Origin of the sequence: Klebsiella sp. G-Nf4 (assembly GCF_002810615.1) — a bacterium.
In the GTDB taxonomy this organism is placed as follows: Bacteria; Pseudomonadota; Gammaproteobacteria; order Enterobacterales; family Enterobacteriaceae; genus Klebsiella; species Klebsiella variicola.
The window spans coordinates 1-229,740 of sequence record NZ_PION01000004.1; the positions used below are offsets into that span (position 1 = coordinate 1).

The following is a 229,740-nucleotide window of genomic DNA, read 5'->3' on the forward strand; positions in this document are numbered from 1 at the left end:
TACGCCTTACCCGGCCTACCGGGGCCTCTCACAGGAGCACACCGCGTAGGCCCGGTAAGCGCAGCGCCACCGGGCGATGGCATCAGGCACGGAGCCGCTTTAGTGCCGGGTGGCGGCTACGCCTTACCCGGCCTACCGGGGCCTCTCACAGGAGCACACCGCGTAGGCCCGGTAAGCGCAGCGCCACCGGGCGATGGCATCAGGCACGGAGCCGCTTTATTGCCCTTCTCCCTCTCCCCGCCGGGGAGAGGGGTTGACTCAGGCGCTGGCGCTGTCCAGTCGCGCCACTTGCTCCGCGCTCAGGCTCAGCGCCGCCGCGCGGGCAAAACTCTCCACCTGAGCCACGCTGGTGGCGCTGGCGATCGGCGCGGTCACGCCTTCGCGGCCGATCAACCACGCCAGCGCCACCTCTGCCGGTTTCACGCCCTGCTCGTCCGCGACCGCCACCAGGGTATCGATAATCCGCATCCCGCGTGGATTCAGATACTTACCAATCCCGCTTCCGCGCTGGCTCTGCGCCAGATCCGACGGCTGGCGGTACTTACCGGTTAAGAACCCAGAGGCCAGGCTGTAGTAGGTCACCACCCCGATATCGCGGCTGACGCAGAGATCGCACAGCGCGCCTTCAAACGCGGAGCGGTGGTAGAGGTTATATTCTGGCTGCAGCACCTGCCAGGCAGGCAAGCCGCCTTTACGCGCTACCTCCAGCGCCCCCGCCAGCTGCATCGCATCCAGGTTAGAGGCCCCCATCGCGCGGATTTTCCCGGCCTGCTGCAGGCTGTGGAAAGCCTCCAGCGTTTCCGCCACCGGGGTTAGCGGATCCGGCCAGTGGGAGAAATAGAGGTCGATATAGTCGGTATTCAGGCGGCGCAGGGAGTCGTCTACCGCCTGTTGGATCCAGGCTTTGCTGAGCCCTTTATGGCCGGGGAGGCCTAAATCGGAGCCGACTTTGGTGAAGATTTTGACCTTATCACGCATGCCGGGGCGCGCCTGCAGCCAGCGGCCGATGATGGTTTCGGATTCGCCGCCCTGGTTGCCTTCCGCCCAGCGGGAATAAACATCCGCCGTATCGATAGCGTCAAATCCGTGGTCAACAAAAGCATCAAGAAGAGCAAAACTGGTTTTTTCATCGATGGTCCAGCCAAAGACGTTGCCGCCAAAGACTAATGGGGCGATGGAAAATCCGGTTTTGCCCAAGGGACGTGTCATCATGCCGAGTACTCCTTAGCTTATATTCTGCTTCCCTCAGGTAACCGCAGGGGTCAGGAGAGGAGGTGATTGGATAATCAGAAAAGGAATCTTACGGCGGGCGCTCCACGCCCGCAGGTACACTCAGACATTATGTCCCGGAATAAACATCAAAGCTAAAATATTTGCCGGCTAATTTTTTATAGGTGCCGTCGGCAAGAATCTTCGCAATCGCGCCGTTAATTTCCTGACGCAGTGCCTCATCGTCTTTACGCAAGCCGATCGCCGCCCCGGCGCCAAACAGCGTATCGTCCTGCAGATGGCCGCCGACAAAGGCAAATTCCTTACCCTGCGGCTGCTGCAGGAAGCTGTAGTCGGCCATCATCCCGGAGAGCACCGCGCCGTCGATGCGCCCGGACTCCAGGTCACGCACCACGCTATCGGCCCCCTGGTAGGCCACAATGTTAATCCCCTGCGGCCGCCAGTGCTGGTTAACATAAGTTTCCTGCGCCGATCCCTGCTCCACGCCGATGGTTTTGCCCTTCAGCTGTTCCGGCGTATTGCCCTGCAGGGTATTTTTACGCGCCACGAGGAACACCGGCCCGTTATATAGCTTGTCGCTAAAGGCAATCTGCTCTTTGCGCTTCTCGGTCATGTACATCCCGGAAAGGATCGCGTCGAATTTACGCGCCTTCAGCGCCGGGATTATGCCGTCGAAATTGCTTTCCACCCACACGCATTTCGCCTGCAACTGCTGGCAAATGGCGTTGCCTAAATCGATATCAAACCCCGCCAGCTTGCCCTGCGGATCTTTCCATTCAAACGGCGCGAAAGTCGGGTCGACGCCGAAGCGGATCTCCTTTCCCCCTTCGGCCAGCGCCGACGTCGACGCCATTAATGCCAGCCATAGCAACAGTGATTTTTTCATTCGCGTTCTTCTCCTGAGATTAGCGACAGTGCTTTTCCACCAGGCGGGCGAACAGCGTCGCGCCGGTGGTGATAATGTCATCGTTAAAGTCGTAGCCGGGGTTGTGCACCATGCAACCGCCCTTCTCCCCTTTCTCACCGTTGCCGAGCAGGAAGTAGCTGCCCGGGCGTTCGCGCAGCATAAAGGCGAAATCCTCGCTGGCGTTCATCGGCGAGACCGACTCCAGAACCCCCTCGCGGCCAAACACCTCCAGCGCCAGCGCCCGGGCGAAATCGGTCTCTTCGGGACTGTTGGTCAATACCGGGTAGGAGTCGTAAACCTCCACGGCGCTGCTGGCGCCATAGCTTTTGGCGGTAAATTCAGCGAGCTCGTGAATACGCTTGATCAGCAGGTCGCGAATGTCCGGCTTCATCGCCCGCACGCTCAGCTCCATCACCACGCTCTCCGGAATGACGTTGGAGGCGATACCAGCCTGGAAAGTACCGACGCTGACCACTGCCGTTTCCCCCGGCGGCACGTTGCGCGCCACGATGCTCTGCAGGGCCATCACCAGCGCCGCACCGGCGACGATCGGGTCGACGGTTCGCTCCGGATGGGCGCCGTGGCCGCCGTAGCCGGTAATCGTAATTTTGACGGTGTCCGCCGAGGCCATAAAGTTGCCGGCATAGAAGCCCAGCTTGCCCACCGGCAGCCCTGGCATGTTGTGCAGACCAAAGATGCGTTCGCAGGGGAACTGCTCGAACAGGCCGTCTTTAATCATTAAATCGGCGCCGCCGATAGCCTCTTCCGCCGGCTGGAAGATCAGATGCACCGTGCCGTTAAACTGGCAGGCCGGCGAGGCGATGTATTTTGCCGCCGCCAGCAGAATGGTGGTGTGGCCGTCATGGCCGCAGGCGTGCATTTTTCCGGGTACCGTACTGGCCCAGGGCAAATCAGTAGTTTCATGGATCGGCAGCGCGTCCATATCGGCGCGCAGGCCAATAGTACGCGGCGAATCGCCTTTGCTCAGGCTACCGACGACGCCGGTTTTACCGAGGCCGCGGGTGACCTGATAGCCCCACTCCGCCAGCTTGCTGGCGACCAGTTCACTGGTATTAAACTCTTCAAGACTTAATTCCGGATTGGCATGTAAATAATGACGGATAGAAATCATTTCCGCTTCCGTCGCTTTAATTTCTGGAATTACATAATCACTCATGCCGTTCTCCGGGAAATAAATTAAGAACTTAACACGGTATCGTGGTGGAAACTTTATGCAAGCAGCATTTCTAATAGCTGGAATGAACTCATCTTATTTAATAATCCGCACATCACAGAGTAATAAATAATCAAAATAGTGAAATTTAAAAATAAACGTTTATTTTATGGAGGATTTACCGTTATTTAACCTACCATTCCCGACCATATTCAGATTTAAATAAAATAAACGTGTATGAAATTACAGACGCTTTCCCTCGCCGCCATCGTCATGCTAGCGGGCTGCAGCGCGCAGGGCGATACCGCCAGCCAGCAGCGGGCCAGCATCCAGAAGATGCGCAGCGAAACCCTCAACAAGCTTTACGCCCTGCAGCCTGAGGCCCGCAGTGATATTCAGCATGCGAAGGGGTATGCGGTGTTTGCCAATAACAGCAGCAAGATCCTGCTGTTCGGGTTTGGCAGCGGTTACGGCGTGGTGCGGAATAAGGCCACCGGGAAGGACACCTATATGAAAATGGCCCAGGGCGGCGCCGGCCTGGGGATGGGGATTAAGCAGCAGCGCACAGTGCTGGTTTTCCATGATAAAGCGGCCCTGGAGACCTTTATCCGCCAGGGATACATGGTTGGCGCCGATGCGAACGCCGCTGCAAAATATGATGACAAAGGCATCGCGCCGATCGCAGCCTCCACCAGCGGCGTGGCGTCAGATACCGCCTCCCTACCCTCGAAGGTCAACGTCTACGACCTGACCGAAAAAGGGCTGGCCGCCCAGGCAATGATCAATGGTTATAAATACTGGCCGGATGATGCGCTGAACCCGTAGCTTTCATGTCCGCACGGTCATCGTGCGGACCGTATTTGCTCGCGGCCCAACGGCGCAAACTGCTAGCCTGGTCACACTCCCTCTCTTTTCTTTTTTACTTTGTTTCCTCAGTTAACTATGTTGTTGTCACTTTCTATGGCAAACGTAACCACGAGGTCACATCATGAATCCACGTCCCAGCCGGATCGCCAGGGGGATTAGCCTGGCAATGACAGGCATTCTCGCACTCTGCGCGCCACTGGCGGTCAACGCCGCCGACAATGCCATCTCTGAGATAGCCGCCAAAGTGGTGCCCTATCAGACCACGCCCCGTGTCTTTGTCCTGACGGATATTGGTAACGAGCCCGACGATCAGATGTCGCTGACCCGCTTTTTACTCTACGCCAATGAAATGAACATTGAGGGGCTGGTGGCAACCACCTCAACCTGGCAGCGGGAGAAAGTCCATACCGATATGATTGACCTGGTGCTCGGCCATTACGGTGAGGTACAGCCTAATTTACTGAAACATGCGGCGGGCTTCCCGACGCAGAGTCAACTGGAAAAGGTTGTCGCCCCCGGACTTGCGGGTTACGGTCTGGCCGCCACGGGCAAGGGGAAGAATACCGCTGGCTCCGACCTGTTGGTTCGCGCCATCGAAAAGAGCACTGATACCCATCACCCGCTCTATATCAATCTGTGGGGCGGTGCCAATACGCTGGCACAGGCATTACAAGATCTGAGCGCAAAACATCCAGCCAGCACGGTAGCCGCTCTCACCGGCAATCTGGTGGTTTATTCGATTTCCGATCAGGATGACGCAGGTTTCTGGATCCGTGCGCACTATCCGGCAATCACCTATATCGTCGATCCCTCCAGTCAGAATGGTGAAGACTACGCTCGCGCCACCTGGACCGGCATCAGCGGCGATAAATATTATCGCAACGCGCCAGGAGCGGATTTCACCACCGTCTCCCAGCACTGGCTGGATCAAAATATCCGCAGTAAGGGGCCGATGGGTAAAGGCTATCTGCAGTATTTGTTTATTATGGAAGGCGATACGCCCGCCTTCCTTGGGCTCATCCGCAACGGTCTTAATAGCGAGCGAAATCCCGGCTGGGGAGGCTGGGGCGGGCGTTACATTGTCCGCCAGCCCCAGCATGAAACACGTCCAGTCTGGAGCAGCGGCGGCGATTTTTATCCAGGCAACCCGAATGCTGCCGATACCGTGACCGGCGTCGACGGAAAGCAGTACACGTCCAATCAGGCAACAATCTGGCGCTGGCGCGAAGCTTTTCAGCATGATTTTGCTGCCCGTATGGACTGGACTATCAAAGATTATGCTTCAGCCAACCACAATCCGCAGGTGGTGGTTAACGGCGACAGCGGGCAGGCAGCACTACTGCTGACGACCACCGTGGGGGAAACCCTGAAGCTGAGCGCCGAGGGCAGCAAAGATCCGGATGGTAACATGCTCCATTATCAATGGTTCCTCTATCCGGAAGCCGGCTCCGCCAGTTCGCAACCGGTGGCGGTAAGCGATGTTCAGGGCCGTCGCGGTGAGGATAATCTGCAGGCGCCGGCAGTGCTGGCCCTGAGTGAACAAAGGCAATCGCGCACCGAGGTCAAAGCGTTACGCCAGGGCACCGAACACCTCATCCTCGCGGTGACGGATAACGGCACGCCCGCACTGACCTCCTATCGCCGGGTGATCGTCACCGTCAACTAGTCCTGCTGGCGTCCACCACTTTTCCAGCCCGCACTCACACGGGCTGGATGATATGATGAGGCCTCGACTCATGGTCATTAAGGGCGGAATCGCGTGGACTACCGACAGCAGATCCTCAATATCTTGCACAGTGAAAACGAATCGCGGGCGGAGATGACCCGGCGTCTGGGCGTCACCAAAGCGTACATCACTAAACTGACCGCCCGACTGCTGGAAGAGGGCTTAATCGAAGAGCGGGATGTGAAGGATACGTCGTTTGGTCGCCCACAGCAGTGCCTGGCCGTCAAAGAGGGCTGTGCCTGGAGCATCAATATTATGTTGCGCCGGGGGAGCTTTCAGGCAACGCTGAACGACTATCGGACGCTGAACGCCCCGCTGGCCAGCGAGCAGTTCAGCCTGCCGGACATCATGACGCCCGACGAACTGACCCAGTTAATTGCCAAAGGTGTCCAGGCGCTATGTCTGCAGGCCTCTCTGGCAGTTGAGCGTATTAACGTGGTGAGCATTGCGCTGCAGGGCGGGATTGAGCATACCACTGGCGTAGTGCGCTACTGCCCCCTCTTCCCCGATGAAAATATTACGCTGATGGCACACATTGAGCAGCGTCTCGGCCTTCCCACCCGCATTTATAATATCGCCCACTGCACGACCTATCTGCTGGCTAAACGCTGGCCGGGCCGCTCCTGGATCGCGTTTATGCCGGGTTTTGGTAGTCTCGGTTTTGGCTATTGCACTCACGGCGTACCGGGACTGGGCGAGAACGGGTTTTACCCGGAAATTGTCCACTTGCCTTATGAGGGTGGTCTGGAGCAGGCGTTTAACGTTAACCCGGCGAATAAGGCGGCCGGCATTCAGAAAACCGCTAACGCCCTGTACTTCGCCATCTGCTGCACTGCGCCGATCCACAACATACGGCTGGTTATCGCCACTGGCGAACTCTTTGAAGATTATGGCGACGAGATTTTGCCATTGACGCAGAAGATGCTGGCCGCCAGTCCAAACCGTCATATTCGCGAGATTACCTTACACCACGACAAAACCGGGCATAACTATGGCTGGCAAGGGCTGGTCCAGCTCAGCTCAGATGCCATCACCGCGCAGCTGGCGTAAAAAAACCGGATCAGGTGTTCCCTGACCCGGCGTCGCAGAAAAGCGCATCGAGCAGCGCGTTTAGTGGCCGAGGGCGCCGCTCACCAGAATCGAGGTGATGATCCCGGTCGCCGCGGCGATCAGCACATAGTTACCGTCGATATAGGACCAGTGATGGCCTTCCGGCGGGCGCGGCAGGCCGCGGTCGCTCCAGTCGCGGACGCGATATTCATCGCCACGGAACGACGCCGGAGCCGGGTGGCCTTTACGGAAATCGTTACCGCGCCAGGCGAAATGATCCTGCTCATGACGCCCCTGATCGCGATTGTCATGACCGTCGCGATCCGGGCCACGCTGGTCATGGTCGCCCTGATGATGCGCGTCAGGTCCGCCCTGCGGCGCATGCCCATCATGGTCCTGGCCGTTCTGCCAGACCGTTGGCTGCCCCGGGCGATGGCCGTCGTTCGGGCCATCGGCAAAGGCCGGGACGCTCAGCACACACGATAAAATTACTGCCAGAGAAATCATCTTTTTCATAGTACACCTCCTGATTGAGGTCTTTTGTACCGGGAAAATGTGAAGAAAGAGTGAGTATCTGGTTAACCAGGATGATTCCTGGTATCGTCGGCTATCGGGAAAAGGTGGTGCTGATGGCGGGGCAATAAAAAAGGCCGCTCTCGCGACCTCTATTCAGACGGGTAAAAGGACTTATTCAGTCACTTTATTTTTTAACTCTTCGGCGCCGGTTTTGGTTTTATCCCAGCCCTTTTCTGCACCGGATTTGGTGGCGTTCCAGCCTTTTTCACTGGCCTCTTTGGTCTTATCCCACCCCTTCTCGGTGCCTTCTTTGGTCTTGTTCCAGGTTTTCTGCGCGCCTTCGCTCACCTGGCTGCCGACGCTGTCCTGCTTGCCTTCGGCGGCGTGTTTCGCCTTCAACTGCTGCTCTTCGCCCTCATGCTGGGCCTGGTGCAGCTTCTCTTTGGCGGTGTTGGCGTTGGCATTCGCCGCCGCGACGGTATCATCTGTTGCATGTGTTGTCGCAGCAAAAACCGGAGCTGCAACCAGAATAGCCGATAACGCAATCATTGCTTTTTTCATAATATCCTCTCTCACGTGTCGTGTTATGAGTCGCATTCAGGATGGCACAACGAACCGGGGATGACATTAGGAATTAGCCTGAAAAACGTCTTCGACCTCCAGCCATGGCAGAAAATGCTGCCGCCGCGCGCGCCCTGTCGGCGTTGGCATAATTTCCAACATGTTTGTTACATTTTATGAAATTTGCCCTTGATATACTTGCCGTTGATGTTCATTCGAGAATACTTCTCAGAATCATTATATTTATAAATTGGCAAACGGAACTCCTTTTATGGCAAGAAAATCAGTAAGATCGCTGTTGCTTACTGCGCTGATCGCGACTCCCCTTTTCAGCTATGCGACCCAATATCCCCTGACGGTCACCGACCTTGACGGCCGCCAGGTCACCCTGTCCAAAGAGCCGCAGCGTATTATTTTGCAGGATGGCCGCGACATTATGACCCTCGCCCTGCTGGACCGGGACGATCCGTTTAAACGGCTGGTGGCATGGAATAATCTGGCGAAAAAGCAGGACGTTGCCACCTGGCAGATGCTGAAAACGAGGTGGCCGCAGTCGGCCACGATCCTTGACATGGGCTTCAGCGACAAAGGGAATGTCGATCTTGAAAGCGTCATCGCCCGTCAGCCGGATCTGATGATCGCTCAGCTACGCGCCAGGCCAGCGCTGATGGAGAGTGGCGTCATCGACAAGCTCAGCGCCCTGCACGTTCCGGTGCTGTTTGTCGACTATGAGATCGACCCGGCGAAAGATACCGCCCCCAGCATCGACCTGCTGGGCAAAGTCCTTAACCGCGAGAGCCAGGCCAAAGCCTTTACCGATTACTATCGTCAGCAGCTGCAGACGATTCGCCAGAAAACCGCGGCCATCACGCCGAAGGCCAACGTCTTCGTGGAAGCGCTGGCCGGCAACAGCGACGCCTGCTGCTTTACCCACGGCCACAGCGGCTGGGGCGGGCTGGTGGAGGCGGTCGGGGCGAACAATATCGGTTCGCAGCTGCTGCCGGGCGCCTCCGGGTTCGTCTCGCTGGAGAAAATCATCAGCATGAAGCCCGACGCCTGGATCATGACTGGCTCGAAGCGCGGCAATAGCCAGGTGCTGCCCCTGGGTTATGAGGTTAAGCCGGAGGCAGTGAAGGCCCAGGCGCAGATCCTGCTGGCGCGACCTGGGGTCAGCCAGATCCCGGCGGTACAGGAAAAGCGGGCCTATGGCGTCTATCACCACTTCTATAACCACCCGTGGAATATTGTCGGCATGGAATACCTGGCGAAAGACATCTACCCGCAGGCCTTCGGCGATCTCAACCCGGATGAGACTTACCATTATATCGTGCGCCATTTCACCGACCTGCCGGACCAGCCGTTCGTCTTCTCCTGGCAGCAGAGCGAGTAATCCGGCATGCGTTTAACCTCCGACTCCGTGCTCGACGGGCTGCCCGCCGGGACCTCTGGCGTGATAGATGATTATCGCCGTATCCTGCGTCGCCGCCTGCTGCTGATGCTCCTGCTGGCGCTGTTGATTGTCGCGTCGCTGCTGCTCGATTTTATGCTCGGCCCCTCCGGTCTGCCGCTGCAGAGCCTGTGGCAGACGTTAACCGATCCGGCCAGCGCCGATCCGGGCACGCGCGCCATCGTCTGGGATATCCGTCTGCCCTATGCGGTGATGGCGATTATCGTCGGTCTGGCGCTGGGACTGGCCGGCGCCGAAATGCAGACCATCCTCAATAACCCGCTGGCCAGCCCGTTTACCCTGGGCGTCTCCTCGGCTGCGGCGTTTGGCGCCGCGCTGGCGATTGTGCTGGGTATTGGCCTGCCCGGTATTCCCGGCCAGTGGTTTATCTCGGCCAACGCCTTTATCTTCGCCCTGCTGGCGGCCCTGCTGCTGGACGGCATCACCCGCTGGACCCAGGTGGCCACCTCCGGCGTCATCCTGTTCGGCATCGCGCTGGTCTTTACCTTTAACGCCCTGGTCTCGATGCTGCAGTTCATCGCCAACGAAGACACGCTGCAGGGGCTGGTGTTCTGGACCATGGGCAGCATCGACCGCGCCTCCTGGAGCAAAGTCGCCATCCTGCTGGTCGCCCTGGCGCTGGTGATGCCCCTGTCGCTGCGCAGCGCGTGGAAGCTGACCGCCCTGCGGCTGGGCGAGGATCGGGCCATCAGCTTTGGCATTAACGTTCGCCGTCTGCGCCTGACCACGCTGCTGCGGATCAGCATTCTGTCGGCGCTTTCGGTGGCTTTTGTCGGGCCAATCGGCTTTATCGGCCTGGTGGCGCCGCATATTGCGCGGATGCTCTTCGGCGAAGACCATCGCTTTTATCTGCCCGCCAGCGCACTGATCGGCGCCCTGGTGCTCTCCCTGGCCTCCATCGCCTCGAAGAACCTGATCCCGGGGGCCATTATTCCGGTGGGGATCGTCACTTCCCTGGTCGGGGTCCCGTTCTTTTTGAGCATTATTTTACGTCATCGGGGGCAGGTATGAGCGACCAGACGTTATCCGGGCTGTCGCTGTCTCACTTCAGCGCCGGCTACCCCAGACGCAAGGTGATCGAGAACCTGACGGTTCCCCATCTGCCGCGCGGGAAAATCACCGCGCTGCTGGGGCCAAACGGCAGCGGTAAATCAACGTTAATGCGGGCGATGGCGGGTCTGGGCCCCTGCCGCGGCGAGCTGCTGCTGGAGGGGGAAAATCTGCTGACGCAGCCGTTCTCACGTCGCGCAGAGCAGGTGGTCTATCTTCCGCAGACGCTGCCCGCCGGCGTGCATCTGCATGTGCTGGAGTCGATTATCGTTGCCCAGCGCGCCGCCGGAGGACGCCACAGTCCGCAGCACCAGGAGGAGGTGATGGCGCTGCTGCGACAGCTGGGGATTGCCCACCTGGCGATGAGCTACCTCGATCAGCTTTCCGGCGGGCAAAAGCAGTTGGTGGGTCTCGCCCAGTCGCTGATCCGCCAGCCGCGCCTGCTGCTGCTCGACGAACCGCTCAGCGCCCTTGACCTCAACTACCAGTTTCACGTGATGGATCTGGTGCGCCGGGAGACCCGGCGGCGCAACATCGTAACCCTGGTGGTGGTGCACGATATCAATATTGCCCTGCGTCACGCCGACCACGTGCTGATGCTCAAGGCGGGCCATCTGCTCGGCGACGGCACCCCGGCCGCGGTCATCACCCCCGAGACTCTGGCGGCGGTCTATGGGGTCCGCGGGCGTATTGAACCCTGTTCGCAGGGGGTGCGGCAGGTGATTATTGACGGCCTGGTGGACAGCGAGGCCTGACTGCGGCGCGGGGCGGCACGTCCGCCCCGCGCCCACCGGCTTAGTGATCGAGATAGATATAGTTTTCCCAGCTCTTCATGCGGATCAGGATCTTCCGGATCAGCGACAGCTCTTTCAGGTGTTCCGAGTAGACCGCCGCCTCAAGGGTGGCCCCCTGCGGCAGAGCGTATTCGGCAAATCGCGGATCGGTCACCTTCAGCACCACCAGCGCCCGGCCGTGGGTATTGAGCGCATCCGTGGTCAGCAGTTTGCCCTGCCCCTGGAACTGGCTCTCGCCAATCGCCGGCAGCACGTCAGCCACTTCTCCGCGAAAGACGGTGCCCGGGATAGCCGGAAACATCAGCTCCGCGGGCTCGCCTTTGTGCAGACGCTGCAGGGCGTTCTGGCGAAATGCCGCGACGTACTCCCGCGAGGCGGCGCCCTCCACCGGCACAAAGGTCATCAGCGGGATCATCCCCAGCGCAGTGGACATGGTGCCCGGCCGTAAGCCGACGGTACTGACATAACCATCCTCCGGGGCGCGGACGACGGTGTTCTCCAGCTGAAACTGCGCCTTTTGCAGCTGCGCCAGCAGGGAGGCCACGGTGGTATTTTTGCCCTTCACCACCGAGTCCAGCGCATTACGCGCCTGAACCACCTTCGCCTGAGCCGAGCTAACGCTGGCTTCATCGGCTTTCCACGTCTGCAGACGGGTATCAACCATTTGATCGGAGAAGGCGCCCTGGGCATGGCCCTCCCGATAGCGGGCATACTCTCGCCGCGACTGGTCGCGCTGGGCCACCGCTCTGCTCAGCTCGGCCTGCGCCTGGCTTAACGCCGCGTTTAAGGAGAGCGCATCCTGACTGGCCGCTTTTATCTGCGCCTGCAGATCGTCCACTTTCGCCTGGAACGGCGTCGGGTCGAGGGTAAACAGCACATCGCCCTTATGCAGCATCTGGTTAGGCTTCACCGGTACGCTCTGCACCCGACCGCGCACCTGCGACACAATCGGCACGGTGCGGAACACCTGATTACCGACGTCGGTATAGGGGAAGTTGTAGTTCATCCCGAAGATCACCGCGCCAATCAGGGCAATACCGCCGAGCACCGCCGTCGGCACGGTCCACTTATTGAGCGGGATGCGAAAAACGTTAAACACCACGATGCACAGCGCGGCGTAGGTCAGCAACATTAACGTTTCCATTAGTTTGCCTCCTTCGTTTTGAGCGCATCCACCTCGCGCTGGACCTGTTCCAGCTGCTGGACTACCGTTTCCAGACGCTGATGCAGCGCCAGCTGGTCATCGGCGATGCGGCGCATCCCCCACCCGCGGTCTTCGCGCCACAGCGTCGCCCAGATCCATAACAAAGGCCACAGCGCGTGCAGGGTAAATAAGCTGACCCAACCGGCATAATGGATCGCATCCTGATGAGGATGGCGCCGCTCTTTAGCGATTTCATAAGGAATATCGTGAATAACAATGACGCCATAAAAAAGTATTAAGGCCACGGCGATCAGAATGGCCAGCGCAACATAATCCAGGGTCATAAAATAACTCCAGAGTGAAAGGTTAACTAAATAAAATAGCCAGATTCAGACGTAACGGGGCCGGGGAAAAAGCGCGCTTAGCGCTTTCCCAGGTGGTAATAGCAACGTGATGGCGTCAATCTGCCGAATCGGGTTCAGAATTTCTCAGGAATATGACGGTCGATAGAGATCAGCTTGCCTTTTTTCACCGTGATATATCCCCCCTCGCGCAGCGCGGCCAGCACCTGGTACACATAGCTGCGCGAGAGATTGGTTCGTTTAATAATAAATGCCGACAGGCTCTCATGCTGGCCACCATCAATTTCGCCGCGATATAAATAGCGCGACAGCATCGATTTAATGGTCTGAAAACTCGTCTGGCTACCGCGTTCATAGTGCGCATCAAGGGCAAATATGCCCATATAGGCCAGGATCGTGGTCAGCTCTTGCATATAGCCCGGCGACGAATGAAAGAATATTCGCTCAAAATCGCTGGCGGTTATTTTCGCCAACTGGCACTCGCCCAGGCACTGATAATAGAGCGCGACCGACGGACAATAATGTTCCAGTAATCCTAACGGCATATGCGCGATAACAATCCCGACCAGGTTCTGCTCATCGCCAAAGGCCAGCGTCATTTGCCCCTGCAGCAGAAAGTAGAGATAGCCCGGCTGCGGAATAAAGCCCTGGTCTTTGCCCAAACTCAGCGTTTCACTGCAGGCGATCACCGCCGGCAGATGCGTGGTCAGCGTCAGCTTCTGGTACCGATCGTAAATATCGCCAAAACTGGGGTTCATCGCGCTGCGCACTCCTTTACCTTTGGTCACCGCGGTGGGGCTAACCGCGACCTGTTGAACTATACCTAAGCGGGTGGGGAAGAAAAAGTCCAGATCTGGAGTGGCGAAATATTCCGCCTGGGTCACATTTTTTACCCTCGCCTCCCTGTTTCGTGACCCGATCGTTCCGCTTACCGGTGGGCTATGCTTTAATTAGCTAAACCGGTTTAATAGAGTTTAGCTAAGAGGAGTTTGTCGAATGAATGGAAAAATCTGGGTACTCGGCGATGCGGTCGTCGATCTCCTGCCCGATGGAGAGGGCCGCCTGCTGCAATGCCCTGGCGGTGCGCCAGCCAACGTCGCGGTCGGCGTGGCGCGGCTCGGCGGCGACAGCGGCTTTATTGGCCGCGTCGGCGACGATCCCTTCGGCCGCTTTATGCGTCACACCCTGGCGCAGGAGAAGGTCGATGTGAATTATATGCGCCTCGACGCCGCGCAGCGCACCTCCACGGTGGTGGTCGATCTCGATCAGCACGGGGAGCGCACCTTTACCTTTATGGTCCGTCCGAGCGCCGATCTGTTTCTTCAGCCCGAGGATCTCCCGCCGTTTGCCGCCGGCCAGTGGCTGCACGTCTGCTCCATCGCCCTCAGCGCGGAGCCAAGCCGCAGCACGGCATTCGCGGCAATGGAGGCGATAAAACGCGCCGGGGGCTATGTCAGCTTCGACCCCAATATCCGCAGCGACCTGTGGCAGGATCCGCAGGACCTGCGTGACTGTCTCGACCGGGCGCTGGCCCTCGCCGACGCCATAAAACTCTCGGAAGAGGAGCTGGCCTTTGTCAGCGGCAGTGACGACATCGTCAGCGGCATCGCCCGCCTCAATGCCCGCTTCCAGCCGACGCTGCTGCTGGTGACCCAGGGCAAAGCGGGGGTCCAGGCCGCCCTGCGCGGGCAGGTTAGCCACTTCCCCGCTCGCCCGGTGGTGGCCGTTGATACCACCGGCGCCGGCGATGCCTTTGTCGCCGGGCTGCTCGCCGGCCTCGCCGCCCACGGTATCCCTGACAACCTCGCCGCGCTGGCTCCCGACCTTACGCTGGCGCAAACCTGCGGCGCGCTGGCCACCACCGCCAAAGGCGCCATGACCGCCCTGCCGTTCAGGGACGATCTTCAGCAGCCGTTTTGATCCCGTTGGGCCGGCGTAACGGCCCACTTTGCTGGCGACATCACAATTCTTAAACCGGTTTAGCAATTTTTATTTTCACCGCGTTACCGACATGTTTACCATATTAACTAAACCGGTTTAGCAAAAGTTAGTACACTCACTGATTTTCACCTTTGGATGTCAACAGCATGTATAAAAAACGGAAGTTAGCCATTCTTATTGCTTTGCTAACCGGCACCGCCGCCGCCCATGGGCAGACAGACCTGAACAGCATTGAAGCGCGTCTTGCCGCTCTGGAAAAACGCCTGCAGGACGCCGAAACCCGCGCCAGCACTGCCGAAAGCCGTGCCGCCTCGGCGGAGCAGAAAGTTCAACAGTTAACCCAGCAGCAGCAGCAAACCCAGGTCACCACTCAGCAGGTGGCCAAGCGCACCACTCAGTTAGAAGAAAAAGCCGAACGGCCCGGCGGCTTTGAGTTCCACGGCTATGCTCGTTCCGGCGTGATCATGAACGACTCGGCCGCCAGCACCAAATCCGGCGCTTATATGACGCCCGCCGGGGAGACCGGCGGCGCCATTGGTCGTCTGGGTAACCAGGCCGACACCTATGTGGAAATGAACCTCGAACATAAGCAGACCCTGGACAACGGGGCAACCACCCGTTTCAAAGTGATGGTGGCCGACGGGCAGACCACCTATAACGACTGGACGGCAAGCAGCAGCGACCTGAACGTGCGCCAGGCGTTTGTCGAGCTGGGCAATCTGCCGACCTTCGAAGGACCGTTCAAAGGCTCGACCCTGTGGGCCGGGAAACGCTTTGACCGCGACAACTTCGACATCCACTGGATTGACTCGGATGTGGTGTTCCTCGCCGGGACCGGCGGCGGGATCTACGACGTGAAATGGAACGACAGCCTGCGCAGCAACTTCTCGTTATACGGCCGCAACTTTGGCGATATCGCTGACAGCAGCAACAGCGTGCAGAACTATATCGTCAGCATGAATAACTTTGTCGGCCCGGTGCAGATGATGGTCAGCGGGATGCGGGCGAAAGATAATGACGAACGCCAGGACACGAACGGCAATCTGGTGAAAGGCGATGCCGCTAACACCGGGGTCCATGCTCTGCTGGGCCTGCACAATGAGAGCTTCTATGGCCTGCGCGACGGGACCAGCAAAACGGCCCTGCTGTATGGCCACGGGCTGGGCGCCGAGGTTAAAGGTATCGGCTCCGACGGTGCGCTGCGCCCGGGGGCCAATACCTGGCGCTTCGCCAGCTACGGCACGACGCCGCTGAGCGATCGCTGGTTTATTGCCCCGGCCGTGCTGGCGCAGAGCAGTAAAGATCGTTATGTCGATGGCGACAGCTATCAGTGGGCCACTCTCAACCTGCGTCTGATTCAGGAAGTGACGCAGAACTTCGCCCTCGCCTGGGAGGGCAGCTATCAGTACATGGATCTGCAGCCTGAAGGCTACAACGATCGCCACGCGGTGAACGGCAGCTTCTACAAGCTGACCTTCGCCCCAACCTTCAAGGTGGGCAGCATCGGCGACTTCTTCTCGCGTCCGGAGATCCGCTTCTATACATCGTGGATGGACTGGAGCAAAAAACTGGATAACTACGCCAACGATGATGCATTAGGCAGCAACGGGTTCAAATCGGGCGGCGAATGGTCGTTCGGTATGCAAATGGAGACCTGGTTCTGACGGTAACCCGGACGACAGGGTAAGTAACACATAAATATAAGGTTCGCGGTGCCTGCCACGGCCGGCACCGCCCACGCCATATCATCATGCATTCAGAGGGTACTATGGATTTTGATCAGATTTCCCGCTCACTGCTTCCCCTGTTGGGCGGCAAGGAAAATATCGCCAGCGCCGCGCACTGCGCCACCCGCCTGCGGCTGGTGCTGGTCGACGACGCGCTCGCCGACCAACAGGCCATTGGCAAAATCGACGGGGTGAAAGGCTGCTTTCGCAATGCCGGACAGATGCAGATCATCTTCGGTACCGGGGTGGTCAATAAAGTCTATGCCGCCTTTATCCAGGCCGCAGGCATCAGCGAATCAAGCAAATCCGAAGCCGCCGACCTGGCCGCGAAAAAGCTGAACCCGTTCCAGCGCATCGCCCGCCTGCTGTCCAACATTTTCGTACCGATCATTCCCGCCATCGTCGCCTCCGGCCTGCTGATGGGCCTGCTGGGGATGGTGAAAACCTACGGCTGGGTCGACCCGAGCAACGCTATCTATATCATGCTGGATATGTGCAGCTCGGCGGCGTTTATCATTCTGCCGATCCTGATCGGCTTTACCGCCGCCCGCGAATTTGGCGGTAACCCTTATCTGGGCGCGACCCTCGGCGGGATCCTGACCCACCCGGCGCTGACCAACGCCTGGGGCGTCGCCGCCGGCTTCCACACCATGAATTTCTTCGGTATCGAAGTGGCGATGATCGGCTACCAGGGCACCGTCTTCCCGGTGCTGCTGGCGGTGTGGTTTATGAGCATTGTCGAAAAACAGCTGCGCCGCGTTATCCCTGACGCGCTGGACCTGATCCTCACCCCGTTCCTGACGGTAATTATCTCCGGCTTTATCGCCCTGCTGCTGATCGGCCCGGCCGGTCGTGCGCTCGGCGACGGCATTTCGTTTATCCTCAGCACGCTTATCAGCCACGCCGGCTGGCTGGCGGGACTGCTGTTCGGCGGCCTCTACTCGGTGATCGTCATCACCGGTATCCATCACAGCTTCCACGCCATTGAGGCCGGACTGCTGGGCAACCCGTCGATTGGCGTCAACTTCCTGCTGCCGATCTGGGCGATGGCCAACGTCGCTCAGGGCGGTGCCTGCTTTGCGGTGTGGTTTAAAACCAAAGATGCCAAAATCAAAGCCATCTCCCTGCCGTCGGCGTTTTCGGCGATGCTGGGGATCACGGAAGCGGCAATCTTCGGGATTAACCTGCGCTTCGTGAAGCCGTTCATCGCTGCGCTGGTGGGCGGTGCTGCCGGCGGCGCCTGGGTGGTGTCGATGCACGTCTACATGACCGCGGTGGGCCTGACGGCGATCCCGGGGATGGCCATCGTGCAGGCCAGTTCGCTGCTGAACTACATTATCGGTATGGCGATCGCCTTCGCCGTGGCCTTCATGCTTTCTCTGACGCTGAAATACAAAACGGACGCTGAATAATGTCATTACCGTCACGCCTGCCTGCGATCCTGCAGGCCGTTATGCAGGGCCAGCCGCAGGCGCTGGCCGACAGCCATTATCCGCAATGGCATCTGGCGCCGGTTAGCGGACTGCTGAACGATCCCAACGGCTTTTGCCAAGTCGCCGGGCGTTACCACCTGTTTTATCAGTGGAACCCGCTCGCCTGCGACCATACCTATAAGTGCTGGGGACACTGGAGCTCTGCCGATCTGCTGCACTGGCGGCATGAACCTATCGCTCTGATGCCGGACGAAGAGTATGACCGCAACGGCTGCTACTCCGGCAGCGCGGTCGAGTTCGAGGGCACCCTGACTCTGTGCTACACCGGCAACGTGAAATTCCCCGACGGCGGGCGCACCGCCTGGCAGTGCCTGGCGACAGAGAATGCCGATGGCACCTTCCGCAAGCTGGGGCCGGTGCTGCCGCTCCCTGACGGTTACACCGGCCATGTGCGCGACCCCAAGGTGTGGCAGCAGGACGGGCGCTGGTACATGGTCCTCGGGGCGCAGGATTTGCAACAGCACGGTAAAGTGCTGCTGTTTACCGCCAGCGATCTGCGGGAGTGGCGCCTGGTGGGCGAGATCGCCGGACATGGCGTTAACGGTCTGGCGAACGGCGGCTATATGTGGGAGTGCCCGGATCTCTTTCCGCTGGCGGATACCCACCTGCTGATCTGCTGCCCGCAGGGGCTGGCCCGCGAAGCGCAGCGCTTTCTCAATACCTATCCGGCGGTGTGGATGGCAGGCCGCTTCGACGCCGAACGCGGCACCTTCGACCACGGCCCGCTGCACGAGCTGGACAGCGGGTTTGAGTTCTACGCGCCGCAGACCATGCTGGCCGAGGATGGCCGCCGTCTGCTGGTCGGCTGGATGGGCGTCCCGGACGGGGAAGAGATGCATCAACCCACCCGCGCACAGGGATGGATCCACCAGATGACCTGCGTGCGCGAGCTGGAGTGGCAGGCGGGCACCCTGTATCAGCGCCCGCTGCGCGAGCTGGCCGCTCTGCGCGAGGAAGCCCAGGGCTGGCGCGGGCAGACCCTGCCCCTCGCCCCGATGGAGCTGGCCTTTGACATCGCCCCCAACAGTACGCTGGGGCTGGACTTTGCCGGCGCCCTGCAGCTCACCGTCAACCGCGACGGCCTGCGTCTGTCGCGCCGCGGGCTGCAGACCGCCGAGATGCATCACCGCTACTGGCGCGGCGAAGCGCGGCGCCTGCGGATCTTTATCGACCGCTCCAGCGTGGAAATTTTCATCAACGATGGCGAAGGGGTGATGAGCAGCCGCTTCTTCCCGGGCTATCCGGGGCAGTTAATCTTCAGCGGTGCGACGCCGGTGGCATTCTGCCGCTGGCTGCTGCGGCCATGCATGGTAGTATAAGCGTTTTGCTTTCAGGCTCCTGAGTGGTGATGAAAACCAAACGCGTAACTATCAAAGATATCGCCGAACTGGCGGGCGTCTCAAAAGCGACCGCCAGTCTGGTGCTCAACGGCCGTGGCAAAGAGCTGCGCGTGGCGCAGGAGACGCGCGAGCGCGTGCTGGCGATCGCCCGCGAGCAGCACTATCAGCCCAGCATTCATGCGCGCTCGCTGCGCGATAACCGCAGCCATACCATTGGCCTGGTGGTACCGGAGATCACCAACTACGGGTTTGCCGTTTTCTCCCATGAGCTTGAGACGCTCTGCCGGGAAGCTGGCGTGCAGCTGCTTATCTCCTGCACCGACGAAAACCCCGGCCAGGAGAGCGTGGTGGTCAATAATATGATTGCCCGCCAGGTCGACGGGCTGATCGTCGCCTCGTGCATGCACAGCGATGCCGACTACCTGAAGCTCAGCGAACAGCTGCCGGTGGTGCTGTTTGACCGCTCCCCCAGCGACAGCGCCCTGCCGCTGGTGATGACCGACTCGGTGACCCCAACCGCCGAGCTGATCTCCCGCATTGCGCCTCAGCATGCGGACGAGTTCTGGTTTCTCGGCGGCCAGCCGCGGCTGTCGCCGTCGCGCGACCGGCTGGCGGGATTCACGCAAGGCCTGGCTCAGGCGGGGGTCACGCTGCGCCCTGAGTGGGTGATCAACGGTAACTACCACCCCAGCTCCGGGTATGAGATGTTCGCGGCGCTCTGCGCGCGGCTGGGACGTCCGCCGAAGGCCTTATTTACCGCGGCCTGCGGACTGCTCGAAGGGGTCCTGCGCTACATGAGCCAGCATCATCTGCTGGACTCCAATATTCATCTCGCCAGCTTCGACGATCACTACCTGTATGATTCGCTTTCCCTGCGCATTGATACCGTGCAGCAGGATAATCGCCAGCTGGCCTGGCACTGCTACGATCTGCTCAGCCAGCTGATCGACGGCCAGGCGCCGGAGCCGCTCCAGCGCTACCTCCCCGCCACCCTGCAGTTTCGCCATCCCTGACGGCGCCGTCGGCAATTAGCGTTTTCGCCGGGCGCGCGCTGCCTGCCTCACCGCCAGCAGCGCACCGGCAAACAGCATGCCCAGGCCGATCGTCACCGGCCAGCGGTAAGCCATCAGTAACGAGGGCAATCCGCCGTCCGGCGCCAGCACCACCAGATTCCAGCCCGTTAGCCCCGCCTCGCCGTTCAGCGCGCGGGTTAACATCCGCTGGTGCGGGGCGAAAGGCTGGATAGTCTGGTAGTGGCTGCCGAACAGCGGCGGCTGCATCTCCCCGGGGAACTGCGCCTGCACCTGGGCCAGTACGCTGGCCGGCAGCGCATGCGACGCCGCCAGCAGATGCCCGTCGCCATTCACCAGCAGCAGTTGATAATGCCGCTGCCGGGCGAGGGTATGGAGTTCGGCGCGCATCGCCGCCAACGGCCAGGCGGCTTCCCGCTGCGGCGCCGGCGTGTTCATTCGCCGCTCAAGGCGTTGCGCCACCCACTGCGCATCCTCCTCCAGCTGGCGGGTCTGCATCTCACGGTAAACCTCTCTGGCCGGCAAATTCACGCCCCGACCGAGCGCCAGGATCGCCAGTCCGGCGATCAGCGTGACGATAATGCCTCTGCTTGCCGGTCGCCAGAGCGGCGAGGATTTGACAACGGATGGTGTATTCATACAACTCCAGAAACCGGAGGCCACGCGTGGGCCCCCTGACGAATAGACAACGGAAGTGGCAAAACTGTACAGGATGAGCCGCGTGGGCAAAACAGACAGGCCGCGCCTGGCGGGGCGTATTTTGTTTATTTCTGGACAGGACGGGCGGCAACGACATCCTTCGCCGCTGCCGCCCGTTGATAAGATTAGTGTTTTTTCCGGTTGCGACGCATGTCGATGGTCACCGCGGCGACGATAATGATGCCCTTAATAATATCCTGCACATAGGCATCGACGCCGACAAAGGTAAAACCGCTTTTGATCAGGCCAAGGATCATCGCGCCAATCAGGGTGCCGGTAATGCGCCCCACCCCGCCCATCAGGCTGCTGCCGCCGATCACCGCGGCGGCAATCGCGTCCAGCTCGTAGGACATCCCCATGCTCGACTGGCCGCTGCTGACGCGCGCCGCCAGCACCACCCCCGCCAGCCCGGAGAGCGCCCCGGCGATGGTGTAGACAATCACCAGGTACTTATTCACGTTGATGCCGGACACTTTGGCCGAGGTCATGTTGCCGCCGATGGCATACACATATTTGCCATAACGGGTATGCTTCAGCGCAATGTGAAACACGGCGGCGATCACGAAGAAGATAATCACCGGCATCGCCCCCTGGCCTATCGCCGTAAAGCTGTCGGAGAGGAAGCTGATCGGGTTGCCCTGGGTGTAATACTGCGCCAGACCGCGCGCCGAAACCATCATCCCGAGGGTGGCAATAAACGGCGGAATACCGGTCCGCGTCACCAGAAAACCGTTGGTCAGCCCGCACAGCAGGCCGACGCCGATCCCCGCGCAAATGGGGATCACCGCCGGCAGGTTGACCAGCGCCGGGAACATCGGCGACAGGCTGTCGGAAGTTTGCGCCAGGCTCGCCGCCACCACCGCCGCAAGGGCGATAACCGAGCCGGAGGAGAGGTCAATCCCGGTGGTAATGATCACCTGGGTGACGCCGACGGCGATGATGCCGATGATCGCCACCTGCAGCACAATCAGCACCAGGCGGTTGGTATTGAGCAGGAACGACTGGTCGCGAACATACCAGCCGGCAATTTCAAAAGTCAGGGCAATCACCAGCATCACCACAAAGATGCCGGTATCTTTCGGCATTTTATGCCGCAAATTAGCGAAGAAGGAGGAACCCTCGCTGGCCGGAGCCGCCGTTAATTTCATATTACTCATTCTCTGTGCCTCAATGGGATGCCAACGACAAAATGGTTTCCTGGTCGGCTTCGTCTTTTTCCAGGATGCCGGTGATACGGCCTTCATGCATCACCATAACCCGATCACTCATGCCAAGGATTTCCGGCAGCTCAGAGGAGACCATAATGACCGCCACCCCCCGATTCGCCAGTTCACTGATCAGATGATAAATCTCCGCCTTCGCCCCGACGTCGATACCGCGGGTCGGCTCATCGAGAATTAAGATTTTCGGTTGCGCTAACAGCCAGCGCGCAATCAGGACTTTTTGCTGATTCCCCCCGCTGAGGTTATTAATAATTTGATCCATCGTCGGCGTTTTAATATTGAGCCGGCGAATTTGCTCCATGCAGTCTTCGGCCATTTTCACGTGCTGGACAAAACCGCTCTTGCCGATATATTCCGGCATTTTGACGATACTCATATTTTCCAGCACCGACAGCACCAGAAACAGGCCCGACTTTTTGCGGTCTTCGGTTAATAGCGCCATCCCCTTTTCAATCGCCACGGAGGGGGAATCAATGGTCACCGGCGCCCCGTCGATCAGCACTTCGCCGCTGTCGAAGCGCTCCATACCGAACAGGCTTTCCATCACCTCGCTGCGCCCGGCGCCCACCAGCCCGGCTACACCAAGGATTTCACCGCGGCGTACAGTAAAACTGACGTCATGGAACACGCCCTGGCGCGTCAGGTTGCGCACCGTCAGCACCTCTTCGCCGATGGTGTTATTAAATTTCGGAAACAGCTGAGTTAATTCGCGGCCCACCATCTGGGTGATCAGCGACTGGCGGGTAAATTCGGTGGTGTTTTTGCTCCCCACCCAGGTGCCGTCGCGAAACACGCTGATCTCATCGGTAATGGCAAAGATCTCATCCATTTTGTGGCTGATATAGATGATCGCTTTACCCTGGGCGCGCAGGTCGCGGATGATGGTGAACAGGTGAGCCACCTCGCCTTCGGTCAGCGCCGAGGTGGGCTCATCCATGATCACGATATCCGCATTCCACGAGACCGCTTTGGCAATCTCCACCATCTGCTGGGCGGCGATGCTCAGGTCACCCACCAGCCGGTCGGCGGTTAAGCGGATATTAAGCTTGTCCAGCAGCGCCTGGGTCTGGCGGGTCAGCTGGCCGTGGTCGACAAAGCCGTACTTCATCGGCTCGCGCCCCAGCCAGATATTCTCCGCCACCGTCATATGCGGCACCAGATTGAGCTCCTGGTGGATCATCGAGATCCCCGAGCGCAGCGCATCCATGGTGTCGGTAAACTCCACCGGCTCCCCTTTCACGCGAATCGATCCTTTATCGGGGCGATAGATACCGATCAGGCACTTCATCAGCGTGGATTTGCCGGCGCCGTTCTCGCCCATCAGGGCATGCACCGTTCCCGGACGCACGCGCAATGAGACATTATCGAGCGCCTTCACGCCGGGGAAGAACTTACTGATACCTTCGGCTTCAAGTGCAAAAGCGTTCATACATCCACCTCCGTACCACGGGTTGGCCAGGACTATTTCTGATTACGGTTAGTAAATTCAGCCATGTTCTCTTTGGTGATCAGCTGATACGGCACGTCGATGATTTTTTCTACTTTCTCGCCATTCGCCAGCTTGATGGCCGCGTCTACTGCGCCTTCACCCTGGCCTTTCGCATCCTGGAAGATGGTGGCGATCATTTTGCCGCTCTTCAGCATCTGCAGCGCATCCGGAGTGCCATCCACGCCAGCGATGAGAATATGGTTCGGGTTTTTGCCCAGTGCCTGCAGGGCGCCGATCGCCATTTCATCGTTGTTGGAGGCGATGGCCTGGATATCCTCACCGCTGGTCATCCAGTTGCTGACCACGTCCACCGCGTCATTGCGGGTAAATTTCGCGGTCTGCTTCTGGACGATTTTGATGTTCGGGTATTTCGCCACCACCTCTTCCACCCCTTTGGTGCGGTCGCGGGTAGATTCATTCGCCAGGTCGCCGAGCAGGATCGCCACATTACCCTTACCGTTCATCGCTTTCGCCAGCGCTTCCATCTGCAGACGGCCAGCAAGGATAGAGTCCGACCCCACATAGGCCATCTTGTCGGTCAGCTCCGCCTGCGGGCGACGGTTCACAAACACCAGCGGGATCCCGGCTTTGGTGGCCTGATCCATGATCGGTTTCACCGCGTTGGTATCCACCGGGTTGACGATAATGGCGTCCACCCCCTGGCCGATAAAGTTTTGCACCTGCTGCAGCTGCTGGGAGACATCTCCTTTCGCGTCCTCGATCTGCGATTTAACGCCATCTTTTTTCATCTCTTTTTGCATCGAGGTCCGCAGGATCGTCAGGAAGTTATCGTCAAACAGCGCCATGGAGACGCCAATAGAGACGTCTTTTGCCATAACCACCGCAGGCAGCATGCAGGCTAACAAAGAGGCAACAATCGTTTTCTTAATATTCATAGTTGATCCTTGATTTTGTAGGTACGCCGGTGAATGAAACAAAATGAAAAATTAATTTCAGTTACGTTGCGGCAAATGTCTGCTGCGATGTCGACGGCACTGCGGTTCCTCTCGCACTCCCTCGTGATCTAAATCACAAATAACGGCTGTTTTATCATCACTTTTTTGAAACGTCAGTCCATTTACACCGCGCTCTGGATTTCAGACCATTTATTTCATTAACAAGACATTTGAAACTTTTATAAGTAAATAACTGAAATGAAAATTTTAAAACTATGCAGTAACAGAATTTTGACAGACATCTAACATTGCCGCATAAATGAGCGAAAAATGAGAGGCAGACAACGCTTTGAAGCGATCGCTTCCGGCGGGGTTGGCTTTTACCCGCCGGGGAAATCCGTGTTGTCAGAAAGGGAGGCCCCGCACGCCTTAGTCCACGTTTTCGGCGCTGTAGAGGATAAAGTCGACTTTACCGTCGGCATAGGTTTGCGGCTGGTAGCCGGACTCCAGATGGCGCAGCATCAGGTCGATCGCCAGCTGGGCATGCTGGCGGGTGTTCTGATCGAGCGTTAACGCCAGACTCCCCTTCGCCAGCTGCTGCCGGGTGGTGTTGTAACGCTCATGGGTGATCCAGCAGACGTCGCCTTCGCGGCGGTGGCGGGCCAGCGCCTCGGCAATCTGGGTATTGCCAAGCCCGGTGTTATAGATCCCAACAATATTCCGGCCGCGACACAGGGCTTGTTCCAGCAGTCGGGTGATCTGCTCCCGCCGCTCCTCACCCGCCAGCACGTCGCTGAGCTGCAGGTGGGGAAAGCGCTGGCTCAGCACCTCGCGAAACCCCTGAATGCGCAGGCGATGCGCGCTGTAATCTTGCCGGCCGCTGACCATCAGCACCTCGCCGGGCCGCGGCGTCATTCTCCCCAGCATTAACCCCGCCGTGCGGCCAGCCTGCAGCTGATTGATCCCCACGTGGCAGAGTCGGTCGGCGCCGGGCAGGTCCGTCGCCAGGGTGATCGCCGGGACGCCCGCCTCCCGGCAGCCGCGCAGCGCATCGTGCACCGCAGGATGGTCATTGCCGAAGACGATGATCCCCTGACGCTGCTGGCAGCTGCGCACAATGCGCCGGGCCAGCGTCGTCGGCTGCGACTCCGGGACAAAGGTGCGGTGCAGGGTCAAACGGCGATAGCCGAGGCTATCCGCCACGGCGGCAAAATCCTGCGCCAGCTGGGGAAAGAAGAACGAGTCATTGCTGCTGAGAAAGACCTCAACCTGCCAGGGAAAGCGGTGCTCCTCCGGCAGGATCCGCTTCAGCCCCGCCTCGCGCGCCGCCTGCAGCACTTTGCGGGTGGTCTGCGGCGATACGCCGCCGCGTTCGTTCAGCACCCGGTCAACGGTGGCCACGCCGACGCCAATCTGTCTGGCCAGCATCGCCAGTGAAATGTTTTTCATCGCCCCTCTCTTCATGATGGAAATCCATCAAAACGGCAGTGTCAGTGAGTTTAGCAAACCGATTATGGTGGCAACGTCCCCTCGCCATTCTGGAGAAAAAAATGATCTGCAAACGTTTTGCCCTGGTAGGCAGTGGTTTTATCGGTCAGGTTCATGCCGCCAGTCTTGCCCGTCATGAAGGAAGTGCGCTGACGATGGTGGCCGACGCCGCCCCGGAGCGCGCCCAGGCGCTGGCCGCCCGCTATGGCGCCCGGGCGGTGACAGTGAGCGAGGCGATCCATAGCGACGCCATCGACGCGGTGCTGATCGCCAGTTCAACCCCGTCACATGCCGAACTGCTGGAAGCCGCCGCCCGGGCGGGCAAGGCGGTCTATTGCGAAAAACCGATCGACCTCTCCCTGGCGCGCGCCCGCGAGGTGGTGGAGCGGGTGCTCCCCCTGAATGTGCCGGTGACTGTCGGCTTTAACCGGCGCTTCGACAGCAGCCATCAGCAGCTCCGCCGCCAGCTGGAGCAAGGGCTGATCGGCCGGGTCGAGCTGGTGCAGATGGTCTGCCGCGCCTCCAGCATGCCGCCGCTCGATTATCTGCGCAGCTCCGGCGGCCAGATGCGCGATCAGGCGATCCACTTCTTCGATCTCCTGCGCTTTCTCACTGGCGATGAAGTGCGCACCGTGGCGGCGATGGGCGCGGCGTTGGCCCTGCCGGACATCGCCGAATTTGGCGATGTCGACACCTCTATCCTGATGATGCAGATGCGCGGCGGCGCGCTGGCGCAGCTGGACAATACCCGCCGTACCGGCCACGGGTATGATGAACGGATCACGCTGCTGGGCGCCGAAGGCGCGCTGGAGTCCGGTAGCCAGTCGCCGGCGGGCCCTACCCTGTGGCGCGGCAATCAGCGCATTGAGCCGGGCCTGTGGCCGGACTGGTTCAGCCGGGTACAAGGATCTTATTATCAGCATCTTGACGCCTTTATTCGCACCCTGAATGGTGAAACCGTGGCCGACCTGCCCGGCTTGCTGGACGGCCTGCAGGCGCAGGCCATTGCCGAAGCGGCGGTTCAGTCCCTGCAGCGCGGCCAGTTTGTCGCCGTCGACGACTGTTGCTGAGCGGGTGTAAGGCAACCGCAATCAGGCGCTGTACCAGCCTTTATGCCGGGCGGCGGCGACGCCTTGCCCGGCCTACAGAACACAGGCATTAATACACTGTAATATCAATCGGTTGCATAGATATCGTAGGCCCGTGCAAGCGCAGCGCCGCCGGGCAAGGACAGCGGGCGCGGAGCCGCTTTTATGCCGGGCGGCGGCGACGCCTTGCCCGGCCTACAGAACACAGGCATTAATACACTGTAATATCAATCGGTTGCATAGATATCGTAGGCCCGTGCAAGCGCAGCGCCGCCGGGCAACAGACATCCGGCATCGTACGCGTCCTGGCGCCGGACAATGGCAGATACGCTCGCGCTGTCTGCAAACCAAAGCCCGGCCAACCCTTAGCGTTCTTCGTTAAACACCGCGCCCACCTGGCGCCGCACCTCATCCATCACCTGCAGATTCTGCAGCACCCGACTGAGCGGCCGCAGCGGCGAGTCCTGCAACCCCTGCCCAATGCACCAGGCAAAATGCTCCGCCTGCCAGAACAGCTGGTCGTAGCGATTGCGCGGCTCTTCCCAGCGCAGCGCCTGTCCACCCTGGCTGGCGGCGAGCGTGAAGCCGCCGGGGGCATAGAACTGGCCGTCGAGCGTCAGGGTCGCCTGGCGTCCGGCCACCACCGCCCCGCCCGGCGTGTTGCTGAATAACGTGGTGTTTAACAAGCCCTGCATCCCGTTCTGCCAGCCGAACAGCATCGACGTCTGACCGTTAAGCCCCTCCGCCGTGGCGCTGCCGCGGGCGACAATCTCCTGCGGCATGCCGCCCACCATCAGCGCAAACGAGGTTAAATAGCTGCCGAGGTCCATCATCGGCCCGCCGGCAAGGTCGGCATTGAAGATACGGTGGTCGGGGGTGAAATACTCGCCGTGATCGGCCAGCAGGGTATGCAGGTCGCCGAGCGCCCCATCCTCCAGCAACTGGCGGATCACATCATATTTCGGCGCGTAATCGCACCACATCGCCTCCAGCGCGACTCTCCCCTGCCGGGTGGCTTCCGCCTGCAGCTCACGCCCTTCGCCGAGGTTGAGCGCGAAGGGCTTCTCAATCAGCACGTGTTTACCCGCCTTCAGCGCCAGCATGCCGTCGGGAAAGTGATGGTTGTGCGGCGTTGCAATATACACCGCATCAATATCCGGGCGTGCCAGCATCTCCTCCACCTGGCCGTAAGCCTGGGGGATCCCCCATTCCGCGGCCACCCGGTCGGCCTTCGCCTGGCTGCGGGAGGCCACCGCCACCACCTGCTGCCGGCTGTAGGTTTTCAATGCATGAACAAAGCGCTCGGCGATCCAGCCAGGACCGATAATGCCCCAGCGCAGGATGGGAATGCTCTGCGCCGCCGGCCGGCGCGGGATCGGTAAGTGTGAGGGAAACATAGCGGCTCCTTAGTCTTTAACCACGTTCACCCAGCGACGGCTGGCCATCGAGGCTTCAATCGCCGACAGCACGCGCTGATTCTGCAAACCAAATTCGAAGTTGGGATAGCAGTCGTCCTCCCCGCAAATCCCCTGCACCAGGTCATGCACTTCGATCACCTTGACGTCAAAATAGCCCAGCCCGCCGCCGCCAAAATCGAAGCCGAAGAAGCCGGCATAGGCCGGGATCTGGCTCCCGGCATACAGCGTCTTAAAGCCGCGGTCGTGTTTGTCATCGTTGAAGCGATACACCTGCAGCTCGTTAAAGCGCTCCCCGTCCATATACAGCGTGCCTTCGGTGCCGGAGACCTCCCAGAACACGCCGAAGATCCGCCCGGCGGCAATGCGCGAGGCCTCAATCACTCCCGCCGCGCCGCTGTCGAAACTGACCAGGCACTGAACCTGATCGTCATTTTCCACTTCCCGCCACTCGGCATCGGCCGCGACCCGGCTGGCATACCCGGCATCGCTCTGCGGCACCGGACGCTGGCGCAGGCAGGTTTGCGCGCTGGCGGTCACTTCGCGGATCCCGCCCAGCAAAAACTGGGCGACCGACAGGGTATGGGCGCCGAGGTCGCCAAGCGCCCCGCTGCCGCCGAGGGTTTTCGAGCAGCGCCAGGACCAGGGCAGGTTCGGGTCGTTATAAAACCCCTGATCAAAGGTGCCGCGAAAGCGCACCGGTTCGCCAATATCGCCCCGGGCGATAATCTGCTTTGCCAGCAGCGCCGCCGGCGTTTTGATGTTGTTAAAGGCCACCATGGTCTTCACCCCCGCGCGCCGTGCCGCCTGCGCCATCTCCTGCGCCTGCTGCTCGTTGACCGCCAGCGGCTTCTCGCAATAGACATGTTTACCCGCCGCGATCGCCGCCATCGCCATTGTGTAGTGAAGATGGTTCGGCGAGGTGATATCCACCACATCAACCTGCGGATCGTTTACCAGCTCGCGCCAGTCGCCGTAGGCCTTTTCCGCCCCCAGTTTCGCCGCATGGCGTTTGGCCATCGCCTGATCCTGATCCGCCAGCGCGTAGAGATGCGGGCGCTTCGGCAGATCGGGATAAAACATCGCCGCGCGACGGTAAGCGTCGGCGTGTGCCTGACCCATAAAACCCGAGCCGATAAGACCGATATTTAACCGCGCGCTCATGATGCATGCTCCTCTGACGGTGAAAGGGAAGATAAATGGTGTGCCAGCCAGGCAAAGGCGCGGCTGGCGGTGGCCAACGGCGGCGCCATCGCCGGGTCCTGCTCGGCTTCGATAATCAGCCAGCCGCGGTAGTCACTGCGCCGGACGAAGTCGAGGATCGGCGCATAGTCGATGCAGCCGTCGCCTGGGATGGTAAACAGCCCGGCGCGCACCGCCTCGTTAAAGCTCAGGTTTTCACGATACAGACGCTCCAGCACCTGCGGACGCACGTCTTTCAGATGCAGATGGCGGATACGGTGGCCATATTTTTGCAGCACGCGCGGGATCTCGACCCCGGCGACAAAGGCGTGCCCGGTATCAAACGCCAGCCCGACGTTGTCATGGGTGTGAGACAGAAACCGCTCCAGCTCGTCATCATGCTCCACCAGCATCATCAGATGATGGTGATAGGCCAGCTGGAGGCCATAGTCACGCAGCAGCAGGTCGGCAAAGGTATTTAGCTTGTGGCAATACGCCGTCAGGCTGACGCGGCTTAACGGCGGCGAGAGCGAAATAGGCTCATCAAGCGGGGTTTCACCCGGCAGTTGCCCGCACTCGCCGTAAACCATCACCCTCGCGCCGAGCTGCCGGAGGAGCTGCGCGTGCTCCCGCACCGCCTCCAGCTCCGCTTCCACGCTGCGGTCGGCCAGCAAGCCGCTGTACCAGCCGGACGCCAGGCGCAGGTCAGCCGCCGCCAGCAGCGGGCCCAGCGTCTCTGCCTGGCGGGGAAATTTCCGTCCTAATTCAATGCCCTGATAGCCCGCCTCCCGCGCCTCGCGCAGGCAGGTATCCAGGGGGATATCGCCGCCTAAATCCTCCAGCACATCGTTGGTCCAGCACAGGGGGCTCACGCCCCACTGCAGATGCTCTGTCGCCATCTTGTTCTCCTTTTCACCCTGTGGTCTTGTCTGGCGTCACTATAAGCAGGCGACGACCGACGATGAAAACGGAGAAATGATGGAAATCCATCATTGCGCTGGCGATATATCCGCTATTTCAGGTAACCCTGAAAAATAAATGGAAATAATGCTTGCCGCCAGCTTATTTTGCGGATAAAAATTACTGGCTTAATAACCCGACTCAGAGGTTATCCCTTTCATTCGAAATATGATGATAGCAATATGAAAAAAACTCAACACCGCACCGGTGCGGGCTTTAGCCGCGCGCCCAGGCCTGGCCTGCTGTTATTTGCGTAAGTGAAAAATAGCCACTTTTAAAACATCAATTACTTAACATTCTCTCTGCAATAATATGACAAGCAGCGGGAAGGCTCTGTGATAAATAAGCTCAGGGTAATGATGCTTTACCAATAAATACCCCATCTCCTTCCTGCTAGTTATTTATCAGGAATGACTGCGGTTATATTTATTCTGACGCCACCGGGAGAATGCACCAATGTGTATCAACCTTTATGACAATGCGCGCCGCTATCGCGATGAGAAACAATAAGATGAATAAGACCTGGCTTTTCACCACCCTCACCCTGGCGCTGGTCGCCGCCGCGCCGGCCCACGCCATTAGCGCGAAATACCGGGAACAGCTTGAACGTTCCGGTTGCACGCAGATGACCGACGGGACCACCTGCGATATTCATAAAACCAAAGCCGAGAATGCCGCCGCCGCACAGCACGCCAGCAGCGGCTTCGGCCCCTGGGCGGGCACCTGGTATGTTTATACGGAGTATGGCGATAAAATTGATGAGATTACCGTCACCGCTAAAACGGTGAAAACCCATGGTCATCTGGTCGAGGAGGCGAAAGCCAGCCAGGGTAAACTGACCTTCCGGGTGAAAAGCTCAGCCTTTACGCTGAACGACGCCTTTAACGGCGTCTGGGCAAACGGCAGCCAGCGCGGCTCCCTGCAAAAAGTCCTGTAATAACATCGCCCTGCCGACAGGATGGGGATAATGCTGGAAGGACCTCCCGGCGCAGGCCGGGAGGGAGTGCAACGGATTACTTCTGCGGACGCATGGCCGGGAAGAGGATCACGTCGCGGATGGTATGGCTGTTGGTAAACAGCATCACCATGCGGTCGATACCGATACCCAGACCCGCGGTCGGCGGCAGGCCGTACTCGAGGGCAGTCACGTAATCTTCGTCGTAGAACATCGCTTCGTCATCGCCCGCCGCTTTGGCGTTCACCTGATCCTGGAAGCGCTGCGCCTGATCTTCGGCATCGTTCAGCTCGCTGAAACCGTTACCGATTTCGCGGCCACCGATGAAGAATTCGAAGCGGTCAGTGATTTCCGGGTTCACGTCGTTGCGGCGCGCCAGCGGGGAAACTTCCGCCGGGTATTCGGTGATGAAGGTTGGCTGAATCAGATGCGCCTCCGCCACTTCGTCAAAGATTTCGGTGACGATACGTCCCAGCCCCCAGCTTTTCTCTACCTGAATGCCGAGAGATTCCGCCAGCGCTTTCGCCGCGTCAAAGTTATCCAGATCCGCCATGTTGGTTTCCGGACGGTGTTTCTTGATCGCTTCGCGCATGGTCAGTTTTTCAAACGGCTTACCGAAATCAAACACCTGGTCGCCATACGGCACTTCGGTTTTGCCCAGCACCGTCTGCGCCAGGGTGCGGAACAACGACTCGGTCAGTTCGATCAGGTCTTTGTAGTCCGCATACGCCATATACAGTTCCATCATGGTGAACTCTGGGTTATGGCGTACCGAGATCCCTTCGTTACGGAAGTTACGGTTGATTTCAAACACGCGTTCAAAACCGCCAACCACCAGACGTTTCAGATACAGTTCCGGCGCGATGCGCAGGTACATATCCAGATCCAGCGCGTTGTGATGGGTGATGAACGGACGGGCGGACGCACCGCCAGGGATCACCTGCATCATCGGCGTTTCGACTTCCATAAAACCGCGAGCCACCATGAACTGGCGCATGGTCGCGAGGATCTGCGAGCGGATACGGAACGTATGACGCGACTCTTCGTTGGCGATCAGATCCAGATAGCGCTGGCGATAGCGAACTTCCTGATCCTGCAGGCCGTGGAATTTATCCGGCAGCGGGCGCAGGGCTTTGGTCAGCAGACGCAGCTCGGTGCAGTGGATGGAAAGTTCACCGGTTTGCGTTTTGAACAGCTTGCCGCGGGCGGCGATGATGTCGCCGAGGTCCCATTTTTTAAACTGTTCGTTGTAGACGCCTTCCGGCAGGTCATCGCGCGCCACGTACAGCTGAATGCGGCCGCCGACGTCCTGGAGGGTGACGAAGGAGGCTTTGCCCATCACGCGGCGGGTCATCATCCGGCCAGCCACTGCAACTTCAACGTTCAGGGAAGCGAGTTCATCGTTATCCTTCGCATCGAATTCAGCGTGCAATTGGTCAGAGGTATGATCGCGACGGAAGTCGTTGGGGAAGGCTACGCCCTGCTCACGCAGTGCAGCCAGTTTTTCGCGACGAGTTTTCAGTTCATTATTAAGGTCAATGGCCTCATCGGCACCTTGTGCTTGTTGTTCAGACATATGGATTCCTCATAACCTTGCTTTCAAACTAGCTTCGATATATTGAACCAGGTCACCCTTCCGCGCGGCCTGTCTCTGGAAAGACACCAGAGCACAATCTTAACGATCCTGGATTCACTCCAAGCTGATCTCACTCAGCTATGGCTTCAGTAACGGTATTTTTTATCGTTGGCCTCCGCGCATGCCAGAATATCCTCCTCCTGTTAACTAAGCTGTGCAAGGAGCGACTTCGCGCTCCGCTGTTGATGTAATACCCCCGGTCGCGCCGCGCTTACCGGGGCTACGAATCGCGGCCCGGATAAGGCGTTTACGCCACCAGCCGGGACGAGCGTCAGGCGCCGCCGCCGGTAACTTCACCGGCAGCCGCACGGCGTTTGCCCACACTACAGGCCGCGGCAAAGGCGATAACGACCATCACCGCCACGCAGCCGAGGGTCCATTCACCCATCTGCGAGAAGAAATGCTGATAGGCAGCAATCGCCGTATCGCTGATTTGCGATTCGGTGGTTTGCTGCGCCACCACCCCGGCCAGCCAGTTGGCCACCGCGCCGGTGGCCAGCATATAAATGCCGGTCAACACCCCGGTGACGCCGGGCATGTTCAGACGAGTGATTTGCGCCATCGCCACCGGGTCGATAAACAGTTCGGCAAAGCCCATCATCGCCAGCCCGGCGACCATCATGCCCATCGAGGCCTGGCCGTCAGCCGCGCCGTGGCGGGCATTGAGCGCCAGCAGCATAAAGCCGCCGCCCATCAGCAGCAGGCCGAAAGCGAATTTCAGCCAGACGCGCAGCACCGAACGCACGCTGCCTTCCGGGCGCATCAGCCACGCCAGCACCACGCCGGCCGCCATCACCGCCACCGCGTTGACCGACTGGAACAGCGCGGTCGGCACGTCCCAGTTCAGCAGGCGACGATTGACGAAGTGGTCGATAAACAGGCTAATCGAGCTCCCGCCCTGCTGCGCCAGCACCCAGAACAGCGTCCCGGCGAGCATCAGCAGGACGATCTGCCACAGCGCGCGACGATGCTCCGGGGCTTTGATCATGATCCGCGCCACCATCTGGGCGGCGAACAGGCAGACGATCGCCAGCAGATAGCCGGACCAGTTGTTTTGCAGCAGCAGCGTGAAGAACACCGGCGCCAGGCACAGCATCACCAGCAACCAGCCCCAGGTCGGCAGCACGAATTTCACCGCCCGTAGCGCCGGTTTATCCACGCCGCGGGTATGCCGGAAATGGCGGCTGCCGCTTAGGAAAATCATCAGGCCGATGAACATACCGATCCCCGCCAGGGCGAAGCCGATATGCCAGCCGTACCACTGCGCCGCCAGTCCACAGGCGATGGGCGCGGCAATCGAGCCGACGTTGCCGGCGGCGTACAGCAGCGAGAAGCCGCCGTCGCGACGCGGGTCGTCGTGAGCGTACAGTTCGCCGAGCAGGCAGCTGATATTGGATTTGAACAGGCCGTAGCCGCAGATAATGATCGCCAGCGCGACGTACAGGCTCCATACCGAGGTCGACTCGACGCCCAGCACCACGTGGCCGAGGGTCATCAACAGCGCCCCGGCAATCACCGCCGTGCGGTTGCCGAGCAGGCGGTCGGCAAGCCAGCCGCCGAGAATAGGGGTTACGTAAACTAAAGATGCGTAGGCGCTGAACAGACTGATGGCGTGGCTATCGTCAAAGCCAAGCTGGTGGGTGAGGTAAAGGATGAGTAAGGCGCGCATGCCGTAAAAGCTGAAGTACTCCCAGATCTGGATCGCTACGATGTAGTAAATCGCGCGCGGCTGTGAGGGTGTTTTCATAGGTTCTCCTTGCAGCGTGAAAAAAGGGAAGTGGCAAGCCACTTCCCTTGTAGTGCGTCTATTACTTGTTGTTCTCTTCTTTCAGCACTTTAACGGTGTAACGACCATCCGCCTGACGGTATGCCCCGTGGATATCGGTTTCGAAGCCCGGGTAGTGAGCGCCGATTTCGCACAGCATCTGCAGGAATTCCAGCACCGGGCGGCTTTCTTCGGTGATCATTTCACCCGGCATCACCAGCGGTACTCCCGGAGGATACGGCAGGATCATGTTGGCGTTGACGCGGCCGACCATCTCTTCGAGGTACACTTCTTCCGTCTGACCGTGCAGCTCTTTCTGGAACGCGGCATACGGGGTCATCACCATGGATGGCAGCACTTCGAATGCGCGGAACATCAGGTCCGGCAGGTTGTGATGCTCAACCAGTTTATGAATGTTCTGCGCCAGGTCCTGAATACGCATGTTTTCATAGAATTCAGGATCTTCGCGGTACAGCGACGGCAGCATGTTTTTCACCCGCAGGTTCAGGTCGAACGCGCGTTTGAAGTCGGTCAGCGCACGCAGCAGGCTCAGCGCTTTGGTTTTGTCGATACCGATGCTGAACAGGAACAGCAGGTTGTACGGACCGGTTTTCTCCACCACGATGCCGTGTTCGTCGAGATATTTCGCCACGATGCTTGCCGGAATACCGAAATCATCCATGGTGCCGTCTTTCTTCATCCCCGGCGTCAGCAGTGTGACTTTGATCGGGTCGAGGTACATGTGCTCGTTATCGATGTTTTTGAAACCGTGCCATGCGCTGTCAGAGCGCAGTGGCCAGCATTCAGCGCCATCGATATGCTCCGGCTGCCAGACGTCGAAGAACCAGCCGTCAGATTCGCCTTTCAGACGTTTGATCTCTTTACGGAACTTGATGGAACGTTCGATAGAGCCGTCGATCAGACGCTTACCGGCGTTACCCTTCATCATCGCCGCCGCGGTTTCGGTGGACGCCACGATCCCATAATGCGGAGAGGTGGTAGTGTGCATCATGTAGGCTTCGTTGAAGGTCTCTTCGTTAACGTCACCTTTCACGTGGATCATCGACGCCTGGGAGAATGCCGCCAGCAGTTTGTGCGTGGACTGGGTTTCGTAAATCACTTTCCCTTCGACGCGGCCGCCGCTCATCCCGCATTTGCCTTCATAGATCGGCGAGAAGTTGGTGTAAGGCACCCATGCGGAGTCAAAGTGGATGGATTTCACATCCAGGGTTTTCTTGATGAAGTCGGTGTTATACAGCAGGCCATCATAGGTCGAGTTGGTGATAACGGCGTGTACCGGCCAGGTCGCGTTCGGCGTCTCTTTCACACGCTTGGCGATAGTCGCGTGCTGGAATTCGCTCTGCGGAATACCGCCGAGGATACCGTAGGCGTTACGGGTCGGGCGGAAGTAGATCGGCGTAATGTCGCTCATCATCATCAGGTGAGTCAGCGATTTGTGGCAGTTACGGTCAATCAGCACGGTGCTGCCGGCCGGCGCGGAGTACATGCCGACGATTTTGTTAGCAGTAGAAGTACCGTTGGTCACCATGTAGCTGCGTTCAGCGTTAAAGACGCGAGCGATATATTCTTCCGCTTCTTTGTGCGGGCCGCTGTGGTCCAGCAGAGAACCCAGTTCAGAAACCGAAATGGAGATATCGGATTTCATGGTATTCGGGCCAAAGAAATCATAGAAAATGCTGCCTACCGGGCTTTTCTGGAACGCGGTACCGCCCATGTGGCCAGGGGTACAGAAGGTGTATTTACCTTCACGGACATATTTGAACAGCGCTTTGGTCAGCGGCGGCAGAATGGTGTCGATGTATTCGTCAGTGTTCTGTTTGATTTTGTTCGCGATATCTTCCGCGGCGCCCAGCGCATATTCGAAGAAGCGAACCTGCATGCGCAGATCGTTCAGGCTAACGTCCAGGGTGGAGTAGGTGTTAGCGAACGCGTACAGCGGCATGTACTCATTCATTTTGCTGATTTCTTCGCACAGTTCGAGATTGTATTTATCCCAGTCGAAGATCACGCCGCACAGACGAGAGTTGTTTTCGATAAGTTTTAATAAGTCGTCACGGTCGTTCGGGTAGACAATACGGAAGTCCAGGCGTTCGAGAGCACGATGCAGTTCACGGATGGGTTCTTCTTTGAAGTAAACACCCATGTGATTCATGATTGCAATAACGTTCATAGTCAAATCTCCAGATGTAGAAAGCCCCTCCCGTCGCGTTGTGACAGGTGATGGAAGGAGCCTCAGGAAAACGGGTTACTGATTAGTGCGCGTTAGCGGGGCTGTTGTTATCCGTTGCGTTGTTCTGCTGGCGCTGGTGCATTTTGCGACCGTAGAACATCAGGATAATCAGGCTAACGATAAAGGTGCCGGCCAGTTCGAAGGAGCTTGCGCCCATCAGCGCGATGAAGCAGAACACGCAACCCAGTACCGAACAAATCAGGCTAACGAAGTTACGGATGTTGATGCCTTCGAAACGAATCAGGTCAACACAGGAGTAGAAGTAAGGCAGCATGGTCAGCAGTACTGCGATACCGGTCAGTTCGCCGAACAGGTCGGAGGCTTTACCACCGGCGGAGTTCATCAGGGTAATCAGCACCATCAGCGCGGTCATTTTCACCGCCGCCAGCAGCAGGCCTTTTTTCGGAATACCGTTGCTATCAAGCTCACCGTACACTTTCGGGAAGTTACCGTCGTTGGCGGCACGTACACCGGCCTGGCCAACCAGCATCATCCACGAGCCCAGAGACGTCAGGCAAGCGAAGGCAGTGAAAGCGGAAACCATCGGAGCAGCCCAGCCGCCGAGAATGGTAGAGGCGCTAATCGCGAACGGCGCACCGGATGCGGCCATCTGAGAAGCAGGATACATACCGGCGATAACCTGAGTCGCGGCGATATAGACGATACCGGCCATCGCAGTACCCAGCATGGTAGCCAGCGGGACGGTACGTTTCGGGTTTTTTACCATCCCGGTACTGACGGCGGCGGATTCGACGCCAACGAAGGCCCACAGGCAGAGCAGGATACTTTTAATGACCGCGTGGCTATCGGTGGTGCTGGAGGTGTTCCAGTTCGCCTGATAGGTCGCTGCGTCAAACCAGTGCCAGCCGACAACCGCGGTCATCACCACTGGAATAAGCACCAGTACCAGACCAATAGTGGTCAGACGGCTGACCCAGGTCCCGCCGAGCATATTAACGAAAGTAAAGATCCACACGATGGCAATACAGGCAATACCTGCTGGCACCGGGTTATTTAAAATTGGGAAGAACGTAGAGAGATAAGAAACTGCGGTAATCCCGATGGCCAGGTTACCAATCCAGTTTGCATGATAATAAAGCACACCAGTCTGGAAACCGAATGCGGGAGATATTTCCCCGGCGTAGGCAATTGGACCACCCTGTTGCGGGTTCTTAGTGGCCAGTCGGGCATAAACATAAGCCAGAGACATCGCACCAATAATTGAAATTACCCAGCCCCAAATGGCAATACCACCGATGCTGGCCAGGTTCGCAGGTAATAATGCAATACCGCTCCCCATCATATTACCGGCGACGACGCCGGTACAGGCAAATAGCCCGATCTTCTTGGCAGAACTCATGGTTGTTTTTCTCCTAAGTTTATTTGGGAGGTACAGATCATGATACAGAACCATTAATTGACCCGACCAACTGCCAACAAGATTACTGATTTGTACGAGATAAGTCCTAAAGATAAAGTGAAATAACAACAAACATCAGACAAATGATATTTTGAGCTTTTTCGCTTAACATATAAACATGACAACAGGGTGTCAGAAAAAGATAAACATTGTTGTATTACATGCAGTTAGAGGTAGGATGGCGTGTTACTTAACTGTTATTTAAAGCCTCCAGAATGCTAAATATAAATAACAACCAGAGGCTTCATGAGAAACATAAATTTAACCTCACCACGCCAAAAACCTTGCGCGTGATGAGGGTTTACTTATTCTGAAGAGAGGAAATTATCGAGATACGGAACCACCCGGTTAACCGACGTCTGGAAAACGCCGTTTTCTATCCAGTACAGCGTATCTCCGCCGGGGCGTAAATTAAACGCGGTGATGTAAGAATCGGCAGCCAGCCGGTTCTCACCTTTCATCTCATAGACTTTGCCTAACAGCACATAATTCAGCCACGACATTTCTAAATCGATTGCACTGTTAATCGCGGTATTCGCTTCGTCGACTTTGCCTTTACCGAGCATATCCACCGCTTTTATTTGGTAATAAATCGCCATGTCTTTAATACCCGGCATCTCCCCTACCCGCTCAACTTCACTGTAGAGGGCGGCCAGCTGTTTATCATCCAGCGGCTGCTGCGAGTGGCGTAATACATCCACCAGCGTTTTTTCGGCATAGGCGTAAATAAAATCCGGCGCCCGCTTAATCACATCGTCCAGCAGACTGCTGGCCTTGCTTAATGAATCGACATCGCCCTTCATTAACAACTGATGCGACTGGTAGAAGTAGGTTAACGCCACGCTTTGCGACGGCTGATACTGCCTGAGCATTGCCTGCATCCGCGCTGGCCACGGCTGCGTCAGCGCATCCGACAGGCTGTTCATCAGATCGTTCTGAATGGTCAGCTGGTTGTCATTGGTCACAAAGTAGCGTTTATCCAGCATCGTCGAGCTGTCAGCGTTATCCACCAGCTGGACCGACATAAAGCATTGCTGCGCCCGGTAGTGGCGCTGATTGACGAACTCAATGGTCAGCGTTTTCCCGGAACTGCTCGGCTCATTGATGTTGTAGTCCGTTTTGTCATGCACCATAAAGGTCGAGAAGGTGTTTAGCGAGGTGGTGATCAGACTGGCCAGGCCGACCGCGTAGGAGTGCTGCGACGACCAGTTGGTGCAGGAGTTACCATTGACCAGGTGGATATCGATATCACGCGGATTGAGCAACAGGCGCGCCTTGTTAACCGGCGGCCGCGACTCTATGCTCGACAGCGCCACCAGCGCCACGCAGGTGCCCAGCGCCAGCAGAAACAGCCCCCACACCAGAGCGGTAGTGAGACGTTTGCGGGTTGACGGCGCGCTGGCGACGGCAGGCGCCGGTGCGGCGAGATCCGCAGGGGGTTCCGGCGTGTCGGGCGGCGCAGCTGCCGCCGGTGGCATGGGCATGTCAGCCGACGGTGAAGACGTCAGCGCCTCCATCTGCGGGGCGAGTTCCTCCCCCTCCTCGGTGCACCAGATCACCGGCACCGTGAGCTTATACCCCCGTTTGGGTACCGTCGCGATGTACTCAAGGCTAACGTCATCGCCGTCTTTGAGCGACTTGCGCAGTTCGGAAATACTCTGCGTGACGACGTGGCTGGTCACAACGTTACGGGTCCAGACGTTTTCGATAAGCTCGTCCCGGCTAAGCACTTCCCCCGGATGGCGAGCAAAAAAGACCAGAAGGTCGATTAAACGCGGTTCAAGGGTAAGCTGGCGCCCCTTCCTGCTGATTTGGTTTACAGAGGGGGTTACCAGCCATTCACCGACGCGAACAACAGGTTGTAGCATACAAGAAAGCCCCAGACAAAAAGGGAAAGGCGCGATGATAACACATTTGTCCTACCTATTTTTGCCAGGGGTCACTCCCTCAGGCATTAGGTCGGAATTCGCTTTTTGCGACAATGAAAAGCAATATTTCATTAACATCGTGATCATGAAATTTATATATAGCGATAAAAACGCGTTTTCGCTGGCGAGATTGCCGGTGGAAATTCCCGTCGCAGATAAAAAAATAAGCCTGGAGGCTTAACGCGCTCCAGGCTCAGTCTGTCGCGCGCCGCGATGGCACGCTTTAAAAAGGTTATTTATACACTTCCGCTGTGGCTTCGAAGTTAGGACCATGCTCGCGCGCAGCGGTAATCACGTAATATTTTCCGCCTTTCTCATCGGCCAGCTTAGAAAGCTGATCGTGCAGATCGGAAGGCGAAGAGAACTCGCCACCAGACGGCCCTACCGAGATCGGTCCGACCTTGGTCAGTTTGAAGTGTTTCACTTCTTCTTTGGTGATCAACTGCGCGGCGGACGCGCCAAATGCAACGGCGGAAAGGGCTAACGCGACTATCACTTTTTTCATCCTGCAATCTCCTTGGAATTAGCCTTCAGTCAGGCTCTTTCAGTATAGACGGCGATTTACTGAGCGTGCTACCGATGCGCTTATTTTTTGGCCGAAGCGTTCAGTAACGCGGCGGTACCCCTTCCGGACGGGTCTTAAAACGCCGGTGTAGCCACATATATTGCTCGGGCGCCATCAGGATGCACTGTTCGATGATCTGATTCATCCATGCCGCCGTGACCTCTGCACTCGCCAGCGGCGGCGTGCGCTCCGGCGTCAGGGAGATCAGCTCATACCCCATGCCGTTGGGCTTGCGCCGCGGAACAAACGGCACAATTGTCGCCCCGGACATTTTCGCCAGCATCCAGGTGCCGGTGGTGGTCGCCGCCTGCTCGACGGCAAACAGCGGCGCAAAAACGCTGCTGGCCGGACCGTAATCGTGATCTGGCGCATACCAGAGGATCTCCCCCTCCTTTAGCGCCCTGACCATCCCTTTCAGATTTTTTCGATCCAGCATGGTCTTGTTAGAGCGCAAGCGTCCCCAGGTCTGCAGCCAGTCAATCAGCGGATTGTCATTGGGCCGATAGACGCCAATGCCTGGGGTAAACATGCCATACATCCGCGCTCCCATTTCGAGGGTCAGAAAATGGATACCGATCAGTAAGATGCCCTGTTTTTGTTCGAGGAGTTCGATCACCTCGTTAACGCCGCTGGTCTCGGTCCAGCGCGCCACCCGGTGCGTCGGCCAGAACCAGGCCATGCCGGTCTCCATCAGCCCCATGCCCAGCGATTCAAAGTTTTTCACCAGCAGCGCCTCGCGGTCGGCGGCGCTCATCTCGGGAAAGCAGAGTTCGAGATTACGTCTGGCAATCCGCGCGCGGCTTTTCATCACCCGCATCGCCAGCCGCCCAAGCGCCGTCCCCAGACGGTAGATCACCGGATACGGTAATTGCACCAGCAGCCATAAAAAGCCAATTCCCAGCCATAACAGCCAGTAACGCGGGTGCAACAGCGCGCGGGAAAATTTGGGTAAATTTGACATAGTAATCCTGTTAATTCACTCAATAATAGCTGAGCAAAAACCGCGAAATAAAGTAGCGGATCCTGCATGTTATATTTTTCCAATTCGTGCGGTAATACTCAGACACAAAGCGCGTTATTATAAGCCGATTTTAGGATAATTTCAGCCCTTGCGCTTGGGGCTACTCTAGTATTAGACACATTGCGTAAAATTTCCTGATTTATGCATAAATAAATAAACCTAACCTCTACGGCGCGGCCGATTGTCGATAAAATCGCCAGTACATTTGCCTCAGCCTCTCGACCAGTACCTCGTTTACTCACGCTTTATTAGGGCGATAGCAAACGCAAACAGGCCGTTCAGCCCGGTCTGATATGGCCAGCATGCGGTTATTTGTGACTGGGGCAATGGTTAAGCATCGACATTGCGGATCCTTTTCCCAGATATGCTACGTTTACAGCGCTCATTCGACGCAAGTGCCTTTGCCGACGTCGCCGCTTTCAGAAGCCATAGTGAGAAGGAACTATGACAATGAATTATCAATTAGTGAAGCAAGTCAGAGAAAATAACCCATTAAGAAAAAGCTTCATTGACCTTGCCGTTAAGACTTTTGACCTGTCTTTTGAAGAGTGGTATCAGCAAGGTTACTGGACCGACGCCTATATCCCCTACGCCTTTGTCGAACGCAATAAAGTTATCGCTAACGCCTCGGCCAATATCATCGACCTGCGCTGGCAGGGCGAGCCCCGGCGTTATATTCAGATTGGCACCGTGATGACCGAACCGGACCACCGTAATAAGGGATTAGCCGGCCAGCTTATCCATCATATCCTGCAGGACTGGCAGCAGGAGGCGGATGCCTTCTTTTTATTCGCCAATCCCACTACGGTGGATTTTTACCCCAAATTTGGCTTCACCCGCAGCGAAGAGCATCAATATATTATGCCGGTCTCCCCGCGAGCTGGCGATTTTCGCAAACTGAATATGGACAGCGCTGACGATGTCGCCCTGCTCCGTCATTACTATGAAAAATCCAACCCGTTCTCACCGCTGCGGGTGGAGCATAACTTTGGCCTGCTGATGTTTTACTGCTCAGCCTTTATGAAGCATTTCGTCTATTACTCGGCAAAAAATGAGGCGGTGGTTATCGCCATGCAAAACGGTCCGGTGCTGATCTGCTTTGACCTCTTCTGCGAGGAGGGTAAGAGCCTGTCGACGCTGGTCAACGAACTGGCCGATGACCATGTTTACCAGGCCATCCTCGGTTTTACCCCCAATGAAGACCGGCTCGGCGAGTACGAGAAGATTGAGGGAGAAGATATCCTCTTCGTCTATGACCAGAAGGAAAACCTGTTTAAAGACAGGAAGTTGATGTTTCCTTTACTGGCGCATGCCTGACGACGCCACGCCGTCAGGCCGATCAGTGATAAGTCACCACGAAGGTCGCGCTGGCGTTCGCCTCGCCCGCAGTCACTGCGGGCTGCGTCTGGATATAGCGGGCCTGATAGGATAAACGGTAGTTCGTCTGACTGCCTTTATTCCCGGACCAGATCTGGCTCACCTGGTTTAGCGGCACCAGCGCGCCGCCGGCACTGAGGATTTGCACGCCAAGTCCGGATGCGCCTTCAGGTTGGTCATCAATTTTAATCACCTCGTTGGCAGCCATGGCGCTGTCCGCCGTCGCGTTAAACTGCATAAACACGCTGCCGACATTTTCACAGTTCGTCAGGTTGATGTTAAAAGGGACCGGGGCGGTGGTGCTGTTGAGCCCGGTAAACGCGGTTTTGTTATGCCGCCCAAGGAAGACGTTAATGTTTTTACTGTCGTCAGTAATCTTGCAGGTGGGTGATTTGACCTGAATACAGAGCCCACTGACGCTGAAGCGCATCGCCTGTACTCCGCCAAGATAAATATCGCCAAGGTAATCGTTAAGGCAATACTCGCCCGGCGGCGGTAGACCGCCGTTGTCGGCAATCCGCCAGAAATAGATGGTCGGTTTTTTATTTTCCGCCTGAAATGCGCGCTGGCCGGAAAATACCGGCGCTGAGGGCCAGGCCGTGAACAGGGGATCGAAATTAATGCCATCCTGTTCCCCCATCTGGAAGCTGTAGCCAATGCCCGGCAGGCGGTCGATGCTGTAGATATCCCCGGGTTTGCCGTCTCCCGCCGGGCCGACCCGTGAGCCGCCGATACTCTGAAACCCGCCGGGCTCGCTGCCGCTGCAGGCGATCTCCCAGCGTTCGTTATTAGTGATAATCATCCCTCCGTAGCTGTATAGCAGGGAGCCGATGGGGCGATTGCTGACGTCAAGGTTGATACTGGCCTGGCTGACGTTCACTGAATACTCGATAGTTTTGCCACTGACCATCTGGCACGCTGCCGACAGCGAGGCGCAGTATCCGCCGGCCAGCAGAAGCGGTACCCCTGATGCGATGATTTTTTTCATATTACTTCTCCTTTGTTCCCGGCCGGCAGACCTGATGCGGCGTACCGCGGCTAACCTGTTGCGCCGCGTCGCCGCGGATGGCATAGGCCAACCGGCAGCGTTGCCCGCTGCGTTCGCCCCATACTACCGAGACGCTGCCGTCGGCCTGCGGCACCCGGGCATACAGCAGCCCGCCCTGACCGACGGCGCCAACCGCCCGACCGCTCTCGTCAAACACCTCCGCGCCCAGCGGGGGCGCCGCGCCATCCGGCAGCGTGACATGGGCAAACCAGGGATAGCCGGTACGCGTGATAAATTTGACCTTCACCGCCGCACCCGAATCGGGCACCACCGTCGTGCTACTGGAGACAATCTCCACATGGTCGTTCAGACCCTGCGGATCGAGATCCAGCCAGTTATCGGTAAAGGGATCGAGGTAAGGGATGATCGTAAAACCCTGGCGGTTTATTGGCTGTCCGAGGCGGTTTGCCACCCGAGCGCCCGCCGCGCCGGGCGCTTCCACAATGGCGAAGGTTTCCCCCAGTTCGGGGGTGGCGGTCATTCCGCCCTGATGCGCCACCAGGGCGCCCGATGCCCCCAGCGAGTACTGCTGCTGGTGGCGACCGGCGCTGGCGCTGGCATTCAGGTACGCATAATCCGTACGCAGGCTACCGTTGCCCCCAACGCTGGCCTCGTGCGGGTTCTCCCGTGGCATGTCGTAGCTGGCGGTCAGGCCATAGCTAAAGGCATTTTTCTCGCCAGCGCTGCCGGTATAGCTGGACTGCAGCTGGCTGCCGTAGTTCTTATCATGGTTAAAGCGGGTGGTCAGGCTGCCCGCCTGCCCGACCGGTAGCGAAAAGGAGACACCCACCACCTGATTATTACGGTGATGAATATCCTGACTCTGCTGGGCGTACAGGTAGTAATTGAGCTGACCATAGCGGTTGGCGTACCCCAGCTGATATGAGCGCCAGCGGTGGTGGCGGACATCCTCACTCCAGATTCCGTTAAACGACAGGCTGCCGCTGCCGGCCTGCTGAGACAACGTCGCGCTGTAGCGGGTCATCTCCCGCCAGTCGTTGGGGTAACGGTCGTGCTCCCGGACGGCGTCGCGAATGGAACGATAGTTGCCGTCGTTGCTGTGGCTCATCGAGACCAGCATCCGCGTATCGGACGCGAAGGATTTTGATGCGGATACCCGCCAGCGATACCCCTCCTGCCAGCCGCGTTCCCTGCCCTTCGCCGCAGAACGGGAAAGATCGACCGCCAGCGCCCCCCAGTAGGTATTGAAGGCGCTGCCGACCAGCGTCGAGTAATAATCCGTCGTCGCGTTGGCGCCGGTATAGCCACTGACATAGTCATTGAAGCCGTACTGCAGCGTGGCTTCGCCAAATCCTGGCCGCCCGGCGATCCCATCCTCATCCAGATAGCCCAGCGACAGGTCATAGTAGACCGCTCCTGCCCGCACCAGGCCAGGCAGCGCGGCGTACGGCACGGTAAAGGTCTCCTGACTGCCGTCCGCCTCATGGATCGTTACCTGTAAATCGCCGCCGGCGTTGGTGGGATAGAGATCGTCAAAGGTGAATTTGCCCGGCGGAACCGTTGCCTCGTACAACAGGGCGCCGTTCTGGGTGACCGTCACGCGGGCATTGGTGCGCGCCACGCCGCTAACCGACGGTGCAAAGCCGCGGCGGGAGCCCGGCAGCATGCGCACATCGGTGGCCAGCCTGCCGCCGATAAAACTGACGCTGTCAAAGAAGGTTCCTTCGGTCCATCCCTGACCCAGCCGTAACGTGGACGCCCAGTTCACTACACTTCTCTCAGCCCAGGTGGCAATGCTATCCCAGTGTGTATTCCCCTCCTGCGCCTGGTAGCTAGACTGGTGATGTAACCGCCAGCCAAAGGCGCGCAGGCTGGCATCCAGCCCGAGATAATGATGGCTGCTGCTATCCCCGTCGACGATGCTCTGATAGCTGTTGGCCTGATAGCGCAGCACTGCGGCGGGCACGCCGCTATCCACCTTCTTCAGGTTCACCGCCCCCCGATAATGGGGTTGCAGTAGCGCCTGGGGCATATTCACCCGCAGGACGTTTTCCCCGCTGTCATACTCCCAGCCGATCGCCTTATTGATCTGCGAGAAGCGCAGGCAGGTGGCCGCCGCCGGCCACTGGGCGTCCTTCAGCTGCAGGGCGTCGAACAGCGAGGGCGAGATGCAGGGCTCAAGCTGGCCATCGTGTTCCTGGATAACAAACGTTTCTTCCGCCAGGTCCCGGCCATTCACGGAGAGCGTGCTGCGATACTGTCCGGCGTGCAGCGGATTACCGTATTGATATTTCTGGAGATCAACCTGCGCGGCGCCGTGCAAATGGGCGCGGTTAAAACTAAACGCCTCCGCCGCCCATGCCTCTTGCCAGGGGAGGAACAGCATTAACCCAAACTTGATCTCCCTGAGTTTCATAATAATGTCCTTACTGAGGATAATTATGATTCACTACCGCGCCGTAATCATTGATGGTGGTGAAGCTGAATCTCGCTGGCAGCGTGCGCAGCGCGACCCCTTTAGGCGCGATCTCCAGCGAGGAAAAAGGGGCGACCATGCCAGCGGACTGTTTTTGTCCGTTAAGGGTGATGCTGTCGATGGTGATATAGCGCGCTGAGGCATTGCTCACCCGCAGCCCATTGCCCGTGGGAGCCAACGCCCAGCGCAGGGCATTCTCCGGCGCCATTTTTTCCGCCGCCACGCCTGCCGGACGGTAAAACAGCTTGATACGCGACCGTATCGCGAGCTGCAGATAATTGATTGCCGTGCCGTTTTTCGGCTCTGGCGGAATGTCCAGCAGATTGAACCAGAACAGCGATTCCCGATCCTGCGGCAGGCGACTGCCATTGAACACCAGGCGCCAGCTCTGACCTTTTCCCGGCTCGATACGCACAATCGGCGGCAGCACAATAAACGGCGCCGCATCTTTTTCCGGTTGATTTTGCACGCGGCCATCGTCGACCCAGACCTGCGTCAGAGAGGGGGTCTCCCCCATATTGGTGGCCCGGATGGCGATCTCTTTTTTATCGCCGGGAAAAATAATCCGTGTGCCGTCAATAACCATGCTGGCGTCCGCCGAGGGTAAAATGCTGGACAGCAGCCATGCCAGAACCATACGCCGCATATTCACCTCCTCCTTGCCGGGTGGATAAACGGCCCCTGAGCGGGGCCGTGGACAGGGTTTATGGATAAACCACCGTAAAGTTGACGTAGGTGGCGACTTTTCCAGCCGAAGCGGCGTCGGTCGCATAGTAGCGGGCATAGAAAGGCAGCGAGGCGGAACCATCCTGCTCAGCCACCGCCACTGGGATCACGTCCGGGCGAGCAATGGTGCCGTCTGCAGCGACCACCGGGGTCTCCGCGAGGTTAATCGGCGTAAACCGGGTGTTCAGCAGTTCCACATCGACGTTTTCTGCTTCCGTGCCGTCAGACAGGGTATTTTTTAGTCGGCCCTCCGTGGAAACGTATTGATCTTTCTCGAAGTACACCGAGACATCAGCCCCTGGGGTGCAGCTCGTCAGATCGATGGTGAAGGGAACCACGCCCGCCGTCTCACCCGCGCTGCTGAGCGCCGAACGCTGGACCGTCGGCAGGGTCACTGTCTTGTCTTTATTCACTACCGTACAAGTATTTTCGATGACTTCACCATTAAAGGTGACTTTGCCATCAGCAGCCTGCGCCGCTACCGGAGAAAGCATCATCATCACCACGAAAGATGCCATTCCATTGCTGTATTTTTTCATATTCACTCCTCATCACCACGCTTATGGAGAATCGTTCAGGAAATACCCTGGCGTACTTTATACGTACAATTTATTAATGCTCAGTCCATTGGATTAGCCTGTTATCTTTTAATCCCTTCCCTGCACTGACATCCTACTCACTTCATTGTTTATTATTCAAATTCGCTACCAGGACCATTCCTTCTTTTTATAGAAAAATCTTAACGCCACTCTGAAAAAGAAATAAAAGAAACCCACATTAAAAACATAACTCCTTGTAAATAAATAATAATTTTTATTTTTTATTTTCTAAAAGACATTCGAAAAATGCGATCTAAATATCTCACCCTCATTATTAACCTCCTCCTCCCACGTTCTCCCCCCTGGATTCAAAGCGCAGGGAGTATGTTATTTAAGACGGGTATTCTCTACAGTAAATTGTCGAATCAGGCAGGACAGCATGCACAGCGTATTTATGCCAGGAGGTCATTATGTTGATCTGCATTGCGGATTCAGAATATTTTAATATTGCGCTGAAGGCGTATATTAATGAACCAAACAGCAAGCCTCTGGATATTAAAGAAATGCTCTGTTACCCGTTTAGCGGACAGAGTGAGATGTTCTATACTTTTTTTGCGACCGATGCTGGAGCCCGGTTAAGCACTATCCTTATTGATTACAGCAGCGCTAACATCGAAGTACTGCAGGTCGCGCTCAGTTTAAAATCGTTTAATCCCCTGATCCGGATCTTTATTTTTGCCAAATCAGGCTACCCGTTGAGCGAGCTCGAAAGCAGCCTCGCCATTGTGCTCGGCGCAGAGTTCATCACCAGTTTTGCCGGACTCAGTACGGCCCTTGCCCGCGGTCCGCGCTGGACGTCGCCCCCCGCCGACAAGCTCTATATCGCCATACCTGACAGCTATAACCTGACCCGTAAGGAAACTTTTTTAATCAGCCTGCTGATGGGGGGAATGCCGTTGTGTCACGTGGCCAGCACCATGCAGCTCACGATCAAACGGGTCTACTACTACCGTTCACGCGTCCTTAGCAAGCTGGCGGTGAAAAATAACGTGGAACTGATGAACAAAGTTCAGGGGATGGTGTTGCGCCACTACCGACAGGAGACAGGCCATGAAATCGTATCTCTACGCTAAAAATCGCCTCATGTTGATTATCCTGAGCTGGCTAAGTGCAGACGAGGCGTTACCATCTCGTCACGATTTCCAGCAGACTGAAGCCATCCTCAGCACCCTGCATATACCGTATGTGCTGAAGCCTGACCTTGATCAACTGAGAGCTACGCTACAGCCATTACTCGCCACGCCCGGGCCGCAGGCCTGTGAGGTAGGCGCTTTTCTCAGCGCCCTGTTGGCGCTGTATACCCGGTTAACCGAATATACCGCCGTCGAGCACTATCTGCTCTCCCGGCATCTCTAAGTAGCAACCCGCCTGGGCAGGAAGACGCAGCGCGCCTCCTGCCCGTAAGGCATTACCTTGGGCCAGCAGGCTGCTCGTCGCGTCGGGAGACGTAATCCCGATAGCCCTCGCCAACGTAAATCTGCCGTGGGCGGTAGATGGTCAGCGGCGCCTGGTGCATCTCATTCCAGTGCGCTACCCAGCCGACCGTCCGACCGACCGCGGTGACCACCGCAAACATCGACGAAGGCAGATTCATCGCCTTGAGGATCACCGCGGTATAGAAATCCACGCTCGGCGACAGGCCATTTTCCACAAAGTAGGGGTCGGTCAGCGCCACGTCCTCAAGGGCCATCGCCACCTGTAGCAGACGGTCGGACATGCCTACCTCCGCCAGTACCCGATGGCTGGTTTCACGTAGGATCCCGGCGCGCGGATCGCGGTGACGGTAGCGCGAGTTGCCAAAACCCAGCCGGCGAAATGCCTGCGGATCGCGCTTCGCCTGGCGCAGAAACGCCGGAACCTGATCGACGCTTTCAATCTCCTCCAGCATTCGCATGCTCGATTCATTGGCGCCGCCGTGCATTGGCCCCCACAGTGACGCCAGTCCAGCGGCGATGCAGGCGAATAAATTCGCCCCGGAGGAGCCCGCCGCACGCACCGTGGTGGTCGAGGCGCACTGACCGTGATCGGCATGGAGCACCAGGATCTGGTTCATCGCCTGCTCGATAACCGGATTGAGGACGTATTTTTCCGCCGGAATAGCAAACAGCATCTGCAGGAAATTACCGGCATAGGAGAGATCGTTGCGCGGATACGCGGCGGGTTGTTCAATGGTGTACTTGTAGCTCATGGCGGCGATGGTGGGCATTTTCGACAATAACCGGGTGGCGGCCAGTGCCCGGTGCTGCGGATTTTCCACATCCAGGACATCATGATAAAACGCCGCCAGCGCCCCCACCAGAGCGCACATCAGCGCCATCGGGTGCGAGTCACGCCGAAAGCCGCTGCACATGCGGGCTATCTGCTCGTGGACCAGAGTATGGCGGGTGATGGTCTCGCGAAAGGTTTGATAGCTTGCCTCATCTGGCGCGTCACCGTTCAGCATGATGTAGGCCACTTCGAGAAAATCGCACTGGCGAGCCAGCTGATCGACGGGATAGCCGCGGTGCAGCAGCACGCTGTTTTCCGTATCGATCCACGAGATCGCCGACTGGCATCCGGCGGTATTGGCGAAGCCGGGGTCATAGCTGCAGAATCCGGACTGATTTAGTCCGCGCATGTCGACTCCCACCGGCCCCCGCGTTCCCGGCACCTGCGGCAGGGCGATGGGCGGTTGTTGCCCGGCAAAAGAAAGCGTTAACGGTGTAGTGCTCATCCTGTTAGTCCCCCAGCAAGCTTATCAGCGACCTGAAGTCATTCTTCAGGCGGAAAGACCAACATAACCAATGTGATGCAGCTTATTCATTGATGTCATCACTATAACCCTGACAAAGAGAATATTTTGCTGGCCTTCACGGGGAAACAGGCCGTCTTTCCCCACCCCACCGCCGGATAGCGGCACAAATCGCCAAGGATAAAGGCGATCATCGCTGTCAAAATTTACGCTGAGTAAAGATAGGATGAAGAAGAGCTACCATGAATTTTGTGCTGTCGATGACCCTCATCTGCATTACCATCGCCTGGTTGATGATGAGCCAGCTGCCGGTGTAGACGTACCGCTAACCGCCACGCCAGTGGCCTGGATAACCCCCTCCTTCAGTTGACTTCCGCCGTGGTCTTCGCCTCTGAGGTTTCACAAGAGCCATACAAAGTACTGGTTGCATATCAGGCTGTTGCGGTTTCCCGCCGAGGGGTAGGCTAAAGGCCCACTGTTAAGGAGGTAATATGTCTGGACTGATCAATCCGCATGCAGCCCCGGAAGAAGCAGCCTATGCGCTGCTGATTGAGCTCGTTCGCGCCCAGCGCGTGCCGCAATATGAGGGCGATATTTCCGGTCTGCTGGCGATGTACGACGAAGCTGTTAAACACTTTAAAGAGAAAGAGACCGAGCGTTAGGCGTGGAGGTCGTGGTGCGAGGAAAGCGTGACGCCTGCGGGAGACGCGCAGGCGTTGGCTGGATAGCGGCTTGCGTCATCAGCTGCCGCGGTAGGTAGAGTATCCGTACTGACTGAGCAGCAGCGGGATATGCAGTTTTTGATTTTGCTTTGTGACATCGAAAATAACCGGGACCACCGGGAAGAACGTATTCATGTTTTGGCTTTTAAAATAGTCACCGGTTTTAAACGTCACTTTATAAACCCCCGGCTCCATATTCTCCGCCTGCGGATAGAGCGATTTAATCCGCCCATCGGCATCCGTTTTGCCGGTGGCGATATGCTGCCAGCTCTCTCCCTGCTGCTTATCCAGCTCAATCTGCACCCCCGGTGAAGGGAGCCCGGTTTGTTGATTAAGAATGTGTACGCTGAGCGTCCCCTCTGGCGCCGCCAGCGCGCTGAAGCTGAGCAGAGAAATTACGGAGGCGATAACTAATTTCATAATCGTGACCTTATTGGGCAAGTGAAAGTGCCCTAACTATAGTCAGCGCGGCGGGGAAAAAAATTAAACTTTTTGTTATCAAAATATAGACATATAGAGGATATGTCTGCTGAGAAGGCTATCCGCAAGCAAAAGATTTGCGACCAGAGCCTGGCTCTATCGCACGCCTCACAGCCCATGGTCGTGTTTCTGACTACGTTGCCTACTTATTTTCATGCAGTATGATTATCCTGTTACACTCAAGCTCACCACTATTCCTGAAACTGATAAGAATGGTAAGCGACTTGACGCCTGATATATTCCAGCTTTTAAAAGACATCATTGTTATTAGGGTATCGTTCTTCTGCAGTATCGGATTGATTTATTCCAGCCATCGATCAAGATGCTATCTCTGTTATCAAAACGAACGCGTAAGTCTGTACCGTTTAAACTTTCCGTGACCATAATCGAAATGGCTGAGTTCATATCTTGTTTCGTTAAGAAAAGCTTACCCTCATCAGTTAACTGACTATCATCAAGAATAAAACCGTTAATTTTCGCACCGGTTTTAAGGCATCGAACGGTTGTCTGCGGGTTTGAAACAAAATTGACATTCATCGTTTGCGAGTTTCCAATACCCGTCATAAACACAGAGCAACCAGCGATAAGTGTTCCTGAAAAAAAGAGGCAAATTACCTTTAAAAAATAAGATGGTTTTTTCATAAAACACCCTAATTTTGAGATATTCCATTTTTACCATGCCAGCCTTAAAGCGTAGCTGGCATTAGGTATTTATGTTATTAACTATTAAAATTAGCGTGGGGATACTGTCGTTTGCCCACCTACGGATGAAATGGCAACACGTTGCCCTACCGAGAATCGCGTTGGCCCCTGACGTTGTACGACCATGAACGTTCTTCCATCATCTAAGCGTATTTCAAGCTCGACCCCTTGAACAAGATTCATTCTTGCCTGAACCGCCTGACCTGCTAAACCTCCCGCAACAGCACCAGTCGCCGTCGCCAGTCTTTGGCCTGAACCGCCACCGACGGCACTTCCCGCTACACCACCAATGACGCCTCCGGCGACAGCGCCAAGCGCATTACTGTTATCCCCCGCCTGAATTTGCACCGCTCTGACTGACACCAACTGGCCATAAAAAACTTGTTGTACGCGTCCAGCCGTGGCTGAAGAATGGACATCACCTGAAAGATGACTGGTATTGGTACATCCAGCAATAACTAATGTAAAAGCAATTAAACACATTTTTTTAAGCATGTTAACCTCTCCATTTGCTGCATATTAACGTCATCATTTCATAAATAATCAGCTGGACAATAACGATAAAAGTTTACTGGTATAATATGTATTATAGGCTTTAATCATTACGTCATCCTGAAAAAATTTGAAGATGAAGGGCAAGGGCTCACCAGCCCCATTTGACGCCAGCAATAATCTACTGCGCTCTGATAATTGGGCATGTCATGCAACGTCTCCCCCACCGCTGCCGGGTCCCAGGTCACAACCAACTATTTTAATGACCTCAATCCCGTCTTTTCATAACCGCGTATTTGTTTTGAGATTTCTGTCGCAAGCCAGATCAATGGGTGGTGATAATGATCATGTTATTCCGGCTATTGTAGCCGGGATCAATCACCACGCTGTCGCCTGTACTTCCCGTCGTGGAAGCACTCTGGCTCTGAGTGGGGTCCGCTTCACACAGGTCGTGCGGTAACTGGCTGGCAGAAGCGGGATTCAGCACTGACACACCGGTGATGGTCAGCGTGGAACAGGAACAGCTGTGATCGAGCCGGTCAGGTGCTGACGGCTAAAAAGAAGATCCAGGTGCGATTGCCGGGATGCTTACATCGCAAGCATGCCGCCTGCTCATCTTCACTACCGCCAAGTAAATTATTCTCAACAACAACTAAAAACCCTTTAATCTCAGTAGCCTGGCAGCCCACATAACTATCCCAACAAAGCTACCAACATAAACACTGATTTTGCATATGAGCAAAAGGTTATATGTAGTAAAAGATACTGGAATTTGTTTATAAAAAAGGAAGAAAAATTCTCCACATACATATAAAACAAATCCAGTTAGGAAGATAGACACCATACTAATCAAAACAAAGAAAATAAGAAGCAATACTGAGTTAAGTAACCTCATTTCTTATTTTCCTCTTGTTTCATTTTTTGCTCTGTATACTTACCTCCTAATTCTGAAGTGATGCTCCCTCCAATATCACCAATCGAGCTGGGGAAATTGCTTGGTGTCATTTCCTTCGAAATACCAAAATCACCTTTAATTTCAGTGTATTTCTGCAAGTCAGGGTTAAATTTCGGATCCCAACCGCCTTTCCACCAATTTGTGCCAGTATTAACTCCCCACGAAATCCCTTTGCCAACACCATAGCCCACAGCAGAACCTGCACCATTAATCAACGCGCCTGACACGGGATCTTTCCCATCTATCCAGTTACTGAATGCGCCTCCTGCGGCATTCCATCCCACAGTACTGGCCAGACCATTTCCCATACTGAATACGTTTACCCAGCCAGCAATTACCGCGCTGGAAGGGTCAACCGAGCCATCCGCGAGATAACTGATCCCGGCATTTGCGCCTGTGCCAAGCACCCACATCGCCTATGCGGTTCCAGGAAGTAAAGCTACTCCACCAGACGCCAGCGCCATCCCCACTGCATCACGCTCATTTATCGCTTTCTGACATGCAGCCCCGCCAGGGTTATCGGAACAACTCGCCATGTCAATCCCATGCTGTCGTATCCACGCAGCCTGAGCGTCCTCATTTCCGCCAAGTAAATTATTCTCCACCGCGTTCTTCCCGCCCTGCGCGCCCGCCACCGCTGACGCCGTACTGTCCCCGGCCAGACCGCCTGCCATCCCTGCTGAAATGGTGGCCAGCGTACTGACCGTCTGCTTCTGTGCTTCCGTCAGCGTGGACAAGTCCGTCACGCCCGGATACAGCATGCCCGCTATAGCCTTTGCGGCCAGTTCACCTGCTGCCGCGCCGGCTGCGCCCGCCGCGGCACTGTTGCCCTGCAGCGCCGCCACCGCACCGCCCAGAATAGCGTGAGCCACCACTGCGGCACCGTCACTCAGCCCTGAACCGTGACCGATAAGATTCGCCAGCTCCGGCGCCGATGCCCCTGCCAGCGCCCCGGCGATATCACCACCCGCCAGTCCCTGCAGCGCTGCCGTGGCTGCCTGGATACCCCGCTGGATATCGCTGCCCGTGCCGTATTTCGCCTGTTCATCTTTGTACGTCTGCGTCTCTTTCAGCTGCTCCGCTGACATTGCCGGATGAACCTTGCGTGCCGCTTCCAGCGCGTTTATTTGCCCCTGCGTGCGCGCAATATCTGCCGCCTGGCTGCCAATCTCCCCTGTCAGCTGCACTTCCTGCAGGCGCCGCTGCTCCTTCTCCTTGTCAAATATCGGCCCGATACTGCCGCTGGCGTGTTCCGTGTCGCGACTCAGGTCAGCCACGTCCTGCTTCTGATTACGATTTGACTGTAGATAAAAATATCCTGCCTCAAGAGGGCGGGATTTTAGTTATCTAATGACAGAGCTACTTTTTATTTTTATATCCGGTCTTATACGTATTTCAACCTTATTTATTAATTCTTTTGTAAGAATTTCGGCATAAATATAATCACCTAAATTATCATTCCTTATACTAAATGAACTAACACCATCGATAGAGTTATGTAAAATTTCATTTTCATGTAACCTCACCGTGTATTGAATCCAACCTTCAACAACACTAAATGAAAAGTCAACACTAAGGCCGCATTTATTTTTTGCAGTATATAAAAAACTGATATTATCTCGTTCAAACGAGACAGGTTCACTTTCAAAGAATGAAAGCAACTCAATTTCGTCTGGCTTATTTTCTATGAACATTACTTAGTTACTCCATTTTTCGGTATGGTCGTAATGAATCGATGAGAGCCGTCTTTCATAACTTCGAAAGTACTTTCAAACACTGTGGCCTTTCCTGAAGGGCCAATAAAGAAAGATTCCCTGATTTCAAAACTACCATATTGATCCGTATATTTTTTCACGATGTTATTTGAATCTTTTGTCGCTTGAGTGAAATGCTCAGCCAAAACCGCATGACCATTAATATCATCAGCCACACCTAATCGTTTCATTTCCAGAGCAAGTTGATTTGTACGATCCAGCGTATGGCTATTACCTGTTGCTTTACCAAAAAGATAATCAAATTTTTTCGCATCAACTACAGAATTTGCTATCGTCTGCGCTGTGGTAATTTCCGGCACTTTCTTCCCTGGCAGGATAATACCTGCCAGCATTCCCCCCGTGGCTTCCAGCGCCGCCTGATTTCCTCCGGCCGCTTGTTTGACCGTATCCACAACCGCTGACCAGGTTTCGCTTTTCATCAGAGCGGCGACACTGTCGGCCACGGCCTGATTCTTGCCTGACAGGTCGCTCAGCGCTTTATTACAGTAGCTGTCGCCGACCGCACAGGAGGCCAGCGCCATCACCGCATCAGCGGCGTAATCCGCTGAGCCTAATGCCGCATCGCCGGTATCCGCAAGGGCATTGATAATACCGTTCGCGATGGAAGAAGTTGTACCCTCGCCAAGCTTGTCCCTGACCTGATTTTTCAGGGATTCAGCAGCCTGTTTTACTGTTGCACGAGCCTGTTCGCCCGCCAACGAGTTATTCTCAACCGCGTTCTTCCCGCCCTGCGCGCCCGCCGCCGCTGACGCCGTACTGTCCCCGGCCAGACCGCCTGCCATTCCCGCTGAAATAGTGGCCAGCGTACTGACCATCTGCTTCTGTGCTTCCGTCAGCGTGGACAAGTCCGTCACGCCCGGATACAGCATACCAGCAATCGCCCTCGCGGCCAGTTCACCTGCTGCCGCGCCGGCTGCGCCCGCCGCGGCACTGTTGCCCTGCAGCGCCCCGGCGATATCACCGCCCGCCAGTCCCTGCAGCGCTGCAGTCGCTGCCTGGATACCCCGCTGCAGGTCACTGCCGGTTCCGTATGCAGCCATCGCGGTACGACCCGCCTGGTCCGCAATCTGTTCTGCCGTCGGACTGCTGTTACCCTCTGCCTTCAGCTTCGCTTCCGCCGCCGTCAGGGCTGCAGGGTCTTTTATCGCCTTCTGTTTTGCTATCTCGCCCTGCGTGCGCGCAATATCCGCCGCCTGGCTGCCAATCTCCCCTGTCAGCTGCACTTCCTGCAGGCGCCGCTGCTCCTTCTCCTTGTCAAATATCGGCCCGATACTGCCGCTGGCGTGTTCCGTGTCGCGACTCAGGTCAGCCACGTCCTGCTTCTGATTCTCCCTGTCGCGAATGATAAGGCTGCCATCAGCCACTGCGGCCTGCGTCGTACCTTCCGCATGGCCTTTGCTGCCGCCCCCCGCCAGCAGGGCGCTGGTCATGTTCCCGGCGAACTGAGAGCCGATGCTGCCCCCGGTGCTGATACCGCCGCCCTGATGCTGCGTCTTATAATCCGCCTGGTTGTGGATATCGCTGAAACCCAGCGTGCCGGTATCGAGGCCATTTTTATCTGCGCTTCCTGTGGAAGCAATGACCCCGCCATTCAGCTGCGTGTGGCTGCCCACAGTGACATCAAAGCCTCCCTGACCGGCAAATATCCCGCTCTGCTCCTGTACCGAGGACCAGTCACTGGTCATTTTGTCGCGACTGGCATTCAGGCTTCCCGACCACGACCCGGCGCCGGAGGTGTAGCCCAGGCCACCGCTGAGGCTGCTCTGTGTGCTGTCATAGTGGTCGCTGTCCTGAAGACTGGTTATCGTCAGGTCGCGGCCGACATCAGCGGTCACCTGGTGACCGCTGACCTGCGCGCCGGCCAGCGTGGTATCCCGTCCGCTGCTGATGATGACCTGATGACCGGCATCCACCGTGGTTTCATTCTGCCAGGTGCCGTTGCCGCTCTCATGCCCTTTGCTGCTGCTGGCGTTTGCCGAGATGCTGATACCGGCTCCGCCGGAGCCCACCCCCACGCCGACGCCAATACTGCCGCCGCTGCTTTTGTTGCTGCCGGTAGTCTGCTGTGTATCCTGCGCCGCAATGAGGTTCACATCCCTGAGCGCATCCAGCGTGACATCCTTACCGGCTTTCATCTGGCCGCCCGCGACCGTGATGTCGCCGCCCGTTGCCGTAACAGCGAGGTTATTTCCGGCATTCAGGGTGCTGCCGCTGGTCGTCACCTGCTCCGAATGTGACCGGGAGGAAGAGGACTGCGAACCCAGCGACGCGCTGATACCAATCGTATTATTATTGTCCTTATCGCTGCCGCCTCTGGCCCCATCCAGCGCGACGGCCTGGGCGGCCTGGACACCGGAAAGTGCCGCTTTTGTTCCCTGGAGCGCACTCAGGCGGCCATCACTGACCTCTTTCGCCTTCTGCGCGGCGGAAACCGTATTGTTCACCGCACCGCCTGCGCTGCCTGACAGGGCCACCGTCAGCCCGCTGGATTTCTGCTCAAACTTCTCGTCGACTGTCCGGGTGTCCTGCCCGGGGTCAATCACCACGCTGTCGCCGGTGATGCGGATATCCCGGCCCGCAACCACATCAGAACCACCGATATGCGCCTGCTTACCGGCAGAAATCACCACGCTACCGCCCGTACTTCCCGTCGTGGAAGCACTCTGGCTCTGGGTGGTACCCGCTTCACGCAGTTCGTGCGTGGTTTTACTGCTGCCTATGGAGAACCCGATCCCCCCGGTTCCCATCAGGCCGGATTTTTTCTCTTCTTTAAATCGCCAGGCGGTATCGGTATTGGTCGCCGCCGTGATATCGACATTATTACCTGCGTGGAGCTGAACATCACCCTCACCCACCACCGCCGAGCCCTGCAGCAGAAGATTATTCTCTGCCAGCACCTGAACCTGATCTCCGCTTAACAGCGTACCGGCTTCACGGGTGGCGCTCTCCTCTTCGATGGTATGCGTGGTTTTCTTACTCAGGAACCCCTTTTTGGTCTTCGTCTCTTCCTTGTAGTGGTAATCACTTTCCGTCGCCGTGGTCAGGTTCACATCGCGGCCCGCCGCCACGCCAATATTCCCGCTGGCAGTCACCTGCGCCGCTTCGGCGTTGACGTCTCGCCCGGCGACAATGGTCGTACTGCCGCCGCTGGCAATGTCGGTACCCTGCTGGCGCACGGATTCATCGATAACGGTTTTCTTACTGCTATGACTGCTACTGCCTGCGGTGGTGGCTTCCGCCCGCAGATTCACATCGCGTCCGGCCTGAATACCGACATTCCCTTCCGCTGCGATGCCCGCCGCCTGGCTGGTCACATCCCGCCCGGCCACCAGCGTTACCTTGTCGCCTGCGGTCACCGTGCTACGCTCTGCGCCGCTCTGATGGCTTTCGCTGCCGCCCGTGCGGCTGCTCTGTTCGTTACTCGCCGCGTTCAGGTTCAGGTCATTGGCCGCCACCAACTGCGCGGTGTGACCCGCATTGATGGCGCTGGCCGTCACGTTCAGATCGTTGCCCGCCCGCATTATCGCGTTACCGCCCGCCGTAATGCTGCTGCTCTGATACGTTGTGGATGAGGAACGACTGTGTTTCTGGCCCCAGAAGCCAGACTGGCTGCGACTCTCGGTGAACTGGTTGGCGGCAATATTGATGTTACTCCCGGCTTCCATCACCAGATCGCCGCCGGCGCTCACCGTCGCTCCGGTTATGTTGATCGTGTTCGCCGCGGCCATATACAGGCCGTCGCTGGCAGTAATGGCAGCCGTTTGCTCGCTATCGGTACCGCTGAACTGGATATTGCCCCAGCGGCTGTCATCGCCAACACGCCACTGCTCAGTGCGGGTGACGTTATTGATGCTACCGCCGGTGCTTACCAGCTGCAGCGTTTTCGCCGATATCGTCGAACCAATGTTATTGATATCGCCAGACGCGCTCAGGTCAAGACGGCCATCCGCGCGGATAAGTCCGGCGTTAAGGTTGCTGAAGCTATTACTGCTGTCAATGGCAAGGCCGTCTCGCGCCAGCAACGTACTGCCGCTGTTGCTGATATTGCCCCCTGCCAGTTGCACGGTATTGCCGCTGATTACGCTACCGTTCCGGACGCTAACATCCTTCGGCGACAGGTAAACTTTCGGCACCATCACGGTCCGACCATTAAGCGTTGCGGGCTCCCACCACAGAATGCTGCGATTGAGCGCCGCCACCTGTGCGGCGGTGAGCGCCACGCCAAACGTCAGGCCAAGCGAGGTCTGCACGTCGGCCGCGTTGTCCATCAGATAACGCATCTGATCGAGATCAGAGCCGAGGCCATCAAGATAGCGTGACCCGGTCTGGTTCAGCACCACGTTGCTGACATACCGAGTATCAAACGCCGCATCGCCCAGAAAACGATAATCGCTGTCAGGGTTAAGCCCCAGGCGATCCAGCATATATGACGAGCCAAGGAACGAGTCGCCATCGGTGTACTGGCTGCCCGTCTCGCGTGGCGCGCTGCCTGGATTCATGCCAGCCAGCTTATACAGATCGCCAAACAGCGACGGATCGAGCTGGCCCAGGCCATTGAGCTTCGGATTGACCGTGATCAGATATGGGCTGTCCGGATCGTCGGACGTGACAAAATAGCCGTTGATGCCGGACGGCAGTGGATAGTTATCGCCCAGCGGTTCCTGAACGAGCGCCGTACCGTTGCCGATGGTCTGGCTGCCGCTACCGGTTGTGTCGTTCCAGTCCGGGCGAGTCATCGCGGCGGTATCAGCCCCGGCGAGGGACTGCAGACTCTCACTGTCGTCAGTGAGTTGCGCTGAAGGTGTGTTCAGGTCAGGCGCGACAAGCGTGTTGCTTATTTTATCCGCATTAGCGATGCTGTTGTGTTGCTGATGTCGCTGGCGAAACTGGCGCTGACGTTGCCGCCAGCCTGGATCACCGAACGGTAAATCTCTCCCTGTTCGGCCGTGGATTCATGCCCGGCCAGGGTAAAACCAATGGTAGAGCGTTCGGGCTGCGCATCCTCATAGTTATTGTCATCCGTGGGATAAGGCGCCCCCGGCGCAACGGCGTAGCCGGCGCCCTTGCCAAAGCCAATGTTGTAGCCATAGCGGTGCGGGTCGTACTGATAGATATACCAGTCAGTGACGGTACCGGCCTGCCAGCTCTGATTGTTGAGCGTATTTCCCGTTAACGCGATATCGCCATTTGCCAGAATATGGCTGGCAACGTTCTCCAGCGTGCTGGCGCTAATATGTAGATTTTTCCCCGCGGCAAGGCGTGCTGCCCCGCCCCGGCTGGTGACCTCCGTCCGCGTCTGGCTGCCGATAAACTTCTGCTGTGCTGATTCGGCGTACATTGCATAATAGAGCTGGTTCCAGTTGTGATAGCTGCAGGCGCCATGACCGTTACATGCCCCTGACTCGCTTGACGCCAAATAGCTGCTCAGGCCGTACGTCCCGTCAGCCAGCTGGCTGATATCGACATCGATTCTCGCCTCTCCGAGACCCGGAATGGCCTGCTCGCCGCTAGTCTGCGAGATCTTCACCTCCAGCCCATCACGCTGATTGAGCAAGTACCCGGTGCTGATGGTCATGTCACCCTGCGTGGTTTCAATCGTTCCCGAGGTGTTAATCACTTCAGTATTGGCATCACCGCTGGCGTTTTTTTGCATCACCAGGTCATTACCCGCCAGTATGTCGCCGCGCAGGTTATGAATGCGGTTGGCAAACAGCGAGAGATTATGGCCCGCATACAGCAAGGCGGTGTTGAGGATCGTTCCGGTGGCCGTTAACACCAGGTTTCCCGCTGTACCAGTAAAGCCATCAAGCGTGATATGGCCAAGGCTGGTCAGGCTCACGTCCCCACCCGCCTGCAGGGAACCTTCCCCATTCATCGCAATCTGTTGCCCGGACAATGCCGTCTTGCCGTTGCCAGCTACCAGTTGACCGTTATTGATGAGCTGCCCGGCGGCGGTCAGCGTTACGCCATTGCCCTGTAAGGCGCCAGCGTTGGTGATATCGCTCTGGCTGCTGATGGCAAGCTGTTTGTTTGCGGCCACAGTTCCCTGAGCGGTCCAGCTGTTGACCAGCGCCAGCGTCAGATTACCCAGGGCGACTATCTGACCCGCGCCGCTGAGGGAGGCGACGTTCGCCAGAAGATCGCCGCCGCTGAAGAGTTTGCCCGCGTCGTTGTTTACGCTGTCGCTGTAAAGCAACAGGTTCTGCTTGCCGAACAAGGTGCCGCTGTTGGCCAGTGTCCGGGTGTCGACACTTAACTGTGCGGCCTGAACGGTGCCGCTGTTTAACAGCGTGCTCCCCGTCAGCGTGGCCTGATTTGCCGCCAGCATCGTGCCTGCGTTGGCGATCTTCGCCGCGTCCAGAAGGAGATGGGTTGCCTGCAGCCAGCCGCTGCCGCTGTAGTCTGGAGTGGAAAGCGTCAGGTCTCCGCCAGAGACAATGTTGCCGGCGTTGCGGGCATATAAGGTACTGTTGAGGCTGGTTGCGCCATGGCTTTGGATCGTGCCGTCATTGCTGAGCGCAGACGCCGTCAGCGTCAGCTCCCCCTGACTGAGGATGACCCCGTTGGCCTGGTTGTTGAGCGCTTTTAGCAAGTTCAGCGTCAGATTGCTGTCACCCTGCAGGCGTCCGCTGTTGCTGAGCGAGGCCACGCTAATTTGCGTATTCGCCCCCTGCAACTGACCGCTGTTGTTCAGGTCTTGCGCATGGAGGACAAGCGATCCCCCGGTCAGCAATTTGCCCTGCTGCTGCAGATCGCCATTCAGCAATACGTCAAGATGGCTTACCCCGCTAATCTCTCCGCTGTTACTCAGCGAGTCGCCTTTCATCGTCAGCGTGCTGGCGCTCACCAGCCCCTCATTGCTGAGCGCGTGGCCGCTGATATGGACATCCCTCAGGGCAGTCATTTTACTGCCGTTAATCGCCTGCAGATCGCCGCTGAGCGTTAACGCCAGATCGACCGCGCTCTGGATCGCGCCGCTATTGATGAGGTTCACACCCTCAATAACGATGGTTTTCCCGTGCACCCGTCCATAGTTAGCGATATCGCCAGTGGAGAGTGTCAGGTCGCCCTGGCTTAGCAGATCGCCGCGGTTATCCACGGTTCCGTTGCTGCTAAGCGTGAGCGCGTCAAGCCCGATAACGGTCCCTTGATTGCCGATCCTGTCTTGCGCCAGTGCGATCCGGTTTGCCTGCAGCGAACCATTGTTGTTGAACAGAGCACCCGTTAACGACATATCGCCGGCGGCAAGGAGCTTGCCGCTGTTTGTCAGGGAGGGGGTTCGAAGGATGAAATCTCGCTGGCTCATGATGTCGCCATCATTGAGCAATGCGCCGCTGACAGTGGCATCCAGATTGCCTGTCGCCAGGAGAGAACCGCTTTGCCGCCAGTCCTGCGCATTAATGCGCAGTTGCTGCCCTTGTATGACGCCTGCGGCGTTTAGCGTCGTCGCGGTGAGCGACATATCCCCTGCGGTCAGCCAACGTCCTGTGGCCCCCTGAGTCAGCGAATCGCCGGTGAGCGTGAGTGCCTGATTACCCTGAAGCAGACCGTCATTGGATAAGGTGGCGGTCTTAACCGTTAACGTATCGGCGATGATGGCACCCGGATTGATCAGGGTCGTGCTGGCCAGGGTGAGCGCGTGGTCGCTGGTAATAAGCCCGCGATTGCGGATATCCGGGATATCGAGCGTCAGATTTGCCGCGCTATAGAGCGTGCCGTCCTGCTGGTTATTCAACGTTTGGCTGGTAACAGAAAGTTGAGCCTCTCCCTGTAGCAAGCCATTGTTGGTGAGAGACTGCGATTGCGTGGTCAGCCTGGAGGCGATGGCCACACCGCTATTGCTGAGTTGCGGGGCTTGCAATGACAGGGTATCAGCACTGCTTTTACCACTGTGGGTCAGTTTTTCGCTGGCGCGCACGGTGAGAGCGGATTTCGCCGCCTGAGTCCCTTTTAAATCAACCTGTTTCGCCGCAATATGCAGGTGTTTTCCCTGGATTTGCGATGCCGCGCTGGTGGCGATTGTCTCCCCCGACACCGCGATAGCGCCGGTAGCGTTTATCGCGCCATTCAACGTCTGGCGGGCGGCATCAAGGGAGATAGCATTGCCAGCGATCAGGGCGCCATGATGGGCCAGCGTCTTCGCGGTCACCGAAAGATCTTCAGTGGCCGTCATTCTTCCCTCATTCGTCACGCTATCGCCGGCCCGCAGCACGATCTGGCGACCCGCATCGATTTGGCTCTCGCTATCCTGGCGGATGGCGCTGGCCGTCAATGAGACATCCTGTCTGGCGGTCAGTTTTTCACTGCTTTGTGTGATTGAACCGCCCGCGGTCAGCCGCAGATCGGTATCGCTGGTCAGGGACCCTTTGCTCAATACCAGATCGCTCTGACTATGCAATGTGATTGCTCCCCCGGCCTTGTGATCGCCGGTGAGCGTAATATGCTGGCCGCGAGCGGCGATCGCGCCGCTGGCCAGTGAGTGACGCAAAGCAAGCCTGCCATTCGCCTCAAGGGTGATATCGCCCTGACGCGCATTCAGGTCGCCGAGGTTCACCCCCACGCCGTTTTCGCTCGACACCAGACGAATACGATTGGCGTACATACCGCCCAGCGCCCCGGTATCCACCGCCAGCGTCGGGGTCTGACCTTCTCCGCTCATTGGGGTGACAGTGCCATGGCTATCTACCCGGTTAGCCCCGGCAATCACCGATAAATCACGGGCATGAACCGCCGCATTCACTTCCGTCGCTCGGGAGATAATCGACAACGCATCGCTGCCGCTGGCGTCAATGCCTTTGCCTTCAATGGAGATGGTTCCCTTCGCGACCTCCAGCGTCTGCAAATTCCCCGCCGCATCAAACACGGGTTTGCCAGTGGTCAAGGTTGCCTGGGGAGTGTTAATAAAGCCGCAGCCGTTACAGGTGATGCCATAGGGGTTGGCGACCATCACGTTCGCCGCCTTGCCTGCGACTTCGGTGTACCCGTTCAACTGCGAGCGGTGACCACCAGTCACTTCGTTAATGATGCCCTTCGCTTCCCTCCCGGCCTGCAGATTCGGGTTGTTCTGGATCAGGCCACCGAGCTGGGTCTGATTCAGCTTTCCGGTCGCATTGTTGAGGATTAAACCCTCCTGGCCAACGTGGTAATCCTTAAACTGGTTATGCGAGATCCCGCTGCCGTTCGGGGTGGCAATATTAACGACCGGCACGCCATTTGCGGCACTATCCACACCGGTGGCGCCCTCGGGATTGATCGCTGCGCCAATGGCGGGCAGGAGCGGCTGCCCGACCAGCAGGAGGCTAATCACGTAACTTAGCAGACGCGATGACAGGCGAATGGGAGGCTGATGCATGACGCTAATCCTTTAAAATGCCACGGCAACGCGGTAGTAGATATTGAGGCGATCGGGACCAAGCCAGTCCGGATACGCCAGCGGACCGGCCACGGTAAAAGAGGTGGATAACCAGCGATTCGTCGTGGTGAACCCTACCGCTGCGCCCCACAAGGTTCCGGCGGCCCGGGGATCGAGTCGGTCAGCATGCAACCAGCCGCCATCCAGTGCGGCCAGAGCGCCGACCTGTCCAATGGCGGGGAGCGTAAAAAGCGCGTAGTTCAGTTCATTACGCCAGTAGCCGCCGTTGTCCCCTGAAATGTACTGTTCTTTAAAACCACGTACTGAGCTTTCCCCGCCTAAGGTCAGGCGCTCGCTGCCATATAAGCGGTCCGGAGACCACTGGCCGTAAAGGCTGCTAAGCCACCAGAGATCGTTGAGCAACGGGCGCTGAAAGCTGGCGCTCAGACTCCATTTTCTGAATTCCGCTTTTGGCAAATCGCCCGGTTTATTACCGTCACTTTCGGCACCAAACCACGGCATTCCGCGGGAAAACGTGGGGTTGAAGGTGGCAATCCCGGCAAACACTTTTTGCGTGTGGCTGAGGCCAAACAGCAGTGTCGTCAACTTACGGCTACTGCTCTGCAGCAAAACATCGTCGAGATAATTGTGGTTGGTCCGATAACTCAGTCCGGCGGAGAGGCCCGTTTTCAGGTCGCCGTTGCGAAAGAGAACCTGTGAGAAGTTTAGCCGGTGGGTTTCGGTGTCACCGCTGGTACGCCAGAGCCAGCCGTGGTTATCGAGTGTACTCAGGTAGTTATTCCAGCTGTAGCTGTAGTCAAACAGCGTATAACCGTAAGGAATGCTGACCCCTGCGGCAACATTCTGCGCATCTTTGGCATTCGAAAACGCGCTGCTGCGCCCGCCGCTGACAAACCAGCGATCGGCCAGCCCTAAAAGATTGTTGCCTGTTAAACCCGCGTTGATTTGTCCGCTACCTGTACTCTTCTGGCCGCTGTTGTCGACGCTCATCGACAACAAAAGTGGGCGCTCCGCTGTCGCCGTCAGGTTAACGATTGAACCGCCAGGTTTTTCGCCCGGCTGGATTTCAATTTGCACAGGCGTCGCGCGCGCGCGGTTAATCTGCTCCATCCCCTGTTCGATATCACGCAGGTTAAGAATATGGCCTTCCAGCCCTGGAAACGCCATTTTTAACTCACGTTTAGTCGCGCCTTCCATGGTGATTTTTTCGAGCTTTCCTTCAAGAATAGCCAGATGTAATACCCCGGAACGTAAATCCTGCTCGGTCAGAAAAGCGCGGCTGGTAATATATCCCCGACTGATATACCAGTCGGAAATAATATTTACGAGTTTAGTAATACGCGCAATATCCATGCACTGCCCAAGCCAGGGCCGGACTATTTTTTGCTGCTGACGCGGATCAATAAGCGTCGCGCCATCTAACGCGATGCGATGGATAGAAAAACAGGGGCCATCAGAGGCTTCAGGCTGCGCAGGCATCGCCGCGTGAGGGCTCGGCGTGGCGCGCTCCAGCGATTCACGTTGCTGCTGGTTCTGACGCAGTAATTGTTGCTGCTGTTGCTCAACGCTGTCGCGATCGGCTGGCGATAAAAAAGCGGCGTGGGTGGTCAGACTCAGCGTCATTAGTCCCAGAGCCAAATACAGAGATTTCATCCGTGTTCTCGTTATTACTTAACGTTCAATGCAAAAACATATTCCATTATATGTTGCGCGGATTTAAGCATGAAACTTACGGTATGTGAACATGAAATAATGAATGAGGATCGTTTTTAGGATAATGACTTTTGCGCAGCAAAATAGACGGCAGGGGAAAATAACGAATGTATTAACACGTAGTTGAAATATGTTTTTCAACCGCAATAGCACAGCCAGGTTACAGGATAGGGAAAATGGTGTCCGGTACGAAAAAGCTGCAAGAGGATAAGAAGCTGATATTGAATGGTACGCCCTACAGGATTCGAACCTGTGACCTACGGCTTAGAAGGCCGTTGCTCTATCCAGCTGAGCTAAGGGCGCCCTGAGAAGCGAGTGCTTCGCGGAGTGAAACGCCTGGAATTATACGGTCCACGTCCGTTGAGTCAATCCATTTTGCCAGGAAACTGCGGGGCTTATACGATGCTGGCGAAATATCCCTCAGCAACTGTACAAGAAGCATACCACCGGGGCGCTTACGCGCGTAAATCGACTTAGTGACCAGGCGCAACACACCAATATCCCTGAGCTGAACAGGGTCAAAACAGGCTAAATTCACCCCAGACAGGATAAAACCGCAAACGAGGACTGACAGCGAGGCCCGCTTCTGACAAAATATCCTCATCCCCCTTTCGTAAAGATACAGATGGAATCCTCTCTCTGATGGCAGCAAAAATTATTGACGGTAAAACGATTGCGCAGCAGGTACGCTCTGAGGTTGCGGAAAAAGTGAAGGCTCGCGTTGCGGCCGGAAAACGCGCCCCTGGGCTGGCCGTCGTGCTGGTCGGCAGCAACCCGGCCTCGCAGATTTATGTCGGCAGCAAGCGCAAAGCATGTGAAGAAGTGGGCTTCGTCTCCCGCTCTTACGATCTCCCGGAAACCACCAGCGAAGCCGAGCTGCTGGAGCTTATCGACACCCTGAATGCCGATAAGACCATCGACGGTATTCTGGTTCAGCTGCCCCTCCCCGCAGGGATCGACAACGTCAAAGTGCTCGAGCGCATCGCGCCGGATAAAGACGTCGACGGCTTCCATCCCTACAACGTTGGCCGCCTGTGCCAGCGGGCGCCGCGCCTGCGTCCGTGCACTCCGCGCGGTATCGTGACCTTGCTGGAACGCTACAATATCGACACCTACGGCCTCAATGCGGTGGTCATTGGCGCGTCCAATATCGTCGGTCGCCCGATGAGCATGGAGCTGCTGCTGGCCGGCTGCACCACCACCGTGACCCACCGCTTTACCAAAAACCTGCGCCATCACGTCGAAAACGCCGACCTGCTGATCGTCGCGGTAGGTAAACCGGGCTTTATTCCTGGCGAGTGGATTAAAGAAGGGGCGATTGTGGTCGATGTCGGCATTAACCGTCTGGAAAGCGGCAAAGTGGTCGGCGACGTGGTGTATGAAGACGCCGCCGAACGCGCATCCTACATCACCCCGGTTCCCGGCGGCGTTGGCCCGATGACCGTCGCCACCCTGATTCAGAACACGCTGCAGGCGTGCGAAGAGTATCACGACGTTGAGGAGGCCTGAGATGGCGACATTTTCCTTAGGTAAACACCCGCACGTTGAGCTGTGCGATCTGCTGAAGCTGGAAGGCTGGAGCGAAAGCGGCGCCCAGGCGAAAATCGCTATCGCTGACGGGCTGGTGAAAGTTGACGGCGCGGCGGAAACCCGCAAACGCTGCAAAATCGTCGCCGGTCAGACGGTGAGCTTTGAAGGCCAGAGCGTCACCGTCACGGCCTGACAGCGAAAAGAAAAACGCCCGCTTTAGCGGGCGTTTTTTTATGGCTTACTTCCGGCGCCAGGTGGTGCCCTGCGGGCCATCTTCCAGCACAATACCCATCTCGTTGAGACGGTCGCGCGCCGCATCCGCCGCCGCCCAGTCTTTCGCTTTACGCGCGTCCAGACGCTGCTGGATGAGCGATTCGATCTCCGCCACTTCCGCGTCGTCGGCCTGCGCGCCGCTCTGCAGGAACGCGTCCGACTCCTGCTCCAGCAGACCCAGCACAGAACCCAGCTTACGCAGGTGGGCCGCCATGCCATTTGCCGCTGCGGCGTCCTCGGTTTTCAGGCGGTTCACTTCACGCGCCATATCGAACAGCACCGAGTAGGCTTCCGGGGTGTTGAAGTCGTCGTCCATCGCCTCGATAAAGCGTGCTTCGAAGGCTTCGCCACCCACCGCGTCGACGGATTTGTCCGTTCCGCGCAGCGCGGTGTACAGACGCTCCAGCGCCGAACGCGCCTGCTTGAGGTTCTCTTCGCTGTAGTTCAACTGGCTGCGATAGTGGCCGGACATCAGAAAGTAGCGAATCGTCTCCGCATCGTAATACTTCAGCACGTCGCGGACGGTAAAGAAGTTACCCAGCGATTTCGACATCTTCTCGCGGTCAACCATCACCATGCCGGAGTGCATCCAGTAGTTAACGTACTCGCCGTCATGGGCGCAGGTGGACTGGGCGATTTCGTTTTCATGATGCGGGAACATCAGATCCGAACCGCCGCCGTGAATATCGAAGTGGTTGCCAAGCTGCTTGCAGTTCATCGCCGAGCACTCGATATGCCAGCCCGGACGGCCCGCGCCCCACGGCGACGGCCAGCTTGGCTCGCCCTCTTTCGACATCTTCCACAAGACGAAGTCCATCGGATTCCGCTTGACGTCAACCACGTCGACGCGCGCCCCCGCCTGCAGCTGATCGAGATCCTGGCGTGACAGCAAACCGTAGTTCGGGTCCGTCGGCACGTCGAACATCACGTCGCCGTTATCTGCCACGTAAGCATGGCCTTTAGCGATCAGCTGCTCGGTGATCTCAATGATCTCCGCAATATGGTGCGTCGCGCGCGGCTCGCTGTCGGGACGCAGAATATTCAGCGCGTCAAAATCTTTATGCATTTCGGCGATCATGCGATCGACCAGCGCGACAAAGCTTTCGCCGTTTTCATTAGCGCGCTTAATGATTTTGTCGTCAATATCGGTGATATTGCGCACGTACTTCAGCTTATAGCCGAGAAAACGCAGATAACGCGCCACGACGTCAAAGGAGACAAAGGTACGGCCATGACCGATATGACAGAGATCGTAAACGGTAATACCACACACGTACATGCCGACTTCCCCGGCATGGATAGGTTTAAATTCCTCTTTCTGGCGCGTCAGTGTATTAAAAATTTTTAACATCGAAGATTCCGTGTAGACGTGTGTGGGTAATGAAGTCTCTATAATACCCATAATTCAGACCGGACGCAGCACACATTGCAAGGTGCATCGACCCCCGCGGTTATGCTATAACACCCCCCTATATCTCACCCGACATCGGGTGCTGGCACCACACTCATCGGAACAGGATGCAAAAATGGTTACTTTCCACACCAATCATGGCGATATCGTAATCAAAACGTTTGACGACAAAGCGCCGGAAACAGTTAAAAACTTCCTGGACTACTGCCGCGAAGGTTTCTACGACAACACCATTTTCCACCGTGTTATCAACGGCTTTATGATTCAGGGCGGCGGTTTCGAACCGGGCATGAAACAAAAAGAAACCAAATCTCCGATTCAGAACGAAGCGAACAACGGCCTGAAAAACACCCGTGGTACGCTGGCAATGGCCCGTACTCAGGCGCCGCACTCCGCCACTGCCCAGTTCTTCATCAACGTGGCCGACAACGACTTCCTGAACTTCTCTGGCGAAAGCCTGCAGGGTTGGGGCTACTGCGTTTTCGCCGAAGTGGTTGAAGGCATGGACGTAGTAGACAAAATCAAAGCGGTTGCCACCGGCCGCAGCGGCATGCACCAGGATGTGCCGAAAGATGATGTGATCATCAAAAGCGTCACCGTCAGCGAGTAATTCGTGGCGACACTTTTTATTGCAGATTTGCACCTGCAAACAGAAGAACCGGCGATCACCGCCGGTTTTCTGCGTTTTTTACAGGGTGAAGCCCGCCAGGCGGACGCCCTGTATATCCTTGGCGATCTATTTGAGGCGTGGATCGGCGATGACGATCCCAACCCGTTGCACCAGCAGATTGCCGCGGCAATCAAAGCCGTCGTCGACGCCGGCGTGCCCTGCTATTTCATCCACGGCAACCGCGATTTTCTCGTTGGCCAGCGCTTTGCCCGCCAGAGCGGGATGCTCCTGCTCGCCGAAGAAGAGCAACTGGACCTCTATGGCCGTGAAGTGTTGATTATGCATGGCGACACATTGTGCACCGATGACCCAGGCTATCTGGCGTTTCGCGCCAAAGTCCACACCCCGTGGATCCAGCGTCTGTTCCTGGCCCTGCCGCTGTTTATCCGCCGCCGCATCGCCGCCCGCATGCGCGCCGACAGCAAAGCCGCCAACAGCAGCAAATCAATGGACATTATGGATGTGAATCCACAGGCGGTGGTTGACGCTATGGAGCGGCATCACGTGCAGTGGCTGATTCATGGCCATACCCATCGCCCGGCGGTCCATGAACTGCAGGCCAACGGCCAACCCGCATGGCGCGTGGTACTCGGCGCCTGGCACAGCGAAGGTTCGATGGTCAAGGTGACGCCGGACGACGTCAAACTGATCCACTTCCCGTTTTAATTTCGCCAACGATTTCCCTGTATTTCCGCCGACGCAACCGTTTTCCTTGCTGGCAGTTCATGCTATTCTCTGTGGCCTCTAAAGCAGTGTGAAACACACCCACAGGAGTTTTAAGACGCATGTCTTCCCGCAATAATTCGGCGCGTATCGCCATCGTGATGGGGTCCAAAAGCGACTGGGCTACCATGCAATTTACCGCAGAAATCCTTGATGCCCTGAACGTTCCGTACCATGTCGAGGTGGTCTCCGCCCACCGCACGCCCGATAAGCTGTTCAGCTTCGCTGAAAGCGCCGAAAGCAATGGCTATCAGGTGATTATTGCAGGGGCAGGCGGCGCGGCGCATCTGCCGGGCATGATTGCGGCGAAAACCCTGGTGCCGGTGCTCGGCGTACCGGTTCAGAGCGCGGCCTTAAGCGGTGTCGACAGCCTCTACTCCATTGTGCAAATGCCGCGCGGCATTCCGGTCGGTACGCTGGCCATCGGCAAAGCCGGGGCCGCTAACGCCGGCCTGCTCGCCGCGCAGATCCTCGCTCAGCATGATGCCGAACTTCACCAGCGCCTGAGCGCCTGGCGTCAGGCGCAAACCGATGAAGTGCTGGATAACCCGGATCCGCGGGGTGCGGCATGAAACAGGTATGCGTGCTCGGTAACGGTCAGTTAGGTCGCATGCTGCGCCAGGCCGGTGAGCCGCTGGGCATCGCCGTCTGGCCGGTGGGGCTGGAAGCCGAGCCGGAAGCGGTGCCGTTCCAGCAGAGCGTCATCACGGCCGAAATTGAACGCTGGCCGGAAACCGCCCTCACCCGTGAGCTGGCCCGCCACCCGGCGTTCGTCAACCGCGATGTTTTCCCGATTATCGCCGACCGCCTGACGCAAAAGCAGCTGTTCGACAAGCTTGGCCTGGCCACTGCCCCGTGGCAGCTGCTGGCGGATAAAAGCGAATGGCCGGCGGTGTTTGCCCGTCTCGGCGAGCTGGCGATCGTTAAGCGTCGCGTCGGCGGCTACGATGGCCGCGGCCAGTGGCGTCTGCGCGCTGACGAAACCGCGCAACTCCCGGAAGATAACTACGGCGAGTGCATCGTCGAGCAGGGGATTAATTTCTCCGGCGAAGTGTCGCTGGTGGGCGCCCGCGCCCATGACGGTAGCACCGTCTTCTACCCGCTGACCCGCAACCTGCATCAGGACGGTATTCTGCGCGCCAGCGTGGCCTTCCCGCAGGCCAATGCCCGCCAGCAGGAACAAGCGGAAAGCATGCTGACGGCGATCATGAACGAGCTGAACTACGTCGGCGTGATGGCGATGGAGTGCTTCGTCACCGCCGAGGGGCTGCTGATCAACGAGCTGGCACCGCGCGTGCACAACAGCGGCCACTGGACGCAAAATGGCGCCTCCATCAGCCAGTTTGAACTGCATCTGCGAGCGATTACCGACCTGCCGCTGCCGCCGCCGGTGGTCAACAGCCCGTCGGTGATGATCAACCTGATCGGTACCGATCTCAACTACGACTGGCTGAAGCTGCCGCTGGTGCACCTGCACTGGTACGATAAAGAGGTGCGTCCGGGTCGTAAAGTCGGCCACCTGAACCTCACCGACAGCGATACCGATCGCCTGAGCGCGACGCTGGAAGCGATCAAGCCACTGCTGCCGCCGGAGTACACCAGCGGCCTGTTCTGGGCGCAATCGCAGCTGGCGTAACGCCTCACCTTTGTCTTGCCGGGCGGCGACTGACGCTTGCCCGGCCGATAAAAGCCCAGCTATTCAGAAGTCGTCGCCCTGGCAACGCGCCTCCGTCGCCGCCCCGGGGCAGAATGCACGATATTCAGGCATCCTCACCGCCGGTAGTCCCCCGTCAGGGCTTGATACAGGTTCCCGCCCGCCCGGCGAGCGTCTCCTCAATGCGTGATAGCGCGCCAATCCACGCCCGCTTGCCCCTGCGGCGAACATAGCTGCTGACTGCCAAAATTTTCGGCCCCATCGCGCCATCGTCGCGAGCAAAAGGCGCCAGCGCTTCCGGGGTCGCTTCACGGATCGGTCGCTGCATTGGGGTGCCCCAGTGTTCATATACCGCATCCGCATCGGTGAGGATCACCAGACCATCGGCATCAATCTGTTCCGCCAGTAGCGCTGCGGCCAAATCTTTATCGATAACCGCCTCTGCGCCCTGCCCGCTCTCCAACACCGGAATGCCTCCGCCGCCACAGCAGATCACGACATGTCCCTCATTCAGCAGACGCTCGATCGAGTCGCTCTCCTCAATTCTCACCGGCCTTGGCGAGGCGACAACCCGACGCAAGTATTTGCCGTCGCATTTCATCGTCCAGCCATACTCCTCTTCCAGTTGCTGCTGTAACTCAGGGTCATAGACCGGACCGATAAATTTCTCCGGCGCCGAAAAGGCTGGATCGTTCGATGCCACAGTAATACGCGTCATCACTGTCGATACCGGCGGTACCGACGATTCCTGTGCCAGGCATTGGGCCAGCATATAGCCAATCATGCCCTGGCTCTCCGCCACCAGCACGTCCAGCGGGTAAGGTTCGACGTCGCTATAGGCCAGATTTTGCAGCGCCAACAGGCCTACCTGCGGCCCGTTGCCGTGCACAATGGCCAAACGGTAATGCTGCGCCAGACGCGCCAGCGCGGGAACGGCACTGTGAATATTGCGATACTGATTTTCTACCGTCAGCGCTTCCCCGCGCTGTAATAAAGCGTTACCCCCGAGGGCAACAACCAGCGTTTTCATAAAAGTCCTTACATTATTTGTTGCGCCAGCCAGAACCCCAGAAGCGTGTCGGCACCAGAGGTGTGCCCCATCGCCAGCAGGGCTTCGACGGCAGGTTCAATTCGTCGTCCGCACTGAAGCGCGTTAACAACATGCAGTAGCGGTGAAGCGAAGCACCCCTTACTGGCGTAGCGTAAATAGTTGACGCTGACCTGCGTTGTGGCAGCATGCAGATCGCCGGAGGCACGAAAGAAATGGTGTCCGCTGTTGCGCGACATCTGTCCAGAACACCACGCGGACAGCATCATGCCGATCAGCATATCGTCCATGCTCGGCGTCAGGCCTGGCCCCTTCCCCAGCCACAGCCGCCAGTCAACGGCGTTCCCGGTCAACGCAGAGGCAAAACAGTGGCGTAATTGCCGCAACTCAGGATGATGCGGCAGATGGATAGCCTGTGACAGCGGCCCAAACAGGCCCGTCTCTTCCGGGCGCTTCATGAGCGCTGTCGGCAGATAAGGGCCATCAGGCTGAGATCGAGGCCGCAGGGAGCAGCGCCTGCGCGGTGGTAACAGCAAAAGGTTATCGACCTGAATGCCGTCATCACGCGCTATCGGCAACCACCCCGCCTTCAGCGCCGCGTGTAAACGGATAAAATCACGGCGACGTAATACCCATCCGCCGGGGCTCACGCCTTGTCCACGATGATGCAGCGTCAGCAGCGCGCCGCCTGCAACATAGAGATTGATGGTGCGCTGCCAGAGGCCGCCGGTTCGCCACGGCTGGCGATGGTCCGGCGCGTCAATGCTGCCTGTCAGCGGACGGATCTTATCCATTGCGTGCCTCAGCTCACGCCCAGCTCGTCCGCCAGCGCTTCCAGCGCCAGTTCAAAGCAGGCCAGCGGGGCTCTGACGGTTCCGGCACCAATCTGGCCGATCCCCGCCTCTTTATGCGCAATACCGGTGTTGATAAGCGGTGTAATGCCCGTTTCAACCACCCGGCGAATATCCAACCCCAGACAGGCCCCCTGGAAATCCCAGCCCGGAATTTGCAGTTGCATATTGCGTTCAAGGAAGATTTCCGCCATCTCCTCGGAGACCGATTTTGCCGCCTCCATCCCACCCGCGCCGACAAAGCGAGTGACGCCCGGGGCCGCGATCATCGCCGCCCCGCCGATGCCGAAGGTTTCAGTGATGGCGCTATCGCCCATATCCGGGTTGGCCTGCTCCTGCGAGAAACCTGTGAAAAACAGCCCCTGTGGCGTATTAACCGGCGCGGTAAACCAACGGTCGCCCAGCCCGCTGACGCGAATACCGAACATATCGCCGTTGCGGGTCATCGCGGTGACAATACTGCCCGCGCGGATCTGAGCTCCGGCATCCATTGCCGATTTACAGTAGGCCATCGCCAGGTTGAGGAAGAACTGATCGGTAATGGCGAGGAAATCCATCACCTCAGCAATCTGCTGTTTGTCGTGATTGAGGCGCGCCAGATGCGGCGCCAGCGTGCGCATTAGCAGCGCGGAGGTGGCGATATTACGCTGGTGGAACTCATCGCCCATGGTGATACCCTGCGCCATCATCGCCGTCAAATCGATGCCGTGCTCCATCTGTTTCAGCGCCGCGCTAAGGACCGGCATCAGCACATCGCGCATCCAGCGCAAGCGCTGCTGCACATCTTCGCCGTAAGCGCCGAAACGCATCACCTTGCCAATCCCTTCGTTCAGGTTGCAATAGGCGCGGTTGCCTTCAGCGATGTTTTCCACCACCAGCATCGGCATGTTCGGCGAAGTAATGCCGCCCATCGGCCCCACGGCGTTAACGTGATGGCAGGGGATAAAGGTAATTTCGCCGCTTTCCAGCATCGCATGGGCGTTTTTTTCATCCTGCGCCCAGCCTTCGAACAGGCATGCGCCAATGCAGGCCCCTTTCATCGGACCGGTCATCGCCTGCCAGCGCATCGGCGGCCCGGCGTGGAGCAACGTTTTGTTCTGATTCAGCGCCCCGATTAGCGCACCTGCCGGCTTCACATCCAGCCAGTGCGGACGTGCATTCCGAATTCGTTCAATTACTGCCTCATTGGCCTGCGCCACTGATGTAAACATAGGGACCTCTTATTGCAAACGCTCTAATAAACGAGCCAGTTTTTTATTTCCTCCGGCAATCGGCGCCCACTGATAGTGAACAACCGGCGTTCCGGCGGACTGTAAATCGATCGCAAAACTGCGCAGACCGGCATTAATTACCGCCACTCCGTCCAGCAGACTGGAACGCGGTGCGGGCTCCGCCATCCGCTGATGGCTAATCAGCGCAACAGCAAGCAGCGCGGCCTCCGGGAGGCTATCGACCACCACCACACCGGCATCTTCCAGCTCGGCAATCTGACGGGAACGGCACTGCGGGTCATTTTCGGTACCGGTAACGGTCGCGATAACGTGCAGCGGATGGCCTTCACTCCTCAATGCCCAGGCCCGCCGGCATGCTTCCACCAGCGATCCCGCCGGGTCGGCGGTGGCGCCATACCCAATCACCACATCCAGCAGCAATACGCCCACCTGCGTTTGCTCACCGAGGTCAGCAATCAGTTGGTTACGCAGGGAGGGATCAATCATCGGGTGTGGACGACCGACGGTGTAGAAATCATCGCCGAGGTCGACGACCTGGTGGCCCAGAGCGTTGAGCATCATGCCCTGCGGGTGATGCTCATCGAGAGTGATGTTCAGGCGCTCAGCCAGCAGCCCGGCGGATTCCGCCGCCAGCGTGCCGCCGGTGTATAAACCGCGGATATGCTTACTCGCGACTGCGGTTAGATTTTCCTGATGGCGAACCACTCGCGCCAACAGACACGCCAGCCGACCGGCCTCGTCCAGCGTGCGGGCAAACCAGACGTTTTCATCACGGTTGACTGGCGAGACATAGCCAAGAAATAGCGCCACCACGGGTTTAGCACTGCGTTTCATTGCGCTAATCATCTTCAGGCGCACTGCCTCCGCAGGTGGCTTGGAAACAAAGGCCAGTACCTGGCTCTGCGCATCCTGGGTTAGCATTTCCAGCGCCGTTTGCGCACTCAGCCCCCCCACTTCCGCGCTCAGGTCACGGCCGCCGAGACCCATCGCATGGCTGATCCCTTCGCCACCAAGGACAATTTGCGAGACCAGTTCCTGGATGCCGGTACCGGAGGCGCCAATCACCCCGATATTGCCCTCCGGTGTGACGTTGGCGAAGGCCAGCGGGGTGCCGGCAATCATGGCGGTGCCGCAGTCAGGCCCCATCACCAACAATCCTTTGTCACGGGCGCGGGTTTTGAGGGCAATTTCATCTTCCAGGGTGACGTTGTCGGAGAAAATCATCACGCTTTTCTCGCTACTGAGCGCCTGATGGGCCAGCTCCGCGGCATATTCTCCAGCAACGGAAATTAAGGTCATATTAGCCTGCGGCAGTTTTTGCATCGCACTTTGCCAGCGGCGAACCACGTTCAGACTCTGACTTTGTCCGCTTCCCTGCGCCAGGGCGGACAAGGCGTCATCCAGACGGGCGATAATCATTTCCGTCACCGACGCATCTGCGCAATCGGTACGGATCGCCACGCAAATATCATTCGGCGTCGCCGTGGCAAAATCGTCATGCCAAAAACCGGTAGTTTCCAGCAGCGCTTTATTTGCCGGCGTGCCCATCATGACCGAAACATCGTCGACATTTTCTGACTCACTCAGCTTGCGTGAAATAATCATTAAACTGACTGAATCCTGAAAACAGCCCTTTTTAATAAAGGCATGAATCATAATAACTCCCCAATAATTGCACCCATTGCAATTGAATGAGCATGGTTAATCTGCCATCAGGCTAACGGGATGGAATTATCAATGGCGTGACCAAAATCACATGAGGATTATTACCACAGGCTTTCAAACAAACCGCCTGACATTAGCAGTTATTTTTTAATAAATCGATTACATGGTCATTTATGACAAATCCATTACGATTATCAAATAAAATCTAACACTGGTCATTTAACTATACAGATCACAATTTCAGTTTCTTTTCCCCGTATTTTAGTCAGCAGTCAGGCTCTACACCGTCGTTAAAAGGAAGACAGATGAAAGTCAGTCGGGAAACACTTCATCAGCTTATTGCTAATAAGCTGAACGCAGCAGGACTCACTCATAATCACGCGGATATTATTGCCGATGTGTTGGTTTATGCCGATGCCAGAGGCATTCATTCGCACGGCGCGGTTCGTGTTGAATATTATGCTGAACGAATTTCAAAAGGCGGCACCAATCGTCATCCCACCTTTAGCTTTGAAAAAACCGGTCCCTGCAGCGGCATTTTGCATGCCGATAACGCCGCCGGCCAGGTCGCCGCCAAAATGGGCATGGAACATGCCATTGAGATCGCCCGGCAAAGTGGCGTAGCCGTAGTGGGTATCCGGCGCATGGGACACAGCGGGGCCATCTCGTACTTCACGCAGCAGGCGGCTCGCGCCGGGCTGATTGGGCTCTCGCTGTGTCAGTCAGACCCGATGGTCGTCCCTTTTGGCGGGGCGGAGATCTACTACGGCACCAACCCGCTGGCCTTCGCCGCACCCGGCGAGGGCGACGATATCATCACCTTCGATATGGCCACCACCGTGCAAGCGTGGGGAAAGATCCTTGATGCTCGTTCTCGCCATGAAAGCATTCCCGATAGCTGGGCGGTGGATAAAAACGGCGCCCCAACCGTGGATCCCTTTGCCGTCCATGCTCTGCTTCCTGCCGCCGGTCCGAAAGGTTACGGGCTGATGATGATGATTGACGTCCTATCCGGCATTTTGCTCAACCTTCCTTTTGGTCGCCAGGTCAGCTCGATGTACGACAACCTGAGCCAGGGGCGTGAGTTAGGACAATTGCATATCGTGATTAATCCTGACTTTTTCTCCTCCAGCACCTTATTTCGCCAGCACATTAGCGACACCATGCGCGAATTAAGCGCCATTACGCCAGCGCCTGGATTTAGTCAGGTTTATTACCCGGGGCAGAATCTGGATATCAATGAGAAAAACAGCGCTGTCAACGGGATCGAAATCGTTGATGAGATTTATGACTATCTGGTTTCAGACGCTTTATATAACCGCTCTTATGAAACCAATTCCCCTTTTGCTCAATAAAATAAGTAACAGGAGTTATGTATGACTCATTCTTTTCGACAGGCAATTGAAGAGACATTGCCCTGGCTTTCCTCTTTCGGCGCCGCCCCTACCGGCGGACTCACCCGCTTGCTTTATTCGCCGGAGTGGCTGCAGGCGCAGCAGGCGTTTAAACAAAAGATGAGCGACAGCGGGCTGGAAACACGCTTCGATGAAGTCGGTAACCTTTATGGTCGCCTGCCCGGTAGCCGTTTTCCCGACGACGTTATCCTCAGCGGTTCGCATATTGATAGCGTCGTCAACGGCGGCAATCTTGACGGTCAGTTTGGCGCGCTGGCGGCCTGGCTGGCGGTCCGCTGGCTAAAAGAGACCTACGGGGCACCGCTGCGTACCGTGGAGGTGCTGGCGTTAGCGGAAGAAGAAGGCAGCCGCTTCCCTTACGTCTTCTGGGGCAGCAAAAATATCGTCGGCATCGCTAACCCGGCGGACGTGCGTGGGATTAAAGACGCCAAAGGCGTGGCGTTTGTCGATGCTATGAAGCAGTGCGGCTTTAGCCTGCCCGCCGCCCCGCTGGCGCCGCGCCGGGATATTAAAGCCTTCGTTGAACTGCATATCGAACAGGGCCGCGTGCTGGAAACCAACAAGCAGTCCATCGGCGTGGTCAACGCCATCGTCGGTCAGCGCCGCTACACCATTACCCTCAACGGCGAGTCTAACCATGCCGGCACCACCCCAATGGGCTACCGCCGCGACACCGTCCATGCTTTCAGCCGCATCTGCTGCGAATCCATCGCCAAAGCGAAAGCCCACGGCGACCCGCTGGTGCTTACTTTCGGTAAAGTCGACCCGCAGCCGAATACGGTCAACGTGGTGCCGGGTAAAACGGTCTTTACCATGGACTGCCGCCACACCGATGCCCTTGCATTAACGGCATTTACTGAAGTGATCGAAGGCGATATGCGGCGGATCTGCGAGGAAATGGATATTGGCATTGAAATCGACCTGTGGATGGATGAAGCCCCGGTTCCCATGGACAAAAGACTGGTCGCCCAACTCACTGCCCTGTGCGAAAAGGAGAAGGTGAATTTCCGCGTGATGCACAGCGGCGCGGGACACGACGCGCAAATTTTCGCCCCCTGCTTCCCGACCTGCATGATCTTTATGCCAAGCATCAAAGGCATCAGCCATAACCCGGCGGAAAGTACGCATATCGAGGATTTAGCGGAAGGGGTAAAAACGCTCGCCTTAATGTTGCATCAACTGGCCTGGACTGAATAAGGAATACAATATGGGTTATTTAAATAATGTGGTTGGCTATCGCAATGATTTACTGGCCAGCCGTTCCATCGTACGCCACGGTAATTATGCCCTGCTGACGCCGGACGGTCTGGTCAAAAATATTATTCCGGGTTTTGCTAACTGTGATGTGACTATTCTGTCGACGCCGAAATTAGGCGCATCCTTCGTTGATTATCTGGTGACGCTGCATGAAAACGGCGGCAATCAAAGCGGGTTTGGCGGCGATGGCATTGAGACCTTCCTGTATGTCATTAAGGGGAAAATCACCGCCGGGGCGCAGGGTAAAACCTTTGCGCTGACCGAAGGCGGCTATCTTTACTGCCCACCGGGTGAACGGATGACTTTCAGTAATAACCATTCAGCCGACAGCCAGCTATTTCTCTATAAGCGCCGCTATATTCCGACAGCGGACCATGCGCCTTATCTGGTCACCGGCAACGTCAGTCAGCTGGAGCGTATTCATTATGAAGGAATGGAAGACGTTATTCTGATCGACTTCCTGCCAAAAGAGCTGGGCTTCGATATGAATATGCATATCCTCTCTTTCGAGCCTGGCGCCAGCCACGGCTATATCGAAACCCATGTGCAGGAGCACGGCGCCTATATTCTTTCCGGCCAGGGCGTGTATAACCTCGACAACAATTGGGTTCCGGTGAAGAAAGGCGACTATATCTTTATGGGCGCTTATTCCCTACAGGCGGGATACGGTGTCGGGCGCGAGGCGTTCAGCTATATCTACTCGAAAGATTGCAACCGCGATGTTGAGATCTGATTGCTAACAATCTGCGCACGTTGGTATTGCCCGGCGGCGCTTCGCTTGCGTGGGCCTACGGGGAAATCTCGCCGCTTTCATCGGCCGGGTAAGGCGTCAGCCGCCACCCGGCGAAATGCGGGCACAATAGCAAAGGCGAATTTGTTACCCATCGCATAAAATTCTTTTTTGTTTAGCTATGTTGGATTTTGCCACGGTGAGAACCGTGGCATTTTTTATTCAGGCGGGAATGTTCTGACCGAGCTTGATAGCACAGGCGATATTGCGCGCGCAGGCATACAGATTTTGCTCACCGCGTTCCAGCACTTCGGCAAGCGGTGCCAGCGCGGGCAGAATGCTAAATACCGCATCAATGCCATGTTGATGCACCGCTTCCACGCCGTCCCCCAGAACGCCAGCGATACCGATCACCGGGATGCTATGCTTTTTCGCGAGCCGCGCCACGCCAATCGGCGCTTTGCCGCCGACGGTTTGCGAATCCATTCGCCCTTCACCGGTAATCACCAGATCCGCGTCGCGCAGCGCCTCCTCCAGTTGCATCGCCTCAATCACGATATCGATGCCCGGCTTCAACGCCGCGTTAAGGAATACGCAAGCTGCCACGCCCATACCGCCCGCCGCGCCGCCGCCGACAATCTTCGTCACCTCCTCACCCGTTGCCGTGAGCAGCACCTGTGCGTAATTTTGCAAACCGCGCTCGAGGGCAGCGACCATCTCAGCGCTGGCTCCTTTTTGCGGTCCAAAGACCGCCGCCGCGCCGCGTTCGCCGAGCAGTGGATTATCAACATCGCAGGCCACATCAATCCGGCATTTGCGCAGGCGCGGGTCGAGGTCACGTAAGTCAATGCTCGCCAGCCGCGCCAGCGCGCCGCCACCGAATCCTACGCTCTCGCCGCGCTCGTCAAGAAAACGTGCCCCCAGGGCCTGGGCCATGCCCATTCCACCATCTACCGTGGCGCTGCCGCCAATACCGAGGATAATATGCCGAACGCCGGCGTCCAGCGCGTGGCGAATCAACTCTCCGGTCCCAAAGCTGGTGGCTCGCAGAGGGTTACGGCTCCCGGCGGGAACCAGCATCAGCCCGCTGGCTGCCGCCATTTCAATAAACGCGGTTTGCCCGTCGCCGCTCAGTCCATAGAAGGCGCCTACCACCTCCCCCAACGGCCCCATGGCCGGCAGCATCACCATTTTGCCGTCGGTCGCCTCAACCATTGCCTCAACCGTCCCCTCGCCGCCGTCGGCGATCGGCAGGCAGATACACTCCGCCTGTGGGAAAATGGAAATGAAGCCCGCCTTAATCGCCTGAGCGCAGCGACTGGCGCTGACGCTTTCTTTGAACGAGTCTGGTGCAATAATAATTTTCATTGTTCATCCTTTTAATGTCATGACTTAATACGATCCCAGGGAATGAGATTCTCCATGGCTACCGCCAGCAGCACCCCGATTAGTAAGCCGTTACCTACAAGGGGTCTGATTGTCAGAGGCAACGTCTGGAGATAAACCGGCGGCAGTCCCATCAAAAAAATCCCGACAAATAACGGCAGAGCCAGCCGATAGATATTTCGCGCGGTAAAGGTAATTTGCTTACTGAAAGATAAACTGGAATATAACAACGGCAGATAAGAGACCAGCATGACCGCACTGCTGATCGGTAAAGGCAGGGTGGTAAAAAAGTGGGTCAACGGCGTAAATAATCCAACCAGCAGACAGCACAAGCAGCCGATAATAAATGGCCGGCGCGAGGTGTCGCCAGTTTGAGTTAATAAAGCTGCCGACGAAACAAAGGGGGAAAATGGCACCACGTTGAGCGGAACCGTTATTAATGTCATCAAACCGGAGATCATAAAGCTGCGTCGATAGCGGGTATTACTGGCTCCCTGTTGGGGGTAAAAAACATCGGTGCTGCGAATGGCGCCATAGGTATTGGTAATATTAACCAGTCCCGCCAGCATGGCGGTTAAAATGATGCCGGGTCGTAGCTGGCCACCGTAACCCAGCGGGAACCACTGCCAGTGAATGGGGCCTGAGGCTACCGTAGCGGGAGGCATGCGAAACAGCAGATACCAGCCTGCCCAGCCCGCCAGAGTGCCGATCAGTAAGGCGTAGCGAGCGATACCATCCGGGAGAAAAATGATCATTCCCAGCACCAGAATCATCACCGACAGCGCCAGGCAAAATGGCGCCAGCTGAATACCCGGATTAACCTGCGTCGAACTAAAGGGCAGCCCAAGCATGCCTTTAAAAAAGATGGTAGTCAGCTGCGCGCCCAGCAGCAGCATGAAAAAGACCATTACCGTTGGGCTGAAGAGCTTCGCCAGGCGATGGCCTATGCCGCTTACGCCAATGATGATGGTGAGCACTGCCGAGAAAAATATGCCGACAGCCAGGCTGGAGGCGATGCTGTCGAACGGCGTCCCCCGTGCGGCTTCGCCCACGGTGACCGTCAGAATGGTGCTCCACCACAGGCCCGTCGGTCCTTCCATAATCGCCCGACGATGTCCCAGTAACGCCTGTGCCAGACAGGCCAACCCGGTGGTGATAAACCCGTACTGGGTAAGCGTAATTAACGCGCTGGCAGGGAGCTGAAAAGCAGACTGTAATGTTGGCGGTACCACAACGGTGTTGCAGAAAATAAAGAAGAACCATTGAAACCCCGCCAGGGTGTTACGTTTATTTAGCGGCAATACCACCATGATGAAATCCTGAAAAAGCGCCTGCCGTTAAACAGGCGCTAAATATGGAATGGGGCGAGGAACGGTCCCTTCTCCCTTTTTGGGAAGAGGGTTAGGGTAAGGGGAAATGTACCCACCAATGCCCTCACCCCGGCCCTCACCCAAAGGGAGAGGGAGAAAATCATCCCCAATTTTTTATTCGCCCGTTACTGCTGATGCTTAAGGATAAATTTCCCCTTCGGTGCGCGCGGGAAGCCCTGTTCGATGTCATAGATCACCTCGCCGCGCAGGATGGTTTTAGCAATCCGAGCGCCAATCTTGCGACCAACGTAAGGGCTGACTTTGTGGCGATATTCGAGGTCTTCTGCCCGTAAGACGTAGCTGCTGTTCGGCTGAATAAACACCAGGTCGGCGTCTTTACCCGGAGCAATGCGGCCCTTATGCTTCAGGCCGAAAATATCGGCGGCGTTGGTCGCCATCAGACGGGCAAACTGCGGCAGAGACATACCGCGTTTCTGCACCGCTTCATCGAACATCACGTCCATACAGTTTTGCAGACCGGCAATCCCGCCCCAGGCCTGCATGATATTGCCAGCCTTCATTTCCGGTGGGCACGGCGAATGGTCGGAGACCAGGCAGTCGATTTCTCCGTTGAACAGCTTTTCCCACATGCCTTTCTGGTTTTCCGCATCGCGGATCGGCGGAGAGCACTTCGCCAGGGTACCGATCTCTGCAAACTGATCGGTATCCAGTACAAAGTAGTGCGGGCAAGATTCACAAGTCACATCTTGCCCTTCCTGACGGGCGCGGGTCACTTCGGCTACCCCTTCCGGGCTGCTGACATGACACACGTGCAAGCGGCAACCGGCGACTTTCGCCAGATACAGAACGCGACGAATGGCTTCCACTTCGGTGAAGACCGGCCGAGAGGCTACGTAATCATACGCCGTCACGCGGCCTTCCCTTTTCGCCTCTTCGCCCAGCTCGTCGCAGATCAGCGCGTTTTCGCAGTGCACCAGCACGGTCTGCTTCATTTCGGCCAGCTTTTGTATGCCTTTAAAGAACTGCCAATCATTGACGTCGCGGAAGTCGTTGTCGATCCCGCGGTCTCCGCAGGTGGCGACGAAGCACTTGAATCCCACCACCCCCACTTCATCCAGCTCATGCAGTCGGTCGAGGTTATAAGAGACCAGGCCGCCAAGCTGCGCGGCATCGATGGTCAGTTTTCCTTTCGCCGCATCGAATTTCAGCTCAATGGTCTGCCGGTCAACGGTTGCCGGTAGCTGATTCAGCGGCATTTCGATCATCGTGGTGATGCCGCCTTTTGCCGCCGCGCGGGTCCCGGTTTCGTAACCTTCCCAGTGGGTACGGCCAGGTTCAGAGATATGCGTATGCGCATCGACCATGCCCGGCGAAACGATCAGGCCCGTAGCATCCATGACCTGCTTCGCCTCGCCCAGGTGTTCACCGATAGCGGCGATTTTGCCGTCGTTCACCGCGATATCGACTACCCGGGATTCGTTTTCCAGAATAACAGTACCGTTTTTAATGATTAAATCAAAAGACATAATAACTCCTTGTATGTGTACAGATGGGTCAGCCGCCATACTTCTGCTGCGACATTGCGTGCCGCAATAACAATGGCTTTGGCTGGTAATGCTTCATCCATGAAATAAACTTTCCTGGTTAAAATGAAATTAACTAACAGTATTTGGCCGTGTCAGATTATTGGGTTGCGCCCGTTTCTTCAGCAAAGCGTACGCAACAAAAGCGACAATAACACCGACAAACCATGACACACGGGATAAGGGTTCCAGCAAAGGAATAAACTTCCCACCGAGCGATAAAATGACTGCCACAATGGTTACCAGGAATGCGGTAACATTAAAACCATTATCAAAATATTTATAATCTCCTGGCGCGGTATAAAGTTCATCAAGATTTATTTGCCCACGCATAACGATGAAATAGTGAGCCATCATCACACCAATAACCGGCCCTAACATCCCGCCAATAATATCGAGAAAGAGATAAATACTGTCTTGATTCTCCATTAATTTCCATGGGCAAATAAGCAAGCTAATAATACTGGCGATGAGCACGCCATTTTTATAGGTCAGTTTGGCTGGGGCAATCGCCGCGATCTGATAACCTGCCGGTATAATATTACCTGTAGCGTTGGTGGAGATCGTGGTCATCAATATCACCAACACCGCAAAGAACGAGGCAAACAGGCTGTCCCATTTCTGCACAATATCCAGCACGTTCCAGGTATCCATACCATAGTGGATACTGGCCCCAGCGATAATACAAACGCCGGCGACCGCAAAAAGAATATAGGCCACCACGAGTCCAAGCGTCTGACCAATAGCCTGCTCGCGAAACGAGCGCGCGTTCTGGGTGAAATCCGAGGCGCTGACTGCCGGAGCAGCCCAGACGGCCACCACCGCATTGATCACCACCAGGAACAAGAAACCGGTATGTTCCGCTTTTGCCACCCCGGTCGGCAGGTAGTCGAGGATCGGGCCGAATCCTACCAGCGAAATGGCCCAGATAGCCATGCCGCCGAAGACGATATAGATGCAGGGGTTGAGGATTGCGGTAAATTTATTCAGCACTTTTCCGCCACCAAAGCCAATCCCGACGTTAATCAACCAGAACACCAGAAAGGCGATCAACCCCGGCAACGACAGCCCCAGCAGCTTAAAATCACCGCCAAGCGTCAGAAACGCAGGCCATAATTTGCCTAATAAGATCAGAAATGCCAGCGATCCGGCGTAGCATTGCAAGCCAAACCACATAATCGCCGCGATACCGCCTCTGAGCAGTCCGGGTAATAATGCACCGCGTACTCCATATGAGGCTCTTAATATCATCGCGAAGGGTACACCATATTTACTTCCGGCAGCACCGTTAAACACCATGACCAAGGCAATAATAAAGGCACTTAATACTATCGCCATCATTATGCTAAAAGTGGAAAGTCCAAGGATAAAAAAACCACCCACCATCACATAATTTGGTACGTTGTGTACAGAACCCATCCACAACGTGAAATAATTGAATGTTTTCCAGTTACGCTGAGTGTCTGATTTCGGCAATAGATCATCACTATAGCCCCTGGTTTTGTATAGGTCTTGAGTTTGTTCCATAATTCCCTCTTAATACGCATCGGTTTACGTTTGTAGGTTTAGCTATGTGGAACAACAATTTTTATTATTTATTTTTATTATACGGTAATGGTCTTTGACGGTATTTTATTCTTGCGCAAGGTGATCAGGGCAAAAAGTATCGTCCCGGTAACAACCAGTCCAGCAGACATCACAAAACTAATTTCTTTCGATCCGGTCAGGTCGGAAATAAAGCCGGTGAGCGTCGGTGCAACTACCGCAGAACTCATACCAAAGAAATTAAATAAGCTGAAGGCGCGGCCTAACGTTTTCGCTGACGCCTGCTCGGAGACGAACGAGATAAGAATCGGATCAACGGCCATTTTGCCCAGCAACCCGTACAGTACCAGGCTAATCATCAGCATGGTGGTATTCGGCGACAGAACGGTAAACATCAACATGGCCGCTGCGACTATCTCCAGCCCGAGAATAACTTTGACTTTACTGTCGCGGAATTTATCCGAGAGATGGCTAAAGAACAGCGCGCCCGGCACCCCGACCACCGCCACCAGCGCGGAAGCAAAACCAATCGCCCCACCGTCAAACCCGCGTTCGGTCTGAAGATAAGAGGGCAGCCAGGTCACAATCAGATAGTAGCCGTAGCAGGTACAGAAATAGAGGAAGTACACGCTGCACAGTAATGGCGAGAACAGCGGCGCCGATTTCTCTTCCGCAACCGGCGCTGACGCCGCTGCGCTCGTTTTATTTTCCGCTGCGGCGGGTTCTTTCAGTTTGCGGCGAATGACCAGGGTAAACACGCAGAGCATCACCAGCAGAATCGCAGCGACGATAAACAACACGTTTTGCCAGGCCATGTGCATGCTTTTGACCAGAATACTTGAACCAATCAGGCCAATCCCCATGCCAATGGCAGAGCCGCTGTTGATGATGGCGTTCGCCAGCGCCCGGCGTTCCTGCGGCACGTTGGCCGAGGAGAGCGAATAGGCGGAACTAAAGAAGGAGGCGCAACCGGCGCCGGCCAGTAGCGAGCCGATATAAATCAGCGTCAGATTTCCGGCATTAGCGATACTCAGAGTACCGATAATAAATAGCGAAAAACCGCACATCAGCATAATTTTCTGGCCCAGTTTATCCACCAGAATGCCGCAGGGGATCTGCATGCCGCAGTAGGCCAGAAAATAGAAGCTGGCAATCGCGCCAATTTCAGCATTACTGACGTTACCTAATGACGCCTGAATCTCCGGATAAATCGGCGTTAACACGGTACGATAGATCCAAATTGCCACCCAGCCCAGACTCATTACCACGACTATTTTCTTCCAATAGTCGACACCTTTGTTATTGATCGTATCCATAAAGTCACCTGTGAGGTTCAAATAAAGCTGCCGGTTTCGGCAGCTTTACGCTTATTACGCTATTTGATGATTTGCCATTAATTCCAGAGCCTGAATCAGAGACGAGTGATCTAATTCGCTCCCTCCATTGGCGGCACAGGTATTAAAAAGTTCCTGACAGGTAGCAGTATTCGGCAGATTAAGCGCCAGGGCTTTAGCGCTCTGCAGAGCCAGATTGAGATCCTTCTGGTGCAGAGAAATTTTAAAGCCTGGATTAAAGGTGCGGTTAAGCATTCTTTCACCGTGCACTTCCAGAATACGTGAGGAAGCGAAACCGCCCATCAAAGCCTGACGAACGCGAGCGGGGTCCGCCCCGGCTTTAGAGGCAAAAACCAACGCTTCGGACACCGCTTCAATATTCAGCGCGACGATAATCTGGTTGGCGACTTTACAGGTCTGCCCGTCGCCGTTCCCGCCGACAAGGGTGATATTTTTCCCCAAAATATCAAACAGCGGCTTCACACGAGCAAACACGTTTTCGTCACCACCGACCATAATGGAGAGCGTGCCTTCACGCGCGCCAATTTCCCCACCAGATACTGGTGCGTCCAGATAATCTGCGCCCAGCTCCCGCACCTGCTGTGCGAAACGTTTCGTTTCTATCGGCGAGATCGAGCTCATATCCACGATGATTTTTCCCTTCAATGCCGCTTTGGCACAACCGTGTTCGCCAAACAGCACCTCAGCAACCTGCGGAGTATCCGGTACCATAATAAAAATAATGTCTGACTGTCCCGCCACCTGCTCTGCGGTGGCCAGATGTTGTGCCCCTTGCTTGAGCAATTCGTCAGCAATGGGTCCAATGGTGGTCACGTGCAGCGCATGGCCTGCTTTGGCTAGACGGAGCGCCATCGGGGTACCCATAATCCCCAAACCAATAAATCCCAGCTTCATAAGTGTCCTCTCACAATGTGTATTTCGATTTATCTGGGCAATAGCTATCCCTTCCTGTTGTCAGGAAATAAAACTCCTGAGTCTGGAATAATAAATACTGCCCAACGATAAATTAAAAATTAGCGGTAACGATTAAACCATGTTAGTCCCGCTTCGGTGGTGGTCAATGGTTTATATTCACAACCTACCCAACCGTCATAGTTTGATTTATCGATGAAATTAAAAAGATACTCATAATTAATCTCACCGGTCCCGGGCTCGCCTCGATTCGGATTATCCGCGATCTGTAAGTGACCAATACGATTGGCGTACGTTTGCATCGTATGGGTTAACTCCCCCTCCATACGCTGCATATGGTAAATATCGTACTGAATTTTCAGATTATCATTACCCACTTCGTCAATCAGCGCCAGCGCCTGATGTGTGGTATTCAGATAAAAGCCAGGCATATCGAAGTAATTGATCGGCTCAATTAGCAGCAGAATACCTTCCTGGGCCAGCGCGGCGGCGGCAAAACGTAAATTGGCCACCAGCGTTGAGCGAATATGTTCTTCGCGATATCCCACCGGAGTTTTGCCGACCAGGCAGTTAATTTTACGATTGCCCAGTACTTTGGCGTAGCGGATTGCGGCGTCGACACCTTCGCGAAACTCCGCTTCGCGGCCTGGAATACAGGCGATGCCGCGTTCCCCTGCCACCCAGTCACCAGCAGGTAAATTGTGTAAAGTATGCTCCAGTTGGTTGTCGCTTAGCTTTTGCTTTAATAGCTCGGGCGCATAGTCGTAGGGAAACATAAATTCAACAGCGCGAAAACCACAGGCCGCCGCTTTCTCAAAGCGCTCCAGAAAATCATATTCCTGAAATAACATGGAAAGGTTGGCAGAAAAGCGCAACATAATGTCACCTCATTTATTCATATTTCATGAAACAAGTTTCGGTTGGTGCGTCTATGGCGCTATCGGCAACGTCTTCGAACTCCATGACGTTATCCAGTTCGCTGCCCATGGAGATATTGGTTACGCGCTCAAGGATCACTTCCACAACGACCGGCACGCGATAGGCTTTCATCCAGGCTTTGGCCTGCTCAAACGCGGGGGCAATATCCTCAGGCTTGAAGACGCGAATCGCTTTACAACCGAGCCCCTCGGCGACCTTCACATGATCGACGCCGTAGCCGTTTACTTCGCTGGAGTTAATATTTTCGAACGCCAGTTGAACGCAGTAGTCCATGTCAAAGGCGCGTTGCGACTGGCGGATCAAGCCGAGATAGGCGTTGTTCACCAGGACATGGATGTACGGAATATTGAACTGGGCGCCTACCGCCAGCTCTTCAATCAGAAACTGGAAGTCAAAGTCGCCGGAAATCGCGACCACGTTGCGCTCAGGATCGGCAGCGCAAACGCCCAGCGCAGCGGGAAGCGTCCAGCCCAGCGGTCCGGCCTGACCGCAGTTGATCCAGTGGCGGTCTTTGAACACGTGCAGCATCTGCGCAGCGGCGATTTGCGACAGGCCGATGGTGGTGACATAGCATACGTCCCGGCCAAACGCTTTGTTCATCTCTTCATAGACGCGTTGCGGTTTGACCGGCACATTATCGAAATGCGTTTTCCGTAACAGCGTACGTTTACGCGCCTGACACTCACTAACCCAGCTCTCGCGACGCGGCAGGCGCCCCTCTTTTTGCATCTGCTGCGCAATGTCTACCAGCTGAATTAACGCCGCTTTGGCATCGGAGACAATGCCTAAATCCGGGCACAGCACACGGCCAATCTGCGTCGGTTCAATGTCGATATGAATGATTTTGCGGCCTGCGGTGTACTTCTCAACCGAGCCGGTATGACGATTCGCAAAGCGGTTGCCAATCCCGAACACCAGATCTGAGGCCAACAGCGTGGCGTTGCCGTAGCGATGCGCGGTTTGTAAGCCGACCATTCCGGCCATCAGTTCGTGGTCGTCCGGTATACAGCCCCAGCCCATCAGGGTCGGGATCACCGGGACATGGGTGATTTCCGCAAATTGTTGCAGCAGCGCGGTGGCATCGGCGTTAATCACCCCGCCACCGGCAACAATCACCGGGCGTTCAGCCTGGACTAACAGCGCCAGCGCCTTTTCAATTTGCGGACGCGTAGCGACCGGTTTATAAGCCGGCAGCGGCGAGTAAAGCTCAGGGTCGAATTCGATTTCTGCCACCTGGACATCATAAGGCAGATCGATGAGCACCGGTCCCGGTCTGCCGGAGCGCATCAGATGGAAAGCCTGCTGCAGCACGCCCGGAACCAGCGCCGGCTCTCGGACGGTCACCGCCATCTTGGTAACTGGTTTAGCAATGGATTCAATATCCACCGCCTGAAAATCCTCTTTATGCAGGCGCGCGCGCGGCGCCTGGCCGGTGATGCACAGAATGGGAATCGAGTCCGCGGAGGCAGAATACAGCGCGGTGATCATATCCGTACCGGCCGGGCCGGAGGTCCCCAGACAAACCCCGATATTACCGGCGGTCGCGCGGGTATAGCCTTCAGCCATATGAGACGCGCCTTCAACATGGCGGGCAAGAATATGGCGGATCCCGCCGTGCTTACGCATCGCAGAATAGAACGGGTTAATTGCCGCGCCAGGCACGCCAAATGCAGTGTTAACCCCTTCTTTTTCCAGAACATACATTGCCGCGTCAACGGCTCTCATTTTTGCCATTTTTACAACCTCATTTTATTGGAAAATTTTTCCAAATTTAAACATAACCAAAAAAGTCCCGCTCAAGAGAGCGGGTTGAATCGGCTATCAGTCAGCCTGGGGTTTAAGGCCCAGTGCGGTACTGATATTCCTTGCCGTCTCCCTTACCAGCTCGCCCTGGCTGACAAAACGGTCCGGCGTTAACCTGGACGCAGGTCCGGAAATCGAAATGGCCGCCACGACGGATCCCACATCATCGTAAACTGCTGAAGCAATACAGTTTAATCCTGTCACATGCTCTTCCCGATCAATGCTGTAGCCGCAAGCTCGTGCCTCATCCAGATTTCGCTGCAGAACAGGCAAATCCACAATCGTCGTCGGCGTAAACCGCTGCAGGCCGGTTTTCACAATCACATCCACCAGCTCTTCCGATGACAGCGGATACAGCAGCGCTTTCCCGGCACCTGAAGCATGCAGCGGGAGTCGACTGCCGAGCGGCGCACACATCCTGACCATCGACTTGCACTCCTGCTGGCCAATCAGCACCGCTTCGTTGCCGTTACGAATTGCCATGTTTACCGTTTCTCCCGACATCAGCATCAGCCGGCGCATGAAGGGCCCACCGACGGATAAAACATCCCGATTGTGGATATACGCCGAGCCAATATTGAATGCGCCCAGGCCAATGTGCCACCAACCTAACTGGCTGTCCTGATAGACAAAATCCGCGCCCTCCAGCACTTTTAGCAGACGAAAGGTGGTCGATAACGGTAAGTCCAGATTCAGGGAAATATCGCTCACCGACGAACTGCCGCCGCTCTTCTCAAGGTATTGCAATATCGCGATCCCTCTCTCCAGCGCCTGTGCGCCTTTTTGCGCGGCAGGCTCCTGCTGGCCAGGCCTCCCACGCCTTCTCACTTCTGTCATACCTCGATTATCTCCGGCTCAAAACCTGAGCATAAATAGTGTGTAAGCGCCCACATGTTATGCAAGATAATCGACAGCGTCACGTGCAACCTCACGCAAAGCTCAGCTCCACGGTCGGGATCTTTACGACATCGCAGTTATCTTTTCCGCCGCGATCGACGGTTAAAAAATCTGTCTCAGTCTGCCAGGCAAACAACGGGTGGTGCCAGACATTACGGTGGTAATTAACCCCCTGACGACCATTTGAGATAAACGCACGCAGCGTGTTCATATCCGGCTCATCGCCGCCTGCCGCGACCACCACGACAAAGGCTTCACCCTGCATCGGTACAAACGCCTGAGTGCCAAGCGGATGGCGTTCCAGTTCGGTGACAACTATCGGCAACAATGCCGGTTGTGCACGGTTGATGCTGATTAGCGTACGATCCTGCTGTAACGTCTCCACCATCGCCAGATCGTGAAAACGCTGTACTTTGCCATCATTGATGTGGAAAAAATCCTGACCTTCCGTTTCGATAACATCCCCATACGGGCGGAATGCTTCTCGCGTCAGCGGCAATACTTCAAGCTTCATTACATGTTCCTTAGTCATTAAAAACTAGCCCCCTTCTCAACGCCGAAGGTGGTAGAGATGTTGCTCAATCCAGAGGCATCTGAAAGTGACACCACTATAAATTGGAATATTTTTCCAAAACCTGATTTAATCCACAGAATTTGAATGGTTATTATGAAAAAATACTTAAAAATCATGGGTGAATTATTAAATTACGAGGAATATGGCGATGCTCGATCCCGAAACATTACGCACCTTTGTCAGCGTCGCTGAGACCGGCAGCTTCTCAAGAGCAGCGGAAAAACTTTATAAAACAACAGCCACCATCAGCTATCGCATCAAATTACTGGAGGACAACACCGGTGTTGCACTCTTTTCTCGCACAACGCGCAGCGTACTGCTGACGCCGGCCGGGATGCACCTGCTGGCGCAAGCCAGAGAGTGGCTGGGGTGGATTGATAGTATGCCCGGCGAGCTTCAGCAGATAAATGACGGGGTAGAGCGCCAGGTCAATATTGTCGTGAATAACCTCATGTACGACCCGCAGGCCATTGCCCGGCTGCTGGCCTGGCTCACCCAGCGCTACCCTTTTACGCAATTTCATTTTTCACGACAAATCTATATGGGCGTCTGGGATACGCTGCTGCATGACGACTTCTCCCTGGCGATTGGCGTGACCGGCACCGAACCGTTAGCGGAAAACATGGCGGTCTACCCACTGGGTGAGGTGACCTGGCTCTTCGTGATGTCGCCGCATCACCCGCTAAGCCAGCAAACCGACCCGCTATCAGAGGCTCAATTACGGCGCTATCCGGCGGTGAATATTGAGGACAGCGCCCGACGGCTGACGAAGCGTGTCGCCTGGCGTCTGCCCGGGCAAAAAGAGATAGTGGTTCCCGATATCGAAACCAAAGTTGCCGCCCATCTCGCCGGTGTTGGCATCGGCTTTTTACCGGAACCGCTGTGCCTGCCGCTTATCGCTCAGGGCAAACTAATCGCCCGACACATTCCGACCATGCGCCCCCCTTCGCCATTGAGTCTCGCCTGGCGCAAAGATCATCATGGTAAAGCGGTACAGGATATCGCCTCGCTGTTCAGCCATTCTGCGCCGGAAATTGCGGGATTCCTGACGCTATTCAGCAATACACCGTGAAAAATCAATCCTCCCGGACGCTCACCGCGTACAATAGGAGAATTATCGCGTCAAGCGTCGCGTCTGAATTACCTAACGGTTTAAATGATGGAATCAGTACCAAAGAATATTCTGCAGATCCTCGCCAGCGATACGCCACTGATTGACGTACGCGCCCCGGTGGAGTTTAGCCAAAGCGCGATGCCGGCGGCGATCAACCTGCCGCTGATGAATGATGAAGAACGCGCCGCGGTCGGCACCTGCTACAAGCGCCAGGGGCCAGAGGCAGCGCTGACGCTCGGCCATAAGCTGGTTGATGGCGACCTGCGCGCCAGCCGGATCCAGGCGTGGCTGGAAGCCTGCGCCCGTTACCCGCACGGTTACCTGTGCTGCGCCCGCGGCGGCCAGCGGTCGCATATCGTCCAGCAGTGGCTGAAAGAAGCTGGCGTGGATTACCCCCTGATCGTCGGCGGCTATAAAGCGCTACGCCAGGCGGCGATCCAGGCCACCGACGAACTGGTGCAGCGCCCGATCGTGCTGATTGGCGGCTGCACCGGCAATGGCAAAACTCAGCTGGTTTGCTCGCGCCCGGACGGTATCGATCTGGAAGGGCTTGCCCATCACCGCGGTTCTTCATTCGGTCGAACCCTGCAGGATCAGCACCCGCAGGCCACCTTTGAAAACCATCTGGCGGTCAGCCTGCTAAAAAAAGCCGAACAGCAGACCCGCTGGGTGCTGGAAGATGAAGGGCATATGATCGGCGCCAACCATCTGCCGGAGTGCCTTCGCCTCCGCATGGCGCAATCGCCGCTGGCGGTGGTGGAAGATCCGTTTGATGTTCGCCTCGAACGGCTGCGCGAAGAGTACTTCGATCGCATGTATCACGACTTTATCGCCGCGTATGGCGAAGAGAAAGGCTGGCAGGCATACGGCGAGTACCTCCATCACGGTCTGTTTGCCATCCGCCGTCGCCTGGGGCTGCAGCGTTTTGCTCAGCTGACTGAACGGCTCGATGAGGCGCTGGCGCAGCAGCAGCGCACCGCCAGCACCGAGGCGCACTTCGCCTGGCTGGTGCCGCTGCTGGAAGAATATTACGATCCAATGTATCGCTATCAGTTGGGGAAAAAAGCCGGGAAGATTATTTTTCGTGGCAACTGGCAGGAGGTCGCCGCCTGGCTGGCGAAGTAATCGCATGCTCTATTGTCCCGGCTTGCGGCGTAAATGCCTTAGCCGGGCTACCGGTCGGCGCGATTTATAGCCCCGGTAGCGCAGCGCGACCGGGGAGTTGTGACCGCTTAGAAGTCGTAGCGCAGACGCACCAGGTTCATATCCCCCAGGTTGTCGGTGCTGGAGGTAAACACGTGTTCGTAGTCCACGCGGAAACCGTAATCCAGCTGGAAGCTGATCCCCAGACCGTTATCGATACGCTGGTAGTTGCGGCCATTCACGTACTGCAGGCGGTCGCCCATAAAGTACGGCTGAATAGATTTAACAGCGTATTGATTGATCGGGAATTTATAGCCCGCAAAATATTCAATCCCCCAGGCGTCGCCGGCGAAGTAGTTATGCACATCGGTTTTTTTGGTGGTGAGGAAGTTCTGATACCAGCCGCCGCCAAAGGAGAAGGTCCAGTTATCCGGGGTCCAGCTCAGCGCGGTACCGACGATGTTCTGGTCATAGGTTTTGTTGTCGGAACTTGACGGGTCGCGCATTTCGGCGCGAGTGTAGTTCCACGCGGTCCCCCAGGTCAGGTCCTTCATGATGTGGTAGTCCGCACCAATAGAACCGCCGCCTTTACGCTTGTAGCGCAGGCCGTTGCCAGGCAGATACTCACTATCTTCGAACAGATAAGAGCCGTAAAGATCGACATCACCCACGGTTTTCTTATATTTCAGCATATTACGTGAACGATAAGAACCATCGTAATCGCCGTTAATACCGTTGCCTGGGGCCTGTCCGATCATATCGTAGTCCCAAATATCGGTTTTCGCGCCGACCACATCATAGTAAATGCTGTTCTGCTGCCCGTAGGTTAACGTCCCCCAGGTATCGCTTTTCAGGCCGGTATACAGCATGCGGCGGGTGGTATTGTTTGCGCCTTCCGCGTAGTGGTTATCCCAGTCAAACAGTGCCGGAATGTTCACCCCCAGTTCGTAGTAGCTGATCCAGCTAATATCATCGAACAGGTAGTAATCCGCCGCGAAGCGGAAACGGGTGCCACCGTCGAAACCGTTACGCTTATAGGATCCTTTATCACCATCGCCGCTCATCATGTTGAACTGCGGACGAATACTCCCGCCGACGGTAAAGTTAAGCCGACTTAACGGATCGCCCGCCTGCGGATCTTGTTTCAGCAGCGTGATCTCCGCGTGGGAAGCAAATGACGTTAACGCTAATGCTGCGCCGATCGAGATCGCCAGCTCTTTTATTTTATGTGCCATAGTTTTTCCTTGATTAATAAGCAACCTTATATTTACCAGCTGAATATTAACCGCGAATCCACACAGTGTGTTGTCGGTTTTTTAATGTTTTGTGCGCTTAAAAATCAACTGGTTATCAATTTGTGCGCTTAAAATAAAAGCGCCGCCAAAAACGGCGGCGCATCATCGAAATGCAATAATCTTACTGGCTAAACTGGCGGAACAACGCTTTCCCTTTTAACAAACGCAGCCCCAGCCCGCCGCCGCACAGAGATAACAACACCGCTCCCGTCAGCGGCAGCATCACCCACAAGCGCCAGTCCGGCGCCCAGGGGAAATCAAAGACTCGGGTCTGCAGCATCGCCAGCGCCACTTCCGCGCCTATCGCCGCCACCAGTCCGGAAACCAGCCCCAGCAGGGCAAACTCCGCCCACAGCGTGGCGCGCAGCAGTGATTTACCGGCCCCCAGCGTGCGCCAGACCACCAGCTCCTGATGCCGCTGGCGCATACCGACCTGGACCTGCGCCAGCAACAACAGCACGCCGCAGGCCGTCACCAGGCCCACCATCACCTCCAGCGCCCGGCTGACCTGGGAGAGCACCTGGCCGACCTGACGCAGGATGGCGCCGATGTCCAGCAGGCTAACGGTGGGAAACTCGCGGTTCAACTGGGTCAGCATCGCGGGACCGTTATCCCAGCGGAAGCTGGTGAGCCAGCTCTGCGGCTGCCCGTCCAGCGCCCCGGAGGGGAAAATAAAGAAGAAGTTTGGCCGCAGGCTCTCCCAGTCAACTTTGCGCACGCTGCTGACCTTCGCGCTGAAGTCCTGGGTATCGCCGGTAAAGGTCACCTTATCGCCGATCTTCACCCCCAGCCGCTGCGCCAGTCCCTCTTCAATCGACACCTCGCCAGGCTTCGGCGGCCAGTTGCCGGCCACCAGCGGATTATGATCCGGACGATCGGCGCTCCAGGTCAGATTGAGTTCCCGGTTAAGCGCTTCATCTTTGTTACCGTCCGTGGAGTGACCGTTGATCTGCGTCAGACGAGCCCGGACGATCGGATAAAATTCCGCCGCCCGGGTCTGGTGTTCGGCGAGGAAAGTCTTCACCGGCATTATCTGCTCAGGGGCGATATTGATCAGAAAGTAGTTCGGGCTTTCCGGGGGCAGCTGCTGCTGCCAGCGGTCAAGCAGATCGCCGCGCAGCACCAGCAGCAGCGCCAGCAGCATAAACGACAGGGAAAACGCCGCCAGCTGGCTGAGGGTCGACCACGGCTGGCGCAGCAGGCGGTTCACCGCCAGGCGCAGCGGCAAGGCTTTGAGCGTCAGGCGTTTGAGCAGCCACAGCAATCCCCAGCCCACCAGGCCGCACAGCAGCGCCAGTACCACTGCCCCGGCCAGTACCGACCACAGCAGCGGGCTGCCGCCCATCAGCCAGGCCAGCCCCCCGACCACAATCGCGCAGACCACAGGAATATAGTGTTTCAGCGGCCAGACGTTAGCCACGACATCCTGACGCAGCACCCGCAGCGGCAGGGTCGCCAGCAGCAGTCGATACGGCCGCAGGCCCACCAGCAGGGAAATGACGCCTGTCGCCCCGATAGCCCACAGCCACGGCCAACCGCTGGCAGCGGGTAGTGCGGCGGGCAGCACCGGTTTGAGCATCAGCAACAGCAGACGCTCCAGCGCCAGGCCCACAACCCCACCGGTTATCACCGACAGCGTCAGCAGCAGCAGCCACTGACCGACGATAAGCTTGCGCAGCTGCGCCCGCCCCGCGCCCAGCGTCTTCAAAATCGCGACCAGATCGTAGCGGCTGCGACAGTAGTGGCTCATCGCCACCGCCACCGCGGCGACGGCCAACAGCAACGTCAACAGCGCGGATAACAGCAGGAACTGCTGCGAGCGTTCGAGGGATTTGCCCAGCGCGCTGTCGTCCTGTTCGAGGCCAGTCCAGCGATGTTCCGCGCCGAGCTTCGGCAGCAGCCATTGTTCATAATCCGCCAGCTGTTGCGCGTTACCGGCGAACTTATAGCGCCATGCGACGCGACTGCCGGGCTGCACGGCCCCGGTTTTTGCCACGTCGGCCATATTCATCATCAGTCGCGGCGCCATCTGGAAGGGGTTAAACCCCGCGTCTGGCTCCTGAATCACTTCCCCGGCAATGCGCAGCGTGGCATCGCCAACGTCAATCGTATCGCCGGTTTTCAGGTTCAGGAGCGCCATCAGCCTTGGCGCCAGCAGCACGCTCCCCGCCTGCGGTTTCAGCCCCGGCGGTTGCGTTTCGAGGGTGCCATACAGCGGATAGCGGTCGTCCACCGCCTTAACGTCCGCCAGCTGCGGCGTATCACCGGCGAATGTCATGGTGGCGAAGCTCAGCTGCTCGCCGACGGTCAGCCCTGACTTCCGCGCTTGCGCGATCCACTCGGCGGGTACCTCGCGGGAACTGCGCAGCGTACGGTCGCCGGCCATAAACTCCCGGCTTTGCTGGCTAAGGCCTTTCTCCATCCGATCGCTTATCGACCCCAGAGCCAGCACGCAGGCCACAGAGAGACTTAACGCCAGCCAGACGATCAGCAGCGACGGCGAGCGCCATTCGCGCCAGAACCAGCGGGCGATCATGCTTCCTCCCGCAATTGGCCATCCACCAGGCGCAGACGGCGATCGCAGCGCGCCGCCAGCAGCGGATCGTGAGTGACGAGGATCAGGGTGGTACCGTGTTCGCGATTAAGCGAGAACAGCAGATCGGCAATTTTGTCCCCGGTCTGGCGATCGAGGTTGCCGGTGGGTTCATCAGCGAACAGGAGGGCCGGGCGACCATTAAAGGCCCGGGCCAGCGCCACCCGCTGCTGTTCACCGCCGGAGAGTTGCGCCGGCAGGTGGTGCAGGCGTTTGCCAAGCCCCAGTTGCTCAAGCAGCGCGCGGGCATCGCCCTGACTCTCGCTGTCGCTGGCGCCGCGCAGCAGCGCCGGCAGCTCGACGTTCTCCAGGGCGTTGAGCGTTGGGATCAGCATAAAGGACTGAAAAACAAAGCCAACGTGCTGCGCCCGCAGCGCCGCCCGCGCCTCTTCATCCATTTGGTGCAGTGGTTTGCCCAGCATTGAGACTTCCCCGCTGCTGCCATCGTCCAGGCCAGCGAGGATCGCCAGCAGGGTCGATTTGCCGGAACCCGACTCGCCAATCAAGGCGATGGTCTGCTGCGGTTTGACAACCAGCTCAACTCCGGTGAGGATGGAGAGCTGATGCTCTCCCTGACCGACGGATTTCTTAAGATGATGAACTTCAAGTATGTTTTCCGCTGGCATGTGCCTTTCCTGTTTTTGTTCCTGTTTACCTGCCGCGCGATGGCGGCGGACACGCTGCTAATACTGGGCGACAGCCTGAGCGCTGGCTATCGAATGGCGGCCAACGCCGCCTGGCCTGCGCTGCTCAATGAGAAGTGGCAGGCGAAAACGCCGGTAGTGAACGCCAGCATCAGCGGCGATACCTCGCAGCAGGGGCTGGCCCGCCTGCCTGCGCTGCTTAAGCAGCATCAGCCGCGCTGGGTGCTGGTTGAGCTCGGCGGCAATGACGGACTGCGAGGCTTTCCACCGCAGCAAACCGAGCAGACGCTGCGCACCATTATCAAGGATATCAAAGCGGCCAACGCCGAGCCGCTGCTGATGCAAATTCACCTGCCGGCGAACTATGGCCGCCGTTATAATGAAGCCTTCGGCGCGATTTACCCGGCCCTGGCCAGGGAGTTCAATATTCCTCTCCTGCCCTTTTTTATGGAAGAGGTGTATCTGAAACCGCAATGGATGCAAGACGACGGCATTCACCCGAATCGCGACGCGCAGCCGTTTATCGCCGACTGGATGGCGAACCGGCTGGCTCCCTTAGTTAATCATGACTCCTGAACGCCAGGGGTCGCTGACAGGTAAAGTTATGCAAAAAACGGTTTTAGTGACAGGCTGTTCCAGCGGAATTGGTCTGGAAAGCGCGCTGGATTTAACCCGCCAGGGCTTTCGCGTGCTGGCGGCCTGCCGCAAAGCGGAGGACGTCGCGCGGATGCAGGAGCGGGGGCTAACCGGTATTTTGCTCGATCTGGATGACCCACAGAGCGTGGAGCGCGCGGCAGCGGAGGTGATTGCGCTGACCGATAATCATCTCTATGGCCTGTTCAATAACGCCGGATACGGCGTCTATGGCCCGCTGAACACCATCAGCCGCCAGCAAATGGAACAGCAGTTTTCCGCCAACTTTTTCGGCGCGCATCAGCTGACCATGCTGCTGCTGCCGGCGATGACGCCGCACGGCGAAGGGCGCATCGTGATGACCTCCTCCGTGATGGGGCTTATTGCCAGTCCCGGTCGCGGCGCCTATGCCGCCAGTAAATATGCCCTCGAGGCGTGGTCCGATGCGCTACGCATGGAATTGCGCCACAGTGGTATTCAGGTCAGCCTGATTGAACCGGGCCCGATCCGCACCCGCTTTACCGATAACGTCAACCAGACGCAAAGCGATAAACCCGTAGAAAATCCGGGCATTGCCGCCCGCTTTACCCTCGGGCCGGAAGCGGTGGTGGAAAAAGTGCGCCACGCTTTTACCAGCGATAGGCCAAAGCTGCGCTATCCGGTCACCCTGGTCACCCATGCGGTGGCGCTGCTCAAACGCCTGCTTCCCGCCCGCGCGATGGACAAAATTATCCACGGCTGAGTTGAAGCGCGGCATGCCGCCCCCATGTAAAACAGAAATCGACTAACGAGAAATGCCCATGTCTGAACAGAATATTGTCAATATTAGCGAAGCGAACCTGCAGCAGACGCTACAGCAGTCCATGAACGCCCCGGTGCTGTTTTATTTCTGGTCTGCCCGCAGCCAGCACTGCGAACAGCTGACCCCGGTACTCGAGCGACTGGCCGCCCAGTACAACGGCCAGTTCACGCTGGCGAAGGTCGATTGCGACGCCGAGCAGATGCTCGCTTCACAGTTTGGTCTGCGCGCCATTCCTACGGTTTATCTGTTCCAGAACGGCCAGCCAGTGGACGGTTTTGAAGGCCCGCAGCCGGAAGAAGCGATTCGCGCCCTGCTGGATAAAGTCCTGCCGCGCGAAGAGGAGCTGAAAGCCCAGCAGGCGTTGGCCCTGATGCAGGAAGAAAAATACGCCGAGGCATTACCGCTGCTGAAGGAAGCCTGGCAGCTGTCGAATCAGGACAGCCAGATTGGTCTGCTGCTGGCGGAAACGCTGATTGCCCTGCACCGGTCTGATGAAGCGGAAAGCGTGCTGAAAACCATCCCGCTGCAGGATCAGGATACCCACTATCAGGGGCTGGTGGCGCAGATTGAGTTGCTCAAACAGGCCGCCGACACCCCGGAAATCCAGCAACTGCAGCAGCAGGTGGAACAGAATCCGGACGATGCGCAACTGGCCTCCCAGCTGGCGCTGCAGCTGCATCAGGTCGGGCGTAATGAAGAAGCGCTGGCGCTGCTGTTCAGCCATCTGCAGAAGGATTTAGGCGCCGGCGATGGCCAGGCGCGCAAGATGCTGCAGGAGATCCTCGCCGCCCTCGGTACTGGCGATGCGCTGGCCGCCAAATATCGTCGTCAGCTGTATTCGCTGCTGTACTAATCCGTTGCCCTTACCCGGATAGCGCTGCGCTTATCCGGGCTACAGATTACGCCGTGGTAGCCTGGGTAAGGCGTGAACGCCGCAACCCGGGATTGTTCACGGGCGCTTTTTCAGCTGCGTCACCACCAGCTGATGGCGGGCATTGAAGAACTTCCGGTAGGTCAGATAGCCGGCGATAATCGTCGACAGGCTGGCAGTCGACAACAGCATAAAGGTCACCATGATCTGGTACTTAATCGCCTTCACCGGGTCAATACCGGCAAAAATTAGCCCCGACATCATCCCAGGCAAGCTCACCAGCCCGACCGTTTTCGCTGAATCGACGGTGGGAATCAATGACGCGCGAATGCTCTCGCGAATCAGCCGCGCCGCAGCCATCTTCGGCGTCGCGCCGAGGCTCAGCTTCTCCTGAATCTGCTGCTGCTCGCTGCTGAAGCGCTGGCCCATATTGTTGTAGCACAGCCCCACCGCCACCATGGCGTTCCCGGCCACCATCCCGGCAATTGGAATAACCTGCATCGGCACAAAGGCGATCGACCCCGAGAAGACCAGTACCGCCAACGTTAGTCCGGCGCCAGTGGTAATAGCGATAAACGACGAGACAAAAGCTTTATCGATATATTTACTGCGCTTCTTCGCATTCCACGCCGCGTTAAAGCAGATAAACAGCACCATCAACAGCGTCAGAACCGCATGATTGACGTTAAAGATATATTTCAGCACATAGCCGACGATAATCAGCTGCACGATCGCCCGGCAAATGCTCCAGATAATATCTTTTTCCAGTGCCAGTTTTTCCCGATAGCTGACCAGAATAGCGATCAGCACCAGCACCATCGACAGCGCCAGCGATTCGTTCGTAATGTTATGCCCGTTCATGCTGTACCTCCTGCATGTTTCCGCCGGCAGGTTGCAGCGTAATCACTTCATCGGCATGCGAAATTTCATTGCGATCGTGGGTGACCCACAGAACAGCGACCTGTTTTTCCGTCGCGTAGCCATGAATAATTTCATTCACATTCTGTTTATTACTTTCATCCAGCGCGCTGGTAATTTCGTCCAGCAGCAGCACGCGCGGCAGAAATTGTAAATTGCGGATCAGCGATACGCGCTGCTTTTCCCCGCCGGACAGTTCGTTAATAGACTTTTCCAGCATATTTTCGCCAAGGCCAAAGCGCTGCAGGTCAGCCACCAGCGCCTGCGGATCGGGTTGTTTATTGCGGATCTGCCACGGAAAAACCAGGTTATCGTAGACTGAATCACCGAACAGCGCCGGCGTCTGCGCGCAGTAAGACACCTGCTGACGATAGGTTTCCGGCGACAGCGTCGCGATATCCACATCGTCAAAAAACAGGCGTCCGGAGGTTGGGCTGAGCAGCGAGGCGATAATCTTCAGCAAGGTGCTTTTCCCGCAGCCGGAAGGCCCGGTAATCAGCTTAAATTCTCCGGGTCTGAGCTGAAGATTGATATTGTGTAAAATAACTGCGTCGTCGGTCTTAAACCCCACACCTTCGAGACGCAAAAGCGCGTTATTTTCCTTCATGAGTCTTCCTGATTATTTTCTGAAACACCGCTAGTTTACCCCACTTTCCTTTCTCCAGGATGAGGAGAAAGATATACTCAGTTTAAACATGCGCTATTTCCTTGTAGCGCCCCACCAGGCAACAAGACAGGAGGTTTTTGATGCTGATTTTTATTCCTATCCTTATTTTCGTCGCGCTGGTCATTGTGGCCGCGGCGGTGAAAATTGTTCCGCAAGGCTATCAGTGGACGGTAGAGCGTTTTGGGCGCTTTACCCAGACGCTGCAGCCAGGATTAAGCTTAGTCGTGCCGTTTATGGACCGAATCGGCCGCAAAGTGAACATGATGGAGCAGGTGCTCGACATCCCCTCGCAGGAGGTTATCTCCCGGGATAACGCCAACGTCACCATCGACGCGGTCTGCTTTATTCAGGTGATTGACGCGCCAAAGGCCGCCTACGAGGTCAGCAATCTTGAGCTGGCGATCGTCAACCTGACGATGACCAACATCCGTACCGTGCTCGGCTCGATGGAGCTGGATGAAATGCTCTCCCAGCGCGACAGTATTAACACCCGACTACTGCATATCGTTGACGACGCAACCAACCCGTGGGGGGTGAAAATCACCCGCGTCGAAATTCGCGACGTTCGCCCACCGGCGGAGCTTATCGCCTCGATGAACGCCCAGATGAAAGCCGAACGTACCAAGCGTGCCTATATTCTGGAGGCGGAAGGGATCCGCCAGGCGGAAATTCTGAAAGCAGAAGGGGAAAAACAGTCGCAGATCCTCAAAGCCGAGGGCGAACGGCAGTCCGCGTTCCTGCAGGCGGAAGCTCGCGAACGTTCCGCCGAAGCGGAAGCCCGCGCCACCCAGATGGTGTCATCGGCGATCGCCTCGGGAGATATTCAGGCGATCAACTACTTCGTGGCGCAGAAATATACCGACGCACTGCTCCAGATTGGATCCGCTAACAACAGCAAAGTAGTGATGATGCCGCTGGATGCCAGCAGCCTGATGGGATCGATCGCCGGGATCAGCGAGCTGATTAAGGAAGGCGCTGGCGATCGGAAAAAATCATGATCGACATGATCCTCGCCCACCCCCATCTGTTCTGGCTAAGCCTGGGCGGACTGCTGCTGGCGGCCGAGATGCTTGGCGGCAGCGGATACCTGCTGTGGAGCGGCGTCGCTGGCGTGGTGACCGGCGCTCTCACCTGGCTCCTGCCGCTGAGCTGGGAATGGCAAGGGACGCTGTTTGCCGTTCTCACCCTTCTTGCTGCGTGGCTGTGGTCGAAATGGCTGCGCAAGCGCGTCAAAACGCAGCGCCCGGCCGATGCTCAGCTTAACCAGCGCGGGCAGCAGCTGGTTGGCCGCCGCCTGACGCTGGATGCCCCGCTGGTAAATGGCCGCGGCCACGTGCGCGTGGGCGACAGCTCCTGGCCGGTAATTGCTGACGAAGACCTCGCGGCGGGCAGCAAGGTCGAAGTGGTCGCCGTCGAAGGGATTACGCTACGGATCAGGCCCGCTGTCCGTTAAGCCTGCGCCTTGCGATGACAGCAGCCGGAAAGATTATCGATAATCGGGCACTCCGCGCTGTCATCGCCGGGGCAGGATTCGGCCAGCGCCAGCAGGTGCGCGCGCATATTTTGCAGCTCGCGGATATGGTTCTCGATATCCGCCACTTTCTCCAGCGTGCGTTTTTTCACATCGGCGCTGTGGCGCGACGGATCGTTAAATAAGGCCACCAGCTCGCGGCACTCTTCCAGATTAAACCCCACCTGTCGCGCCTGGCGCAGCAACGTCAGCTCATCGAGATGCTGCTGACTGTAGGTGCGGTAGCCGTTTTCGCTCCGCAACGGCGGCGTCACCAGCCCCTTCTCTTCGTAAAAACGAATCGCTTTGCTGGTTAAACCGGTTTTTTTCGCCACATCGCTGATATTCATTTTTTCTCCTTGACCTTCCCCTTGCTGGAAGGTTTAACCTTCTTAATACTCGATGAAAGAGTGGGTCTGGTCAATCGTTGACCGGAAAATTATTCAGGAGTTTTTGTATGTCTAACACTATCGACCTGACGCTGGATGGCCTCTCCTGTGGGCATTGCGTCAAACGCGTGAAAGAGAGTCTGGAACAGCGTCCTGACGTTGAGCAAGCCGAGGTGACCCTCACTGAAGCCCATGTCACGGGTAGCGCCAGCGCGCAAGCGCTGATTGATACCGTGAAACAAGCCGGATACGGCGCGGAGCTCAGCCACCCAAAGGCTAAACCGCTGGCAGAATCATCAATCTCGTCGGAAGCACTGACAGCGGCCACTCCTGAGCTTCCGGCAGCCCATGACGAAGATGACAGTCAACAGCTGCTGATCAACGGCATGAGCTGCGCCAGCTGCGTCTCCCGGGTACAAAACGCGCTTGCCGCGGTGCCGGGCGTCTCACAGGCGCGGGTTAACCTGGCGGAACGCACGGCGCTGGTGATGGGCAGTGCGTCCGCCGCAGAATTAGTGCTGGCGGTGGAAAAAGCCGGCTATGGCGCGGAGGCGATCGAAGACGATCTGGAACGCCGCGAACGTCAGCAGGAAACCGCTATCGCTACGATGAAGCGTTTTCGCTGGCAGGCGATTGTCGCCCTGCTGGTCGGCGTGCCGGTGATGGTCTGGGGGATGATCGGCGATAACATGATGGTCAGCGACGACAACCGTTCGCTGTGGCTGGCCATCGGTCTTGTCACCCTCGCCGTCATGGTCTTCGCCGGCGGCCACTTCTACCGCAGCGCGTGGAAAAGCCTGAAAAACGGCACCGCCACCATGGATACGCTGGTGGCGCTCGGCACCGGCGTCGCCTGGCTGTACTCCATGAGCGTCAACCTGTGGCCACAGTGGTTCCCGATGGAAGCCCGGCATCTCTATTACGAAGCCAGCGCGATGATTATCGGCCTGATTAACCTCGGCCATATGCTGGAGGCCCGCGCTCGCCAGCGCTCCTCGAAAGCGCTGGAGAAACTGCTCGATCTGACGCCGCCTTCAGCCCGCGTGGTGACCCCTGAGGGGGAAAAGGATCTGCCGCTCGCGGAAGTTCAGGCCGGCATGACCCTGCGCCTGACCACCGGCGACCGCGTTCCGGTCGACGGCGTGATAAGCCAGGGCGAAGCCTGGTTTGATGAAGCGATGCTCACCGGCGAACCGGTGCCACAGCAAAAAGGCGATGGCGATGCCATTCACGCCGGCACCGTGGTGCAGGACGGCAGCGTGCTGTTCACCGCCAGCGCCGTCGGCAGTCAGACCACGCTGGCAAGAATTATCCGTATGGTGCGCCAGGCGCAGAGCAGCAAGCCGGAAATCGGCCAGCTGGCGGATAAAATCTCTGCAGTATTTGTTCCGGCGGTAGTCGCCATTGCGCTGATCAGCGCCGCGATCTGGTACTTCTTCGGCCCGGCGCCGCAGATCGTCTATACCCTGGTCATTGCCACCACGGTACTGATTATCGCCTGTCCATGCGCGTTAGGCCTAGCGACGCCGATGTCGATTATCTCCGGCGTTGGCCGGGCGGCAGAGTATGGTGTGCTGGTGCGCGACGCCGATGCGCTGCAGCGCGCCAGCGAACTCGACACCCTGGTGTTCGATAAAACCGGCACCCTGACCGAAGGCAAGCCGCAGGTGGTGGCGGTGAAAACTTTCTCAACCTTTGATGAATCCACCGTCGTGCGTCTTGCCGCCGCGCTGGAACAGGGCTCAAGCCATCCGCTGGCGCGAGCGATCCTTGATAAAGCCGCCGACAGTTCGTTGCCGGAAGTCAGTGGCTTCCGCACCCTGCGCGGCCTTGGCGTCAGCGGCGAAGCGGAAGGTCATCGCCTGCTGCTCGGCAACCAGGCACTGCTCAACGAGCAGCATATCGCCACCGGCGATATAGAAAGCGAGATGACGGCGCAGGCCTCGCGCGGCGCCACGCCGGTGCTGCTGGCGGTGGATGGCCAGGCCGCCGCGCTGTTCGCCATCCGCGACCCGTTACGTGAGGATAGCGTCGACGCGCTGGCGCGCCTGCATCGTCAGGGTTACCGTCTGGTGATGCTGACCGGGGATAACCCCACTACAGCGAATGCCATCGCCAAAGAAGCGGGCATTGATGAAGTGATCGCTGGCGTACTGCCGGACGGTAAAGCCGATGCCATTAAACGTCTGCAGAGCCAGGGACATAAAGTCGCGATGGTCGGCGACGGTATTAACGACGCTCCGGCGCTGGCCCAGGCCGATGTCGGGATCGCCATGGGCGGCGGCAGCGATGTCGCCATTGAAACCGCGGCGATCACCCTGATGCGCCATAGCCTCAACGGCGTGGCCGATGCGCTGGCAATTTCGAAAGCAACGTTACGCAATATGAAGCAGAACCTGCTGGGCGCGTTTGTCTACAACTCGCTGGGTATCCCGATTGCCGCCGGGATCCTCTGGCCGCTGACCGGCACCCTGCTGAACCCGGTGGTCGCCGGTGCGGCGATGGCGCTGTCGTCGATCACCGTGGTGAGTAACGCCAACCGCCTGCTGCGCTTTAAACCGAAAGAGTAAACCCGTCACATGAAACGGGCACCGACGTTGTTCGGCGCCCGTTTTTTGCTGAGACAAGAAAAGCCCGCCGGAAGGGTGACGTGTATCACCATATGCGCTAGCATGAAGTCCTCACACTTCGGAGCGCGTATGGGCCTGTTAAACCGGATAAAAATGCTGTGGCGAGCCGCCGTCGGCCCGTCTTATTCCTGGCCTGCAATGGATATCGTCCTGCCCGGCGAACGTTATTTGCACCTCGTCGGCAGTATCCATATGGGTACCCGCGACATGGCGCCGCCGCCAGCGAAGCTTCTGAAAAAAATACGCCAGGCCGATGCGTTAATCGTCGAGGCCGATATCAGCGGCAATGAAACCCCCTTTAGCAATCTCCCCACTTACCCACCGCTGGCGGAACGCCTGAGCGATGCGCAGCTGAGCGAGCTAGAGGCGCGAGCCGGCGAGCTGGGCCTGTCGGTCGGGCTGTTCGATAACCAGCCGCTGTGGCAGGTGGCGATGGTCCTGCAGGCCACCCAGGCGCAAAAGCTGGGACTGCGACCGGATTACGGCATCGATTATCAGTTGCTGATGGCCGCCCGCGAGAGCAACATAACGGTGATGGAACTGGAAGGCGCCGACAGCCAAATCGCGCTGCTGCGCGATCTGCCCGACGGGGGGATGGCCCTGCTGGAAGACACACTGAGCCACTGGCGGACCAATGCCCGCCTGCTACAGGTGATGATCGGCTGGTGGCTGGAACAACCGCCATCGCGCGGTGCGGTATCTCTGCCGACGACTTTCAGCCAGTCTTTATATGATGTGCTGATGCACCAGCGCAATCTCGCCTGGCGCGAGACGCTGCTGGCCTTGCCGCCGGGGCGCTACGTGGTTGCCGTCGGCGCGCTGCACCTGTATGGCGAAGGGAATCTGCCGGACATGCTGACATAAAAAAATGGCCAATATTGCTATTGGCCCGTCAAAGAGGAATTTCATCATTATTATTATCCCGGGATATACATCCCGGATCGTCTGATTGTCGCTCAAAGTGACCATCACTGCCAATACTATTGCGCAAGATGGTACTATTTTTTATACAACCTGCGGGCGTATTCTGACGCCACGCAAAACCGGTTGGTAAGAAGGATAGCTATGACTCCCGCCGTTAAATTACTCGAAAAAAACAAAATCCCCTTTCAAATCCACAGTTACGATCACGATCCCAATGAGACCAACTTCGGTGATGAAGTGGTGCGCAAGCTCGGCCTCAATGCCGACCAGGTTTACAAGACCTTGCTGGTCGCCGTTAACGGCGATATGAAGCATCTGGCGGTCGCCGTCACCCCGGTCGCCGGGCAGCTGGATTTGAAGAAAGTGGCTAAAGCGCTGGGCGCTAAGAAAGTCGACATGGCCGACCCGATGGTGGCGCAGCGTATCACCGGCTATCTGGTAGGCGGCATCAGCCCGCTGGGGCAGAAGAAGCGCCTGCCGACAGTGATTGACGCCCCGGCGCAGGAATTTGCCACCATCTATATTTCCGGCGGCAAACGCGGTCTGGATATTGAGCTGGCGGCCAGCGATCTGGCGCAGCTTCTGGACGCGAAGTTCGCCGATATCGCCCGCCGCGATTGATGGCACTATCCCGGATAGCGGCGCACGCGCCTTATCCGGGTTACCCAACTCGTAGCCCCGGTAAGCGCAGCGCCACCGGGGAAATCGCCAACCTGAAGCCCAGGCTTACTGCCAGCTCACCTCGCCTTTCGGCTCGTAGGCTGCCGCATCCAGCGGCGAGTTCTTCTCGATATACTCTTTCAGCACTTCGGCATCGATAAAGCCGGTATTCACATATCCGGGTTTATCGGCGATGTTCGGATAGCCATCGCCGCCGGTGGCGTTAAAGCTCAGCGTCGCCATCCGGTAGGTCTTCGCCGGATCCACCGGTTCGCCTTTGATTTTCAGATCGTTCAGCTTGCCATCTTTGGCCACGAAGCTGACGTTAGCAAACTGCGGATAGGCGCCGGAATCCGGCTTCATCTGCGCGACGGCGGTCAGATAATCCACCACCTCCTTGCCGCTCATATCGACATAAGTCAGCACATTGCCGAACGGCTGGACCTTCATCACATCCTTGTAGGTGATATCGCCCGCCTCGATGGAGTCGCGGATCCCACCGCCGCTCATCACCGCGAAATCCGCGTTGCTGCGCGCCATTTGCGCCGCCAGCAGCAGGTGACCCATATTAGTCTGCACGAAGCGCACTTTACTGCGATCGCCCTCCAGATGACCATTCACACTGCCGATTTTGACCTGCAGTTGCGCTTTGCCTTTGTTCTGGAACGGCGTCAGCAGCGACATCATCTGCGGGTTCTCCGCGATCTGCGGCGTATACAGCACCCGCTCGCTTTGGCCGTTATCGTAAGTCACTTTTTTCTTCAGGTTCACCGGGATCAGCTGGTAATGCACCAGCTTCATCTCGCCGTTGCGGAACTCAAAATCGGCGCGGCCGACATATTTTCCCCACTCATGCGCCTGGACGATCCAGATGCCGTTCTGACGATCCGGGGCGCACGGCGTACCTGGCACATAATCGACCTGCTTTTTATTTTCCGACGCCATGCACACCGGATCCTGCGAGTGACCGCCGACGATCATCGCCAGCGATCCGGCAGGTAAACTCCGCGCCATTTCAACGTCGCCCGGCGCGTTGGAGCCGTGGTTGCCATTGTCGTAATGACCCATATGGGTGGTGGCCAGGATCACGTCCGGCTTTTCATTCTGCTGCAGCTCCTGGATAACCAGCTTCGCCTCTTCCGCCGGTTTGCGGAATTCGATATCGGTGAAATATTCCGGATTACCGATCTTGGCCGTATCGTCGGTGGTTAAGCCAATCACCGCGATTTTCAGCCCGCCGCGCTTAAACAGCGCCCAGGGTTTAAACAGCCGTTCACCCGTGCTTTTCTGATAAATATTGGCCGACAGGAACGGGAACTTAGCCCACTTTTCCTGCTGGCGCAGCACGCTCAGCGGATTATCAAATTCATGGTTACCCACCGCCATCGCGTCGTAGCCGATCAGGTTCATGCCGCGAAAATCGGGCTCTGCATCCTGTAAATCAGATTCTGGCACGCCGGTATTAATATCGCCGCCGGATAACAGCAGGACGCTCCCCCCTTCCGCCGCCACCTCTTTGCGGATGCCATCGACCAGCGTTTTCTGCGCCGCCAGACCATATTCGCCATAGTCATTGCGCCAGAAATGGCCGTGGTGATCGTTGGTGTGCAGGATGGTAATTTTATAGGTTTTATCCTGCTCATAGGCCTGCGCGGACAGGCTGCCCAGCGATAAGGCGGCAAATAACGCCAGCGCCACGCTGTGTTTGAAATAATGCATGCTTCACTCCCTGACTTAATCCCAAGTGCCGAAAGTATAGCGAGTTAGCCGCGTTGACAAATATGTTTTCAGAATTGCGACTTCCTTCAAACCTTATCAACAGGTATGTTAGTTGGATAATAATTCTACCCGTCATACTTCAAGTTGCATGTGCGTTGGCTTTCCTCGCTCACCCCAGTCACTTACTTGAGTAAGCTCCTGGGGATTCGCTGCGTCGCCGCCTTCCTGCAACTCGAATTATTTAGGGTATCAACCTGCATTCTCTACAACAAATAGAACTCGCTGAAGTGAACCTATGACAACCAACCAATCCGCTCAGACCTTACCCAGTACCGACGCGCCGCCGCAAAAAGCACGCACCTCGTTTGGCATCTTAGGCGCGATCAGCCTGTCCCATCTGCTTAACGATATGATCCAGTCGCTCATTCTGGCTATCTATCCGCTGCTGCAGGCTGAATTCTCCCTCTCCTTCGTGCAGATCGGGATGATCACCCTCACTTTCCAGCTGACCTCATCGCTATTCCAGCCAGTGATTGGTTACATTACCGATAAGCGCTCGATGCCGTGGTCCCTGCCGGTGGGCATGTGCTTCACTCTCTGCGGTTTGATTCTCCTGGCGCTGGCAGGGAGTTTCGGCATGGTGCTGCTGGCTGCCGCGCTGGTAGGTACTGGCTCCTCGGTTTTCCATCCGGAATCGTCCCGCGTGGCGCGGATGGCCTCCGGTGGCCGTCACGGCCTGGCCCAATCACTGTTCCAGGTCGGCGGCAACTTCGGCAGCTCGCTTGGCCCATTGCTGGCGGCGGTGATTATCGCCCCCTATGGCAAAGGCAATGTCGCCTGGTTCGTGCTGGCCGCCCTGCTGGCTATTGTGGTGCTATCGCAAATCAGCCGCTGGTATGCCGCGCAGCACCGGATGAATAAGGGCAAACCGAAGCCGGTCATCGTCAATCCGCTGCCGCGCAATAAGGTCATTCTGGCGGTAAGCATTCTGCTGATGCTGATTTTCTCGAAATATTTCTATATGGCGAGCATCAGTAGCTATTACACCTTTTATCTGATGCATAAGTTCGGATTATCGGTGCAAAACGCGCAGCTTCATCTGTTTGCCTTCCTGTTCGCGGTTGCCGCCGGGACGGTGATCGGCGGGCCGGTTGGCGATAAAATTGGACGTAAATATGTGATTTGGGGCTCTATCCTCGGCGTAGCACCGTTTACCCTCGTTTTACCCTACGCCAGCCTTGAATGGACGGGGATTTTGACGGTGATTATTGGTTTTATCCTCGCCTCGGCCTTTTCCGCTATCCTGGTCTATGCGCAGGAGCTGCTGCCGGGCCGAATCGGCATGGTTTCTGGCCTGTTCTTCGGCTTCGCCTTTGGCATGGGTGGCCTTGGCGCCGCGGTGCTGGGCCTGTTGGCGGACCATACCAGCATCGATCTGGTGTATAAAATCTGCGCCTTCCTGCCGCTGCTGGGTTTCCTGACGATATTTCTTCCTGATAACCGGCAAAAAGTCTGATTATCCGGCGGCCAAAGTGCAACGCTGGCCGCCGTTATCCCTTGCGCCATCAGCCTGGTGCGCACATAGCCCCCGCGATTTTCCCTTCTGTGCCTTTTAGTTGGCTAATTCCATTTTTTTGCACAATTCAAGAATTATTCATAAACAAAGTGAACGTTTTTGTCATAAACTATTACCCGGATAGGGTAGCAAAATGGACCGATACATCACTGGAAAGGAGACGGAATGCACCACGCAACACCGCTTATCACCACCATTGTCGGCGGCCTCGTGCTCGCCTTTATTCTCGGCATGATTGCCAACAAGCTACGTATTTCTCCTCTGGTGGGATATCTCTTAGCGGGCGTGCTGGCCGGACCTTTCACCCCTGGTTTTGTTGCTGACACCAAACTGGCTCCTGAACTGGCAGAACTCGGCGTGATCCTGCTGATGTTCGGCGTCGGGCTGCATTTTTCCCTGAAAGATCTGATGGCGGTAAAGTCGATCGCCATTCCCGGGGCCATCGCCCAGATAGCCGTGGCGACGCTGCTGGGTATGGCACTCTCCGCCGCCCTTGGCTGGTCGCTGATGACCGGCATCGTCTTTGGCCTGTGTCTCTCCACCGCCAGTACCGTGGTGCTACTGCGCGCGCTGGAGGAGCGACAGCTGATTGACAGTCAGCGCGGGCAGATTGCCATCGGCTGGCTGATTGTGGAAGACCTGGTGATGGTCCTGACGCTGGTCCTGCTGCCAGCGATTGCCGGGATGACGGAGAAAGGTGACGTCGGCTTCGCCTCTCTGGCCCTCGACCTCGGGATCACCATTGGTAAAGTGGTAGCCTTTATCGCCATCATGATGCTGGTCGGTCGCCGGCTGGTGCCGTGGATCATGTCGCGCAGCGCCGCCACCGGATCACGCGAGCTGTTCACCTTGTCAGTGCTGGCCCTGGCGCTGGGCATCGCCTTCGGCGCCGTGGAGCTGTTTGATGTTTCCTTCGCCCTTGGCGCCTTTTTCGCCGGCATGGTGCTTAACGAATCTGAGCTGAGCCACCGTGCCGCCCATGACACCCTGCCGCTGCGCGACGCCTTCGCGGTGCTGTTCTTTGTCTCCGTCGGCATGCTGTTTGACCCGATGGTGCTGGTCCAGCAGCCGCTGGCGGTGCTGGCAACGCTGGCGATTATTATCTTTGGTAAATCCGCCGCCGCCTTTTTCCTCGTGCGTATGTTTGGTCATTCGCCGCGTACCGCACTGACCATTGCCGCCAGCCTGGCGCAGATTGGTGAGTTTGCCTTTATTCTCGCCGGTCTGGGGATGGCGCTTAACCTGCTGCCGCAGGCCGGACAAAACCTGGTGCTGGCCGGGGCGATCATCTCGATTATGCTCAACCCGGTGCTGTTTACCCTGCTGGAAAAATATCTCGATAAAACCGAAACCCTCGACGAGCAGACACTGGAAGAGGTGCTGGAAGATGAGAAGCAGGTGCCAGTCGATATCTGCAACCACGCGCTGCTGGTTGGCTTCGGTCGCGTCGGCAGCCTGCTGGGCGAGAAGCTGATGGCCCAGGGGATCCCGCTGGTAGTGGTTGAGACTTCGCGCACCCGCGTGGATGAGCTACGCGAGCGCGGGATCAGCGCGGTGCTGGGCAATGCCGCCAATGAAGAGATCATGGAGCTGGCGCATCTCGACTGCGCCCGCTGGCTGCTGCTGACTATCCCCAACGGCTACGAGGCCGGAGAGATTGTCGCTTCCGCACGGGAAAAATGCCCGAACATCGAGATCATTGCCCGCGCCCATTATGATGATGAAGTGGACTACATTATTGAACGCGGGGCCAATCAGGTGGTGATGGGCGAGCGGGAAATTGCCCGTGCCATGCTACAGCTTCTGGAAACGCCACCGGCCGGTGAAGTGGTCACCGGCTGATGCACTCCCCTCACCCATCGGGAGAGGGGCTCGCTTAACGCTCCCAGTATGCCTCTTCCAGGCTGTCCTCACGTTCCGGCAGGCCGCGGGTTAAACGCGGCGAGTGCTGGTTCAACACCTGATAGCTCACGCGGTTGGCATATTTACACACCTGCGCCAGCGACGAGTAGGTCAGCCAGTTGCATTTGTGCTTGCTGGAGTTGGGCACATTATTACGATGGTAGTTATTGGCGGTGATGTCATGTAGCAGCGCCGCCAGCGCGCCGTCGCCTGCGCCGTTGGTATTCATGATTTTTTCAGGCCCGCCCATATACGGGGCGATATGGGAATAGATACGCAGCGGATTAACGCAATCCTGGTGGCGCATCGCACGGCTGAATTCAAACTGGTTAAACTCCGGGATCGCCCCCGGCAGCAGCGGATGCTGGGTTTTCCGCTTCGCCTCTTCTTCGGTAAAGCCCGCCATATACAGGCCCGCCGGCCCGGCGGTGCACAGCACCAGGTCGACCCAGTCCAGCGCTTTATCCGCCGCCGACAGCGGATCGGCAAAACCGGTCAGGGCTTCCCCTTCCTCTTCATTCATCGCCAGAATCGAGACATGCTCCTGCAGGAACTGCTGCCACCACGCCGGGTTATCGGCAATCACGTATTTGGTCCCGAGAGTTAACACCACCGGCACATCGTGCTTTTTGGCGTACTCGATGGCTTTCATCGTGGCGTCCGGCATTGGCTCGCCCGGCTTGCAGCGTACCAGGTAAGAGGTCAGCACCAGCGCCGAGGCGCCGGCGATCACCGCTTCCGGAATGCTTTCCGGGCGCAGCTTGTTCATATGGCCCGGGCTGATGGCGAAGGTGCGCTCGCCGCTGTCGCTGATCAGGGTAAAACAGCGGCCAATGGCGCCGTCGACGCCCTGCAGGTAGTTCAGATCGGTGCGGCTGGAGGTATTGCACAGGTAGCGATAGGCATAGCCGCCGATGTCGATATTGCTGCACATCACGCCAAGCAGCACCGAGCGATCGTCCGCCAGCACCGAGTAGTTGTGCATGGTATTGCCGATGGTGCCGCCGGCAAACTGATGGGTAATGAGATTGTTGCGTACCAGCTCCTGGTACAGCGCCTCGGCGACATCATCTTCAATCACCAGAGAGTGGCCTGCACTCAGGCCATAGCGCACGATAAACGCTTCATCCACTTTCGCTTCGATATCCACCAGCGTCTGGTCGATACCCACCACCCAGGAGACGCTGGATTCATTCTCCGGCTGTATTTGCTGGAGCAGCGGGTCGCGGGCGTTAACGGGAAAATAATGTTTGGATTTGCGTTTACCGGGAAATTTCATAGTGGCGCTTAAATAACAGGGAACAAGCGGGAAATAGTAGCATATTCCCCGCCCTGCGCGCGATCAGCGATAAGGTGCCGTCAGGTTGACCATCATCTCAATATGCGCCACATCCGCATTTAGCGCCGGAATATATTCATACTGCTCGCCACCCGCTTCGAGGAAAACTTCCCGGTTCTGAACGGCAATCTCTTCCAGCGTCTCGAGACAGTCGGCGGAAAAACCCGGGCACAGCACCTGAATATGCTTCGTCCCCTTCTCGCCAAGCATTTTCAGCGTTTCATCGGTGTAGGGCGTCAGCCAGGGCTCGCGGCCAAAGCGCGACTGGAAGGTCATCATCACCTGCTCCGGCGGCAACCCCAGCGCGGAGACCAGTTCCCGCGTGGTATCGCGACAGCGCTGGGGATAGTCATCCCCCTGATTGGCATAGCGCTGCGGGATCCCATGATAGGAGAGCAGCAGCAGATCGGGTTCACCGTGCACGGCGAAGGAGGCGCGCACGCTGGCCGCCAGCGCATGGATATAGTCCGGATGTTCGGCATAGTCGCGAATAAACGAGATACCGGGAATGGCGCGCTTTTTCGCAAGGATCCGCGCCAGCTCATCCCAGACGGCGGCCACCGTCGAACAGGAATATTGTGGGTACAGCGGCAGCACTACGATGTGCCCCACCCCCTGCGCCAGTAAATCATCCACCGCGCTGGCCAGCGACGGCGAACCATAGCTCATGCCCAGCGCCACCGGCGTATCCGGCAGCCTGGCGGCCAGCGCCTGCTGCTGGCGACGGCTGTATACCATCAGCGGCGATCCCTCCTCCATCCACACGGACTGATAGAGCTTCGCCACGCGCGGGGAGCGAATCGGCAGTATGACGCCACGCAGCAGCGGCCACCATAGCAGACGAGATGTATCCACCACCCGTTTGTCGCTGAGGAATTGTCGCAGATAGCGCTTCACCGCACCGGGGGTGGGCGCATCGGGAGTGCCTAAATTGGCCAGCAAGATACCTGTTTTCGTCTGATGCATTACCGCCTCTTAACCATTTGAATCGCAGCCAATTGTAGCTGAAATGGCGCTAAACGGAACCAATCATAGCAAAAGGTAGAAATGAGAGGAGTTCTCATCCTGCCGCAGCAGGATGAGAAAAGGCTTTATCAGCCGAGGATTTTTTCCAGTTCGGCGCGCACGTCAGCCACCGCTTTGGTGCCGTCGACTTTGGCGTATTTGGTGTTGCCCGCCTGCGCTTCTTTGGTGTAGTAGCCGATCAGCGGCGCTGTCATCTGATGGTATTCCACCAGGCGCTTACGCACGGTCTCTTCCTGGTCGTCTTTACGGGTGGTCAGCTCTTCGCCGGTCACGTCGTCTTTGCCTTCCACCTTCGGCGGATTGAATTTGATGTGGTATACGCGACCGGATGCCGCATGAACGCGACGGCCAACGATGCGGTCGACGATCAGTTCGTCCGGCACGTCGAATTCCAGCACGTAATCAACGGTAATACCCGCTTCTTTCATGGCGTCAGCCTGCGGAATGGTGCGCGGGAAGCCGTCCAGCAGGAAACCGTTACGGCAATCTTCCTGGGCGATACGCTCTTTCACCAGCGCGATGACCAGCTCATCGGTCACCAGCTTGCCGGCGTCCATAATGTCTTTCGCTTGCTTACCGAGCTCAGAGCCGGATTTTACCGCCGCGCGCAGCATATCGCCGGTGGAGATTTGCGGAATACCGTATTTCTCCATGATGAACTGAGCCTGAGTTCCTTTACCCGCGCCCGGAGCGCCAAGCAGAATAATACGCATTACGAAAATCCCCTCAAAAGTCGATTCAATTTTTCAAAAACGCTAAACCATACCACCAGAACGGCAATGGCTCAAGGAAGGCGGTGCGGCTGAAACGGTTAATGGTGAGATATTTTATGCAATCCAATGTGAAATGCCCCGCCGGAGCAAATTGCTCAGGCGGGGCATTTATCCCGTTCCCGGCGTCGCGTCGCTCGGCCGGGCTACTCGTTCAGGTTCGCGTCAGGAAGCCAGCAGCTGGTTCATACGGCGGATAAACTGGTTCGGATCTTCCAGCGTGCCGCGCTCGGCCAGCAGCGCCTGATCCAGCAGCAGCTCCACCCATTCACCAAACTGCGCGTCATCCTGGGTATCGGCTGCGCGTTTCACCAGCTGATGCGCCGGGTTCAGTTCGAAGATGTATTTCACTTCCGGTGCCGCCTGGCCCGCTGCCGCGAACAGCTTCGCCATCTGCGTGCTCATCTCGTCGGCATCGGTAGTGACAATCGCCGGGGTGTCGGTCAGACGATGGGTCAGACGCACCTCTTTCACCCGGTCGCCAAGCAGGTTTTTCACACGCTCAACGAATGGCTCCAGCGCTTTTTCAGCTTCTTTGGTGGACTCGTCCACTTCATCCGCCAGCTTATCCAGCGACTCGTCGGCTTTCGCCACCGACTGGAACGCTTTGCCGTCAAACTCGGTCAGGTAGCTCATCATCCACTCGTCGATGCGATCGGAGAGCAGCAGAACTTCAATCCCTTTCTTACGCAGCAGTTCGAGGTGCGGGCTGCTCTTCGCCGCCGCATAGCTGTCGGCAGTGATGTAGTAGATCTTCTCCTGGCCTTCTTTCATGCGCGAGACATACTCTTCCAGCGACACGGTCTGTGCGGAGGAGTCGGTATGCGTCGTCGCGAAGCGCAGCAGTTTGGCGATCGCTTCCTGGTTGCTCGGATCTTCCGCCGGGCCCTCTTTCAGCACCAGGCCAAACTGTTTCCAGAAGGTTTGATATTTTTCGGCGTCATCTTTCGCCAGCTTATCCAGCATCTGCAGCGCGCGTTTGGTCAGCGCGGTGCGCAGGTTGCGGGTCACGCTGCTGTCCTGCAGGATTTCACGGGAGACGTTCAGCGGCAGATCGTTGGAGTCTATCAGGCCGCGCACGAAGCGCAGGTAGTTCGGCATAAACTGCTCGGCGTCGTCCATAATGAACACACGCTGCACGTACAGCTTCAGGCCGTGTTTATGATCGCGGTTCCACATATCCCACGGCGCCTGCGACGGGATATACAGCAGGCTGGTGTACTCCTGCTTACCTTCCACGCGGTTGTGGCTCCAGGTCAGCGGGTCGCTGTAGTCGTGAGCGATATGCTTGTAAAACTCTTTGTATTCGTCGTCGTTAACTTCGGACTTGCTGCGGGTCCACAGGGCCTGCGCCTTGTTGATTTTTTCCCACGAAATCACGGTTTCGCCGTCTTTTTCTTCCTGCTTTTCAATCTCAACCGGCAGCGCGATATGGTCGGAATACTTGCTGATGATGGAGCGTACGCGCCAGTCGTTGAGGAAATCGTCTTCGCCTTCACGCAGATGCAGGGTGATTTCGGTGCCGCGATCGGCTTTGGTGATATCAGCAACGGTATATTCCCCTTCGCCGGCGGATTCCCAGAACACGCCGTTCTCAGGTTTATCGCCCGCCGCACGGGTACGCACGGTCACTTTATCCGCCACGATGAAAGCAGAGTAGAAGCCGACACCGAACTGGCCGATCAGCTGGCTGTCTTTCGCCTGGTCGGAACCCATCGATTCCAGAAACGCTTTGGTACCGGATTTAGCGATGGTGCCGAGATGGTCGATAACCTCTTCCCGGTTCATGCCGATACCGTTATCGGCAATGGTCAGGGTGCGGTTGTCTTTATCAAACGAAACCCGTACGCGCAGCTCACCATCGCCCTCATACAAATCCGGCTGCGACAGCGCGCGGAAACGCAGCTTATCGGCCGCATCAGAGGCGTTGGAAATCAGCTCACGCAGAAAGATTTCTTTGTTGGAATAGAGGGAATGGATCATCAGGTGCAGAAGTTGCTTTACCTCTGACTGAAAACCACGAGTTTCTTGTCCTTTCATCTGATTCAACCTCAACAATGCCATTTTAAATGGGGTAAAAAACCGTTGAGTGGGAGATGGGGACTGCGGGGAAATTTTTCAAGCGGAGGCGGCGATGGCCGCCTCCATTTGTTCAGAAAGTAATCTTGTGTCGACCGGCCAGCGAGTGGGACAGCGTGGTGCCATCGACCATCTCCAGCTCACCGCCCACCGGCACGCCGTGGGCGATTCGGCTGGCATCAACGCCATACTGCGCGCACAGCTCCGCGATGTAGTTGGCCGTCGCCTCGCCCTCAACGGTCGGGTTGGTGGCAAGGATCACCTCGGTGATCGACTCCGCTTCCAGCCGTTGTTCAAGGCGATCGAGCCCGATGTCATCTGGCCCAATGCCGTCGAGCGGCGACAGGTGCCCCATCAGCACGAAGTAGCGGCCGGAATACTGCCCGGTCTGCTCAATGGCGTGGATGTCCGCCGGACTCTCCACCACGCAGATCTGGCCGTTTTCCTGGCGACGCGGGTTGCTGCAGATATTGCACACCTCCTGCTCGGTGAAGGTGCGGCAATCGGCGCAGTGGCCGATCTCCGACATCGCGCGCGTCAGCGCCTGCGCCAGGCGCATACCACCGCTGCGATCGCGCTGCAGCAGGGTAAACGCCATGCGCTGCGCCGACTTCGGGCCAACGCCCGGCAGACAGCGCAGCGCTTCCATAAGCTGAGTTAACAGCGGGCTGGTTTGCATCAGAACGGCATCTTAAAGCCTGGCGGCAGCTGCATACCGGCAGAAACGGAAGCCATCTTCTCTTTCTGGGTCTCTTCAATGCGGCGCGCGGCGTCGTTAAACGCGGCAGCCACCAGATCTTCCAGCATGTCTTTGTCGTCTTCCAGCAGGCTTGGGTCGATTTCCACACGGCGGCAGTTGTGCGCGCCGTTAATGGTCACTTTCACCAGACCCGCGCCGGATTCGCCGGTCACTTCCAGCTGAGCGATCTCTTCCTGCATCTTCTGCATTTTGTCTTGCATCTGCTGGGCCTGCTTCATCAGGTTACCCAGGCCGCCTTTTCCACCAAACATAGGCTTCTCTCTCAGTCAGTCATCGTTAAAGGTACTGAATGCCAGTCAGACTGGCGTTCAAATGGGGCGGATACTCTCTTCATCCAGATCGGCGTCGAAGAAACGACGCAGGGTCTGAATGTTATTATCCGCAATAATGGCTTCGCGCGCCTGCGCGAGCTTCTCTTCATAAATTGCCTGCCGCCACTCCAGCGGCGTACGCATCGCGGGATTATCGTCTTCCACGATGGTCAATTCAACCGGCGTACCGTACAACACCCCCAGCGCTTCAGCCAGTTTTTGCTGCGCGCCGGCGGAATTGAGGTGACGCTGGCTGGGGCGCAGATGCAGACAGACGCGGCTGCCCTCCTGCTCTTTCCACGCGTTGAGCGCCACCTGCTCGACCAGCTTTGGCACCGCCAGTTGGCTCACTTCCGCCGCCCAGCTGTCGCGCTCGACCGCTTCTTCGGCGAGCTTGGCCGCCAGCTCCGGCGTCTTCTCATGCTCCAGTGCCTTTTTCAGCGCTTTTGGCGTGGCGACTTCGACTTTGGTCTCTTCAACCACTGTCGTCGCCTTCCAGCGATAGGCCTCTTTCTTCGCCGGGGCCTGCTCAAGCGCAGCCGCCGCCGGACGAGCCTGTACGCGCTCGCTAATTGAACTCAGTCGTTCCAGCGCAGCGTTATTCACCGGCCGCGCGCGGGAAGCGGCTGCCGGTTCACTCTTTTTTGGGGTGGTTGCTCCCTGGCTGCGCTGCAGATGGCTGCGGGCCGCCAGCACCTGGCTGGTGGTCGGCGGCAAACTCTGCGGCGGCTGTTGCGGTGGCGCCGCGGGAGCAACGGGCTGACGCGGCGCGGGTGCGGCGGTCTGTGCCGGCTGCACTTCCGGCTCTGGCAGCGGCTTACGCGGATGAAACGCCAGCGCGCGCAGCAGCGTCATTTCGACGCCCATTCGCCGGTCCGGCGCATAAGGCAGCTCTTTGCGGCCCATCAGCAGCGTTTGGTAGTAAAGCTGAACGTCACCCGGCGGTACGGTTCGCGCCAGTTCGCGCATCCGCACTTCGACCGTGGCCATATCGGCGCCCAGCGCCGAAGGCGACAGCTGAACCATGGCGATGCGGTGCAGCAGGCTCTGCATCTCCACCAGCAGTGCCTCCCACTCGACGCCGCGTGCGGCGGCGTCATTGACGCCTGCCATGACCCGCTCGCCGTCGGCAGCGACCAGCGCTTCAATCAGCGACAGCGCCTGATCGTCATCAAGGGTGCCGAGCATGGTGCTCACCGATGCGGCCGTCAGTTGCCCTTCTCCACTGGCAATCGCCTGATCGGTCAGGCTTAAAGCATCGCGCAGGCTGCCGTCAGCTGCCCGCGACAGCAGCTGCAGCGCGCGAGGCTCAAAGGCAATCTGCTCTTCGCCAAGAATATGCTCCAGCTGATGGCGGATCTGTTCAACATCCAGGGCTTTGAGATGGAACTGCAGGCAGCGGGATAAGATCGTCACAGGCAGCTTCTGCGGATCCGTCGTCGCCAGCAGGAATTTGACGTGCGCCGGCGGCTCCTCCAGCGTTTTTAATAACGCGTTGAAGCTATGGCGCGACAACATATGGACTTCGTCGATGAGATAGACCTTAAAGCGGCCGCGGGCCGGCGCGTACTGGACGTTATCCAGCAGGTCGCGGGTATCTTCGACTTTGGTTCGCGAGGCGGCGTCAATCTCAATCAGATCGACAAAACGCCCCTGTTCAATTTCCCGGCAGTTATCGCACACGCCGCAGGGGGTGGCGGTGATGCCGGTTTCACAGTTTAACCCTTTCGCCAGCAGGCGGGCGATAGAGGTCTTACCGACCCCGCGGGTACCGGAAAAGAGATAAGCGTGATGAATGCGCCCTAACGACAAGCCGTTCGCCAGTGCGGTCAGCACATGTTCCTGGCCGACGACGTCAGCAAAGGTTTGTGGGCGCCATTTACGGGCTAAGACCTGATAACTCATGGGCTGGCTCTGAAACGCTGGAAGGTGAAATCACGAAGGGGTCATGCTATCACAGCCCCGCCCGATCGGCGAGGCTATGTGGAGGGATTTGCTTAGTGGCCCGGGAACGGCACCAGGCTGTAGCAGTGGATCCCCAGCTTCTCCAGGCGCTGTTCGCCGCCCAGATCGAACAGGTTGATAATGAAAGCGGCATCGTGCACTTCGCCGCCGAGACGGCGGATCAGTTTGACCGTCGCGTCGATGGTGCCGCCGGTCGCCAGCAGATCGTCAACCACCAGCACCTTGTCGCCCGGTTTGATCGCGTCAACGTGGATCTCCAGCTGATCGGTGCCATACTCCAGCTCATAGCTCTCGGCAATGGTTTCACGCGGCAACTTACGCGGCTTGCGAACCGGAACAAAGCCCACGCCCAGCGCCAGCGCGACCGGGGCGCCGAACAGGAAGCCACGCGCCTCGGTCCCTACCACTTTGGTAATACCCGCGTCTTTGTAGCGCTCGGTCAGCAGTTCAATGCTAAGCGCGTAGGCCTTCGGGTCTTCCAGTAAGCTGGTGACATCGCGGAAAAGAATGCCAGGTTTTGGATAATCCTCGATACTCTGGATGCTGTTCTTCAGATATTCAAGCTGCTGTGCAGTTGCGGTCATAAGTGTATGCCTGATTGAAACGGTGTTACCCACGGGCGTGCAAAAGGGGCCAAAGAAACATTTGTTTAACCTTTGACCAGGCTTGCCCGCGCTCGAAAACGCCAGAATTTACTGGCTGTCAGCAACAATTGCAACAGGCATTATTGCGCATCAGTGCTTTTGTTGCTTTGCGTCAACCACCGGAATGCGCCACATAAAGATCAGCAGACAGGCCAGAATGACCAACAGCATGATGCGCACCCACGTAAGCTTAACCAGCCACAGCGAAATAGCAAAAGTCACCACGATCATCGCAATGGCGCGCGGTTTGGCGCCGCGAGGCATCGCACGGTACTGCTGCCAGTGGCGAAGATAGCCGCCAAACCAGGAGCGATACAGCAGCCATTGGTGAAAGCGCGGCGATGAGCGAGCAAAGCACCAGGCGGCGAGCAGAATAAACGGCGTCGTCGGCAGCAACGGTAAGAAGATGCCCAGCGTACCCAGCGCTACCGCCAGCCAGCCGATAATGGTTAGAATAACAGGTGGCATAATGCGAATCGTTATCAAACAGATGAGGCTACTGTAGCACAGTTGGCTGAAAGGGAATGGAGGGGTTTGGTGAAAACAGCTCAACTTTTACAAACGCTGAACGATCAGCTCAGCGAGCTGGCCGCGCTGGTTGCGCCGCTGGCGGAGCACGCGACCCTGAGCCCGCGCTTTGACCGTCAGCTCTTTCACACCCGCAGCACGCTGATGCAGGCCTATCTGGCGGAAGCCCAGCAAAATTTTACCCAACTGAGCCAGGCCGTCGAGCGCCAGCAGCTGCCGCAGGTGGTCTGGATTGCCGAGCGTCTGGCGGCGCAAATCGCCGCGCTACGTCGTGAAACCGCGACCTGGTCGTTGCGCAGTTGGGACCACGCCTCCCCGGCGCTGAGCCGCTGGCAGCGCCGTCGCCTGCAGCATCAGGAGTATGAGCGCCGCCTGCTGGCAATGCGCGACCAACGCCAGCGCCAGCTGACGCAGACGACCAGCCTTGACGAACAGCAGCGACTGGCCAGAGAAGTTGAGGCCTACAGCGGCCGGCTGGCCCGCTGCAGGCAGGCACTGGACAAAATTGAAAACGTACTGGCGCGGCTGACGCGCTAACAGGAGAGCCCATTGTCACTGGAAAATGCATCCGATGAGGTCAAACTGGCCGTCGATTTAATCATGTTGCTGGAATCGCATCAGATCCCGGCGCAAACCGTGCTGGGCGCGCTGGAAATTGTCCGGCGGGATTATGCAAACAAGTTAAAAAACGCGGAAAGCGGGTCGCAAAACCCAGAGAAGTAGGATGTTGTCTCCGGCAGTATGCTGGCAGTCTGGTCCTCTGCGCATGACGCTACTGGAGACAATATTCATGGAGAAAGTCAGTCAAACCCCACACGACGCGGTGTTTCGTCAGATGCTCATGCATCAGGCGGTCGCGAAGGATTTTTTGCAGTTGTACCTCCCCGCGCCGTTTCTGGCGATCTGCGAACTGGATTCGCTGCAGCTGGTCTCCGGTAGCTTTGTTGAAGAGGACCTGCGCGCCAGCTATTCCGATATCCTTTACTCACTGCGCACGCGTCACGGACCCGGCTATGTTTACGCGCTGATTGAGCACCAGAGTACCCCGGACAAGCTGATGGCGTTTCGCCTGCTGCGCTATGCGCTGGCCGCCATGCAGCGTCATCTGGATGCCGGCCACGACACGCTGCCGCTGGTGGTGCCCATTCTCTTTTATCACGGCAAAGTTAGCCCCTGGCCCTGGGCCCGTCACTGGCAACAGCTATTCGCCGATCCGGCGCTGGCGAAGGCGCTCTATAGTGATGATTTTCCGCTGGTGGACCTCACCGTTATGCCAGATAATCAGATCGCCCGTCATCGGCGGATGGCCATGCTGGAGCTGCTGCAAAAGCATATCCGCCATCGCGATCTGGCCGAGCTGCAGGTGCCGCTGATTGCGCTGATGACGCAAGGCTATCTGACCGAAGCGCAGCTGAATACGCTGCTGCGCTATATGTTGCAGGCGGGAACTACGGAACATCCGGGGGCGCTGATCCGCACGCTGGCGGCGCAGTCGCCCAGGCATAAGGAGCTGATGATGACCATTGCCGAATGGCTGGAAGAAAAAGGCCGTAAACAGGGACAGCAAGAGGGTGAGCAGGAAGCCACCCGCAGCATCGCCGCCAGAATGTTGGCGCGCGGCCTCGAACGTCAAACCGTGCAGGAGCTCACCGGGCTCAGCGATGAAGAACTCGCCGCGCTGGCACCCTGAAGCAGCAGGGGCGGCTTTGCGCCGCCCCTCTTCGATCAGGACGCGGTGGTGGGCGCCAGATCGTCCCCCTTCCCGTTCCGCTTCACTTCGGTGACTTCATCGCCTTTTTCATTGCGCAGATGAACTTCCAGCTGGTTAAAGGCAATGTTGATGTCATTCTCCCGGCACAGGCGGTCGATGGCGCGGTTGAGCTCATCCACCGTGTAGCTGCGATCGCGCAGTTCACGAACATACAGACGCAGTTCATGATCCAGCGTACTGGCCCCGAAGGTGGTGAAGAACACCGACGGCACCGGCTCCTGCATTACTTTCGGATGATCGTGCGCGGCCTTCAGCAGCACCTCTTTCACTTTATCCAGGTCTGAACCATAGGCAACGCCGAGGCGGATCACCACGCGAGTCACGGTGTCGGAGAGCGACCAGTTGATCAAGCGCTCGGTAACGAACGCCTTGTTCGGGATGATCACCTCTTTGCGATCGAAGTCGGTGATGGTGGTGGCGCGAATACGGATTTTGCTTACCGTACCGGAGAAAGTACCGATGGTTACCGTATCCCCAATGCGTACCGGACGCTCGAACAGAATGATCAGGCCGGAGACGAAGTTACCGAAGATCTCCTGCAGGCCAAAACCTAAACCAACCGACAGCGCGGCCGCCAGCCATTGCAGTTTATCCCAGGAGACGCCCAGCGACCCGAACACCGTCATCGCACCGATGGCGATAATCGCATAATTAAGAATGGTGGTGATGGCGTAGGAAGTTCCCTGACGCATATTGAGACGCGACAGGACCAGCACCTCCAGCAGACCCGGCAGGTTGCGTATTAGCGCCCAGGCGACCATCGACGCCACAATGGCAAACAGCAGACTGCCCATCGTGACACTGCGCACCACGCTGGCCCCCGCTTCGGTACCGTTGTAGTGCCAGAGGGTAATGCTGTCGAGATAGGCGAAAACGGTGATCAGATCAGACCAAATCGCCCAGAACATGACGGCAAAAAGCGCGATCATCACTAACATGGTGATACGCAGCGTCTGCTGGTTGACCTGCTCAAGAGCAATGGCCGGCTCCTCCTGCGGCTCGGCGCCTTCCGCGCCCTCCTTCACCAGATGCTGACGGCGCGCCAGTGCGCGACGCCAGGCGATACGCCGCGCCGCCACGCTCAGACCGCGCAGCACGGTCTGGTACAGCAGGTTCCAGATCATCACCAGATACACGGTCTCGATCCAGCGTCCCGCCAGGCGCAGCGTGGTGTAGAAGTAACCCGTTGCCGTCAGCACCATCAGGGCTACCGGGACAATAGACAGCACGGTGATCGTCAGCAGGCGCAGGCTGTGCGACTCTTTATCGCGCCAGCTTTCCCGGCACATCGGCCAGACCAGCACGGCAATCAGCAGCAGATTGAAGAAAATCACAAACTGCCCCAGCACGTCGTCCATCAGGTTCAGTGGCGACAGCTCGGAAATCACCGACCAGAAATTCAGCGGCAGCAGCGCGAGGCTGACGCGAACAATCTGCCGCCGCCAGTGGCTGGTCAACTGCGCCGGCATATTAAAGTGGCTGACCGCCACGCCGTTCTTTTCCAGCACTTTCCAGCACAGGCCGAAGATCAGCCAGAACATGGCCAGCTTTTTACTGTATGCCCACAGCAGACCGCTGATATTGAGCTGCATGGTGAGTAAGATCAGGCCAATCGCCAAAATCACCAGCACCACCGGCAAGGCTCGAATCAGGTCGATCAGGATCGCCTTTGGCGTATGCAGCTGGGTATCGTTGCGCAGCTGCCCCACCTGGGAAGCCAGCTTAGCCTGATAATCCTTCAGCCACTGCAGACGCCAGCGGATCAGGCCGGCAATCAGCAGCAATGGTAAACCGGCCAGGAAAGCGATAAACACCGCGGGCCACGCTTTTTCCCAGTTCACGGTGATTTTCATCGCCTTAAACTGACCTTTCAGCGCTTCCGGGAAGGCCTTAATCCACTCCCAGTCCATCGGTTTATTGCTGTTCACCCAGAAAATTTGCTGGGTCAAAATTTCCCTCAGGCTGCTTGAGACACTCATCAGCTGTTGCTGATTGATCTGCAGATTGATGGCCATCATCAGCTGGTTACCCAGCTGTTTATTAAACTGGTCAAGCAGCTCGCGGCGCATGTCGATCACTTCCAGCAGCGCGGCGTGCACTTCATCGTTCACTTCGCTGCTGTGTCCCTCTTCCAGTTTGGCGACAAAGGCGTCGCTCTGGAACAGCGCGTCGCGCTGCTGGTTCACCTCAAACTGTTCGAGCCGCAGGTCGGCGATGCGGTTGGTCATATCCTGCAGTTCGTCCGCCGACGGCAGCGTCTGCTGCTGCTGATAAAGAATGCGCGACAGCAGCAGGCTGCCTCTGAGCACGGAAATTTGCTCTTTTATATCCCGCTCAGACTGCAGAGCGCGGTCGAGCCAGTTCTTCACCTGGATATTGCGCTGTACCAGCTGGTTGCCGTTCTCCGTCGCCTGGATCAGCTTCTCGCTCAGCTGGTGGTTGATATCCAGCTCTTGTTTGACCAGCGGATTGGCCTGAATTCGCGTGGTTTCATCCGGGGTGACCGCCTCCTGGGCGGTTTTCTCCGTCAGCGTCAGCCGCTTGCTATTCACCGCCTCCTGCAGCAGCTGCAGCTGATGCTCCAGGCGGTTGCTCCAGGCGGTGACGTAGTCACGCTGCTTCTGCAGGGTATCCTGCAGGACGGTGTTGCCTTCGAGGCTCTTGCGCTGCTGCTCGATCTGCGCGTTGAGCAATGCCTGTTGCGCTTGCAACAGCACCTGCTGGGTCGGGCGCAGCGTCTCGTCGCCCACCGAAGTGCCATTCAGCCGATTGCGGATCTGCTGCAGCTGCTGGGAGGCGTTATACATGGCGTTCTGCACACGTTCCGGCTGCGTTTGCAGGGAAACCAGCTGGCTGTTGTAAGTCGCCAGATCGTTTTGCGCATTCTGCAGGTCGTCCAGCGTCTGGGTGACGCGTGACTCCAGTTGACGCAGAGAGAGTGTACTGAGCGTTTTGCGGGTGGCGGCGTCGTCGGGGACGTCGCTCAGGTTGTTGAGACTATCCACCGCCTGGCGCAGCTTCGCCGGGGCTTGCTCGACCTGCTGGCGGAGCTGCGTCGTCTCGCTTTTGATACGCTCGATTTTATCCAGCGTTTCCAGCGTCTGGGTCAAATCCTGCTGGACCAGTTTGTCCTGCGGAGTCAGTTCTTTTTGCTTGTTTAACGTATTGAGCTGGCTCTGCACCTCTGCCCGGTCGGGGAGGTCCGCGGCGCGGCCCTGGACTGGGCTGAAAAGGCCAATAAAGCAGAGCAGCGTAATGAAAAAGATAAACGTGGCGCGTTGCCTGGAGATCGTGTGCAGCATAGTAATATGAATGATTGCAAATGCCGGAGAATACCGGGGGTCGTCGCAAGCGCGCAGAATAGCACTTCTCAGCGCTGGCGAATAGCGGCGGACGGCGCTAAAAATTCACGTTCATCCGCGCGCTACGTTAAGCTGTCAGGCTCTCCGGGCCACGTAGCGTGGGACAGAACTGATACATCTCCAGCAGGATGGCGACGTAGTCTCGCGCTTCCGCATGCAGGTCGAACGAATCAGGGGCAAACAGCCAGTTTTCCATCAGTCCGGAAAGGTAGCTGCGCATTAACACGGCCGCCCGCCGGGTGAGTAAATTGGCGGGCAATAGCTTCGCGGCGATGCACTCTTTTAAGGTCTGCTCGATACGCTCGTAGCTCGCCAGGGAGAGCTGCCGCTGGGCCTGCTGCACCACGGTCATCTCACCGACAAACTCACACTTGTGGTAGATAATCTCCATCATTAATCGTCGACGTTCCTCTGTCACTGTCGCTTCAAGAACATAGACTAATATCTCCCTGATAACTGAGAGTGGATCGTTGGGGAATTTTGCCCGATACTCAATTTCGAGATCGCTAATACTGGCGTCTGACAGCTCCCAAATTTCGTTGAATAAATCTGATTTATTCTTGAAATGCCAGTAGATAGCCCCCCTCGTTACACCCGCAGCTTTTGCAATTGTTGCCAACGAGGTAGATGATACGCCTTGCTGCGAAAACAGACGCAGAGCAACATCCAGAATCAGTTGCCGGGTTTCACGTGCCTGTTGTTTGGTTTTTCGTGCCATAGGTTAATGACTTTACAGAGGTTACGTTTACATACATTTGTGAATGTATGTACCATAGCATGACCATAATAGAAAGACTGTAGTGGGTTTGTGGTTGTTTGAGCCACTGAACATTTTGAAATTGGACACTCGAGGTTTACATATGAACAAAAACAGAGGGTTAACGCCTCTGGCGGTCGTTCTGATGCTCTCAGGCAGCTTAGCGCTAACAGGATGTGACGATAAACCGGCTCAACAAGGAGCCCAGCACATGCCGGAAGTCGGTATTGTGACGCTCAAATCCGCACCTCTACAAATAACCACCGAACTGCCAGGCCGTACCAGCGCCTATCGCATTGCGGAAGTCCGTCCTCAGGTCAGTGGCATTATTTTAAAACGTAACTTCGTGGAAGGTAGCGATATCCAGGCCGGCGTCTCCCTGTATCAGATCGATCCCGCCACCTATCAGGCCAACTATGACAGCGCCAAAGGCGACCTGGCAAAAGCCCAGGCGGCGGCAAACATGGATCAACTGACGGTCAAGCGTTATCAGAAACTGTTAGGCACCAAATATATTAGTCAACAAGACTACGATACCGCCGTCGCAACGGCGCAGCAAAGCAATGCGGCCGTGGTCGCGGCGAAAGCTGCCGTTGAAACTGCGCGCATCAATCTGGCCTACACCAAAGTCACCTCGCCAATTAGCGGCCGGATTGGTAAATCCGCGGTGACCGAAGGGGCGCTGGTGCAGAATGGTCAGTCGACCGCGCTGGCAACTGTTCAGCAGCTGGATCCGATCTATGTTGACGTCACCCAGTCGAGCAATGATTTCCTGCGCCTGAAACAGGAGCTGGCCGATGGCCGCCTGAAACAGGAAAATGGCAAAGCGAAAGTAGAGCTGGTCACCAATGACGGTCTTAAGTATCCGCAGTCCGGTACGCTGGAATTCTCGGATGTGACAGTCGATCAGACCACCGGCTCTATCACGCTGCGCGCGATTTTCCCGAACCCGGATCACAGCCTGTTACCAGGGATGTTCGTCCGTGCGCGTCTGGAAGAAGGGGTCAACCCTGACGCCCTGCTGGTACCGCAACAAGGCGTTACCCGTACGCCGCGCGGCGACGCCAGCGTCATGGTGGTCGGTGAAGGCGATAAAGTTGAAGTCCGCCAGGTCACAGCGTCTCAGGCGATCGGCGATAAATGGCTGGTGACTGACGGTCTGAAAACGGGCGATCGCGTTATCGTCACTGGCCTGCAAAAAATCAAACCAGGCGTACAGGTAAAAGCGCAGGAAGTAGCTTCTGATGATAAACAGCAAGCCGCAGGCAACGCGCCATCAGAACAAACCAAGTCTTAACTTAAACAGGAGCCGTTAAGACATGCCTAATTTCTTTATCGATCGCCCCATATTTGCATGGGTGATCGCCATCATCATCATGCTGGCTGGGGGATTATCGATCCTCAAATTGCCGGTAGCGCAATATCCGACGATTGCGCCGCCAGCAATTTCCATTACCGCCATGTACCCCGGTGCTGACGCCGAAACCGTGCAGAACACCGTGACTCAGGTTATCGAACAGAATATGAACGGTATCGACCACCTGATGTACATGTCCTCAAATGGCGACTCCACCGGTACGGCGACCATCACCCTGACCTTCGAATCCGGTACCGATCCGGATATTGCCCAGGTTCAGGTTCAGAACAAGCTGGCGCTGGCGACGCCTCTGCTGCCGCAAGAAGTACAGCAGCAAGGGATTAGCGTTGAGAAAGCGTCCAGCAGCTTCCTGATGGTTGTCGGCGTTATTAACACCAACGGCACCATGAACCAGGACGATATTTCGGACTACGTGGCGGCCAACATGAAGGACCCGATCAGCCGTACCAGCGGTGTCGGCGACGTTCAGCTGTTCGGTTCCCAGTACGCGATGCGTATCTGGATGGATCCGAACAAACTGAACAACTTCCAGCTGACGCCGGTGGACGTGATCAGCGCCCTGAAAGCGCAGAACGCCCAGGTGGCCGCGGGTCAGTTAGGCGGTACGCCGCCGGTGAAAGGCCAGCAGCTTAACGCCTCGATCATCGCGCAAACCCGTCTGACCAATACCGAAGAGTTTGGCAACATTCTGCTGAAGGTGAACCAGGACGGTTCCCAGGTTCGTCTGCGCGATGTCGCCAAAATTGAACTGGGCGGCGAAAGCTATGACGTGGTGGCGAAGTTTAACGGCCAGCCGGCATCCGGTCTGGGTATTAAACTGGCTACCGGCGCGAACGCGCTGGATACCGCCAACGCTATTCGCGCTGAACTGGCGAAGATGGAGCCGTTTTTCCCGTCGGGCCTGAAAATCGTTTACCCGTATGACACCACCCCGTTCGTGAAAATCTCTATTCACGAAGTGGTTAAAACGCTGGTAGAAGCGATCATCCTGGTGTTCCTGGTTATGTATCTGTTCCTGCAGAACTTCCGCGCCACGCTGATCCCGACCATCGCCGTACCGGTAGTCCTGTTAGGCACCTTCGCGGTGTTGGCAGCGTTTGGCTTCTCGATAAACACCCTGACGATGTTCGGGATGGTGCTCGCCATCGGCCTGTTGGTGGATGACGCCATCGTGGTGGTCGAGAACGTCGAGCGCGTAATGGCGGAAGAGGGTCTGCCGCCGAAAGAAGCGACGCGTAAATCGATGGGACAGATTCAGGGCGCGCTGGTCGGTATCGCCATGGTGCTGTCGGCGGTATTTATCCCGATGGCGTTCTTCGGCGGTTCAACCGGGGCCATCTATCGCCAGTTCTCCATCACCATCGTTTCTGCGATGGCGCTGTCGGTACTGGTGGCGTTGATCCTGACGCCAGCGCTGTGCGCCACGATGCTGAAGCCTATTCAGAAAGGCAGCCATGGCGCGACCACCGGTTTCTTCGGCTGGTTTAACCGCATGTTCGATAAGAGCACGCACCACTACACCGACAGCGTAGGCAACATTCTGCGCAGCACAGGTCGTTATCTGGTGCTGTATCTGATCATCGTGGTGGGCATGGCGTGGCTGTTCGTCCGTCTGCCGAGCTCGTTCCTGCCGGACGAGGACCAGGGGGTATTCCTGAGCATGGCGCAGCTGCCTGCCGGCGCCACCCAGGAGCGTACGCAGAAAGTGCTGGATGAGATGACGAATTACTATCTCACCAAAGAGAAGGACAACGTGGAATCCGTGTTTGCGGTTAACGGCTTCGGTTTCGCCGGCCGCGGCCAGAACACCGGCATCGCGTTCGTCTCGCTGAAAGACTGGAGCCAGCGTCCGGGTGAGGAAAACAAAGTTGAAGCGATCACCGGCCGGGCGATGGGCTACTTCTCGCAGATTAAAGATGCGATGGTGTTCGCCTTTAACCTGCCAGCTATCGTTGAACTGGGTACCGCGACCGGCTTTGACTTCCAGCTCATTGACCAGGGCGGTCTGGGACACGAAAAACTGACGCAAGCGCGAAATCAGCTGTTTGGCATGGTGGCGCAGCATCCTGACGTGTTAACCGGCGTGCGTCCTAACGGTCTGGAAGATACACCGCAGTTCAAAGTCGATATCGATCAGGAAAAAGCCCAGGCGCTGGGTGTCTCCATCAGTGACATTAACACCACGCTGGGCGCAGCCTGGGGCGGGAGCTATGTCAACGACTTTATTGACCGTGGCCGCGTGAAGAAAGTGTACATCATGTCTGAAGCGAAATACCGTATGCTGCCGGAAGACATTGGCAAGTGGTATGTTCGCGGCAGCGATGGTCAGATGGTGCCCTTCTCCGCCTTCTCTACCTCGCGCTGGGAATACGGTTCACCGCGTCTGGAACGCTACAACGGTCTGCCGTCGCTGGAAATTCTCGGCCAGGCAGCGCCAGGCAAGAGTACGGGTGAAGCGATGAGCCTGATGGAAGAGCTGGCGGGTAAACTGCCTTCTGGTATCGGCTACGACTGGACCGGGATGTCTTATCAGGAACGACTGTCCGGCAACCAGGCCCCTGCCCTGTACGCCATCTCCCTGATTGTCGTCTTCTTGTGTCTGGCGGCGCTGTATGAGAGCTGGTCGATACCGTTCTCGGTCATGCTGGTCGTCCCGTTGGGTGTGGTCGGTGCGCTGTTAGCCGCCACCTTCCGCGGTTTAACCAACGACGTTTACTTCCAGGTGGGTCTGTTGACCACCATCGGCCTGTCGGCGAAGAACGCCATATTGATCGTTGAATTCGCCAAAGATCTGATGGAGAAAGAGGGCAAAGGGCTGATTGAGGCGACGCTTGAAGCAGTACGTATGCGTCTGCGTCCGATCCTGATGACCTCCCTGGCGTTTATCCTCGGTGTTATGCCGCTGGTTATCAGCTCGGGTGCCGGCTCCGGCGCACAGAACGCCGTAGGTACTGGCGTAATGGGCGGGATGGTGACGGCGACGATTCTGGCGATCTTCTTCGTGCCGGTGTTCTTCGTGGTGGTTCGCCGCCGCTTTAGCAAGAAAACGGAAGATATTGAGCACAGCCATCAGGTTGAGCATCATTAATCGTTACACCTGAACAAAGGGCCGCATTCGCGGCCCTTTTTTTGTCCCTCGCCGCAGGGCACATATTGCCATTGTTTATTTTTCGTGCTGCATTTAATATATATTGATATGGCCCTGGCTATTTTTCACATTGCCTTGCGCTCATGATCTTTACACGCTCATTGACCAGGAATAATCCTAATACCAGCGCCCTCGGCCGGCGGTTTCTGAACGCGACTGCTGCCAGCCTTAAGCCAATGATTGATAAGACTTCTCTATTTCTCAGGTTGTGCTCCAGGGCCAAAGAAATTAATTTGTCTATTTTTAAGATAATTTCTCTCTGATAATTGTAATTTTTCGTAATAGCACGATGAAATCTGTTGGAGAGTGGATTATAGTTAAATCAGCAGGATTACTCAGTTAGTGTCAGGTCGGTTAGTCGTGTTCATCCCACAACGGTGTTTGTTAGTCGTCGTTTAAACCACTCAAAAGGGGATGCGTTATGGACGAATACTCGCCAAAAAGACATGATATTGCACAGCTACGCTTTCTCTGCGAAACGCTGTATCATGACTGCCTTGCAAACCTGGAAGAGAGCAACCATGGCTGGGTCAACGACCCGACTTCGGCTGTCAATCTTCAGTTAAATGAATTGATCGAGCACATTGCCACGTTCGCGCTTAATTATAAAATCAAGTACACTGAGGATAATAAGCTGGTCGCCCAGGTTGACGAATATCTGGACGATACTTTTACCTTGTTCAGTAACTACGGCATTAACTCAGCGGATTTGCAAAAGTGGAAAAAATCCGGTAATCGGCTATTTCGTTGCTTTGTCAACGCCAGTCGGGAAAACCCGGCCAGTCTCTCGTGTTAGAATTATTACAATCAAAAGGTGGAATTATGTCTGATAAGCCATTAACTAAAACAGACTATTTGATGCGCTTACGTCGTTGCCAGACAATTGACACGCTGGAGCGCGTCATTGAAAAAAATAAATATGAACTGTCTGATAATGAGCTGGCGGTATTTTACTCAGCCGCTGACCATCGTCTGGCTGAACTGACTATGAATAAGCTGTACGATAAGATCCCCACATCAGTCTGGAAGTTTATCCGCTAATTACTGCGCACGTAATGTTTGCCGACCGGATGCTAACCGCCGGCATTTGCAGGGTATCTTTGTGACACGATTCACAGCATTCATTCAACAGCAACCCTGTAACCGGTTTCTTTTTTATACTGCTGCGACCATTAAAAGTCAGGTATAAGGAAGACCCATGAGTGAAGAAAAACGCAAAATGATCGCCGGTGAGCTTTATCTATCTGGCGACCCGACCCTTCGCGCCGATCGCCTGCGCGCCAGACAGTTATTGCATCGTTATAATCATTCCTCCCCGGATGCGCAGGAAGAACGTCAGCATATTCTGGCCGAGCTGTTCGGTCGCGCCGGCGATGCGTATATCGAGCCAAGCTTTCGCTGCGACTACGGCTACAATATCTTTCTCGGCAACGCGTTTTACGCCAATTTTGACTGCGTGATGCTGGACGTCTGCCCTATTCATATTGGCGATAATTGCATGCTGGCGCCGGGTGTCCATATTTATACCGCCACCCATCCGCTGGATGCTGAGGCGCGTAACAGCGGCCAGGAATATGGCAAACCGGTGACCATTGGCCACAATGTGTGGATTGGCGGCCGGGCGGTGATCAATCCCGGGGTGACCATTGGCGATAATGCGGTCATTGCATCTGGAGCGGTAGTGACCAAAGATGTCCCGGCCTGTGCTGTCGTCGGCGGCAACCCGGCGCAGATCATCAAGCGCCTTCCGGTACCAAATCCGTAACTGTTATGCTTTTCTGTAACTGATCTGTTACTTTCGCCTCGGAATATTGCAACATAAAATAGCCTTCAGGCTGAGCCTGCTACGCCTGGTCCGCCGGGCGCACGCGGTTGGCTCATTGCAGAATTCGGGGACCAAGATGACAGAAATACAACGCCTGCTGACTCACACTATTGACGAACTCAACGTTCAGGAAAAACGCGATAATCGCCCGCGTTTTAGCATCAGTTTTATTCGCAACCATCCGGGGCTGTTTGTTGCCATGTATGCCGCGTTTCTGGCGACGCTGGTGGTCATGTTGCGCTCTGAAACGCTGGTAGACTCGGTCTGGTTACTGGTGGTGCTGTTCATCCTGTTCAACGCTTTTTTCTTCTTTGACGTCTATCCACGCTATCGTTATGAAGATATCGATGTCCTCGACTTTCGCGTGTGCTACAACGGGGAATGGTACAACACCCGCTTTGTTCCCCGGCAGCTGATCGAGCGTATTCTTCAGTCGCCGGATGTCGATGGCGAGCAGAAGGCGCAGCTCAAAAAGATGGTCGCCACCAAAGGCGAGCTCTCCTTCTACGACGTCTTTACACTGACCCGCGCCGGTGCTGCACAATAAGACGATTTAGCGTCCGCAGCGCCAACGGATAGCGGGAAGCAGAAGTATTACCATATCCCAGCACCAGCCCGCTCCGCGCTCGCTGCGGGTCGAGATAGAAATGACTTAACGCGGCAGGCGCCAGTTGAAACTGACGCGCCTGCTGCGCAATCGCCTGGTCATCAATCCCTTCCATTGCCACCGTCAGATGGAGCCCCCCTTCCCCGCCATGGACGTCGCATGGCACGGTTATCTCTTGCGCCAGTGCCTCACGCAGCTGTTGTTGACGCTTGCGGTACAGGCGACGCATGGCCGCCAGATGGCGAGCATAGTGCCCCTTCTCAATAAACCTGGCCAGCGCCCGCTGTTCAGTGCGGTGTCCCCCACGCAGCAACGTGCCAATCGCACCCTGCGCGGCATCCGCCAGCGCGGGCGGCATCACCATGAAGCCAATACGCAGCGCCGGAAAGAGCGTTTTGCTGAAGGTACCGAGATACACAACCGGGGCATCAGGCACCATTCCCAGCATCGCCGGGATCGGCTCTCCGCTATGGCGAAACTCGCTGTCGTAGTCATCCTCCACAATCCACGCCCCGTGCAGGCGGGCATACTCCACCAGCGCCAGACGTCGCGCAGCGCTCATGACGCTCCCGAGGGGATACTGATGTGAAGGAGAGGTGAAAATGAGCCGGGGCGGCTCCGCGACGCCGTTGGCGATACCCATCCCTTCGTCATCGACCGCCATCCCGCTGACCCGCAGCCCTGCCCGCTGGAAGCTGCTCCTGGCCCCCAGGTAACCCGGCTCTTCCACCCACACGCTGTCGCCAGGATCCGTCAGCAGCGAAGCGCATAAGTTCACCCCTTCCAGCGCCCCCTCGGTAATGACAATCTGCCGAATATCGCAACGGATCCCCCGGGACAGCGCCAGATGGCGAGCGATAGCCTCCCGCAGCAGAGAGTCGCCTGCCGCCTCACCATAGCCCAGCAGCGCGCTGCCCTCGTCACGTAAGACGTTATCCATCAGCCGCCGCCACAGCGGCAACGGAAAATAGTTCACCGCCGGCATGCCAGGGGTAAACAGCAGCGCCGGAGAGTCGCGACGCATCGCGGCTGGCAGCCCTTGCAGCCGCTCAGGCAGCACAACGGGCGGCACCTTCACGGCCTCTTCGCGGCAGGCGGCGAGCGGTACCACCTGCGTCCCCTGACGGCTCCGTGTCAGGTACCCCTCCAGCGCCAGCTGCTCCAGTGCAGCATTGACCGTATTCCGCGACAGCTGCAGCCGTCCGGCAATCACTCGCGATCCGGGCAAACGGCAGCTGGCCGCCAGGGTTCCCTGCAGGATGGCATGGCGCAATGTGTGGTAAAGGGCCCGCTGCAGGGTCTCGTCCATTCGGTCACGCATCCCCTGCGTCACCAGCGTAAAAAACCCATCGTCCGGTATGTTCATTTCGCCTCCTCGTGGCCCTATAAAAACATACTCCTGTGGCACTTCTTATGGAACCAGTGAACGCGTACGCTGCCTGAAATACCCCGCTAAGGAAACCGCAATGTGTGAATACAATCAGTTTGGACAGAAGCTCGGCGCCGCGTTGCCTGACTGGCAACCGCGTCCATGGCCAGCACGGCAGGTATTACAGGGCAGCCGCTGCCGGCTCGAACCGCTGACTCTTGCTCATGCCAGCGATCTGTTTGCTGCTCACCAGCTGGCGCCAGACGCCCGGAGCTGGACGTGGCTGCTGCGGGAGCCTGAGAGCAACCTTGCAGAATTCAGTGCTTGGGTGGAGCAGGTCGCCACGCTGGCAGACCCGATCCATTTTGCCGTCGTTGACCAGCGGCAAGGGAAAGCGGTTGGCTCGCTGGCGTTAATGCGCATCGACGCCACCCACGGTGTGGTAGAGGTGGGACATGTGCATTTTTCACCGTTGCTGAGCCGAACGGCTATGGCCACCGAAGCGCACTGGCTGTTGATGCAGTATGTGTTTGATACGCTCGGCTATCGTCGCTATGAATGGAAATGTAATAGTCTCAATACGCCGTCGGGCCGGGCGGCAAGACGGCTGGGTTTTCAGTACGAAGGACGTTTTCGCCAGGCGCTGGTGAGCAAAGGACATAACCGGGATACGGACTGGTTTTCGGTGATAGACGGCGAATGGCCGCAGCTGGATAACGCCATGCGGCAATGGCTGGCCGACGACAATTTTACCGCCGACGACCAGCAGCGCCGCACCCTGGAGAGTTTCCGTTAACGACGTTTTTTGCGCCCCTGCACCGCTTTAAAGCGGGGGTTGCTCTTACAGATAACGTACAGCCGCCCTTTGCGCTTGACCAGCTGACAATCCGGGTGGCGCTGCTTGGCGCTGCGTAATGAGTTAACGACTTGCATCATGCCTTCCTTTTCGCATCAATAAAGCCGCCGAAGCGCTGACGGAACCGGGCCGCACTGCCCTCGCTGGCGAAGGTTTTTTGTTTGCCGGTGTAGTACGGATGCGATTTCGAGGAGACCTCGATCGTTACATAGGGAAAAGTTTCGCCGTCGAGTTCAATCACGCGATCGGTGCGGATGGTTGAACCGACTTTAAAATACTCATTAACGCTGGTGTCGTGAAACACCACCGTGCGATAGGGGGGATGGATATGGGCTTTCATGATGACCTCGTCATTATGTTATAACATAACATTTAAATTACGCCGTTCCACGACAAAGATCAACCATGTTCAAATAAAGGGTAATGGGCCTAAGGCGAGTTTCCCCGCCTTTGGCTTCAGGGGGCCAGACGATGGGCGATAGCGCGCAGCTGTTCCGCGATGGCCTGCAGATCTTTGCCTTGCTCGGTTCTGGCGCCGCTGGAATGGCGTATCACCAGACGCGCCGGCAGGATGGAGGAAGTATGTGGCGCACCGCTGGTGCTGGCGAGGATCCGCCGCACCGCCTCTTTCCCCTGCAGATCGAGGTCCAGCGACACCGTACTCAGCGCCGGATAGAAAAAGGAGCTTTCGTAGGTATCGTCATAGCCAATAACGGACTTCTCCCCCGGCACCGCCACCTGGTGCTGATGGAAGGCGCTGAGCACCCCCAGCGCCATCTGGTCATTCCCCACCAGCACGGCGCTGAAATTGGGCGTTTCGCGCAGCATCTGCAGCGCACCGGCATAGCCGCTTTGCGCATCCCAGTTGCCGTACAGGACGGTCACCGGCTTCAGGCCATAGCCCTCCAGGGTCTCCAGCCAGCTTTTCAGCCGGAGTTTGGCCGATACAGAGCTGTCCGGCCCCGCCAGCAGCGCGATCTCCCGATGCCCCATCTCATAAAGATATTTGACGCTGGCCCGGGTGCCATCTGCCGGGTTAAACGAAACGTTAAACACGGAACTATAAGGATCGACATCGAGAAAAAGGCAGACGATATCATCGTTGTCAGCGGCGATTTTCTGCGCCTGCTCGGTCTCCAGCGGCACGTTGATAATGACTTTATCCACCCGCTGAGACTTCAGCTCATTGATGGAATCCTGAATACTTTGGTTGACGCTCTCATCGATCATCGAAATCAGGACCTGGTAACCTTCCAGATTGGCATAGCGTTTTACCGCCGCCGCCACCTGGGAAGGCGCATGCCAGGCCAGCGAAATAGTCACCAGCCCAACCGTCTGGCTCTCCTTCCCTACCAGCTGCTGCGCCAGCCGGTTTGGCACATAACGTAAGGCCTCTATCGATTTCTCCACCTTGCGGCGCGTCGCTTCGGATACATTGGCAGATTTGTTGAGTACCCTGGACACGGTCTGGTAAGAGACGCCCGCATGGCGTGCGACGTCTTCCAGAGTAGCGCTTTTAGACTTCATGGTCCGGTTCCTTATGTTGTTATCCCATGATTGTAACAGGGGCCATTTGAAAAAACGCTCACCGCCACCTTCCATCGCAAAATCATACCCAAAAAAGTATTACGTTCACAATACAGTTAATTGTGAATTACCTCACCCATCACAACAAAAACTAGCATGATTATTTGCACTTAATCACACAATAATCATATCTCATTTGCCTGAAGTTACATTTAGGCATTTTATGACATCAGTTATGTGAACGTAATACAAAACAATAAGAGGATAGAGATGAATACGACACTGCGCGCCCTTTCCGCCGCGTTAGCCGCTGCGCTAATTGCCCCTTCCGCGCTTGCGGCTACCGCCGCGATCCCGACTATCGATTTCCATGGCTATATGCGCGCCGGGGTTGGGGTCTCCGGCGACGGTAGCGAAGCGGAATGGCAAAAGAACAAGCTGGGCCGTTTGGGTAACGAATCGGATACCTATGGTGAGTTAGAGCTGGGCTCCGAGGTCTACAAGAAAGATGACGTCAGCTTCTATCTCGACAGCATGGTCAGCATGGTGTCCGACGGCTCTAACGATAATGAAACCACGCTGAATGATGATGCGCAGTTCGGGTTACGTCAGCTGAACCTGCAGATCAAAGGGCTGATCCCGGGCGATCCGAATGCGGTGATCTGGGGCGGAAAACGTTACTATCAGCGTCACGATCTGCACATCATCGATACTAAATACTGGAATATTTCCGGCTCAGGAGCCGGGGTGGAAAACTACACCCTTGGCCCGGGCGCCGTCTCGCTGGCCTGGATCCGCGGCGATGCCAACGACGTCGACTATCGCGTCGATGGCGACAGCAACGTCAATATTAACTATATCGATTTACGCTACGCAGGCTGGAAGCCGTGGTCGGGTTCGTGGACCGAATTCGGCATCGACTATGCCATGCCGAACACCACCAAAAAACAGGACAGCTACGGCGGGCTGTACGATGCCGATAATGGCGTGATGCTGACCGGTGAAATCAGTCAGGATATGCTGGGCGGCTATAACAAAACCGTGCTGCAGTATGCCAACAAAGGGCTGGCGCAGAACATGGTCTCCCAGGGCGGCGGCTGGTACGATATGTGGAACTACGTGAACGATGCCACCGGCTATCGCGTGATTAACACCGGCCTGATCCCGATTACCGAAAAGTTCTCCATCAACCACGTTCTGACCTGGGGCTCGGCGGATGACATTACCGACTACACCGACAAAACGCGGATGCTGTCGCTGGTTGCCCGCGGGCAGTATCAGTTCACCGACTACGTCCGCCTGATTGGCGAAGTCGGCGGTTTCTATCAGAAAGACAGCTATAACAATGGCACCAGCTACAAACAGGCCGGTGAGAAATATACCATTGCGCTGGGCCTCGCGGACGGGCCGGACTTTATGTCACGCCCGGAATTACGCATTTTTGCTTCATACCTGAATGATTCCGAAGATGGTAAACCGTTTGAAGACCAGACGGCGAATAATACCTGGAATTTCGGCGTGCAGGTTGAGGCCTGGTGGTAATATCACGCCGGTAAGACAAGTACATTATTTTTATCTCCAACTGTAAGGTCGTTAATTACCCCTCCGGTAATCATTATTGCCACTGCTGTCTTTGTCTTATTTTCGGGATAACCTGTTTTCAGGTTATCCCGTTTTATTTATTTCCGGGTGGCAAAATGCTCATCCAGCAATTGACGCAGCGCATCGGACTGCTTACCGAAAATAGCATGAACCTGCTGACCGAGAATAATGACGCCCAGCGCGCCCTGCTGCTGTAATGCGTCAGTATCAACGGCCGCAAGATGACGAACCGTCACCCGCAGACGAGTAATACAGGCATCCACTTGCGTAATATTCGCTTCGCCACCAAAGGCCTGAATAAGCGCCTCGATTTGCTGTTTTTCCGCCTCGCTTAATGGCTGTGCCGGACGCGCAGGGGAGAAATAGTGCAGGAAAGATTTTAAACTCACCATCATAAACTCCAGGTTTAAGATAAAAAAAAGCCTGCTCAGCAGAGCAGGCGTGGAGAAAAAAGGATTAGGCGTGACGACGAAGAATACGGCAATCCCATGCTGTCAGGGTCAGCGGGTCCGACATCGCCGCGTCGGTCAGGCAATCCCGATACCCAGGCGGTAGAGTCAGGGTATGACTTTGCGCGCTGTAGTTCTGCAGGAAGACAAACGTGCTCTCACCGTCGGTGCGCGCGGTAGCCACCACGCCGGGTGGTAAATCCGCCGCTATCGCCCGCGGCAGAGCCAGCTCCCTGCTCAGGGCGGCAAAGAAGTCGCGCTGGAAGGCTAAATCGTTGCGGGAGGCGACATGCCAGGCTTTACCGTTCCCGAAATCGTTCACCGTCACCGCCGGCCGTCCGGCATAGAAATCATCCCGGTAGGTGGCCAGCGTCTGAGCGCTCTCGGTATGGATTAGTTCACAGAGATGGCGCACCTGATAGGGACCCTGCAGACCGCACTGATTCCCGGCAAGCCCCTGCACCAGATTAAACTCGCCGTCATTCAGACAGTCGATCTCTTCCGCCCAGATCCCCAGCAGATTGCGCAGCGGGCCCGGGAAGCCGCCGAGATAGCAGAGATCGGACTCATTGACGATGCCGGTCCAGTAGGTGGTCACCAGGTGGCCGCCGCTGGCGACAAACGCCTCTGCCCGCGCGTCAAAGCCGTCGCGCACCATATATAACATCGGGGCAATCACTAACCGGTATGGCGTTAAATCGACATCAGCGTCAATCACATCGACGGCAATGCCCTGTTCCCAGAACGGACGGTAGTGTTCGTTGACCGTCTTCTCATACTCCATACCCAGATTGCGCGGCCCCTGGGCGTCATCAAGCGCCCAGCGGTTTTGTTGGTCGAAGATAATCGCTACTTTCGCCTCGGTGCGACAGCCCCGGACCTCCGGCAGCTTGCTCAGTATCTCACCGAGCTGGCTGACTTCACGGCCAATGCGGGTATCGATGTGCCCGACGTGGTCAATCACCGCGCCGTGAAATTTCTCAACCGAACCGCGACTTTTCCGCCACTGGAAATACTGCACCGAGTCGGCGCCATGCGCCACCGCCTGCAGCGAGGAGAGAATATGCATTCCCGGCTTCTTCAGTTTGCTGGTCGGCTGCCAGTTGGTGGCGCCCGGTGTGGACTCCATCAGCACAAACGGTTTGCCGCCCTTCAGACTGCGCATCATGTCGTGATACATCGCGGTGTAGCAGGCCAGTGCGGTTTCGTCTTTATCGCGGTGCCACATCGGATAGCTGTCCCACGAGATAAAGTCCAGCGCCTCTGCCAGCTGCCAGTAGTCGTAATCGTAGAAATACTCCATAAAGTTGGTGGTCACCGGCAGGGAGGCGTTCGCCGCCTTCAGCGGGGCAATTTCATGGCGGCAGAAGTCGGTCACCTGAGCGGTGTTAAAGCGATGCCAGTCAAGATTGAGACCGTGGATTGACACCTCGCCCTGTGGCGCAGGCGATTCAATCTGCGACCAGTCGGTATAGGTATGACTCCAGAAGGTGCTCCACCAGGCCTGGTTGAGGTTCTCCAGGGTCTGGTAACGCGCCTTCAGCCAGTCGCGAAAACGGTTCTGGCAGAGATCGCAATGGCATTCGCCGCCATATTCGTTGGAAATATGCCAGCCCAGCACCGCCGGGTGCGCGGAATAACGCTCCGCCAGCAGGGTATTGATTTTCAAGGTCTTCTCGCGATAGACCGGTGACGACATACAGTGGTTGTGACGGCCGCCGTGCAGGGCCGGCACCCGATCGCGCCCCACCCGCAGAACCTGCGGATAGCGCTGAGACATCCACGCCGGACGCGCGCCGCTCGGTGTGGCCAGAAAAACATGAATGCCGGCGGCATACAGTTTATCGAGGATAGTATCCAGCCAAGCGAAATCAAATACCCCTTCGCGTGGCTCCAGTTTCGCCCAGCTAAATATTCCCACCGACATCACATTGCATTTTGCCTGCTGCATCATGGCAATGTCTTTATCAATAATATCGGGGTCACTCTCCCATTGCTCCGGATTATAATCCGCGCCATGCAGCAGCGTACTAACCTTCGGATGTAAAGGTGCAAATTTATTCATAATAAACTTCCTGAAAAAGACGACAAAAAATTAATTAAAAACTTTTACCGACGGCAATACTTTTCCCTGGCAATCAAATAGCGCCTGATTTTCACGTGCATTGCCTTCTTTCCACTCGTCATGGATATATTTCATCCCCGCTGGGGTGGCCCAGGTATTTCCCGGTACGGCAATCCACGTGGGCTCCCAGTAAAAAATACCTTTGCCGCGCTGATCGGGAACATCTATGACGGCCTGCATCAGATCGTGAATATAATGATATTGCCCCTGCACGGTGGCGGGATACCCCCCGTCCTTTTCCTCTTTCGCCTGGAAACTATTTTCCGCGTTGTCGCAGTTGGCCAGGGTATAGGCATAGGCCGCCTCGACGACGATGACGTCTTTGTTATAGCGTTTGCTGATGTCATCCATGTTAGCCTTCAGGGCGCTGATCGGGCCATTCCAGTAGGTGTACATCGACAGACCAATCACGTCATACGGTACATGGCGCTTGTCAATCTCATCAAACCACCAGCGGAAGGTATCGTTCTTGGTCCCTTCGGCCAGATGCAGCATGATTTTCACCTGCTCGCCGTTGTGCAGGTTCTCCTTCAGGCCATCAATAGCCGCGTTCAGCAACCCGGCCAGCCGGTCGAACTCTCCGCCGCCCTGCCCCCAGCTTTTCCCTTCCGGCCACAGGATGCCGCCGTTGATTTCGTTGCCGATCTGCACCATATCCGGCAGGACGCCCGCCTGCTTAAAGCGGGCAATGGTATCGCGGGTATAGTCATGAATCGCCATTTTCAGCTGCGGATAATCCATCTTTTCCCAGGCTTTCGGTTTGAACTGCTTGCCGGGATCGGTCCAGAAATCGCTGTAATGAAAATCGAGCAGCAGCTTCATCCCCTGGGCTTTCGCCCGTTTCGCGAGGGCCAGGGTGGTGGCCAGGTCGTTATTTCCGCCGCCATAGCCCTCGCCGCTTGCCGATTTCGGATCCACCCACAGACGGAGGCGAACATAGTTGACGCCGTTCTCTTTCAGAATCGAGATCGGATCCTTGCGCTGATTATTCTGGTCGTAGAACGTCGCCCCGTGCTTTTCGGCATCCAGCAGCGTGGAGATATCCGCGCCTTTGATAAAGTCCGCCGGCATGCCCTGAAACGCGCGGGTTTCAAGCGCGTCCGCGGCCAGAGAAGGGGTGGAGAAACTGCATGCCAGACAAACCGCAAGCCATGCGGGTGTGAATCTTTTCATGTGCTTATCCTTTAGTACTGCCCGAGGTCAGGCCGGAGACAAAGTATTTTTGTAACGCCAGGTAGAGGATCGCCACCGGTACGGCAATCAGCACCGCCCCCGCCGCGTAGGTGGTGTAGCTGGCACCCATTTTTTGTGCCACCAGGTTATACAGACCAATAGGCAGCGTGTATTTATCCGGGGTACGCAGGATGGTGCTGGAGAGAATGAAATCCCCCAGCGGACCGGTGAAAGAGAATAGCGCCACCACCGCGAGGATAGGCCTCGACAACGGCATGATGATCTCGATAAAGATGCGAAAGCTGCTGGCGCCATCCATGCGGGCGGACTCATCCAGATCTTTGGGGATCGCGTCGAGATACCCCTTCATCAGCCAGGTATTCATCGGGATCATCCCCCCGACGTAGATCAGCACCAGCGCCAGATGGCTGTTAATCAAGCCCAGCAGTTGCGACAGCACAAAGATCGCAATCAGCGCGGAAAACTGCGGGATCATCTGCAGCAGCAGGAACAGCATCAGCCCGTTCTGCCGCCCTTTAAAGCGGAAGCGGGAGAAGGCGTAAGCGGTAAAGCTGACGCTAATCAGGGTCAGCACCATGGTCAGGAAGCTGATTTTCATCGAGTTCCAGTACCAGGTGAGGTAATTCACATTGCCATTGAACAGATCGGCATAGTGCTGGAACGACAGGTTTTCCGGAATGATCGAGGTACTGAGCAGGCTATTGCCGGCGTTCAGCGACGCCCCGACCGTCCAGACCAGCGGATAGATAATCACCACCGAGACCAGAATAACCACCAGCCAGGTAAGAGAGAGTCGGATCCACTTTTCGCGTTTAATACTGGGTGATTGAGCCATGTTACTTCCCTTACGCCATATCGTCATTTTTGAAGGATTTGGTGGCGCGGAACTGCCACAGCGCCAGGCCGACGACGAAGATCGACAGCAGGATCGTGATGGTCGCCGCGATGGCGTACTGCGACGAGGACATCGTCAGCTTATAGATCCACGACACCAGAATATCCGTCCCACCGGCGTTGGAGCCCGCCACCGCAGGACCGCCGTTGTTAAACAGATAAATGATGTTGAAGTTATTAAAGTTGAAGGTGTACTGGGTGATAATGATCGGCGCGATCGCGTACAGCACCAGCGGCAGGGTGATGGTGCGCAGACGAGTAAAGGCGCTGGCGCCGTCCATCGTCGCCGCTTCATACAGATCGTCCGGGATCGCCTGCAGCACGCCGGTGGTCATGGCAAAGACAAACGGGAAGCCAAGCCAGGTCTGCATCATGATCAGCGCCGTTTTAGTCCAGAACGGATCGGTCAACCATGCCTTCGGGCTGATGCCGAAGAACGACAGGATCGCGTTGTTGATGACCCCGAATGAATCGTTAAACATCCCGGCAAAGACGAGGATGGTGACAAACCCCGGCACCGCCCACGGCAAAATAAAGATGGTGCGGATCAGCGGCTTAAAGCGCAGATCTTTTTGGTTCACCAGAATCGCCAGCAGCACGCCCACCGTACACTGCAGGGTGGTCGCCAGCAGCGTCCACACCACGGTCCACTGCAGCACATCCAGGAAGGTGGAGCGCCAAATGGAGAGGGTGAAAATATTGACGAAGTTTTTCAGGCCCACCCAGTCCACCAGCTTCGCCGGCGGCGTGTGGTACAGGTTGTAGTTGGTAAAGGCGATGGCGAAACCGAACAGAATCGGAAAGATCACCACAAACACCAGCAGAATAAAGCCCGGGGTGATCATCAGATACGGAAATCCGTCGCTCAGCAGCATCTGGTACTGCTTACGCACGCTGTTCAGGGCGATCCCCTCATCGCGTTTTTTGCCGTTCAGCCACGCATCCCGCAGCGAGAGAAAATAGATCAGCACGCCGAAGGCGACAATCAGCACGCTGATAATCCCCTCCGCTAGCAAGAAGATAGAGTTATCCCGGGGCACCTCTTCGCCCAGGGTATATAACCCCCACAGCCCCTCGCGCAGGAAATCATAAAAAATGCCCAGAAAGCTGCTCAGCAGCACCAGGAAGACCAGCCCTTTCAGCCACTGGCGATGATAAAACTGACCGAAACCCGGCACGATTGCCAGCAGCAGGCCGCACCACGCATGGCGCCCGGGCCCGCGCGCGTCGCTAAAATTTTCGCTGGAATGGATGCTCACACTCAACTCCTTCTACAAACGGGAGGTCCCCCTCCCGCTCGGTGACTTCACGTAACGGTGAATTACTGATTGCTGGCCTGCATTGCTTCGATCTGCATCGTGATCTGTTTCACCGCATTATCGAGTGCGGCCTGCGGCGCCTGCTTACCGGTGAGGCTCAGTTCAAGCGCGGCGTTGGCCGGCCCCCACACTTCCCCCATCTCCGGAATGCCCGGCATCGCCACCGCCCGCGCCGACTGGATGGCAACGGCGCTGGCCTTTTGGTCGTTTTTAATCACCGGATCGTCAATCATCGCCTTCAGCGGCGGAATTTCGCCGGTGGCGACATAGCGGTCTTTCACATACTGCGGCTGGTTGATGAACTCGATAAACTGTTGCGCCAGCGCTTTGTCTTTACTCCAGGTCGATACCACATAGCCTTTGACGCCCAGGAAGGAGCTCATCGGCTTGCCGTCCGGCAGGGTCGGCAGCGGCGCCACGCCATAGTTAATGCCAGCGGCTTCATACGGCTGGAAGGCCCAGGGGCCGTTGATCACCGCCGCCGCTTTTTTCTCGGTAAACAGCGAGTCGATGGCATTCAGCCCGTTATCGCCGAGGATCCCCGCCGGAAAGACCTTCTCGGCATAGAATTTTTTCAGGAAGGTGACGGCTTCCACGGCGCCAGGGGTATTGAGACCCACCTGCTGCGGGTTAAAGCCGCCGCTGTCGTTTTTAGCAAAGATATAACCGCCCATCGGGCCAATCGCCCCCCAGCTGTAATAGATCTGGTCAAACTTGGCGAGCAGGCCGTATTTGTTCTGCTCGCGCTGGGTTTTCGAGTAATCCAGCCAGGCCTGCAGGCTGTCCAGCGGCTTGTCGATCAGGTCTTTGTTGTAGATAAGCACCAGGGTTTCCACCGCCTTCGGGATCCCGTACAACGCGTTATCCATGCGGAAGGCATTGATGGAGGCTGGCGTAAAGGCATCCTGTTTCGCCTGATCGACGCTGAGCGGCGAGAGAAGTCCCTGAACCACGGCGCCGCCGAGCTGGTCATTCGGGATCACCAGCACGTCCGGCCCAATGCCCGCCGGGCCGTCGAGGCGCAGTTTTTCCAGCTGCTGGGCATAAGGCATCTCCTGGAGATTAACCTTCACGTTGTACTGCTTTTCAAAATCGCTAACCGCGGTTTTGATGCCGGCGGATTTTTTAATGTCTTCCCAGACGTTGAGCTGCCCGGCGGCGTGCGCCTGCAGGCTGGTGAGTTGCCCCGCCGCCAGGGTGGTAAGGATCAGTGCAGCAAGCGTGTTCTTTTTCATTATCAACCTCATGTGAAGGTATAACAATTTAATGGTTTTTATTGGACTTATCTCTGCAAGTCAGAAAAATAAATCACTTCAAACTGCCGAGTTATATGAGAAAAAGGTTCCAGCTCTCTTTTGTTATACGCTACCCGTAGATTGCTGACAAAACTACCATAAGCTGCCAGTTGTGTGATCATCCTTGCAGAAATGAAACGCCGCTGTATGGCGCTAAAACCGCGGAAGTTATAGTCAGGACATGATTTTACTGCTGTTGAACATCGCCACGCTGAATTGTTACACGTAATACAATTCACACTAAACACAGCGGCATACCAACGGCAAACAACAGCTACTCACTTCGGGGAATGTGGATGTCCAATATACGACTGAGGAATGTCACCAAAAGGTTCGGCAGCACGGTGACGCTGCACCAGGTCAATCTCGATATTGAAGATGGCGAGTTTGCCGTCTTCGTCGGTCCTTCCGGCTGTGGAAAATCGACGCTGCTGCGCATGATTGCCGGTCTGGAAGAGGTCAGCGAGGGTGAAGTGCTGATCGGCGATGAGGTCATGAATGATGTGGTGCCCGCCCGCCGCGGCGTGGCGATGGTCTTCCAGTCCTATGCGCTCTATCCGCACATGACGGTGGCAGAGAACATGGGCTACGGGCTGAAGGTGAATAAAGTGCCGAAAACTGAGATCCGCCGCCAGGTGGAAATGGTAGCCAAAACGCTGCAGCTCTCGCACCTGCTGGATCGTAAACCGAAGCAGCTCTCCGGCGGCCAGCGGCAGCGCGTAGCTATTGGCCGCGCGATCGTACGGAATCCCCGGGTGTTTATGTTCGATGAGCCGCTCTCTAACCTCGATGCGGAGCTGCGCGTCGATATGCGCCTGCATATTGCCCGTCTGCACCAGGAGCTGAAGACCACCATGGTGTATGTCACGCACGATCAGGTAGAGGCGATGACGCTGGCCGATAAAATCGTGGTCATGAACTACGGGAAGGTCGAACAAATGGGTTCGCCGATGGCGCTGTATTACAATCCGGTCAACAAATTCGTCGCCGGCTTTATCGGCTCGCCGAAGATGAACTTTTTGCCGGCCATCGTCAGCGACTGGCAGCCGGAACGCTTAACGGTCACCCTCGCGCAGGACCATCAGTTGGCCCTCAATATCGCTACCCAGCCGCTGAAGCCCGGCGCCGCGGTGACGCTGGGGATCCGACCAGAGCATCTCACGCCCGACGTCACTACCGGTACCGTGGTGGAGTTTCAATGTGAAGTGGTGGAGCGTCTGGGTAACAATACCTATCTGTTCGGCCAGTGCTACGGCCACGATAACGTCAAGGTCCTGCTGCCAGGCGACGTCCATTTCCGCCCGTGGCAGAAAATAAATCTGGCCTTCGATGAGCGCTTCTGCATGGTATTTGATGAGAACGACCTGCGTATCAGCGCCGATATCCCGGCGCCGGATGCGCACTAGCTAACATATTGCTGTCATCTGCGCAGCGTATGCTGCGACTGAATGCCGGAACATACCCTGCCCGGCATTCACACCCTCATTTTTTATTCTGCTGCATCGGAATCATCCTTCTCTCCCGGCATCGCAGCCTCTCGCGATGCCGGTTTTTTCGCGACCTCGGGTCACTTCTCTCGCTGCGCCCGGTTTATCTTTCGCATATACTGATGACACCCGGCGAACGATAAGGACACAGGCATGAGGACCCGGCATCTGGTGGCGCTGTTTACAGGGGTGCTGATACTGGCCATCATCCTGCCCATCTCACTCAGCATCTGGCAGGCAGCGCGACAGGCCAAAATGCAGTTCTATCGTGAACTGGATGATTATTCCAACCGTATCGTCGTCCGCACGCTGCAGGTCGCCGATCAGGCGCGGGAAGCGCTGCGCGAGGCCGACTCACACACTGCCGCCTCCTGTAGCCCTGAGCATCTGCTTACGCTTCGCCGCATCGCCTATACCCATCGCTACGTGCAGGAAGTGCTCTGGCTGCGTGATTCCGTGCCGCAATGTTCCTCGCTGGAAGATCATAGCGTCGCGGTCACTTTTCCCCCGCCGGATCACATTGCCGCCGACGGCTATCGCACCTGGCTGACCTCGATTAACGATCTCGGCCTCGATCACCAGATGACGGCCATGGGCAGTCAACAGCATATGGTAATGATCGATCCCATCTCTTTTATCGATGTGGTTCCTGCCAGCGAGGAGAAGATCCATACCATGCTGTTTGGTTTGGACCACCTGAAAATGGTGATCAGCAGCCAACCGCTGCCGGACACGGTCTGGCAACGCATTAAAGATCCGCATGTTAATATGCTGACGCTGGATAACACGGTCTATCGGATCCAGCGCATTCCCGAGCTAGGCTCCGGCATCGTGACCTGGTCGTCGACGCTGCCGCTGCAGCAGCGCATTCGACAACAGCTGATCTTTTGGCTCCCTGTCGGCATCTTCACCAGCCTGCTTGCCACCTGGCTGCTGCTGCGCCTGCTGAGGCACCTGCGCTCACCGCGTAACAGCATGCTGGACGCACTCAACTCTGAAGCGATTCAGGTTTACTATCAGCCGATAATCTCGTTGCAGGATGGGAAAATCGCCGGGGCCGAGGCGCTGGCGCGCTGGCAGCAACCCGACGGCACCTTTTTATCACCGGATATTTTTATTCCCCTGGCCGAGCAGACCGGGCTGATTACGCAGTTGACGGAAGATATCGTCAGGAAAATATTTACCGACCTGGGCCCCTGGCTGCGGCAGCGGCCGGAAGTGCACATCTCCATCAACCTGTCGGTAGATGATTTACGCTCGCCCACCCTTCCGACGTTGTTACACGATCAGCTGCAGCACTGGGGGATCGCCGCCGAACAGATCATTCTTGAAATTACCGAGCGCGGGTTTGTCGACCCGGAGACCACCATGCCGGTGATCGCTCACTACCGCCAGGCCGGGCACCGCATCTCGATTGACGATTTTGGCACCGGCTACTCCAGCCTCAGCTATCTGCAGAAGCTGGACGTCGACACGCTGAAAATCGATAAATCCTTTGTCGATACTCTCGAATACCGGCCACTGACGCCGCACATTATTGAAATGGCTAAGGCGCTCAATCTGGCCACCGTCGCCGAAGGGGTGGAAACTGAAAGCCAGCGCGACTGGCTGCGACAGCATGGCGTCCAGTACGCCCAGGGGTGGCTGTACAGCAAGGCGCTGCCGAAAGAGAAGTTCATTCTGTGGGCGGAAAATAACCTGCATGCCCATTAAGCGACAGGAGCGTTGAGCAGAACGCCAGCCGGAGCGGCCTCTTGGCCGCCCGCTGCCAGGCGCTACTTCAGATAGGATTTAATGACCTGCATCACCGTTTCCAGATCCGCTTCACGCTGCGTCTCGTCTGGCTCTTTCACCACATGGTCGGTCAGATGCCCCTGAATAACCTGCAGCATCATGCCGTTGACCGCGCCGCGGATCGCCGCCAGCTGCTGTAGCACCTCAGCGCACTCATGCTCGCGATTAAGCATTTTCTCTAACGCGGAACTCTGCCCCTGAATTTTCTTCAGCCGGGTCAGTAACATCTTCTTGTGTCGAACTGTATGTGACATTGCACGATCCACCGTTTCATTCTGTCCGTCATTGCCCGGCCCTCGTCGCCGGCAACGCCTGCCAGCATAGCATGATCCTTTTTGCCCGCCGCTTTTTCTACTGGGGGGTAGTATTTTACTACTGGGGGGGAGTAGGATAAACGCACTTTTGGCAAGGATCCCGATATGAACGATTTCACTTCCCTTCTGCAGCAGGGCAATGCCTGGCTGTTTATACCCAGCGCAATACTGCTCGGCGCGCTGCATGGCCTTGAACCCGGGCACTCAAAAACCATGATGGCCGCCTTTATCGTGGCGGTGCGGGGAACCTTAAAGCAGGCGGTACTGCTGGGGCTGGCGGCGACGGTTTCGCATACGGCAGTGGTCTGGCTGATCGCCATGGCCGGCCTGTGGTTTGGCCGCGGCTGGAACGCGCAGACGTCAGAGCCCTGGTTTCAACTGTTCTCGGGGATAGCGATTGTACTGATTGCCTGCTGGATGCTCTGGCGCACCTGGCGAGAATCGCAGCCCTACACGCATCATGATCACCACCATGAACATGAGCATCGCCACGAACATGAGCACCACCACGAACATGAGCACCACCATGACCATCACCATACGCCCTCATCCGCTGCGCCGCTGGTGGTGGCGGAGTGGCAGGACGCGCACCAGCGAGCTCATGCGCTGGAGATCAACCGGCGCTTTGATGGTCGCCAGGTGACAACCGGGCAGATCGTGCTGTTTGGCCTGACCGGCGGGCTGATCCCCTGCCCGGCGTCCATTACCGTGCTGCTTATTTGTTTACAGCTGAAGAAATTCTCCCTTGGCGCCACGCTGGTGCTGGGTTTTAGCGTTGGTCTGGCGCTGACACTGGTGGCTTCCGGAGCCATCGCCGCGTTGAGTCTTAAACAGGCCACCCGCCGCTGGCCCTGGCTTAACGATGTCTCGCGCAAGGCGCCCTGGTTCTCAGGTTTACTGATTATCGTGGTGGGGATCTACATGATGCTTCACGGCCTGAGCGGCCTGTAAGCGGCGGCTCGCCCTCTTTACGACGCAGAGGGCGAGTCGTTAATTCAGGAAACTATCTCCTGCGGAGTGCTGACCGCTTTGCGGCTGACGGGCTGGCGAAACCACGGCAGGCACAGCTGGATCAGCGGCCCAATCGACAGCGCGTAAATCACGGTGCCGACGCCAAACTTACCGCCCAGCAGCCAGCCAATCACCAGCACAGTCAGCTCAATAGCCGTCCGGATGCCACGCAAAGACCAGCCGGTACGAGCGTGCAGGCCAGTCATCAGGCCATCCCGCGGCCCGGGGCCAAAGCCCGCGCCGATATACATCCCGGTGGCGATAGCGTTCAGCACAATCGCCCCCACCAGCAGCACACTGCGGGCCACCAGCGACTCCAGCGGCGGCAGGACGGCCAGCGTGGCATCCGCCGCCAGCCCCAGCACGATGACGTTGCTCACCGTGCCGAGCCCCGGCATTTGCCGGATCGGGATCCACAGCAGCAGCACCGCCGCGCCGGTCAGGATAATCACCGTACCGAAACTGATACCCAGCTGTTTAGCCACCCCGAGATGGAAAACATCCCACGGATCGGCGCCAAGATTGGCATGCACGAAGAGCGCCGTGGATACCCCATAAAGCACCAGACCAATATATAACTGCAGCAGGCGACGAAGCATATTTTTTCCTCTACATCATTGCGAATGCCCTCATCATCAGCAAAAATGGACTGATAATTAATGGCCAGTTTTGGAAAAGTGGATCGCTATGTCAACCCGACGCTTTGGAACGCAATCGCTGGTACGCCTGCTCGGCAACTGGCAGGAGTCCACTTCACGCACGCCGCTATGGCGTCAGCTGGCGGAAGCGCTCCGCCTGCTGATCCTCGACGGTCGCCTGACGCTGCAAACGCGCCTGCCCGGCGAGCGCGAGCTGGCGACGGCGCTGAACGTCAGCCGGACGACCATCGCCAGCGCGCTCGGTCAGCTGCGGGAGGAAGGTTTTCTCTACAGCCGTCAGGGAAGCGGTTCGCGCATTGTCTTGCCAGAGCGCCCCGCCGACCTGCCGCCGCCCTCAGGCATCCCCTCCACGCTGAATCTCTCTACCGCCGCCCTCAGCGCCGGACCGGAAGTCCATCAGGCCTTCCAGCATGCCATGACGCTGCTCCCCCCCTACCTGACGCAAACTGGCTACGATCAGCATGGATTGCCGGTGCTACGGGAGGCCATTGCCCGGCGCTACAGCGAACGCGGCCTGCCGACGCGACCCGATGAGGTGATGGTGGTCAACGGCGCCCTTAGCGCCTTCGCCTTGATCCTGCGCCTGTTTACCGGCCCGGGTGACCGGGTGGTCATTGACGCCCCCACCTATCCGATGGCGATTAGCGCCATTCAGGGCGCCTCCTGCCGCCCGGTCGGCGTTGCGCTTCCGCAGCAGGGATGGGACTGTGATGGACTCGCGGCGACTATTGCGCAGACCGCACCGCGTCTGGCGTGGCTGATGCCGGATTTTCACAATCCCACCGGGTGCTGTATGGATGCTCCCACCCGCCAACGGGTCGCGGACATCGCCGCCAGAACGCGGACGACGCTGGTGATCGACGAGACCATGGTTGATCTCTGGTATAACGCGCCACCGCCCCCGCCGCTGGCCTGCTTTAATCCCGATGCCGCGGTGATCACCATTGGTTCAGCCGGGAAAAGTTTCTGGGGAGGACTACGCATCGGCTGGATCCGCGCCAGTGCGCGAACCATCGCCTCCCTTATTCAGGCTCGCGATTCCCTGGATTTAGGTACGCCGTTGCTGGAGCAACTGGCCTGCAGCTGGCTGCTGGCCAATGCCGCCACGCTGCTGCCGCCGCGGCGGGAAATGCTGAAGGCGCGCCGGGACATGTGCGAAACGCTAATGGCGGAGTATTTTCCCCGCTGGCGATTTTCACCGCCGGAAGGTGGCCTCTCTTTTTGGGTGGAGCTCCCTGACATGCTGGCCACGCTGTTCTCTGCGCGCGCGGAAAGTCAGGGTATCCATATCGGCACCGGTACACGTTTTGGTCTTGAGGGAGCATTTGATCGCTATTTGCGTCTGCCATTTACACTGTCAGACGAAGCATTGCGCCAGGCCTTCTCCACGCTACAACCGCTGTGGCAAAGCCTTGCAGAGCAGAAGGAAAATACGCGTTTGCGGAAAATAATATAAGAAAATATCGACGGGCTGGCTTCAGCCCGTCAAATGACCATCATCCATGAGGTATATGAGATGTTTTTATAAAATTGCCTGCCTATCCTGCCCTCTGGTTATGGCAACCCGGTGACAGAAAAAAGGCAATTTCATTAATGCTGGCGCGGAATAGGAAACCCTTTCAGGGAAATAATAAAGCCATCTTCATCTTTTTTTATTTTTGCGCCGGTGTCACACCAGTCGGAGGCAATGCGAAAAAACTCATCACTACCGATATTCCAGTTCAGGCGCACGTGTTTTACGTATCCTGAGCGCAACATATCGCAAGCTTCGCTATAGTTGCTGGCCGTAGAGAATTGTTGTTTCATTTTTTCTTCTTCAGAAGTTTTCTTAATGCTTTGATTTCTTTAGGGGTTAATGGGGTCGCTTCCTCTTCGGTATGCTGGCTGTCAATGTCCTCTTCCGTCACCCCCGCCTCACCTGCTGACTCCTCCAGCTGAAAAGCCAGCTGCAGCAGCTTTTCCGTTGCTGTACCCAGGTTCTCGTTATTCACTTCCGCATAATGACGCAGCTTCTCTTTTAACTCGGCGTCAATTTTTACATTCAAAACCACTGTGGTCATAGCTACGCTTCCCGTGCAATAAAATCATCATAATTAATACACGAAGTTAACATGCTGATCCAGAGATATATTTTATAGCATGGCTCTGGCAACAAATTCCCATCAGTAAGATGCCCTTTATTTATGACATACAAATGACATTAATATTTCAGTAGTATTTCATATTTATGACAAGTGAATATTATGGAATAAAAAGGGGGTGTTTTAACAACCAAAAATAATATGTGACCTGTATCAGAAATTAATTATAGCAGAAGTAAAGACCGGACAAATACAAGGGATATATCAGAAGGGCGAAATGGGTGGGGGCCCTGCCAGCTACATCCCGGCACACACGTCGTCTGCTCTGGCTGCTTCCTTCCGGACCTGACCTGGTAAACAGAGTAGCGTTGCGGGAGAACCAACAGAGCCCCCATTGAGAGCGCTAGTTACCTAACGCGCTGGCGCATTATCCCTGCTGACCTGGTGAATTGCAAGCTCGCCCCGCTCACCTGCCGGTTTATTGCACAATACGCCAATAAAACCAGCAACTCACGGTCAACCGGTAAGATTGCGAGCGCGCGCTCAGCACACAAGCGGGTTATCCACCATACTTAGCCACCTTGCGTCCCCTTTTATCATCAGCACATTGTCTCTACGGTAATCGAATGACTGACTCATCACCACAGACCATCACTCTGCCTTTACCCGCTATTGAAGGGATGACCATCGCCTTTCATGGCGTGAACTATCTGCGCCCGGAAAAAATGCTCGACTTCGTGACCATCAGTCAGGCACCAGTGCGAGCGGTCACGCCGCTGGCGCTGCTCTATTCCACCGTCGGCGTGCTGCGCCAGGTGGAACTGCGCAAGCTGCCCGTCTACATCAGCGGTCGGGTGGTTTACCCCATTTCGTCGCTGACCATGCCGGGCCTGCGGGCGAAGCTAATCATTAACGCCACCTCGCAGCGTTTGAAATTTCTTGAGAGCCTCATCGCCAGTTCACCGTCTGACAATGTCCATGGCATGCAGATCCTCGGCCTGGCCCTGACTTTCACTGTCGAACAACCCGCCTGAACCGAGGCAGGCTGTACAGCCTGCGGCTCAGCGCTTATGCTGGCGTTTTCCGGTTAACAGGGCTGAACATGGATCCGCACGACACATTCCCCCAACGCGTCTGGCACATCGTGGCGTCGATACCGGAAGGCTATGTCGCCACCTACGGCGATATCGCCCGCCTGGCCGGTTCACCGCGCGCCGCACGCCAGGTAGGCGGCGTACTGAAGCGCCTACCGGAAGGGTCCACCCTGCCCTGGCATCGGGTGGTCAATCGCCATGGCGATATCTCCCTCACCGGGCCCGATCTTCAGCGACAGCGTCAGGCGTTGCTGGCCGAAGGGGTTCAGGTCTCCGGCAGCGGCCATATCGATCTTCAGCATTATCGCTGGGTTTACTGAAGGTAAAAAAAAGCCCCCGTCAGGGGGCTCGGCGAGCTTATTGCGCAACGGGGACGGCGGTCTGCGTGACCGGAACCAGCGTCAGGTCGGCATGCGTCCCCCCCTGGTTTATCACTGTCTGCACGGTATCGGTAATGAACATTAGCTGGCCGTTCACCGCGATCGCGGCACTCAGCAAAATACGGGCGTTCGGCTGAATGTCTGCCGGATTGTAAGGCAGGGCAAAGTTAAATGGCGCCTGTTTGCCTTCGGTACGCACCGCTTTTTGCGACAACACGCGGGCTGGCGCATCTGCCAGAGAAGCATCCGACAGGGTCACCGTCAGTACCGCGTCCGGCGGTAAAGCGATTCTCTGGCGGATATTAATCGTCCCCGTAACGCTCGGCTGCTGCTGTGCCACGCTCAGCGTCGCGATGCCATAAGGGTCGGGCGCGGCTGCCTGAGTCGAAGAACTGGTAGAGTGGTGATTAGCACAGGCGGTTAGCGTCGCGGCGACGGCTAAGGCACTAAACATATAGGCAAATTTCATGATGTTCTCCTTATCATCCCTTAATACCCAGGAGGATGTTCCGCCGCTTCGCCGGCAGGAACTTTCGTGTCGTCAATAAGTGTGGCACAGATCTCAGATTTGTTCCTGTTGCCCCCTCGTTATTCAGATTATTACACCCATCGGACCACTTGCGATTCCAGGTTATACTTTGCCACATCACGCGCATCGCGCTGCGCCGCTATCATTAATTGAGGATAAGTATGAGTCAGGCACTCTCTAACCTGCTGGCATTATTAGATCTGGAAAAAATTGAGGAAGGGTTATTCCGCGGACAGAGCGAAGACCTGGGATTGCGCCAGGTTTTTGGCGGCCAGGTGGTGGGCCAGGCGCTGTATGCGGCAAAAGAGACCGTGCCCGTTGAACGTCTGGTACATTCATTTCACAGCTACTTTCTGCGCCCCGGCGACAGCCAGAAACCGATCGTCTACGATGTGGAAGTACTGCGCGACGGCAACAGCTTTAGCGCCCGGCGAGTGGCCGCCATTCAGAACGGGAAGCCGATCTTCTATATGACCGCCTCCTTCCAGGCGCCAGAGCACGGCTATGAGCATCAGAAAGCGATGCCGCCGGCCCCCTCTCCTGACGGCCTGCACTCGGAAACCGATATCGCCCGCAAGCTGGCACACCTTCTGCCGCCGCAGGTGAAAGATAAATTCCTCTGTGATAAACCGCTGGAGATCCGCCCGGTTGAATTTCATAACCCGATGAAAGGCCATATCGCCGAACCGGTGCGCCAGGTGTGGCTGCGCGCCAACGGCGCCGTTCCCGACGATCTACGTATTCATCAGTATCTGCTGGGCTATGCCTCGGACTTTAATTTCCTGCCGGTCGCACTGCAGCCGCACGGCGTCGGCTTCCTTGAGCCAGGCATGCAGGTCGCCACCATCGACCACTCAATGTGGTTCCACCGGCCGTTTAATATCAATGAATGGCTGCTGTACAGTGTCGAAAGCACCTCGGCCTCCAGCGCCCGTGGCTTCGTCCGCGGCGAGTTCTACACTCAGGATGGAACGCTGGTAGCTTCAACGGTCCAGGAAGGGGTGATGCGCAACCGCAACGCATAAAAAAAGCCTCCCGGACGGGAGGCTTTTTGCTACAAGGAGAAGGGTTTTCTATCAGGCGTTGTAGGCGTTTTCGCCATGGCTGTTGACGTCCAGCCCTTCGCGCTCCTGCTCTTCCGGTACGCGCAGCCCTACGGTCATGTCAGCCACTTTGTAGCCAATGTAAGCCACGACGCCCGACCAGACGATGGTGATGGCGATACTTTCGAGTTGCACCAGCAGCTGATGGCCCATGGTGACGCCTTCTGCATAACCCACGCCGCCCAGAGAGGTGGCCGCGAAGATACCGGTCAGGATACAGCCGACGATGCCGCAGACGCCGTGGACGCCGAAGACGTCGCAAGGGTCATCAACCCGCAGCCAGCGTTTCAGCGCTGTTACGCCCCAAATACCCGCCAGACCAGATGCGATACCCACAATCAACGCCCCACCGACACCGATATACCCGCACGCCGGGGTGACGCCAACCAGACCGGCAATTGCACCGGAGCAGGCGCCCAGCAGAGAAGGCTTACCGCGCAGGGCCCATTCGCCAAAGGTCCAGGCCAGGATGGCTGCCGCTGTGGCGACGACGGTGTTGACGAAAGCCAGTGCGGCAATTTCGTTCGCTGCGCTGGCGGAGCCGGCGTTGAAGCCGAACCAGCCCACGTAGAGGATGGCAGTGCCGGTGAACACCATCGGCAGATTATGCGGTTTGAACGCTTCTTTGCCGAAGCCCACACGTTTGCCCATCATGTACGCACCCACCAGCCCGGCGACGGCGGCGTTGATGTGTACAACGGTACCGCCCGCGAAGTCCAGCGCGCCGTGGGTCGCCAGCAGACCGCCGCCCCAGACCATGTGCGCAATCGGAACATAAGAGAGCGTCATCCACACCACCACAAAAATCAGCACGGCGGAGAAACGAATACGTTCAGCCAGCGCCCCCACGATCAGCCCGACGGTGATACAGGCGAACGATCCCTGGAAGGCAACGTGGATGTACTGATAGAAGGTGCCCATCAGCGCTTTCAGTTCAATATTTTTCAGCATCACCCAGTCAAAGCTACCGAAGAAGCTGCCGCCGGTGCCGAAGGCCAGGGTATAGCCATAAATCACCCACAGTACACAGACCAGGCCAAAGGTCACAATCACCTGGGTCAGCATGGAAAGAACGTTTTTGCCGCGGATCAGGCCGCCGTAAAACAGCGCGATCCCCGGGATAGTCATAAACAGAACCAACGCGGTGCAAATCATCATAAACGCGTTATCGGCTTTGTCCGCCACTGCGGGCGCAGCCATTGCCAGTCCCGGAAGAAGGGCCAATGCCCCCAGACCCGATTTCATTGTTGCCATTTTCATTGTTTCGTTCCCCATCACTGTGTGGTCTGGAAATTACAGTGCCGCTTCGTCAGCTTCGCCGGTACGGATGCGAATGACGCGCTGCAATTCAGCGACGAAAATTTTGCCGTCGCCAATTTTTCCGGTGTAAGCCGCTTTGCTGATCACATCGATGACTTCATCCAGCTGATCGTCGGCAATCGCCACATCAATCTTCACTTTTGGCAGAAAGTTGACGCTATACTCGGCGCCGCGGTAGAGCTCCGCATGACCTTTCTGACGGCCAAAGCCCTTGACTTCAGTGACCGTCAGGCCCTGAATGCCGATGGAAGACAAGGCTTCACGCACGTCTTCCAGTTTGAATGGTTTGATTACCACGGTAACCAGCTTCATAAGTCCCCTCCAGTCAGTATTCGGTAATGGCCGCAGCTAACACGATGGATATAAAGCAAGGGCTATGCCAGAAATGAAAAAAGGCCGCAGAGCGGCCCTTTGATGGCAAAAAACAGGGTGCAGGTCAGACAATTGCCTGCTGAAACGCGTTTGCAGCGCAAAAATGCACCACAACAGTGCATTTGATGTAACGTTTTTGCACCACGGCAGGCCACGCTTTCTTCGCTGCCTGATGGTGGTGCATCAGGCGCTGAGCGATTCTTCTCTGGCGCTGGCCGCTAGCTCTTCGCCAGCCAGCTGCAGCTGATACATCTGCCAGTATCGCCCTTTCGCCGCCAGCAGCTGCTGATGATTACCTCGCTCGACAGCCTGTCCGCGATGCAGGACCAGGATGGTATCGGCCTCAACGATGGTTGACAGCCGATGGGCGATGACCACCAGGGTGGTATGCTGACGAACTTTCGCCAGCGCCAGTTGAATCGCCTGCTCGGTGCCGGAGTCGATGTTGGCCGTCGCCTCATCCAGAATCAACACCTGCGGAGTCTCCACCAGTACGCGCGCCAGCGCCAGCAGCTGCTTCTGCCCGACGGAGAGGTTATTGCCCTGCTCGCCCAACTGGGTGTACAGGCCATCGCTCATGCTGCGCGCCACCTCCGCCAGTTGCACCGCCTCCAGCGCTTCCCAGACCTGCGTCTCACTGATGTCCCGACCCAGCGCGACGTTGGCATAGAAGGTATCCGCCAGTACCACCGGATCCTGTTGCACCATCGCGATGCCCCGACGCAACGCGCTGTGGCTGAGGGAAGCGAGCGGCCGACCATCGATGCGGATCTCCCCGTGGGTTAACGGGTAATAGCCCATCATCAGACTCGCGAGAGTACTCTTCCCGCTGCCGGTATGCCCGACCAGCGCCACAAAGCTGCGCGAGGGAATGTCCAGGCTGATATCCTGCAGGACCAGTCGATCCCCCCGGTAGGCAAAGGAGAGATGGTCAATTTCCACCCGGCCGCTGCGCAGCGGCGCGTCATCCGAGCCCCACGCCTGGCGCGGGCGATCCATCAGCTCAAAAACGCGTTCGCCGGCGACCACCGCCTGCTGCAGCATCGACTGCTGGGTGGTCAGCTCAATGAGTGGCTCATTGAGGCGTCCGAGATAGCTGATAAACGCGTACAGGACCCCGACCTCGATCGTGCCCACCGCGCTAAAGCCAAACAGCATCAGCAGCCCGCACAGTACCAGCGAGGAAAAGAGGCTCAGCAGCGGGCGCAGCAGGAAACCGTCGAGGCGCAGCGTCTGCATTCGCGCCAGGTAGTGGGCATAGCTGGCCTCGCGCATCCGTTCACCAAAGCGCGCCTGCTGGCGGAACTGCTGGATCACCCCCATGCCGTTGATCACTTCGTTGAAACCATCGTTGATATCAGCAAGCCAGGCGCGCACCCGGCGCACAATCGGCGTGCTATAGCGCTGATAGATAATCATCACGATCAGTACCGCCGGGAAAATCGCGATCGCCACCAGCGCCATTCGCCAGTCGAGGCTGAACATTGCCACCAGCATCGCGCCGATCAGCGCGGCGCTGCGCAGCACGGTTGCCACCACCGTCACGTACAGGTCACGAATGACTTCGGTATCGTTGGTCACCCGTGAGATAAGCTGCCCGACCGGCTGGGTATCAAACTCGCTGAGCGGCTGATGCAGGGCGGCATCCATCACGTCGCTGCGCAACTGCTGGACGACGCCGACCGCGGCGCGGTTAAACAGTAGCGACTGGTTATAGTGCAGTAACGCCGCCAGCAGCTGCAGGCCGATATAGGCTACCGCCAGGCCTGCCACCAGCTTCAGCGGCAGCGTATGCTTCGCCACCATATTATCGATGAAATAGCTGATGAGCAGCGGGCCGCTCACTTCCGCCGCCGCCGCGATCCACATCATCCCCACCGCGATGGCCAGCGGCTTACGCCACGGTGAACCATAGGCCAGCAGGCGTTTAAGCGTCGGCCAGAGTTCGGTAAAGCTACGCATCCAGGGCCTCCTCTTGCGCCTGCGGAACCTCGTCGAGCGCGGCTTCCAGCTGCTGGTAACGATACATGTCGCGATACCAGCCTGGCTGCACGGCCAGCGCCTCGTGGCGGCCACGCTGGGCAATATGCCCATGCTGCAACACCAGAATTTCACTGGCCTCGGTCAGCGCCGACAGCCGGTGGGCGCTGATAATCACCGTCCTCCCCTCTCCCCACTGGCGCAGGTTGTGCAGGATCTGGTGCTCCGTACGGCCATCCACCGCCGACAAAGCATCATCCAGGATCAAAATTTCGGCCTCCAGCAGCAGAGCGCGGGCAATCGAGATGCGCTGTTTCTGGCCGCCGGAGAGCATCACGCCGCGCTCGCCCACTTCGGTATCGTACCCCTGGGGCAGGCGCAGAATGTCGTCATGCACGCTGGCCAGCCGTGCCACGCGTTCAATCTGCGCTGGTGTCGCATCCGGTTTGCCCAGCGCGATATTATTGGCGACGGTGTCGGAGAATAAAAATGGCGTCTGATTGACCACCGCCAGCCGGGCACGCCAGCTGTCGAGCTGCAGACGCGGCAGCGGCAGATCGTGAAAGCGGATCTCGCCGCTGGTGACGTCAAAATGACGTTGCAGCAGCGCCAGAATGGTACTTTTACCGGCACCTGTCGGCCCGCAGATACCCAGCATTTGCCCAGGCTGGAGGGTAAAATTAACCTGCTCCAGCGACGGTTTACTCGCCTGCGGATAGCTGAAATTGCGGATGGCAACCTGCAGGACACCGCGGCCTGCTGGCACGGCTTCAGTACCGTCGTCCACCGCTGGCGCCTCTTCGAGCATCGTGCGGATACGACCATAGGCCGCGCTACCGCGCTCAACAATGTTAAACATCCACGCAAGCGCCAGCATCGGCCAAATCATCAGGCCAAGATACATTACAAAGCTGGTCAGCTGGCCCAGCGTCAGGCTGCCGTGGATCACCATCCAGCTGCCGCCGCCGATAGCCAGCAGGTTAGCGGCCCCGATGGCGATATAGATGGTGGGGTCGAAACGCGCATCAATGCGTGCCACGCGCATGTTTTTCGCGCCGGTATCGGCGGCATCGGCGGCAAACTGCGCCGACTGGCGATCCTCCAGCCCAAAAGCCTTAATCATACGGATGCTGGTCAGGCTCTCCTGTGTGCGATCGTTAAGGCTGGAAAAGGCCGCCTGGGCCACGCGAAAACGTTCGTGAAGCGCATCGCCGTTGCGTTTAATCGCCAGCGCCATCAGCGGCATCGGCAACAGCGCCAGCAGGGTGAGCTGCCAGCTAATCTGCGTCGACATCACAATCAATACCGCACAACCCATCACCATCGAATCCACCAGGGTTAACACCCCTTCACCGGCGGCAAATACCACCCGGTCAACATCGTTGGTGGCGCGGGCGATCAGATCGCCAGTACGATGGCGTAAATAGAATGCCGGATGCTGGCGGCTCAGTTGCCGGTAAAAATCTTCCCGCAGTTCGACCGCCAGCTGGTAAGAGGCGCCGAACAGCAGCACGCGCCAGACATAGCGCAGCAGGTAGACCATTACCGCGACCAGCACCAGCGCGCCGATCCACATCCACACCTTCTCGGCGGTGTAATGTTGTTGCGTCACGCCGTCCACCACAATGCCCACCACCTTCGGCGGAATAAGCTGCAGGACGGCAATAATGGCCAGCAGGGCAATCGCGCCAAGATAGCGGCGCCACTCCCGGCGGAAGTACCAGCTGAGTTGAGCAAATAATCGCAAGCAGTAAAATCCTGATTTGTAATGGGTTACGGCGCAATACCGTTATTCGACAGGCAAGGCAGTGGTATATTTTATCTGTTCCATGGCAAAACTCGAAGTGACATCCGACAGCCCCGGCACGCTGTTCACTAAACGTTTATAAAAATCGTCATAGCGTTTCATATCGGCCACTTGCACCCGCAGCAGGTAATCATACTCTCCTGCCATCCGCCAGAAGCCGAGCACCTCTGCCATCTGCGTCACTTCGCTCACAAAATGGCAATACCAGTCGCTGCTGTGATGCTGGGTCTTGATCAGGACAAACGCCGTCAGGCCCAGCCCCACCTTTTCCGCATCCAGTAAGGCGACGCGCCCGCGCAAAATACCTTCATCTTCGAGCCGTTTCAGGCGTTTCCAGCAGGGTGTGGTGGTCAGATTAACGGCATCGGCCAGCGCCTGCAAAGAGAGGGTGCAATCTTCCTGCAGCAGCGCCAGCAGCTTACGGTCAATTTTATCTAGCATAGGGTATCCGAAGAGAAAATTTTGCTCCCATAATGGTAATCCAAAGGTTAAATGGCAACAATTTTTCCCGGACTTTCCGCTAAGCTAGGCACAAAATGACAAACAGGAAATCACGATGAATAGCGCCTGGGTTAAACATGCCATTAGCGAAATCAACGCCGACTATCAGCGCTCCGCTGACACGCATCTGATCCGTCTGGCGCTGCCTGCGTTTCCAGGCATCCAGCTGTATCTGAAAGATGAAAGTACCCACCCCACCGGCAGCCTTAAGCATCGCCTGGCACGGTCGCTGTTTCTCTATGGCCTGTGCAACGGCTGGATCAAAGAAGGTACGCCGATTATTGAATCCTCCTCGGGCTCAACCGCCGTTTCGGAGGCCTATTTCGCCCGCCTGCTGGGGCTGCCGTTTATCGCCGTGATGCCTTCCTGCACCGCCAAACGTAAAATCGAACAGATCGAGTTTTACGGCGGACGCTGCCATTTTGTGCAGAGCGCCTGCGAAATCTACGACGCTTCCGAAATGCTGGCCCGCGAGCTGAACGGCCATTATATGGATCAATTCACCTTCGCCGAACGGGCCACCGACTGGCGCGGTAACAATAATATCGCCGACAGTATTTTCCGCCAGATGAGCCATGAACCGCACCCGCAGCCATCATGGATCGTCATGAGCGCCGGCACCGGCGGCACCTCGGCAACCATTGGCCGCTATATCCGCAGCCAGGGCCATGAGACGCAGTTGATGGTTGTTGATCCGCAGAATTCGGTCTTCCTCGAGTACTGGCAGACCCGCGACGCCAGCCTGCGCAGCCTGGTCGGCAGCAAAATTGAAGGCATCGGCCGCCCACGCGTCGAACCGTCATTTATTCCCGACGTCGTCGACGAGATGTTGCGCGTGCCGGATGCGGCGAGCGTGGCCACCGCCCTGTGGCTGGAAACACAGCTTGGGCGCAAGGTCGGCGCTTCTACCGGCACCAATATGTGGGGCGTATTGCAGCTGGCCGCGCGGATGCGCGAGGAAGGACGAACGGGTTCCATCGTCACGCTGTTGTGCGACAGCGGCGAGCGCTACCTGGAAACCTATTACAACCCGCAGTGGGTGGCCGCCAATATCGGCGATATCGCGCCCTGGCAGGTGGAGATCGCCGCGCTGGTCGGCAGGCGATAAAAAAAGCCAGATAGAAAACTATCTGGCTTGCCGGAAGGGTCTCTCTATTCGGGGGAATAAGGAAGATCAGGATTATCCAGCCAATGCGTTAAAAAGTGGGAGACCGCCTGATGTCGGCAGTCACCGATAACAGGAAGATGCGGCAGCTCGGCTTTCAGCTGCGGCATCGCGTTGCCCATGATAAATCCCCGCCCAACGCTGCCCAGCATCTCGCGGTCGTTCATCGCATCGCCAAACGCCATGCACTCCTGCAGGGTGAAGCCTAAGTGCTGGCTGAGCACCGCCAGCGCCGCACCTTTATTACACCCAACCGGCAGCACTTCCAGACAGTCCATCGCCGAGAAGCAGAGAAACGCGCGATCGCCCAGCGTCTCATTTAGCTGGATCCGCAGGCGGCGGAGATCGTCATGATCGCCGCAAAAACAGATCTTGGTGACATGCTGCGCCGACATGCGTTTCGGATCGCACAGTTGATAGTGAAAGCCGCTGAAGACATGTGCTTGCAACAATTCAGGCCTTGCCTGACCGGTGAACCAGCCGCCATCGTTAAACACATGCATGCTGGCCTGAGTATCCCATTTGCTGTGCAGCACCGCTTCCGCCGCCTCGGGAGCGAGATCCTGGCGATAAAGCTCCTCCCCTTCCAGCGAATGGATGCGCGTCCCGTTGCCGGTGATCAGAAATGCGTCCAGGGAAAATTCGCCAATCACATGGTGCATCTCCAGCACATGGCGACCGGTAGCGAACGTCAGGGTGATATTACGTTCCCGCAGCCGTTTCAGCGCGGTGAGCGTTTGCTCGCCGAGACGATGGTCCGGCATCAGCAGGGTGCCGTCCATATCAAATGCGGCCAGTTTTGCCATGATGTATTCCCCGATGTGTGATGGGCTTCGCTTGTGTTGCAGTATCACCTGGGATATACGGAAGTAATAGTGAATAGATATTATTAATTGTTCCGGGTTTACAGCGGCCCGGTGGACGACGGCTCCCATGCGACTCTTACACCGTTTAAATCAGTACCAGCGATTGTGGCAACCCTCAGCCGGGGCGCCGCAGCAGGTGACCGTCGGCGAACTGGCGGAGCGCTGTTTTTGCAGCGAACGCCACGTCCGCACTCTGCTGCGTCAGGCGCAGGAGGCGGGGTGGCTAAGCTGGCAGGCCAGCTCCGGGCGCGGCAAACGCGGGCAGCTCTCATTTCACAAAACCCCGGAAAGTCTGCGCAACGAGATGATGGAGCAGGCGCTGAACAACGGTCAGCAGCAAAACGCGCTGGAGCTGGCGCAGCTGGCCCCGGTGGAGCTGAAAGCCCTGCTCCATCCCTTCCTCGGCGGTCAGTGGCAAAACAATACTCCGACGCTGCGTATTCCTTACTATCGCCCACTGGAGCCGTTGCGCCCTGGCTTTCTGCCCGGACGCGCCGAGCAGCATCTGGCCGGGCAGATCTATGCCGGGCTAACGCGCTTCGACGAAGGCGACAATATGCCGATCGGCGATCTGGCGCATCACTGGCAGGTCTCACCGGACGGCCTGCGCTGGCATTTTTATATTCGCTCTACGCTGTACTGGCACAATGGCGATGCGGTGGAAACCGCGCAGCTGCGGCAGCGGTTACGGCTGCTGCTTGAGCTGCCAGCCTTGCGGACCCTCTTCGCCAGCCTTAGCCGTATCGATGTCACTCACGCCCAGTGTCTAACCATCACGCTGCATCGTCCTGACTACTGGCTGCCGTTCCGTCTCGCCAGCTACTGCAGCGTGCTGGCGCATCCTGACGATCCGGCCATCGGCTGCGGGCCATTCCGCCTGAAGCGGTTCAGTCCGGAACTCGTCCGCCTGGAGAACCATCCCCGTTACCACCTGCAGCATCCGCTGATCCAGGCAGTGGAGTACTGGATCACTCCTCAGCTCTTTGACCGCGATCTCGGCACCAGCTGCCGCCATCCGGTGCAGATCACCATCGGCGATCGCGAAGAGCTCCACAATCTGCGTCAGGTCAGCAACAGTATCAGCCTTGGCTTCTGTTATCTCACCCTGCGCCACAGCCCGCGTCTTAGCAAAGCGCAGGCCCAGCGGCTGGTGTCGATAATCCATCACTCGTCGCTGCTGGAAACGCTGCCGCTGGAGGAGGATCTGATTACGCCGAGCCATGAGGTGCTGCCAGGATGGTCCATCCCGCAGGGACCGGAAAACAACGCGGTACCGCTGCCGGCCAGACTTACCCTGCTCTATCATCTGCCGGTCGAGCTTCATGCGATGGCCGAACAGCTGAGGCAACGGCTGGCTCTGCTGGGCTGCGAGCTGACGCTCATTTTTCATGACGCCAAAAACTGGGAAGGCTGTCAGCATCTGGGGCAGGCCGATCTGATGATGGGCGACCGGCTAATCGGCGAAGCGCCTGAATACGCCCTCGAACAGTGGCTGCGCTGCGATATGCTGTGGCCTAATTTGCTTACCGGGGCGCAATATGCCCATCTGCAGGCGACATTAGACGCCGTGCAGGCGCAGCCCGAAGCCCGCAGTCGAAACGATGCGCTGCGCAACGTGTTCAACAGTCTGATGGAAGACGCCATCATGACGCCGCTGTTCAAATATAACTATCGGATCAGCGCGCCACCGGGGGTCAATGGCCTGCGTCTTAACGCCCGGGGCTGGTTCGACTTCGCCAGCGCCTGGCTACCGGCGTCATCGTCATGAGAGAGCTGGTCGCCGCGCGCGTCTGGCGCTACCATAGCGCCTTTACTCATTTAGTCAGGAATTGCCATGAAACGCGCCGTAGTTGTCTTCAGCGGAGGACAAGATTCAACCACCTGCCTGGTGCAAGCTCTGCAGCAGTATGATGAAGTGCATTGCGTCACTTTTGATTATGGCCAACGCCACCGCGCGGAAATCGACGTGGCGCGCGAACTCGCCCTGAAACTGGGCGCTGTCGCGCATAAAGTGCTGGACGTCACTCTGCTCAACGAACTGGCAGTCAGCAGCCTGACCCGCGATAACATTCCGGTACCCGACTATCAGCCTGATGCCGAGGGCATTCCCAACACCTTTGTCCCCGGGCGCAATATTCTGTTTTTAACCCTGACAGCAATCTACGCCTATCAGGTGAAAGCCGAAGCCATCATCACCGGCGTGTGCGAGACCGACTTCTCCGGCTACCCGGACTGCCGCGATGAGTTTGTCAAAGCGCTGCACCACGCCGTCAGCCTTGGGATGGCGAAAGACATTCGCTTTGAGACGCCGCTGATGTGGCTGAATAAAGCCGAGACCTGGGCGCTTGCCGACTACTGGGGTCAGCTGGATCTGGTGCGCCAGGAAACCCTCACCTGCTACAACGGCATTAAGGGCGATGGCTGCGGCCAGTGCGCCGCCTGTAACCTGCGCGCAAACGGACTCAACCAGTATCTGGGGGACAAGGTCGGCGTAATGGCGGTGATGAAGCAAAAAACCGGGCTGGCACAGGCATAGCCTCGGGGAGCTTTTTGCCCTAAGCTTCAGTTCAAATTCCCCGGTGGCGCAACGCTTACCGGGGCTACGGGTTCATCACCTGCCGTGGGCCCGGCACTCACGCGACGGTTGTCAACGCAAGTTCATCTGGTCAAGTTTCTCGCGCAACTCCCCTTCCAGCGGCAGCGCCTTCTGGGTTTTCAAATCGATACAGACGAAGGTAATCAGCGCATCGGCCACCACTTCGCCATTGGGGTTGAGGGTGACCACCTGGCTTAGCGTGCCGCTTTTGCCGTTGAGTTGCTCCAGTTTGCTGCTCACTGTCAGCACATCGCCCAGTACCGCCGGACGACGGTAGTTAATATTGATATTCACCACCACGAAAGCGATATTTTTCTCCGTCATCCACTGAAACGCGGGGCTGTTTTCCAGGCCATCCCAGCGGGCTTCCTCAAGGAACTCCAGGTAGCGTGCGTTGTTCACATGCTGGTAGACGTCGAGATGATAGCCGCGAACTTTAATTTGTGTCTGCATAGCACCAATGCCTTTCTGTTATTGTTGTTTATGAGGTAAGAGGTCACACCACTTGATGCAACCTCTTTATCCTGGCAAAAAATCACCGCTGTGCAAGGTCTGGCATAAAATTTACAGCGTCAGATGGGCTAAATTGCGCTCCACCAGCGAGCTGCCCATTCCCGGGACCTGCTTCAGATCATCGAGGGTTTTGAACGGCCCGTACTCTTCGCGGTAGCTGACAATGGCCTGGGCTTTTTTCAACCCCACGCCATTCAACGCCTGAGCCAACTGTTCGGCGCTGGCGCGGTTAATGCTGACCTTTGTCACCCCGTTGTCCGCCTCACCGGGCACCGTTTCCGCCTTCGCCGAAGTAGTCGCCTGCACATTTTCTTTATTCACCGCCGCTTTGCCGCTGGCGGGTGCAGCCAGCGCTCCCTGTACGCCTACCGCGAAAACCAGTACGCCCGCGGCCATCAGTGCTTTTATTCCATATTTCATGCTGATATCTCCTTGTGTGTAGACAGCAAGGTTACGATAGCGTCAGTGCGGATGGCCGACAAAAGGCAAATCACAGAAATGGAAAGGGCCGCGAAAGCGGCCCTTGGGGATTACATCGTGTTGCTCATTTTTGCGAGACGACGCGAAATTACTGCTGCTGGTCGATGCTGTCGCCCAGTTTAATTTTCGCCGCCTTGCGCAGGTTACTCATCAGCGCTTCGAAAGCGATTTGGGCGTTGTTCTGGGTAATCCCCTGAACCATGGCCTTCTTCTGCTCTTCCGGCATGTTGCCTGCTTTCACTTCATCCAGCGCCACCAGCACCACATCGCCTTGCATATTGCTGCCAACGCCATAGACCGGTTTGCCCTGCTGCGGCAGCGGCAGAGTAAATGCCAGTTGGCTCAGCGGATCCTGGCCGGTACGGGAAAGCGTCTGCGGCGCGCCGAAGCTCAGGCCAGCCGCCTTCATCGCTTCATCGCCTTTGCCGTCTTTCAGCGCCGCCAGCAGCTTGTCGGCATCCAGTTTCGCCTGCTGTTCCGCTTTATTGTGCTTAACGATATCGCTGACCTGCGCCTTCACTTCGGCCAGCGGTTTCACCGCCTCGGCTTTGTGCTCGCTGATGCGCAGAACAAAAGCGCGATCGCCGTCAACGGTAATGATGTCGGAGTTGCTGCCCGGCGCGCCGTTCTCACCCACCAGACCGCCGTTGAAGATTGCGTCAGCGACCGGTTTAAAGTTCAGCTCTTCCGGCAGGTTATCGCGGCCAAACCAGCCGGTTTCCACCACCTTCAGTCCAGCGACCTGCGCCGCGCCCGCCAGCGATTCATTATCGTTACTGGCCGCATCGCTCACCTTCTGCTGCAGCGCGTAGTAAGCATCCAGCGCTTTTTCCTGCTTCACTTTCGCCGCAATGTCATTGCGCACGTCAGCCAGCGGTTTCACCTGCGCCGGCTGGACGTCGTCCAGACGGGCCACCAGGAAGCCAACTGAGGATTTGATCACGCCAGACAGCTGGCCTTTCTCTTTCAGCCCGGCATCTTTCAGCTCAGGCACCGTAGAGGCATCTTCCATCCACCCCATATCGCCGCCGTTGCGGGCAGAGATAATATCGGTCGATTTTTCTTTCGCCAGCGTGGCGAAATCTGCCCCTTTTTGCAGCTCGGCCAGCACCGCTTTCGCATCGGCTTCCGTTTTGGTCTGAATCACGCTGTAGCGGTTGCGCTGCGGCTGAGTGAACTGATCCTTGTGCTGGTCATACCATGATTGAATCTCTTCGTCAGAGGCATTCTCCTGCATGCTGGCGGCATCCATTTTGATATAGCTGACGCGGAACTGTTCCGGTGCCATAAAACGGGCCTGATTCTGCTGCCAGAAGGCGTTGATTTCCTCATCGCTGGCCGTCTGTTTTGCCGCCAGGGCATTCACGTTGATGGTCGCTTCGCGGACGACACGCTGCTGAGACACCAGCGCCGCCAGTTGATCGGACTCGCCCGGCAGCATGAAGTCGGTACCCGCAATGGCGTTAATCAGCTGCTGTGTGGTCAGCTGGTTACGCAGCGCCTGAGCGTACTGATCGGTGGTCATCCCCATCTGGGCGACAATACCGCTGAAACGCTGATTGTCGAACTTACCGTTCGTCTGGAACGCCTGGGTCTGGAAGATCGCCTGCTTCACCTGCTCATCGCTGATGCTGAGACCCAGCTCGCGGGCATACTGATCCAGAAGCGACTCATCGATCAGCCGGTTCAGCACCTGCTGGCGCATGGTTTTCATGTAGTTTTCGTTCGCCGCCAGCTCGGAGAACTGGTCGCCAAGCTGCTGCTGCATACGGTTACGTTCGCTGGCGACGGCGTTTTCAAACTGCCCACGGCCAATCTCCTGGCCATTCACTTTTGCGGCATAGTTTTTGCCACCGCCAATCAGGTAACCACTCACCCCGGTCAAAATGAACGAGACGATAATGATACCGAAAATAATCTTGAGCACGACGCTGTTGGCGGCCGTGCGTAGGTTGTCCATCATGGTGTAACAACGCTCCGCTGTAGATGACTTTAGCTCGCGCAGCATAGCACGTGATGGCCGCCGCGCGTGAGGACGTATTTTGACAAGAAAACAGGGTGATTGTCAGCCCACAAGTGGCGATAAACACACATAAAGTGGTCTGAAAAGGCAATAAAAAAGGCACATCTCACGATGCGCCCTTGTACTTCGTCACATTCCCTGACGGGAAAGCCGATCAGTTCACCGCGTCTTTCAGCGCTTTACCAGCACGGAAGCCCGGCACTTTTGCGGCAGCGATAGTAATTTCTTTACCTGTTTGTGGGTTGCGACCAGTACGGGCGGCACGTTCTTTAACAGCAAAGGTACCAAAACCTACCAGCGCAACGTCATCCCCAGCCTGCAGAGATTCAGTAACAGAAGCGATTAAAGCATCTAACGCACGTCCAGCTGCAGCTTTAGAAATGTCCGCACCCGCAGCAATTTTGTCAATCAGTTGAGATTTATTCACTGTTCTCTTCCTCTCTTTATAATTTATATCGCACCTGAGTCCTTCATAGTGCGACCGCGCAGCAGTTATATCAGGACTGTCATGCCCTTACAACAGCAGTTGTCGATGACCCCCCTGCCAGCGATCTAAGTTAGCTACACAAAAAAAGGCTGGCAAGTCCGAAATGACTTACCAGCCCTATTTTTATTAGCGCAATTTGCGCAGAATCACTATTTCGCGGTCACAACCTGCATGCCGAACGGTTCGTTCTGCAGCGCAAGTGTCAGAACTTCCTCGATTCGTTTCACCGGATGGATATCCAAATCGGCGATAACGTTATCTGGAATTTCTTCAAGGTCGCGTTTGTTCTCATCAGGAATCAGAACAGTCTTAATGCCGCCGCGATGCGCCGCCAGCAGTTTTTCCTTCAGACCGCCGATCGGCAGCACCTGACCACGCAGAGTGATTTCACCGGTCATCGCCACATCAGCGCGTACCGGGTTACCGGTCAGACAGGAGACCAGCGCCGTACACATGGCGATACCCGCGCTCGGACCATCCTTCGGCGTCGCCCCTTCCGGTACGTGGACGTGAATATCACGCTTCTCGTAGAAGTCGGCGTTAATGCCCAGTTTATCCGCCCGCGAACGTACCACGGTCAGCGCAGCCTGAATCGACTCCTGCATGACTTCACCCAGCGAGCCGGTATAGGTCAACTTGCCTTTGCCTGGTACGCAGGCGGTTTCGATGGTCAGCAGATCGCCACCCACCTCCGTCCACGCCAGACCGGTCACCTGACCGACGCGGTTCTCGCTATCGGCACGGCCATAGTCAAAGCGCTGTACGCCGAGATAATCGTGCAGATTCTCACCGTTAATCTCGATGTGTTTCAGCGTTTTATCCAGCAGCAGCTGTTTTACGGCTTTACGGCACAGCTTGGAGATTTCACGCTCCAGGCTTCGAACCCCCGCTTCACGCGTGTAGTAACGAATAATGCCGATAATGGCGCTATCGTCGACGGTCAGCTCGCCTTTCTTCAGCGCGTTACGTTCAATCTGCTTCGGCAGCAGGTGACGCTTGGCGATGTTCAGCTTTTCATCTTCGGTATAACCGGAGAGGCGAATCACTTCCATACGGTCCAGCAACGGCGCCGGAATGTTCATGGAGTTAGACGTCGCCACGAACATCACGTCGCTGAGATCGTAATCCACTTCCAGATAGTGGTCGTTAAAGGCCACGTTCTGTTCCGGATCCAGCACCTCAAGCAACGCTGAAGCTGGGTCGCCGCGCATGTCGGAAGACATTTTATCGATCTCATCCAGCAGGAATAGCGGGTTTTTGACCCCCACTTTCGCCATTTTCTGGATCAGTTTGCCCGGCATCGAGCCAATATAGGTCCGACGGTGACCGCGGATTTCCGCTTCATCGCGCACGCCACCTAACGCCATACGTACGTATTTGCGTCCGGTCGCTTTGGCGATGGATTGGCCCAGCGAGGTTTTACCTACCCCCGGCGGTCCCACCAGACAGAGGATTGGCCCCTTGATTTTGTTCACCCGGCTCTGCACCGCGAGATATTCAAGGATGCGATCCTTCACGCGCTCCAGACCATAGTGATCGGTATCGAGGATCTCCTGGGCCTGACGCAGGTCTTTTTTGACCTTGCTGCGCGCATTCCACGGCACCTGCACCATCCAGTCGATGTAGCCACGCACGACGGTCGCTTCCGCAGACATCGGCGACATCATCTTCAGCTTCTGCAGTTCCGCTTCGGTTTTTTCTTTCGCCTCTTTCGGCATTTTCGCCGCGTCGATCTTACGCTTCAGCGCTTCGTTTTCGTCCGGGGCGTCGTCCATCTCGCCGAGTTCTTTCTGAATTGCTTTCATTTGCTCGTTCAGATAGTACTCGCGCTGGGATTTCTCCATCTGCTTTTTGACGCGGTTGCGAATGCGCTTCTCAACCTGCAGCAGATCGATTTCCGATTCCATCATCGCCATCAGATATTCCAGACGTTCGTTGATGTCGGACATCTCGAGCACGGACTGCTTGTCAGCCAGCTTCAGCGGCATGTGTGCCGCGATGGTATCCGCCAGGCGCGCCGGATCGTCGATACTGTTCAGCGACGTCAGCACTTCCGGTGGGATCTTCTTGTTCAGCTTGATATAGCCTTCAAACTGGCTGATAGCGGTGCGAACCAGCACTTCCTGCTCACGTTCGTCAATCGCCGGCGAGTCGAGATACTCCGCTTTCGCCGAGAAATGTTCGCCATTATCAGACAGCGCAGAAATACGTGCACGCTGCAGCCCTTCGACCAGCACCTTCACGGTACCGTCCGGCAGCTTCAGCATCTGCAAAATAGACGCCACGGTTCCAACGGTGAAAAGATCGTTTACACCCGGCTCATCCGTCGACGCTTCTTTCTGCGCAACCAGCATGATTTTTTTATCATGGTCCATGGCCGCTTCGAGGCAACGAATAGATTTTTCCCGCCCTACGAACAGGGGTATGACCATGTGCGGATAAACCACCACATCGCGCAATGGCAATACGGGGATTTCAATGCGTTCAGAACGCTCAGGATTCATAGAGCTCTCTCTTAGTTTAAAGTCCGCCAGGTAGCCGACGACGCCATACTCCACTGCATCGTCGTTAATATGTAATCCAGTATATGGGGATGTATTCCACACATTCAACGGCGGGAATGCAGGAAAAATAAAAGGGGAGATAAAATCCCCCCTTTTTGTTAACTGCTTGAGTGAAATGGTTAATTATTCACCAGATGCCTGCTGAGCTTCCGGTTTACCGTAGATCAGCAGCGGTTTGCTCTGACCCTCGATAACCGACTCATCAATGACCACTTTTTCGACATCATCCATCGAAGGCAGGTCATACATGGTATCCAGCAGCGCCGCTTCCACAATCGAGCGCAGGCCACGGGCGCCGGTTTTACGCGCCATCGCTTTCTTGGCGATAGCATCCAGCGCTTCGTCGCGGAATTCAAGTTCTGCGCCCTCAAGGCTAAACAGCGCCTGATACTGCTTGGTCAGGGCGTTTTTCGGCTCTTTCAGGATCTGGATCAGCGCTTCTTCGCTCAGCTCATTCAACGTCGCCACCACCGGCAGACGACCGATGAATTCAGGGATCAGACCAAATTTGATCAGATCTTCCGGTTCAACCTGAGACAGCAGCTCACCTTCGCTGGCTTTGTCGGACTTCGCTTTTACCGTCGCGCCAAAACCAATGCCAGAGCCGGTTTCAACACGGTGGGAAATCACTTTGTCCAGGCCAGCAAACGCGCCGCCGCAGATGAAGAGGATCTTGGAGGTATCAACCTGCAAGAACTCCTGCTGCGGATGTTTACGTCCGCCCTGCGGTGGAACGGCGGCGACGGTGCCTTCGATAAGCTTCAGCAGCGCCTGCTGTACGCCTTCGCCGGAGACGTCGCGGGTAATCGACGGGTTATCGGATTTACGCGAAATTTTGTCGATTTCGTCGATATAGACGATGCCGCGCTGCGCTTTCTGCACGTCGTAGTCGCACTTCTGCAGCAGTTTCTGAATGATATTTTCGACGTCCTCACCCACATAACCCGCTTCGGTCAGGGTGGTGGCGTCTGCCATGGTAAACGGCACATCCAGCAGGCGCGCCAGCGTTTCCGCCAGCAGCGTTTTACCGGAACCGGTCGGCCCGATCAGCAGAATGTTACTTTTACCCAGCTCTACGCCATTGCTGGTATCGCCATTGCGCAGACGTTTGTAGTGGTTGTATACCGCGACCGCCAACACTTTCTTCGCCTGTTCCTGACCGATGACGTAGTCATCAAGGTGGTGGCGAATCTCGTGCGGCGTCGGCAACGCGCTGCGCTCGCGGTGCGGCGCAACTTCTTTAATCTCTTCGCGAATGATGTCGTTACATAAATCAACGCATTCGTCGCAGATATACACGGATGGCCCGGCGATCAGCTTACGCACTTCATGCTGGCTTTTGCCGCAAAAAGAGCAATACAACAATTTGCCCGATCCATCTTTGCGTTTATCTGTCATGAGTCCAAACCTCTTTTTAAGTTCTTTGTGCCGCACACGACGACGCAAATGCCATTCTCAGGCGCAAGCCGCCATATAGCGTTGTGCCGCCCTTCATTAGTATATACACAAAATCCTTTGCGCTACATCGAGGCGCTGGCAAAGCAACCGGCCGCAAGCCTGACCGGCAAGCGTCCGGAAAAATGCCAACCACTCACGAAAACGTGGCGAGAAGAATGAAGCGTAAAGCGGCACCCTTGCGCCTCGGGCATCAATTACGATGGGTCAAAATAGAGTCGACCAGCCCATACTCCACGGCTTCCGCAGCAGAAAGGAAGCGGTCACGCTCGGTGTCACGCTCAATCTGCTCAAGAGACTGGCCGGTATGATGCGCCATCAGCTCATTCATGCGCCCTTTCACCTTCAGGATTTCGCGGGCGTGGATCTCAATATCCGTCGCCTGTCCCTGATAGCCGCCCAGCGGCTGGTGGATCATCACGCGGGAGTTCGGCAGGCAGAAGCGCTTGCCTTTCGCCCCGGCGGTCAGCAGGAACGCCCCCATGGAAGCGGCCTGGCCCATACAGATGGTGCTGACGTCCGGCTTGATGAACTGCATGGTGTCATAAATCGACATCCCGGCGGTGATCACCCCGCCCGGAGAGTTAATGTACAGGTAAATGTCTTTTTCCGGGTTTTCCGCTTCCAGAAACAGCATCTGCGCCACGATCAGGTTTGCCATGTGGTCTTCGACCTGGCCGGTCAGAAAAATGACGCGTTCCTTAAGCAGACGGGAGTAGATATCAAAAGAACGTTCACCGCGTGAGGTCTGTTCAATGACCATCGGCACCAGGGCCATATGGGGTGCAAAGTTGTCTCGTTCGCCACTGTATGACATTTCCGTCTCCTGGAGTAATTTTAAAATACCTGCTGCACTGATTGTAACCTTACGGACGGATTATCAGCCACAGTTTCTATCCGCTGAACGCGTCACCGCCTCTTTAACACGCGTGCGATTGCGGATGCAGTTGCCTCCCCCGGTAATGGGGATGGTGTTGCCATATTTCAAGCATAACAAGCTTTTGCTGTAACGCTATCATGGTAAATGCGTTTTAGCACCGTGCCTGAGGCTATCATTATCCTAAAAAAAAACCCGCCGCCTTTCGGCAACGGGTTTTTGCTCGAACCTTAAACAATCGCGGCGAAATTACGCCTGCTGGTTCATCAGTTCGTTGAAGGAAGTGGCTTTTTCAGACACTTTGGCTTTCGCCAGCACGGCTTCAACAGCCTGCTCTTCCAGCGCCACGTTGCGCATGTTGTCCATCAGCTCTTTGTTCTTGCTGTAGAACTCAACGACTTCTGACGGATCTTCGTACGCAGAAGCCATCTCTTCGATCAGGCCTTTCACGCGCTCTTCGTCAGCTTTCAGCTCGTTGGTGCGAATCACTTCGCCCAGCAGCAGACCGACAACGACGCGGCGTTTAGCTTGCTCTTCGAACAGCTCGCGCGGCAGTTCCAGAGCCTGTTTCTCGTTGCCACCGAAACGCTGAGCAGCCTGGCGACGCAGCACGTCGATTTCGCTGTCGATCAGGGCAGCCGGAACGTCGATCTCGTTAGCTTTAACCAGACCTTCGATTGCCTGAGACTTCACGCGGTTACGTACAGCGCCTTTCAGCTCGCGTTCCATGTTTTTACGCACTTCAGCGCGCAGGCCAGCGACAGAACCATCTTCCACGCCGAAACGTTTGATGAATTCTTCGGTCAGCTCAGGCAGTTCACGCTCTTCAACTTTTTTCAGGTTGATAACGAACTTAGCCGCTTTACCTTTCAGGTTTTCTGCGTGGTACTCTTCCGGGAAAGTCACGTCGATGGTGAACTCTTCACCCGCTTTGTGACCTTTGATACCGTCTTCGAAGCCCGGGATCATGCGACCCTGGCCCATTGCCAGTACGAAGTCAGAGGCTTTACCGCCTTCGAACTCTTCGCCGTCTACGGAACCGGTGAAGTCGATGGTTACGCGATCTTCAGCGTCAACGGCGCCGTCTTTGTCTTTCCAGGTCGCCTGCTGCTTGCGCAGGGTTTCCAGCATGGTGTCCACGTCAGCGTCGGTCACGTCAACAACCGGTTTTTCAACTTCGATCGCGTCCAGACCCTGCAGCTCAACTTCCGGATACACTTCGAACTCTACCGCGTAGGTGAAGTCTTCGCCCAGTTTGTATTCGCCCGGAACGTAGTTCGGCGCACCAGCCGGATTGATTTTCTCTTTGATGATCGCGTCAACGAAATGACGGCTCATCAGGTCGCCCAGCACGTCCTGGCGAACGGATGCGCCATAACGCTGAGCAACAACATTCATCGGCACTTTGCCTTTACGGAAGCCGTCAATGCGAACTTTTTTCGCTACGTTGACCAGCTCGCTTTTGACAGCATTCTCGATGCTGTCAGCGGCGATAGTAATCGTTACACGGCGCCCAAGGCCCTGAGTGGTTTCAACTGAAACTTGCATCTTGTTACCTCAAAAAAATCACAGTGCTCGGTCAACTCTGGAAGCGCGTGTAGGTGGCTTCGCAGAACCGGGATGCCCTCTTCAAATCAGAAACACATTCCCTGTCGTCAGAATCATCCCGAAGACATTCATATATAAGACGCGGCATTATAGCGGCATCACTTTTGTGAGTCGAGAACGGTTGTCGCCCACTGCTGCGGCATTTTTCACATTTCCCGCTCAAATTTGTCCGCAAAAGCGCTAACTTTGCGCATTTTCCAGGCAAAACAAAACGGCCCGTAGGCCGTTTTTGCTAAATCTGCAAGCAACATACTGGAAAAGCGCCAGCGGTTGCAAATGGGATTTCTAGGCGATACTCCCCGCACCGCGGCAAGGCGGCGAGGCGAAAACCGTATCTTGTAGTGCTTCCCACTCTTTAATCGTGTAGGTGTGCAGCGCCAGGGCATGCACCGTATTCGACAGCTCCTCAGTTAGCGTGCCGTAGATCATACGGTGGCGATTGAGGAAACGCTCGCCAGTGAAGCGATCGCTCACTAACACCACTTTAAAATGACTTTCAGAGCCCGCTGGGACGTTGTGACGATAACTTTCATCCACGACTTCGAGATACATCGGGTCGAACGCTGCTCTAAGTTTTGCTTCGATCTGTTCACGTATCATCATGAATTTTCTCCTCCGACAACGCTGAGATGCCGCCACTCCCTATAAATGTTAGCCGCTTTTACCGCTTCCATTAGGAGAAAACAACAAAAAATTAGCATTGTTCTGATATTTTCATTCAAAAGTATCACGTTTACTGGCTCTGGTCGCCAGAACTGCCGGGGAAAAAGCGATTAACCATGGCCGGACGCTCAGAAAACCGCCAGGGCGATGGATTTACACGCGTTGCCACTTCCCCTTGCCGTTGGCAATGCTATGATGGCGGTAATTTTCCTTATAACAACACCATGCGTTGAGACCTGAACATGCTTAAGAAGATCCTTTTCCCGTTGGTCGCCATGTTTATGCTGGCAGGATGCGCCACGCCGCCGACCACCATTGAAGTATCGCCGAAAATCACGCTGCCGCAGCAGGATCCGAGCCTGATGGGCGTGACCGTCAGCATCAACGGCGCTGACCAGCGTCCGGACCAGGCGCTGGCAAAAGTCACGCGTGACAATCAGCAGGTCACCCTCACCGCCTCCCGCGATCTGCGCTTCCTGTTGCAGGAAGTGCTGGAGAAACAGATGACCGCACGCGGTTATATGATTGGCCCGAACGGCGCGGTTGATCTGCAAATTATCGTCAACAAACTCTACGCTGACGTCTCCCAGGGTAATGTGCGTTACAACATCGCCACGAAAGCAGATATCGCCATCATCGCCACCGCGGCAAACGGCACGAAGATGACCAAAAACTACCGCGCCAGCTACTCCATTGAAGGCGCTTTCCAGGCCTCGAACAAGAACATCGCTGATGCCGTTAACAGCGTCCTGACCGATACCATCGCCGATATGGCGCAGGACACCAGCATCCACGATTTCATCAAGCAAAACGCGCGTTAATGCCACCACGAACCCGGCCTCAGCCGGGTTCGTGCTTTATGCTATGTCCAGTCATTACTTACGCATTTTTCAACAGCCGAAATCAGCGATTTTGCTGATCCTCGGTTTCGCCTCAGGCCTGCCGCTGGCTCTCACCTCCGGTACCCTGCAGGCCTGGATGACGGTGGAAAATATCGATCTGAAAACGATCGGTTTTTTCTCACTCGTCGGCCAGGCCTATGTCTTTAAATTTCTCTGGTCCCCGCTGATGGACCGCTATACGCCGCCGTTTCTTGGGCGTCGTCGCGGTTGGCTGCTGACTACCCAGGTCCTGCTCCTGCTGGCCATTGCGGCGATGGGCTTTCTTGAGCCCGTCTCCCAGCTCCGCTGGATGGCGGCGCTGGCGGTGGTGATCGCCTTCTGCTCGGCGTCACAGGATATCGTGTTCGATGCCTGGAAAACCGACGTTCTGCCGGCGGAAGAGCGCGGTACCGGCGCCGCGATCAGCGTGCTGGGCTATCGCCTTGGGATGCTGGTGTCCGGTGGTCTGGCTCTGTGGCTTGCCGACCGCTATCTCGGCTGGCAGGGGATGTACTGGCTGATGGCGGCGCTGCTGGTGCCCTGTATCATCGCCACACTGCTGGCACCCGAGCCGAGCGACGTAATCCCGGTTCCCAGGTCGCTGGAGCAGGCGGTCGCCGAACCGCTGCGCGATTTTTTCGGTCGCAATAACGCCTGGCTTATTCTGCTGCTCATCGTCCTTTATAAGCTTGGCGATGCGTTTGCCATGAGCCTGACCACGACCTTCCTCATCCGCGGCGTTGGCTTTGATGCCGGAGAAGTCGGGATGGTGAACAAAACCTTAGGCCTGTTTGCCACCATTCTCGGCGCCCTGTACGGCGGGGTCCTGATGCAGCGGCTGACACTGTTTCGGGCGCTGCTGATCTTCGGTGTGCTACAGGGTGTCTCCAACGCCGGCTACTGGCTGCTGTCGATTACCGATAAGCACCTCTATTCCATGGCAACCGCCGTGTTCTTTGAAAACCTGTGCGGGGGAATGGGGACGGCGGCGTTTGTCGCGCTGCTGATGACGCTGTGCAATAAATCATTCTCCGCCACCCAGTTCGCGCTGCTCTCTGCGCTGTCTGCGGTCGGCCGCGTGTACGTTGGGCCAATCGCCGGCTGGTTTGTCGAGGCCCACGGCTGGTCGACGTTCTATCTCTTCTCGGTCGTGGCGGCGGTGCCGGGGATTGCCCTGCTGCTGCTGTGCCGGCAAACGCTTGAGCATACCCAACGTACGGCAAGCTTCATGCCGCGAAGGGAATACCCGCAGGCCTATGCGCTGGCGCTGGGGATCCTGGCACTGGGCTGCCTGCTGCTGACGGTATGGCTGGCTTTGCTGGTCATGAACGCCCTGGATTACACCGCCTTCTCATTCCTGTCGGGTCTGCTGGAGGTTGCCGCGCTGACTGCCGTTGGCGGTATTTTGTTCGGCGGTCTGCTCGACTACCTGGCACTGCGTAAAACTCGCCTGATTTAAGGACGCTGCATCATTATTAGCCGTTGTAATTACGAAACGTAATTATAACGGCTTATTAACGCTTTTATATTGTCCGCCGCGCTATTTGTTGTTTTGTGCGTTTTTGATTTCTGGAAATTATTGACAGTTTTCATTCGATTCTTTAAATAATTTAACCGATTCAGCTACAGCGATTTTATTTTAGGTTTTCACAATGTCTTTTATTTGATAATTAAATGTTAAACAATTGTTCTAATTTATGGGTGGTTATGCCCATTCGCCGCTAAGTACTCCTTTTCTTATCCCTTTCGTTATCAATCCCATGAAATTCAGGCTTTGCAAGCGATTACGTAACACTACGTAACATATGTGACAAACCAAGCAGAAGCCGCTAACACAGAACTGACAGAGATCCAATCATGTTTACAGTAATGCAACCTTACCGTAAAATGCCCGTACACTTTAAACGCCACCAGATCCCGTGGAATTGAGGTCGTTCAATGAGACTCAGGAAATACAATAAAAGTTTGGGATGGATGTCATTAATCGCAAGTACTGTATTACTCAGTGGTTGTGATTCTGCACTCCTTGACCCAAAAGGACAGATTGGACTGGAGCAACGCTCTTTGATTCTGACGGCTTTCGGCCTGATGATGATTGTCGTTATTCCCGCCGTCTTGATGGCAGTAGGATTTGCCTGGAAGTATCGCGAGAGCAATAAAGATGCGAAGTATAGCCCGAACTGGTCACACTCCAACAAAGTGGAAGCTGTGGTCTGGACGGTACCTATTCTGATCATCCTGTTCCTGGCCGTTCTGACCTGGAAAACCACTCACGCACTGGAGCCAAGCAAACCGCTTGCCCATGACGAGAAACCAATCACCATCGAAGTCGTTTCGATGGACTGGAAATGGTTCTTTATCTATCCGGAACAGGGTATTGCTACCGTTAACGAAATCGCCTTCCCGGCGAACGTACCGGTACACTTCAAAGTGACCTCTAATTCGGTGATGAACTCGTTCTTTATTCCGCGCTTAGGCAGCCAGATTTACGCAATGGCCGGGATGCAGACTCAGCTGCACCTCATTGCTGACGAAGCTGGTACTTATGACGGTATCTCCGCTAGCTACAGTGGCCCGGGCTTCTCAGGTATGAAGTTCAAAGCGATTGCTACCCCGGATCGTGCAACCTTCGATCAGTGGGTTGAAAAAGCCAAACAGTCGCCGAACTCCATGGACTCCATGGCCGCGTTCGATAAAGTGGCTGTGCCTAGCGAATACAACAAAGTGGAATACTTCTCTAACGTGAAGCCGGATCTGTTCAAAGATGTTGTGAACAAATTCATGTCTCACGAGAGCATGAACATGTCCAAACCTGAAGGCGAGCACGCTGCTCACGACGGGATGGAAGGCATGGACATGAGCCACGCGGAAACCGCTCACTAAGGGGCCGAGGAAGAAAACGATGTTCGGAAAACTTACACTGGATGCAGTGCCCTACCACGAACCCATTATCGTGGTTACGGTGGCTGCGATTATCATTGGGGGACTGGCGCTTCTGGCTGCCATCACTTACTTCGGTAAGTGGTCCTACCTGTGGAACGAGTGGCTGACTTCTGTCGACCACAAACGTCTCGGTATCATGTACGTTATCGTGGCAATCGTCATGCTACTGCGTGGCTTTGCTGATGCCGTGATGATGCGTAGCCAGCAAGTGCTGGCCTCGGCCGGGGAAGCTGGCTTCCTGCCACCTCATCACTACGATCAGATCTTTACCGCCCACGGCGTTATCATGATCTTCTTCGTGGCGATGCCGTTCGTTATCGGTCTGATGAACCTGGTGGTTCCGCTTCAGCTCGGCGCGCGCGACGTGGCCTTCCCGTTCCTCAACAACCTGAGCTTCTGGTTCACCGTTGTTGGCGTGATTCTGGTTAACCTGTCTCTGGGCGTCGGTGAGTTCGCGCAGACTGGTTGGCTGGCCTATCCGCCGCTGTCGGGAATTGAATACAGTCCTGGCGTAGGGGTCGATTACTGGATTTGGGCGCTGCAGCTCTCCGGTATCGGTACTACCCTGACCGGTATTAACTTCTTTGTGACCATTATCAAGATGCGTGCCCCGGGCATGACCATGTTCAAGATGCCGGTATTCTCCTGGGCATCTCTGTGCGCCAACATCCTGATTATCGCCTCCTTCCCCATTCTGACCGTCACCATCGCGCTGCTGACCCTGGATCGTTACCTGGGCACCCATTTCTTTACCAACGATATGGGTGGCAACATGATGATGTACATCAACCTGATTTGGGCCTGGGGTCACCCGGAAGTGTACATCCTGGTTCTGCCAGTGTTCGGGGTCTTCTCTGAAATCGCGGCGACCTTCTCGCGTAAGCGTCTGTTTGGTTACACCTCTCTGGTGTGGGCAACCGTGTGTATTACCGTTCTGTCGTTCATCGTTTGGCTGCACCACTTCTTCACCATGGGTGCGGGTGCGAACGTTAACGCCTTCTTCGGTATTACCACCATGATTATCGCGATCCCGACCGGGGTTAAGATCTTCAACTGGCTGTTCACCATGTATCAGGGTCGCATCGTCTTCAACTCGGCGATGATGTGGACTATCGGCTTTATCGTGACCTTCTCCGTAGGTGGGATGACCGGCGTGCTGCTGGCGGTACCGGGCGCGGACTTCGTTCTGCACAACAGCCTGTTCCTGATCGCGCACTTCCATAACGTTATCATCGGCGGTGTGGTATTCGGTTGCTTCGCAGGTCTGACCTACTGGTGGCCGAAAGCCTTTGGCTTTACCCTGAACGAAACCTGGGGCAAACGCGCTTTCTGGTTCTGGATCATCGGCTTCTTCGTCGCATTTATGCCGCTGTACGTGCTGGGCTTCATGGGTATGACCCGTCGTCTGAGCCAGCAGATCGATCCGCAGTTCCACCCGATGCTGGTTGTTGCAGCCTGCGGTGCGGCGCTGATCGCTTGCGGTATCCTGTGCCAGCTGATTCAGTTCTACGTGTCTATTCGCGACCGCGAACAGAACCGTGACCTGACCGGTGACCCATGGGGTGGTCGTACGCTGGAGTGGGCAACCTCTTCTCCGCCGCCGTTCTACAACTTCGCTATCGTTCCTCAGGTTCACGAGCGTGACGCCTTCTGGGAAATGAAAGAGAAAGGTGAAGCGTACAAACAGCCTGCCCATTATGAAGAAATTCATATGCCGAAAAACAGCGGCGCCGGTATCGTCATTGCCGCCTTCGCCACGGTATTTGGTTTCGCCATGATCTGGCATATCTGGTGGCTGGCGATCGCAAGCTTCATCGGCATCGTAGCGACCTGGATTATTAAGAGCTTTGACGAGGACGTGGATTACTACGTACCGGTTGCAGAAGTCGAAAAACTGGAAAAACAGCATTTCGATGAGATTAACAAAGCAGGGCTGAAAAATGGCAACTGATACTCTTGCGCATACTGCCCACGCGCATGAACACGGGCACCATGATACAGGACCGATGAAGGTATTCGGTTTCTGGATCTACCTGATGAGCGACTGCATCATCTTCGCTACGCTGTTTGCTACCTATGCCGTTCTGGTGAACGGCACGGCCGGCGGACCGACGGGCAAAGATATTTTCGAACTGCCGTTCGTTCTGGTTGAAACCGCACTGCTGCTGTTCAGCTCCATCACCTACGGCATGGCGGCTATCGCCATGTACAAAAACAACAAGAGCCAGGTGGTTTCCTGGCTGGCGCTGACCTTCCTCTTCGGGGCAGGGTTCATCGCGATGGAACTCTATGAGTTCCATCACCTGATTGTTGAAGGTATGGGTCCGGATCGTAGCGGCTTCCTGTCAGCGTTCTTCGCGCTGGTCGGCACCCATGGTCTGCACGTGACCTCGGGTCTGATCTGGATGGCTGTACTGATGTTCCAGGTTTCACGTCGTGGCCTGACCAACACTAACCGCACGCGTATCCTGTGCCTGAGCCTGTTCTGGCACTTCCTGGACGTTGTGTGGATCTGCGTGTTCTCGGTTGTCTATCTGATGGGGGCGATGTAATGAGTCATTCTACCGATCATAGCGGCGCTTCTCACGGCAGCGTGAAGAGCTACATGACAGGATTTATCCTGTCCATCATCCTGACGGCCATTCCGTTCGCCATGGTGATGAGTGGCTCCGCCTCGCATGCGGTTATTCTTGGCACCATTCTGGTGACTGCTGTGGTGCAGATCGTGGTACACCTCGTGTACTTCCTGCATATGAACAGCAAGTCCGATGAAGGCTGGAACCTGACCGCATTTATCTTCACCGTAATCATCATTGCGATCGTGGTTGTTGGCTCCATCTGGATTATGTGGAACCTGAACTACAACATGATGATGCACTAAGAGCGGCGAGTATGTTTAAGCAATACCTGCAAGTAACGAAACCAGGCATTATTTTTGGCAACCTGATCTCCGTGATCGGCGGTTTCCTGTTGGCCTCCAAAGGCCACATCGACTATCCGCTGTTCGTCTGGACGCTCCTTGGAGTATCCCTGGTGGTCGCCTCGGGTTGTGTATTCAACAACTACATCGACCGGGACATCGATCGTAAGATGGAACGGACGAAAAACCGGGTGCTGGTCAAAGGGCTGATCTCGCCAGAAGCTTCGCTGGTGTACGCCACCTTGCTGGGTATTGCTGGCTTCATGCTGCTGTGGTTCGGCGCAAATCCGCTGGCCTGCTGGCTGGGGGTGATGGGGTTCGTGGTTTATGTCGGCGTCTACAGCCTGTACATGAAGCGCCACTCCGTCTACGGCACGCTGATTGGCTCACTCTCCGGCGCCGCGCCGCCGGTGATTGGCTACTGCGCGGTCACCGGTGATTTCGACAGCGGTGCGGCGATCCTGCTGGCTATCTTTAGCCTGTGGCAGATGCCTCACTCCTATGCCATCGCGATTTTCCGCTTTAAGGATTATCAGGCGGCAAACATTCCGGTACTGCCGGTAGTGAAAGGCATTTCGGTCGCCAAAAACCATATTACGCTGTACATCGTCGCCTTTGCCGTGGCGACCCTGATGCTCTCGCTGGGCGGTTACGCCGGGTATAAATACCTGGTCGTGGCGGCAGCGGTCAGCGTCTGGTGGCTGGGCATGGCGCTGCGTGGCTATAAAGTGGCAGATGACAAAGTCTGGGCGCGTAAGCTGTTCGTCTTTTCCATCGTCGCCATCACCGCGCTGTCCGTGATGATGTCCGTTGACTTTATGGTGCCGGATTCACATAGTCTGCTGGCTTACGTGAGATAATCACCCACTCAAGTGCGATATAAAGCCCCGTTTTTACGGGGCTTTTTCTTTTCTGTTTCCTCACCGCTTTCTTTCTCAATTCATATTTCCCTCCCCTCCCCCGTGCCCTTCTCACTCCCTTTTCGGCCAAAAAATGAGAAAAAAATGAGCCAGTACACACCGGGCATCACTCGCGCCGCACGGTCCTACAATGCTACCTTTCGCCCCGGGCTTATGCCCACCTGGAAAATAACCACTACAAGGAATTGCAATGAAAGAGTTAACATTGAATCAAATGGAGTACATCTCCGGTGGCTTTAGCCTGACCGGCTCTATCAGTGGCTTTAGCCTGACCGGCTCAGTCAGTAGCTATAGCCTGACCGGCTCGGCCAGCAGCTTTGCCAGTTTTGTCGCCAACTCGGCCGTCGGCTTCACCTCTTTTGTTCTCACCTCCGGCAGCGCGTTTGCCTCCTTCGTCGTCGACAGCGCGATGGCGTTTGGCTCCTTCCTGACAGGGCAGTCAAACTGGGAAACTTTTGTGACCGCCGGTAAGGAAAACTGGGGAAGTTTTGTTAACACCGCAGGCAACAGCTGGAACACCTTTGTCGATAACGCCGCCAGCGACTGGAACAGCTTCCTGAGCTAAGCGCCAGCCTAAGCGACGTCTCTCTGAGGGCAGCACGATTCGCTGCCCTGTTTAGCTCACCAGCATCGCCTGCGCACTGTAGAGCAGATCGAGGTGGTCGCGGCATAAAGCCTCAAGTGAAGTACGCGATTGATGGCTAGTCAGACTCAGCGCTCCCCACCAGGTCCCTTCCCTGTCGGTTAACGGCACCGCCAGCACCAGCATGCCAATCTCAAACTCCTGTTCGATGGTGGCATATCCCTGGCACCGCACCTGCGCGATTTTCTCCATCAGCGACGCGACGTCGGTCACCGTATAGGGCGTGCGTTGTTCCCGGGTAATGCGCTGCAAGACCGCCTCGCACTCGGCTTCCGGCAGCGAAGCCAGCCACAGTCGCCCCCCGGCGGTACAGAAAATGGGTACCCGCTCCCCGAGCCTCACCGACGTGGAGTTAAACGGCGTATGGCGGCTGCGGGCGATATAGACCAGTTCATCTTCATCCACCACGCCCACCGAGGCATGCTCCTCCGTCCGGCTGGCGATGTATTCGACAATCGGCCGCACCATGCGGGGAAACTGCGCCGAATCAACGTAAGCCTGACCAAGCCGCAGCGTTTTCGGAGTAAGCCAGTAATAGCGTCCGTCGGTTTGCAGATAGCGCTCATGCAGCAGCGTCAACAGAAAACGCCGTGCGGCGCTTTGCGTCAGGCCGCTCATTTTCGCTGCCTGGGCGACGGTGAGCTTTGGGCAAGTTTTGGAAAAAAGCTGGATAAGCGCCAGCCCTTTTTGTAAACCGACGATCAGATCGCGTGGATGAATGGTGTTTTGCATATTCGCTCACATTTTTGCAACATCATTATCGATTTCCTGCGATTATCGCAGCGATCGTGCGATTAACAACCGACATGTCCGAATTCTGCGTTGTCGCTCTCAGCTTCCACTGAAATACTTTCACAACATTCATTTAACAAATGAGGTTTGAAATGGTCAGTGGAACTACCCAGGTTGTCGCCGTGATTGGTCATCCGATCGCCCAGGTGAAATCACCGGATAACTTCAACCGCTACTTTGCTGAACAGCACATGGACAGTGTCATGATCCCGGTGGATATCGCCCCGGAAGCGGTGGTCGCCTACCTCAACGCCCTGCGCGGCTGGCAGAACATGACCGGCGTGCTGGTGACAGTACCGCATAAGCAGCGCGCCGCCGCGCTGGTCGACGACCTCACCCCCCGCGCGCGTCGTCTCAACGCCGTCAATGTGATCCGTAAGCTGGCGGATGGCCGGTTACAGGGCGATATGCTGGACGGCGTCGGCTTTCAGCTCGCCGCCGAGGCGCAGGGTTTTCAGCCAGCTGGAAAGCAGGCGCTACTCTCCGGGTGCGGCGGCGTCGGCAGCGCCATCGCCTGGGGGCTGTGCGAGGCGGGGATCCGTCAGTTGGCCCTGCACGATCAAAACCCGGCCACCCGGCAACGCCTGCACGATCTCCTTGCCGAGGCCTTTCCGGCGGTGCAACTGAGCGCGCTGCCGGACACTCTTCATGGCGTCGATCTGCTGGTTAATGGCTCGCCGGCGGGCATGGCCGGATTTGATGAGCTGCCCCTGCCGCAGGCGCTGCTGGATACGCTCGACAGCGCTACTCACGTGGCTGACGTTGTCACCGCCCCGGTGATGACGCCGTTGCTCACTTTCGCCGCCGCTCGCGGCTGCCGGGTGCAGACCGGGCCGGAAATGGCGCTGGCGCAGATGACGCTGATGGGCCAGTTTATCGGCGCCATCCCGCAGGCGCAGGGAGCGGCAGCATGAAGAGCTGGGATGTGATCGTCATCGGCAGCGGCGCCGCTGGCTTTGCCGCCGCGGTCACCGCCAGCTGCAAAGGGCTGTCGGTGCTGATGCTGGAGAAAGCTGGCCAGTTCGGCGGCACCTCGGCCATCTCCGGCGGCGCCGTGTGGCTGCACGATACCGATCAGGCTCGCGCCCTGGGCAAAAGCGGCAGCACCGAGGCGATCAAAACCTATCTGCGGACCATCATCGGCGAGGCCCACTATCGGGACGATATCGCCGAGGCGTTTGTCAGCGCCGGGCGGGAGGCGCTCTCCTTTCTGGAGCGCGAGGGGGCGGTGAAATACAGCCTGCGCCCGCTCTCACCTGATTACTATCCGGATGAACCCGGCGCGGTCGACGTCGGTCGGGCGCTGGAGGTGGTGGAGTATGACGGCCGTGAACTGGGTGACGCGTTTCGCGACCTGCGTTCGCCGCCGCCGGGGATGCTGCTGTTTGGCGGGATGATGGTCAACCGCGTCGATATTCAACATTTTCTCGACATGCGTCGCTCGCTGCGCTCCCTGGCCCATTGCACCCGGCTGCTGCTGCGCTATGCCCGCGACCGGGTGAAGTACCCTCGCGGCACCCGCCTGGCGATGGGCAATGCGCTGATAGCTCGCATGGCGACAACGGCGCTGCGAAAAGGCATGAACCTGCGGCTGAATGTCAATGTTCTGGCGCTGTGCGAAGCGCAAGGCGCGGTCACCGGGGTGGAGATCGAGTATCAGGGGCAAAAAGAGACGCTGCACGCCCGCCGCGGGGTGGTGCTGGCCGCTGGCGGCTTTGCCGCGGGCGCGCTGGCGGCGCGCTATCGGCCGCACACCCGCGAGCACTTCACCATGTCACCACCGGCCAACGATGGCGCCGCGCTACGTCTCGCGGCGGCGCTTAACGCTCGCGAGGGAGCCGATCGGCAATCCAATTTTTTCTGGGCGCCTGTATCCGTGCTGACCCGTGCCGATGGCAGCGAGGAGCGCTTTCCCCATCTGGTGACCGACCGGGCCAAACCGGGCGTGATTGCCGTCAATCAGCGGGCGGTACGCTTCGTCAACGAGTCTAACTCCTATCACCATTTCGCCAGCGCGATGCAACGCGCTGCGGAAAATGCCCCCTGCTTTTTACTCTGCGACGCCCAGGCGATGAAGCGTTATGGCCTCGGGCTGGCACGCCCGGCGCCGGTCAACAATGACGCCCTGATCGCCGCCGGCTATCTGTACAAAGCCGACACCCTGGAGACGCTGGCGCAACAGCTTGGTCTGGATGCCCAAACGCTGAGCGAGACGGTTGCCCGCTACAACCGCGACGCCGCGCAGGGCGTGGATCGGGAATTTGCTAAAGGCGGCAACAGCTATAACCGGGCGATGGGCGATCCAGGTCATCAGCCTGACGCCTGTAACGCCCCCCTGCTCAGCGCGCCGTTCTATGCCATCAAACTCTATACCGGCGATCTGGGGACGTCGCGGGGCCTGGTCACCACCGCCGATGCACAGGTCGTCAACGCGGAAGGAAAACCCATCGCGGGGCTGTACGCGGTGGGAAATGACATGGATTCGCTGATGGCCGGCACCTACCCGGGTCCCGGCATCACCCTCGGCCCGGGGCTGACGTTTGGCTACCTCGCCGCCTGCCATCTGGCACAACACTCCCCCCACTAATCAGGAAAACATCATGATCTACGAAAAACGCACGTACACCATCAATCCGCTGAAAATGGCCGACTGGCTGGCGCTGTACCAAAGCGATGCCCTGGCGGTGCAGACCGACCATCTCGGCAAACTGATCGGCTTCTTTTTTACCGAGATCGGCGTGGTCAATCAGGTGGTGCACATCTGGGCTTATGAAAGCCTGGACGATCGCCTGGTGCGCCGCGCGCGAATGTCGCAGGACGAACGCTGGCAGACCTTTTCGCGGAAAAATCGCGAACTGGCCGCCGTTGAACGCCTGGAGTCGGTGCTGATGCGCCCCACCGCTTTTTCACCATTGCAGTAAGGAGCCCATCATGAGTGGGCCTGTGAAGGTGGATGTGCTGGTGGTCGGCTCCGGCGCGGCGGGACTCTCTGCCGCGGTCACCGCAGCTATGCACGGCGCCAGCGTCATGGTGGCGGAGAAAGCGTCGGTGCTCGGCGGGACCAGCGCCTGGTCCGGCGGCTGGCTGTGGATCCCCCGCAACCCGCTGGCGCGGGCGGAGGGCATCGACGAAGCGGCTGACGCCCCGCTGACCTATCTGCAGCATGAGATGGGGGGCGAAGCCGCCGACCTTCGCCTGCAGACCTTCCTGCGCCACGGGCCGGAGATGGTGGATTTTTTCCATCACAGGACGGCGGTGCAGTTTCTCTCGGGCAGCGCCATGCCGGACTTTCACGCGTCGCCGGGTGCGGCGAGCGGTGGGCGGTCGGTCACCGCTCAGCCCTACGATGGCCGTCAGCTCGGCGACTGGCTCCACCGACTGCGTCCGCCGCTGGAGACCATCAGCCTTGCCGGGATGGGCATCGCCGGCGGCGCGGATATGGCGCATTTTTTCAATGCCACCCGCTCACCGCGCTCCGCGCTGTATGCCGTCCGCCGCCTGCTGCGCCACGGCTGGCAGCGGCTGCGCGCCGGACGAGGGCAGCATCTGGTCAATGGCAATGCGCTGGTCGCCCGTCTGCTGCGTTCCGCCCTCGACGCCGGGGTGCGTTTTCAGCTTAATGCCCCGGTGGTCCGGCTACTGCAGGGTCCGCAGGGCGTGTCCGGCGCGGTGCTGCGCAGCGACGGTGGGGAGATTCACGTCGAAGCAGGTGCCGTGGTACTGGCCTGCGGCGGTTTTCCCCACGATCGGCAACGGCTGGCGCAGGTAGTGCCCCACGCGGCGGAGGGTTACGGCCATTTTTCCGCCGCACCGCCGGACAATCAGGGCGAGGGGATCAGGCTTGGCGAATCCGTCGGCGGCCAGTTCGACACCCGCCTGCGCCACCCGCTGGCCTGGGCGCCGGTGTCCCGCGTCACCCTGGCCAGTGGCCAGCAGCTGATGTTTCCCCATCTGGTGGAACGCGCCAAGCCCGGGGTGATCGCCGTCCTGCCCAACGGCAAACGCTTTGTTAACGAGGCCGACTCTTATCATGACTTTATCACCGCCCTGCTGGCGGCCACACCCGCGGGCGACACGCCGCAGGCCTGGCTGCTGGCCGATCGTCGCGCGCTGCGTCGCTACGGCCTGGGCCATGCCAGACCGTTCCCCTTCACCCCCACCGCCTGGCTGCGTACCGGTTATCTGCAGCGGGGAAACACGCTGGGGGAGCTTGCGAAGCAGTGCACCATCGACGCCAATGCGCTGGCGGAAACCGTTGAACGCTTTAACCACTTCGCCAGCACTGGCGAAGATGTCGATTTTCACCGCGGGGCATCAGCCTATAACCGCGCTCAGGGTGACCATCAGGTGACGCTCGGACCGCTGCGCGAAGGGCCGTTCTACGCGGTGCGCATTCTGCCCGGCTCGCTGGGCACCTTCAGCGGATTGCAAACCGACGAACGCGCCCGGGTGCTGGATGAACAGCAGCAGCCGATACCGGGCCTGTTCGCCATCGGCAACGACATGTCGAGCGTGATGCGCGGCTATTACCCCAGCGGAGGGATCACCCTCGGGCCGGCCATGACCTTCGGCTATCTGGTGGGCAAAAATCTGGCGGCAAACGTAGTAAAAACAAAACAATAAAAAACAACCAGGGACGGCAATACCCATAACTATCCTCACCTGCAACTGTACCGGAGCCCTTTATGAACATGCGTACCCTATCGCTCGCCGCGCTGACCCTGCTCGATGTCCCTCCCCCCGAACAGGTGCGGATAGCGGCCAGAACCGGTTTTACCCACGTTGGTCTGCGGTTGCTTCCCGCCACACCGGCCGATCCGGACTACGACATGCTGGGCGATACCCCGGCCGTGCGCGCGACGCTGGCCGCGCTGATGGAAACCGGCATCCGCGTGTCGGACGTAGAGATCGTCCGCCTGACCCCCGGATTTACGCTCGACGATCGGCTGCAGCGGTTTATGGAGACTGCGGCGCGTCTTGGCGCCGGACAGGTGCTGGTCGCCGGCAATGACGACAACCTTCAGCGTAGCGCCGACAACCTGGCCATCCTCGCCGCGGCCAGTCGCCCTTATGGGCTGACCATGAACCTTGAGCCGATGCCCTGGACCCAGTTGCGCACTATCGCCGATGCGCAGGCGTTGATCGCCGCCAGCGGGCGGGAAGATATCGGTATCCTGGTGGACGCCCTTCATTTCTGGCGCGCAGGAGAATCGCTCGCCGCCCTCTCCAGCCTGCCCGCGCATCATCTCAACTATATGCAACTCTGCGATGGCGCGGCGCAGAGGCCGGAAAGTGAGCAGGAACTTATCCGCCAGGCCCGCTCGGCGCGCAACGTGCCGGGGGAAGGCGGTCTGGATCTGCACGGTCTGATGTCGGCCCTGCCGGCGACGCTGCCGGTCTCCCTCGAAGTGCCGCTCGACGGTGAGCAGGGCGCCCTGCCGCCCCTCCAGCGGGCACAATTACTGTTCAATGCCGCGCAGCCCTACCTGCGCTCCTGCGCATAAGGAATACGCTATGACACAGACTCAACGCCTGGATGTCAGAGAGTTAATAAACCGTAACCCGCTGAGCCGCTTTCAAAAGCAGATCATTTTTCTCGGTTTTTGCGTTATCGCTCTCGATGGTTTTGATATCGCGATCATGGGGTTTATCGCCCCGACGCTAAAGCTGGAATGGGGGGTAAGCAACCACCAGCTAGGCGTGGTGATCAGCGCCGCGCTGATCGGCCTCGCGCTGGGCGCGATTTTCTCTGGCCCGCTCGCCGACTGGCTGGGGCGCAAGAAAATCATTATCAATAGCGTCTTTTTCTTCGGCTTCTGGACCATCGCCACCGCCTTCTCGCACAACATTGAACAGATGATGTTTTTCCGCTTTATGACCGGCCTGGGGTTGGGCGCCGCGATGCCGAACATCGGGACGCTGGTGTCGGAGTACGCCCCGGAACGCCAGCGTTCATTTATTATTACCGTCATCTTTTGCGGCTTCACCTTCGGCGCGGCGGCAGGAGGATTCTCAGCATCGTGGCTGATCCCGCAGTTTGGCTGGCACTCGCTGATGGCGCTCGGCGGCATTCTGCCGCTGCTGTTTGCCCCGCTGCTTATCTGGCTGCTGCCGGAGTCGGTTCGTTTTCTGGTGATCAAACAAGCGCCAGCGGCGCGCATTCGCGCCATTCTTAACCGTCTCTATCCCGGACAAATGAGCGACAACGTGACGTTTACCCTGCCGGCGCAGCCGGCGGCCGGCAACGCGATGCGCATTGTGCTCTCCCGCCAGTACGGCTTCGGCTCACTGATGCTATGGCTGGTCTACTTTATGGGGCTGTTCCTGGTCTATATCCTCGGTAGCTGGCTGCCAACGCTGGTTAAAGCGGTGGGAATGACCGTTAGCCAGGCGGCCATCATGACAGCGATCTACCAGGCGGGCGGCACCCTCGGCTCGCTGTTTGCCGGCTGGCTGATGGACAGGATCAACCCCCATCGCGCGCTGGGGATGATCTACGCTGTTGGCGGCCTGTTCACCATGGCAATGGGCTACGCCGCGGGCAGCTTTGCCCTGCTCTGTATGCTGGCGTTTATCAGCGGCGCCTGCCTGAATGGCGCCAATACCGGTATGAACGCCCTCTCCGCCCGCTACTATCCTACGCAGGCGCGGGCGACAGGATCCAGCTGGATGCATGGCGTCGGGCGCATCGGCGCCATTCTCAGCGCCTTTGCCGGTGCCGAGATGATGGCGCTCAACCTGCCCTTTGAAAGCGTCTTTTTGATCCTCGGTATCCCGGCAGCCCTCACCGTCGCAGGCCTGGCGGCGAAAGGCATCTTTGCGGCCGGTAGCCCCGCCGCCGCTTCACCTGCCCCTGCGTCTGCGCGCGGAGCGTAATGCTGTATTCTCCCTCCGGTGCAATCTGCGGATTGCACCGGGCTCAGCGGCCAAAAGAAGAAAATTTATTTCATATTTATCAAAAACGAAAAACCACCCACAACAACCTGGTCTGCCACGGGGGCGATAATCCCTCACTCACCTTTTCAATGAAGCCCAAAAGAAACTTTCGTTAATTCGATCCCCCTCGCATATATGGAAAATAAATTCCATATTACAATTGAAACAGAACAAATATTTCCTTAAGTTTAAGTCAGTCTATCCGGATGCGCGTTGCCGCAGGCGTCGGCATTGAGCGCCTCAGAGTGTGAATGATTTCAAAAAGGAGAGCACCATGTTAAACGGCCTGAAACCCTTATCCCGCTCCCTGCGTTGGGGCATGGTCGGCGGCGGGGGAACCAGTCAGATCGGCTACAGCCACCGCTGTGCAGCGCTGCGTGACAATGTTTATACCCTGCTGGCCGGCGCGCTTGACGTCGATGCCGAACGCGGGCGCGCGTTCGGTGAGCGACTGGGCATGGCGCCGGAGCGCTGCTACGCCGACTACCAGACCCTGTTTCGTGAAGAGGCGCAGCGCCCTGACGGCATCGAGGTCGTCTCGGTCACCACCCCGAACAATACCCATTTCGCTATCACCAAAGCGGCACTGGAAGCGGGCCTCCACGTCATCTGTGAAAAGCCCCTCTGCTTTAGCGCCGAAGAAGCACGCGAGCTGGTGGACCTGAGCAAAAAACAGAACAAAATCGTCGGCGTCACCTACGGCTATGCCGGCTATCAGATGATCCAGCAGGCGCGGCAGATGATTGCCGATGGGCTGCTCGGCGAGATCCGCATCGTTAATATGCAGTTCGCTCACGGCTTTCATAACCAGGCCGTCGAGCTGCAGGCTGAATCCACCCGCTGGCGCGTGACGCCGAAGTTTGCCGGGCCCAGCTATGTGCTGGGCGATCTGGCCACCCATCCGCTGTTTGTCGCCGAAACCATGGCACCGCAGCTTAATATCAAACGGCTGATGTGCTCCCGTCAGAGCTTTGTCCCCTCCCGCGCGCCGCTGGAAGATAACGCCTTTGTCCTGATGGAATATGACAACGGCGCGGTTGGCTCGATGTGGACCAGCGCCGTCAACAGCGGCGCCATGCACTCGCAAAAAGTGCGTATCGTCGGCGAAAAAGCGAGTATCGAATGGTGGGATGAGCATCCTAACCAGCTCAGCTATGAGGTGCAGGGCGAGCCGGCGCGGATTCTGGAACGCGGGATGCCCTACCTGTCGCCGAACGCGCTGGCGGATGACCGCATCGGCGGCGGCCATCCGGAAGGGCTGTTCGAAGCCTGGGCCAACCTCTATCGCCGCTATGCGCTGGCGATTGACGCCACGGACCGTGACGATCGCGCCTTCCTGCAAGACTTCTGGTATCCGGACGTTGAAGCCGGGCTGCACGGCGTCTATTGGGTCGAACAGTGCGTCAAATCGGCTGACGCTGGCAGCCAGTGGGTTGACTTTACTTTACCTTAATTTTTTCCCTCGCCAGTGGAGTCCCCCTCCACTGGTTTATTGATTTTTACCAACTTGTCTCATCGCGCAACAGCCCCGTAATATCTGTTAAACAAACATTTATTTACGCTTCTTACCCCCCGCCGCTACACTAGGCGCAGTTTTTATATTGAGGTGGTAATGAACGATAACAAAATGACGCCAGGGGAACTGCGCGCGACCTGGGGTTTGGGGACGGTATTCTCCCTGCGCATGCTTGGCATGTTTATGGTCCTGCCGGTTCTGACCACGTATGGCATGGCGTTGCAGGGCGCCAGTGAAGCGCTGATTGGCCTGGCGATCGGTATCTACGGCCTGGCGCAGGCGGTTTTCCAAATCCCCTTCGGACTGTTATCTGACCGTATTGGCCGTAAGCCGCTGATCGTCGGCGGCCTGCTCATCTTTGTACTCGGCAGCGTCATCGCCGCGCTCACCGACTCTATCTGGGGCATCATTCTTGGCCGCGCCCTGCAGGGCTCCGGCGCCATCGCCGCCGCGGTCATGGCCTTGCTGTCCGATCTCACTCGTGAACAGAACCGCACCAAAGCCATGGCCTTTATCGGTGTCAGCTTCGGCGTCACTTTCGCCATCGCCATGGTGCTGGGGCCGATTGTCACCCACCAGCTGGGTCTGCACGCGCTGTTCTGGATGATCGCCATTCTGGCGACCGTCGGCATCCTGCTCACCCTGTGGGTGGTGCCCAACAGCCATAACCACGTGCTCAACCGCGAATCCGGGATGGTGAAGGGCTGCTTTAGCAAAGTACTGGTGGAACCACGCCTGCTGAAGCTCAACTTTGGCATCATGTGCCTGCACATCATGCTGATGTCCACCTTTGTCGCGCTGCCCGGCCAACTGGAGGCCGCTGGCTTCCCGGCCGCCGAGCACTGGAAGATTTACCTGGTCACCATGGTTATCTCGTTCATCTCGGTGGTGCCGTTTATCATCTATGCCGAAGTGAAGCGCAAAATGAAGCGCGTCTTCCTGCTCTGCGTCGCCATCCTGCTGATTGCGGAAATTGTTCTCTGGGGCGCCGGGGGCTACTTCTGGGAGCTGGTGGCGGGCGTACAGCTCTTCTTCCTGGCCTTTAACCTGCTGGAAGCGCTGCTGCCATCGTTAATTAGCAAGGAGTCGCCGGCAGGCTATAAAGGCACCGCAATGGGCATCTACTCCACCAGCCAGTTCCTCGGCGTGGCGATTGGCGGCGCCCTTGGCGGCTGGGTCGATGGTTTCTTTGATTCGCAAACGGTCTTTCTGCTGGGCGCCCTGCTGGCAATGCTGTGGCTGCTGGTGGCCAGTACCATGAGCGAGCCGCCGTACGTCAGCAGCCTGCGGGTGGAAGTGCCGGACGGCGTGGTGGTCGACAGCGCGCTACAGACGCGCCTGCTGAACGCCAGCGGGGTTCAGCAGGCGCTGGTGGTGCCTGAGGAGCGCTCGGTGTATATCAAAATCGACAGCAAGGTCACCAACCGCTTCGAGATAGAGCAGCTCATCAAAGGGGTATAAAAAAAGCGGGGAAATCCCCGCTTTTTGCTGTCTGTCCGCCGCGTTAGTCGCGGAAGTTTTTGAACTGGAACGGCTGCCCCAGATCGCCACCGCGCACCAGCGCCATCACCGACTGCAGATCGTCGCGGGACTTACCGGTCACGCGGATCTCTTCGCCCTGAATCTGCGCCTGCACTTTCAGTTTGCTGTCTTTGATCAGTTTGACGAGCTTCTTCTGCACCGCGCTTTCAATGCCCTGCTTCAGCTTCGCTTCAACAAACCAGGTTTTACCGCTGTGCACGATATCTTCCGGCACGTCGAGGGAGGTGCCTTCAATGCCGCGCTTGAGCAGCTTGGCGCGCAGGATATCCAGCAGCTGGTTCACCTGGAAGTCAGACTCACTCAGTACTTTTATGGTTTTGTTGGCGTCGTTTAATTCAAAAGTGGCTTCAACGCCACGAAAATCAAAACGCGACTCGACTTCGCGGCTCGCGTTGTCCACCGCGTTACGGGCTTCCTGAAGATCAACTTCAGAGACAATATCGAAAGATGGCATCTTTTCCTCTCCTTCCGTTTCTTTTGCGTTGCATAATACCTGCAACGCGGCATAACTCAACTTGTTATCCCGGAAGCTTAGCTGATTACGCAACGCTCGCGCTATTTCCCCGTGCTGCCCGACGACGCCGAATCCCCCTTTCCGTCCGACAATGCGAAAAGCGACGAGATATACTTTAGCCATCAGCGCCTGGGGTAGCGGCAGATGAGGAGGAACAATGAAAGTAACCGTACTGGGATGCGGTGCACTGGGACAACTATGGCTGACCGCGTTGTGCAAACAGGGACATGAAGTCCAGGGCTGGCTACGCGTACCGCAGCCATTCTGTAGCGTCAATGTCATTGAAACCGACGGCTCGGTGTTCAACGAGTCGCTGACGGCCAACGACCCCGATTTTCTCGCCAGCAGCGAGCTGCTGATCGTCACCTTAAAGGCCTGGCAGGTGTCGAATGCGGTGAAGCACCTGGCCGGGATCCTGCCGGTCACCACGCCAATTGTGCTGGTGCATAACGGCATGGGCACCGTCGAGGAGCTGCGCGGCGTGAAACAGCCTTTGCTGCTGGCCTCCACCACCCAGGCAGCGCGTCGCGACGGGAACGTGATCATCCACGTCGCCCAAGGCACCACCCATATCGGTCCGGCGAAAAGCTACGAGGAGGACTACAGCTATCTCGCGGAAGTCCTGCAAAGCGTACTGCCGGATGTCGCCTGGCACAACCATATCTACTCGGCCACCTGGCGCAAGCTGGCGGTGAACTGCGTCATTAATCCCCTGACCGCCCTCAAAGGGTGTAAAAACGGCGATCTGCGCCACTCTCCGCAGGAGGTTGCCGCCATTTGTCAGGAAGTGGCGGCGGTGATGGAGCGCGAAGGTATTCATACCTCGGCGGAAAACCTGCTATTTTATGTCTGGCAGGTCGTTGAAAGTACAGCAGAAAACATCTCATCCATGCTGCAGGACATTCGCGCCCAGCGGCACACGGAGATCGACTACATCACCGGTTTTCTGCTCAACCGCGCCCGCGCCCACGGCGTTGCCGTACCGGAAAACGCCCGCTTATTTGAACTGATCAAGCGTAAGGAGAATGAATATGAGCGCGTCGGCACTGATTTGCCTCGCCCCTGGTAGCGAAGAGACCGAAGCGGTCACCACCATCGACCTGCTGGTCCGCGGCGGAGTGAAAGTGACCACCGCCAGCGTCGCCAGCGACGGCGGCCTGGCCATCGTCTGCTCGCGCGGCGTCAAACTGCTGGCGGATGCGCCGCTGGTCGAGGTGGCCGATGGTGATTTCGATATCATCGTCCTCCCGGGTGGTATCAAGGGCGCAGAGTGCTTCCGCGACAGTCCGTTGCTGGTGGAAACCGTCCGACAGTTCCATCTCTCTGGCCGCATTGTGGCCGCCATCTGTGCCGCTCCAGCGACCGTGCTGGTGCCCCATCAGCTGTTCCCGATCGGTAACATGACCGGTTTTCCGGCGCTGAAGGAGCATATCCCCGCCGATCAGTGGCAGGATAAACGGGTGGTCTGGGATCCACGGGTGAATCTGTTAACCAGCCAGGGGCCGGGGACATCGATCGATTTCGCCCTGAAAATGATTGACCTGTTGGTGGGTCGCGAGAAAGCGTATGAAGTCGCCTCACAGCTGGTGATGGCCGCCGGCATCTATAATTACTACGAAGCCTGATAGCTGGTCCGCGCCGCGGACTGGTTCCCCTTTTTCCTGAGGAGTCGTAGCATGTCCCGTAGCGCAACCGATTCTCGCGATCTTGTCATCAGCCGCCTGCTCAGCGCGCCAGCCTCTGCCCTGTGGCGCGCGTGGGCCGACCCGGCATTACTCAAAACCTGGTGGTGCCCGAAGCCCTGGTATACTGAGGTTCTGGCCTTTGATTTTCGCTCTGGCGGGGCTTTTCACACCGTGATGCACGGCCCTGACGGTGAACGCAACGATAACCCTGGCTGTTTTCTTGAGGTCATCCCGCAACAAAAAATCGTCATGACCTCGATGCTGACGGCGGATTATCGTCCTGCCGTGTCCCCTTTTGCCATGACGGCCATCATCACCTTTGCCGACGAAAAAGACGGATGTCGCTATACGGCCACAGTGCTGCATGCGGATGATGAAACTCGCGAGCAGCATGAGCAGATGGGATTTTTTGAGGGCTGGAATATCGTCATCGATCAGCTGAATGACCTGGCGATGACCCTGCGCTAATGCGCTGACCCGGAGATGACAAAAAGGCCTTCCATCGGGGAAGGCCTTTTTCAATATGGATGGCAACCCGTTACGGGCGATAAACTTTCACGTTGCTAAAGCCCTGCTCGCGCAGATAGAGCGCCTGCAGACGGCTCATCACGCCGCGCTCGCACCACAGCAGCCAGGTTTTGCTCTGATCGAGATCGCCAAATTTGGTGCTCAGCTTGTAGAACGGCAGCGAAACGACCTCAACGCCCTCGACCTTCAGCGGCTTGTCTTCCTGCTCGTCAATGGAGCGAATGTCGAGGATCGCGTCGTTGGCGCCAAAGCCGGTCACGGTTTCCACTTCAACCACAGAGGCTTCCGTCTGCTGGGCGATATCGCGAATGTCGATATTGCTCGCCTCTTCCACCACTTTATCGAGGATGCTGAAATCGAAGTGTTCTTCTTCCGCTTCAATCTTCGCCTTCACCGCCTTCACGGTCGGGCTCTTCGAGATCACGCCGCAGTATTCCGGCATGGTGCGGGCGAAATCTTCCGTGCCGATCTCACGCGCCAGGTCGATGATGTGCTCTTTATCGTGCGAAATCAGCGGGCGCAGGATCAGAGTATCGGAGACATTGTCGATCAGGCGCAGGTTAGTGAGGGTCTGACTGGAGACCTGACCGAGCGCTTCGCCGGTGACCAGCGCCTGCACGCCGTAGCGTTCCGCGACTTTTGACGCGGCGCGGACCATCATACGTTTGAGCACGACGCCCATCTGGCCGTCGTCCACTTTTTCGAGGATTTCGCCGACCACCGGCTCAAAGTTAATCGCCACAAAGCGAACGCGGTGCGAGCTGCCGAAGCGGTTCCACAGGTAATGTGCGACCTGGCGGACGCCAATCTCATGGGCGGCGCCGCCAAGGTTAAAGAAGCAGTAGTGCACGCGGCAGCCGCGGCGCATCAGCATATAGCTGGAAACGCCGGAGTCGAAGCCGCCGGAGATCAGCGACAGCACATCTTCCTGGGTGCCGATCGGGAAGCCGCCGATGCCTTCATAGCGGCCTTTCACCAGCAGCAGGCGATCGTTTTCAATCTCGAGATTGACGGTGACGTCCGGGTCGGTCAGCTTCACGCGCGCCGTTTCAATATGCTGATTCAGACCGCCGCCGACGTAGCGTTCCACCTCAATTGAGGTGAATTCATGTTTACCGCGACGCTTCACACGCACGCAGAAGGTTTTGCCTTCCAGCGCCTCGCGCCACAGCGGCAGCGTCTTTTCAAAAATATCGTGCAGCGAGGTGAACGGTACGTCTTCGACTTCCAGAATATGGTGGATGCCGGGGATACGGGTCAGCGCATCGCGAATAGCCGGGCGCTGATTTTCATCTTTCGCGCGAACTTCGATATGATCCCAATGACGGACGACGGCCAGCGTCTCGTCATAGTTTTTGAGAACGTTACGAATGTTCCCGGTTAAGATTTTAATGAAGCGCAACCGCACAGATTGGCTTTTGATGGTGATTTCCGGGAACAATTTAATGATAAACTTCATGGCGACAATAGTTCGTTGGCAAGCCCGACAGGGCTATAAGCAAAAGTTGTAAAGCAGCGCACACCGGTGCCTGCATCCTGGGCGCGGAGTATATCACCATTGCGCGTTATTTGCTTACACGCGTGACTTCGTTACCATACCCGGTATTGCCGTCGCGACATAACAAGAGTCTACATTCACTATGCCAAAGAAAAATGAGGCCCCGGCCAGCTTTGAAACTGCTCTGGGCGAACTGGAGCAGATCGTTAACCGTCTGGAAAGCGGCGATTTGCCGTTAGAGGAAGCGCTAAGCGAATTTGAACGCGGCGTACAGCTGGCGCGCCAGGGGCAAAGTCAGCTGCAGAAGGCCGAACAGCGCGTGCAGATCCTGCTGGCGGATAGTGAAGATTCCCCGACCACGCCTTTTACGCCGGACGCTGAATAAAATGGATTTCCCGCAACAATTGCAGGCCTGTGTGGAACAGGCTAATGGGGCATTGCGCCGTTTTATCGCGCCGCAGCCTTTTCAGAACACTCCGCTGGTGGAAGCGATGCATTATGGCGCACTCTTAGGGGGTAAACGCCTGCGCCCCTTCCTTGTCTATGCCACCGGCACGATGTTCGGCGTCAGTCGCACCACGCTCGATGCCCCCGCCGCTGCGGTCGAATGTATTCATGCTTATTCCCTGATGCATGATGATTTGCCGGCGATGGATGATGACGATCTGCGTCGCGGACTGCCGACCTGTCATATTAAATTTGGCGAAGCCAACGCAATTCTTGCGGGAGATGCCCTGCAAACGCTGGCGTTCTCTATACTCAGTGATGCGCCGATGGTCGACGTCTCTGACCGGGACCGGCTGGCGATGGTCTCCGAACTGGCGCAGGCCAGCGGCGTGGCGGGTATGTGCGGCGGCCAGGCGCTGGATCTGCAGGCGGAAGGACAGCAGGTGGATCTGCAGGCGCTGGAGCGTATCCATCGCCACAAAACGGGGGCGTTGATCCGCGCCGCCGTCCGGATGGGGGCGCTGAGTGCCGGCGAACGCGGCCGCGCCGCCCTGCCCGCGCTGGATCGCTATGCGGAAAATATCGGCCTGGCCTTCCAGGTCCAGGATGACATTCTCGACGTGGTAGGGGATACTGCGACCCTTGGCAAACGTCAGGGTGCCGACCAGCAATTGGGTAAAAGCACCTATCCCGCCCTCCTGGGTCTTGAGCAAGCCCGGAAGAAAGCGCACGACCTGATCGCTGATGCCCGCCGGTCGTTAGATGAGCTGGCTGCACAATCTCTGGATACTTCGGCACTGGAAGCGCTCGCGAATTACATTATTCAGCGCGATAAATAAACAAAAAATGAGTCTCTGATGAGTTTTGATATTGCCAAATACCCGACCCTGGCGCTGGTAGATTCCACCCAGGAGTTGCGCCTGTTGCCAAAAGAGAGCCTGCCGAAGCTGTGTGATGAGCTACGGCGCTATCTGCTGGACAGCGTCAGCCGCTCCAGCGGTCACTTTGCCTCTGGCCTCGGCACGGTGGAACTGACCGTGGCGCTGCACTACGTGTATAACACGCCGTTCGATCGCCTGATCTGGGACGTCGGCCATCAGGCCTACCCGCATAAAATTCTGACCGGCCGCCGGGACAAAATCGGCACCATTCGTCAGAAAGGCGGCCTGCATCCCTTCCCGTGGCGCGGTGAAAGCGAGTATGACGTGCTGAGCGTCGGCCACTCCTCCACCTCCATTTCCGCCGGTATCGGGGTGGCTATCGCCGCCGCGAAAGAGGATAAGCAGCGGCGCGCAGTGTGCGTGATTGGCGACGGGGCGATCACCGCCGGCATGGCGTTTGAAGCGATGAACCACGCCGGGGATATCAAACCCGACCTGCTGGTCGTGCTGAATGACAATGAAATGTCGATTTCCGAGAACGTCGGCGCGCTGAACAATCATCTGGCGCAGTTGCTCTCCGGTAAGCTCTACTCCACCCTGCGCGAAGGGGGCAAAAAGGTCTTCTCCGGGGTGCCGCCGATTAAAGAGCTGCTTAAACGGACCGAAGAACATATCAAAGGGATGGTGGTACCGGGAACGCTGTTTGAAGAGCTGGGCTTTAACTACATCGGGCCGGTCGATGGCCACGATGTGCTCGGTCTGGTCAGCACGCTGAAGAACATGCGCGATCTGAAAGGCCCGCAGTTCCTGCATATTATGACCAAAAAGGGCCGCGGCTATGAGCCCGCCGAGAAAGACCCTATCACCTTCCATGCGGTGCCAAAATTCGACCATACCAGCGGCGTACTGCCCAAAAGCAGCGGCGGCCTCCCATCCTACTCGAAAATCTTCGGCGACTGGCTGTGCGAGACGGCGGCCAAAGACAGCAAGCTGATGGCGATCACCCCGGCGATGCGCGAAGGCTCAGGCATGGTGGAATTTTCGAAGAAATTCCCCGATCAGTACTTTGACGTCGCCATCGCCGAGCAGCATGCGGTCACCTTCGCCGCCGGGCTGGCGATTGGCGACTACAAGCCGGTGGTGGCGATCTACTCCACCTTCCTGCAGCGAGCCTACGATCAGGTGATCCACGATGTGGCTATCCAGAAACTGCCGGTGCTGTTTGCTATCGACCGCGCCGGGATTGTCGGCGCAGACGGCCAGACGCATCAGGGGGCGTTCGATCTCTCCTTCCTGCGCTGTATTCCGGATATGGTGGTGATGACCCCGAGCGATGAAAATGAATGTCGCCAGATGCTGTACACCGGCTACCACTACAATGACGGCCCCTGCGCCGTGCGCTATCCGCGCGGCAGTGGCACCGGCGCGACGCTGGAGCCGCTGGCATCGCTGCCGATCGGCAAAGGGGTGGTGAAACGCCAGGGCGAGAAGCTGGCGATCCTTAACTTCGGCACCCTGCTGCCGGAAGCCGCGGCAGTAGCGGATAAACTCAACGCGACCCTCGTGGATATGCGATTTGTGAAGCCGCTGGATACGGCGCTGATCCTGCAGTTGGCCGGCGAACACGACGCGCTGGTGACGCTGGAGGAAAACGCCATCATGGGCGGCGCCGGCAGTGGCGTGAACGAAGTGCTGATGGCCCATCGCCGGGTGGTACCGGTGCTCAATATTGGCCTGCCGGATTGCTTTATTCCTCAGGGCACTCAGGAAGAGATCCGCGCCGACCTTGGCCTCGATGCCGCCGGTATTGAAGCCAAAATCCGCGACTGGCTGGCATAATTGCCCCCCTGCTCCTGCTATGCTTAAGGGATACCCTTGATGAATAGCAGGAGCGCACTATGCACTATGTCCCCCTCGGTGATACTGCCTTACGTGTTTCCCGACTCTGCCTCGGCTGTATGACCTTCGGCGAGCCAGACCGCGGCAGACACGCCTGGACGCTTCCGGAAGAGAGCAGCCGCCCGCTTATCCAGCACGCCATTGAAGGCGGCATCAACTTCTTCGATACCGCAAACAGCTACTCCGACGGCAGCAGTGAAGAGATCGTCGGCCGCGCCCTGCGCGACTTTGCCCGCCGTGACGAGGTGGTTGTCGCCACCAAGGTGTATCACCAGGTCGGCGATCTGGCAGAAGGGCTTTCCCGGGCGCAGATCCTGCGCTCCATCGACGACAGTCTGCGCCGTCTCGGGATGGACTATGTCGACCTGCTGCAGATCCACCGCTGGGACTATACCACCCCGATTGAAGAGACCCTCGAAGCGCTGGACGAGGTGGTGAAAGCCGGCAAAGCGCGCTATATCGGCGCCTCGTCCATGCATGCCCGACAGTTTGCCCAGGCGCTGGCGCTCCAGCAGCAGAACGGCTGGGCGCGCTTCGTCACCATGCAGGATCACTACAATCTGATTTACCGGGAAGAAGAGAATGAGATGCTGCCGCTGTGTCAGCACAACGGCGTGGCGGTGATCCCGTGGAGCCCGCTGGCGCGCGGCAGACTGACCCGCCCCTGGGGAGAGACCACCGCCCGGCTGGTTTCGGATGAGTTCGGCAAATCGCTTTACAGCACCAGCGAAGAAAACGACGCGCAGATCGCCGGGAATCTCGCGGACGTGGCGGAAGAACTCGACGCCAGCCGCGCCCAGGTCGCCCTCGCCTGGCTGTTAAGCAAACCCGGCGTTGCCGCGCCGATTATCGGTCCATCGCGTCAGGAACAGCTCGACGACCTGCTGCAGGCGGTGGATTTGACGCTTTCTCCGGAACAGATCGACAAGCTGGAGGCGCCGTATCAGCCGCATCCGGTGGTGGGATTTAAGTAACAAGTGTGGTTTCCCCGGCAGCAGGATGCTACCGGGGACAGACGATTAAAGCAGACCGATGGGCCAGTGATGGCCAATGACATACAGCACGCCGGCCGAGATCACGCCGGCGACGATATCGTCGACCATAATCCCCATTCCGCCGTGAATATTGCGGTCAAACCAGCGAATCGGCCACGGCTTCCACATATCGAAGATACGGAAAATCACGAAGCCGGCGGCCACCCACTGCCAGTCCAGGGTCGGCAGCGCCATCAGGGTGATCCACATCCCGACAAACTCATCCCAGACAATACTGCCGTGGTCATGAGTGCCCATATCTTTGGCCGTACGATGGCAAAGATAAACCCCAATACAGATGCTCATCATCACCACCAGCGAGTAGAGCTGCCAGGGGAGAAAGGTCATCAGATACCAGAATGGGATCGCCGCCAGCGACCCCATCGTCCCCGGGACCACCGGGCTTAAGCCGCTGCCAAAGCCAGTCGCCAGCAGATGCCACGGGTTACGCATGCTCAGGCGGCGTAGCGCCTCGTCTCGACTACGCAAAGTGATCGTATCCCTTTAAATCAAGCGCGACCGGCTTACCGTCGCGGATAAATTGCAGCCCTTCGCTCTCCGGCGCAATCTGTCCGATACAGGTAAAACGCGCGCCAAGATGGCCGAGAGCCACGTCCAGCGCCCCGCGGTTCAGCTCCGGTACGGTAAAGCACAGTTCGTAATCTTCTCCGCCGGCGAGCGCCCAGCGCAGCGCCTGCTCGGGCTCCACCTGGCGCAGCATCGCGTCGGAATACGGCATGGCATCGAGATCGATGCGCGCGCCGCAGCCGCTGGCTTTAAGAACATGGGCCAGATCGGAAATCAGGCCGTCGGAAAGATCGATAGCCGATGTCGCCAGGTCACGCAGCGCCTGACCCTGCAGCACGCGCGGCATCGGGCGCAGATGACGAGCCAGCAGGTAGTCGGCGTCAGACGGTTCATCCACCGTCAGCCGGTTCTGCAGCACCGCCAGGCCGGCGGCGCTGTCTCCCGGGGTGCCGGTGACATAGATCCAGTCTCCTGGCTTCGCGCCAGCGCGTTTCATGGCGCGCCCTGGCGGCACAAAGCCGTGAATACCCAGCGTCATGGCGAGCGGGCCACGGGTGGTATCACCGCCAATCAGCTGCATATCGTAATAGTCCAGCTGGACAAACAGGCTGTCGCTAAAGGCTTCCAGCCAGGTTTCATCCACCTCTGGCAAAGTCAGCGCCAGCGTGAGCCACGCCGGTTCCGCGCCCATCGCCGCGAGGTCGCTCAGGTTCACCGCCAGCGCTTTATAAGCGAGGTCGGCAGGGTCGATATCGGGTAAGAAGTGATTGCCCGCCACCAGGGTGTCGGTGCTGATTGCCAGCGTTTTTTTCTCGGGGATATTCAGGAGCGCGCAGTCATCGCCGATGCCGGTTTCAACATCAAGGCGGGCGCTTTTAACGCGATCAAAATAACGGGCAATCAGGGAAAATTCGCCGCATGCCATACGTTATGCCTCAGCAAAGAAAAAAATAAGGCCGGGTTCGCTGGATGATATCCTGCAAAGCCCGGCCTGGCGTTTACTTTTTGCGGGGACGAATTACCGGAGCCGCTTTGTCCAGCACGCCGTTGACGAACTTATGGCTATCTTCAGCGCCGAAGGTTTTCGCCAGTTCGATAGCTTCATTGATGGCCACTTTATACGGTACGTCGTCACGTTTGGACAGCTCAAACAGCGCGATACGCAGCACCGCTTTTTCCACCTGGCCCAGCTCTTCCAGCTGACGGGACAGGTAGGGCTTCATCAGGCCGTCGAGGTACGCGCTGTTAGTCGCCACTCCGGACAGCAGTTCACGGAAATACAGAACATCTACATCTTTTACGTCCTGTTCCGCCAGGAACTGGTATTCGACATCAGCGATGTCGTTGTGGGACAACTGCCAAGAGTAGAGCGCCTGGACGGCACACTCACGGGCGCGGCGACGAGCAGCAGGTTTCACGGAATTCCCCTTACAAAAATCAGGCCTTGATGGCTTTCAATACGTTAATCATTTCCAGCGCGGTCAGCGCAGCTTCTGCGCCTTTGTTACCGGCTTTGGTGCCAGCGCGCTCGATGGCTTGTTCAATACTTTCAGTGGTCAGAACACCAAAGGCTACCGGGATTTCGCTGTCCTGAGCGACATGCGCCAGGCCATTGCTGGCACCGCCAGCCACATATTCAAAGTGGGCAGTACCGCCGCGGATCACCGTACCCAGCGCGATCACCGCGTCATATTTACCGGTTTTCGCCAGTGCGCCAGCCGCCAGCGGCAGCTCATACGCGCCTGGAACCCAAACAACGGTGATGTTTTCATCTTTTACCTGACCAATGCGTTTCAGGGCGTCAATCGCACCTTCCAGCAGGCTGTCATTGATAAAGTTGTTGAAACGCGCAATGGTGATGGCGACGCGAGCGTCCGGGGTAGCAACGTTAGCTTCAATAATGTTCATACTCTTCCTTCGGGTTCATGTGCCCCGCAAGGGGGGCGGATTTTATCATATTATTCTGAGCGCTGCTTCCTAATAATCAGGAAAGCCTCACGCAGTGGTTAAATGCAGGCAGACATCCGGGCCAACCTGACGTATCTCATTGAATTTGAAATGGGGTGCCTGGCTCAGTTCTTCAAGCCCCGGCAGCGCGCATAATCCACGCGCCGCATTGCCTAACAGTTTAGGCGCAATATAGACGATAAGCTCGTCGACAAGGCCAGCCTGCAGCAGCGCCCCGGCAAGCGTCGCTCCCGCCTCCACCCAGACGCTGTTCACCTGCTGTTTGCCAAGCAGCATCATCAGCAACACCAGATCGAGATGGCCGTTATGTTCCGGCACCAGCAGCGTACGAACGCTTTCCGGCCACTGGCGCTCATCCGCACGCAGGCGGGCAAACAGCGTTTCTCCTGCCTGCTGCACAATACGGTGCTCAGGCGTGACGCGGTTCTGACTGTCGATGACGACGCGCAGCGGTTGGCGCAAATTCTCTTCGGGATAAAGCGCCTGGGTATCGGCGCTCAACTCCTGCCAGCGCACGGTCAGCGCCGGATCGTCCGCCAGCACGGTGGCGCTGCTGGTGAGGATCGCATGACTCTGGGCGCGCAGACGCTGCACGTCGCGTCGTGCCTGCGGGGAGGTGATCCACTGGCTTTCACCGCTGGCCATCGCCGTGCGGCCGTCCAGCGAGGCGCCCAGCTTCAGCTGCACCCAGGGAAAACCGGTGCGCATCCGCTTCAGGAAGCCCTTATTCAGCGCTTCCGCTTCGTTCATCATCAGCCCGTGGCTGACGTCAATACCGGCCTGCTGCAAACGATACAGACCGCGCCCCGCCACCTGCGGGTTTGGGTCCTGCATCGCCGCCACCACGCGGCTGACGCCGGCGGCAATCAGCGCATCGCAGCATGGCGGCGTACGGCCATGGTGGCTGCAGGGCTCAAGGGTGACGTAGGCGGTGGCGCCCTGCGCCTTTTCGCCGGCCATGCGGAGCGCGTGCACTTCGGCGTGCGGCTCGCCGGCGCGATAGTGAAAGCCCTCGCCGACGATCTCGCCGTCTTTCACAATGACGCAGCCGACGTTAGGGTTAGGATGGGTGGTAAAGCGACCGCGCGCGGCAAGCTTAAGCGCACGCGCCATGTACATTTCGTCCTGCATGGCTTAGTCCTGTAAACGGGCGATCTCTTCGCCGAACTCTTTGATGTCTTCGAAGCTGCGATAGACGGAAGCGAAGCGAATATAGGCGACCTTATCGAGCTTCTTCAGCTGCTCCATCACCAGATTGCCAATCATTTTGCTCGCCACTTCGCGCTCACCGGTGCCACGCAGATGGGTTTTGATATGGTTGACCGCCATTTCCACGTCATCGGCGCTAACCGGGCGTTTCTCCAGCGCTTTCAGCATCCCGCTGCGCAGCTTGTCTTCGTTGAAGGGTTCGCGCACATCGTTACTCTTCACCACCCGGGGCATCACCAGCTCCGCCACTTCGAAGGTAGTAAAGCGTTCGTTACAGACCAGACACTGCCGACGGCGACGCACAGAAGAGCCTTCCCCCACCAGACGAGAGTCGATCACTTTGGTATCCACGGCGAAACAGAAAGGGCAATGCATAGCGCGTCCTGACAGGTAGTTAAACTGAAGGGTAGTTTACCGCGAAGTGACCTGACTACAAAGAAAGAGCTTTTGAGACAAAGGATCTATGGGAGAGGCAGGCGGTTTGGCTACCATTAAGCATCCTCTGCAAACGGAATCCTGACCATGACAAGACGTTACCTGAAACTCGCCATCGTTGGCAGCCTGTTCACCCTGAGCGCCTGCGCCCAGCAAAGCGAAGTCCGCCAGATGCACCAGAGCGTGAGTACGCTGAGCCAGGAGATGACCCAGCTTAATCAGCAAACGATTAAAATCACCCAGCAAAATGCGCTGAACGCGAAATCCACCCGCGGCGTCTATCTGCTGCCGGATGCCAAAACCCCGGCGCGGCTGGAGAGCCAGATCGGCACCCTGCGCATGTCGGTGGGCAGCATTACGCCGGATGGCGACGGGTCACGCCTGACTTTACGCATTCAGGGTGAATCCAACGATCCGCTGCCGGCCTTTACCGCCACCGTCGCCTCCGGGCAGATCACCGGCACCACCCACAGCTATCAGGAAATCAATGTTCAGGATCAGCTGATTAGCGCCCCGGCCAGCATCCTCGCCCCCAGCGATGTGGATATCCCGCTGCGCCTGAACGTGACGCCGGACAAAGTTGGTTTTATTCGCGTCCACGATATCCAGCCCGCCGCCGCACAGTAAGCCTTCACGCCGGGCCAGCCCCTGCCCGGCGACGTCCTGCCCCCGTCGTTTTTATCCACTTACAACTTTTCACAAGAGTTCATTAGAAATCGTTCTGCCCCGCGATTTTCAGTAGCATTTTGTCAAGAAATGCATAGAATCGTGAACGCAATCGATTACGCATGTTCTGGTTATGTGAAACAACACGTATTTTTGTGAGCAATGATTCCTATAATAGACCCCCACAGAAAGACGAAATATTTAGAAACGCTTCGGCACTTCTTTTAACGCCTTCAGGCTCAAATTAAACAGTGGCATTACTATGAAAAAAACATTACTGGCAGCGGGTGCGGTTGTGGCGCTCTCCACTTCTTTTACTGCGGGCGCGGCAGAAAACGATAAACCGCAGTACCTGTCTGACTGGTGGCACCAGAGTGTTAACGTGGTGGGCAGCTATCACACCCGTTTTGGACCGCAGATCCGTAACGATACCTACCTGGAATATGAAGCGTTCGCCAAAAAAGACTGGTTTGATTTCTACGGCTATATCGATGCCCCGGTATTCTTCGGCGGCAACAGCACGGCAAAAGGTATCTGGAACAACGGCTCGCCGCTGTTTATGGAGATCGAACCGCGTTTCTCTATCGATAAGCTGACCAATACCGATCTGAGCTTCGGGCCGTTCAAAGAGTGGTACTTCGCGAACAACTATATCTACGATATGGGCCGCAACGATTCTCAGGAGCAGAGCACCTGGTATATGGGTCTGGGTACCGATATTGATACCGGCCTGCCGATGAGCCTGTCACTGAACGTCTACGCCAAATACCAGTGGCAGAACTACGGCGCGTCCAACGAAAACGAGTGGGACGGCTACCGCTTCAAAGTGAAATACTTCGTGCCGCTGACCGACCTGTGGGGCGGCTCGCTGAGCTACATCGGCTTCACCAACTTCGACTGGGGTTCTGACCTCGGCGATGACAACTTCTACGATCTGAACGGGAAGCACGCGCGCACCAGCAACTCCATCGCTTCCAGCCACATCCTGGCGCTGAACTACGCGCACTGGCACTACTCGGTGGTGGCCCGTTACTTCCATAACGGCGGCCAGTGGGCTGACGATGCCAAGCTGAACTTCGGCGATGGCGATTTCAGCGTCCGCTCGACCGGCTGGGGTGGTTACTTCGTGGTCGGTTACAACTTCTAATTGCTGATACGGCAACACAGCGCCCGGGCCACCCGGGCGTTTTTATTTCTCCCACACGTCGCACCGCACCTTGCGCAGAAAATCGCTTAATGAGCGATCGGCACACTCGCTGAATCGACGCTCGGTCGCCCTGACCGCCAGACAACGGTCGAGGCGAAAGTTACGATAATCATTACGCAGCTCGCACCAGGCCACCAGAAGCCAGCGCTCCCCCCAAAAAAACAGCCCCAGCGGCAGCACGTCGCGCTCGGTCACCCGGCCAGACTCATCCTGATAGCGCAGCTGTAGCACCTGCTGGCCGGAGACCGCCTGATGAATGACGTCAAAATAGGTTTTGGCATAACGATGGGCGCCGAGATCGGGGGCAAACAGGCGGGTCTGCTCCGCCTGGCGCCGGCGCGCTTCCGGCAGGATCGCCAGCATCTTCTCCTGGGCGGATTCCAGTGATTGCGACAGCGCCTCACCACCCCAGGTTTTCAGCAGCCGAATCGCGGCGATCAGCGCTTCGGATTCTTTGGTGGTCAGCATCAGCGGCGGCAGATCGTAACCCGCCAGCAGGCGATAACCACTCCCCGCCTCGCCCTCCACCGGCACGCCGGAGAGGGAGAGATCGCGAATATCGCGATACACGGTGCGCTCCGACACGCCCAGCCGCTCCGCCAGCAGCGCGGCGGTAGTGAGCCGCCTGCCGCGCAGGATCTGCACAATCTGAAATAAACGGTCGGCGCGTCGGGTCATGTCTCACTTCACAAAAAGTTTAGGTTAAGCCGGCTGGTGCAGGCCGACGCGGTTGCCCTCGCTGTCAGTAAACAGCGCGATGGTGCCAATATCATTCGGCAGCGTCAGCGGCCCGAAAACACACGCCCCACCCGCCGAGGCAACGCGGTCCAGCGTGGCGGCAAGATGGTCAGTATGCAGGTAAATAATAGCGCCCTGCGCTGAAGGCGCGATACCCTCAAATTTGGCCAGCGCGCCGCCAGGGGCCGGATCCTGATGCGGGAACACCGCCAGTTCGGCGCAGTCCATGGTTTCGCGACGCAGCGTCACCTGCATCACTGGCTCATAAAACGCGACGGCGCGATCCATATCGGCGACCGGAATTTCAAACCAGTTAATCACGTTATTCATACTTCCTCCTGCTCGTTAGTGAGTTCAGAAGTAGTGTATGGGAGGGCTCTTGACAGCATACTGTCAGCAGGTTTTATCGCGGACAAAAAAATCCCGGCCACCTGGGCCGGGATTGCTTTATCTCAACTGAACCGTATTACGGCAGAATAGACGGCTGATCCGCCCCTTCTTTCTCGACCTTCTGCTGGATCAGATGCTCGCGCTTCATACCCAGTTTCAACGCCAGCGCAGAGGCGACGTAGATAGAAGAAGCCGTACCGATGGAGACACCGATCAGCATGGTCAGCGAGAAGCCTTCCAGAATCGGGCCGCCGAACAGGAACAGCATCAGGATCACCATCAAGGTAGTCCCGGAGGTGATCAAGGTACGGTGCAGCGTCTGGGTCAACGACACGTTAAAGATCTCGTACGGCGTACCGCGGCGGATCTTACGGAAGTTTTCACGGATACGGTCCGATACCACGATACTGTCGTTCAGCGAGTAGCCGATAACCGACATCAACGAGGCCACGATGGTCAGGTCGATTTCGATATGGAACAGCGACAGTACGCCCATGGTGATCACCACGTCGTGCGCCAGGGCGATAACCACCCCGGCGGCCAGACGCCATTCGAAGCGGAAGCCGACGTAGATCAGGATACAGACCAGCGCCGCAATCAGCGCCAGGGCGCCGGTTTGCGCGAGGTCCGCGCCGACGCTCGGGCCGACAAACTCAATTCGCTTCACCGCCGCATTCTGACTGGTCGATTCGTTAATCACCGTCACGACCTTGCTGCCCAGCTCCTGGCTGCCGTTGGCGTCATGCACCGGCGGCATACGTACCATGATGTCGCGGCTGCTGCCAAAGTTCTGCACCTGCGGCTCTTCAAAGCCCGCTTTCTGCAGGGAATCGCGCATCTGGTCCAGATCGACCGGCTTCTCAAGGGTAATTTCGATCACCGTACCACCGGTGAAATCGAGCCCCCAGTTAAAGCCGCGGACGCCAATGATGGCAATCGACACAATCAGCAGAAAACCTGAAATGCCGAAGGCCCAGTAGTCCCAGCGCATAAAGTCCCAGACTTTACGGCCGTGGTTCAATTGTTCAACAGTATATTCCTGTGCCACAACGCACTCCTCAGATAGACAGCTTTTTAACGCGCTTGCCGCCGTACAGCAGGTTCACGATGGCACGGGTGCCGACGATAGCGGTAAACATTGAGGTCGCGATACCGATACCGGTGGTAATCGCAAACCCTTTAATGGCACCAGTACCGACGGCGTACAGGATGATCACTTTGATTAGCGTCGTCACGTTGGCATCGAAGATCGAGCTGAACGCGCCGCGATAACCTTCGTCAATCGCCTGCTGAACGGAACGCCCGTTGCTCAGCTCTTCTTTGATACGTTCGTTGATAAGAACGTTAGCATCGACCGCCACCGCAAGGGTTAATACGATACCCGCGATGCCCGGCATGGTCAGCGTCGCCCCCGGGATCAGGGACATAATGCCGACAATCAGTACCAGGTTGGCAATCAGCGCCGAGGTCGCAATCAGACCGAACTTCTTGTAGAAGAAGATCATGAACAGGATAGAGACCACCAGACCGGCCAGACACGCTTCCAGGCCCTGCTTGATGTTCTGCATACCGAGGGTTGGGCCGATAGTCCGCTCTTCGACGATCTGAATCGGCGCAATCAGCGCACCGGCACGCAGCAGCAGCGACAGCTGGCGCGCTTCGTTCGGATTGCTGATACCGGTGATACGGAAGCTGTTACCCAGACGCGACTGGATGTTGGCGATGTTAATCACCTCTTCCTCTTTCGCCAGGATAGCGCGGCCGTTAGCATCTTTCTTACCGCTGTCTTTATACTCCACGAACAGGGTCGCCATCGGCTTGCCGATATTGTCCTTGGTGAAGTTAGACATGATATTACCGCCCGCGCTGTCCAGCGAGATGTTGACCTGCGGCTGGTTGTACTCATCCATGCTGGAGGTCGAGTCGGTGATATGGTCACCGGTCAGGATCACCCGCTTGTACAGCACCACCGGCTGGCCTTCACGCGTCTCTTTCACTTCCGAGTCGCCCGGCACGCGGCCAGAGGCGGCGGCGGACTGGTCCACGTTGGTATTGACCAGACGGAACTCGAGGGTCGCGGTTGCGCCAAGGATCTCTTTCGCCCGCGCGGTATCCTGGATACCCGGCAGCTCAACCACGATGCGGTCAGCACCCTGACGCTGAACCAGTGGTTCGGCGACGCCCAGCTGGTTCACACGGTTACGCAGAATGTTAATGTTCTGCTGAACCGCGTACTCACGGGCTTCTTTCAGGCGCTCATCGGTCATCACCGCTTTCAGGCTGTTGTCACCCTGAGAGGAAATCACCAGATCGCGATGGCGAGGGCTGAGATAAGAGATAGCCTGGTCGCGCGCCGCGCTGTCGCGGAAGACGATGCTCAGACCGTAGTTGTCTTCCTTGCGCACGGTCGCGTAAGGAATGCCTTTGTCACGCAGTTCGCTGCGCAGGCTGTCGATGTTCTGTTCCTGCAGTTTGCCTAACGCGGTGTCCATGTCGACTTCCATCAGGAAGTGCACGCCGCCGCGCAGATCAAGACCCAGCTTCATTGGCTCGGCATACATCGCCGCCAGCCAGCGTGGGGTTGCCGGAGCAAGGTTTAGCGCCACGACGTATTTGTCACCCAGCACGGTAAGCAGCGCTTCACGCGCACGCAGCTGGGTATCAGTGGTGTCGAAGCGCGCAAGAATAGCGCCCTCTTCCAGTGCCACAGACTTCGCGGTTATTTTTTCTTCTTGTAAAGTTTTCTGGACCTGGATCAGCGTTTGCTCACTGGCGGCGACGCCGCGCGCGCCAGTGATTTGAACAGCCGGATCCTCACCATACAGGTTGGGAAGCGCATAGATCAGGCCGACGACAATGACGACGACCAGCATGACGTACTTCCACAAAGGATAACGGTTTAACACGGCAGTTCCCTTTGGGAAAAGTTAGATTACAGCGCCTTCATGGTGCCTTTCGGCAGAACGGCAGCAACGAAGTCACGTTTGATAACCACTTCAGTGGTATCGTTCAGCGCGATAGCAATGTAGCCAGTTTCCGCTACTTTGGTCACGCGACCGACCAGACCGCCGTTGGTCAGCACTTCATCACCTTTGGCGATGGAGTTCATCAGGTTCTTGTGTTCCTTGGTGCGCTTCTGCTGTGGACGCAGGATCATGAAGTAAAAAATCAGACCGAACACCACCAGCATCAGAATCAGAGACATCGGGCTGCCCTGCGCCGGTGCACCCGTTGCCGCTACCGCATCAGAAATAAAAAAGCTCATTGAAATTCCCTCATTATTAAAATTAATCAACGTTCAAAGGAGGCACGGTGCGCCCCTGACGTTGGTAAAAATCGGTCACGAAGCTCTCTAATTTACCCTCTTCGATAGCCTTGCGTAAACCAGCCATTAAACGCTGATAGTAGCGCAGGTTATGAATGGTATTGAGACGCGCGCCCAATATTTCGTTGCAACGGTCGAGGTGATGCAAGTAAGCGCGTGAATAATTGCGACATGTATAGCAATCACACTCGGCGTCCAGCGGTGCGGTATCGCTTTTGTGCTTCGCGTTGCGGATTTTCACCACGCCGTCGGTGACGAACAGGTGGCCGTTACGCGCGTTGCGCGTCGGCATGACGCAGTCGAACATATCGATACCGCGACGTACCCCTTCCACCAGATCTTCCGGCTTCCCGACGCCCATCAGGTATCGTGGCTTATCGGCCGGGATCTGCGGGCAGACGTGTTCCAGAATGCGATGCATGTCTTCCTTCGGCTCACCGACCGCCAAACCGCCGACAGCGTAGCCATCAAAGCCAATCTCTACCAGACCTTTCACCGAGATATCACGTAAATCTTCGTAAACGCTGCCCTGAATGATGCCAAACAGCGCGTTTTTATTGCCGAGGCCATCGAAACGGTCACGGCTGCGCTTGGCCCAGCGCAGAGACATCTCCATCGAGCGCTTGGCGTAATCCCAGTCCGCCGGGTACGGTGTACACTCGTCGAAGATCATCACGATGTCGGAACCGAGATCGTACTGAATCTCCATCGATTTTTCCGGATCGAGGAAAATCGGATCGCCGTTGATCGGGTTGCGGAAGTGGACGCCCTGCTCGGTGATCTTACGAATATCGCCAAGGCTGAATACCTGGAAGCCGCCGGAATCGGTAAGGATCGGTCCTTTCCACTGCATAAAATCGTGCAGATCGCCGTGCAGCTTCATGATCTCCTGACCTGGGCGCAGCCACAGGTGGAAGGTGTTGCCGAGAATAATCTGCGCGCCGGTGGCTTCCACCTCTTCCGGCGTCATCCCTTTGACGGTGCCGTAGGTGCCAACGGGCATAAAGGCCGGTGTTTCCACCACGCCGCGCTCAAACACCAGGCGACCGCGGCGGGCGCGACCGTCGGTGGTATCCAGTTCAAATTTCATGCTTGCTCCTGCGTCAGAAAAACAGTCCGACGTTTTCATACTCGCCACGGAATGATTCCGTGGCTAAAAAATGCGTCATGGCGTCCAAAAAGCCGGCGGGCCGGCCTTTTCAGGGACGCTCAGAAATAGCCTGCGGATTGTACGTGATAAACATCGCATCCCCGTAGCTAAAAAAGCGATATTTCTGCTCAACCGCCACCTGATAGGCGTTCATGGTGTGCTGATAACCCGCAAACGCCGACACCAGCATAATCAGTGTGGATTCAGGGAGATGGAAGTTGGTCACCAGCGCATCGATCACCTGGTACTGATAACCCGGGTAGATGAAAATCTGCGTATCGTCGAAGAACGGCGCGATCAGGGCGTCTTTCGCCGCCTGCGCCGCGCTTTCCAGCGAGCGTACCGAGGTGGTGCCTACCGCAATCACGCGGTTGCCGCGCGCTTTCGCCGCCAGCACCGCATCGACCACCTCCTGCGGCACTTCCGCATATTCAGAGTGCATGGTGTGCTCTTCAATGCTGTCGACGCGCACCGGCTGGAAGGTCCCCGCCCCCACGTGCAGGGTGACAAACGCCATCTCAACGCCTTTGGCGCGCAGTTTGTCCAGCAGCGGTTCGTCGAAATGCAAACCGGCGGTCGGGGCGGCTACCGCGCCCGGCCTGGTGCCGTAAACGGTTTGATAGAGCTCGCGGTCGGCGTCTTCGTCAGGACGATCAATGTAGGGCGGCAGCGGCATATGGCCGATCCCGTTGAGGATCTCCAGCACCGGACGCTCGTCGTTAAATTCCACTTCAAACAGCGCGCCATGACGCGCCAGCATAGTGGCCTTAATGCTCTCGTCATCGCCCAGCAGCAGCTCGGCGCCTGGTTTCGGCGCTTTCGAGGCGCGAATATGGGCCAGGATGCGCTTATCATCCAGCATCCGCTCCACCAGCACTTCAATCTTGCCGCCGCTGGCCTTGCGGCCGAACAGACGCGCCGGGATCACCCGGGTATTGTTAAACACCAGCAGGTCGCCGGGATTGAGCTTATCGAGGATATCGGTGAAGGTTCCATGCGTCAGCGCGCCCGTCGGCCCGTCCAGGGAGAGCAGGCGGCAGCTGCTGCGCTCAGGCATCGGATAGTGGGCAATCAGGGATTCGGGTAGTTCAAAAGCAAAATCGGTAACGCGCATGACGGTAACTCAGACTGAATAAAGAGGCGGGTAGTCTAGTGCCGGGGCGTTCCGCCTGCAACCTTTACCCCTCCGGATGAATGACATAATCTATATTCCAAATCATTCCGAATGCCACCATGCGGCAGCCGGATGCCTTACCGGTGGCAAAGGTGCCGCGCGCGGCCAGACAGCATGCCATTCGGACACCGAGGCGCCGTTCAGCGCGACATCGGTGATTCCACCCGCCCGCTCGTATTTAAAGGATGTCGTTTTATGAATTTTCTCGCCCACCTGCACTTGGCCCATCTCGCCGACAGTTCGCTGCCCGGCAACCTGATGGCCGATTTTGTGCGCGGCAACCCGCAGGGCGACTATCCGGCGGAGATCATCGACGGCATCTATATGCATCGCCGGATTGACGTGATGACTGACAATCTGGCGGAAGTCAAAGAGGCACGGGAGTGGTTTCGCCCGCAGACCCGTCGCGTCGCCCCCATCACCCTCGATGTCATGTGGGATCATTTCCTGTCGCAGCACTGGGCGCAGCTCTCCCCTGACCTGCCGCTGGACGAGTTCGTGCGCTACGCCGAGCAGCAGATCGTCCCCATCCTGCCTGACTCGCCGCCACGCTTCGTCAATCTGAATCAGTACCTGTGGTCGGAGCGCTGGCTGGAGCGCTATCAGGAGATGGATTTTATTCAGCGCGTGCTTAACGGCATGGCCAGCCGCCGTCCGCGTCTCGACGCCCTGCGCGACTCCTGGCAGGATCTGGATACCCACTACGACCAGCTGGAGGGGCAGTTCTGGCGCTTTTATCCGCAGATGATGCGCCTGGCAGAAAACAAACAGCTGTAATCGTTGCGTCATTGATAGGTAAAAGCTGGCTGAACGATTGTTAGCGCCTCTTTGTGTTATTGCCGGGCAGGCTCTATACTTGCCCGCGTTGCGTTCCAAATAACCTTAGTAATTACAGGAGAATCAAATGGTTCTGGTCACTCGTCAAGCGCCGGATTTTACTGCAGCCGCTGTGCTGGGTAATGGTGAGATCGTTGAGAAATTCAATTTCAAACAGCACACCAACGGTAAACCTACCGTTCTGTTCTTCTGGCCGATGGACTTCACCTTCGTTTGCCCGTCTGAGCTGATCGCGTTCGACAAACGCTACGAAGAATTCCAGAAACGCGGCGTAGAAGTCGTTGGCGTTTCCTTCGATTCCGAGTTCGTTCACAACGCATGGCGTAACACCCCGGTCGACCAGGGCGGTATCGGCCCGGTTAAATACGCGATGGTTGCTGACATCAAACGTGAAATCCAGAAAGCTTACGGTATCGAGCATCCGGACGAAGGCGTAGCGCTGCGCGGCTCCTTCCTGATCGACGCTAACGGCGTGGTACGCCACCAGGTGGTTAACGACCTGCCGCTGGGCCGTAACATCGACGAAATGCTGCGCATGGTCGACGCGCTGCAGTTCCACGAAGAGCACGGCGAAGTCTGCCCGGCGCAGTGGGAAAAAGGAAAAGAAGGTATGGCTGCCTCTCCGGAAGGCGTTGCAAAATACCTGACCGAAAACGTCTCCAGCCTGTAATCGGCACGCGTTTTTATAAAAGGCTCGCTCAGGCGGGCCTTTTTTGTTAACGGCGTCAAAATTTAAGAAAATGACCCGCCGATAATTGTGACCAGCAATACACTTCTGCCGAAAAAATTCGCTCTACCTCTCACTTTTTCTCTGTCAAATTTCAGCGTTTAAATACACAACCTGCATAATCCACTGAAAAATATATAAATTATTTATATCGTTTTCTGCCGGTACTTTCCTGCCGATGTGATCGCCATCAATATTTAAAACCCCGGATGTGATCTCATCCATCATTTTCATCAATGTATTTAGTCATGATTTTACTCAGGAACAGGAATACGTTCAGGAGCAGAGAATGGAGATTATTTTTGACCCGACGTTAATCGCCCTTAAGCAGAATATTTCCCGTGCGGAAGAGGCCATCGAACTGGCGGGTTCATTACTCGCCAGGCGCCAGATTTGCAGTCCCGAATATGTCAACGAGATGCTGACGGTATACGAAGATTTCGGCGCTGCCATCGTTATAGATGACGGGATTGCCATGCCGCATGCCCGACCGGAAAAAGGGGCATTGCAGACCGGATTTTCGCTTGTCACCACCGCCACGCCAGTGACCTTCGGCCACGATGAGTTCGATCCGGTTACCGTCATTATTGCTATCGCCGGCGCGGACGCTGACAGTCATATCAAAATGATCCAACTGATAGCCTCGCTGATCGAGTCAGATATTGTGACCTTCCTTCAGCAGGAAAATGACGTCAATTCAGTCTTACAATTCATCCAAAAACAAATGGAGTAGTCATTATGTTAGTTATCAGAACGGTTTGTGGTAACGGTATTGGCAGTTCATTGATGGCTGCGAATAATGTGAAAAAGATCTGTGAAGAATTAGGTATCAAAGCGGACGTCGCCTCGGTCGATTTTGCTAACGCCGTCGGGGAAAAAGCCGACCTTTACGTCACGATCAAAGAACTGGCAAATCAATTTCCGGCCCACTGTCATGTCGCCATCATTCGTAGCTACGTCCATAAAGCGAAGATCGCCGAGGATATTACCGACGCGCTGACCAAAATTGCGGCGACTCACTCTTAATCAACATAGAGGGAACGACCATGCAGGCTATTCTTAGTTTCTTAGCGGAAATATTCAGTCAACCTGCTTTTTTAATGGGGCTGATTGCTTTTGTCGGTTTAGTGGCGCTGCGCTCCCCCGGTAATAAACTCCTTACCGGCACATTAAAACCGATTTTAGGTTATTTGATGTTGAGCGCTGGCGCAGGCGTTATCGTTGCCAATCTCAACCCGCTGGGCGGTATTATCGAGGCCGGATTTAATATCCGCGGTGTTATTCCAAACAATGAAGCCATTGTCTCCGTCGCCCAGAAGATGCTGGGCGTGGAAACCATGAGTATTTTACTGTTAGGTTTTATTTTCAACCTGATTATCGCCCGCTGTACCAAGTATAAATATATCTTTCTGACCGGCCATCACTCGTTCTTTCTCGCCTGCCTGTTTTCCGCCGTCCTGCAGGCGGCGGAGTTCCATGGCTGGATGTTGATCCTGATCGGCGGATTCCTGCTGGGATCATGGTCCGCCATCTCCCCCGCCATTGGTCAGCGTTACACCAAGCAGGTCACGGAAGACGGAGGGATCGCCATGGGTCATTTCGGCTCCCTCGGCTACTACCTCTCGGCCTGGATCGCCAGCCGGACCGGCAATCCGGCAAATTCCTTCGCGGATACCGAAATTTCAGAAAAGTGGGGCTTTCTGCGCGATACCACAGTCACCACCGGTATCGTGATGTTTGTTATCTACTTTGTCTGCAGCGCTGTCGCCGGGTCGGCATACCTGAGCACCATCACCGACCAAAACATGCTGATCTTCTCAGTGCTGACCGGCCTGCAGTTCGCCGTTGGCGTGGCCATTGTGTACAACGGTGTGCGGCTGATCCTTGGCGATCTGGTGCCGGCATTCCAGGGCATCAGCCAGAAGCTGATCCCGGACTCCATACCGGCCGTTGACTGCGCGGTATTCTTCACCTTTAGCCCCACCGCCGTGGTGGTGGGATTCATCAGCTCCTTCGTGGGCGGGCTGGTCGGGATGCTCTTGCTCGGCGGGCTGGGCATGGCGCTGATTATTCCCGGCATGGTGCCGCACTTCTTCTGCGGCGGCACGTCCGGCGTCTTCGCCGACAAGCTGGGCGGTAAGCGCGGATGTATCATCGCCTCCTTTATCGGTGGGATCTTCCTCGCCTTCCTGCCGGCGATGCTGCTGCCGGCGCTCGGCAACCTCGGGTTTGAAAACAGCACCTTCGCCGATTTCGACTTCGCGGTATGGGGCATCATCATCGGCAATGCATTCACCCAGTTTGGCCAGGTCACTATCTATCTGATTTGTCTGGTGCTGCTCGTCGCGCTGCTGGCGCCTTTCTGTTTCCGTCATGTACGGGTGGTGGGCGATACGCTCAGCTATGAGGAGCTCACGGCGAAGCAGAAAAATGAATAAGCGACGTCATTTTTCCCGGCGGGGAGGTCACGCTCCCCCGCCGCTGACCAATAATCAGGAGTGGTTATGGCTATTTTGTCCATTGGATTTGCTTGTTTCGATCAGTTTTTCTTTCTCAATGAATGGCCTCAGGAGAATACCAAAAACTTTTGTCATGATTTTATAGAAAGCGGCGGCGGCCCAGCGGCCAATGCGGCATGGCTGCTGGGATTGTGGGGTGAGGAGGTCTATTACATTGGTCATCTGCATCAGGACCTTTACGGCCAGCGCATTATTGATGAATTTGCCGAGGCGGGCGTGGATACCAGCCAGGTGGTTTTCTCCGATGACATGATCACCCCGCTGGCCTCGGTGCTGGTCAATCGCTTAACGGGTTCGCGGACGATTATTACCCGCAAGATGCAAACACCACCTTCCCTGACCTACGATCAAAAACTGAAACTGGACGACCTCGCCGAGCGATTGATTGCCAGCGAGGAGCCAGTCACCATTTTAATTGACGGCCATGAGGCAGAAATCAGTGAATATTTAATTAAGAAGCTGCCCCACGCCAAAGTCGTGATGGACGGGGGTTCACTGCGTGCCAGCAATATTAAACTGGCGGCCTGGACTGACTATTTTGTCGTAAGCGAACATTTTGCCCGCGATTATATGAGCTATCGTTTACTGAGCACCGAAGCAGACATTAAAGCAGCCCTGATTGAGCTGAATAAAATTTGCCGCGGCGAGGCGTTTATCACCCTTGGCGAAAAAGGCTGTGCCTTCTTAAAGAGCGGTATGCTGCAGATCGTCCCTTCCTGGCTGTGCAATGCCGTTGATACCACTGGCGCCGGGGATGTTTTTCACGGCGCCTTTACCTATGGCGTCCATTATTCATGGCATATTGATAATATTATTTTATTTGCCAGCCTGACCGCCGCTATTTCTATTGAGAAAAAAGGGGTACGGGAATCGATGCCGGATCTGGCGGTCGTCCACCACTCGCTAAATAGCTACGAGAGAAACTTAAAGCAATATTTTGAAGAATAACTGCGTTTAATACATATCAAGAGGTGAATATGTTAGTGTCGATGAAGGACATGCTTCAGCATGCCCTAAAGAACGGTTACGCCGTCGGTCAGTTCAACATTAATAATCTGGAATGGGTCGGCGCCGTATTAAGCACCGCCCAGCAGTGCCGCTCACCGGTTATTTTGGGCGTGTCTGGCGGCACGGTTAAGCATATGCTCGGGCTTAAATGTATTCATGATATTGTGGTTAATGCCATAGATTATTTACATATTGATATTCCGGTGGCTCTGCATCTGGATCACGGCACTACCCAGGAGGCCTGCGAAGCCGCGATCGCTGCCGGCTTCAGTTCCATTATGTTTGATGGTTCACATCTGCCGTTCAGGGAAAACCTGACCATCACCCGCCACCTGGTGGCGCTGGCGCACAGCAAGGGCATCTCCGTGGAAGCCGAACTGGGGACCATCGCCGGCAGTGAAGATGGTATCGTTAACTCCGAGGTCATTTACGCCGATCCTGAAGAGTGCTACACCCTGGTGACAGAAACGCAGGTGGATTGCCTCGCCGCCGCGCTGGGTTCCACCCATGGTCTGTATAAAGGTAAAGCCCGGCTGGGATTTACTGAGATGAAAGCCATTGCCGAGCGCGTGAAGGTCCCGCTGGTGCTGCATGGCGGCACCGGTATTGCCGATGAGGATATGCGCCGGGCGATTGCCTGCGGCACCGCCAAGATTAACGTCAATACCGAAAACATGTACGCCTGGTGTCAGCAGGTGAAAGCGATCTTTGCCGCCGACACCGGGCACGATGTGAACGATCCGCGGAAAGTCATCACCCAGGGACTGCAGCCAGTACGCGAGATGATTGCCCGCCGCATGGCGCTTTTTGGCTCACAGCAGCGCTATTGACGCCGGGCCTGGGCTGAAACCTCCGCCCCGAAGCTGCCGGGGCGGAGGCGTCAGGTATCAGAAGGCAAAGCAGGAGCAGCCCAGCACGCCCCAGAAAGCTTGCTCATCGGAGACCGGAATCGACGACTTGCGCGCAATATCATGTTGGTGGCCGTGAACGCCGCAGCTGCCGCAGCACTGGTGCATCTGCACTATGGCGCCGATTTTAGCCGCCGCCGGCGGAGCGGAACGGTAATGACCCGGGACTTTCACCACCGGTGACCACTCAGGCAGCACCGGAATAGGCGGCGGCGCCAGCGGCGAGAAGTGACCGGCGGCGTACACCACTTTGCCATCAACCACCGTCAGCACGGACTCAATGCCTTTGATCTCCTCTTCCGCGACACTGAAGTAGTCTTTCGACAGCACCACCAGATCGGCAAGCTGACCGGCGGCCAGACGGCCTTTCTTGCCTTGCTCGCTGGAGAACCAGGCGCTGCCCGCCGTCCACAGCTCCAGCGCGACATCGCGCGGCAAGCGGTTGTCGTCGTCATACATCGCCATCCCGCCAACGGT

210 protein-coding genes, 1 tRNA gene, 1 other RNA gene, 4 pseudogenes and 1 other annotated feature (1 of these 217 only partly in view) are annotated in these 229,740 nt (G+C 57.1%); of the genes and pseudogenes, 93 read left to right on the forward strand and 123 right to left on the reverse strand.

Going from position 1 to position 229,740, the window contains the following annotated elements:
• Positions 1-258: 258 nt before the first annotated feature.
• The 3 genes from CWM57_RS10060 to CWM57_RS10070 all read right to left on the reverse strand — a co-directional run bounded on the left by CWM57_RS10060 (position 259) and on the right by CWM57_RS10070 (position 3,314).
• On the reverse strand, positions 259-1,212 hold the full coding sequence (locus tag CWM57_RS10060; protein WP_100675940.1) for an aldo/keto reductase: 954 nt from the start codon (positions 1,210-1,212) through the stop codon (positions 259-261).
• Positions 1,213-1,339: 127 nt separating this feature from the next.
• Positions 1,340-2,116, reverse strand: a complete 777-nt coding sequence (locus tag CWM57_RS10065) for an ABC transporter substrate-binding protein (RefSeq protein ID WP_074386652.1) — start codon at positions 2,114-2,116, stop codon at positions 1,340-1,342.
• 19 nt (positions 2,117-2,135) lie between these two features.
• Positions 2,136-3,314 (reverse strand): M20 aminoacylase family protein, encoded by a 1,179-nt coding sequence (locus tag CWM57_RS10070; protein WP_100675941.1) that lies wholly within the window; start codon positions 3,312-3,314, stop codon positions 2,136-2,138.
• Positions 3,315-3,854: 540 nt separating this feature from the next.
• Between CWM57_RS10070 and CWM57_RS28175 the strand changes: the two genes are divergently transcribed.
• The 3 genes from CWM57_RS28175 to CWM57_RS10085 all read left to right on the forward strand — a co-directional run bounded on the left by CWM57_RS28175 (position 3,855) and on the right by CWM57_RS10085 (position 6,954).
• Entirely contained in the window at positions 3,855-4,136 is a 282-nt protein-coding gene (locus CWM57_RS28175) for a YSC84-related protein (protein WP_229588915.1), read from the forward strand.
• Positions 4,137-4,299: 163 nt separating this feature from the next.
• A complete protein-coding gene (locus CWM57_RS10080; RefSeq protein ID WP_227520641.1) occupies positions 4,300-5,844 on the forward strand; it encodes a DUF1593 domain-containing protein in 1,545 nt (514 codons plus the stop codon).
• Positions 5,845-5,937: 93 nt separating this feature from the next.
• A complete protein-coding gene (locus CWM57_RS10085) occupies positions 5,938-6,954 on the forward strand; it encodes an ROK family transcriptional regulator (RefSeq protein ID WP_100675943.1) in 1,017 nt (338 codons plus the stop codon).
• A gap of 60 nt (positions 6,955-7,014) precedes the next feature.
• Here CWM57_RS10085 and CWM57_RS10090 read toward each other — a convergent pair whose 3' ends face one another.
• Together CWM57_RS10090 and CWM57_RS10095 are read right to left on the reverse strand one after the other, a co-directional pair.
• Entirely contained in the window at positions 7,015-7,470 is a 456-nt protein-coding gene (locus tag CWM57_RS10090) for an RcnB family protein (RefSeq protein WP_061155450.1), read from the reverse strand.
• A 171-nt stretch (positions 7,471-7,641) separates the two neighbouring features.
• Positions 7,642-8,031 carry a hypothetical protein gene (locus tag CWM57_RS10095; protein ID WP_061155451.1) on the reverse strand — a complete coding sequence of 130 codons (390 nt, stop codon included), beginning with the start codon at positions 8,029-8,031 and terminating at the stop codon, positions 7,642-7,644.
• A 271-nt stretch (positions 8,032-8,302) separates the two neighbouring features.
• Between CWM57_RS10095 and CWM57_RS10105 the strand changes: the two genes are divergently transcribed.
• Genes CWM57_RS10105 through CWM57_RS10115 form a run of 3 tightly spaced genes read left to right on the forward strand, consistent with a single transcriptional unit; the run spans position 8,303 to position 11,304 of the window.
• Positions 8,303-9,421, forward strand: coding sequence for an ABC transporter substrate-binding protein (locus CWM57_RS10105; protein ID WP_100675944.1), 1,119 nt, complete (start codon positions 8,303-8,305; stop codon positions 9,419-9,421).
• 60 nt (positions 9,422-9,481) lie between these two features.
• Positions 9,482-10,510, forward strand: coding sequence for a FecCD family ABC transporter permease (locus CWM57_RS10110; protein WP_165784186.1), 1,029 nt, complete (start codon positions 9,482-9,484; stop codon positions 10,508-10,510).
• Positions 10,507-11,304 (forward strand): ABC transporter ATP-binding protein, encoded by a 798-nt coding sequence (locus CWM57_RS10115; protein ID WP_064179912.1) that lies wholly within the window; start codon positions 10,507-10,509, stop codon positions 11,302-11,304. The genes CWM57_RS10110 and CWM57_RS10115 overlap by 4 nt, the downstream gene beginning before the upstream one ends.
• A 40-nt stretch (positions 11,305-11,344) precedes the next feature.
• Here CWM57_RS10115 and CWM57_RS10120 read toward each other — a convergent pair whose 3' ends face one another.
• The 3 genes from CWM57_RS10120 to CWM57_RS10130 form a co-directional block, all read right to left on the reverse strand.
• Positions 11,345-12,487: an HlyD family secretion protein gene (locus CWM57_RS10120; RefSeq protein WP_100675945.1), complete on the reverse strand. Its 1,143-nt coding sequence runs from the start codon at positions 12,485-12,487 to the stop codon at positions 11,345-11,347.
• Entirely contained in the window at positions 12,487-12,831 is a 345-nt protein-coding gene (locus tag CWM57_RS10125; protein ID WP_100675946.1) for a DUF3302 domain-containing protein, read from the reverse strand. Before CWM57_RS10125 ends, CWM57_RS10120 begins: the two co-directional genes overlap by 1 nt.
• Positions 12,832-12,965: 134 nt before the next feature.
• The gene (locus CWM57_RS10130; protein ID WP_004151802.1) at positions 12,966-13,607 is read right to left on the reverse strand and encodes a helix-turn-helix domain-containing protein; all 642 of its coding nucleotides are present in this window, start codon (positions 13,605-13,607) and stop codon (positions 12,966-12,968) included.
• Between the two features lie 238 nt (positions 13,608-13,845).
• Here CWM57_RS10130 and CWM57_RS10135 point away from each other — a divergent pair, with 238 nt between their 5' ends.
• The 5 genes from CWM57_RS10135 (at position 13,846) to CWM57_RS10155 (ending at position 20,363) form a co-directional block, all read left to right on the forward strand.
• Positions 13,846-14,769 carry an aminoimidazole riboside kinase gene (locus CWM57_RS10135; protein WP_100675948.1) on the forward strand — a complete coding sequence of 308 codons (924 nt, stop codon included), beginning with the start codon at positions 13,846-13,848 and terminating at the stop codon, positions 14,767-14,769.
• Between the two features lie 167 nt (positions 14,770-14,936).
• Positions 14,937-16,454 (forward strand): carbohydrate porin, encoded by a 1,518-nt coding sequence (locus CWM57_RS10140; protein WP_074386691.1) that lies wholly within the window; start codon positions 14,937-14,939, stop codon positions 16,452-16,454.
• Between the two features lie 104 nt (positions 16,455-16,558).
• Entirely contained in the window at positions 16,559-17,929 is a 1,371-nt protein-coding gene (locus CWM57_RS10145) for a sucrose-specific PTS transporter subunit IIBC (protein WP_061155459.1), read from the forward strand.
• On the forward strand, positions 17,929-19,329 hold the full coding sequence (locus tag CWM57_RS10150; protein WP_100631520.1) for a sucrose-6-phosphate hydrolase: 1,401 nt from the start codon (positions 17,929-17,931) through the stop codon (positions 19,327-19,329). Before CWM57_RS10145 ends, CWM57_RS10150 begins: the two co-directional genes overlap by 1 nt.
• Positions 19,330-19,352: 23 nt before the next feature.
• Positions 19,353-20,363: a LacI family DNA-binding transcriptional regulator gene (locus CWM57_RS10155; RefSeq protein ID WP_162494424.1), complete on the forward strand. Its 1,011-nt coding sequence runs from the start codon at positions 19,353-19,355 to the stop codon at positions 20,361-20,363.
• Between the two features lie 47 nt (positions 20,364-20,410).
• On the opposite strand, the pseudogene CWM57_RS10160 reads toward CWM57_RS10155, so the two are convergent.
• From CWM57_RS10160 to CWM57_RS10180, 5 genes and pseudogenes are all read right to left on the reverse strand, one after another.
• Positions 20,411-21,020, reverse strand: a pseudogene (locus CWM57_RS10160) (hypothetical protein).
• Positions 21,021-21,205: 185 nt separating this feature from the next.
• Positions 21,206-22,228 carry an ABC transporter permease gene (locus CWM57_RS10165; RefSeq protein WP_004152946.1) on the reverse strand — a complete coding sequence of 341 codons (1,023 nt, stop codon included), beginning with the start codon at positions 22,226-22,228 and terminating at the stop codon, positions 21,206-21,208.
• A 19-nt stretch (positions 22,229-22,247) separates the two neighbouring features.
• A complete protein-coding gene (locus CWM57_RS10170; RefSeq protein ID WP_004202401.1) occupies positions 22,248-23,732 on the reverse strand; it encodes a sugar ABC transporter ATP-binding protein in 1,485 nt (494 codons plus the stop codon).
• A gap of 32 nt (positions 23,733-23,764) precedes the next feature.
• Positions 23,765-24,688, reverse strand: coding sequence for a sugar ABC transporter substrate-binding protein (locus CWM57_RS10175; protein ID WP_002892597.1), 924 nt, complete (start codon positions 24,686-24,688; stop codon positions 23,765-23,767).
• A gap of 429 nt (positions 24,689-25,117) precedes the next feature.
• A complete protein-coding gene (locus tag CWM57_RS10180) occupies positions 25,118-26,137 on the reverse strand; it encodes a LacI family DNA-binding transcriptional regulator (protein WP_100675950.1) in 1,020 nt (339 codons plus the stop codon).
• 101 nt (positions 26,138-26,238) lie between these two features.
• On the opposite strand from CWM57_RS10180, the gene CWM57_RS10185 reads away from it, so the two are divergent.
• A complete protein-coding gene (locus tag CWM57_RS10185) occupies positions 26,239-27,246 on the forward strand; it encodes a Gfo/Idh/MocA family oxidoreductase (RefSeq protein WP_100675951.1) in 1,008 nt (335 codons plus the stop codon).
• 383 nt (positions 27,247-27,629) lie between these two features.
• On the opposite strand, the gene CWM57_RS10195 is transcribed toward CWM57_RS10185, so the two are convergent.
• From CWM57_RS10195 to iolE, 3 genes are read right to left on the reverse strand one after another with little or no spacing between them, the layout of a single operon-like run.
• Positions 27,630-28,661 (reverse strand): Gfo/Idh/MocA family protein, encoded by a 1,032-nt coding sequence (locus CWM57_RS10195; RefSeq protein ID WP_100675953.1) that lies wholly within the window; start codon positions 28,659-28,661, stop codon positions 27,630-27,632.
• Between the two features lie 9 nt (positions 28,662-28,670).
• Complete coding sequence (locus CWM57_RS10200) at positions 28,671-29,843, reverse strand: Gfo/Idh/MocA family protein (protein ID WP_100631524.1); 1,173 nt, start codon at positions 29,841-29,843, stop codon at positions 28,671-28,673.
• Positions 29,840-30,760, reverse strand: coding sequence for a myo-inosose-2 dehydratase (gene iolE / locus CWM57_RS10205; RefSeq protein WP_100675954.1), 921 nt, complete (start codon positions 30,758-30,760; stop codon positions 29,840-29,842). Before iolE ends, CWM57_RS10200 begins: the two co-directional genes overlap by 4 nt.
• Before the next feature lie 572 nt (positions 30,761-31,332).
• On the opposite strand from iolE, the gene CWM57_RS10210 reads away from it, so the two are divergent.
• Positions 31,333-31,758 carry a hypothetical protein gene (locus tag CWM57_RS10210; protein WP_100675964.1) on the forward strand — a complete coding sequence of 142 codons (426 nt, stop codon included), beginning with the start codon at positions 31,333-31,335 and terminating at the stop codon, positions 31,756-31,758.
• A 76-nt stretch (positions 31,759-31,834) separates the two neighbouring features.
• Here CWM57_RS10210 and lysS read toward each other — a convergent pair whose 3' ends face one another.
• The 7 genes from lysS to CWM57_RS10245 all read right to left on the reverse strand — a co-directional run bounded on the left by lysS (position 31,835) and on the right by CWM57_RS10245 (position 42,302).
• Positions 31,835-33,352: a lysine--tRNA ligase gene (gene lysS, locus CWM57_RS10215; RefSeq protein ID WP_004202393.1), complete on the reverse strand. Its 1,518-nt coding sequence runs from the start codon at positions 33,350-33,352 to the stop codon at positions 31,835-31,837.
• Positions 33,353-33,683: 331 nt separating this feature from the next.
• Complete coding sequence (gene dtpD, locus CWM57_RS10220; protein WP_100675955.1) at positions 33,684-35,159, reverse strand: dipeptide permease DtpD; 1,476 nt, start codon at positions 35,157-35,159, stop codon at positions 33,684-33,686.
• A 61-nt stretch (positions 35,160-35,220) separates the two neighbouring features.
• A complete protein-coding gene (gene cadA / locus CWM57_RS10225) occupies positions 35,221-37,368 on the reverse strand; it encodes a lysine decarboxylase CadA (RefSeq protein ID WP_061155471.1) in 2,148 nt (715 codons plus the stop codon).
• Positions 37,369-37,450: 82 nt separating this feature from the next.
• The gene (gene cadB / locus CWM57_RS10230) at positions 37,451-38,788 is read right to left on the reverse strand and encodes a cadaverine/lysine antiporter (protein ID WP_061155472.1); all 1,338 of its coding nucleotides are present in this window, start codon (positions 38,786-38,788) and stop codon (positions 37,451-37,453) included.
• 365 nt (positions 38,789-39,153) lie between these two features.
• Positions 39,154-40,716 carry a lysine decarboxylation/transport transcriptional activator CadC gene (gene cadC, locus CWM57_RS10235; RefSeq protein ID WP_074386669.1) on the reverse strand — a complete coding sequence of 521 codons (1,563 nt, stop codon included), beginning with the start codon at positions 40,714-40,716 and terminating at the stop codon, positions 39,154-39,156.
• 292 nt (positions 40,717-41,008) lie between these two features.
• Complete coding sequence (locus CWM57_RS10240; RefSeq protein WP_002892402.1) at positions 41,009-41,281, reverse strand: DUF1471 domain-containing protein; 273 nt, start codon at positions 41,279-41,281, stop codon at positions 41,009-41,011.
• A 100-nt stretch (positions 41,282-41,381) separates the two neighbouring features.
• Entirely contained in the window at positions 41,382-42,302 is a 921-nt protein-coding gene (locus CWM57_RS10245) for a Kdo(2)-lipid IV(A) acyltransferase (RefSeq protein WP_074386670.1), read from the reverse strand.
• Positions 42,303-42,812: 510 nt separating this feature from the next.
• On the opposite strand from CWM57_RS10245, the gene CWM57_RS10250 reads away from it, so the two are divergent.
• Complete coding sequence (locus CWM57_RS10250) at positions 42,813-43,679, forward strand: GNAT family N-acetyltransferase (protein ID WP_100675956.1); 867 nt, start codon at positions 42,813-42,815, stop codon at positions 43,677-43,679.
• A gap of 22 nt (positions 43,680-43,701) precedes the next feature.
• Here CWM57_RS10250 and CWM57_RS10255 read toward each other — a convergent pair whose 3' ends face one another.
• The 4 genes from CWM57_RS10255 to CWM57_RS10270 are packed head-to-tail and all read right to left on the reverse strand — an operon-like array spanning position 43,702 to position 48,489.
• On the reverse strand, positions 43,702-44,727 hold the full coding sequence (locus CWM57_RS10255; protein WP_061155477.1) for a fimbrial protein: 1,026 nt from the start codon (positions 44,725-44,727) through the stop codon (positions 43,702-43,704).
• Between the two features lies 1 nt (position 44,728).
• Positions 44,729-47,164 (reverse strand): fimbria/pilus outer membrane usher protein, encoded by a 2,436-nt coding sequence (locus CWM57_RS10260; RefSeq protein WP_100675957.1) that lies wholly within the window; start codon positions 47,162-47,164, stop codon positions 44,729-44,731.
• 10 nt (positions 47,165-47,174) lie between these two features.
• Positions 47,175-47,870 (reverse strand): molecular chaperone, encoded by a 696-nt coding sequence (locus CWM57_RS10265; RefSeq protein WP_100631529.1) that lies wholly within the window; start codon positions 47,868-47,870, stop codon positions 47,175-47,177.
• A 58-nt stretch (positions 47,871-47,928) separates the two neighbouring features.
• On the reverse strand, positions 47,929-48,489 hold the full coding sequence (locus CWM57_RS10270) for a fimbrial protein (RefSeq protein ID WP_074386674.1): 561 nt from the start codon (positions 48,487-48,489) through the stop codon (positions 47,929-47,931).
• Between the two features lie 470 nt (positions 48,490-48,959).
• Here CWM57_RS10270 and CWM57_RS10275 point away from each other — a divergent pair, with 470 nt between their 5' ends.
• Together CWM57_RS10275 and CWM57_RS10280 are read left to right on the forward strand one after the other, a co-directional pair.
• Positions 48,960-49,622, forward strand: a complete 663-nt coding sequence (locus tag CWM57_RS10275; RefSeq protein WP_074386675.1) for a LuxR C-terminal-related transcriptional regulator — start codon at positions 48,960-48,962, stop codon at positions 49,620-49,622.
• Positions 49,600-49,905 (forward strand): hypothetical protein, encoded by a 306-nt coding sequence (locus CWM57_RS10280; protein ID WP_070611853.1) that lies wholly within the window; start codon positions 49,600-49,602, stop codon positions 49,903-49,905. Before CWM57_RS10275 ends, CWM57_RS10280 begins: the two co-directional genes overlap by 23 nt.
• A gap of 52 nt (positions 49,906-49,957) precedes the next feature.
• Here CWM57_RS10280 and CWM57_RS10285 read toward each other — a convergent pair whose 3' ends face one another.
• Both CWM57_RS10285 and CWM57_RS27605 read right to left on the reverse strand, forming a co-directional pair.
• Positions 49,958-51,262, reverse strand: coding sequence for a citrate synthase (locus CWM57_RS10285; protein ID WP_074386677.1), 1,305 nt, complete (start codon positions 51,260-51,262; stop codon positions 49,958-49,960).
• Positions 51,263-51,307: 45 nt separating this feature from the next.
• Positions 51,308-51,448 (reverse strand): hypothetical protein, encoded by a 141-nt coding sequence (locus CWM57_RS27605; RefSeq protein ID WP_162677911.1) that lies wholly within the window; start codon positions 51,446-51,448, stop codon positions 51,308-51,310.
• A 323-nt stretch (positions 51,449-51,771) separates the two neighbouring features.
• Between CWM57_RS27605 and CWM57_RS10290 the strand changes: the two genes are divergently transcribed.
• Positions 51,772-51,942 (forward strand): ATP-NAD kinase, encoded by a 171-nt coding sequence (locus CWM57_RS10290; RefSeq protein ID WP_074386678.1) that lies wholly within the window; start codon positions 51,772-51,774, stop codon positions 51,940-51,942.
• A 78-nt stretch (positions 51,943-52,020) separates the two neighbouring features.
• Here CWM57_RS10290 and uraH read toward each other — a convergent pair whose 3' ends face one another.
• The 4 genes from uraH to CWM57_RS28180 all read right to left on the reverse strand — a co-directional run bounded on the left by uraH (position 52,021) and on the right by CWM57_RS28180 (position 54,163).
• Positions 52,021-52,422 carry a hydroxyisourate hydrolase gene (gene uraH, locus CWM57_RS10295; RefSeq protein WP_100675958.1) on the reverse strand — a complete coding sequence of 134 codons (402 nt, stop codon included), beginning with the start codon at positions 52,420-52,422 and terminating at the stop codon, positions 52,021-52,023.
• Between the two features lie 327 nt (positions 52,423-52,749).
• Positions 52,750-53,124 (reverse strand): hypothetical protein, encoded by a 375-nt coding sequence (locus CWM57_RS10300; RefSeq protein ID WP_133122275.1) that lies wholly within the window; start codon positions 53,122-53,124, stop codon positions 52,750-52,752.
• Positions 53,125-53,214: 90 nt separating this feature from the next.
• On the reverse strand, positions 53,215-53,679 hold the full coding sequence (locus tag CWM57_RS10305) for a glycine zipper 2TM domain-containing protein (protein WP_071787335.1): 465 nt from the start codon (positions 53,677-53,679) through the stop codon (positions 53,215-53,217).
• A gap of 322 nt (positions 53,680-54,001) precedes the next feature.
• Positions 54,002-54,163 carry a hypothetical protein gene (locus CWM57_RS28180; RefSeq protein ID WP_158239530.1) on the reverse strand — a complete coding sequence of 54 codons (162 nt, stop codon included), beginning with the start codon at positions 54,161-54,163 and terminating at the stop codon, positions 54,002-54,004.
• Between CWM57_RS28180 and CWM57_RS28410 the strand changes: the two genes are divergently transcribed.
• Positions 54,141-54,206, forward strand: coding sequence for a type I toxin-antitoxin system SymE family toxin (locus CWM57_RS28410; RefSeq protein ID WP_223170017.1), 66 nt, complete (start codon positions 54,141-54,143; stop codon positions 54,204-54,206). The two genes, CWM57_RS28180 and CWM57_RS28410, sit on opposite strands and share 23 nt — an antisense overlap.
• Positions 54,207-54,567: 361 nt before the next feature.
• Here CWM57_RS28410 and CWM57_RS10320 read toward each other — a convergent pair.
• From CWM57_RS10320 to CWM57_RS10340, 6 genes and pseudogenes are all read right to left on the reverse strand, one after another.
• Positions 54,568-55,950: pseudogene (locus tag CWM57_RS10320) on the reverse strand (VENN motif pre-toxin domain-containing protein); the annotation flags it as partial.
• 24 nt (positions 55,951-55,974) lie between these two features.
• Complete coding sequence (locus CWM57_RS10325) at positions 55,975-56,325, reverse strand: hypothetical protein (RefSeq protein ID WP_048267608.1); 351 nt, start codon at positions 56,323-56,325, stop codon at positions 55,975-55,977.
• Positions 56,325-61,142: a hemagglutinin repeat-containing protein gene (locus CWM57_RS28415; RefSeq protein ID WP_413773474.1), complete on the reverse strand. Its 4,818-nt coding sequence runs from the start codon at positions 61,140-61,142 to the stop codon at positions 56,325-56,327. Before CWM57_RS28415 ends, CWM57_RS10325 begins: the two co-directional genes overlap by 1 nt.
• A gap of 971 nt (positions 61,143-62,113) precedes the next feature.
• Positions 62,114-65,758 (reverse strand): annotated as a pseudogene (locus CWM57_RS28420) (filamentous hemagglutinin N-terminal domain-containing protein); the annotation flags it as partial.
• A 12-nt stretch (positions 65,759-65,770) separates the two neighbouring features.
• Complete coding sequence (locus CWM57_RS10335; RefSeq protein ID WP_074386694.1) at positions 65,771-67,432, reverse strand: ShlB/FhaC/HecB family hemolysin secretion/activation protein; 1,662 nt, start codon at positions 67,430-67,432, stop codon at positions 65,771-65,773.
• A gap of 286 nt (positions 67,433-67,718) precedes the next feature.
• Positions 67,719-67,795, reverse strand: a tRNA-Arg gene (locus CWM57_RS10340).
• A gap of 339 nt (positions 67,796-68,134) precedes the next feature.
• Between CWM57_RS10340 and folD the strand changes: the two genes are divergently transcribed.
• A complete protein-coding gene (folD, locus tag CWM57_RS10350) occupies positions 68,135-69,001 on the forward strand; it encodes a bifunctional methylenetetrahydrofolate dehydrogenase/methenyltetrahydrofolate cyclohydrolase FolD (RefSeq protein ID WP_004143017.1) in 867 nt (288 codons plus the stop codon).
• Position 69,002: 1 nt separating this feature from the next.
• On the forward strand, positions 69,003-69,215 hold the full coding sequence (ybcJ, locus tag CWM57_RS10355) for a ribosome-associated protein YbcJ (RefSeq protein ID WP_100676170.1): 213 nt from the start codon (positions 69,003-69,005) through the stop codon (positions 69,213-69,215).
• A gap of 45 nt (positions 69,216-69,260) precedes the next feature.
• Here the strand turns inward: ybcJ and cysS are convergent, their stop codons facing one another.
• The gene (gene cysS / locus CWM57_RS10360; protein WP_100676171.1) at positions 69,261-70,646 is read right to left on the reverse strand and encodes a cysteine--tRNA ligase; all 1,386 of its coding nucleotides are present in this window, start codon (positions 70,644-70,646) and stop codon (positions 69,261-69,263) included.
• Positions 70,647-70,821: 175 nt separating this feature from the next.
• Here cysS and ppiB point away from each other — a divergent pair, with 175 nt between their 5' ends.
• The 4 genes from ppiB to purK all read left to right on the forward strand — a co-directional run bounded on the left by ppiB (position 70,822) and on the right by purK (position 73,735).
• Positions 70,822-71,316, forward strand: coding sequence for a peptidylprolyl isomerase B (gene ppiB / locus CWM57_RS10365; protein ID WP_008805471.1), 495 nt, complete (start codon positions 70,822-70,824; stop codon positions 71,314-71,316).
• A 3-nt stretch (positions 71,317-71,319) separates the two neighbouring features.
• Positions 71,320-72,042: a UDP-2,3-diacylglucosamine diphosphatase gene (gene lpxH, locus CWM57_RS10370; protein WP_074386697.1), complete on the forward strand. Its 723-nt coding sequence runs from the start codon at positions 71,320-71,322 to the stop codon at positions 72,040-72,042.
• A gap of 119 nt (positions 72,043-72,161) precedes the next feature.
• On the forward strand, positions 72,162-72,671 hold the full coding sequence (purE, locus tag CWM57_RS10380; protein WP_004204711.1) for a 5-(carboxyamino)imidazole ribonucleotide mutase: 510 nt from the start codon (positions 72,162-72,164) through the stop codon (positions 72,669-72,671).
• Positions 72,668-73,735 (forward strand): 5-(carboxyamino)imidazole ribonucleotide synthase, encoded by a 1,068-nt coding sequence (purK, locus tag CWM57_RS10385; protein WP_100676173.1) that lies wholly within the window; start codon positions 72,668-72,670, stop codon positions 73,733-73,735. Before purE ends, purK begins: the two co-directional genes overlap by 4 nt.
• A gap of 154 nt (positions 73,736-73,889) precedes the next feature.
• Here purK and CWM57_RS10390 read toward each other — a convergent pair whose 3' ends face one another.
• From CWM57_RS10390 to CWM57_RS10405, 4 genes are read right to left on the reverse strand one after another with little or no spacing between them, the layout of a single operon-like run.
• Positions 73,890-74,783, reverse strand: coding sequence for a carbamate kinase (locus tag CWM57_RS10390; protein WP_100676174.1), 894 nt, complete (start codon positions 74,781-74,783; stop codon positions 73,890-73,892).
• A gap of 8 nt (positions 74,784-74,791) precedes the next feature.
• Complete coding sequence (locus tag CWM57_RS10395; protein ID WP_061155487.1) at positions 74,792-75,595, reverse strand: DUF2877 domain-containing protein; 804 nt, start codon at positions 75,593-75,595, stop codon at positions 74,792-74,794.
• An 8-nt stretch (positions 75,596-75,603) separates the two neighbouring features.
• Positions 75,604-76,863, reverse strand: a complete 1,260-nt coding sequence (locus CWM57_RS10400; RefSeq protein ID WP_061155488.1) for a DUF1116 domain-containing protein — start codon at positions 76,861-76,863, stop codon at positions 75,604-75,606.
• A 9-nt stretch (positions 76,864-76,872) separates the two neighbouring features.
• Positions 76,873-78,540: an acyl-CoA synthetase FdrA gene (locus tag CWM57_RS10405; RefSeq protein ID WP_100676175.1), complete on the reverse strand. Its 1,668-nt coding sequence runs from the start codon at positions 78,538-78,540 to the stop codon at positions 76,873-76,875.
• A 314-nt stretch (positions 78,541-78,854) separates the two neighbouring features.
• On the opposite strand from CWM57_RS10405, the gene allD reads away from it, so the two are divergent.
• Genes allD through allE form a run of 3 tightly spaced genes read left to right on the forward strand, consistent with a single transcriptional unit; the run spans position 78,855 to position 81,954 of the window.
• Entirely contained in the window at positions 78,855-79,904 is a 1,050-nt protein-coding gene (gene allD / locus CWM57_RS10410; protein WP_100676176.1) for an ureidoglycolate dehydrogenase, read from the forward strand.
• 21 nt (positions 79,905-79,925) lie between these two features.
• The gene (allC, locus tag CWM57_RS10415) at positions 79,926-81,161 is read left to right on the forward strand and encodes an allantoate deiminase (RefSeq protein WP_100676177.1); all 1,236 of its coding nucleotides are present in this window, start codon (positions 79,926-79,928) and stop codon (positions 81,159-81,161) included.
• A gap of 10 nt (positions 81,162-81,171) precedes the next feature.
• Positions 81,172-81,954 carry a (S)-ureidoglycine aminohydrolase gene (allE, locus tag CWM57_RS10420; protein WP_100676178.1) on the forward strand — a complete coding sequence of 261 codons (783 nt, stop codon included), beginning with the start codon at positions 81,172-81,174 and terminating at the stop codon, positions 81,952-81,954.
• A gap of 219 nt (positions 81,955-82,173) precedes the next feature.
• Here allE and glxK read toward each other — a convergent pair whose 3' ends face one another.
• The 10 genes from glxK to allA form a co-directional block, all read right to left on the reverse strand.
• Positions 82,174-83,319, reverse strand: coding sequence for a glycerate 3-kinase (gene glxK, locus CWM57_RS10425; RefSeq protein WP_100676179.1), 1,146 nt, complete (start codon positions 83,317-83,319; stop codon positions 82,174-82,176).
• 17 nt (positions 83,320-83,336) lie between these two features.
• On the reverse strand, positions 83,337-84,647 hold the full coding sequence (locus CWM57_RS10430) for a uracil/xanthine transporter (RefSeq protein WP_100676180.1): 1,311 nt from the start codon (positions 84,645-84,647) through the stop codon (positions 83,337-83,339).
• A gap of 185 nt (positions 84,648-84,832) precedes the next feature.
• Positions 84,833-86,194: an allantoinase AllB gene (gene allB / locus CWM57_RS10435; protein ID WP_100676181.1), complete on the reverse strand. Its 1,362-nt coding sequence runs from the start codon at positions 86,192-86,194 to the stop codon at positions 84,833-84,835.
• Positions 86,195-86,323: 129 nt separating this feature from the next.
• On the reverse strand, positions 86,324-87,778 hold the full coding sequence (locus CWM57_RS10440; RefSeq protein WP_100676182.1) for an allantoin transporter: 1,455 nt from the start codon (positions 87,776-87,778) through the stop codon (positions 86,324-86,326).
• 77 nt (positions 87,779-87,855) lie between these two features.
• Entirely contained in the window at positions 87,856-89,112 is a 1,257-nt protein-coding gene (locus CWM57_RS10445) for an MFS transporter (protein ID WP_100676183.1), read from the reverse strand.
• Between the two features lie 54 nt (positions 89,113-89,166).
• A complete protein-coding gene (gene glxR / locus CWM57_RS10450; protein ID WP_100676184.1) occupies positions 89,167-90,045 on the reverse strand; it encodes a 2-hydroxy-3-oxopropionate reductase in 879 nt (292 codons plus the stop codon).
• Between the two features lie 119 nt (positions 90,046-90,164).
• Positions 90,165-90,941 carry a hydroxypyruvate isomerase gene (gene hyi / locus CWM57_RS10455; protein ID WP_100676185.1) on the reverse strand — a complete coding sequence of 259 codons (777 nt, stop codon included), beginning with the start codon at positions 90,939-90,941 and terminating at the stop codon, positions 90,165-90,167.
• Between the two features lie 13 nt (positions 90,942-90,954).
• Positions 90,955-92,736, reverse strand: coding sequence for a glyoxylate carboligase (gene gcl, locus CWM57_RS10460; RefSeq protein ID WP_100676186.1), 1,782 nt, complete (start codon positions 92,734-92,736; stop codon positions 90,955-90,957).
• A gap of 87 nt (positions 92,737-92,823) precedes the next feature.
• Entirely contained in the window at positions 92,824-93,642 is an 819-nt protein-coding gene (gene allR, locus CWM57_RS10465) for an HTH-type transcriptional repressor AllR (protein ID WP_100676187.1), read from the reverse strand.
• Between the two features lie 91 nt (positions 93,643-93,733).
• On the reverse strand, positions 93,734-94,216 hold the full coding sequence (gene allA / locus CWM57_RS10470; RefSeq protein WP_100676188.1) for an ureidoglycolate lyase: 483 nt from the start codon (positions 94,214-94,216) through the stop codon (positions 93,734-93,736).
• 208 nt (positions 94,217-94,424) lie between these two features.
• Here allA and allS point away from each other — a divergent pair, with 208 nt between their 5' ends.
• Complete coding sequence (gene allS, locus CWM57_RS10475) at positions 94,425-95,348, forward strand: HTH-type transcriptional activator AllS (RefSeq protein ID WP_100676189.1); 924 nt, start codon at positions 94,425-94,427, stop codon at positions 95,346-95,348.
• 87 nt (positions 95,349-95,435) lie between these two features.
• The gene (mnmH, locus tag CWM57_RS10480; RefSeq protein ID WP_165784187.1) at positions 95,436-96,515 is read left to right on the forward strand and encodes a tRNA 2-selenouridine(34) synthase MnmH; all 1,080 of its coding nucleotides are present in this window, start codon (positions 95,436-95,438) and stop codon (positions 96,513-96,515) included.
• A 107-nt stretch (positions 96,516-96,622) separates the two neighbouring features.
• On the opposite strand, the gene CWM57_RS10485 is transcribed toward mnmH, so the two are convergent.
• Positions 96,623-97,768, reverse strand: a complete 1,146-nt coding sequence (locus CWM57_RS10485) for a porin (protein WP_100676191.1) — start codon at positions 97,766-97,768, stop codon at positions 96,623-96,625.
• Positions 97,769-97,859: 91 nt separating this feature from the next.
• On the opposite strand from CWM57_RS10485, the gene CWM57_RS27610 reads away from it, so the two are divergent.
• Positions 97,860-97,988: a hypothetical protein gene (locus tag CWM57_RS27610; RefSeq protein ID WP_165784178.1), complete on the forward strand. Its 129-nt coding sequence runs from the start codon at positions 97,860-97,862 to the stop codon at positions 97,986-97,988.
• Here CWM57_RS27610 and ybbP read toward each other — a convergent pair.
• Both ybbP and ybbA read right to left on the reverse strand, forming a co-directional pair.
• Complete coding sequence (ybbP, locus tag CWM57_RS10490) at positions 97,950-100,364, reverse strand: putative ABC transporter permease subunit YbbP (protein ID WP_100676192.1); 2,415 nt, start codon at positions 100,362-100,364, stop codon at positions 97,950-97,952. The genes CWM57_RS27610 and ybbP overlap by 39 nt on opposite strands.
• Positions 100,361-101,047, reverse strand: coding sequence for a putative ABC transporter ATP-binding protein YbbA (ybbA, locus tag CWM57_RS10495; protein ID WP_074386810.1), 687 nt, complete (start codon positions 101,045-101,047; stop codon positions 100,361-100,363). The genes ybbP and ybbA overlap by 4 nt, the downstream gene beginning before the upstream one ends.
• Between ybbA and tesA the strand changes: the two genes are divergently transcribed.
• Genes tesA through CWM57_RS10510 form a run of 3 tightly spaced genes read left to right on the forward strand, consistent with a single transcriptional unit; the run spans position 101,018 to position 103,353 of the window.
• Positions 101,018-101,641: a multifunctional acyl-CoA thioesterase I/protease I/lysophospholipase L1 gene (gene tesA / locus CWM57_RS10500; protein WP_061156407.1), complete on the forward strand. Its 624-nt coding sequence runs from the start codon at positions 101,018-101,020 to the stop codon at positions 101,639-101,641. The genes ybbA and tesA overlap by 30 nt on opposite strands.
• Positions 101,631-102,440 (forward strand): SDR family oxidoreductase, encoded by an 810-nt coding sequence (locus CWM57_RS10505; RefSeq protein ID WP_165451812.1) that lies wholly within the window; start codon positions 101,631-101,633, stop codon positions 102,438-102,440. The genes tesA and CWM57_RS10505 overlap by 11 nt, the downstream gene beginning before the upstream one ends.
• A gap of 58 nt (positions 102,441-102,498) precedes the next feature.
• Positions 102,499-103,353, forward strand: coding sequence for a co-chaperone YbbN (locus CWM57_RS10510; protein ID WP_074386703.1), 855 nt, complete (start codon positions 102,499-102,501; stop codon positions 103,351-103,353).
• Positions 103,354-103,449: 96 nt separating this feature from the next.
• On the opposite strand, the gene fetB is transcribed toward CWM57_RS10510, so the two are convergent.
• Together fetB and fetA are read right to left on the reverse strand one after the other, a co-directional pair.
• Positions 103,450-104,232, reverse strand: coding sequence for an iron efflux ABC transporter permease subunit FetB (gene fetB / locus CWM57_RS10515; protein ID WP_012968803.1), 783 nt, complete (start codon positions 104,230-104,232; stop codon positions 103,450-103,452).
• The gene (gene fetA, locus CWM57_RS10520; protein ID WP_074386704.1) at positions 104,219-104,896 is read right to left on the reverse strand and encodes an iron efflux ABC transporter ATP-binding subunit FetA; all 678 of its coding nucleotides are present in this window, start codon (positions 104,894-104,896) and stop codon (positions 104,219-104,221) included. Before fetA ends, fetB begins: the two co-directional genes overlap by 14 nt.
• Positions 104,897-105,036: 140 nt before the next feature.
• On the opposite strand from fetA, the gene CWM57_RS10525 reads away from it, so the two are divergent.
• Complete coding sequence (locus tag CWM57_RS10525) at positions 105,037-105,954, forward strand: SPFH domain-containing protein (RefSeq protein ID WP_074386705.1); 918 nt, start codon at positions 105,037-105,039, stop codon at positions 105,952-105,954.
• Positions 105,951-106,409, forward strand: a complete 459-nt coding sequence (locus tag CWM57_RS10530) for an NfeD family protein (RefSeq protein WP_061155507.1) — start codon at positions 105,951-105,953, stop codon at positions 106,407-106,409. The genes CWM57_RS10525 and CWM57_RS10530 overlap by 4 nt, the downstream gene beginning before the upstream one ends.
• Here the strand turns inward: CWM57_RS10530 and cueR are convergent.
• Positions 106,406-106,816, reverse strand: coding sequence for a Cu(I)-responsive transcriptional regulator (gene cueR / locus CWM57_RS10535; RefSeq protein ID WP_002892208.1), 411 nt, complete (start codon positions 106,814-106,816; stop codon positions 106,406-106,408). The two genes, CWM57_RS10530 and cueR, sit on opposite strands and share 4 nt — an antisense overlap.
• A gap of 107 nt (positions 106,817-106,923) precedes the next feature.
• On the opposite strand from cueR, the gene copA reads away from it, so the two are divergent.
• The 3 genes from copA to ybaK all read left to right on the forward strand — a co-directional run bounded on the left by copA (position 106,924) and on the right by ybaK (position 111,030).
• Positions 106,924-109,425 carry a copper-exporting P-type ATPase CopA gene (gene copA / locus CWM57_RS10540; protein WP_100676194.1) on the forward strand — a complete coding sequence of 834 codons (2,502 nt, stop codon included), beginning with the start codon at positions 106,924-106,926 and terminating at the stop codon, positions 109,423-109,425.
• Between the two features lie 129 nt (positions 109,426-109,554).
• Positions 109,555-110,349 (forward strand): TraB/GumN family protein, encoded by a 795-nt coding sequence (locus tag CWM57_RS10545; protein WP_074386707.1) that lies wholly within the window; start codon positions 109,555-109,557, stop codon positions 110,347-110,349.
• A 201-nt stretch (positions 110,350-110,550) separates the two neighbouring features.
• Entirely contained in the window at positions 110,551-111,030 is a 480-nt protein-coding gene (ybaK, locus tag CWM57_RS10550) for a Cys-tRNA(Pro)/Cys-tRNA(Cys) deacylase YbaK (RefSeq protein WP_004204728.1), read from the forward strand.
• A gap of 105 nt (positions 111,031-111,135) precedes the next feature.
• Here ybaK and ushA read toward each other — a convergent pair whose 3' ends face one another.
• Positions 111,136-112,788, reverse strand: a complete 1,653-nt coding sequence (gene ushA / locus CWM57_RS10555; RefSeq protein WP_032734896.1) for a bifunctional UDP-sugar hydrolase/5'-nucleotidase UshA — start codon at positions 112,786-112,788, stop codon at positions 111,136-111,138.
• Between the two features lie 295 nt (positions 112,789-113,083).
• Between ushA and CWM57_RS10560 the strand changes: the two genes are divergently transcribed.
• Together CWM57_RS10560 and ybaL are read left to right on the forward strand one after the other, a co-directional pair.
• Positions 113,084-114,304: an MFS transporter gene (locus CWM57_RS10560; protein ID WP_061155512.1), complete on the forward strand. Its 1,221-nt coding sequence runs from the start codon at positions 113,084-113,086 to the stop codon at positions 114,302-114,304.
• Positions 114,305-114,529: 225 nt separating this feature from the next.
• Positions 114,530-116,206, forward strand: coding sequence for a YbaL family putative K(+) efflux transporter (gene ybaL, locus CWM57_RS10565; RefSeq protein ID WP_061155513.1), 1,677 nt, complete (start codon positions 114,530-114,532; stop codon positions 116,204-116,206).
• A gap of 34 nt (positions 116,207-116,240) precedes the next feature.
• Here the strand turns inward: ybaL and CWM57_RS10570 are convergent, their stop codons facing one another.
• The 9 genes from CWM57_RS10570 to CWM57_RS10615 form a co-directional block, all read right to left on the reverse strand.
• Positions 116,241-117,545: an inosine/guanosine kinase gene (locus tag CWM57_RS10570; RefSeq protein ID WP_074386709.1), complete on the reverse strand. Its 1,305-nt coding sequence runs from the start codon at positions 117,543-117,545 to the stop codon at positions 116,241-116,243.
• A gap of 63 nt (positions 117,546-117,608) precedes the next feature.
• Positions 117,609-118,571, reverse strand: a complete 963-nt coding sequence (gene hemH, locus CWM57_RS10575; RefSeq protein WP_061155515.1) for a ferrochelatase — start codon at positions 118,569-118,571, stop codon at positions 117,609-117,611.
• A gap of 128 nt (positions 118,572-118,699) precedes the next feature.
• Positions 118,700-119,344, reverse strand: a complete 645-nt coding sequence (gene adk / locus CWM57_RS10580; RefSeq protein WP_002892184.1) for an adenylate kinase — start codon at positions 119,342-119,344, stop codon at positions 118,700-118,702.
• 222 nt (positions 119,345-119,566) lie between these two features.
• Entirely contained in the window at positions 119,567-121,441 is a 1,875-nt protein-coding gene (htpG, locus tag CWM57_RS10585) for a molecular chaperone HtpG (protein WP_012542661.1), read from the reverse strand.
• A 112-nt stretch (positions 121,442-121,553) separates the two neighbouring features.
• Complete coding sequence (gene recR / locus CWM57_RS10590; protein WP_008805449.1) at positions 121,554-122,159, reverse strand: recombination mediator RecR; 606 nt, start codon at positions 122,157-122,159, stop codon at positions 121,554-121,556.
• Positions 122,159-122,491 (reverse strand): YbaB/EbfC family nucleoid-associated protein, encoded by a 333-nt coding sequence (locus CWM57_RS10595; protein ID WP_061155516.1) that lies wholly within the window; start codon positions 122,489-122,491, stop codon positions 122,159-122,161. The genes recR and CWM57_RS10595 overlap by 1 nt, the downstream gene beginning before the upstream one ends.
• Before the next feature lie 57 nt (positions 122,492-122,548).
• Complete coding sequence (gene dnaX, locus CWM57_RS10600; RefSeq protein ID WP_074386710.1) at positions 122,549-124,456, reverse strand: DNA polymerase III subunit gamma/tau; 1,908 nt, start codon at positions 124,454-124,456, stop codon at positions 122,549-122,551.
• Positions 123,152-123,216: a sequence feature (DnaX frameshifting element), on the reverse strand. It overlaps the preceding gene by 65 nt.
• A gap of 92 nt (positions 124,457-124,548) precedes the next feature.
• On the reverse strand, positions 124,549-125,100 hold the full coding sequence (gene apt, locus CWM57_RS10605; RefSeq protein WP_012542663.1) for an adenine phosphoribosyltransferase: 552 nt from the start codon (positions 125,098-125,100) through the stop codon (positions 124,549-124,551).
• Between the two features lie 150 nt (positions 125,101-125,250).
• On the reverse strand, positions 125,251-125,628 hold the full coding sequence (locus tag CWM57_RS10615) for a DUF454 family protein (RefSeq protein ID WP_008805444.1): 378 nt from the start codon (positions 125,626-125,628) through the stop codon (positions 125,251-125,253).
• A 69-nt stretch (positions 125,629-125,697) separates the two neighbouring features.
• Here CWM57_RS10615 and priC point away from each other — a divergent pair, with 69 nt between their 5' ends.
• From priC to CWM57_RS10630, 3 genes are all read left to right on the forward strand, one after another.
• Positions 125,698-126,225, forward strand: coding sequence for a primosomal replication protein N'' (gene priC / locus CWM57_RS10620; RefSeq protein WP_100631439.1), 528 nt, complete (start codon positions 125,698-125,700; stop codon positions 126,223-126,225).
• Between the two features lie 12 nt (positions 126,226-126,237).
• The gene (rsmS, locus tag CWM57_RS10625; RefSeq protein WP_008805442.1) at positions 126,238-126,411 is read left to right on the forward strand and encodes a pleiotropic regulatory protein RsmS; all 174 of its coding nucleotides are present in this window, start codon (positions 126,238-126,240) and stop codon (positions 126,409-126,411) included.
• 67 nt (positions 126,412-126,478) lie between these two features.
• Complete coding sequence (locus CWM57_RS10630; protein ID WP_074386712.1) at positions 126,479-127,378, forward strand: Rpn family recombination-promoting nuclease/putative transposase; 900 nt, start codon at positions 126,479-126,481, stop codon at positions 127,376-127,378.
• Between the two features lie 35 nt (positions 127,379-127,413).
• Here CWM57_RS10630 and mscK read toward each other — a convergent pair whose 3' ends face one another.
• Together mscK and acrR are read right to left on the reverse strand one after the other, a co-directional pair.
• Entirely contained in the window at positions 127,414-130,761 is a 3,348-nt protein-coding gene (gene mscK / locus CWM57_RS10635) for a mechanosensitive channel MscK (protein WP_100676195.1), read from the reverse strand.
• A 127-nt stretch (positions 130,762-130,888) separates the two neighbouring features.
• Positions 130,889-131,539, reverse strand: a complete 651-nt coding sequence (acrR, locus tag CWM57_RS10640) for a multidrug efflux transporter transcriptional repressor AcrR (protein WP_008805439.1) — start codon at positions 131,537-131,539, stop codon at positions 130,889-130,891.
• Between the two features lie 142 nt (positions 131,540-131,681).
• Here acrR and acrA point away from each other — a divergent pair, with 142 nt between their 5' ends.
• The 5 genes from acrA to maa all read left to right on the forward strand — a co-directional run bounded on the left by acrA (position 131,682) and on the right by maa (position 137,869).
• Complete coding sequence (acrA, locus tag CWM57_RS10645; protein WP_074386714.1) at positions 131,682-132,875, forward strand: multidrug efflux RND transporter periplasmic adaptor subunit AcrA; 1,194 nt, start codon at positions 131,682-131,684, stop codon at positions 132,873-132,875.
• A gap of 22 nt (positions 132,876-132,897) precedes the next feature.
• Complete coding sequence (gene acrB, locus CWM57_RS10650) at positions 132,898-136,044, forward strand: multidrug efflux RND transporter permease subunit AcrB (protein ID WP_074386715.1); 3,147 nt, start codon at positions 132,898-132,900, stop codon at positions 136,042-136,044.
• A 481-nt stretch (positions 136,045-136,525) separates the two neighbouring features.
• Positions 136,526-136,900, forward strand: a complete 375-nt coding sequence (gene tomB, locus CWM57_RS10655) for an Hha toxicity modulator TomB (RefSeq protein WP_074386716.1) — start codon at positions 136,526-136,528, stop codon at positions 136,898-136,900.
• 26 nt (positions 136,901-136,926) lie between these two features.
• Positions 136,927-137,145, forward strand: coding sequence for an HHA domain-containing protein (locus CWM57_RS10660; RefSeq protein ID WP_002892050.1), 219 nt, complete (start codon positions 136,927-136,929; stop codon positions 137,143-137,145).
• Between the two features lie 157 nt (positions 137,146-137,302).
• The gene (gene maa, locus CWM57_RS10665; RefSeq protein WP_074386717.1) at positions 137,303-137,869 is read left to right on the forward strand and encodes a maltose O-acetyltransferase; all 567 of its coding nucleotides are present in this window, start codon (positions 137,303-137,305) and stop codon (positions 137,867-137,869) included.
• Here maa and CWM57_RS27620 read toward each other — a convergent pair.
• Positions 137,841-137,972: pseudogene (locus CWM57_RS27620) on the reverse strand (hypothetical protein). The gene maa and the pseudogene CWM57_RS27620 overlap by 29 nt on opposite strands.
• A 33-nt stretch (positions 137,973-138,005) precedes the next feature.
• Between CWM57_RS27620 and CWM57_RS10670 the strand changes: the two are divergent.
• Positions 138,006-138,476: a YlaC family protein gene (locus tag CWM57_RS10670; RefSeq protein WP_061155526.1), complete on the forward strand. Its 471-nt coding sequence runs from the start codon at positions 138,006-138,008 to the stop codon at positions 138,474-138,476.
• On the opposite strand, the gene CWM57_RS10675 is transcribed toward CWM57_RS10670, so the two are convergent.
• Entirely contained in the window at positions 138,445-139,902 is a 1,458-nt protein-coding gene (locus CWM57_RS10675) for a PLP-dependent aminotransferase family protein (protein WP_074386718.1), read from the reverse strand. The genes CWM57_RS10670 and CWM57_RS10675 overlap by 32 nt on opposite strands.
• A 100-nt stretch (positions 139,903-140,002) precedes the next feature.
• On the opposite strand from CWM57_RS10675, the gene CWM57_RS10680 reads away from it, so the two are divergent.
• Positions 140,003-140,701 carry a GNAT family N-acetyltransferase gene (locus CWM57_RS10680; protein WP_100676196.1) on the forward strand — a complete coding sequence of 233 codons (699 nt, stop codon included), beginning with the start codon at positions 140,003-140,005 and terminating at the stop codon, positions 140,699-140,701.
• On the opposite strand, the gene ykgO is transcribed toward CWM57_RS10680, so the two are convergent.
• The 3 genes from ykgO to CWM57_RS10695 all read right to left on the reverse strand — a co-directional run bounded on the left by ykgO (position 140,698) and on the right by CWM57_RS10695 (position 142,288).
• Positions 140,698-140,838 (reverse strand): type B 50S ribosomal protein L36, encoded by a 141-nt coding sequence (ykgO, locus tag CWM57_RS10685; protein WP_002892018.1) that lies wholly within the window; start codon positions 140,836-140,838, stop codon positions 140,698-140,700. The two genes, CWM57_RS10680 and ykgO, sit on opposite strands and share 4 nt — an antisense overlap.
• The gene (locus CWM57_RS10690; RefSeq protein WP_074386720.1) at positions 140,838-141,101 is read right to left on the reverse strand and encodes a type B 50S ribosomal protein L31; all 264 of its coding nucleotides are present in this window, start codon (positions 141,099-141,101) and stop codon (positions 140,838-140,840) included. Before CWM57_RS10690 ends, ykgO begins: the two co-directional genes overlap by 1 nt.
• 116 nt (positions 141,102-141,217) lie before the next feature.
• On the reverse strand, positions 141,218-142,288 hold the full coding sequence (locus CWM57_RS10695) for a LacI family DNA-binding transcriptional regulator (RefSeq protein WP_100676197.1): 1,071 nt from the start codon (positions 142,286-142,288) through the stop codon (positions 141,218-141,220).
• A gap of 270 nt (positions 142,289-142,558) precedes the next feature.
• Between CWM57_RS10695 and CWM57_RS10700 the strand changes: the two genes are divergently transcribed.
• A complete protein-coding gene (locus tag CWM57_RS10700; protein ID WP_061155530.1) occupies positions 142,559-143,830 on the forward strand; it encodes a maltoporin in 1,272 nt (423 codons plus the stop codon).
• A gap of 137 nt (positions 143,831-143,967) precedes the next feature.
• Here CWM57_RS10700 and CWM57_RS10705 read toward each other — a convergent pair whose 3' ends face one another.
• The 6 genes from CWM57_RS10705 to CWM57_RS10730 all read right to left on the reverse strand — a co-directional run bounded on the left by CWM57_RS10705 (position 143,968) and on the right by CWM57_RS10730 (position 151,106).
• Positions 143,968-144,282, reverse strand: a complete 315-nt coding sequence (locus tag CWM57_RS10705) for a glucose PTS transporter subunit EIIB (RefSeq protein WP_012542670.1) — start codon at positions 144,280-144,282, stop codon at positions 143,968-143,970.
• A gap of 64 nt (positions 144,283-144,346) precedes the next feature.
• Positions 144,347-146,404: a beta-galactosidase gene (locus CWM57_RS10710; RefSeq protein WP_100676198.1), complete on the reverse strand. Its 2,058-nt coding sequence runs from the start codon at positions 146,402-146,404 to the stop codon at positions 144,347-144,349.
• Between the two features lie 30 nt (positions 146,405-146,434).
• Positions 146,435-147,637, reverse strand: coding sequence for an arabinogalactan endo-beta-1,4-galactanase (locus tag CWM57_RS10715; protein WP_100676199.1), 1,203 nt, complete (start codon positions 147,635-147,637; stop codon positions 146,435-146,437).
• A gap of 4 nt (positions 147,638-147,641) precedes the next feature.
• Positions 147,642-148,493, reverse strand: coding sequence for a sugar ABC transporter permease (locus CWM57_RS10720; RefSeq protein WP_004204761.1), 852 nt, complete (start codon positions 148,491-148,493; stop codon positions 147,642-147,644).
• 10 nt (positions 148,494-148,503) lie between these two features.
• Positions 148,504-149,811, reverse strand: a complete 1,308-nt coding sequence (locus tag CWM57_RS10725; protein ID WP_008805425.1) for a carbohydrate ABC transporter permease — start codon at positions 149,809-149,811, stop codon at positions 148,504-148,506.
• A 62-nt stretch (positions 149,812-149,873) separates the two neighbouring features.
• A complete protein-coding gene (locus CWM57_RS10730; protein ID WP_074386723.1) occupies positions 149,874-151,106 on the reverse strand; it encodes a maltodextrin ABC transporter substrate-binding protein in 1,233 nt (410 codons plus the stop codon).
• A gap of 356 nt (positions 151,107-151,462) precedes the next feature.
• Here CWM57_RS10730 and CWM57_RS10735 point away from each other — a divergent pair, with 356 nt between their 5' ends.
• Positions 151,463-152,572: an ABC transporter ATP-binding protein gene (locus CWM57_RS10735; RefSeq protein ID WP_016160387.1), complete on the forward strand. Its 1,110-nt coding sequence runs from the start codon at positions 151,463-151,465 to the stop codon at positions 152,570-152,572.
• A gap of 234 nt (positions 152,573-152,806) precedes the next feature.
• Positions 152,807-154,366: an EAL domain-containing protein gene (locus CWM57_RS10740; protein ID WP_088717837.1), complete on the forward strand. Its 1,560-nt coding sequence runs from the start codon at positions 152,807-152,809 to the stop codon at positions 154,364-154,366.
• A 62-nt stretch (positions 154,367-154,428) separates the two neighbouring features.
• On the opposite strand, the gene CWM57_RS10745 is transcribed toward CWM57_RS10740, so the two are convergent.
• A complete protein-coding gene (locus CWM57_RS10745) occupies positions 154,429-154,701 on the reverse strand; it encodes a metal/formaldehyde-sensitive transcriptional repressor (RefSeq protein ID WP_061155535.1) in 273 nt (90 codons plus the stop codon).
• 165 nt (positions 154,702-154,866) lie between these two features.
• On the opposite strand from CWM57_RS10745, the gene CWM57_RS10750 reads away from it, so the two are divergent.
• A complete protein-coding gene (locus tag CWM57_RS10750; protein ID WP_100676200.1) occupies positions 154,867-155,712 on the forward strand; it encodes a nickel/cobalt efflux protein RcnA in 846 nt (281 codons plus the stop codon).
• 44 nt (positions 155,713-155,756) lie between these two features.
• Here CWM57_RS10750 and CWM57_RS10755 read toward each other — a convergent pair whose 3' ends face one another.
• The gene (locus tag CWM57_RS10755; protein ID WP_008805419.1) at positions 155,757-156,371 is read right to left on the reverse strand and encodes a YczE/YyaS/YitT family protein; all 615 of its coding nucleotides are present in this window, start codon (positions 156,369-156,371) and stop codon (positions 155,757-155,759) included.
• Between the two features lie 88 nt (positions 156,372-156,459).
• Here CWM57_RS10755 and CWM57_RS10760 point away from each other — a divergent pair, with 88 nt between their 5' ends.
• A complete protein-coding gene (locus CWM57_RS10760; protein WP_100676201.1) occupies positions 156,460-157,887 on the forward strand; it encodes a PLP-dependent aminotransferase family protein in 1,428 nt (475 codons plus the stop codon).
• Positions 157,888-158,021: 134 nt separating this feature from the next.
• Here CWM57_RS10760 and CWM57_RS10765 read toward each other — a convergent pair whose 3' ends face one another.
• The 3 genes from CWM57_RS10765 to ffs form a co-directional block, all read right to left on the reverse strand.
• Positions 158,022-158,237, reverse strand: coding sequence for a hypothetical protein (locus tag CWM57_RS10765; protein WP_004142688.1), 216 nt, complete (start codon positions 158,235-158,237; stop codon positions 158,022-158,024).
• Entirely contained in the window at positions 158,234-158,491 is a 258-nt protein-coding gene (locus CWM57_RS10770; RefSeq protein WP_002891977.1) for a hypothetical protein, read from the reverse strand. The genes CWM57_RS10765 and CWM57_RS10770 overlap by 4 nt, the downstream gene beginning before the upstream one ends.
• A 309-nt stretch (positions 158,492-158,800) precedes the next feature.
• Positions 158,801-158,897: signal recognition particle sRNA small type (ffs, locus tag CWM57_RS10775), an RNA gene on the reverse strand.
• A 241-nt stretch (positions 158,898-159,138) separates the two neighbouring features.
• On the opposite strand from ffs, the gene CWM57_RS10780 reads away from it, so the two are divergent.
• Together CWM57_RS10780 and CWM57_RS10785 are read left to right on the forward strand one after the other, a co-directional pair.
• A complete protein-coding gene (locus CWM57_RS10780) occupies positions 159,139-159,546 on the forward strand; it encodes a dTDP-glucose pyrophosphorylase (RefSeq protein WP_100676202.1) in 408 nt (135 codons plus the stop codon).
• Positions 159,547-159,614: 68 nt separating this feature from the next.
• On the forward strand, positions 159,615-159,926 hold the full coding sequence (locus tag CWM57_RS10785) for an MGMT family protein (RefSeq protein ID WP_061155540.1): 312 nt from the start codon (positions 159,615-159,617) through the stop codon (positions 159,924-159,926).
• A gap of 37 nt (positions 159,927-159,963) precedes the next feature.
• On the opposite strand, the gene CWM57_RS10790 is transcribed toward CWM57_RS10785, so the two are convergent.
• Positions 159,964-160,455, reverse strand: a complete 492-nt coding sequence (locus CWM57_RS10790) for a YbaY family lipoprotein (RefSeq protein ID WP_008805415.1) — start codon at positions 160,453-160,455, stop codon at positions 159,964-159,966.
• 221 nt (positions 160,456-160,676) lie between these two features.
• Between CWM57_RS10790 and tesB the strand changes: the two genes are divergently transcribed.
• Positions 160,677-161,540 carry an acyl-CoA thioesterase II gene (tesB, locus tag CWM57_RS10795; protein WP_008805414.1) on the forward strand — a complete coding sequence of 288 codons (864 nt, stop codon included), beginning with the start codon at positions 160,677-160,679 and terminating at the stop codon, positions 161,538-161,540.
• Positions 161,541-161,591: 51 nt separating this feature from the next.
• Here the strand turns inward: tesB and amtB are convergent, their stop codons facing one another.
• The 5 genes from amtB to CWM57_RS10820 form a co-directional block, all read right to left on the reverse strand.
• Entirely contained in the window at positions 161,592-162,878 is a 1,287-nt protein-coding gene (gene amtB / locus CWM57_RS10800; protein WP_061155542.1) for an ammonium transporter AmtB, read from the reverse strand.
• 33 nt (positions 162,879-162,911) lie between these two features.
• A complete protein-coding gene (glnK, locus tag CWM57_RS10805; RefSeq protein ID WP_002891893.1) occupies positions 162,912-163,250 on the reverse strand; it encodes a P-II family nitrogen regulator in 339 nt (112 codons plus the stop codon).
• 243 nt (positions 163,251-163,493) lie between these two features.
• A complete protein-coding gene (locus CWM57_RS10810) occupies positions 163,494-165,272 on the reverse strand; it encodes a SmdB family multidrug efflux ABC transporter permease/ATP-binding protein (RefSeq protein WP_061155543.1) in 1,779 nt (592 codons plus the stop codon).
• A complete protein-coding gene (locus CWM57_RS10815) occupies positions 165,265-167,037 on the reverse strand; it encodes a SmdA family multidrug ABC transporter permease/ATP-binding protein (protein ID WP_061155544.1) in 1,773 nt (590 codons plus the stop codon). The genes CWM57_RS10810 and CWM57_RS10815 overlap by 8 nt, the downstream gene beginning before the upstream one ends.
• A gap of 42 nt (positions 167,038-167,079) precedes the next feature.
• On the reverse strand, positions 167,080-167,538 hold the full coding sequence (locus tag CWM57_RS10820; protein WP_004204786.1) for an Lrp/AsnC family transcriptional regulator: 459 nt from the start codon (positions 167,536-167,538) through the stop codon (positions 167,080-167,082).
• 115 nt (positions 167,539-167,653) lie between these two features.
• Between CWM57_RS10820 and CWM57_RS10825 the strand changes: the two genes are divergently transcribed.
• Positions 167,654-168,706: a PLP-dependent cysteine synthase family protein gene (locus tag CWM57_RS10825; RefSeq protein ID WP_074386730.1), complete on the forward strand. Its 1,053-nt coding sequence runs from the start codon at positions 167,654-167,656 to the stop codon at positions 168,704-168,706.
• Positions 168,707-168,750: 44 nt separating this feature from the next.
• Here CWM57_RS10825 and cof read toward each other — a convergent pair whose 3' ends face one another.
• The gene (cof, locus tag CWM57_RS10830; RefSeq protein WP_016160381.1) at positions 168,751-169,569 is read right to left on the reverse strand and encodes an HMP-PP phosphatase; all 819 of its coding nucleotides are present in this window, start codon (positions 169,567-169,569) and stop codon (positions 168,751-168,753) included.
• Positions 169,570-169,696: 127 nt separating this feature from the next.
• Between cof and CWM57_RS10835 the strand changes: the two genes are divergently transcribed.
• Complete coding sequence (locus tag CWM57_RS10835) at positions 169,697-171,397, forward strand: SgrR family transcriptional regulator (RefSeq protein ID WP_074386731.1); 1,701 nt, start codon at positions 169,697-169,699, stop codon at positions 171,395-171,397.
• A 66-nt stretch (positions 171,398-171,463) separates the two neighbouring features.
• A complete protein-coding gene (gene queC / locus CWM57_RS10840; RefSeq protein ID WP_061155548.1) occupies positions 171,464-172,165 on the forward strand; it encodes a 7-cyano-7-deazaguanine synthase QueC in 702 nt (233 codons plus the stop codon).
• A 111-nt stretch (positions 172,166-172,276) separates the two neighbouring features.
• Here the strand turns inward: queC and CWM57_RS10845 are convergent, their stop codons facing one another.
• The 9 genes from CWM57_RS10845 to bolA all read right to left on the reverse strand — a co-directional run bounded on the left by CWM57_RS10845 (position 172,277) and on the right by bolA (position 182,835).
• Positions 172,277-172,678, reverse strand: a complete 402-nt coding sequence (locus CWM57_RS10845) for a YbgC/FadM family acyl-CoA thioesterase (protein WP_023288617.1) — start codon at positions 172,676-172,678, stop codon at positions 172,277-172,279.
• Between the two features lie 111 nt (positions 172,679-172,789).
• Positions 172,790-173,158: a helix-hairpin-helix domain-containing protein gene (locus CWM57_RS10850; protein WP_077268420.1), complete on the reverse strand. Its 369-nt coding sequence runs from the start codon at positions 173,156-173,158 to the stop codon at positions 172,790-172,792.
• A 148-nt stretch (positions 173,159-173,306) separates the two neighbouring features.
• The gene (ppiD, locus tag CWM57_RS10855) at positions 173,307-175,181 is read right to left on the reverse strand and encodes a peptidylprolyl isomerase (RefSeq protein ID WP_074386733.1); all 1,875 of its coding nucleotides are present in this window, start codon (positions 175,179-175,181) and stop codon (positions 173,307-173,309) included.
• Between the two features lie 214 nt (positions 175,182-175,395).
• On the reverse strand, positions 175,396-175,668 hold the full coding sequence (gene hupB / locus CWM57_RS10860; protein WP_002444653.1) for a nucleoid-associated protein HU-beta: 273 nt from the start codon (positions 175,666-175,668) through the stop codon (positions 175,396-175,398).
• 209 nt (positions 175,669-175,877) lie between these two features.
• Complete coding sequence (lon, locus tag CWM57_RS10865; protein ID WP_061155551.1) at positions 175,878-178,232, reverse strand: endopeptidase La; 2,355 nt, start codon at positions 178,230-178,232, stop codon at positions 175,878-175,880.
• A gap of 183 nt (positions 178,233-178,415) precedes the next feature.
• Positions 178,416-179,690: an ATP-dependent protease ATP-binding subunit ClpX gene (gene clpX / locus CWM57_RS10870; RefSeq protein WP_061155552.1), complete on the reverse strand. Its 1,275-nt coding sequence runs from the start codon at positions 179,688-179,690 to the stop codon at positions 178,416-178,418.
• 250 nt (positions 179,691-179,940) lie between these two features.
• Entirely contained in the window at positions 179,941-180,564 is a 624-nt protein-coding gene (clpP, locus tag CWM57_RS10875; protein ID WP_002891804.1) for an ATP-dependent Clp endopeptidase proteolytic subunit ClpP, read from the reverse strand.
• A gap of 309 nt (positions 180,565-180,873) precedes the next feature.
• Complete coding sequence (gene tig / locus CWM57_RS10880) at positions 180,874-182,172, reverse strand: trigger factor (protein ID WP_061155553.1); 1,299 nt, start codon at positions 182,170-182,172, stop codon at positions 180,874-180,876.
• A 345-nt stretch (positions 182,173-182,517) separates the two neighbouring features.
• Positions 182,518-182,835, reverse strand: coding sequence for a transcriptional regulator BolA (gene bolA / locus CWM57_RS10895; protein WP_002891649.1), 318 nt, complete (start codon positions 182,833-182,835; stop codon positions 182,518-182,520).
• A gap of 302 nt (positions 182,836-183,137) precedes the next feature.
• Here bolA and CWM57_RS10900 point away from each other — a divergent pair, with 302 nt between their 5' ends.
• From CWM57_RS10900 to CWM57_RS10935, 8 genes are all read left to right on the forward strand, one after another.
• Positions 183,138-183,716 carry a lipoprotein gene (locus tag CWM57_RS10900; RefSeq protein WP_061155554.1) on the forward strand — a complete coding sequence of 193 codons (579 nt, stop codon included), beginning with the start codon at positions 183,138-183,140 and terminating at the stop codon, positions 183,714-183,716.
• A 43-nt stretch (positions 183,717-183,759) separates the two neighbouring features.
• On the forward strand, positions 183,760-185,235 hold the full coding sequence (ampG, locus tag CWM57_RS10905) for a muropeptide MFS transporter AmpG (protein ID WP_100676203.1): 1,476 nt from the start codon (positions 183,760-183,762) through the stop codon (positions 185,233-185,235).
• Positions 185,236-185,714: 479 nt separating this feature from the next.
• Positions 185,715-186,659: a cytochrome o ubiquinol oxidase subunit II gene (gene cyoA / locus CWM57_RS10910; protein ID WP_074386735.1), complete on the forward strand. Its 945-nt coding sequence runs from the start codon at positions 185,715-185,717 to the stop codon at positions 186,657-186,659.
• A 19-nt stretch (positions 186,660-186,678) separates the two neighbouring features.
• Positions 186,679-188,670 (forward strand): cytochrome o ubiquinol oxidase subunit I, encoded by a 1,992-nt coding sequence (gene cyoB / locus CWM57_RS10915; protein ID WP_061155557.1) that lies wholly within the window; start codon positions 186,679-186,681, stop codon positions 188,668-188,670.
• Complete coding sequence (locus CWM57_RS10920; RefSeq protein ID WP_061155558.1) at positions 188,660-189,271, forward strand: cytochrome o ubiquinol oxidase subunit III; 612 nt, start codon at positions 188,660-188,662, stop codon at positions 189,269-189,271. The genes cyoB and CWM57_RS10920 overlap by 11 nt, the downstream gene beginning before the upstream one ends.
• Positions 189,271-189,600, forward strand: a complete 330-nt coding sequence (locus tag CWM57_RS10925) for a cytochrome o ubiquinol oxidase subunit IV (RefSeq protein ID WP_032732610.1) — start codon at positions 189,271-189,273, stop codon at positions 189,598-189,600. The genes CWM57_RS10920 and CWM57_RS10925 overlap by 1 nt, the downstream gene beginning before the upstream one ends.
• An 11-nt stretch (positions 189,601-189,611) precedes the next feature.
• Complete coding sequence (gene cyoE, locus CWM57_RS10930) at positions 189,612-190,499, forward strand: heme o synthase (protein WP_002891629.1); 888 nt, start codon at positions 189,612-189,614, stop codon at positions 190,497-190,499.
• 250 nt (positions 190,500-190,749) lie between these two features.
• Positions 190,750-191,124 (forward strand): hypothetical protein, encoded by a 375-nt coding sequence (locus CWM57_RS10935; protein ID WP_074386737.1) that lies wholly within the window; start codon positions 190,750-190,752, stop codon positions 191,122-191,124.
• Between the two features lie 51 nt (positions 191,125-191,175).
• Here CWM57_RS10935 and CWM57_RS10940 read toward each other — a convergent pair whose 3' ends face one another.
• Positions 191,176-191,934, reverse strand: coding sequence for an IclR family transcriptional regulator C-terminal domain-containing protein (locus CWM57_RS10940; RefSeq protein WP_074386738.1), 759 nt, complete (start codon positions 191,932-191,934; stop codon positions 191,176-191,178).
• Between the two features lie 152 nt (positions 191,935-192,086).
• Here CWM57_RS10940 and CWM57_RS10945 point away from each other — a divergent pair, with 152 nt between their 5' ends.
• From CWM57_RS10945 to CWM57_RS10980, 8 genes are all read left to right on the forward strand, one after another.
• On the forward strand, positions 192,087-192,908 hold the full coding sequence (locus CWM57_RS10945) for a shikimate dehydrogenase family protein (RefSeq protein ID WP_100631433.1): 822 nt from the start codon (positions 192,087-192,089) through the stop codon (positions 192,906-192,908).
• The gene (locus CWM57_RS10950; RefSeq protein ID WP_074386740.1) at positions 192,905-194,581 is read left to right on the forward strand and encodes an FAD-dependent oxidoreductase; all 1,677 of its coding nucleotides are present in this window, start codon (positions 192,905-192,907) and stop codon (positions 194,579-194,581) included. Before CWM57_RS10945 ends, CWM57_RS10950 begins: the two co-directional genes overlap by 4 nt.
• 13 nt (positions 194,582-194,594) lie before the next feature.
• Positions 194,595-194,915: an NIPSNAP family protein gene (locus CWM57_RS10955; protein ID WP_100676204.1), complete on the forward strand. Its 321-nt coding sequence runs from the start codon at positions 194,595-194,597 to the stop codon at positions 194,913-194,915.
• A 10-nt stretch (positions 194,916-194,925) separates the two neighbouring features.
• The gene (locus tag CWM57_RS10960; protein ID WP_100676205.1) at positions 194,926-196,617 is read left to right on the forward strand and encodes an FAD-dependent oxidoreductase; all 1,692 of its coding nucleotides are present in this window, start codon (positions 194,926-194,928) and stop codon (positions 196,615-196,617) included.
• Between the two features lie 62 nt (positions 196,618-196,679).
• Positions 196,680-197,498: a sugar phosphate isomerase/epimerase family protein gene (locus tag CWM57_RS10965; protein ID WP_061155564.1), complete on the forward strand. Its 819-nt coding sequence runs from the start codon at positions 196,680-196,682 to the stop codon at positions 197,496-197,498.
• A gap of 10 nt (positions 197,499-197,508) precedes the next feature.
• Complete coding sequence (locus tag CWM57_RS10970) at positions 197,509-198,870, forward strand: MFS transporter (RefSeq protein WP_100676206.1); 1,362 nt, start codon at positions 197,509-197,511, stop codon at positions 198,868-198,870.
• Between the two features lie 334 nt (positions 198,871-199,204).
• Positions 199,205-200,383 carry a Gfo/Idh/MocA family protein gene (locus CWM57_RS10975; RefSeq protein ID WP_100676207.1) on the forward strand — a complete coding sequence of 393 codons (1,179 nt, stop codon included), beginning with the start codon at positions 199,205-199,207 and terminating at the stop codon, positions 200,381-200,383.
• 159 nt (positions 200,384-200,542) lie between these two features.
• Positions 200,543-201,907 carry an MFS transporter gene (locus tag CWM57_RS10980; RefSeq protein WP_074386744.1) on the forward strand — a complete coding sequence of 455 codons (1,365 nt, stop codon included), beginning with the start codon at positions 200,543-200,545 and terminating at the stop codon, positions 201,905-201,907.
• A gap of 43 nt (positions 201,908-201,950) precedes the next feature.
• Here CWM57_RS10980 and CWM57_RS10985 read toward each other — a convergent pair whose 3' ends face one another.
• On the reverse strand, positions 201,951-202,442 hold the full coding sequence (locus CWM57_RS10985) for a YajQ family cyclic di-GMP-binding protein (protein WP_061155568.1): 492 nt from the start codon (positions 202,440-202,442) through the stop codon (positions 201,951-201,953).
• A 217-nt stretch (positions 202,443-202,659) separates the two neighbouring features.
• Between CWM57_RS10985 and panE the strand changes: the two genes are divergently transcribed.
• From panE to CWM57_RS11000, 3 genes are read left to right on the forward strand one after another with little or no spacing between them, the layout of a single operon-like run.
• A complete protein-coding gene (gene panE / locus CWM57_RS10990) occupies positions 202,660-203,571 on the forward strand; it encodes a 2-dehydropantoate 2-reductase (RefSeq protein ID WP_061155569.1) in 912 nt (303 codons plus the stop codon).
• Entirely contained in the window at positions 203,534-204,127 is a 594-nt protein-coding gene (yajL, locus tag CWM57_RS10995; protein WP_060619477.1) for a protein deglycase YajL, read from the forward strand. Before panE ends, yajL begins: the two co-directional genes overlap by 38 nt.
• A 51-nt stretch (positions 204,128-204,178) precedes the next feature.
• Positions 204,179-204,655, forward strand: a complete 477-nt coding sequence (locus tag CWM57_RS11000; protein ID WP_074386746.1) for an SRPBCC family protein — start codon at positions 204,179-204,181, stop codon at positions 204,653-204,655.
• A gap of 70 nt (positions 204,656-204,725) precedes the next feature.
• On the opposite strand, the gene thiI is transcribed toward CWM57_RS11000, so the two are convergent.
• On the reverse strand, positions 204,726-206,174 hold the full coding sequence (gene thiI / locus CWM57_RS11005; RefSeq protein ID WP_061155572.1) for a tRNA uracil 4-sulfurtransferase ThiI: 1,449 nt from the start codon (positions 206,172-206,174) through the stop codon (positions 204,726-204,728).
• A gap of 181 nt (positions 206,175-206,355) precedes the next feature.
• Here thiI and xseB point away from each other — a divergent pair, with 181 nt between their 5' ends.
• From xseB to CWM57_RS11025, 4 genes are read left to right on the forward strand one after another with little or no spacing between them, the layout of a single operon-like run.
• Positions 206,356-206,598 (forward strand): exodeoxyribonuclease VII small subunit, encoded by a 243-nt coding sequence (gene xseB / locus CWM57_RS11010; protein ID WP_002891398.1) that lies wholly within the window; start codon positions 206,356-206,358, stop codon positions 206,596-206,598.
• Between the two features lies 1 nt (position 206,599).
• A complete protein-coding gene (ispA, locus tag CWM57_RS11015; protein WP_074386747.1) occupies positions 206,600-207,499 on the forward strand; it encodes a (2E,6E)-farnesyl diphosphate synthase in 900 nt (299 codons plus the stop codon).
• Positions 207,500-207,517: 18 nt separating this feature from the next.
• Entirely contained in the window at positions 207,518-209,380 is a 1,863-nt protein-coding gene (gene dxs, locus CWM57_RS11020; protein WP_100631429.1) for a 1-deoxy-D-xylulose-5-phosphate synthase, read from the forward strand.
• A 59-nt stretch (positions 209,381-209,439) separates the two neighbouring features.
• Entirely contained in the window at positions 209,440-210,414 is a 975-nt protein-coding gene (locus tag CWM57_RS11025) for an aldo/keto reductase (RefSeq protein ID WP_100631428.1), read from the forward strand.
• Positions 210,415-210,459: 45 nt separating this feature from the next.
• Here CWM57_RS11025 and pgpA read toward each other — a convergent pair whose 3' ends face one another.
• From pgpA to nrdR, 6 genes are all read right to left on the reverse strand, one after another.
• The gene (pgpA, locus tag CWM57_RS11030) at positions 210,460-210,963 is read right to left on the reverse strand and encodes a phosphatidylglycerophosphatase A (RefSeq protein ID WP_008805378.1); all 504 of its coding nucleotides are present in this window, start codon (positions 210,961-210,963) and stop codon (positions 210,460-210,462) included.
• Positions 210,956-211,927, reverse strand: coding sequence for a thiamine-phosphate kinase (thiL, locus tag CWM57_RS11035; protein WP_074386749.1), 972 nt, complete (start codon positions 211,925-211,927; stop codon positions 210,956-210,958). Before thiL ends, pgpA begins: the two co-directional genes overlap by 8 nt.
• A 73-nt stretch (positions 211,928-212,000) precedes the next feature.
• Positions 212,001-212,420 (reverse strand): transcription antitermination factor NusB, encoded by a 420-nt coding sequence (gene nusB, locus CWM57_RS11040; protein ID WP_008805376.1) that lies wholly within the window; start codon positions 212,418-212,420, stop codon positions 212,001-212,003.
• 19 nt (positions 212,421-212,439) lie between these two features.
• Positions 212,440-212,910: a 6,7-dimethyl-8-ribityllumazine synthase gene (gene ribE, locus CWM57_RS11045; RefSeq protein ID WP_001021161.1), complete on the reverse strand. Its 471-nt coding sequence runs from the start codon at positions 212,908-212,910 to the stop codon at positions 212,440-212,442.
• Positions 212,911-212,997: 87 nt separating this feature from the next.
• A complete protein-coding gene (gene ribD, locus CWM57_RS11050; RefSeq protein ID WP_016160372.1) occupies positions 212,998-214,101 on the reverse strand; it encodes a bifunctional diaminohydroxyphosphoribosylaminopyrimidine deaminase/5-amino-6-(5-phosphoribosylamino)uracil reductase RibD in 1,104 nt (367 codons plus the stop codon).
• Between the two features lie 3 nt (positions 214,102-214,104).
• Positions 214,105-214,554: a transcriptional regulator NrdR gene (gene nrdR / locus CWM57_RS11055; protein ID WP_002890417.1), complete on the reverse strand. Its 450-nt coding sequence runs from the start codon at positions 214,552-214,554 to the stop codon at positions 214,105-214,107.
• Positions 214,555-214,701: 147 nt separating this feature from the next.
• On the opposite strand from nrdR, the gene CWM57_RS11060 reads away from it, so the two are divergent.
• Together CWM57_RS11060 and CWM57_RS11065 are read left to right on the forward strand one after the other, a co-directional pair.
• Positions 214,702-215,241 (forward strand): DUF3251 domain-containing protein, encoded by a 540-nt coding sequence (locus tag CWM57_RS11060; RefSeq protein ID WP_061155578.1) that lies wholly within the window; start codon positions 214,702-214,704, stop codon positions 215,239-215,241.
• A gap of 301 nt (positions 215,242-215,542) precedes the next feature.
• Positions 215,543-216,427: a nucleoside-specific channel-forming protein Tsx gene (locus CWM57_RS11065; RefSeq protein WP_004204836.1), complete on the forward strand. Its 885-nt coding sequence runs from the start codon at positions 215,543-215,545 to the stop codon at positions 216,425-216,427.
• A gap of 42 nt (positions 216,428-216,469) precedes the next feature.
• Here CWM57_RS11065 and CWM57_RS11070 read toward each other — a convergent pair whose 3' ends face one another.
• The 8 genes from CWM57_RS11070 to CWM57_RS27630 all read right to left on the reverse strand — a co-directional run bounded on the left by CWM57_RS11070 (position 216,470) and on the right by CWM57_RS27630 (position 223,385).
• Positions 216,470-217,165, reverse strand: coding sequence for a helix-turn-helix transcriptional regulator (locus tag CWM57_RS11070; protein ID WP_008805373.1), 696 nt, complete (start codon positions 217,163-217,165; stop codon positions 216,470-216,472).
• A gap of 24 nt (positions 217,166-217,189) precedes the next feature.
• Entirely contained in the window at positions 217,190-217,555 is a 366-nt protein-coding gene (locus tag CWM57_RS11075) for a VOC family protein (protein WP_016160371.1), read from the reverse strand.
• Positions 217,556-217,691: 136 nt separating this feature from the next.
• Positions 217,692-218,663 (reverse strand): protein translocase subunit SecF, encoded by a 972-nt coding sequence (gene secF / locus CWM57_RS11080; RefSeq protein WP_002890403.1) that lies wholly within the window; start codon positions 218,661-218,663, stop codon positions 217,692-217,694.
• Between the two features lie 10 nt (positions 218,664-218,673).
• A complete protein-coding gene (gene secD / locus CWM57_RS11085) occupies positions 218,674-220,521 on the reverse strand; it encodes a protein translocase subunit SecD (RefSeq protein WP_074386752.1) in 1,848 nt (615 codons plus the stop codon).
• Positions 220,522-220,547: 26 nt separating this feature from the next.
• Positions 220,548-220,880, reverse strand: coding sequence for a preprotein translocase subunit YajC (gene yajC / locus CWM57_RS11090; protein WP_002890398.1), 333 nt, complete (start codon positions 220,878-220,880; stop codon positions 220,548-220,550).
• Between the two features lie 22 nt (positions 220,881-220,902).
• Positions 220,903-222,030: a tRNA guanosine(34) transglycosylase Tgt gene (gene tgt, locus CWM57_RS11095; RefSeq protein ID WP_032732595.1), complete on the reverse strand. Its 1,128-nt coding sequence runs from the start codon at positions 222,028-222,030 to the stop codon at positions 220,903-220,905.
• Positions 222,031-222,139: 109 nt separating this feature from the next.
• A complete protein-coding gene (gene queA / locus CWM57_RS11100; RefSeq protein ID WP_074386753.1) occupies positions 222,140-223,204 on the reverse strand; it encodes a tRNA preQ1(34) S-adenosylmethionine ribosyltransferase-isomerase QueA in 1,065 nt (354 codons plus the stop codon).
• Between the two features lie 64 nt (positions 223,205-223,268).
• On the reverse strand, positions 223,269-223,385 hold the full coding sequence (locus tag CWM57_RS27630; protein WP_165784179.1) for a hypothetical protein: 117 nt from the start codon (positions 223,383-223,385) through the stop codon (positions 223,269-223,271).
• A 74-nt stretch (positions 223,386-223,459) separates the two neighbouring features.
• Here CWM57_RS27630 and acpH point away from each other — a divergent pair, with 74 nt between their 5' ends.
• Together acpH and CWM57_RS11110 are read left to right on the forward strand one after the other, a co-directional pair.
• On the forward strand, positions 223,460-224,041 hold the full coding sequence (gene acpH, locus CWM57_RS11105; protein WP_008805369.1) for an ACP phosphodiesterase: 582 nt from the start codon (positions 223,460-223,462) through the stop codon (positions 224,039-224,041).
• 127 nt (positions 224,042-224,168) lie between these two features.
• On the forward strand, positions 224,169-224,771 hold the full coding sequence (locus tag CWM57_RS11110) for a peroxiredoxin (RefSeq protein ID WP_004178733.1): 603 nt from the start codon (positions 224,169-224,171) through the stop codon (positions 224,769-224,771).
• 144 nt (positions 224,772-224,915) lie between these two features.
• Here the strand turns inward: CWM57_RS11110 and CWM57_RS27635 are convergent, their stop codons facing one another.
• The gene (locus CWM57_RS27635) at positions 224,916-225,062 is read right to left on the reverse strand and encodes a hypothetical protein (RefSeq protein ID WP_165784180.1); all 147 of its coding nucleotides are present in this window, start codon (positions 225,060-225,062) and stop codon (positions 224,916-224,918) included.
• Positions 225,063-225,117: 55 nt separating this feature from the next.
• Here CWM57_RS27635 and CWM57_RS11115 point away from each other — a divergent pair, with 55 nt between their 5' ends.
• The 5 genes from CWM57_RS11115 to fba all read left to right on the forward strand — a co-directional run bounded on the left by CWM57_RS11115 (position 225,118) and on the right by fba (position 229,185).
• The gene (locus CWM57_RS11115) at positions 225,118-225,561 is read left to right on the forward strand and encodes a PTS sugar transporter subunit IIA (RefSeq protein WP_074386755.1); all 444 of its coding nucleotides are present in this window, start codon (positions 225,118-225,120) and stop codon (positions 225,559-225,561) included.
• A 5-nt stretch (positions 225,562-225,566) separates the two neighbouring features.
• Positions 225,567-225,854, forward strand: a complete 288-nt coding sequence (locus CWM57_RS11120; protein ID WP_061155585.1) for a PTS sugar transporter subunit IIB — start codon at positions 225,567-225,569, stop codon at positions 225,852-225,854.
• A gap of 20 nt (positions 225,855-225,874) precedes the next feature.
• A complete protein-coding gene (locus CWM57_RS11125; RefSeq protein WP_012542705.1) occupies positions 225,875-227,266 on the forward strand; it encodes a PTS ascorbate transporter subunit IIC in 1,392 nt (463 codons plus the stop codon).
• 66 nt (positions 227,267-227,332) lie between these two features.
• Positions 227,333-228,295: a carbohydrate kinase family protein gene (locus CWM57_RS11130; protein ID WP_100676208.1), complete on the forward strand. Its 963-nt coding sequence runs from the start codon at positions 227,333-227,335 to the stop codon at positions 228,293-228,295.
• Positions 228,296-228,330: 35 nt separating this feature from the next.
• Positions 228,331-229,185: a class II fructose-1,6-bisphosphate aldolase gene (gene fba, locus CWM57_RS11135; RefSeq protein WP_162493339.1), complete on the forward strand. Its 855-nt coding sequence runs from the start codon at positions 228,331-228,333 to the stop codon at positions 229,183-229,185.
• A 57-nt stretch (positions 229,186-229,242) separates the two neighbouring features.
• Here the strand turns inward: fba and CWM57_RS11140 are convergent, their stop codons facing one another.
• On the reverse strand, positions 229,243-229,740 hold the end of the coding sequence (locus tag CWM57_RS11140) for an amidohydrolase (protein ID WP_074386757.1). Its footprint extends 1,371 nt past the window's final position; only the last 498 of its 1,869 coding nucleotides appear in the window; its start codon lies beyond the right edge, outside the window — the gene reads right to left on this strand; its stop codon occupies positions 229,243-229,245.

Excerpts from the sequence above, each read along its gene's own strand:
- xseB (WP_002891398.1), top strand. The coding sequence starts at position 206,356 with ATGCCAAAGAAAAATGAGGCCCCGGCCAGCTTTGAAACTGCTCTGGGC.
- hemH (WP_061155515.1), bottom strand. The coding sequence starts at position 118,571 with ATGCATCAGACGAAAACAGGTATCTTGCTGGCCAATTTAGGCACTCCC.
- CWM57_RS10720 (WP_004204761.1), bottom strand. The coding sequence starts at position 148,493 with ATGGCTCAATCACCCAGTATTAAACGCGAAAAGTGGATCCGACTCTCT.
- CWM57_RS10675 (WP_074386718.1), bottom strand. The coding sequence starts at position 139,902 with ATGAACATACCGGACGATGGGTTTTTTACGCTGGTGACGCAGGGGATG.
- recR (WP_008805449.1), bottom strand. The coding sequence starts at position 122,159 with ATGCAAACCAGCCCGCTGTTAACTCAGCTTATGGAAGCGCTGCGCTGT.
- cadB (WP_061155472.1), bottom strand. The coding sequence starts at position 38,788 with ATGAGTTCTGCCAAGAAGATCGGGCTATTTGCCTGTACCGGCGTCGTC.
- CWM57_RS27630 (WP_165784179.1), bottom strand. The coding sequence starts at position 223,385 with ATGGCATGCTGTCTGGCCGCGCGCGGCACCTTTGCCACCGGTAAGGCA.
- CWM57_RS10810 (WP_061155543.1), bottom strand. The coding sequence starts at position 165,272 with ATGCGTAGCTTTACCGAACTCTGGCCGACGCTTAAACGCCTGCTGGCC.
- CWM57_RS10260 (WP_100675957.1), bottom strand. The coding sequence starts at position 47,164 with ATGAAACTCAGGGAGATCAAGTTTGGGTTAATGCTGTTCCTCCCCTGG.
- tomB (WP_074386716.1), top strand. The coding sequence starts at position 136,526 with ATGGACGAATACTCGCCAAAAAGACATGATATTGCACAGCTACGCTTT.
- CWM57_RS10660 (WP_002892050.1), top strand. The coding sequence starts at position 136,927 with ATGTCTGATAAGCCATTAACTAAAACAGACTATTTGATGCGCTTACGT.
- CWM57_RS10940 (WP_074386738.1), bottom strand. The coding sequence starts at position 191,934 with ATGCAAAACACCATTCATCCACGCGATCTGATCGTCGGTTTACAAAAA.
- CWM57_RS10970 (WP_100676206.1), top strand. The coding sequence starts at position 197,509 with ATGACACAGACTCAACGCCTGGATGTCAGAGAGTTAATAAACCGTAAC.
- ykgO (WP_002892018.1), bottom strand. The coding sequence starts at position 140,838 with ATGCAAGTCGTTAACTCATTACGCAGCGCCAAGCAGCGCCACCCGGAT.
- adk (WP_002892184.1), bottom strand. The coding sequence starts at position 119,344 with ATGCGTATTATTCTGCTTGGCGCTCCGGGCGCGGGTAAAGGAACTCAG.
- CWM57_RS10240 (WP_002892402.1), bottom strand. The coding sequence starts at position 41,281 with ATGAAAAAAGTGATAGTCGCGTTAGCCCTTTCCGCCGTTGCATTTGGC.
- CWM57_RS11000 (WP_074386746.1), top strand. The coding sequence starts at position 204,179 with ATGTCCCGTAGCGCAACCGATTCTCGCGATCTTGTCATCAGCCGCCTG.
- CWM57_RS11120 (WP_061155585.1), top strand. The coding sequence starts at position 225,567 with ATGTTAGTTATCAGAACGGTTTGTGGTAACGGTATTGGCAGTTCATTG.
- allC (WP_100676177.1), top strand. The coding sequence starts at position 79,926 with ATGACTCATTCTTTTCGACAGGCAATTGAAGAGACATTGCCCTGGCTT.
- CWM57_RS10255 (WP_061155477.1), bottom strand. The coding sequence starts at position 44,727 with ATGAAAAAAATCATCGCATCAGGGGTACCGCTTCTGCTGGCCGGCGGA.
- CWM57_RS10545 (WP_074386707.1), top strand. The coding sequence starts at position 109,555 with ATGGGCCTGTTAAACCGGATAAAAATGCTGTGGCGAGCCGCCGTCGGC.
- dxs (WP_100631429.1), top strand. The coding sequence starts at position 207,518 with ATGAGTTTTGATATTGCCAAATACCCGACCCTGGCGCTGGTAGATTCC.
- CWM57_RS10850 (WP_077268420.1), bottom strand. The coding sequence starts at position 173,158 with ATGAAATATGGAATAAAAGCACTGATGGCCGCGGGCGTACTGGTTTTC.
- CWM57_RS10980 (WP_074386744.1), top strand. The coding sequence starts at position 200,543 with ATGAACGATAACAAAATGACGCCAGGGGAACTGCGCGCGACCTGGGGT.
- uraH (WP_100675958.1), bottom strand. The coding sequence starts at position 52,422 with ATGAAATTAGTTATCGCCTCCGTAATTTCTCTGCTCAGCTTCAGCGCG.
- CWM57_RS10965 (WP_061155564.1), top strand. The coding sequence starts at position 196,680 with ATGAACATGCGTACCCTATCGCTCGCCGCGCTGACCCTGCTCGATGTC.
- CWM57_RS10265 (WP_100631529.1), bottom strand. The coding sequence starts at position 47,870 with ATGCGGCGTATGGTTCTGGCATGGCTGCTGTCCAGCATTTTACCCTCG.
- CWM57_RS10065 (WP_074386652.1), bottom strand. The coding sequence starts at position 2,116 with ATGAAAAAATCACTGTTGCTATGGCTGGCATTAATGGCGTCGACGTCG.
- CWM57_RS10095 (WP_061155451.1), bottom strand. The coding sequence starts at position 8,031 with ATGAAAAAAGCAATGATTGCGTTATCGGCTATTCTGGTTGCAGCTCCG.
- CWM57_RS10250 (WP_100675956.1), top strand. The coding sequence starts at position 42,813 with ATGAATTATCAATTAGTGAAGCAAGTCAGAGAAAATAACCCATTAAGA.
- CWM57_RS10595 (WP_061155516.1), bottom strand. The coding sequence starts at position 122,491 with ATGTTTGGTGGAAAAGGCGGCCTGGGTAACCTGATGAAGCAGGCCCAG.
- CWM57_RS27635 (WP_165784180.1), bottom strand. The coding sequence starts at position 225,062 with ATGAAAATGATGGATGAGATCACATCCGGGGTTTTAAATATTGATGGC.
- CWM57_RS10150 (WP_100631520.1), top strand. The coding sequence starts at position 17,929 with ATGTCATTACCGTCACGCCTGCCTGCGATCCTGCAGGCCGTTATGCAG.
- CWM57_RS10755 (WP_008805419.1), bottom strand. The coding sequence starts at position 156,371 with ATGCTTCGTCGCCTGCTGCAGTTATATATTGGTCTGGTGCTTTATGGG.
- CWM57_RS10280 (WP_070611853.1), top strand. The coding sequence starts at position 49,600 with ATGAAATCGTATCTCTACGCTAAAAATCGCCTCATGTTGATTATCCTG.
- acpH (WP_008805369.1), top strand. The coding sequence starts at position 223,460 with ATGAATTTTCTCGCCCACCTGCACTTGGCCCATCTCGCCGACAGTTCG.
- allS (WP_100676189.1), top strand. The coding sequence starts at position 94,425 with ATGCTCGATCCCGAAACATTACGCACCTTTGTCAGCGTCGCTGAGACC.
- CWM57_RS10135 (WP_100675948.1), top strand. The coding sequence starts at position 13,846 with ATGAATGGAAAAATCTGGGTACTCGGCGATGCGGTCGTCGATCTCCTG.
- CWM57_RS10395 (WP_061155487.1), bottom strand. The coding sequence starts at position 75,595 with ATGGATAAGATCCGTCCGCTGACAGGCAGCATTGACGCGCCGGACCAT.
- CWM57_RS10825 (WP_074386730.1), top strand. The coding sequence starts at position 167,654 with ATGAATAGCGCCTGGGTTAAACATGCCATTAGCGAAATCAACGCCGAC.
- ppiB (WP_008805471.1), top strand. The coding sequence starts at position 70,822 with ATGGTTACTTTCCACACCAATCATGGCGATATCGTAATCAAAACGTTT.
- dtpD (WP_100675955.1), bottom strand. The coding sequence starts at position 35,159 with ATGAAAACACCCTCACAGCCGCGCGCGATTTACTACATCGTAGCGATC.
- CWM57_RS11060 (WP_061155578.1), top strand. The coding sequence starts at position 214,702 with ATGACAAGACGTTACCTGAAACTCGCCATCGTTGGCAGCCTGTTCACC.
- queA (WP_074386753.1), bottom strand. The coding sequence starts at position 223,204 with ATGCGCGTTACCGATTTTGCTTTTGAACTACCCGAATCCCTGATTGCC.
- folD (WP_004143017.1), top strand. The coding sequence starts at position 68,135 with ATGGCAGCAAAAATTATTGACGGTAAAACGATTGCGCAGCAGGTACGC.
- fetA (WP_074386704.1), bottom strand. The coding sequence starts at position 104,896 with ATGAAGGAAAATAACGCGCTTTTGCGTCTCGAAGGTGTGGGGTTTAAG.
- CWM57_RS10925 (WP_032732610.1), top strand. The coding sequence starts at position 189,271 with ATGAGTCATTCTACCGATCATAGCGGCGCTTCTCACGGCAGCGTGAAG.
- CWM57_RS10080 (WP_227520641.1), top strand. The coding sequence starts at position 4,300 with ATGAATCCACGTCCCAGCCGGATCGCCAGGGGGATTAGCCTGGCAATG.
- CWM57_RS10945 (WP_100631433.1), top strand. The coding sequence starts at position 192,087 with ATGGTCAGTGGAACTACCCAGGTTGTCGCCGTGATTGGTCATCCGATC.
- dnaX (WP_074386710.1), bottom strand. The coding sequence starts at position 124,456 with ATGAGTTATCAGGTCTTAGCCCGTAAATGGCGCCCACAAACCTTTGCT.
- CWM57_RS11065 (WP_004204836.1), top strand. The coding sequence starts at position 215,543 with ATGAAAAAAACATTACTGGCAGCGGGTGCGGTTGTGGCGCTCTCCACT.
- yajC (WP_002890398.1), bottom strand. The coding sequence starts at position 220,880 with ATGAGCTTTTTTATTTCTGATGCGGTAGCGGCAACGGGTGCACCGGCG.
- allE (WP_100676178.1), top strand. The coding sequence starts at position 81,172 with ATGGGTTATTTAAATAATGTGGTTGGCTATCGCAATGATTTACTGGCC.
- CWM57_RS10680 (WP_100676196.1), top strand. The coding sequence starts at position 140,003 with ATGTGTGAATACAATCAGTTTGGACAGAAGCTCGGCGCCGCGTTGCCT.
- thiL (WP_074386749.1), bottom strand. The coding sequence starts at position 211,927 with ATGGCATGCGGCGAATTTTCCCTGATTGCCCGTTATTTTGATCGCGTT.
- CWM57_RS10695 (WP_100676197.1), bottom strand. The coding sequence starts at position 142,288 with ATGAAGTCTAAAAGCGCTACTCTGGAAGACGTCGCACGCCATGCGGGC.
- CWM57_RS10290 (WP_074386678.1), top strand. The coding sequence starts at position 51,772 with ATGTCTGGACTGATCAATCCGCATGCAGCCCCGGAAGAAGCAGCCTAT.
- CWM57_RS10210 (WP_100675964.1), top strand. The coding sequence starts at position 31,333 with ATGAATAAGACCTGGCTTTTCACCACCCTCACCCTGGCGCTGGTCGCC.
- acrA (WP_074386714.1), top strand. The coding sequence starts at position 131,682 with ATGAACAAAAACAGAGGGTTAACGCCTCTGGCGGTCGTTCTGATGCTC.
- thiI (WP_061155572.1), bottom strand. The coding sequence starts at position 206,174 with ATGAAGTTTATCATTAAATTGTTCCCGGAAATCACCATCAAAAGCCAA.
- CWM57_RS10525 (WP_074386705.1), top strand. The coding sequence starts at position 105,037 with ATGCTGATTTTTATTCCTATCCTTATTTTCGTCGCGCTGGTCATTGTG.
- ppiD (WP_074386733.1), bottom strand. The coding sequence starts at position 175,181 with ATGATGGACAACCTACGCACGGCCGCCAACAGCGTCGTGCTCAAGATT.
- CWM57_RS10835 (WP_074386731.1), top strand. The coding sequence starts at position 169,697 with ATGCGACTCTTACACCGTTTAAATCAGTACCAGCGATTGTGGCAACCC.
- purE (WP_004204711.1), top strand. The coding sequence starts at position 72,162 with ATGTCTTCCCGCAATAATTCGGCGCGTATCGCCATCGTGATGGGGTCC.
- CWM57_RS10440 (WP_100676182.1), bottom strand. The coding sequence starts at position 87,778 with ATGGAACAAACTCAAGACCTATACAAAACCAGGGGCTATAGTGATGAT.
- CWM57_RS10700 (WP_061155530.1), top strand. The coding sequence starts at position 142,559 with ATGAATACGACACTGCGCGCCCTTTCCGCCGCGTTAGCCGCTGCGCTA.
- CWM57_RS10335 (WP_074386694.1), bottom strand. The coding sequence starts at position 67,432 with ATGAAATCTCTGTATTTGGCTCTGGGACTAATGACGCTGAGTCTGACC.
- lon (WP_061155551.1), bottom strand. The coding sequence starts at position 178,232 with ATGAATCCTGAGCGTTCTGAACGCATTGAAATCCCCGTATTGCCATTG.
- CWM57_RS10780 (WP_100676202.1), top strand. The coding sequence starts at position 159,139 with ATGACTGACTCATCACCACAGACCATCACTCTGCCTTTACCCGCTATT.
- tgt (WP_032732595.1), bottom strand. The coding sequence starts at position 222,030 with ATGAAATTTGAACTGGATACCACCGACGGTCGCGCCCGCCGCGGTCGC.
- CWM57_RS10175 (WP_002892597.1), bottom strand. The coding sequence starts at position 24,688 with ATGAATATTAAGAAAACGATTGTTGCCTCTTTGTTAGCCTGCATGCTG.
- bolA (WP_002891649.1), bottom strand. The coding sequence starts at position 182,835 with ATGATGATACGTGAACAGATCGAAGCAAAACTTAGAGCAGCGTTCGAC.
- CWM57_RS10570 (WP_074386709.1), bottom strand. The coding sequence starts at position 117,545 with ATGAAATTTCCCGGTAAACGCAAATCCAAACATTATTTTCCCGTTAAC.
- CWM57_RS10785 (WP_061155540.1), top strand. The coding sequence starts at position 159,615 with ATGGATCCGCACGACACATTCCCCCAACGCGTCTGGCACATCGTGGCG.
- CWM57_RS10305 (WP_071787335.1), bottom strand. The coding sequence starts at position 53,679 with ATGCTTAAAAAAATGTGTTTAATTGCTTTTACATTAGTTATTGCTGGA.
- CWM57_RS10740 (WP_088717837.1), top strand. The coding sequence starts at position 152,807 with ATGAGGACCCGGCATCTGGTGGCGCTGTTTACAGGGGTGCTGATACTG.
- cyoE (WP_002891629.1), top strand. The coding sequence starts at position 189,612 with ATGTTTAAGCAATACCTGCAAGTAACGAAACCAGGCATTATTTTTGGC.
- yajL (WP_060619477.1), top strand. The coding sequence starts at position 203,534 with ATGAGCGCGTCGGCACTGATTTGCCTCGCCCCTGGTAGCGAAGAGACC.
- acrB (WP_074386715.1), top strand. The coding sequence starts at position 132,898 with ATGCCTAATTTCTTTATCGATCGCCCCATATTTGCATGGGTGATCGCC.
- CWM57_RS10765 (WP_004142688.1), bottom strand. The coding sequence starts at position 158,237 with ATGAAACAACAATTCTCTACGGCCAGCAACTATAGCGAAGCTTGCGAT.
- CWM57_RS10790 (WP_008805415.1), bottom strand. The coding sequence starts at position 160,455 with ATGAAATTTGCCTATATGTTTAGTGCCTTAGCCGTCGCCGCGACGCTA.
- CWM57_RS10105 (WP_100675944.1), top strand. The coding sequence starts at position 8,303 with ATGGCAAGAAAATCAGTAAGATCGCTGTTGCTTACTGCGCTGATCGCG.
- CWM57_RS10670 (WP_061155526.1), top strand. The coding sequence starts at position 138,006 with ATGACAGAAATACAACGCCTGCTGACTCACACTATTGACGAACTCAAC.
- CWM57_RS10145 (WP_061155459.1), top strand. The coding sequence starts at position 16,559 with ATGGATTTTGATCAGATTTCCCGCTCACTGCTTCCCCTGTTGGGCGGC.
- ybaK (WP_004204728.1), top strand. The coding sequence starts at position 110,551 with ATGACTCCCGCCGTTAAATTACTCGAAAAAAACAAAATCCCCTTTCAA.
- lysS (WP_004202393.1), bottom strand. The coding sequence starts at position 33,352 with ATGTCTGAACAACAAGCACAAGGTGCCGATGAGGCCATTGACCTTAAT.
- CWM57_RS10510 (WP_074386703.1), top strand. The coding sequence starts at position 102,499 with ATGTCTGAACAGAATATTGTCAATATTAGCGAAGCGAACCTGCAGCAG.
- CWM57_RS10060 (WP_100675940.1), bottom strand. The coding sequence starts at position 1,212 with ATGATGACACGTCCCTTGGGCAAAACCGGATTTTCCATCGCCCCATTA.
- CWM57_RS10195 (WP_100675953.1), bottom strand. The coding sequence starts at position 28,661 with ATGTTTCCCTCACACTTACCGATCCCGCGCCGGCCGGCGGCGCAGAGC.
- CWM57_RS11025 (WP_100631428.1), top strand. The coding sequence starts at position 209,440 with ATGCACTATGTCCCCCTCGGTGATACTGCCTTACGTGTTTCCCGACTC.
- CWM57_RS10165 (WP_004152946.1), bottom strand. The coding sequence starts at position 22,228 with ATGAAATTAACGGCGGCTCCGGCCAGCGAGGGTTCCTCCTTCTTCGCT.
- tig (WP_061155553.1), bottom strand. The coding sequence starts at position 182,172 with ATGCAAGTTTCAGTTGAAACCACTCAGGGCCTTGGGCGCCGTGTAACG.
- CWM57_RS11115 (WP_074386755.1), top strand. The coding sequence starts at position 225,118 with ATGGAGATTATTTTTGACCCGACGTTAATCGCCCTTAAGCAGAATATT.
- cueR (WP_002892208.1), bottom strand. The coding sequence starts at position 106,816 with ATGAATATCAGCGATGTGGCGAAAAAAACCGGTTTAACCAGCAAAGCG.
- ribE (WP_001021161.1), bottom strand. The coding sequence starts at position 212,910 with ATGAACATTATTGAAGCTAACGTTGCTACCCCGGACGCTCGCGTCGCC.
- CWM57_RS10920 (WP_061155558.1), top strand. The coding sequence starts at position 188,660 with ATGGCAACTGATACTCTTGCGCATACTGCCCACGCGCATGAACACGGG.
- CWM57_RS10955 (WP_100676204.1), top strand. The coding sequence starts at position 194,595 with ATGATCTACGAAAAACGCACGTACACCATCAATCCGCTGAAAATGGCC.
- allB (WP_100676181.1), bottom strand. The coding sequence starts at position 86,194 with ATGTCTTTTGATTTAATCATTAAAAACGGTACTGTTATTCTGGAAAAC.
- glxK (WP_100676179.1), bottom strand. The coding sequence starts at position 83,319 with ATGAAAATTATTATTGCACCAGACTCGTTCAAAGAAAGCGTCAGCGCC.
- CWM57_RS10820 (WP_004204786.1), bottom strand. The coding sequence starts at position 167,538 with ATGCTAGATAAAATTGACCGTAAGCTGCTGGCGCTGCTGCAGGAAGAT.
- cyoB (WP_061155557.1), top strand. The coding sequence starts at position 186,679 with ATGTTCGGAAAACTTACACTGGATGCAGTGCCCTACCACGAACCCATT.
- CWM57_RS10750 (WP_100676200.1), top strand. The coding sequence starts at position 154,867 with ATGAACGATTTCACTTCCCTTCTGCAGCAGGGCAATGCCTGGCTGTTT.
- glnK (WP_002891893.1), bottom strand. The coding sequence starts at position 163,250 with ATGAAGCTGGTTACCGTGGTAATCAAACCATTCAAACTGGAAGACGTG.
- apt (WP_012542663.1), bottom strand. The coding sequence starts at position 125,100 with ATGACCGCAACTGCACAGCAGCTTGAATATCTGAAGAACAGCATCCAG.
- panE (WP_061155569.1), top strand. The coding sequence starts at position 202,660 with ATGAAAGTAACCGTACTGGGATGCGGTGCACTGGGACAACTATGGCTG.
- CWM57_RS10985 (WP_061155568.1), bottom strand. The coding sequence starts at position 202,442 with ATGCCATCTTTCGATATTGTCTCTGAAGTTGATCTTCAGGAAGCCCGT.
- CWM57_RS10845 (WP_023288617.1), bottom strand. The coding sequence starts at position 172,678 with ATGCAGACACAAATTAAAGTTCGCGGCTATCATCTCGACGTCTACCAG.
- CWM57_RS11130 (WP_100676208.1), top strand. The coding sequence starts at position 227,333 with ATGGCTATTTTGTCCATTGGATTTGCTTGTTTCGATCAGTTTTTCTTT.
- CWM57_RS10560 (WP_061155512.1), top strand. The coding sequence starts at position 113,084 with ATGACAACCAACCAATCCGCTCAGACCTTACCCAGTACCGACGCGCCG.
- CWM57_RS10485 (WP_100676191.1), bottom strand. The coding sequence starts at position 97,768 with ATGGCACATAAAATAAAAGAGCTGGCGATCTCGATCGGCGCAGCATTA.
- CWM57_RS10975 (WP_100676207.1), top strand. The coding sequence starts at position 199,205 with ATGTTAAACGGCCTGAAACCCTTATCCCGCTCCCTGCGTTGGGGCATG.
- queC (WP_061155548.1), top strand. The coding sequence starts at position 171,464 with ATGAAACGCGCCGTAGTTGTCTTCAGCGGAGGACAAGATTCAACCACC.
- CWM57_RS10185 (WP_100675951.1), top strand. The coding sequence starts at position 26,239 with ATGATCTGCAAACGTTTTGCCCTGGTAGGCAGTGGTTTTATCGGTCAG.
- cadC (WP_074386669.1), bottom strand. The coding sequence starts at position 40,716 with ATGCTACAACCTGTTGTTCGCGTCGGTGAATGGCTGGTAACCCCCTCT.
- ybbP (WP_100676192.1), bottom strand. The coding sequence starts at position 100,364 with ATGATCGCCCGCTGGTTCTGGCGCGAATGGCGCTCGCCGTCGCTGCTG.
- CWM57_RS10245 (WP_074386670.1), bottom strand. The coding sequence starts at position 42,302 with ATGTCAAATTTACCCAAATTTTCCCGCGCGCTGTTGCACCCGCGTTAC.
- hyi (WP_100676185.1), bottom strand. The coding sequence starts at position 90,941 with ATGTTGCGCTTTTCTGCCAACCTTTCCATGTTATTTCAGGAATATGAT.
- CWM57_RS10630 (WP_074386712.1), top strand. The coding sequence starts at position 126,479 with ATGGAGAAAGTCAGTCAAACCCCACACGACGCGGTGTTTCGTCAGATG.
- CWM57_RS10745 (WP_061155535.1), bottom strand. The coding sequence starts at position 154,701 with ATGTCACATACAGTTCGACACAAGAAGATGTTACTGACCCGGCTGAAG.
- CWM57_RS10090 (WP_061155450.1), bottom strand. The coding sequence starts at position 7,470 with ATGAAAAAGATGATTTCTCTGGCAGTAATTTTATCGTGTGTGCTGAGC.
- CWM57_RS28175 (WP_229588915.1), top strand. The coding sequence starts at position 3,855 with ATGGGGATTAAGCAGCAGCGCACAGTGCTGGTTTTCCATGATAAAGCG.
- CWM57_RS10770 (WP_002891977.1), bottom strand. The coding sequence starts at position 158,491 with ATGACCACAGTGGTTTTGAATGTAAAAATTGACGCCGAGTTAAAAGAG.
- CWM57_RS10690 (WP_074386720.1), bottom strand. The coding sequence starts at position 141,101 with ATGAAAGCCCATATCCATCCCCCCTATCGCACGGTGGTGTTTCACGAC.
- mnmH (WP_165784187.1), top strand. The coding sequence starts at position 95,436 with ATGGAATCAGTACCAAAGAATATTCTGCAGATCCTCGCCAGCGATACG.
- CWM57_RS10125 (WP_100675946.1), bottom strand. The coding sequence starts at position 12,831 with ATGACCCTGGATTATGTTGCGCTGGCCATTCTGATCGCCGTGGCCTTA.
- CWM57_RS10730 (WP_074386723.1), bottom strand. The coding sequence starts at position 151,106 with ATGAAAAAGAACACGCTTGCTGCACTGATCCTTACCACCCTGGCGGCG.
- CWM57_RS10705 (WP_012542670.1), bottom strand. The coding sequence starts at position 144,282 with ATGGTGAGTTTAAAATCTTTCCTGCACTATTTCTCCCCTGCGCGTCCG.
- cof (WP_016160381.1), bottom strand. The coding sequence starts at position 169,569 with ATGGCAAAACTGGCCGCATTTGATATGGACGGCACCCTGCTGATGCCG.
- CWM57_RS10180 (WP_100675950.1), bottom strand. The coding sequence starts at position 26,137 with ATGAAAAACATTTCACTGGCGATGCTGGCCAGACAGATTGGCGTCGGC.
- CWM57_RS28415 (WP_413773474.1), bottom strand. The coding sequence starts at position 61,142 with ATGACTCGCCCGGACTGGAACGACACAACCGGTAGCGGCAGCCAGACC.
- CWM57_RS10960 (WP_100676205.1), top strand. The coding sequence starts at position 194,926 with ATGAGTGGGCCTGTGAAGGTGGATGTGCTGGTGGTCGGCTCCGGCGCG.
- allR (WP_100676187.1), bottom strand. The coding sequence starts at position 93,642 with ATGACAGAAGTGAGAAGGCGTGGGAGGCCTGGCCAGCAGGAGCCTGCC.
- nrdR (WP_002890417.1), bottom strand. The coding sequence starts at position 214,554 with ATGCATTGCCCTTTCTGTTTCGCCGTGGATACCAAAGTGATCGACTCT.
- clpX (WP_061155552.1), bottom strand. The coding sequence starts at position 179,690 with ATGACAGATAAACGCAAAGATGGATCGGGCAAATTGTTGTATTGCTCT.
- CWM57_RS10430 (WP_100676180.1), bottom strand. The coding sequence starts at position 84,647 with ATGGTGGTATTGCCGCTAAATAAACGTAACACCCTGGCGGGGTTTCAA.
- CWM57_RS11075 (WP_016160371.1), bottom strand. The coding sequence starts at position 217,555 with ATGAATAACGTGATTAACTGGTTTGAAATTCCGGTCGCCGATATGGAT.
- CWM57_RS10170 (WP_004202401.1), bottom strand. The coding sequence starts at position 23,732 with ATGAACGCTTTTGCACTTGAAGCCGAAGGTATCAGTAAGTTCTTCCCC.
- cyoA (WP_074386735.1), top strand. The coding sequence starts at position 185,715 with ATGAGACTCAGGAAATACAATAAAAGTTTGGGATGGATGTCATTAATC.
- CWM57_RS10735 (WP_016160387.1), top strand. The coding sequence starts at position 151,463 with ATGTCCAATATACGACTGAGGAATGTCACCAAAAGGTTCGGCAGCACG.
- acrR (WP_008805439.1), bottom strand. The coding sequence starts at position 131,539 with ATGGCACGAAAAACCAAACAACAGGCACGTGAAACCCGGCAACTGATT.
- ribD (WP_016160372.1), bottom strand. The coding sequence starts at position 214,101 with ATGCAGGACGAAATGTACATGGCGCGTGCGCTTAAGCTTGCCGCGCGC.
- CWM57_RS10285 (WP_074386677.1), bottom strand. The coding sequence starts at position 51,262 with ATGAGCACTACACCGTTAACGCTTTCTTTTGCCGGGCAACAACCGCCC.
- purK (WP_100676173.1), top strand. The coding sequence starts at position 72,668 with ATGAAACAGGTATGCGTGCTCGGTAACGGTCAGTTAGGTCGCATGCTG.
- mscK (WP_100676195.1), bottom strand. The coding sequence starts at position 130,761 with ATGCTGCACACGATCTCCAGGCAACGCGCCACGTTTATCTTTTTCATT.
- tesB (WP_008805414.1), top strand. The coding sequence starts at position 160,677 with ATGAGTCAGGCACTCTCTAACCTGCTGGCATTATTAGATCTGGAAAAA.
- CWM57_RS10130 (WP_004151802.1), bottom strand. The coding sequence starts at position 13,607 with ATGAACCCCAGTTTTGGCGATATTTACGATCGGTACCAGAAGCTGACG.
- maa (WP_074386717.1), top strand. The coding sequence starts at position 137,303 with ATGAGTGAAGAAAAACGCAAAATGATCGCCGGTGAGCTTTATCTATCT.
- CWM57_RS10115 (WP_064179912.1), top strand. The coding sequence starts at position 10,507 with ATGAGCGACCAGACGTTATCCGGGCTGTCGCTGTCTCACTTCAGCGCC.
- CWM57_RS10615 (WP_008805444.1), bottom strand. The coding sequence starts at position 125,628 with ATGCCACCTGTTATTCTAACCATTATCGGCTGGCTGGCGGTAGCGCTG.
- amtB (WP_061155542.1), bottom strand. The coding sequence starts at position 162,878 with ATGAAAATGGCAACAATGAAATCGGGTCTGGGGGCATTGGCCCTTCTT.
- ybaL (WP_061155513.1), top strand. The coding sequence starts at position 114,530 with ATGCACCACGCAACACCGCTTATCACCACCATTGTCGGCGGCCTCGTG.
- cadA (WP_061155471.1), bottom strand. The coding sequence starts at position 37,368 with ATGAACGTTATTGCAATCATGAATCACATGGGTGTTTACTTCAAAGAA.
- allA (WP_100676188.1), bottom strand. The coding sequence starts at position 94,216 with ATGAAGCTTGAAGTATTGCCGCTGACGCGAGAAGCATTCCGCCCGTAT.
- CWM57_RS11070 (WP_008805373.1), bottom strand. The coding sequence starts at position 217,165 with ATGACCCGACGCGCCGACCGTTTATTTCAGATTGTGCAGATCCTGCGC.
- CWM57_RS10300 (WP_133122275.1), bottom strand. The coding sequence starts at position 53,124 with ATGAAAAAACCATCTTATTTTTTAAAGGTAATTTGCCTCTTTTTTTCA.
- CWM57_RS11125 (WP_012542705.1), top strand. The coding sequence starts at position 225,875 with ATGCAGGCTATTCTTAGTTTCTTAGCGGAAATATTCAGTCAACCTGCT.
- clpP (WP_002891804.1), bottom strand. The coding sequence starts at position 180,564 with ATGTCATACAGTGGCGAACGAGACAACTTTGCACCCCATATGGCCCTG.
- allD (WP_100676176.1), top strand. The coding sequence starts at position 78,855 with ATGAAAGTCAGTCGGGAAACACTTCATCAGCTTATTGCTAATAAGCTG.
- CWM57_RS10405 (WP_100676175.1), bottom strand. The coding sequence starts at position 78,540 with ATGATTCATGCCTTTATTAAAAAGGGCTGTTTTCAGGATTCAGTCAGT.
- CWM57_RS10760 (WP_100676201.1), top strand. The coding sequence starts at position 156,460 with ATGTCAACCCGACGCTTTGGAACGCAATCGCTGGTACGCCTGCTCGGC.
- CWM57_RS10710 (WP_100676198.1), bottom strand. The coding sequence starts at position 146,404 with ATGAATAAATTTGCACCTTTACATCCGAAGGTTAGTACGCTGCTGCAT.
- glxR (WP_100676184.1), bottom strand. The coding sequence starts at position 90,045 with ATGAAGCTGGGATTTATTGGTTTGGGGATTATGGGTACCCCGATGGCG.
- cysS (WP_100676171.1), bottom strand. The coding sequence starts at position 70,646 with ATGTTAAAAATTTTTAATACACTGACGCGCCAGAAAGAGGAATTTAAA.
- ampG (WP_100676203.1), top strand. The coding sequence starts at position 183,760 with ATGTCCAGTCATTACTTACGCATTTTTCAACAGCCGAAATCAGCGATT.
- CWM57_RS10120 (WP_100675945.1), bottom strand. The coding sequence starts at position 12,487 with ATGGAAACGTTAATGTTGCTGACCTACGCCGCGCTGTGCATCGTGGTG.
- CWM57_RS10070 (WP_100675941.1), bottom strand. The coding sequence starts at position 3,314 with ATGAGTGATTATGTAATTCCAGAAATTAAAGCGACGGAAGCGGAAATG.
- ybcJ (WP_100676170.1), top strand. The coding sequence starts at position 69,003 with ATGGCGACATTTTCCTTAGGTAAACACCCGCACGTTGAGCTGTGCGAT.
- ispA (WP_074386747.1), top strand. The coding sequence starts at position 206,600 with ATGGATTTCCCGCAACAATTGCAGGCCTGTGTGGAACAGGCTAATGGG.
- CWM57_RS10390 (WP_100676174.1), bottom strand. The coding sequence starts at position 74,783 with ATGAAAACGCTGGTTGTTGCCCTCGGGGGTAACGCTTTATTACAGCGC.
- CWM57_RS10505 (WP_165451812.1), top strand. The coding sequence starts at position 101,631 with ATGACTCCTGAACGCCAGGGGTCGCTGACAGGTAAAGTTATGCAAAAA.
- CWM57_RS10900 (WP_061155554.1), top strand. The coding sequence starts at position 183,138 with ATGCTTAAGAAGATCCTTTTCCCGTTGGTCGCCATGTTTATGCTGGCA.
- CWM57_RS10715 (WP_100676199.1), bottom strand. The coding sequence starts at position 147,637 with ATGAAAAGATTCACACCCGCATGGCTTGCGGTTTGTCTGGCATGCAGT.
- iolE (WP_100675954.1), bottom strand. The coding sequence starts at position 30,760 with ATGGCGACAGAGCATCTGCAGTGGGGCGTGAGCCCCCTGTGCTGGACC.
- ybbA (WP_074386810.1), bottom strand. The coding sequence starts at position 101,047 with ATGCCAGCGGAAAACATACTTGAAGTTCATCATCTTAAGAAATCCGTC.
- CWM57_RS10200 (WP_100631524.1), bottom strand. The coding sequence starts at position 29,843 with ATGAGCGCGCGGTTAAATATCGGTCTTATCGGCTCGGGTTTTATGGGT.
- gcl (WP_100676186.1), bottom strand. The coding sequence starts at position 92,736 with ATGGCAAAAATGAGAGCCGTTGACGCGGCAATGTATGTTCTGGAAAAA.
- CWM57_RS10530 (WP_061155507.1), top strand. The coding sequence starts at position 105,951 with ATGATCGACATGATCCTCGCCCACCCCCATCTGTTCTGGCTAAGCCTG.
- htpG (WP_012542661.1), bottom strand. The coding sequence starts at position 121,441 with ATGAAAGGACAAGAAACTCGTGGTTTTCAGTCAGAGGTAAAGCAACTT.
- tesA (WP_061156407.1), top strand. The coding sequence starts at position 101,018 with ATGAACTTCAAGTATGTTTTCCGCTGGCATGTGCCTTTCCTGTTTTTG.
- ushA (WP_032734896.1), bottom strand. The coding sequence starts at position 112,788 with ATGCATTATTTCAAACACAGCGTGGCGCTGGCGTTATTTGCCGCCTTA.
- fetB (WP_012968803.1), bottom strand. The coding sequence starts at position 104,232 with ATGAACGGGCATAACATTACGAACGAATCGCTGGCGCTGTCGATGGTG.
- CWM57_RS11110 (WP_004178733.1), top strand. The coding sequence starts at position 224,169 with ATGGTTCTGGTCACTCGTCAAGCGCCGGATTTTACTGCAGCCGCTGTG.
- CWM57_RS10935 (WP_074386737.1), top strand. The coding sequence starts at position 190,750 with ATGAAAGAGTTAACATTGAATCAAATGGAGTACATCTCCGGTGGCTTT.
- CWM57_RS10270 (WP_074386674.1), bottom strand. The coding sequence starts at position 48,489 with ATGAAAAAATACAGCAATGGAATGGCATCTTTCGTGGTGATGATGATG.
- CWM57_RS10140 (WP_074386691.1), top strand. The coding sequence starts at position 14,937 with ATGTATAAAAAACGGAAGTTAGCCATTCTTATTGCTTTGCTAACCGGC.
- CWM57_RS10275 (WP_074386675.1), top strand. The coding sequence starts at position 48,960 with ATGTTGATCTGCATTGCGGATTCAGAATATTTTAATATTGCGCTGAAG.
- CWM57_RS10400 (WP_061155488.1), bottom strand. The coding sequence starts at position 76,863 with ATGTTTACATCAGTGGCGCAGGCCAATGAGGCAGTAATTGAACGAATT.
- CWM57_RS10445 (WP_100676183.1), bottom strand. The coding sequence starts at position 89,112 with ATGGATACGATCAATAACAAAGGTGTCGACTATTGGAAGAAAATAGTC.
- CWM57_RS10325 (WP_048267608.1), bottom strand. The coding sequence starts at position 56,325 with ATGTTCATAGAAAATAAGCCAGACGAAATTGAGTTGCTTTCATTCTTT.
- CWM57_RS10950 (WP_074386740.1), top strand. The coding sequence starts at position 192,905 with ATGAAGAGCTGGGATGTGATCGTCATCGGCAGCGGCGCCGCTGGCTTT.
- copA (WP_100676194.1), top strand. The coding sequence starts at position 106,924 with ATGTCTAACACTATCGACCTGACGCTGGATGGCCTCTCCTGTGGGCAT.